Source organism: Streptomyces sp. NPDC004134 (assembly GCF_042874195.1).
GTDB lineage: Bacteria > Actinomycetota > Actinomycetes > Streptomycetales > Streptomycetaceae > Streptomyces.
Map to the genome: position 1 here is coordinate 56059 of NZ_JBIAMS010000007.1, position 227990 is coordinate 284048.

Genomic DNA, 227990 nt, shown 5'->3' on the forward strand with positions numbered 1-227990 from the left:
TCGGCCTCTTCGACGGCGAGGAGATCGTCGAGCACTGGCGCATCTCCACCGACGCGCGCCGCACCGCCGACGAACTCGCGGTGCTGCTCCAGGGCCTGATGGGGATGCACCCGCTGCTCGGCGAGGAACTGGGCGACGGCATCCACGGCATCGCCATCTGCTCCACCGTCCCCTCGGTGCTGCACGAGCTGCGCGAGGTCACCCGCCGCTACTACGGCGACGTCCCCTCCGTGCTCGTCGAGCCGGGCGTGAAGACGGGCGTCCCCGTCCTGATGGACAACCCCAAGGAAGTCGGCGCCGACCGCATCATCAATGCCCTGGCGGCGGCAGAGCTGTACGGCGGCCCGGCCATCGTCGTCGACTTCGGCACGGCGACGACGTTCGACGCGGTCAGTGAGCGCGGCGAGTACGTCGGCGGGGTCATCGCGCCGGGCATCGAGATCTCGACGGAGGCCCTGGGCGTACGCGGCGCGCAGTTGCGCAAGATCGAACTGGCCCGGCCGCGTTCGGTGATCGGCAAGAACACGGTCGAGGCGATGCAGTCCGGCATCCTCTACGGGTTCGCGGGACAGGTCGACGGCGTGGTCAACCGGATGGCGGCGGAGCTGGCCGACGACCCGGACGAGGTCACCGTCATCGCGACCGGCGGGCTGGCGCCGATGATGCTCGCCGACTCCTCGGTGATCGACGAGCACGAGCCGTGGCTGACGCTGGTCGGCCTCCGCCTGGTCTACGAGCGGAACGTCTCGACCACCTGACGGGTACGTGGCCGCGGCCCGCCCCGCGGCGATAGCCCGTTCCGCGCGCCTTCGCGGCATGAGCCCTATTCAGGGCCTAAAGTCGGATTATGCCTACGCCATACGGTTCCCGAGGCGGTGTGGCGCTCAGCGCCGACGAGCTCCGCGTCGTGCGTGACGCGCTGGCCATCGCCATCGAGTCGAGTTGGGGCCTGCCCAGGCCCGCCAGGGGTGACGGAGCGGAGCCGGCCGCCGCGCGGGCGGTCCCGCGCGGTGCCGTCGTACGGGACTGCACGGAGCTGGCCGCGGCGTTGGACGAGGCGGCGGCCGAGGCGGACCGGATGCGCCTGTTCCGTAACGCCGACCTCGCCCGCTACCGCGCCGCGCTCCCCGGCAGCGCCTCCGGCTACGCGGAGCTGCTGCACGACGCGCTGGCCACCGGCTACGTACCCGGGCAGGCCGACATCGCCGCTCTGCGCGCCCTGTGCGACGAGCCGGCGGACTCGGGCGTGGCGCAGCGCCGGCAGCGGCTGCTGCGGCGCTGCGAGGCGCTGAAGGCCGCCCTGGTGCCGCTCCGCCGCCGCCCGGAGGAGCCGGTCCCTCAGGTCCCGACGGCTACGGCACCGACCGCTACGGCCGCGACCGTGCCGCCCGCCGCGGCCACGGCGCCGGCGGCCCCGGCGGCCCCCTCCGTGCCGAAGGTGCCCCCGGTGCCGTTCCCGCTCCTCCCGCGCCCCGCGCTGCGCGCCCTGCCCGGCGGCAGGGCCCCCAGGGCGGCGCAGGGCTCGGAGGAGTCGGAGCCCGCCCCGGACCGGCAGCCGCGCAAGCCCGGCGAGCAGCCGAAGCGCCCGCCCCGCGAGAACCCCCCGGACCGGCAGCCCGCGTCCCCGAACCGGCCGGTGCCCACCCCCGCCGAGGTCTTCCCGCCCCGCCGCCGCCCGGCCCGCCCCCCGGAGCATCTGCTACGCCCCCACGCGGCCCGTACGGCCTGACCTCCGGCCGTACGGCCCGCCTCCCCGTACGGCCCGGCCTCCGCCTTCGTACGCCGGGCCCCCGGCGCACCTCCACCCCACCCGCGGGCCTGCCGACCCCGCCGGGCTACGCTGGAGGCCGCGGCACCTCCGCGGCGCCCGCGCCCAGTAGCCCGCAACGATGGATGGCTCTCATGGATTACCTCTCCGCGCTGCTTCCGTCGACCGTCATGGCCGTCGCCTTCACCGTGATGATCGTGACGATCGTCAAGAACCAGGGCGGCCCCAACAAGGCCAAGGAAGACGCCGCCGTCGACGCCGCATTCGCGCAGGCGGAAGCGGCGAAGCAGAAGTCGGCCGAGTAACGCGGAGCAGCCCCCTAACGTCGGCGGCGGGCACGCCTGCGCCGCCCGAATCGCCACGCCCGCCGCTCCCTTCCCCGTCCCAATCGCCCCATTGTTCACGCTCCTACGGGTATTGTGCTGGCGTGGTCCGGCCATTGGGAGAGCTCGAAGACGCGGTCATGACCCGGGTGTGGGAGTGGAACCGCCCGGTCACGGTCAGGGAAGTGCTGGAAGACCTCCAGCAGGAACGCTCTCTCGCGTACACCACCGTCATGACCGTAATGGACAACCTCCACCAGAAGGGCTGGCTGCGGCGCGCCCCCGAAGGCCGCGCCTATCGATATGAAGCGGTCTCCACCCGGGCCGCCTACTCCGCCGCACTCATGAACGAGGCGTGGGCCGCCAGCGACAATCCAGCGGCGGCCCTTGTCGCGTTCTTCGGCATGATGTCGCCGGGCCAGGTCGAGGCCCTGCGCGATGCGCTACGCGTCGTGTCGCTGGACTCACCCGGTGACACCGAAGCCGGTGGCGGCGAAGCAAGCGCGTGACGATAGCGTCATGCCATGCCCAGCGATTCTTACGGGGTCACGATCCGGCGTGCCCGCACCTCGGATGTCCGGGCCATCCGGCGGCTGCTCGACCCCTACGTGCACCGCGACATCCTTCTCGACAAAGCCACCGTGACGCTTTACGAGGACATCCAGGAGTTCTGGGTGGCCGAGCGGGACACGGACGCCGCCGTGGTCGGCTGCGGGGCGCTGCACGTGATGTGGGAGGACCTCGCCGAGGTGCGTACGCTGGCCGTGGATCCGGCTCGCAAGGGCACCGGCATCGGCCACCAACTCCTCGACAAGTTGCTGCACACCGCCCGCTGGCTCGGTGTCAGCCGCATTTTCTGCCTCACGTTCGAAGTCGACTTCTTCGCCAAGCACGGCTTCGTCGAGATCGGCGAGACTCCGGTGGACCAGGACGTCTACAGTGAGCTACTGCGCTCGTATGACGAGGGCGTTGCCGAGTTCCTCGACCTGGAGCGGGTGAAGCCCAACACCCTCGGCAACAGCAGGATGCTGCTGCATCTGTGATGGCGCTATGTCCGAATCGCGCAGATATTGTTGAGCGAGTTCTCCGGCAGGGTTTGAGTTTTTCGCTGAAAAGCGGTTTGCTTTCGCCAGCACACATTGTTCCGATGAAAGGGAAGCCCGGTGGCTCAGAAGGTACAGGTCCTTCTCGTCGATGATCTCGATGGCGGTGAGGCCGACGAGACCGTGACGTTCGCTCTTGACGGCAAGTCCTACGAGATCGACCTCACGACTGCCAACGCGGAAAAGCTGCGCACCGCTCTGGAGCAGTACGTGAAGAGCGGCCGCAGGACCGGTGGCCGCGCCACGAAGCGTTCTCGCGGCGGGGCGTCCGGCAGCCAGGACACGGCGAAGATCCGCGCGTGGGCGAAGGAGCAGGGTTACGAGGTCAGCGAGCGTGGCCGTGTTCCGGCGAACATCCGCGAGGCATACGAAAAGGCGAACGGCTGACGTTCAGGGCGAGGCGGTGGCAGGCCGTCGCCGCCGCGCTCACCAGCCGTACCAGATCCGGCCGGTCCGCAACCCGGTTCCGTGCCGGCACGGCATCGCCGTCCGCGTAACCCCTGTCCCCATCCCCTTCGGCAGCTTCGCGGCCGGCGTCTTCGACGCCACCGGCGTCATCTCCTACGCCATCCCCATCCACGACTCCGCCCCCGCGGCCGGCCCCCGTGCCCACGGGCAGCCGCACCGCGGGGAGCCGCGCCAGCGCCGCCCGGCCGGGCGGGCGCAGCCAGAGCGTCGGCGGCCAGCTCCGTACCGCCGCCGGCGCCGCGCTCAGATCCAGTGGGATACCGCCCCACTCCAGCCAGTCCAGCAGGCCCGGCAGCTCCGCCGCGCCGCCCTCGGCGATCAGGAAGCGCATCCGGCCGCCGGCCAGCCCCACGGGTCCTGTGGCTGGCCGCCGGCGCAGCACGGCCCAGCCGGCCTCCGCGGGCATCTCCAGTACGTCGCAGCGCAGCGCCCCCGCCGGCAGCGCCACCCCGGCTGAAAGAGCCCGCCCGGCTGCCTCGCCGGCCGCTTCTCCCGCCGTCTCTCCGGCCGCTTCTCCGGCCGCTTCTCCGGCCGTGTCCGCGCCCGGTCCTTTCCGGACGCGCGCGCCGCTTCCGCCCGCCGGGGCGGGCCTGCCCTGCGGGCCGGTCTGGCGCGGGATCACGGGGCCGGTCACACCGTGAGCAACGGGGTCGCACCCGCGTTGGTTACGACATGTGTCATCCCGGTCGCATAGCGCGCTTCTTCTTCCCCGCACCAGCGTCCACAGACGTTCCACCGTGTTCGCCGTCAGCGCAGTGAAGAGGCCGGAAAATCTGATGGCACGGCCCATGGCGCGGGTAAGACTTGGCTAGTGGTGCTGGTGAGAGCGGTGGCTTCGGCAGGGTCCGGCGGCGGCGTTCGCCATGGGCGTAGCGGCATTGAGAGTATTCGCCTGGCCTGCGGGAACATCGTCTCGCACCATCGGGTTGGAGCAGTAGCCGGATGCCCGGTGCAGGAGACTGAGGGAGTCAGCGTCCGGGTGTCGGCAGTTGGAATGAGCGGTCCCCGCTTGCGGGACTAAGCTGCGGAAGGACAGGGAGGGGAACGTCCCCGATCTGCCTGACCGCTCTGAGGAGCGATTAACGATGTTCGAGAGGTTCACCGACCGCGCGCGGCGGGTTGTCGTCCTGGCTCAGGAAGAAGCCCGGATGCTCAACCACAACTACATCGGCACCGAGCACATCCTCCTGGGCCTGATCCACGAGGGTGAGGGTGTCGCCGCAAAGGCCCTGGAGAGCCTCGGGATCTCGCTCGAGGCGGTCCGCCAGCAGGTGGAGGAGATCATCGGCCAGGGCCAGCAGGCCCCGTCCGGCCACATCCCCTTCACGCCCCGGGCGAAGAAGGTCCTGGAGCTGTCGCTCCGCGAGGCCCTTCAGCTCGGGCACAACTACATCGGTACGGAGCACATCCTGCTCGGCCTCATCCGCGAGGGCGAGGGCGTCGCCGCCCAGGTCCTCGTGAAGCTGGGCGCCGACCTGAACCGGGTGCGGCAGCAGGTCATCCAGTTGCTCTCCGGCTACCAGGGCGGCAAGGAGACCGCCACGGCCGGCGGCCCCGCCGAGGGCACGCCGTCGACGTCCCTGGTGCTCGACCAGTTCGGCCGGAACCTCACGCAGGCCGCCCGCGAGTCCAAGCTCGACCCGGTCATCGGGCGCGAGAAGGAGATCGAGCGGGTCATGCAGGTGCTGTCCCGCCGGACGAAGAACAACCCCGTCCTCATCGGCGAGCCCGGCGTGGGCAAGACCGCCGTCGTCGAGGGCCTGGCGCAGGCCATCGTCAAGGGCGAGGTGCCCGAGACGCTGAAGGACAAGCACCTCTACACCCTGGACCTCGGCGCCCTGGTCGCGGGCTCCCGCTACCGCGGTGACTTCGAGGAGCGCCTGAAGAAGGTGCTCAAGGAGATCCGCACCCGCGGCGACATCATCCTGTTCATCGACGAGCTGCACACCCTGGTGGGCGCGGGGGCCGCCGAGGGCGCGATCGACGCGGCGAGCATCCTCAAGCCGATGCTGGCCCGCGGCGAGCTGCAGACCATCGGCGCCACCACGCTCGACGAGTACCGCAAGCACCTGGAGAAGGACGCGGCCCTGGAGCGCCGCTTCCAGCCGATCCAGGTCGCGGAGCCGTCGCTGCAGCACACCATCGAGATCCTCAAGGGTCTGCGCGACCGGTACGAGGCGCACCACCGGGTGTCCATCACGGACGCCGCGCTGGTCGCCGCGGCCCAGCTCGCCGACCGGTACATCTCCGACCGCTTCCTGCCGGACAAGGCGATCGACCTGATCGACGAGGCGGGCTCGCGGATGCGTATCCGCCGGATGACCGCGCCGCCGGACCTGCGGGAGTTCGACGAGAAGATCGCCGACGTGCGGCGCGAGAAGGAGTCCGCGATCGACTCGCAGGACTTCGAGCTGGCCGCCGGGCTGCGCGACAAGGAGAAGCAGCTCCTGGCGCAGAAGGCGCAGCGGGAGAAGGAGTGGAAGGCCGGCGACATGGACGTCGTCGCCGAGGTGGACGAGGAGCTCATCGCCGAGGTCCTGGCCACCGCCACCGGCATCCCGGTCTTCAAGCTGACCGAGGAGGAGTCCTCGCGGCTGCTGCGCATGGAGGACGAGCTGCACAAGCGCGTCATCGGGCAGGAGGACGCCATCAAGGCGCTCTCCCAGGCCATCCGGCGTACGCGGGCGGGCCTCAAGGACCCGAAGCGCCCCGGCGGTTCGTTCATCTTCGCCGGCCCGTCCGGCGTCGGTAAGACGGAGCTGTCGAAAACGCTGGCGGAGTTCCTCTTCGGTGACGAGGACGCGCTCATCCAGCTCGACATGTCGGAGTTCAGCGAGAAGCACACCGTCTCGCGGCTGTTCGGCTCCCCGCCCGGCTACGTCGGGTACGAGGAGGGCGGTCAGCTCACCGAGAAGGTGCGCCGGAAGCCGTTCTCCGTCGTCCTCTTCGACGAGGTCGAGAAGGCCCACCCGGACATCTTCAACTCGCTGCTGCAGATCCTGGAGGACGGTCGCCTGACCGACTCCCAGGGCCGGGTCGTGGACTTCAAGAACACGATCATCATCATGACGACCAACCTCGGCACCAAGGACATCTCCAAGGGCTTCGGCCTGGGGTTCGCCGCCGGGGGCGACGTCAAGACCGGCTACGAGCGGATGAAGTCCAAGGTCAGCGAGGAGCTCAAGCAGCACTTCCGGCCCGAGTTCCTCAACCGTGTGGACGACATCGTGGTCTTCCACCAGCTCACCAGGGACGACATCATCGAGATCGTCGACCTGCGGCTGGCCGAGCTGGACAACCGGCTCAAGGACCGCGACATGGCCATCGAGCTCTCCACCGAGGCCAAGGACCTGCTGTCCAAGCGGGGCTTCGACCCGGTGCTGGGCGCCCGGCCGCTGCGCCGCGCGATCCAGCGGGAGATCGAGGACGTGCTCTCGGAGAAGATCCTCTTCGGCGAGCTGCGCCCGGGCCACATCGTGGTGGTCGACACCGAGGGCGAGGGTGACGACGCGACGTTCACCTTCCGCGGCGAGGAGAAGTCGGCGCTGCCCGACGCCCCGCCGGTCGACGCCGCCGCAGGCGGCGCGGGCCCGAACCTGAGCAAGGAGGCGTGAGCCCGTAGCGGCTCGGCTTCCGCCGTACGACACAGAGCCGCCCCGGACCACTCGGTCCGGGGCGGCTCTGCGTGTACGTGCGGGGTGCGCCGGGGCAGCGTGGGAGTGGCGCGTACGAGACGTCCCTGGGGTCAGCCCCTGTACGCGGACGTCACCAGCTCCTGCGCGACCTCCAGGCAGGCGAGCCGCTTCTCCTCCGGGTCACCCTTCGCGTCGTCCAGGGCGAACATCCCGGCGTGCATGGTGAAGATCGCGGCGATGCTGCGGGCCTGGTCCCGCAGGTCGGCGTCCTTGTCGCGCAGCATCCCGATGATGTCGGCCATCCGCGCCTTGAAGGTCTCGCCGAGGCTCAGCTCGCGGATGCTCGCCTGGTTCTCCTGCATGAACCGGAAGAGCGTGTCGCCGCCGGCGAGCAGCGCGCTGTAGCGCGCCAGCAGCTCCAGCCGGGTCTCCAGCGTGGCCGGCTGGGACTGCCCCCAGGCGATCAGCTCGTCGACCCGCCCGAAGTGGTCCTCGACCAGGCTGACGAGGATGTCTTCCTTGGTCCTGAAGTGGTAGTACAGCGCGGCCTTGGTGACGTCGAGCCGTTCGGCGATCTCGCGCAGGGAAGTCTTGTCGTAGCCCTTGTCGGCGAAGAGCTCCAGCGCCACGTCCTGAATGCGCTGGCGGGTGTCGCTCCTGGTCGTGCCCATGATCCCTGCTTCCGTCAGATACTTACTTGACGCCCGGCAAGTAGCGGCGTACGTTCACATAGTACCCACTAGCCGGGCGGCAAGTAAGTAGGGAGAGGGGTCATGGCGGACAAGGATCAGGAGGCGGTCCCAGCACCGCCGCGGAACATCAGGGTGATCATGCTCGGCCTGATGATCACCATGATGCTCGCGATGCTGGACAACCTGATCGTCGGCACCGCGATGCCGACGATCGTCGGTGAGCTCGGCGGCCTCAACCACCTCGCCTGGGTGGTCACCGCGTACACCCTGGCCATCGCCGTCTCCACGCCGCTGTGGGGCAAGTTCGGCGACCTCTATGGCCGCAAGGGCATCTTCATGTCCTCGATAGTCCTCTTCCTGATCGGCTCCGCCCTCTCCGGCATGGCCCAGGACATGGGCCAGCTCATCGCCTTCCGCGCGGTCCAGGGCCTGGGCGGCGGCGGTCTCATCGTCGGCGTGATGGCGATCATCGGCGACCTCGTGCCGCCCCGCGAACGCGGCCGGTACCAGGGCATGATGGCCGCCGTCATGGGCATCGCCACCATCGGCGGCCCGCTGGTCGGCGGGACGATCACCGACCACCTCGGCTGGCGCTGGGCCTTCTACATCAACCTGCCGCTCGGCGCCGTCTCCCTCTTCGTCATCTCCGCCGTGCTGCACCTGCCGAAGAAGCGCATCAAGGCGCGCGTGGACTACACCGGCGCCGCCCTGCTCTCGATCGGGCTGACGGCCCTGGTGCTGGTGACCTCCTGGGGCGGTACGGAGTACGACTGGGGCTCGGTGCAGATCATCGGCCTGGCCGTGCTCGGCGTCGCCGCGCTGGCCGCCTTCGGCTGGGCCGAGACCCGCGCGGCCGAGCCGATCATCCCGCTGCGCATCTTCCGCAACGCCAACTTCACACTGATGAACGTCATCGGCTTCATCGTCGGCTTCGTGATGTTCGGCGGCGTGACCTTCCTGCCGCTGTTCCAGCAGAGCGTCCAGGGCGCCTCGGCCACCAACTCCGGCCTGCTGCTCCTGCCGATGATGCTGCCTGTCATGATCGTCTCGCTCTTCGTCGGCCGGGCCACGACCAAGACCGGGCGCTACAGGATCTACCCGATCGTCGGCGGCGCCGCCCTGATCGCCGGGATGTACCTGCTGTCCACGATGGACACCGGCACCTCCCGGCTGACCTCCGGGCTCTACATGGCCGTGATGGGCGCCGGCCTGGGCTTCATGATCCAGATGTCGATGCTCGTCGGGCAGAACAGCCTGGAGATGCGCGACATGGGCTCCGGCAGCTCCACCATCACCCTGACCCGCACCATCGGCGGCTCCTTCGGCGTCGCGCTGATGGGCGCCATCTTCAGCAGCCGGGTCGCCGACACGATGGCCGAGGAAGCAGGTCCCGCGGGCGAGAAGGCGGCGGGCAGCGGCGGGCAGTTGACCCCGGAGCGGATCGAGCAACTGCCGGCGCAGATCAAGGAGGCGTACCTCAACGCCGTCTCGAACGGCACCCACCAGGTCTTCCTCTGGGGCGCGGCGATCGCGGCACTCGCGTTCCTCGCCTCGTGGTTCGTCAAGGAGGTCCCGCTGCGCGGGGCAGGCCCGGCGAAGGATGACGCCGGATCGGCCGGGGACGCCGGTCCGGACTCCGCGCAAGCGGAGGCGGAGGCCCCGGCGAAGGTCTGAGCGGACCCGGGGCCCCGTTGACGGGCCGCGCGCCTCCCGCAGTAGCGGGCCGGGGGCGCGCGGCCCTTCTGTGTGCGTACGGGCCGGAAGGCCGGCGCCGTACGCGGACGGGGCGGCCCGCTGCCGGGCACGAGCCGACGCCGGCGGCGGTGCGCGCGGCGGGCCGGTTGTCGGTGGGGCGTGCCATGCTCGAAGAGTGCTTCGCCCCGATCTGCGCGCTCTCCGCAGCGCCAAGGACGCCATGGACCGCGACTGGGCCGACCCGGCCCTCGACCTGGACGCGGTGGCGAGGCACGCCGGTTACTCCCGGTTCCACTTCATCCGCGCCTTCAAGGCCGCCTACGGCGAGACTCCAGGGCAGTATCTGACGCGCCGCCGCCTGGAGCGCGCCGAGCACCTGCTGCGCACGTGCAACCTCTCCGTCACCGAGGTCTGCCACCTGGTCGGCTTCTCCGCCCTCGGCACGTTCTCCGCCAGCTTCAAGCGGCGTACGGGGCTCTCCCCGACCGCGTACCGCGACGCCCACGTGGGCCGCGGGACCGCGCTCATACCCGGCTGCTTCGCGCTGCTCTGGGCCGGTGGGTTCGACCCGCGGATCCGGGAGCGCAACTCTGAGGAAGCGGGCTGAGGCCGCCCCTGCCTACGGTGGCCGCAGCAGGGAAGTACCACCCCACCAGGGAGAACGCCATGATCACGAACCTGGCCATCACCACCGTCTGGACCACCGACCAGGAGCGCAGCCGCGACTTCTTCGCCGACAAGCTCGGCTTCGAGATCCGCGACGACATCGAGATGGGCGAGGGCATGCGCTGGATCACGGTCGGGGTCCCCGGCCAGCCGGACGTCATGCTGGCCCTCATGCGGACCACGGGACCCGGCCTCGACCCGGAGTCGGCGGAGGCGCTGACGACCCTCGTCAGCAAGGGCGTGCTGGGCGCAGGCGCGTTCCACACGGACGACTGCCGGGCGACGTACGAGAAGCTGCGCGCCCGGGGCGTGGACTTCGTCCAGGAGCCGCAGGAGCGGCCGTACGGGATCGAGGCGATCTTCCGCGACGACAGCGGCAACTGGTACTCGCTGACGCAGCGCCAGGAGGGCGGGCTCGATCACAGCAAGCCCTGGGCCTGACGCGGGGTCGCCTCCGGCGCGGGCCGCGGGTGGCACGCGCCGGCGGGACGGGCCGCCGGCGGTGCGGACTGGCGCACCAGAGGGCCGACGGCCGTCCCGTGGTGCGGGCCGGGCCCCGGCGGCGGCGCCTGCCGGGGCATCCTGGCCGGGTGGCCGGGTGGCCGGGTGGCCGGGTGGCCGGGTGGCCGGGTGGCCGGGTGGCCGGGTGGCCGGGTGGCCCGCTGCCCTTGCGGGCGGCGGGCGTCAGCCCTGCGGCAGCCGGTACAGCCCGTCCGCCAGCGGCTCCACCAGCCCGTCCGACACCAGGCTGTCCAGCGCCCGTGCCCGCTGCACCGGCTCGTGCCACACGGCGTCCAGCCGCTGCTGCGGCACCGGCCCGTCCGCGTCCCGCAGCACGGCCAGCAGCCGACCGCGCACCTGGCGGTCCGTGCCGGCGTACGTCTGCGTACGGCGCGGCGGGCCCGCGTGCGCCGGGTGGCCGGCGAGCCGCCAGGAGCAGAGCGTCGCCACCGGGCAGTTGCCGCACTCGGGCTTGCGGGCCGTGCAGACGAGCGCGCCCAGCTCCATCGTCGCGGCGCCCCAGCGGGCCGCCTCGGCGTCCTCGTCCGGCAGCAGCTCGCGCGCGACGCGGCGCTCCACGGCGGTCGTCGCGCCGGGCGGGAACTCGGTGCCGCCGACCAGCCGGGCGTAGACCCGGCGGACGTTGGTGTCGAGCACGGCGTGCCGCTGCCCGTACGCGAAGGAGGCCACGGCGGCGGCCGTGTACTCGCCGATGCCGGGCAGCGCGAGGAGCTGCGCGTGCCGCTTGGGTACGTCGCCGTTGTGCCGTTCCTTTATCGCGGTGGCGGCGGCGTGCAGCCGCAGCGCGCGGCGCGGGTAGCCGAGCCGGCCCCAGGCGCGGACGGCCTCGCCGGGCGCCTCCGCGGCCAGGTCGGCGGGGCGGGGCCAGCGCTTCAGCCACTGCGTGTAGACGGGGAGCACGCGGCTCACCGGCGTCTGCTGCAGCATGAACTCGCTGACCATGACGCCCCAGGGGCCGGCTTCCGGCCGGCGCCACGGCAGGTCGCGGGCGTGCTCGTGGAACCACTGGAGGACTGGCCCGTGCAGCGCCGCGGGCTCGGGCGCAGACGCGGGCGCGGCGCCGGCGGAGCCGGGCGCGGATGCGGTACTTGCTGTGGTCGCAGTCATGGCACCCCTGATCCTGGCACAGAAAGGGGCGGGGCCCCGGGCAGCGCCGGGGGCCTTGCGTGTTGTGCCGCCGGAAGGCGCGGCGAAGCCGAGGCGGCGGTGCGCGGCGAGGCCGGTGCGGCCGTGCGTGGAGCGGACGACGAGACTCGAACTCGCGACCCCCACCTTGGCAAGGTGGTGCTCTACCAACTGAGCTACGTCCGCGCGCCGATGGGGCGGCAGCCCACTATACCCGCGCCCGAGCGCCGCGGACCGGCCGCGGAGCGGGGGGATCCGGGGCCGCGGGCAGCGCGCGGGGCGGCCGGAACGGCGGGATGCGTACGAGCGGCCGGTGGTGGCAGCCGGATGGGCCCGCGCGGTGGTCCGCCCGTGCGCGGGCTTGAGCGCCCGGCGTTCGCGCGTGCGGGGGAGCGGTGCGCCCCCGCAGAGCCGCGGAGAGGCCCGTACGGCTGTCGCGAGCCCCCGGACCCCCTCGCGCCAGCCGGACCGCTTCGCGCCACCCGGACCACCCGGTCCGGCCGCGCCCCTCACAGCCAGCCGCGCTCCCTCGCCATGCGCACCGCCGCATGGCGGTTCTCCGCGTTGAGCTTCGTCATCGCCGACGACAGGTAGTTCCGCACCGTCCCCGGCGTCAGCGACGCGCGGCGGGCGATGTCCGAGACCGGGGCGCCGTCCGCCGCCAGCTCCAGGACCTCCGCCTCCCGCGGCGTCAGCGGGGAGTCGCCCGCCGCGATGGCGTCCGCCGCCAGCTCCGGGTCGACGTACCGGCCGCCCGCGTGCACCGTGCGGATCACCTCCGCCAGCCGCTGCGCCGTGACCGTCTTGGGTACGAAGCCCCGCACCCCCGCGGACAGCGCCTGCTTCAGCGCGCCCGGGCGGCCGTGGCTGGTGACGATCATCGCCGCGGTGCCGGGTGCCGCCGTACGCAGCGAGGCCGCCACGGCGACGCCGTCGAGCCCCGGCATCTGCAGGTCGAGTACGGCGACGTCCGGCTGGTGGGCGCGGGCCATGGCCAGCGCCTCGTCGCCGCCCGCCGCCTCGGCGACGACGGTCAGGTCGTCCTCCAGCGCCAGCAGCGCGGCCAGCGCGCCGCGGATCAGGTGCTCGTCGTCGGCGAGCAGGACTCGGATCACGACGCCTCCAGATCGATACGCGCGGCCAGCCGGAACCGCCCGCCTGTCCTGCGCTGTGCGCTCAGCCTGCCGCCGACGGCCGCCAGCCGCTCGCGCAGCCCGGTGAGCCCGGCGCCGTCGGCGGGGGTACCGGGTTCGGCGTCGGGGGCGCCGTCGTTGTCCATGACGAGTTCCGCGACGCCGTCCGCGACCCGCAACGACACCGTGCACATACGGGCGTCCGCGTGCCGCAGCACGTTCGTCGTCCCCTCGCGGACCACCCACGCCAGCGCCGACTGCACCCGCTCCGGCACCTCACCGCGCCGGCCCGGAGCTGTCAGGTCCGCGTCGTCCACCTCGCAGTCGACCCCGGCCGCGCGCAGCACCGAGCGGGCGCCGGCCAGCTCGGCGTGCAGGTCGGCGGCGCGGTAGCCCCGTACGACCGCGCGGATCTCGCGCTGCGACTCCTGCGCGACGCGCTGCACCTCCGCCATCTGGTCCGCGGCCTCGGGCCGGCCGCGCTGCGCCAGTTGGACGGCCAGCTCGCTCTTGAGCGCCATGACGGCGAGGTTGCGCCCCAGGACGTCGTGCAGGTCGCGGCCGAAGCGCAGCCGCTCCTCGGCGACGGCCAGCCGGGCCTGCACGCCGCGGGCGGCGTCGAGTTCGTCGACGAGCTTCACGCCCCATGCCGAGGCGCGGTACGTGGCCCCTATGAACGGCGCGCCCAGCGCCGTGGTGATCGCGGTGGTCAGCAGCCAGTCCTCGCGCGGCCCGACCACCGTCGCGGCCAGCAGCGTCGTCGCGCACAGCGCCCCGACGACCACCCCGCCGCGGCGCAGCGGCAGCGCCAGCACCAGGGGCCCGGCGGCGAACATCAGCACCCACACCAGGAACGGCCCCAGCTCCACCGGATCCAGCCGGTCCGCCGCGCGCAGCGCGAGGGCGGCGGCGAGCAGCGCCGAGGCGACCGCGAGGTGCAGGGCGACGAGCCGCCCGGTGGGTCCCGCGGCGCCGAGGAACTCAGCGCTCAGGGAGAGCTTGATCTGCATCGTGAGGTGCCCGAGGAGCAGCACGAGGACGATGGCGAACGGCACCGGGCCCATGTCGTCGCGGGTGTTGTCGAGCCATACACCGATCAGCACGGCCTCGAAGAGCGCGAGGAAGTACATGGTGGAGACCGTGTAGCGGCGCCAGCGCTCGGGACCGCTCATGCGCCGGGCGCGGTGCAGCCAGCGCCGTACGCCGCCGCCCGCGCCCCGCCCACGGTCCTGGTCCGCGTCCTGGACCGGATCCGGGCCGGGGCCCGCGCCCGCGTCCGGCTCGGTCATCTCGTACGTCCCCTCCGCTCCGCATGCTCCGCTTGCTCCGGCGGCCCCGGTCGCCGTGGCCGCACCGGCTGCCGCGCTCGGCGTGATCGCCGCGTACGGCCGTACCGTACGCCCACCACCCCCCGGCGGCCGTACGGCCGCCCGCGCCCCGCTCACCCGCGCGGCTCCCACCGGAACCACCGCCGCACCGCCCACGACCCCGCCGCGATCCACGCCACCGCCACCGCGAGCGCCCCGGCGACCGCGCCGCCGCCCAGGTCCCCGGTCCAGCCGCCGCGCACCAGCTCCACCACCGGCGACAGCGGCAGCCGCTGCGCCACCTCCGCCACCGAGTCCGGCAGCACCTCGAACGGCACGAACAGCCCCGAGCCGAACATCGACACCAGCAGCAGCGGCATGCTCGTCAACTGCGCGCTCTCCGCCGACTTCGTCACCGCCGCGGTCGCCGCGGCCAGCACCGTCAGCATCGCCATCCCCAGAAGCACCCCGAGCACGGCCAGATGCGGCGCCTCGGGCGCAGGCGAGTCCATCGCCAGGCTCACGGTGACGGCCAGCACGAGGCACTGAGCCATCGCCACGCACAGGGCGGGCAGCGCGGCGCCGGCGAGCAGTTCGCGGTCGGTGAGCAGCCCGGTGCGCAGCCGCTTGAGCACGAGTTCCTCGCGGCGGGCGACGTACACGATGACGAGGTTCGCGTACACGACGAAGATCAGCGCGAAGACGACGGCGCTCGGCAGCACGACGGTGGCCGCGGTGAGGCCGGTGTCGGAGAGGTCCATCTCCTCGACCGCCGACCGGGTGGCGAACGCGAAGCCCGCCGGGGTGACCAGGGCGCCGAAGAGGACGAGCTTGCTGCGCCACATCAGCGTCAGCTCGGCCCGGCCGATCGCGGCCAGCCGGGCGAGCGGTCCCGGGACGTCCGCGGTGCGGTCGTCGAGGTGCGCCGGCGGGGTGGCGGCGGTGGTGGCGGTCATCGGGCGTTCCTCTCGTCGATACGGATCACGTCGGCGGTGTGCTTCGCGGACGGGGCGCTCTTGCCGCGCCGCCTGTCGTCCACCGCGGCGCTCGCGATCTTCAGGAACGCCTCCTCCAGCGACGCCGACCTGGCGTCGAGACCTGCCAGTTCCACGCCGTTGTCCTGGGCCCACAGCAGCAGCCCCGTCAGCGTCCGCTGCAGCGCGCTCGTACGCAGCCGTACGCTCGTCCCCGCCAGCTCGTGCCCCGTCACGCCCAGCGCGGGCAGCGGCGGCAGGTCGCCCGGCAGCCAGCCGGCGGGCAGCCGGAACGAGACGGTCGCCGGGTGTGCGCCGACGATCTCCTCTACGGTGCCGGCCGCGGCGATCCGCCCGCCCGCCATGATCGCGAGCCGGTCCGCCAGTTCCTCGGCCTCCTCCAGGTAGTGCGTGGTGAGCAGCACCGTCGTCCCGCCGGCGCGCAGTTCGCGCACGAGCTCCCACGTGGCGTGCCGCCCCTCGGCGTCGAGGCCGGTGGTCGGTTCGTCGAGGAACAGCACCTCGGGCCGGCCGAGGAGCGCGAGCGCCAGGTCGAGCCGGCGCTTCTCGCCGCCGGAGAGCTGCGCCACCCGGACGTCCCGGCGGCCGGCGAGCCCGACCAGCTCCAGCGCCTCCGCGGCGGGCCGCGGCCGCGCGGTGCAGCCGGCCCACATCCGTACCGTCTCCGCGACCGTGAGCTGCGAGGGCAGCCCGCCCTCCTGGAGCATCACGCCGGTGTACGGGCGCACCCGACCGCGCTCGCGGTACGGGTCGCGCCCCAGCACCCGCACCTTGCCCCCGCTGGGCTCCGCCAGCCCCTCCAGCAGCTCCACGGTGGAGGTCTTGCCGGCGCCGTTGGTGCCCAGCAGGGCGAACAACTCGCCCCGGCGGACGGCGAAGTCGACGCCGCGCACCGCCTCGAAGTCTCCGTACGTGCGCCGCAGCCCCGTGGCGCTGATCACGTTCTCCTGTGCACTGACCATGTCTTCAGACTTCCGCCGCCACGGGCGAAGGAGCAGTGCACGCTGTCATCGGACGCGATGACAGATGTCATGCCGGCCGGCTTCCCGGAAGACTTCCGCGCACACGAAAAGAGCCCCGGCCGAAGCCGGGGCTCTCACTGAGCGGACGACGAGATTCGAACTCGCGACCCTCACCTTGGCAAGGTGATGCTCTACCAACTGAGCCACGTCCGCATGCATCCGAACGGCTCTCACCGTCCGGCGCGTGCTCCACTCTACCCCACGACTAACAGGGGTTATGTGGCGGAGCGGGTGACAGGAATCGCACACTGCGCCTCCCTCTTGGAAAGAGGGCGCTCTACTACTGAGCTACACCCGCGTGGCCTCGGGGGGTCTCCCCTTGGCGCGTGTCCAGACTCTATCCGATCCCGGGGGGCAGATGGCAAGCCGGGCCGGTGCACGGGCGTCAAGACCGCCCCGGGAAGGGCCGGATGAGGGATCCGCCGGACGGCGGACGCGGGAGCCGTCGGACGGATCGGAAGAGCCCGAAGGGAGGTCCGGAAAGGTCCGTAAGAGGGCCCGCGGTGCCGGCGGGCGGGCCGGAGGGCGCTCGCTCGGCGCTCAGTGGGCGGCTTCGAACGCCTCGTAGACTTTCTTCGGGATACGGCCCCTGGCCGGCACCTCCATGCCCTGCGACCCGGCCCAGGCGCGCACGGTGGCGGGGTTGGGCGCGATGTCGGTGCGGGTGAACGCCCGCCCCGACGCGGCCTGCTTCCGCCCGGCCCGCAGGAAGGGCGCCAGCGTGCTGCGCAGTTTCTTGGCGTTCGAGGCATTGAGATCGATCTCGTACGACTTCCCGTCGAGTCCGAAGTTGACCGTCTCGGTCGCTTCTCCGCCGTCGATGTCGTCGAAGAGGCTGACCACTACGCGCTGCGCCACGAAACCGGTCCTTCCGTCGGTCGCGCCTGCCGCTTTCCTCGCCTGCCGCGCGACCTGCGCGGAAGACCGGGGCTGCGGGAGCGCCGGCTCATTTGATCAGTGCTTTCTCTTTGTATCGCGACGGATTCTGTTGCGGAAGTCGAGCAATTGGGTCCGCGTGTCACGTCGCAATGCGGACCCTACTTTTATTGGGCCCTTTACCCAAGTGGATATCACGGGCGATGCGGAACCGTAACCGGCCCGACTCATATCTACCCGGGTAGATTTGTCCGCAAGGTACGCTGTCGTCACCGCTTCTTCACAACCCTTCCCGGGAGTAGCCAGTGGCCCGCGTCGTAGTCGACGTCATGCTCAAGCCGGAGATCCTCGACCCCCAGGGGCAGGCGGTGCAGCGCGCGCTGCCGCGCCTCGGCTTCGCCGGGATCGCCGATGTCCGCCAGGGCAAGCGCTTCGAGCTCGAAGTGGAGGGACCGGTCGACGACGCCGCCCTCGCGCAGATCAACACGATGGCCGAGACGTTCCTTGCGAACACCGTGATCGAGGACTTCACCGTACGTGTCGAGGAAGTCGCGCACGGGGGAGAGGCGAAGTGACCGCTCGTATCGGCGTCGTCACCTTTCCGGGATCTCTCGACGACCGCGACGCGCTGCGGGCGGTTCGGCTGGCGGGCGCCGAGCCGGTCTCGCTCTGGCACCGGGACAAGGATCTGCGGCAGGTCGACGCGGTCGTGCTCCCCGGCGGTTTCAGTTACGGCGACTATCTGCGGGCCGGCGCCATTTCGCGCTTTGCGCCCGTGATGGATACGGTAGTCGAGCAGGCCAGGTCCGGTATGCCGGTCCTCGGCATCTGCAACGGCTTCCAGGTGCTGACGGAAACTCATCTGCTGCCCGGTGCGATGTTGCGCAACAACCACCTGCACTTCATCTGCAGGGACCAGAAGCTACGGGTGGAGAACGCCGGCACCGCCTGGACCGCCGACTACGCCGCGGGCCAGGACATCCACATTCCGTTGAAGAACATCGACGGCCGTTACACCGCGGACGAACGTACGCTCGACGAGCTGGAGGCCACCGGCCGCGTCGTCTTCCGCTATCTGGACGGCAACCCCAACGGCTCGCTGCGCGACATCGCCGGCATCGCCAACGAGGCGGGCAACGTCGTCGGCCTCATGCCCCACCCCGAGCACGCCGTCGAGCCCCTGGTCGGCACCGGCCGCACCGACGGCCTCGGCTTCTTCACCTCGATCCTCAAGAGGCTGGTCCACGCATGACGCGCACCCCGCTGGATACCGGAACGGCGAGGGAGCGAGTTCGCGCCCTGAGCCACGACCGTCTGGACCTCCGCGCGCGAAGGAGTGAGCGAGTGTGACCCTCGACACCGTCAAGCACGCCTCCGGCAGCCCCGGCACCGAGCAGCCCTGGGCCGAACTCGGCCTGAAGCAGAACGAGTACGAGCAGATCCGCGAGATCCTCGGCCGCCGCCCGACAGGTGCGGAACTGGCCATGTACTCCGTCATGTGGTCGGAGCACTGCTCGTACAAGTCGAGCAAGGTGCACCTCAAGCAGTTCGGTGACAAGGCACCGCCCTCCGACGCCCTTCTCGTCGGCATCGGCGAGCAGGCGGGCGTCGTCGACGTCGGCCAGGGCTACGCCGTCACGTTCAAGGTCGAGTCGCACAACCACCCCTCGTACGTGGAGCCTTACCAGGGCGCCGCCACCGGCATCGGCGGCATCGTCCGCGACATCATCGCCATGGGCGCCCGCCCCGTCGCCGTGATGGACCCGCTGCGCTTCGGCGCCGCCGACCACCCCGACACCAAGCGCGTGCTCCCCGGCGTCGTCGCCGGCATCGGTGGCTACGGCAACTGCCTCGGCCTGCCCAACATCGGCGGCGAGGTCGTCTTCGACCCCTGCTACCAGGGCAACCCGCTCGTCAACGCCCTCTGCGTCGGCGTCATGCGGCACGAGGACATCCACCTCGCCAAGGCCGCGGGCGTCGGCAACAAGGTGATCCTCTACGGCGCCCGCACCGGCGGCGACGGCATCGGCGGCGCCTCCATCCTGGCCTCCGAGACCTTCGACGACGCCAAGCCCAGCAAGCGCCCCAGCGTGCAGGTCGGCGACCCCTTCCAGGAGAAGCTGCTCATCGAGTGCACCCTGGAGGCGTTCCGCGAGGACCTTGTCGTCGGCATCCAGGACCTCGGCGCGGCCGGGCTCTCCTGCGCCACCTCCGAGCTGGCCTCCAACGGCACCGGCGGCATGCGCGTCGAACTCGACGTCGTACCGCTGCGCGACGCGACGCTCTCGCCCGAGGAGATCCTCATGAGCGAGTCGCAGGAGCGGATGTGCGCGGTGGTCGAGCCCGCGAAGGTCGACCGCTTCCTCGCCATCTGCGAGAAGTGGGACGTCACCGCCACCGTCATCGGCGAGGTCACCGACGGCGACCGGCTGGAGATCTACTGGCACGGCGAGCAGATCGTCGACGTACCGCCGCGCACCGTCGCCCACGACGGCCCTGTCTACGAGCGGCCGATGGCCCGCCCCGACTGGCTCGACGCCCTCCGGGCCGACGACGCGGCGAAGCTGCCGCGCCCGGCGGACGCGGCGGAACTGCGCGCCCAGGTGCTGCGGCTCGTCGGCTCGCCGAACCAGGCCGACAAGTCCTGGATCACCTCGCAGTACGACCGCTTCGTCCTCGGCAACACCGTCCTGGCGCAGCCCGAGGACTCCGGCATGATCCGGATCGACGAGGAGACCGGCCTCGGCGTCGCGCTGGCCACCGACGGCAACGGCCGGTACGCCAAGCTCGACCCGTACGCGGGCGCGCAACTGGCGCTGGCGGAGTCGTACCGCAACGTCGCCGCCACCGGCGCCCGCCCGCTCGCCGTCACCGACTGCCTCAACTTCCCCTCGCCGGAGGACCCGGCGGGCATGTGGCAGTTCGCCGAGGCGTGCCGCGGCCTGGCCGACGCCTGCCGCACCCTGGGCACCCCGGTCACCGGCGGCAACGTCTCCCTCTACAACCAGACCGGCGACCAGCCGATCCACCCGACGCCGGTCGTCGGCGTGCTCGGCGTGATCGACGACGTGGCGCGGCGCACCCCGATGGCGTTCGCCCAGGAGGGCCAACTGCTGTACCTCCTCGGCGAGACGAAGGAGGAGCTGGGCGGCTCGGCCTGGTCGCAGGTGGTCCACGACCACCTCGGCGGGCTGCCGCCGGCGGTCGACCTGGAGCGCGAGCGGCTGCTCGCCGAGATCCTGATCTCCGCGTCGCGCGACGGCATGATCGACGCCGCGCACGACCTGTCGGACGGTGGGCTGGTGCAGGCGGTGGTCGAGTCCTGCCTGAAGGGGGGCCACGGCGCGCGGCTGGTGGTGCCGGAGGGGCTGGATCCCGCGGTGTTCCTGTTCTCGGAGTCGCAGGGCCGCGCGGTGGTGGCGGTGCCGCGGAGCGAGGAGATGCGGTTCACGGACATGTGCGGCGCGCGCGGGCTGCCCGCGACCCGGATCGGCGTGGTCGACGGGGACGCGGTGGAGCTGCAGGGCCAGTTCACGCTGCAGCTGGCGGAGCTGCGGGAGACGTACGAGCGGACGATCCCGGAGCTCTTCGCCTGATCCCGGCGCTCTCCGGTTCGGGGACGTGATTCCGTTCTTCCGGTGAAGGGGGCGGGTGCGCGGTCGGCCGCCCACCCGCCCCCTCCGTCATGGCGGCAGACGCCGGCCGCTCCCTTGCCACGGCGCGTGTCAGTGGTGGATGTGATCCTTGCGTCTCCGGTCCCGCACACGCACCGGGACCGCGAGCCACGGAGACCACCGGGGAAGGCCCTATGACTGATCTGTACGGCGTGCGGGTGCTGGCGGTCGACCTGCCGCAGCGCCGCATCCGGCTGCGCACCACCGCCATCTACTACGACAGCGGCGCGCACGCCCCGCTGACCGACGACGCGAGCTTCTTCCTCCGCGTCTTCGCGGAGACGGCGGACGGTGCGCCGCTGGGGGACGCGATCACCGTTGACCAGCGCCTCGACGAGACCTGGGTGGACGCCAGTACGCGGTTCTTCGTCGAGAGCGTGGAGCGGATCGCGACGCGCAACTACCCCCTGACGGAGGAGGAGGTCGACGAGCTGCTGGAGGACGAGGACCGCCTCAGCTTCCCGTGGGAGGAGGAACCCCGGTTCGACGAGCTGAGCCCGGAGGCCGCCGCGGAGCTCGTCCTCAGCGAGGAGGCGAACGTCGGGGCCGACTACGATGTCGTGGTCACCGACCACCGCTGGATCGAGCACCTCGCGGCCGGCGACTGGTGGCGTACGGCGTCGTACCCGACGCAGGCCGACCGGGTGCGCGCCGGTGAGGCGGCCGCGATACCCGACCTACGGCGCCCCGCGGTGCTGCTGAAGCCCTTCGGCGGCAAGGACGAGCCCCGCCATCTGGCGTTCTCCGACGACGGCCGCTTTCTCGCCGTCACCAGCGAAGAGGGCGAACTGGTCGTCTACGAGACCGCCGAGTGGAGCGAGCGCGTCCGTACCCGCGCCGGCGACTACGTCTCCTCCTGGCTGATGTGGGTGCCCGGCGAGCCGTTGATCACGCTCCGCCACCACGAGGAGCTGCACCCGCAGGTGGCCTACGACGCGGTGCGGGGCGCGCCCGCCGAGGCACCCCCGCAGTCGGGGAGGCTGCGCTCCGCCACCGGCCGGTACCGCACCGAGTGGGTGTCCGGGGCGGACGTCGGCCTGCTCTCGCCGGCCGGAGAGGTACGCGTGCTGTCGCTGGACGGGAGCGGGGACGCAGGGGACGCAGGGGACGCAGGGGACGGCGGGACGGGTCCGCTGGCGCCGGATCCGTACGCGGCCTTCGCGTTCTCCGCGGACGAGGCGAGGCTGTTCGCCGCCCGCGGGTCGCGGGTGTACGTGCTGGATCCGGCGGACGGCCGCACCCTGGACGTGATCGCCCACGAGGAGACCGGGATCCGTTCCGTCAGGGTGAGTCCCTGCGGTGAGTATCTGGCGCTCTCGGTGGAGTCCCCGGGAAGGCTGGAGGTGCTCATTCAACGGGTCGGTGACCACCGGGTCGTCACCCGGCACGCCATCGGCCGGGGCTGGTATCCGTTGCAGACCTACGAGTTGGCGTGGTCGCCCGACGGCCGCTGGCTGGCCGCCAACCTGACGGTGGTGGAAGTGAAGAGCGACTGGGAGGCGAAGGGCGGGGAGACCCGGCTCTTCCGCGTGGGCCTCCCCACGGAACCCTCGGCCCTCGTGACACCGCCGTCGGAGTAGGGGCCAGGAGACCCGGGCCCGGTCCGGGGCCGCGGGGTGGTCAGCGTGCGGGCTCCGGCCCGCTCCCGAGGGCGTCCACGGCGCGGTAGATCTCGGCCTTCAGCCCCTCCGGGTCCGGTACGTGGCGGAGCGTCATCACGCCCTGCTCGGACGCGGACTGCACGTTGAGGGTCCCGTAGCGCATGATCCGTTCCCACAGGTTGGCCCGGAACGACACGTCGTTCACGCGCGACAGCGGGATGCTGCGGCCGGCCTTGGACAGGAAGCCGCTGCGCTTGTGCAGGCGCTTGGTGGTGAGGATGTACATGGTGCTGCGCCACTGCAGCAGCGGGACGAGCCAGAAGTAGCAGGCGAAGATCGCCGCCACCGCCAGCACCCCGAAGCTCGTGTACTTCCCCCAGTCCTCGTCCGTCGGCAGCCACCAGACGAGCGCCCCGGCGGCCACCGCGATGACGCAGAGCGCGAGGAACTCGTTGACCAGCGTGGTCCAGTGCTGGCGGGTCACGTACACCAGCGACTCGTCTTCTGCGAGGTAGCGGTCGGCGATAGGCATGCGCGCATGGTGGCACACGACCGGGTTGTCACACATCGGTCGTACGCTCCTGTCATGCCGACCGCCAACCGCCGCGGCGCCCGCAGGGCGCGCACGTACGACCCGGACAAGACGTGGACGGCGCTCACGGCGCAGGTGCGCGCGCTGAGCGCCGCGGCCCACGCGCTGGACGAGCGCCGGCTCGCGCTGCCGTCGGGGCTGCCGGGCTGGGACGTACGGCTGCTGCTGGCGCATGTCGTCGGCGAGATCGACACCGTGCCGCGGCTGCTCGCCGAGCCGCCGCCGCGGGCGGTGCGGGCGGCGGTCGACCTGCAGCGGTGGGCGGTGTCGACGGCGGGCGCCGCGGACGACCTGGCGGCGGTCGCCGTACGGGACGCGGAGCGCATCTCCGCCGGGTACGGGGAGGGGCCGGCGGCGCTCGCCTCGGCGCTGGACGCGGCGGCGGAGCGGCTGGCGGCGGCCGCCCCGGAGGCCGTACGGGCCGACAGGCTGCTGCCGCTCCGCTTCGGCCCGATGACCGCGCTCGACGTGACCGTCACCCGCCTTGTCGAACTCGTCGTGCACAGCGACGACCTGACCCGCGCCACCGGCGCCGACGTCCCGCTGGTCCGGGGCGCGGTCGCGGCCACGGTCCGCGTCCTGGCGGACGCCCTGGCGGCGAAGTCCCCGGGCGCGGCGGTGGAGGTGCGTATCCCGCCGTACGCGGCGGTCCAGTGCATCGAGGGCCCCCGCCACACCCGGGGCACGCCGCCGAACGTGGTGGAGACGGACCCGCTGACGTGGATCCGGCTGGCGACGGGGCGCACGGAGTGGGCGACGGCGCTGGCGGCGGGTTCGGTCGCGGCGAGCGGCGAGCGCGCGGACCTGACGGAGGTGCTCCCGGTGCTCGCCTGAGCCGCCGGACCGCTGGGGCCGGGGCGTCAGCGCAGCCCGGCGCCGACGCGGTTGCGGGCCACGGCGCCGCCCGCCCGGCCGCGGCGATCGACGCGGCGGCCGGGACCCTGGGCCCGCCGCCCTGAGGGCCGTCGGCGGTGGTCAGACTGGGGGGATGGAGTTCTTCTGCTACCACCGGGACCGGCCCGGCTCCTTGGAGCTGCGGTACGAACTGCTCGAAGAGCACTGGTCCTACATGGACCGGTACGCGACCGAGATGATCGCGCGCGGTCCGACGATGGCCGACGACGAGGTGCCGACCGGCAGCGTGCACATCCTCGACCTGCCGGACGTGCCCACCGCCCGCGCGTTCGCCTTCGACGAGCCGGGCTGGCAGGCGGGCGCGTACCGCGACGTGATGCTGCGCCGCTGGCGCAACACCCTGGGCCGCACGATGTGGGACTTCCCCGGCGGGGCCACGGCCGGGAACCGCTACCTCGTGCTGGGTCTCGGCGCCGGTGAGGCCGTCGACCTGGAGCTGCCGCGGGAGCGGGACGAGTTGATCGCGTACGGGCCGCTGCTGCCGGACGACGGGGACGGGTGGCTGGGCACCGCCGCGCTGCTGCGGGCCCCGAACGCGGCCGCGGCGCGGGCGGTGCTCACCGCGGACGCGTACGCCGCGGTCGAGGTGCACGACTGGTACTTCGGCGGCCGGCCGGAGTGAGGCCGGCCGCCGACCGCACCGCGGCCGTCACACGGGTGCGGGCCGCTCGGGCAGCCCGGTCTGCTCGGGCAGCCCGGTCTGGTCGGGCCGGCCGGACTGCTCGGGCCGCTGGGCCGTCGCGGGTTCCTGGGCCGGTTGCCGGGACCCCTCGGGGTGCTCGGTCTTCCCCGGGCCGTCGGCCAGCTTGAGCCAGACGACCCCCGCGATGATCACCGTGAGCCACAGGGCCTTGGCGGGGGTGAGCGACTCGTCGAAGAAGACCGGGCTGAGCAGGGCCGCCCCGACGGCGCCGATCCCCGCCCACACCGCGTAGCCGATGCCGACGTCGACGGTGCGCAGGGCGACGCTCAGGGCGTAGAGCGTCAGCAGGAAGAAGACGACGGCGACGAGCGACCACGACAGCACGGTGAAGCCTTCGCTGCCGCCCACGGACAGGGCGTAGCCGACCTCGAAGACACCGGCCAGCAGGAGTACGAGCCACGCTCGTGCGCGGGCGCTCATGCCGCACCGCTGAGCTGGAGGCCGACGACTCCGGCGATGACGGCGGCGATGCCGAGGAGCTTGCGCCAGCCGAGGCGCTGGCCGAAGAGGAGGACGCCGAGGACGACGATCCCGACGCCGGCGACGGAGGTCCAGATCGCGTAGCCGGCGCCGACGTCGAAGGTCAGCAGCGCCCGGCTGAGGAGGTAGGTGGCGATGCCGCCGCTGACCAGAGTGGCGGCGGTCCAGGCGGGCCGGGTGAAGCCCTGGGCCTTGCCCGCGGACAGGGCGACGGCGATTTCGAAGACGACGGCGAGGCCGAGATGGAACCAGTGCATGGCGGTTGTCCTTCGTGGCGACGAGTGACGAGGTCGGCACCCGATCGTCGGACTTCACACCGGTGTCAAGTGCAAGAATGGATAGCCGGCGGACGGCCCCGGGAGGACTCATGCGCATCGGCGAGCTGGGCGCCGCGAGCGGCGTCAGCACCCGTTCCCTGCGGTATTACGAGGAGCAGGGCCTCATCCGCTCCCGGCGTACCACCGGCGGGTGGCGGGACTTCGACGGCGCCATGGTCGAGCGGGTGGTCCTGATCCAGCACCTGTTCGCCGCGGGCCTGTCCAGCGCCACGATCCACGAGGTGCTGCCGTGCCTGGAGGCCCCGCCCGAGGAGCGTACGGGCGTGATGGAGCAGTTGCTCGCCCAGGAAGTCGAGCGCCTCGAGGCCAAGCGGCGGGACATCGACCGCGAACTCGACACTCTGCGGGCACTCCGCTCCGAGACGGCCCTGGTCGGCGAAGCCCCCTGACCGGCGCATAGACCCGCATCCCCTTCTCCGCCGGGCCCCCGCGAACCCGCGGTCGCACCCCCGTGCCACCCCGCTGGCGCTCGCGCCGCCGGCCCCCGCCCGCTGGGGCGGGTGCCCGTACGTGATCCGGGCCACGCTCCGGCCGTGCGGGTGTCGGGGCATCCTGCCTTAGACTCGAATACGTGCCACGTGGTGACGGACGACTCAGCCACGACCTGCTTCCCGGCGAGAAGGGCCCTCAGGACGCCTGCGGCGTCTTCGGCGTATGGGCCCCGGGCGAGGAGGTCGCCAAGCTCACCTACTTCGGACTGTATGCACTGCAGCACCGGGGACAGGAGTCCGCGGGTATCGCGGTGAGCAACGGTTCACAGATCCTCGTCTTCAAGGACATGGGCCTGGTCTCGCAGGTCTTCGACGAGACATCCCTCGGCTCCCTCCAGGGCCACATCGCCGTGGGTCACGCGCGCTACTCGACCACCGGTGCCTCCGTGTGGGAGAACGCGCAGCCCACCTTCCGGGCCACCCCCCACGGGTCGCTCGCGCTCGGCCACAACGGCAACCTCGTCAACACCGCCGAGCTGTCCGAGATGGTCGCCGCGCTGCCCCCCGAGGGCGGCTCGCGCAGCGGCAGGGCGGCGGCGACCAACGACACCGACCTCGTGACCGCGCTGCTCGCCGGCCAGGTCGACGACGACGGCAAGCCGCTGACCGTGGAGGAGGCCGCGCCGCTGGTGCTGCGGCGGGCCAAGGGTGCGTTCAGCCTCGTCTTCATGGACGAGCAGACGCTCTACGCCGCCCGCGACCCCCAGGGCATCCGGCCGCTGGTGCTCGGGCGCCTCGACCGCGGCTGGGTGGTGGCGTCGGAGAGCGCCGGGCTCGACATCGTCGGGGCCAGCTTCATCCGCGAGGTGGAGCCGGGCGAGCTGATCGCGATCGACGAGAACGGGCTGCGCGCCAGCCGCTTTGCCGAGGCAAAGCCCAAGGGGTGTGTCTTCGAGTACGTGTACCTCGCCCGGCCCGACACCGAGATCGCCGGCCGGAACGTCTACCTCTCCCGCGTCGAGATGGGCCGCCAGCTCGCCGCGGAGGCCCCCGCCGACGCCGATCTGGTGATACCCACGCCCGAGTCCGGCACCCCCGCCGCCATCGGGTACGCGGAGGCCAGCGGCATTCCGTATGGGGCCGGGCTGGTCAAGAACAGCTATGTGGGCCGGACCTTCATCCAGCCCTCCCAGACCATCCGGCAGCTCGGCATCCGGCTGAAGCTGAACCCGCTCAAGGAGGTCATCGGCGGCAAGCGCCTCGTCGTCGTGGACGACTCCATCGTCCGCGGCAACACGCAGCGCGCGCTGGTGCGGATGCTCCGTGAGGCCGGCGCCGCCGAGGTGCACGTGCGCATCTCGTCGCCCCCGATCAAGTGGCCGTGCTTCTTCGGCATCGACTTCGCCACCCGCGCCGAGCTGATCGCCAACGGCATGTCCGTCGAGGAGATCTGCCAGTCGCTGGGCGCGGACTCCCTCGCCTACATCTCCACCGACCGGATGATCGAGGCCACCGGCATCCCCAAGAACGACCTCTGCCGCGCCTGCTTCGACGGCGTGTACCCGATGGACCTGCCCGACCCGGAGCTGCTGGGCAAGCACCTGCTGGAGACCGAGGTCGCCGGCGGGCGCGACGCCGCCGACGCCCTGCGCCGCCCGTAGCGCCGTCGGCCAGGCCCCATCCGATCCCAGGTGAACGACCCGGAGGACCCCAACGCCATGTCTGGTGCCAGCCAGCCCCCCGCCCCCGCGGCCCCCGCCGCCGGCTCCTATGCGGCCGCGGGCGTCGACATCGAGGCCGGTGACCGCGCCGTCGAGCTGATGAAGGAGTGGGTGAAGAAGACCCGGCGGCCGGAGTCGGTCGGTGCGCTCGGCGGCTTCGCCGGCCTCTTCGACGCCTCCGCGCTCAAGCGCTACGAGCGCCCGCTGCTCGCCTCCGCGACCGACGGCGTGGGCACGAAGGTCGCGGTCGCGCAGCGCATGGACGTGCACGACACGATCGGGCACGACCTGGTCGCCATGGTCGTCGACGACCTGGTGGTCACGGGCGCCGAGCCGCTGTTCATGACGGACTACATCTGCGTCGGCAAGGTCGTGCCGGAGCGGGTCGCGGCGATCGTCAAGGGCATCGCCGAGGGCTGCGTGCTGGCCGGCTGCGCGCTGGTCGGCGGCGAGACGGCGGAGCACCCGGGGCTGCTGGCCCCCGACGAGTACGACGTGGCGGGCGCCGGCACCGGTGTCGTCGAGGCGGACGCGGTGCTGGGCGCCGATCGCATCCGCACGGGTGACGCGGTCGTCGCGATGGCCTCCTCGGGCCTTCACTCCAACGGGTACTCGCTGGTGCGCCACGTCCTGCTGGACCGCGCGGGCTGGGCGCTGGACCGGGCGGTGCCGGAGTTCGGCCGTACGCTCGGCGAGGAACTGCTGGAGCCCACCAAGATCTACTCGCTGGACTGCCTCGCGCTGCTGCGCGCCACCGAGGTGCACGCCTTCTCGCACGTCACGGGCGGCGGCCTCGCCAGCAATCTGGCCCGGGTGGTGCCGGAAGGACTGCGGGTCGTCATCGACCGCGGGACGTGGGCGCCTGGCGCCGTCTTCGACGTGGTCGGGGAGGTGGGCCGGGTCGAGCGGGCGGAGCTGGAGCGGACGCTGAACATGGGCGTCGGCATGGTCGCCGTCGTGCCGCAGGCGTCGGTGGACGTCACGCTGGCGCTGCTCGCGGACCGCGGGGTCGACGCCTGGGTCGCCGGCGAGGTGCGCGACCAGGAGGAGACGGGGGCGGGTGATGTCGAGCTTACGGGGGACTATGCCCGCTGAGGCTGCCGCAGGCGGCGCGCACGACGCGTACCGGACGTACGGCGCGTACGGCGTCCCCGGTGCCGGCGTGGAGTGGCCCTACGGGCCCGTGGGCCACGGGTGCCCGTGCGGCCGCGGCCGATTCACGGCAGCAAAAAGGGCCCGTCCGGGGGTGTCCCCGAGCCGAGCTCCGATTTGCTGCCTGCGGTTCAGGCCCCGCGACGCTCCGACGAGCCGGCCGAGTCCTCGCCGTCGTCGTCGTCCTCGTCCTCGTACAGCTCCGCGTAGCGTGCGTACAGGTCGTCGTCGGGAGACTCTTCCTCGACTTGCTGTTGCTGTTGTTGCTGTTGCTGTTGACCGTTCGACGGCGGCTTCGTCGTCGATGCGCCCAGCTCTTCGGCAAGGCGTGAGAGGTCAGTCCCACCGCTGCTGTACTTCAGCTGGCGGGCGACCTTCGTCTGCTTGGCCTTGGCCCGGCCGCGCCCCATGGGTCGACCCCCTCAAACGACGGGGCTCGATGGCCCCAGAGTCTGACACGCGTTCATGATCGGAAGCGGACTCTCGTTAAGAGAGACCGTCCATCGGGGTTCAACGGTACCTGTTTCTGCACCCTGACGGTACGTCGCTGGCAGCACGGGCCCCGCCGCCGATCCCGGTGGAGCCCGCGTCCCCGCTGGTCAAGACCCGATTCTATCGTCTGACGAGGAGCGACCCGCCGCGCGGTGGTGAGATGCGTTACGTGACGTCGCTGCTTTGCCTTGGCGAATGTGCACATCCGCCTCGCCCGCCCCGCGGTGCGCGGGGCGGGCCGGCGGGCGGCCGGGGGCGTACGGCGCTCAGCCGCGGCGCCTCGCCTCCGCCATGCGCTGCTCCGCGATCCGGTCCGCCGCCACCGCCGGGGGTACGCCGTCGGACGCCGCCCGGTGGAATATCTCCACCGTCGTGTCGAAGATCCGGGCGGCCTTCGCCCGCGCCCGGTCCATGTCGAAGCCGTGCAGCTCGTCGGCGACCTGGATGACGCCGCCCGCGTTGACCACGTAGTCCGGGGCGTAGAGGATCCCGCGGTCGGCGAGGTCCTTCTCCACGCCCGGGTGCGCGAGCTGGTTGTTCGCCGCCCCGCAGACGGCCTTCGCGGCCAGCACGGGCACCGTGTCGTCGCTGAGCGCCCCGCCCAGCGCGCACGGCGCGTACACGTCCAGCGGCTCGCGGATCAGCGCGTCCGTGTCCGCCACGACCGCCACACCGGGGTGCGCGGCCCGTACCCGCGCCACCGACTCCTCCCGTACGTCGGTGACCACGACCTCCGCGCCGTCCGCCACCAGGTGGTCCACCAGGATGTGCCCCACCTTGCCGACCCCGGCGATGCCGACCCGCCGGCCGCGCAGCGACGGCGTGCCCCACAGGTGCTCCGCCACCGCGCGCATGCCCTGGAAGACGCCGAAGGCGGTCAGCACGGAGGAGTCGCCGCAGCCGCCGTTCTCGGGCGAGCGGCCGGTGGTCCACCTGTTCGTACGGGCGACCACGTCCATGTCCTCGACGTACGTGCCGACGTCGCACGCCGTGACGTAGCGCCCGCCCAGCGAGGCGACGAAGCGCCCGTAGGCCAGCAGCAGCTCCTCGGTCTTCGCCCGGTCGGGGTCCCCGATGATCACGGCCTTGCCGCCGCCGTGGTCGAGGCCGGCCATCGCGTTCTTGTAGGACATGCCGCGGGAGAGGTTCAGCGCGTCCAGGACCGCGGCCTGCTCGGGGTCGTCCGACGAGGCGTAGGAGTGGAAGCGGGTGCCGCCGAGGGCCGGGCCCAGGGCGGTGGAGTGCAGGGCGATGACCGCCTTGAGGCCGGTCTCGCGGTCCTGGCAGAGGACAACCTGTTCATGTCCGCCCTGGTCGGAGCGGAAGAGTGTGGAGAGAACGTCGGTCACGGTGGTGACTCCGGTTTGGTCGCGGGCTGCTGCCCTCCAGGGGTGGGGAGGGCAGGTAGTGGCTCAAGCGTAGAGCGGCGCCGCCCTCCGGGACCCCCCGGCGGGGTCTCGGGTCCCCAGGAGGCGTCCCCCCGGAGGACTCAGCACCATAGTCTGCGGGAGACTCGGATACGTACGTGGGCGAGGGGAGAGGGTGTGGCCGTGATGTCGTCACTGGTGATCCCGTACGCGACGTATCTGCGCGTGTACGAGCCGCTGGCCGCCTTCCCCGAGCCCGAACGCACCCACTGGTACCGCTACGCCGCCCGCGAAGCCGCTCCCACCAGCCAGGACGAGCTGCTGCGGGCGCTGGCGGGGCTGGCCGGCACCCCGCCGACGGCCGCCCCGGCGCACGAGAGCGGCGACGCCTTCGTCGCCGACGTGGACGGCGTGACGTGCGTCTGCCCGTGGCGTACCCGGCTGCGGAGCTGGCTGGCTCTGGACGAGCTGGTCGAGGAGCTGCCCAAGCCGGTGCTGGAGGCGGCGCTGCCCGAGGTCGTACGGGAACAGGCGCTCGCCGATCACGCGCGCTGGCGGGTGGACAATCCGGACGCCAGGCCGTGGATCAGGTCCGCGGTGTGGACGGTGCCGATGCGCTGGTTCGTGCTCTTCTCCGACGAGGAGCGGGAGTACGAGACGGGCGAGCGCAGCCTGCTGCGCTACCGCACGCCCATGGTGCAGGCCAGGCGCCGGGTGGCGCGCGGGCTGAAGGCGCTGCGCGACGCGGTGGGGCAGGCGCCGCTGGTCGAGGGACTGGTGGACGTCGGAAAGTGGCTGGAAGAGTTCCATCCGCGTTCGCTGGTGGAGCTGGACTACGGCGGCCTCGTGCACGTACTGCCGAAGGAGCACCTGGCGGAGGACCGGTCCGCGGCGGAGGTCGCGGAGGGCATCGCGGCGCTGGCGGCCGGGGACGAGGAGCGGGCCGGGCGGGCGTACCAGCGGCTGACCGACCGCTGGGGCGTGGTGCGCGAGCGGCAGTTCGCCAGCTAGGGCACGCCCTGGGCGGCGCCGGCGGGCCGCACCGGCGGGGCGCCGGGCGCCCGTCGGACGGGGCGCCGGCGGGGTTCTGGCAAGGGGTCGGGCAAGGGCTCACTAGTGCGACGAACAAATCCGGACTAGTGTCCCGCCATGCCCCGGTACGGAAGGGGCCGTTCGGTCCCTGCCCCTGGGGACCTTGGTCCCGGACGAAGGTCCCGAACCAGGCTATTTGGTCAAGCGTGATGGAAAGCACGTACCTGGGTCTTGCCGTCACCGCGTAGCCTGGGTGACGATATAGGGCAAGGAGTCCAGATGGGGTATGTTCCGTCCAACTTAGGGTGGAATGCCGAGCATTGATCCTCTCGTGGGAGACCTTGTGGCCCCTGGTGGTGCTGTGACTGATCGTCACGAAGGTGTGACTGTCCGCTATGGCACGGTCCAGCGGGATCCGTCGAGGTTGAACACCTCAGAGGGCAATTCCATCGGTTTGGCCGACGCCGCTGGACAGATGGTGTAGTTGTAGTGCCGAGGACAAGACGTTCGTCCTATTACCGACTCGACCCCCGTTGGCCATATCGGTCAACGAGGGTCAAGGTGCAGAATTTAGAGGAAAGAACCGAGAAGGTTCGGTTCTCCCGAGGAGGCCGCTCATGACCGCTCGCACCCCTGACGCCGAGCCGCTGCTGACCCCCGCCGAGGTAGCCACGATGTTCCGCGTTGACCCGAAGACGGTCACGCGCTGGGCGAAGGCCGGCAAGCTCACGTCGATCCGCACGCTCGGCGGGCATCGCCGCTACCGCGAGGCGGAGGTCCGCGCACTGCTGGCGGGCATTCCGCAGCAGCGCAGCGAGGCCTGACCTACCCGCGTCGCCGGGGCCGGCCGGGACCCCCTAGCCCGGCTCACGCCCCTCGCACCACACGCGACGCAGCGTCATCGATCGCGCTGGACTCCGCCGGGTCCAGCGCGATTTGCCGATCGGCCCCCAGTGGCCGCCCTTCCCGGGCGGCCGCCGGGGGCCGTTCGCGTACGCGACGTCCGGAAGTATCGGTGCCCGTCCGGGCATGGGTGCAATGGCATATACAAAATTGACCTGACCTAAGGGGGGCGTAAATCCGCCCGTGGTGAAACCGAGTGAGTGATCCCCGTCACAGTCGTGGCGGCTTGCGGCCTTGGTGACCGCTGCGATAGTGACCCCCCGTCAACTCATGCCCTACGCCGGGAGCGTTGCCCCGTCCGGCTCTGCCGGGTCCGCCGCGTCGTTCGCCATCGCCGCGGCGTTCGCGTCCGCGATCTCCGGCGGCGGCCCTGACTCCATCGCCAGCCGCAGCAGCCGGCTGCAGACGGCGCAGTGGGGGGTGAGGTGCCCGTAGGACGAGGCGGCGGAGAGATGGGCGCGCAGAAGGGCCTTGGTCTCGTGCCGCACCGTCGTCGTCATAGCCGTTGAGTACTCGGTGGCCGTACGCCCGTCAAGGAAACGGGCAGCCGGTCTAGACCGCGTACCAGGGGGAACGCGCCACGGGAGAAACAGAAAGCCCCCGCCGTGACGACGGAGGCTGCTGAGTTCTGATGCGTTGCTGTGCGGTCCTGACGGGATTTGCTGCGTCTGTCTGCGGCTTCGCCGCGGGCGCGGCCTCGGACAGGGCCTACGGGGGCTGTGCGGTCCTGACGGGATTTGAACCCGCGGCCTCCACCTTGACAGGGTGGCGAGCACTCCAAACTGCTCCACAGGACCTTGCTTGCGCGAACGCGCGTGCCCGACTCTACAGCAGCTCAGGCCGCCGGTCGAACCGGTTCCCGCGGCTCACCTCGTCGGCGGCACCAGCGCGTCGACCGCCTTCACGATCCGCTTGTCCGAGATCGGATACGCCGTCCCCAGCGCGTGCGCGAAGTAGCTGACCCGCAGCTCCTCGATCATCCACCGCACGTCCAGCACCGCCTTCGGCACCGGCCGCCCCCGCGGCTGCTGCTCCAGCAGCCACGCGTACTCGTCCTGCATCTCCTTGACCTTCGCCATCCGCGCCCGGTCCCGCTCGGCGTGCGTCGGGAGCTGCTGCAGCCGGCGGTCCGCCGCGACGAGGTAGCGCAGCAGGTCCGGCAGCCGGCCCGCGCCGTGCTCGGTGACGAAGCCCGGCTTGACCAGCCATGCCAACTGCTCGCGCACGTCCGCCGCGGACTCGGTCAGCACGGGGCTCTTGACGGCCCGTAGCCGCCCCTCGCAGGCGTGCCAGGCCGCCAGCACCTCCTGCACCTGCCGGATGGTCTGCATCGTCGTGTCGACGATGTCGGCCCGTACGGAGTCGAAGAGCTTGCGGAACCCCTCCTCGTCCCACGCGGGCCCGCCGCGGGCCGCGATGAGCCGGTCCGCGGCGGCCGTCACGCAGTCCTCGAAGAGGGCCTGCACGCCGCCGTGGGGGGTGCGGGAGAGGGCGAGCTTCGCCTGGTTGGACAGCGTGCTGTTGGCGAACTTCGCGGGGTTGGAGGGGAGTTGGAGCAGGATCAGCCGGCGGGTGCCCGCCCACATGGCGGCGGCCTGCTCCGCCTCGGTGTCGTACAGCCGCACGGCGACGGTCTCGCCCTCGTCCACCAGCGCCGGGTACGCCTTGACGGTGTTGCCGCCGAGGGAGGTATCCCTCGCTCGGGCGGAGCCGAGAGCTCGGGGAAGGGTCTCGAAGGTGCGGGGGAGGGCGCCGATGGTCCAGGAGGTGAGGCCGGTGCGCCGGTCCGGCGCGGGCCCGGCCGGGCCGCTCTCCGCCTCGGCGCCCCGGGCGCCGCGCGCGCCCTTCCCGCCGCCCGCCGCCTCGTCGAACGCCCGGGTGATCGCCGCCTGCGTCCTGGGCTTCAGCTTCAGCCGCAGCTCCTCCAGGTCCTTCGACTCCGCGAGCTGCCGCCGCCGTTCGTCGGTCACGCGGAACGTGATCCTCAGATGGTCCGGCACCTTGGCCCAGTCGAAGTCCTCCGCCGCGACCGGCACCCCCACCATCCGCTGCAGCTCCCGCGCCAGCGCCGTCGTCAGCGGCTCCTGTACGGGCACGGCGCGCTCCAGGAACGCCTTGGCGTAGTTCGGCGCCGGCACGTAGTTGCGCCGGATCGGCTTCGGCAGCGAGCGGATCAGCTCGGTGACCACGTCCTCGCGCAGCCCCGGGATTTGCCAGTCGAAGCCCTCGGGGACCACCTGGTTGAGGATCTGCAGCGGTACGTGCACGGTGACGCCGTCCGCGTCCGTGCCCGGCTCGAACTGGTACGTCACCCGCAGCTTCAGCTTCCCCTGCCGCCAGGAGTCGGGGTAGTCGTCCTTGGTGACGCCCTCCGCCTGCTCGTTGATGAGCATCGACTTCTCGAAGTTGAGCAGTTCCGGCTCTTCGCGCTGCTTCTTCTTCCACCAGGAGTCGAAGTGCGCCCCCGACACGACGTCCTCGGGGACGCGCTGGTCGTAGAAGTCGAAGAGCGTCTCGTCGTCCACCAGGATGTCGCGGCGGCGGGCGCGGTGCTCCAGCTCCTCGACCTCGGTGAGGAGGCGGCGGTTGGCGGCGAAGAACTTGTGGTGCGTACGCCAGTCGCCCTCGACCAGCGCGTGCCGGATGAACAGGTCGCGGCAGGTCCCGGGGTCGATACGGCCGTAGTTGACCGAGCGGCGGGCCACCAGCGGCACGCCGTAGAGGGTGACGCGCTCGTACGCCATGACCGCGGCCTGGTCCTTCTCCCAGTGCGGCTCGCTGTACGTGCGCTTGACCAGGTGCTGCGCCAGCGGCTCGACCCAGTCGGGCTCGACCTTCGCGTTGACCCGCGCCCACAGCCGGGAGGTCTCGACCAGCTCGGCCGACATGACCCAGCGCGGCGGCTTCTTGAAGAGCGCGGAGCCGGGGAAGACGGCGAACTTCGCGCTGCGCGCGCCCAGATACTCGTTCTTCGCGTCGGTGTCCTTCAGCCCGATGTGGCTGAGGAGGCCGGCCAGCAGCGACTGGTGGACCAGGTCGGGCGCGGCGTCCTGGTCGGCGGGGTGGATGTCCATGCCGCGGGCGATGGTGCGCAGTTGGGAGTAGATGTCCTGCCATTCGCGTATACGCAGGTAGTTGAGGAACTCGCGCTTGCACATGCGCCGGAACGCGGACGAGGACAGCGCCTTCTGCTGCTCGCGCACGTACGTCCACAGGTTGAGGAACGTCACGAAGTCGCTGGACTCGTCGCGGAAGCGGGCGTGGTGCTGGTCGGCCTGCTGCTGCTTGTCCGCGGGGCGCTCGCGCGGGTCCTGGATGGACAGCGCGGAGGCGATGACCATGACCTCGCGTACGCAGCCGTTGCGCTCGGCCTCCAGCACCATGCGGGCCAGCCGCGGGTCGACGGGCAACTGGGCCAGCTTGCGGCCGGTCTGGGTGAGCCTTTGCCCCTTGCTCCCTCCGGGGGCCTTCTGCGCGGTGTCGAGCGCGTGCAGCTCTTCCAGGAGCTGGACGCCCGCCTTGATGTTGCGGCTGTCCGGCGGGTCGATGAAGGGGAACTTCTCGATGTCGCCGAGGCCGGCGGCGGTCATCTGGAGGATGACGGACGCCAGGTTCGTACGGAGGATCTCGGCGTCGGTGAACTCGGGGCGGGCGAGGAAGTCCTCCTCCGCGTACAGCCGGATGCAGATGCCGTCGGAGAGCCGGCCGCAGCGGCCCTTGCGCTGGTTGGCGCTGGCCTGCGAGATGGGCTCGATGGGCAGGCGCTGGACCTTGGTGCGGTGGCTGTAGCGGGAGATGCGGGCGAAGCCGGTGTCGATCACGTACCGGATGCCGGGGACGGTCAGCGACGTCTCCGCGACGTTCGTGGCGAGGACGACCCGTCGGCCGCCGTGGCGCTGGAAGACCCGGTGCTGCTCGGCGTGCGAGAGGCGGGCGTAGAGGGGCAGGACCTCGGTGCTGCGGAGCTTCTGCTTCGCGAGCGCGTCGGCGGTGTCCCGGATCTCGCGCTCGCCGGAGAGGAAGACGAGGATGTCGCCGGAGCCGTCGCCCTCGGCCTGGAGCTCGTCCACGGCGTCGCAGATGGCGGTGATCTGATCCCGGTCGCTGTCTTCCGCACCCTCTTCGAGGAGCGGGCGGTAGCGCACCTCGACCGGGTACGTGCGGCCGCTGACCTCGACGATCGGGGCGTCGCCGAAGTGCCGGGAGAAGCGTTCCGGGTCGATGGTCGCGGAGGTGATGACGACCTTGAGGTCGGGGCGGCGGGGGAGGAGCCGGGCGAGGTAGCCGAGCAGGAAGTCGATGTTCAGGCTGCGCTCGTGCGCCTCGTCGATGATGATCGTGTCGTACTGGCGCAGCTCGCGGTCCGTCTGGATCTCGGCGAGCAGGATGCCGTCGGTCATGAGCTTGACGAGGGTGTCGCCGCCCACCTGGTCGGTGAAGCGGACCTTCCACCCGACGGCCTCGCCGAGCGGGGTGCGCAGTTCCTCGGCGACGCGCTCGGCCACCGTGCGGGCGGCGATGCGGCGGGGCTGCGTGTGGCCGATGAGGCCGCGGACGCCGCGGCCCAGCTCCAGGCAGATCTTGGGGATCTGGGTCGTCTTGCCTGACCCGGTCTCGCCCGCGACGATCACGACCTGGTGGTCGCGTATGGCCGCGAGGATGTCGTCCTTCTTCTGGCTGACCGGCAGCTCCTGCGGATACGACACGGGAGGCACCGCGGCGCGGCGGCGCTCGGCGGTCAGCTCCGCGGCGTCGACCGCGGCGGCGATCTCGGCGAGCACGGCGGCCCGCGCCTCCGGCTTGCGGACGCGGCGGGCGCCGTCGAGGCGGCGGCCGAGCCGCTGCTCGTCGCGGAGCGTGAGGGCGGACAGGCGGGCGCCGAGGTCGGCGAGGCTGGGGGTGGCGGAAGTGGACATACGGAGTCAAGGATCTCACCCGGGCGGGGGCGTCGGCGAACTATTTCGGCGGGGGTTCGGATGGGGCAAATGACGTAAATCACACTAAGCTGGTCGTCTGTGACGGAGGACGAGGGCCGGCGAGGGGACGGTGCGGGGAGGTCGCGCCGGGTCCGGCGGCCGCGCTCCGGGCGGCGGGTGCTGCGGGCGCACGTACGCCCGCGACCCCGGCCGCGGTCCTTCCCGCGCCCCGGGCGGCGAGCCGGGCAGCGAGCCCGGATGCGAGCCCGGATGCGAGCCCGCCCGCGGCCCGTACCCGAGCAGATCCGGGCGTTCCGCGCCGGGCCGTTCCTGACGCCGGTGGTGCTGGTGCTGCTCCTGGCCGCCGTCGCGGGGCTCTTCGCCGGTTCGTACACCGCCGCGATGGCGAACCCGACGCCGCACAACCTGCCGGTCGCGGTCGTCGGCGACGTGGCCGCCGAGCCGGGGGCGCGGGCGTTCGTCAGGGGGCTGGAGGAGGCGCTGGAGGCGTCGGTGGAGCTGCGCCCGTACGGGACGTACACGCAGGCCAGGGACGCGGTGGAGGAGCAGCGGGTGTTCGCGGTGCTGCGGGTGGGGCAGGACCGGATGCGGGTGGACCTGTCGGGGGCGGCGGGCGCGTCGGTGGCGCGGCTGCTGATGGAGGACGCGCCGCGGGTGGCGAAGCGGGTGGGGGTGCCGGCGACGGTACGGGACATCAAGCCGATGCAGTCCGGGGACCCGCAGGGGCTCGCGCTCTTCTACATCTCGCTCGCGGCGGTGATCGTCGGCTTCATGGGCGCGATCCAGTTGAGCGTGCACGCGCACGCGCTGAACCCGGCGGAGCGGATCGCCTTCACGGCCGCGTACGCGCTGCTCGGCGGGTTCACCATCTACGCGGTCGTGGACCTGCTGCTGGGGGTGGTGCGGCTGCCGTTCCCGCAGTCGTGGCTGACGCTGGCGCTGACGATGTTCACGTCGGGGATGGTCTTCACGATGTTCAACACCCTGATGGGGCGGTGGGCGATCCTGCCGACGTGGGTGGTGATGGTCCTGGTCGGCAACCCGTCGTCGGGCGGGGCGGTGTCGTGGCCGCTGCTGCCGTCGCCGCTGGGGGAGATCGGCCGCTGGCTGCCGCCGGGCGCGTCGGTCAACGCCCAGCACACGGCGGTGTACTTCGCGGGGCACCAGCACCCGTTCCCGTACCTGGTGCTGGCGGGGTGGGCGATCGCCGGGACGGCGGTCTTCTGGACCTGGCGCCACCGGCACCCGGGCGGGCGGGATCGGGTGGCACCGTAGGGTTGCCGGGATGGAGCGGGACGCGGGGCGGTTGCTGGCGCTGCAGGTGACGGGGGTGCACGGGCTGGCGCGGGGGAGTGCCGGTGGGCTGCCGACGGTCAGCGCGCCGGCCGGCGTACGGGCGGTGTGGGCGTGGTCGCCGGGGGCGCGGCTGGTGGCGGTGGCGGAGGACCTGGCGGGTACGGGGCACGAGCGCGCCCTGTCGTCGGATCCGCCTCCGTACGAGGCGGAACGGGCCCCGCGCCCGATGGAGGCCCTGGCCCGAACCCTGGACGGCACCCTGGAGGGCGGCCCCAGCTACGTCTTCCCCCCGGCCCTCCCCCCGCTGCGCCCGCCGCCGCTCCCGCTCCTGGTGTCGGACGCGTCGGGCCTGCGCCGCGCGCGGAGCCTGCGGCGGCCGGCCAACTGGGAACCGGGGGAGTGGGCCGAGTTGACGACGGGCACGCTGGGCCCGTGGGCGATGGCCATCGACGACGACACCCCGGTCTCGATCTGCCACACCCCGGCATCGACTCCGGCCTCGGCAGAAGCCGGCGCCTGGACCCACCCGGCGCACCGCGGCCGGGGCCTGGCCCCGCACACGGTCGCGGCCTGGGCGCACCTCCAACGCGCCCGCGTGGAAGCCCTCTTCTACAGCACGACGACCGGGAACCACGCCTCCCGAGCGGTGGCCCGCACCCTGAACCTCACCCCGCTGGGCTGGCTATGGACGGTGACTCAGCCGTAAACGACGGCGGCGTCCCGACCTCCGCGCCCGGCACGAGCGTGCGCGGGCGGTCTACGTGAAGATGTCCCCTTCATGACCCGGCCAGGCGAGGATGACCCCGTGCCGCTCGCAGAGCGAAACCCAACGGGCCTCGGTCGGTTCCCGCTCCACCCACAGAAGGGCGCGCACCTCGGCGGCCCGCCCCAGTAAGTGCTTGTTTCCGAACCCCGAAACGGCAGGCCAGTGCCATGGGACGGCAGCAGTCGGAAAACTGTGCCGTTCGCTGAACAGTCACGGTGGCGGAGACCCGAACCGAACCATCGGGGCAGGGGGTGCGCCTGGGACAGAAACCAAGTCCACCGCGGTGGACTTGGCCCAGGGGCCCGGCTTGGTGGCCAGGAAGACGGCCCAGAGCCAGCCCGGTCCGAGAGTACCGAGAGCCAGCATCGGAGGTTCGGAAACAAGCACCAACCTTGTTCTTTATCTACCAGGGCCTACCGGGTCTGCCGATGGCCTTGAGGGTCTCGGGGCGTTTAACGGTCTTGCCCACGTCATAGCGGGGTGCCGGACGGCGGTTCTTGGTCCCAGGTGGACGTCCGGGGCCAGCACCACGAGGTTGGGGAACACGGGCCGGACAGGCGAGGTGGGGACGGATGTTCCTGAACCCTCGGCGGACCCGGGCCGGAGTGAGGCGCTCGGGCATGACCGGCTTCTCCCAGGGCCGGCGGAGGTCGGCAGCCAACGGCCGCGCGAGGCGGAGCTGGGTGTGGGCGACGACCAGGAGCCAGGTCCAGCGGTCCGCGGCCTCGGGCGTACGCAGTTTCGGGGTGGTCCAGCCGAGCGTCTGCTTTCCGAACCTGAAGGTGTGCTCCAGATCGAATCTCCTGAGGAACACCTGCCACCACAAGTCCACGTCCGCGGGGGCGGCTCCGGTCTTTGAGGACCACAGCCAGACCGGCGGGGCCTCCCAGTCCTTGGTGAGGTGCTCGACCTTGAGGCGGACCAGGGTGCCCTCGACGACGGGGAGTTCGCCGTCGTGCTCCAGCCAGGCCGAGCGGTGGGTCAACCGGGGGTGGACCCGGTCCCATGCCTGGGCTTCGGCTTTGCCGTAGTTCACGGTGTGGGTGACCGTGGTGATCGCTGCCTCGGGCCAGGTCTCCGGTTTGGCGAAGCGGAACTCCGGCCCGTGCTTGGGCGGGCGGCCGCCCTGGGGGTGAGCCAGATCCCACTCCTTGCGGGAGGGTGCCGGGCAGCGCATCACCCGGTCCGAGCGGATCCGCCCGACCAGTTGGACGGGCAGATCCCGCAGGACCCAGGCCAGGCGGGTGACGTCGTAACCGGCGTCAGATGACGATAGTGACGTCCGGGCTCCCGGGCGTCCACTGGCCGACCGCGACGAGCCGATCGACTACCGCCCTCAGCTGGGCGGCGGTGACCGCGGTCGCGTCGTCCTCGGGGCCGAGCCGGAGCACGTCCAGGATCGAAGTCCACGACGTGGCTCCGGGTTCCAGGACCGCGACGAAGGAGTACGGCCAGCCCGGAATGAACTGCGAGGCGGACTTCGCCCGCCCGTAGACATGGCAGAACAGCCTCTCCGCCGAGCACGGCGCATCCGAGCGCAGCCACGGCGACACGTCGACCGCCAGCACCAGGCGCCCGCCCTCGAAGCGCGGCAGAGGCATGCCGGCCAGCACGTTCCGTAACCTGTCGACGTCGATCCGGCCGCGATTGAGGGCTCCGTACAACGCGCCGTGCCCACGACGGTGCTCGGGCACCAGCGTCAGGTCCACCGGCGAGGCCACCGGCCCGTCGACGCACAGCAGCGCGTCGGTCAGCTCGAACAGTTCGTCACGCCGGGCGGTCAGACACTCGTAGAACTCGCCCCGGAAGCGTGACGCTTCGGCGAACGCTTCGCGCCGGACATCACGGCACACCACACTCATGACAACGGCCTTCGGTTGATCCCGTATCTCTGTGACGGAGCACAGGATCAAGCGAAGGCCGCCCTCACGTCCGGTGAATCCCCAGGTGAGTGACATAGTTCGAATCGCCATTCGAGGCCGGATGAAGAACAAGCTGAGCTCGGGTTGCGACCTCACTGACACCAGCACTTCCGCTGCGGCGCAGCTCAGCGCTTGACTAGCGAGCGAGGGCCGGACCGGGAGAGGCTTCGGAACGCCACCCCGGCGCGGTGCCGTCGCGCAGGTGTTGCGTAACCTCAGCGACCCGGGCAAGCCGTGCTGGGACACGACCAGGTGTGAAGGCCGTAGGAACCACACCATGGAGCCAGAATGACGGATCATCACGAAGAGTGGCGGCTTCTGAGCGGCAGTACCCTCGTCGGCACGATTGCCGTCGACGTGCCTGGAATGCCCTGGCAGCGCGGACGCTTCTCCCCTCAGCCTGCCTTCAGCCAGTTCAAGCCCTGGTTTGACGAGATCAACGCCATTGTCGAAGCCGAGGAGTTCGAACGGTTCGATGAGGTCTACGACCTCATCGAAGGCGCCCTGACCCTGGAGTCACCATGGGGGCCCGTTGCTGAGTTCCTCCTACACATCGATCAGGATCGCGCCTGGTTCCGCTGGAACGAGGGCTCAGCGACAAGTTAAAACTAAAGCTAACTGATCGTGGTAGTCGAGCACTTGCCCCAGCCCCGTACGCAACTGCCGTGTCTCGTTGGCCGGCGTCAGCGACTTGACCTCGGGGACCGTCAGCCGGTTGCGCCCGTCTCGCCATGCCACGTCGAAGTGGGGTCGGCTGCCGCGGGAGAGAGCACCTTGAAGCCCTGCGCTTGAGCGGCAGCAGCCAAGTCGTTCTGAAGTCGGCGATGGGTCCGGAGGTTGCGGCCCGACAGGTCCGGATCAGGGCCACTCGGTGCCTCTGACGCCTCTGGCGTCACGTCCTCGTCTGCCGGCCGGTAGTTCGTTCCCACCGATACCTGGGGGGCAGGCCGCGTGGTGGAGCCGATTCCTCCTTTCCCCTCGCCGCCGTCACGTCGGTGAAGCTCCGCGCGGTGGATCTCCTCGCCCGGCTTCGGCCCCCGGCCCGGGGCCCCGCCCGAGGTCTGGCTCATCAGCTCGGAGACCGCCTCCCATTGGGCGTCTGCGAGCCGATGAGGATTGCCGGCGAACGGCTGCGTGAAGATGGTGGTCTTCGCCACGCGCGGGTCTTCGGCGATCCGGCTGCGCGGTACGACGCCCTCCAGCCACCTGTCGACAGCCAGCGGCACGTACCACCGCTCACCGGGGTCCTCCCGCCAGTACCCGCCATCGCTGGGCGGACCGAACCACGGCGCCCCCGTGATGCGTCCATGGGCAACCAGGCCGCCGTCGGCGCCCGTGACCCACAGAGCGAAGGGGTCGCCAGGTGCGAGTTGCCCCCGATAGCGGTGGACGCTCCAGGAGTCGGGAGTGTGCCCGTCACGTCGATACGCCTCCAAGTCGAAGACGCTCGGGTTGCAGGTCAGGATCCAACCGGTCATGCGCCCCCCCAGACGACTGCAGGCGACTCGTGGTGCTCGGAGAGTACGTCAGAGCACTGACACCGCCGAGCGGAGCTCGACGGCGTGGGGCACCTGCCGTCGTGACGAATGCCGATCAGCGTGCACTGTGCACCATCGGACCGCCGAACTGGGCGCCGTGCACATTGGTCCGGAGGCATTGCTTCCCGGGGTGGCCGCGTTAGCTTTGCGGCCCGCCATCGCCGACTCTTACCCCACGGGGGTCGGCTTCGGCGCTTCCGGAACCGACATCGGAGTGACCGCCTTCAGTGACTGCCCCGGGGCCGGCTCTGCCTCCGAAACTCCCGCCGGCGAGCCCGACGAGAGTCCCCTCCGGGACACAGACCGGCTCTCCCGCCGCCCGTGCCGTACGCGGGCATGAAAATGCCCCCTCCGAAGAGGGGGCTTCGTGTGGCTGGGGCCGGGGTCGAACCGGCGACCTTCCGCTTTTCAGGCGGACGCTCGTACCAACTGAGCTACCCAGCCCGGTGGCTGGGGACCAGAGTCCCCAGTCGGGTGGCCCTCAGGCGGTGCCCGAGGGTGGCGGTCCTGACGGGATTTGAACCCGCGGCCTCCACCTTGACAGGGTGGCGAGCACTCCAAACTGCTCCACAGGACCAGGCTTGCGCGAGCCCTAGTCTCGCACAGTGTGATGCGTGATCCCTACCGGGATTCTCCGTCGTCGGCTACGGGCCGTGACGTCGCTGGATCAGCGTAGCAGAAGCCCCGCCTGGTGCCCTAAACGAAGCCGCGGGGCTCCGACAGCCCGAAGAGGCGGGCCGCGTTGTCGTGGCAGACGGCGCGGAGCCAGGCTTCGTCCTGGTCCTGGGTGGTCAGCGCCTCCAGGGCGGCCGCGTAGGGGTACGGGGTGTTCGGGAAGTCCGTGCCCAGGAGGATGCGGGCGCGCAGGGCGGCCAGGCGGGGGCGGGCGTGGGGTGGGAAGGGGGCGGCGGACTCGGAGAAGGCGGTGAACGCCATCGTCGTGTCGAGCATGACGTCCTCGTGGCGCTCCGCCAGCGTCAGGAAGTCCTCGTACTCCGGCATCCCCAGATGCGCCACGACCAGCCGCAGCCGCGGGTGCCGCTTCAGCAGCGCCGCGATCGGCCCCGGGCCGGTGTACGGGCCCGGGACCGGGCCGGAGCCGCAGTGGGTGACGACCGGGAGGCCCGCGTCGGCCAGGAGGGACCAGACCTCGTCGAGCACGGGGTCGTTCGGGTCGTACGCGCCGACCTGGAGGTGGCACTTGAACACCCGCGCCCCCTGCCCCACCGCCCGCCGTACGTCGTCCGCCGCGCCCGGCTCCGCGAAGAACGTCGCCGTGTGCAGGCAGTCCGGCGTACGGGCCGCGAAGTCGGCGGACCAGTCGTTGAGCCACCGCGCCATGCCCGGCTTGTGCGGGTACAGCATCGACGTGAACGCGCGCACCCCGAAGCCCCGCAGCAGCGCCACCCGCTCGGCCTCCTCCTGCCGGTACATGATCGGCCAGGGCCGCCCGACCAGCGGGCCGGCGGCGTCGAAGTAGGCCCACACCTTCGCCAGCACCCGCTGCGGCATGAAGTGGGTGTGCACGTCGATCAGATGCTCCAGGCCGAGCGCGCGGCGAAACGCCGCCACCCGGTCACGTTCGGCATCGTCGGCACAGGTCACAGGGCTCTTCTCCCGTTCGGCTCGGGGTCGGGGGCGAAAACCTGCCTCCCCCGATCGTCCCCCGGCCGGGAGGCGGTCCGTAAGCCGTCTCGGTGAGGAGAGACGGATGCCTCAGTCGGCGTACGCCCCCCGCCGGTGCCCGGCATGGCGCTGCGGCCGCCCCGGCCGGGCGGGCCGCGGCCGCCGCCCGCCCGCCCGCGCCTCGCCCGGAGGGGAAGAATGCCGTAAAGCAGCCCACTTTGCTCGGTGAAGCATAAAATGTGGACAATGCGCACCGAAGAGGTCCTATCCGGCCTGGGTACGGGCGTCTGGCGCTGGGCGGCGCACACCGACCGGGTGGTGCTGGATCCGCAGGCCGCCCGGCTGCTCGGGCTGCCGCCCGCGCTGGTCACCGTGCACGCCTCCGCGGTACGCGCCCGGCTGCACGGCGTCGACTTCATCGAGCTCAACGGCATCCTCGACCTCGCCCTCGCCGAGGGCACCCTCGCCGAGGGCCGGCTGCGCGTCATCGACACCGACGGGGACGTCGTACGGGTGGTGCGCTGCCGGATGCGGGCGCTGGAGTCGGCGCCGGGGGAGCAGACCGACATCGTCGGCACCATCCAGGAAGTCATCGACGCGCCCGCGGGACCCGGCGACGGACCGCAGGGGACCAGCGACTGGCGGCTGTCCCGGGAGGCGTTCCTGCTCTCCGCCGGCCGTGCGCTCGCCGAGGCGCGCTCGACCGACCAGGTGCTGCGGGTGGCGGCGTCGCTGTCGATGCCGGGGTTCTCGCCGGACGGCATGGGGGTCTTCGCGGTGGAGGGCGACGACCTGGTCCTCATCGGCCAGCACGGCTACCGGCCCGAGGAGACCGAGCCGTTCCGCACCATCCCCATGGACTCCTCCTTCCCCTCCGCGGAGGCGGCGCGCACCTCCCGCGCCGTGTACATCGCGGGGCGCGAGGAGTACCAGCGCCGCTTCCCCGAAGCGTGGGAGTACGCCCGGGCGGTGCCGCGCGGGTCGTGGGCGTTCCTGCCGCTGATCGCGGAGGGGCGGACGGTCGGGGCGTGGATGGCGGCGTTCGAGGACGTGGTGCCGTTCACGCCGGACGAGCGGTCGGTGCTGACGACGGTGGCGCGGATGCTGGGGCAGGCGCTCTCGGACGCGCACGTGCACGAGTCGGAGCGGGAGCTGGCGGACGGGCTGCAGCGCAGCATGATGCCCGCGGTCGCCCGGGTCCCCGGCTTCGACGTGGCGGCGCGGTACGTCCCCTCCGGCGGCGGGCTGCAGATCGGCGGCGACTGGTACGACGTCTTCGGCCTGCCCTCCGGGCAGACCGCCCTGGTCATCGGGGACGTCCAGGGGCACGACGTACGGGCCGCGGGGCTGATGAGCCAGCTCCGTATCGCCATCCGCGCGTACGCCTCCGAGGGCCACCGTCCGGACGCGGTGCTGACCCGGGCCTCCGCCTTCCTCACCCGGCTCAACGAGCGGCAGGTCGACGACCCCGCCGACGCCCGCTTCGCCACCTGCCTGTATCTCCAGGCCGACCCGGTGACCGGCACGCTGACGGTGGCCCGCGCCGGCCACCTCGACCCGGCGGTGGCGCTGCCCGACGGCACGATGATCATCCACCCCAGCGACGGCGGCCTGCCGCTCGGCATCGAGGCCGACCCGGTGTACCCGCTCTCCGAGCACAAGATCGACCCGGACGAGACCATGCTCCTGTGCACCGACGGCCTGGTGGAGACCGGCGGCCACGACCTGTACAGCGGGCAGGCCCGGCTCGGCGCGGCGTTCGAGGCGACGCTCGGCGCGGGTCTGGAGACGGTGGCGGACGCGATCGTGGACACGGTCACGGGGCCCGGTTCGTACGCCACCCGCGGGCCGCACTCCGGGCGCAGCCAGGACGACATCGCGTTCGTCCTGCTCCGCACCGCGGGCGCGACCCGGCTGGCGCACCCGGAGTCGGAGCGGCACATGTACCTGGCGGTGCCGCAGTCCGAGCAGCAGCGCATCTCCGACGCCCGGCACCAACTGCGCGGCCTGCTCTACGACTGGGCGACCGCGGACCAGATCGACGCGGCGGAGCTGGCGCTCTCCGAGATGATCGCGAACGTCATGATGCACACCGACAGCACCGCCAACGTCCTCGCGGACCTCACGGGACCGCCGGGACGGCGCGTGCTGCGGATGACGATCGCCGACGCGGACGGCAACCTTCCGCACCGCCGCCACCCGGGCGAGATGGCGTCGTCGGGCCGCGGGGTGCTGCTGTTGCAGGCGCTGTGCGACAACTGGGGCGTCGAGCCGCAGGGGGACGGCAAGGCGATCTGGGCGGAGTTCCGCGAGCAGGACCAGGGGTGAGCTGAACGGCGCGTAACGCCCGTGCGAACAGCAGTACTTGTCGCCGCTGAACAAAACGGTCCGCTGAACAACTCCCTTCGCCACCCTCTGACCTGCACTCACGCCCGGCCGCCCGGCGAACCGCTAAACGGAGGGAGTAACTCCGCGCGGTTTGTCGGATCATTGTGCGAATGAGGGCGGGGGCGCCAGTGACTCCTGACCTCGTGAGGCAATGGGAGGGGTTCAGTGCGCAGACACATCAAGAGGGCGGGAGCCGCCGCCTTAGCGGCTGCCGCGGCGACGGCGCTCACGGCGGGCCTCACGGCCGCGCCCGCGGCGTCCGCCTCGCCGGCAGCCGGCTCTGCCGGGTCGTCCGGGGGGAACGGCTCGGCGCAGTACGCGAAGCAGGGTGGCACCTGGGTCACGCTGATCACCGGTGACCGGGTACGGGTCGACGCCGACGGCAAGGCCGTGGTGATCGACCGCGGGCCGGGCCGCGCGGGGATACCCGTACGCACCTTCGAGCGGGCCGGCCACACCTACGTCGTCCCGCGCGACGCCACCGCGCTCGTCGCGGACGGCACGCTGGACCGCCGGCTGTTCGACGTCACGTTGCAGGCGCGCCCCGAGTACGTACGCCAGCAGCGCGCGGGCCTGAAGCTCATCGTCGACTACCGCGGCGAGAGCCCCGCGGCGCAGAACCGGCTGCACGCCGCCGACGGCACCGACGTCGAGCACCGCTTCCCGCGGCTCAACGCCGAGGCCGTCACCACCGCCAAGGGCGAGGCGGCCGGGGCCTGGAAGGCGCTGACGCGCGCCCGGCAAGGCGGCAGCGCCGCCGAGCCGCTGGCCGCCGAGTCCGGCGTCAAGCGCGTCTGGCTGGACGGCGTACGCCGCGCCAGCCTGGACGTCAGCGTCCCGCAGATCGGCGCTCCGGCCGCCTGGAACGCCGGCTACAAGGGCGACGGCGTGAAGATCGCCGTGCTCGACACCGGCGTCGACGAGACCCACCCGGATCTCGCCGGACAGGTCCTCGCCAGCGAGAACTTCACCCCGGCCGCCGACGCCGAGGACCGCTACGGCCACGGCACCCACGTCGCCTCCATCGCGGCCGGTACCGGCGCGAAGTCGGGCGGCAAGTTCACCGGCGTCGCGCCGAAGGCGAAGCTGCTCGCGGGCAAGGTGCTCGACGACGACGGCTACGGCGACGACTCCGGCATCCTCGCCGGCTTCGAGTGGGCCGTCGCCCAGGACGCCGACATCGTCAACCTCAGCCTCGGCGGCGGCGACACCCCCGAGGTCGACCCGCTGGAGGAGGCCGTCAACCGGATCTCCGCCGACGAGGGCGTGCTCTTCGCCGTCGCCGCCGGCAACGAGGGTTCGGGCAGCCACACCATCTCCTCGCCCGGCTCCGCCGACGCCGCGCTCACCGTGGGCGCGGTCGGTGCGAACGGCGGGCTGGCGGGCTTCTCGTCCCGCGGCCCGCGGATCGGCGACAGCGCGGTCAAGCCCGACGTCACCGCCCCCGGCGTGGCGATCACGGCGGCCGCCGCGCCCGGCAGCGTCATCGACCAGGAGGTCGGGCAGAACCCCGAGGGGTATCTGACGATCGACGGTACGTCCATGGCGACGCCGCACGTCGCGGGCGCCGCCGCGCTGCTCGCGCAGCAGCACCCGGACTGGACGGGCCAGCAGCTCAAGGCCGCGCTGTCCGCGTCCGCCAAGCCCGCAGCCAAGCGCGGTGCGTTCGGCCAGGGCGCCGGGCTCATCGCCGCGGACCAGGCGATGGGGCAGTCGGTGGTGAGCGAGCCGGCGTCGCTGAGCTTCGGCAGGCAGGAGTGGCCGCACCAGGACGACGAGCCGGTGACGAAGACCATCACGTACCGGAACCTGGGCGCCGAGGACGTCACGCTGTCGCTGACCGCGTCCACCGTGCAGCCCGGCGGCGCCGCCGCGCCCTCGGGGATGTTCAGCATGGGCACCGACGTGATCACCGTCCCGGGCGGCGGCACCGCCGAACTGCCGGTGACCGTCGACACCCGCCGCGGCGGGGACGTCGACGGCGCGTACTCGGTGTACGTCACGGCGGCCGGCGACGGCCAGCGCGTCGTCACCCCGGGCGGCGTGGAGCGGGAGGGCGAGGCGTACGACGTCACCCTGAAGTTCCTCGGCCGCGACGGGCAGCCGACCACGGACGGCGCCGCGCTGCTGACCGGCATGGAGGAGAGCAACTGGGAGATCTGGGAGGAGACCGCGGGCCAGAGCACCGCCACCGTGCGGGTGCCGAAGGGCCGTTACCTGGTCGGCGGCGACATCGCGAAGTTCGACGGCGACGAGCTGACCGAGTACGACTGGATCAACCAGCCGCGCCTGGACGTCACCGGGGACACGACCGTCACCCTCGACGCCAGGACCGCGAAGCCGGTCGACCTCAGCGTGCCGGACGCGGCCGCCGTACGGACGAACCTCGATCTCGGCCTGGACGTCGGCATCGACGGCATGGGCATGGCGCTGAGTTCCTCCGTCGAGGGCGACGTCGACGCGCGCACCGCGCACCTCGGCCCGGCGACCGGCGCAGGCGAGCTGTACCAGCAGGTGCAGGCGAACTTCGCGAGCGGCGCGCGCACCGAGTACCAGACCGTCTACAGCGACGCCAACCGCACCACCGCCTGGACCGGCATCACGCGGGCCACCCCGCAGGGCGAGCTGGCCAAGCTCGACCTCACGCTCGGCTCCTCGGCGGCAGGCCGGCAGGGCTGGGTGTGGGCGGTGCCGTACATCGCCGGGAGCACCGGTGCCACGGCCACGGCGCGGGACCTGCCGTACGAGGGCACGCTGTACGTGCGCGGCGGCGACCGCATCAACTGGGAGCTGGAGTACTGGCAGCTCGGCGACGAGTGGGAGGACATCGCCTACTCGACACAGGCGCGCACCTACGCCGGCGGGAGCACGTACAAGGAGTCCTTCAACGCCGCCGTCGTCGGCCCGATCCTCACGAGCGACACCGGCGTCTACCGCGAGGGCAACACGATCGACGCCCTGATCCCGGTCTATCTCGACAACCCCGCCCACTACGGCTACTCGGCGTACGAGAACGCCGACACCACCCTCTACCGCAACGGCACGAAGCTGGGGTCGGTGGCCGACCTCCCGATCGGCACGCAGTTCACGGTGCCGGCGGGCAGCGCCGACTACAAGCTCACCACCTCCTCCACCCGCCCGGCCACGGTGGCGCAGACGTCCACGCAGGTGACCGCCACCTGGACGTTCTCCTCCGCCAGGACCGACGGCCCGAAGAGGCTGCCGTTCTCCGTGGTGCGCTACTCGCCGACGCTGTCGGCGGCGAGCAGCTCCAACGCGGGGGCGACGAAGTCGGTGCCGGTCAAGGTGCAGGGCTCGGCGGCGGGCAGCAACCTCAAGTCGCTGACCGTGTGGGCCTCCACCGACCGGGGCGCGACCTGGAAGGAGCTGCCGGTACGGGACGGCAAGGTCACCGTGGTCAACCCGGCCGCGGGCAAGACCGTGTCGTTCAAGGCGAAGGCCGTGGACAAGCAGGGCAACAGCGTCCAGCAGCGGATCTTCGACGCCTACCGGGCGCGCTGACCGCGGGCGCCGCCTGCCGGACGTCCCGTACGTGACCGGTCGCTGACCGGCCCGTACGGCGGCAACGGCAGGACAGCAGCACAACAGCACGGCAGAACGACGGAACGGCCCCTGGTCCGGAGACGGATCAGGGGCCGTTCGCCGTACGGGCCCTCAGGCCGCCGTCCGTACCAGCTTCCGCCGCGGCGCCGCCCGCTCCGCCGCCAGCGACGCGAACAGCTCCTCCCACCGCGGATGCACCGCCTCCGGCGCGTACATCCGCGACTTGGCGAGCGCGGCCATGCCCATGTCCGCGCGCATGCCCTCGTCGTCCATCATCTGCCCCATGGCCACCGCGAGCGCGTCCACGTTCTTCGGCGGTACGAGCAGCCCTTCGCGGCCGTCGGTGAGGACGTCCGCGGGTCCCGTCGGGCAGTCGTAGCTGACCACCGGCAGGCCGTGCGTCATCGACTCGATCATGACCATCGGCAGGCCCTCGAAGCGCGAACTCAGCACGAACATCGACGCCTTGGCCAGCTCGTCGTCGAGCCGTGCCGTGAAGCCCATGAGGAAGGCGTGGTTGTAGACGTGGTGCTGCTCGATGAGCCGGCGGAGCTGCGGTTCCTTGTCGCCGGTGCCGAAGATGCGCAACTGCCAGTCCGGGCGGGTGGCGACGGCCTGCGCGAACGCCGGGATGAGGAAGTCGAAGCCCTTCTGGTTCTTCAGCCGGCCGGCGGCGATCGCGATGCGGTTCGCGTACGTCGACTGGCGCTTCGCGCCCGTGTGCACGGCGTTGGGGATGCACACGACGCGGGTGCCGGGCAGCAGTCGCGCGTACTCCTCGCGGTCCCGCTCGGTGAGCACGGCGACCGCGTCGAAGCGCGAGTAGAGCCGGGTGATGGCGGCGCGCACGTCGGGGTGGTGGGTGGCCAGGTTCATGTGCTCCTGGCCGACCCGCACCACGTCGGTGCTGGCGTGCTGCGCGGCGAGGATGTTGAGCGACGGGCGGGTGGTGACGAGCGCCCCGCCGCGCAGCCGCGCCATCCAGCGGATCACCCGGGTCTCCACGTCCCGCGTGAAGTGCTCGCGCGAGACCTCGCCGTTCGGTACGAACCGGGAGGGCCGGCCGCGGTTGCTGAACCGGGCCGCCCACACCCGCGGTTCGGGGGCGGCGGGGGCGCCGTAGTCGTCGACGATCGCGGTCACCCGCACCCGCCGGTCCAGCGGGAACCACGGCGACTCGCGGCGGCGCAGGACGCTGATCACCTCGACGTCGTGGCCCGCGGCGGCCATGGAGCCGGCCTGGTTGAAGACCGTGCGGATGGTGCCGCCCTTGCCGTACGCGTTCAGGAGAAGATAGCGGATCTTCACGAGAGCGTCCGGGAGAGGTCGTCGCGGAGCTGGCACGCGATGGAGAGGTTGTCGCGGACGGTGTAGTAGGGCTTCACCTGGATGGTGTCGGCGTCGGACGACACGGACTGGGCGGGGAACACCATGATGTTCTTCTTCTGCTCGATGTCGTCGAGGATCCGGGTGGCCCGCAGCCGGACCTCCCGGGCGCCCGCGCCGGCGGTCAGGTGGAGGTCCCACTTCGCGGGCAGCGCGATCCCCGAGGGCGCCAGGTCGGCGACGGGCACGCTGACCTCGAACGTCTCGCCGTGCAGCGTCGCGGGGTAGTCGAGGCGGCGCTCGGGCGAGCCGGTCAGCGTGACGGCCAGCCGCCAGCGCGGCGCGACGTCCCCGGCCGCCGGAACGCCGTGGAGGCGGCCGACGATGCGGATGAGGCCGTCCCGCGGCCAGACCTCGGTGACCTCGGCGCAGGGGTCGTCGGCCGCCGCGTCCGCGGCCGCGCCCTCCGGGTCGACGAGGTAGCCCCACGCGGTGCTGATCTCGCGCAGCGGCTCGGGCACCTCGGCGGGCTCGGGCAGTGCGCGGCCCTGCTGGACGCGGCCGCTGCGGATCTTCTCCTTCCAGTCGCCGAGCCCCTTCGGCAGCTCGCCCTCCTCGCGGGGGCCGTAGTCGAGCATCTCCGGCTCGTACGCGATGCCGAGGAAGCCGCAGATGCTGCGGAGCACGCTCTCGGGGTCGGCGGTGAGGTCCTCGTAGCGCACGAGGTGTCCCGGCAGCTCCCGGCGGGCGCGCTCGGTGGCGCGGGTGTAGTGCAGGGCCTGGAGCGCGGCCTGTTCGGGGGTGCGCTTGGAGGGGTCGGCCTCGTACCAGGACTGCGCGATGGAGGCCGGGTGGCGCAGCAGGAAGACGAAGCGGGCGTCGGGCCAGCAGGCGGCGATGCGCTGGTACGCGAAGGCGTTGTTCGGCGTCTTCTCGACCAGGACGTCCTTGCCGGAGCGGACCAGCTCGCGGTGGAGCACGCGGTCCCAGAGCAGGTGCTCCAGGTCGGTGCGCTGGAGGTCCAGCTCGTTCATCGCCTCCACGGCCAGCTCGGTGCCGGCGCTGACCTCCAGCCGGCGCACGTGCAGCTCGTGCGGCGCGTGCAGGCGGGAGTGGCCGCCGAGGAGCATGCGCAGCAGGGTGGCGCCGGAACGTACCGGGGTGATGATGAAGACGGGCTGCTTGATCAGCCGGTCGACCTGCGGGTTCCGGGGCGGGCGGTAGTCGGGCCGGCGGCCGGGGCGCACGGCGGGGGCGGCGGCCTTCGTCTTCTTCCGGTGCGGCCTGGGCGCGCGCCGGATCTGGAGGCCGGTCAACCGGCCGAGTGCTCTGTTCAGTTGCCGCAGCATTGTCCACCCGTCCGTGCGAGAGGTGTTTCCGGCCCGGAAAACGACGCGGCGGCCGAAGGGTTGCGCTTCGGCGGATTCTTCAGATCTCCGTACGGGGGAACGCGCCGGTGAGGCGGGGGGCCCGGCAACGGGTTCGTGCACAGGGGGTTGACAGCCCCGCGGGCTTGCCCGACGGTGGGAGCGCTCCCATAGCTTCAAGCCTTGCACGCAGTACGCACGTTGCACGGACGGCGCAGGCCATGCGCCGCGCATGTGCTCCGCACGTCGATCCGAGGGCACTCCCCCACGTGCCGCGCACGCACGCAAAGCCCCGGTGGCGGGAGAGCCTTCCCGCTGCGTCCCGCCACCGGTCCCGCTATCCGAGAGGAGCACGAGAGCCGCGATGACAGTGCGAAGAAGCAGCAGTGGCAGCAGCCCCGGCCGAAGTGGCGGCGGACCACGCACCAGCACCCCTGCCCGTACGCGACGCAGACCCTGGCGGCCCGCGGCGATCCTCGCCGCACTCGCCGTCGGTGCCGCGCTGGTGCTCACCGGCACCGTGGCGCCCGCCGCAGGCGCGGCCGCCCGCGTGGACAACCCGTACGCCGGCGCCACCCCGTACGTGAACCCCCAGTGGTCCGCGAGGGCCACGGCCGACGGCGGTGGCGCCGTCGCCGACGAGCCCACCTTCGTCTGGATGGACCGCAGGGCCGCCATCGGCGGCGTCGGCGAAGCCTGGGGCCTGGAACGGCACCTGGACGAGGCGCTGACCCAGGGCGCCGACCTGTTCCAGGTCGTCATCTACAACCTGCCGGGCCGCGACTGCTCCGCGCTCGCCTCCAACGGCGAGCTGAAGCCCGAGGAACTCGACCTCTACAAGTCCCAGTACATCGACCCGATCGCCGACATCCTGGCCGATCCCAAGTACGCGAGCCTGCGCATCGTCACGCTCATCGAGCCCGACTCGCTGCCCAACATGGTCACCAACGCCGGCGGCACGGACGGCTCCACGGACGCCTGCGTACGGATGAAGCAGCTCGGCAACTACGAGAAGGGCGTCGGCTACGCGCTGAGCACGCTGGCCGACATCCCCAACGTCTACAACTACGTCGACGCCGCCCACCACGGCTGGCTCGGCTGGGACTCCAACCTGGCGCCCGCCGTGGACGAGTTCAAGAAGGCCGCCACCTCCGAGGGCGCCACCGTCGGTGACGTGCACGGCTTCATCGTCAACACGGCCAACTACTCCGCCCTGCACGAGCCGTACTTCGAGGTGGGCGGCAATGTCGGCGGCACCCCGGTGCGGCAGGCGAAGTGGGTCGACTGGAACCAGTACGTCGACGAGCTGTCCTTCGCCCAGGCGCTGCGCGGCCTGCTCGTCTCCCGCGGCGGCTTCGACCCGGGCATCGGCATGCTGATCGACACCTCCCGCAACGGCTGGGGCGGCACCGCCAGGCCCACCGGGCCGGGGCCGACCACCTCCGTGGACGACTTCGTCAACGGCGGCCGCGTCGACCGGCGCATCCACGCCGGCAACTGGTGCAACCAGTCCGGCGCGGGCCTCGGCGAACGGCCCGTCGCCGCACCCGAGTCGGGGATCGACGCCTACGTCTGGGCCAAGCCCCCGGGCGAGTCGGACGGCTCCAGCCGGGCGATCGACAACGACGAGGGCAAAGGCTTCGACCGGATGTGCGACCCCACGTACGAGGGCAACCCGCGCAACGGCAACAACCCGACCGGCGCCCTGGCAGACTCGCCGCTCTCGGGCCACTGGTACTCCGCGCAGTTCCGCCAGCTCGTCGCGAACGCCTACCCGCCGGTCGACGGCGGCCCGGGCCCCGGCGACGACACCCAGGCGCCGACCGTGCCCACCGGGCTCCGGGTGACCGGGACCACGGGCGCCAGCGCCTCCCTGTCCTGGACGGCGTCGAGCGACAACGTCGGCGTCACCGCGTACGACGTCTTCCGCGACGGCACGCAGGTCGGCTCGACGGCCGGCACGTCGTTCACGGACAGCGGGCTGCGGGCGGGCACGTCGTACGCCTACGCCGTCCGCGCCCGTGACGCGGCGGGCAACGCCTCGGCGCGTACGTCCACGGTGACCGCCACCACCGGCAGCGACGGCGGCGGTGGCGGCGCGGTGAAGGCGCAGTACAAGAACACCGACACGGCCGCGACCGACAACCAGATCCGGATGGGCCTCCAGCTCGTCAACACCGGCAGCACGCCGGTGAACCTGGCCACGGTCAAGGTCCGCTACTGGTTCAGCGGCGACTCCGGCGCGACGTCGTTCGCCACCTGGTGCGACTGGGCCGTCGTCGGCTGCGGGAGCGTCACGCACGGCGTGAGCGCGTCCGGCTCCTCCGCACCCGGCGCGGACCGGTACCTGGAGGTGGGCTTCGGCTCCGGCACGCTGGCGCCGGGCGCGTCGACGGGCGAGATCCAGGTGCGGCTGGCGAAGAGCGACTGGTCGAACTTCAACGAGTCGGACGACTACAGCCGCGCGACGAACACCGGCTACGCGGACAACCCGCGCGTCGGGGTCTACACCTCCGGCACGCTCACCTGGGGCACCGCCCCCTGACCGGCCGGGCGGACCCTCCCCCGCCCGCCCACCCCGGACCACCCGTCCGGGCCCGACGCCCCCACCCGGCCCACCACCGGCGTGGGGGCGTCTTCGTACGGGGGCGGCTCCCGCCCGGGGGCTGCGGGTGGTGACGGGAACAGGAGGTCGGGCACGGCTCGGGGGAGGCCGCGCCGGCGTCCGTGTCAGGGCTGTGGTGGGCCGCAGGAGCGCCGTCTCCTCCCAGGCCCCCCGCCTCCGCCTCTCCGCCCCTTCTCCGCCTGTCGCCGCGCCGGCCCCGGCCCCGCGGGCGCCTCCCCGGTCGCGACGCGGTGTCACTTCGCGGGGTTGTCAGGTGCCTCGGCGTCAACGAGCATGGCAGCGCCCGTAATTGACATGGCCACTGCCAGTTTTACGGAGGGGAGACCCCGTGTCGCCGCAACCGCGAGGTACGAACCGGAGGACCGTCCTGGCGGCCGGTGCCGCCGCCACCGCCGCCGCCGGGATCACGGCGGGGCCGGCCGCCGCGAGCGGCCCCGCCGCGCCCGCGGGCGAGGGCTCCGGCCGCCCGCCCGCCACCGTCCAGCGGCCGGGACGTGAACTCCGCGCCCTGCTCGCCGAGGTGGACGCGGGACGGATCGAGGCCGACGTGCGCCGCCTCGCCGCCTTCGGCACCCGGCACACCCTCTCCACCCAGGACGACCCCGACCGCGGCATCGGCGCCGCCCGCGACTGGATCCACCGCCGGATGCGTCAGCACGCCGCCGCCTCCGGCGGCCGGATGACCGTCGAGCTGCAGTCCTACGTCCAGCAGCCCGCCAACCGCATCCCCGTCCCCACCCGCATCACCAACGTCCTCGCCACCCTGCGCGGCGACACCGACCCCGACCGCGTCTACGTCGTCTCCGGCCACTACGACTCCCGCGCCAGCGACGTCATGGACGCCACCTCCGACGCCCCCGGCGCCGACGACGACGCCTCCGGCGTCGCCGTCGCCATGGAGCTGGCCCGGGTGCTGGCCACCCGCCGCACCGCCGCGACGATCGTGCTGGCCGCGGTGGCGGGGGAGGAGCAGGGGCTGTACGGGGCGGCGCACATGGCGGAGCAGTTCAGGATCGGGGGCACCCGGGTCCAGGGCATGTTCACCAACGACATCGTCGGCAGCTCCACCGCCGACGACGGCACCCGCGACCCGCGTACCGTACGGCTCTTCGCCGAGGGCGTCCCCACCGCCGAGACCCCCGCCGAGGCCAATACCCGCCGCTCCGTCGGCGGCGAGAACGACTCCCCGGCGCGGCAGCTCGCCCGGTTCGTACGCGACGTGGCGGACAACGACGCCACCGGGATGGGCGTCCGCGTGATCTACCGCCGCGACCGCTACCTCCGCGGCGGCGACCACATCCCGTTCCTCGAACGCCGCTTCCCCGCCGCCCGCTTCACCGAGCCCGCCGAGGACTACGCGCACCAGCACCAGGACGTCCGCGTGGAGGACGGCAAGCAGTACGGCGACCTGCCCGAGTTCTGCGACTTCGGCTACATCGCGCGCGTCGCGCGGGTCAACCTCGCCGCCGTCTGGACCCTCGCCCAGGCCCCGGGCACGCCCACGGGCGTGGGCATCGTCACCTCCGCGCTGACCAACGACACGGAGCTGGTCTGGGACCGCGGCACGGAGCCGGACCTCGCCGGGTACGAGGTGGTGCGGCGGGAGACGACGGCGCCGGAGTGGACCGACGTGGAGCCGGTCGGCGACGTGACCCGGCACACCGTGCGCGCGTCGAAGGACAACCTCTTCTTCGGCGTACGGGCCGTGAACCGCGCGGGGCAGCGCAGCCCGGTGGCCTTCCCGGTCCCGCGGAGCTGAGTGCGGCGGGATGCCGAGTGCTGTGTGCTGCGGGGGCCGCCGCGGCGGCCCCCGCTCAGTCCAGGTCCGGCACCCGCGCCAGCTTGTCGGGGTTGCGCATGATGTCGATCGCCGTGATCCGCCCCGCGTCCACCGTGAACGACAGCACCGACAGGTGCCCGTCCTTGCCCCGCATCGCCAGCCCCGCCGTGCCGTTGACCTCGATCGGGCGGATGTCCAGCGGCCCCACGAAGTCCGCGTACGCGACGATCATCTGGCCCACCCGGCCCGACTTGCGCTCGGTGCGCTGCAGCGTGACGGCCTTGCCGCCGCCGTCGCCGCGCAGCACCACGTCCGGGTCGAGCAGCGCGATCAGCCCCGGCAGGTCGCCGTCCTGGCACGCCGCGGTGAACGCCGCCACCAGCTCCCGCTGCTGCGTCTGGGTCGCCGGCGTCCGCGGCCTGCCGTCCTCCACCTGCCGCCGCGCCCGCGACGCCAACTGCCGTACGGCCGCCGGCGAGCGGCCGACGACCTCGGCGATCTCGGGGAACGGCACGCTGAAGACGTCGTGCAGCACGAAGGCGGTGCGCTCGGCGGGCGACAGCCGCTCCAGCACCACCAGCAGCGCCATGCTCACCGACTCGTCCAGCGTCACCCGGTCGGCCGGGTCGTCGTCGGAGCGGCCCGCGACCAGCGGCTCGGGCAGCCAGGTGCCCACGTACTGCTCGCGCCGCGCCCGCGCGCTGCTCAGGGCGTCCAGCGCCAGCCGGCTGACGGTCGTGGTCAGCCAGGCGCCCAGGTCGCGCACGTAGCCGGGGTCGTCGAGCCGCCGCAGCCGCAGCCACGCCTCCTGCACGCAGTCCTCGGCCTCCACCAGGGAGCCGGTCATCGTGTACGCCACACGCAGCAGCCGCGGCCTGTTGGCCTCGAAAGACCGTGCGAGCATTTCCTCCGTGTCCCGCGGGGCGCCCTGCTTGGTCTGCGGTGCGGCGTCCTGCGCGTCCCGATTCGTCATTCCCCTGTCCCGTTCAGCCGAAGGGCCGGTCACATGGTGACACGGCCCAGTTCCGACGAGTGTCCATGTCACACCTCGAAGGGCTACGTCGTCAACAGGCTACGGAAGCCCGGGGCCACCCCGGGGACGCTTGACGACCCTCCGGGGAAGAGACCATGACGATTACCGATAATCGAGAAGAAACCGCGGAACCGCCCCTGCAAAAGGGGGTGTTCGTCCGGGTCGGGGGTTTCGCCTACCGACGTAAATGGGTCGCCGTGATCCTGTGGGTGGTGGTCCTGTTCGGCGTGTACGGCGTGGCCACCGCCGTGGGCGACACCTACAAGGACGACATGTCCCTCCCCGGCACCGAGGCGCAGGCCGCCGCCGACCTGCTGGCGGACCACGGCGCGGAGCGCGCCGGGGACACCATCGACATCGTCCTGCACGACGAGGGCGGGCTCGCCCAGGTGCAGCAGCGGGTCGACCCGATGCTCGCCGAGGTCGCCAAGCTGCCCAACGTCGGCGGCGTCCAGAGTGTCTACGAGAACCCGAACGCCATCTCCGAGGACGGCACGATCGGCTACGCCACCGTGCAGCTCGAGGTGCCGTCGGTGGACATGCCGGTGGAGGACACCGAGAGCATCCTCGACGCCGCGCAGGAGATCGAGGGCGAGGGGCTCCAGGTCGAGCTGGGCGGTGAAGCCGTCCGGGCGCTGGCGGAGGGCGAGACCGGCGTCGGCGAGATGGTGGGCCTCGTGGCCGCGCTGGTCATCCTGGTGCTGATGTTCGGCACCTTCATCGCGGCCGGCCTGCCCATCGTGATCGCCCTCTTCGCGGTCGGCTCGACGGTCGGCGTCATCATCCTGGCGTCGCACCTGTTCACCATCGCGTCCTGGACGCCACCGGTCATGTTCCTCGTCGGCCTCGGCGTCGGCATCGACTACGCGCTGCTGATCTTCGCGCGCTACCGGACCGAACTCGTGAAGGGCGTGGAGCCGGAACGGGCCACCATCACGGCCATGGACTCCGCGGGCCGGTCGGTGTTCTTCGCCGGCTGCACCGTCCTGCTGGCGCTGCTCGGCCTCACCGCCCTCGGGCTCGGCTCGATCCAGGGCATGGCGCTGTCGGTGGCACTGACCGTGCTGATGACGATGATCGCCTCGCTGACGCTGCTGCCCGCGCTGCTCAGCATCTTCGGCAAGCGCTTCGCCCGCCAGTTCCTCGCGCGGGCCGAGAAGCGCAAGGCCAAGGGCAAGTCCCACGACGGCGAGCGCTGGCGGAAGCTCGCGACGGCGGTGCAGAAGCGCCCGCTCGCCGCCCTGCTGACGGCGGCGGTGCTCCTCGGCGCCCTCGCCTTCCCGGCGCTGAGCATCCGCCTCGGCTTCAACGACGCGGGCAACGACCCGAGCGACTCCACCAGCCGGCAGGCGTACGACCTGCTCTCCGACGGCTTCGGCCCCGGGTTCAACGGCCCGCTGCTGGTCGTGACCGACGGCGGCGACGGCAGCGCGGAAGAGGCCGCCACCGCGGCGGCGCAGACGCTGGGCGAGACCGAAGGCGTCGCGGCCACCGCGCCGCCGATGCCCACGCCGGACGGCGAGGCCGCGACGGTCCTCGTCTACCCCGTCACCTCGCCGCAGGACGAGGAGACCACGGAACTGGTCGGCACCCTGCGCGACGACGTGCTGCCGGGGCTGACGGCGGACAACGGCGCGGAGTACCTCGTCGGCGGAGGCACGGCCGCGTCCGAGGACTACGCCGGCAAGCTCGCCGACCGGATGCCACTGTTCATGATCATCGTGGTGGGGCTCGCGATCATCCTGCTGATGGCGGTGTTCCGGTCGATTCTCATCCCGCTGAAGGCCGCCTTCCTGAACCTCCTCAGCATCGGCGCCGCGCTGGGCGTGATGAAGCTGGTCTTCCAGGACGGGCGGTTCGGCTTCGAGGGCGGACCGATCGAGGCGTACGTGCCGGTGATGATCTTCGCGATCGTCTTCGGCCTCTCGATGGACTACGAGATCTTCCTGATCTCCCGGATGCACGAGGAATGGGTCAACTCCAAGGACGGCGACCCCTCACGCGCCGTACGGGAGGGTCTGGCCCACACCGGCTCGGTGATCACGGCGGCGGGCTCGATCATGATCGTGATCTTCGCGGCCTTCATCCTCAGCCCGACACGGATGCTGCAACAGTCGGGCTTGGCCTTCGCGGTGGCGATCTTCGTCGACGCGGTCATCATCCGATGCATGATCGTGCCCGCGGCGATGGAGCTGATGGGCAAGCGTGCCTGGTGGCTGCCGGCGCCGCTCGCGAAGATCCTGCCGAAGGTGGAGCTGGAGAAGCACTGACGGTTTCCGGCTCGGAGAGCCGGAAGCCGAGGGCCCCGCCGGTCGTCGAAGGACGACGGGCGGGGCCCTTTGCCGTACGGGGACGGGCGCGCGGGACGCAGCCGCGCGTCATCGGTGAGCGGATCGGCGAGCGCGACGTGCCCGTACGCGACCCGCGCCCGCTCACCCCTTGCGCGTACTCGGCTCCCACAGCGGCAGCATCGCGTGCCGCACCTCCGCCAGCAGCTCCCGCATCCCGGTCTCCGCGTCCCGCGGCCGGCCGCCCGCGACCGCGTCGGCGACGGCCTCGTGCAGGTCGAGGGCCGCGGGCTCGGGGTGGTGGGGCATGAGGCCGAGCTGGGTACGGCCCTGGAGGACGACGGCGACGACGTCGGCGAGCGCGCCGAACATCTCGTTGCCGCTGGCCTGGAGCAGCAGGGTGTGGAAGGCGATGTCCGCCTCCAGGAACCGGTCGAGGTCGCCGGCCTCGCCGAGGGTGCGGAGGGTGGCGGCGATCTCGGTGGCCCGCTCGCGCTCCGCGGCGGAGGCGCTGCGGGCGGCGGCACCGGCGGCGAGCGGCTCGACGGCGATGCGGAGTTCGGTCAGCGAGCGGAGCTGGGCGTTGCGCCCGGGCCCGGAGAGGCGCCACCAGATGACGCGGGGGTCGTAGACGTTCCACGAGGCGCGGGGCTGGACGGTGATGCCGACCCGGCGGCGGGAGCGGACCAGGCCCATCGACTCCAGGATCCGCATGGTCTCGCGGGCGACGGTGCGGGAGACGCCGAAGCGCTCGCGGATCTGCTCCAGGGTGAGCACGTGGCCCTCGGGGAGGGCGTCGCCGGTGATCTCCTCGCCGATGGTGTCGAGGACGGAGCTGTGCAGGACGGCGGCGTCGGTGGCGGGGGGCGGCGGGGACGCCCTGTTCTCCCGCTTCCCATGGCCAACGCCCCGTAGCTCCACCGCTGAAGAGTATCCCGGGCAGGGCTCTTCCCCGTTCTCGCGCATTGGTGCTACCTTTCCCCGCGATTGGTAACACCATTCCAGGGAGGTTCTTCATGTCCCCGCCTTCCACGCCCGGGCCGGCCACCCCGACCACCCCGGGCACCCACACCGGGCTCGTGGTCATGGGTGTCTCCGGCGCCGGCAAGACCACCGTCGGCCGGCTCCTCGCCGACCGGCTCGGCTGGGCGCTCGCGGAGGCCGACGACTTCCACCCCCGTACGAACATCGAGAAGATGCGCGCCGGCACCCCCCTCACCGACGCCGACCGCGAACCGTGGCTGCGGGCGATCGCGGCGTGGCTGGCGGGGTGGGCGGACGCGGGCGAGAACGCGATCGTCACCTGCTCCGCACTCAAGCGCGCCTACCGCGACATCCTGCGCGAGGCCGGCCCCCGCGTCCGCTTCGTCCACCTGCACGGCGACCACGACACCCTCGCCCGCCGACTGGGCGGCAGATCGGGCCACTTCATGCCGCCGGCGCTGCTGGATTCGCAGTTGGCGGACCTGGAACCGCTGACGGGGGACGAGGACGGGGTGGCGGTGGACATCGGGGGGACGCCGGAGGAGGTGGCGGAGGAGGCGCTACGCCGCCTGGACCTGCCACGGCTCCCACAGCACCGCTGACGCCGCCCTCGCAACGCACCTCCCTGCTCGACCCGCTCGACTCTCCCCGACCCGCTCGACCACCAACCCCGGCCGATCCCCCCGACCCCGGCCGACCGACCCGTCCCCTCAACCCCGACCGCAACCCCGTCCCCGTACCCGAGAAGCGATGGAGCTTTTCCGATGACGACGGTGCATCTGTCCCAAGAGGTCGAAGACTGGACCCAGACGATGTCCGCGGGCCCGCTGCTCGCGATAGCCGGCGCGGCCGTGGCCGTGCTCCTGTTCCTGGTGATCTACCTGCGCGTGCACGCCTTCCTCGCGCTGGTCACCATCAGCATCCTCACCGCCTTCGCCGCCGGCATCCCGGCCGCCCAGGTGATCCCCGTGGCGACCGACGGCTTCGGCACGACGCTCGGCAGCGTCGCGCTACTGGTCGGCCTCGGCGCGATGCTGGGCCGGCTGGTGGAGGTCAGCGGCGGCGCGCAGAGCCTCGCGGACGCCATGATCCGGAAGTTCGGCGAGGACCGCGCCCCGTTCGCGCTCGGCGTCGCGTCGCTGATCTTCGGCTTCCCGATCTTCTTCGACGCCGGCCTCGTCGTGATGCTGCCGATCGTCTTCACCGTCGCCCGCCGCCTCGGCGGCGGCGTCCTGCGCTACGGGCTGCCCGCCGCCGGCGCGTTCTCCGTCATGCACGTCTTCGTGCCCCCGCACCCCGGCCCGGTCGCCGCCACCGAGCTGCTGGGCGCGGACGTGGGCCTGGTCGTGGCGATCGGCGTGGTCATGGCCATCCCGATCTGGTACGTCACCAGCTACCTCTACGGCCTGTGGATCGGCGAGAAGATCGTCCTCCAGGTGCCGGACATCCTCACCGGCGGCCCGCAGGAGGACAAGGACACCGACCCGCCGAGCGCGGCCACCGTCATCGGCCTGCTCATGCTCCCGCTGGCGCTGATCTTCACCAACACCGGCCTGGACACCGCCCGCGCCGCGGGCTGGGTGGAGGACACGGAGTCCTGGTACAACGTCGCCCGCGCCCTCGGCTCGACGCCGGTGGCGCTGCTGCTGACGGTCTTCGTCGCGTCGTACGTCCTGGGGACGCGCCGCGGCAAGGGCCTGGAGATGATCGAGAAGCTCGTCGACTCGGCGCTCGGCCCGGTCTGCGCGATCATCCTCATCACCGGCGCCGGCGGCATGTTCGGCGGCGTCCTGCGCGCCAGCGGCATCGGCGACGCCCTCGCCGACGCGATGAGCGACCTCGGCCTGCCGGTCATCGTCGTCGCGTACGTCGTCGCCACCGCACTCCGCATCGCCCAGGGCTCCGCGACGGTCGCCCTGACGACGGCCGCGGGACTGATCCAGCCGGTGGTGCTGGACGCGGACTACAACGCGGTGCAGCTCGCGGCGATCGTGCTGGCCACGGCGGCGGGGTCGGTCACGGCCAGCCATGTGAACGACTCGGGGTTCTGGCTGGTGGGCAAGTTCTTCAACATGGACGTGAAGACCACGCTGAAGACCTGGACGGTGATGGAGACGACGATCGGCCTCTCGGCCTTCGGCCTCGCCTCGCTCCTCTTCATCATCGCCTGACCCCGGCGCCCGCCGGGGTCCCCGCGACGGCCCGCCGGCCGCGCGCGAGGGCTGGGCAGGAATCGTTTTGGCGATCTCCCCCGCCATCCCATATCCTGCTGGAGCCCCCGAGCGCAGCTCAGCCAGCGCCCCGGCGGGCCGTCGGCCCTCATCGTCTAGTGGCCCAGGACGCCGCCCTTTCAAGGCGGTAGCACGGGTTCGAATCCCGTTGGGGGCACCCACACACCAAGGCCCTGACCAGCAGCTACGTGGTCGGGGCCTTGCCGTCGGCAGCACGTGGCCGCAGTCGCAGAACCATGGCCTCGTACACGGGGGCGCAGGCACCGGGCTGCGATGTGCCGAGCTTCCGGTAGCCCCACGACTCGTACGCGGCCCGCGCCGGCGCCGCCTCGGGCTCCGGCCGCACGGTGAGCGTCACCCGCTCCACCGCCAGCCCGTCGAGGAGCGCGGCATGCAGCCGGCGGGCGACCCCCTGTCGCCGCCAGGGCTTGCGCACGGCCAGCTCGATCACGGCGAAGGTGCGCTGCCCGTCCTCGGCGGTGAAGTCGGCCGACGGGGGCCGAAGGAGGTTGCGCCACCAACCGGTGTCCGGCGGCAGGCGGAAGCCGTAGGCGAAGCCGACGACCTCCTCGCCGCCGTCGACGGCCAGCACCACCCGGAAGCCGGGCCGCCCGGCCTGGACGGCGAACAGCCCGGTGAAGTCGGCGACGTCCTCGGGGCCCTCGCGGTACGGCGGCTCGACGTAGACCTCCCGGTACGCGGGCAGGAAGCTCCCGAGCTTCTCCGCCGCCGCGGCCCCGTCGTAGCACTGCACCGTCACCTCAGCCATGCGGCCCTCCTCACCGGACATATGCGGCCAGCGCCTCGGATGTCTCGCGGGCGACGGCTGTATCGGCCGCATCGAGGAGGTTCCGCACTTCCACGACGCGGCGGTTCACCCGCTGGGACTCGACCTCTGCCAGTTGCTCGAGCGCACCCATGGCCTCCGCGGCACCTTCGTCGACCTCGCGGGTTTTGATGAGGCCGCGGGCGAGCGTGAGTCGGTACAGTGCCCGGTTGCGGCCGTACGCCCGGTCCTGGTGGGCCAGGGCGGCGCGCAGGAACGGCACCGCGGCCGTGTGCCGGTCCTCGTCGGCGTACATGAGGCCGTGTGCGTACTCCAGCTCGGCCGGGCCGTGGAAGGCTGCCCACTCCGGCGGCGGTCGGCCCCGGTCGGCGCGTTCGACCAAGCGCATTGCCTGCGAGAGCCCTTGCCGGGCGGCCCGGCCGTCGCGCATCACCGCCAGCGCGCGGGCTTCTCGCGCAGCGATGAGGGACAACAGCACCGGCGATGCCATGCCTTCGGCGCGCTGCCGCGCCGCGCGGGCGAGGTTGTAGCCGTCCCGGGGACGTTCCTCGTAAGTGGCCTGCATGGACAGGGACGCCAGCACCAGCACCTCCAGCGACGCGTCCCGGAGCATGGTGGCGGTGGTCAGCGCCTCGCCCCAGTAGTGGCGGGCCGACTCCTGGTCGTCGGCGTCGTAGGAGAGCCAGGCGCATTGTTCGGCGGTTTCACCGCCGAGCAGTTCGAGTTGGCGGCCGATGCTGACTGGATAACTGCCGGTGTTGATCACACGGCGGATGCGGCGAAGGTGCCGGGCCGCGAGCGAACGTACGTCCTCGCCGCCGTAGGCGTCATCGAGGGCGTACAGCGACCGCAGACCTTCGCGTAGCTCTTCCATGTGAGCGGTGCCTACGGCGTCGGAAGTGGAGGTGACGAGCGCAAGCCCGGCCGCAGCGCCGAGGGTGTCGGCGACGAAGCCGCGGCGGGCGACCCCCGCCGCCCGGCTGTGCCCCCCGGCTGCGGTGTCCGCCGCGTCGGTCGGCTCCGGACCGGGGAAGCCCAGTACGAGAGGGCTGATACCGAACATCGCGTGGAGCACCCGCCAGGCACGGGATCTCGGGCGCGGGGGGTGGGGCTTCCGCCACCGGCGCAGTTGCCGGTCTGTGATCGTCACCGGCTCCCCGATCAGAGCGGCGGTCTCCGCGAACACCCGTAAGAAGCGGCCGGGCGTCGCCCAGCCCCGTTCCGCACACGCCTGTTGAAAGTCCGTCTGGTCAGTCATATAGCGCCCCTGGCCGTGCTGCTGGCACCACACCGTAGTAGCGGACGTTCCCGGTGAACGTCCGCTACGAACGTGAAAGTCCGGCCCGGGGTCCGCCCCTGTGTCCACCGCGCAGCCGCATGCGGCGATTACCTGGGCCCATGGCCGTCAAGCACGAGGCGCCGTCGGCGCCTGAACGCCCCCTGATGACGCTGCGCGTCTCCCACGACAACGGCAGAACCTGGGAGCCGGAAAGGCGCTTCTACGCACGCGACTGCGAGCCGCCTCTGTTCAGCATCAGCATGCCGCCGTGCCGCTGCCGCCGCTGCCGTGGGGAGCGGTGACCGTGTCTGCCTCCGGGGACCGCATCTCTATGAGCGATCCAGTCCACCTGCCGGGTACATGGCCCATCCCCGACGCCACCCCGGTCCCCGGGTGCGGGCGGTGCGCCGAACTGGCCGCCGCTCGCGCAGCGGCCCGTGCGTCGGGGGATATGTCGGCCGTCAGCGATGGCAACGTTCTCCTTCGCAGACACCCCCACTGAAGGCCAACGGTCAGCGGGGGGTGAGGGTCATGCGGATGTCTTCGGCGGCCCAGAGTACGAAGCGTTCGATCGGCGTGACCGTCTGGTCCGGGGCCAGTTGCAGGTGGAAGCGCTTCAGCAGGGTGGCCAGGACCAGCTTCGCCTCGACGAGGGCGAGGGCGGCGCCCTCGCAGCTCCGTGGGCCGATGCCGAAGGGGATGTAGGCGAGGCGGTGGCGGGCCGCGGAGGCTTGCGGGGTGAAGCGGTCCGGGTCGAAGCGGGTCGGGTCCGGCCAGTGGTCCGGGTTCATGTGGACGGCCCAGAAGGGGTAGAAGATCGTCGTGCCCGCGGGCAGGGTGTAGTCGCCCAGGCGGAGTTCGGCGGTGGTTTCGCGGGCGCCGTACGGGCCGGGTGGGTACAGGCGCATCGACTCGCGGAGGACCGTGTCCAGGTAGGTGAGCCGTTTCAGGTCCGCGTAGGTGGGCGTGGGGCGGGGGCCGAGGACCCGGTCCAGTTCCTCCGCCGTGCGGGCTGCCGCCTCGGGGTGCTGGGACAGCAGGTAGAGCGCCCAGGAGATGGCGACTCCCGTCGTGTGCTGGGCGGCCATCATCGTCATCAGTACCGTGTCGCGTATCCGCGCGGGCGACTCGCCCGCCGCGACCAGGGCCGCGATCATGTCGCTGTGGTCCGCCGCCGCGGCGGTGTCCCGCTCCCGGTGCGCCGCGAGCACTTCGTCGACCGTCGTACGCAGGGAGGCCAGGGCCCGGTCCGAGCGGGCGCGGCGTTCCTCCGCGGGGCCTGCCGCGTCCACCTGGTAGAGCCGCGCCAGGTAGTCGGTGAGCAGGTCCTCGAACGCCGAGACGACGCGCCCCGCGGACTCCTCCGACGCCAGGCCGCTGCCCAGCGCGAACTCGCAGACCATCTGCAGCGACAGCCTGCTGAGGTCCTTCTGCAGCTCTACGGGCCCGTGCGCCGCCCGCTCCGCCCAGCGGTCGGCCATCGCCGTCGTCAGCGCCGCGAACTGCGCGAAGTGCGCCTCGTGCGCGGGCCGTCCGGCCAGTACCTCCAGCATCACGCGCCGCCACGGCCCGTGTTCGGCGGCCGGGAGCGTCTGCAGGTTGCCCGACTCCTGGAGGGGCTGCAGGAACGCGAAGAGCTTCTCCGGCCGCTTGTCGATCTCCGCGGTGGCCTCCAGCAGTACGGGGTCGGCCACCGATACCGCCATGTCGGCGCCCGGTAAGGGGAACCGCACCAGCGGGCCGTACTCGGCGTGCAGCTTCAGTTGATAGGTGTGCAGCCCGCCCGCCGCCGCGATCGCCTTGACGCCCTCGCTCTCGCTCGCGGCGGCCGGGCCGGGGATCCGTTCGATGCCGTGGTCCGGCATGGCATTCCCTCTCGTCGGTGGGGCACATGGTTCCACGTAGGCGACGACGGGGCAGGAGGCCGAACCGGGGGCGTATTGCCGTACTAATGTGGCGGACGTCGAGAGGAGCGCAGTGTGACAACGGAGGGCTTCCGTTTCGAGGAGATCGACGTCAGCAGACCGCATCCCGCGCGGATCTACGACTACCTGCTGGGCGGCAAGGACAACTACGAGGTCGACCGCCAGGCCGGCGAACAACTCGTCGCCGCCGCCCCCGAGGCGCGGATCGGGTTGCGCGCCAACCGGGCGTTCCTCCAGCGCGCCGTCCGCCACGTCGTCGCCGGCGGCATCCGCCAGATCCTCGACATCGGTACGGGCCTGCCCACCGCCCCGAACGTGCACGAGACCGCCCAGGAGACCGCGCCGGACACGCGCGTCGTGTACGTCGACAACGACCCCATCGTCCGCGCCCACGCCGACGCGCTGCTCAGCAAGGCCGGCGCGACGAGCATCGTGCAGGCCGACGTCCGCGACGTGCGGTCCATCCTGGACCACCCCGACGTCCGCCGGGTCATCGACTTCGACCGGCCGGTCGCGGTGTTCCTGGTGGCCGTCCTCCACTTCCTCACCGGCGAGGACCGGCCCCGGGAGGTCGTCGCCACCCTGCGCGACGCGCTGCCGTCCGGCAGCTTCCTGGTGCTCTCGCACGCCACCGGCGACTTCGCCGACCGCACCGACGCGCAGGCCGTCTACAACAAGGCCACCGCGGGCCTCAACCTGCGTACGTACGCGGAGATCGAGCCGTTCTTCGACGGCTTCGCCCTGGCCGAACCCGGCCTGGTGCAGGTCCCGTTCTGGCGCCCGGACATGCCGCCGCCCGAGCGGTACCGGGAGATCGGCATCTACGCGGGCGTGGGCCGCAAGGACTGACGGGGGCCGAGCGCCGCTGTCAGACCCCTGGCCTACCTTGGCGGGATGCGCGCTGACACCCCCCGTATCGACCGCCCCGCAGACCTCGACACCGTCCGCTCGTCCTATGACCATGTGGCCGACGACTACGTCCACTTGATGCAGACGACGGGCATGGGCGACATCCGCCGGTACCCCTGGCTCAAGGCCGCGGTCGACGTGTTCGCCGACACCGTGGGCGACTCGGGCCCCGTCCTCGACGTCGGCTGCGGACCTGGCCAGGTGACCGCGTACCTTGCCGAACGCGGTCTTGACGCCTCCGGCGTGGACCTCTCGCCCGGCATGATCGAGAACGCCCGCCGGCTGCACCCGCAGTGCCGATTCAGCGTCTCCTCCGCCACCGATCTCGAACTCGCCGACGGGTCGCTGGCGGGCGTGCTCGGGTGGTGGTCGCTGTTCAACCTCCCGCGGGACGTGCTGCCGCAGGTGCTCGGTCTGTTCGCGCGGGCGCTGAAGCCGGGCGGGCACTTCCTCACCGGGACGCACGTGGGGGAGGGGGATCTGCTCCGGACGGAGGCGTACGGCAGGGAGGGCGTGCGCTGGACGACCCACAGGTGGCGGCCGGAGGACTTCGTGGGCCTGATCGAGGCTGCGGGGCTGCGGCCGGTCGCGGAGCTGCGGCTGCCGGGCGACGGGCAGACCGGGCCGGGTGTGGTGGTCATGGCGAAGAAGCCGGAGGCGTAGGACCCGCGGAAAACCCGGCGACACCCCATGACCTCGCGCGATAGCGTCCGCAACCATGTCTCATGTCTTCGAACGCCCTCCCCTCCTCGCCGGCGAGCACACCTCGCTCACCGGCTGGCTCGAACTCCAGCGCCGCATCCTGCGCTGGAAGTGCGAAGGACTGAGCGAGGCGGACGCGCACCGTTCCGTCGTCCCTACGTCGCCGCTGATGACCATGGCCGGGCTCATCGTCCACATGCGCTGGACCGAGCACACCTGGCTCGACGTCCTCTTCCTCGGCGGGGACAGCTCGCGGAACCCGGCTTTCGACGAGTCCGCCGAGGAGGACGCCGACTGGTTCACCGAGGGTGTCACCCTTGCGCAGGTCCTCGCGGACTACGAGGCCCAGTGCGCCCGTAGCGACGAGATCATCGCCGCCGCCTCCCTCGACGACGTCGCCCGCCACCCCGACTTCCCCCGGAACCACGCCAACCTCCGCTGGATCCTCATCCACCTCATCGAGGAGACCGGACGGCACGCGGGCCACGCGGACATCGTCCGCGAACTCATCGACGGCACCAAGGGCTACTACTGACGCGGCACGCACCGCCGCGCCGCACCGCCTCACCGCCTCACCACCGCGACGAACCGGGGCAAGCCGCATTCGCGGAGCCGCCTCCCGCCGGCCGGTGGTCGAATGTGACCACCGTTCTCCGTCTGAAGGGGCGCCCCCACGTGACCACGATCTTCACCGTGTCCGTCGACTCCGTCGAAGACCGCACGCTCCGCGGGAGGGTGCACATCGTCAATCCCGACGTGCCCTTCGTCCCGGAGGAGAGCGTCTTCCCGCTGTCCCTCCTGGCCGACGCCTGGGCGAAGCTGGACAACGGGTATCTGCGCAACGAGGACGGCGAGGACGGGGAGCGGTACCCCTTCACCGAGGAGCGGGGCAGGGACATCGCCGCGGGGATGCGGCTGAAGGACGAGTTCCCGGATCTCTTCGCACTCATCCTCGGCAAGGAGATACGGGTCACGAAGGACGGGTACCTGCTCGCCGACGACGGCAGGACCGTCCTCGAACCCAGGCGCAAAGCCGAAGAGGTGTACAAGCTGAGCGGGGGCAGCCGTCCCGGCTGTTCGGTGTTCACCTCCGGCGACGCCGAGGAGTTCTCCCGCCGCGCCGCCGCCATCGTGACCTCGTACGACATCAGCCCCTACCGGAACGTTCCGCTGCTGAGCGAGGTGGCCGCGGTGCGGGATCCGGACGAGCCCCGGGACCCCGCGGAGCCGGACGGCCCGGCCGACCTGGACGACTACGACGTGTGGGATCTGTTCGGCGACCACACCCTTGCCGAACTTCCGTACGCCGACATCGTGCTGACGGTCAGCGACGCGGGCTACCTGGAGCACATGGCGCCCGGCATGCGCTGGGAGACGACCATGACCGGCCATGTGTGCTGACCCGGGCGGAGGGCCGGAGGGAGCGGCATGACGGGATCACGGGCCCACCTGACCCGCGACGGCCTGCGGGTGCGGATCGTCGTCCAGCAGGTGCGGGTGGCGGGTAAGGAGTACCGCGTGATCCGGCCGGCCGAGCCGCTGAAGAACGGGGCGCTCTACAAGAACCGGCCCCACTACGAGATGTACGTCGACCGGACGGACGGCAGGCGCATCGGCACCCTGTGGCTGCTCGCGGCCCGGTCGCCGCACTCGCTGGTCTATCTGCCGATGCGTACGACCCGGGCGGTGCCCGGTATCGGCGACGACGGCGCGCGGCCGCTCGACCTGGTGCTGGCACCCCGCACCGCGCCGATACGCCCTTCGCGCTGGAAGCGCGTACGGGAGCAGCTCCGCGCGGGCGGCGCCGCCCGGGAGGTGCACACGGCGCGCATGCCGGAGCGGGACCTACCCGGCCTCGATGCCCACTGCCCGCTTCCCGACGACCCGAAGGCGGCGGGCACGTACGTCCTCCGCAAGGACCTCTACGCCGAGACGCTGTTGCTGACGGGCGGTGCCGCGGCCTTCCGGGAGGGGGCCAAGGAGATATTCGCCGTCACGAAGTACGGACCGCCCGAGGCGGCGGGGACCCGTCTCTACATTCCCGGTGCCTGCAACTACCACGTCTGCCGGCCCGTCTACGACTGGGACCTGGATCCGCGGAACTGCCGCGACTGGGAGCAACTGCACGTGGAGTTCTGCCCGCGATGGGCACGATGACCCGCCGCTTGCGGGGTGTGCGAGCCGATGTCAGTCCCCGTCGCTAGGCTCCTGCCGCATGACCATGATCTTCGACGTCTTCACCGAGGCGACCAGGGGAACGACCCTCTCCGGCACCGTGCAGTACCGCGATCCCGACAACTACGGGTTCGACCAGGGGCCCGCGTTCGGGCTCCAGCTCATCATGGACGCCTGGGGCGAGGGCGGCGACTTCGGGGCCGGGCCGGTATCGGCCGAGACCGAGGCCGAGTTCAAGGAGCTCTTCGAGCTGTACTTCGGCCCCAAGGCGTGGATGGACGAGGACGGCTATCTGCTGGAGGACGGCTCCACCGAGGTGCGGATACCCCGCGTGAAGGCGGAGGAGTTCTACAAGGACCGCATCGATCCGTACGGCGGGCGGGGCTCCTCGGACGGTGTCCGCTACATCTGCCTCACGCCGGAGCCGGGCGCGTTCGCCCGCCGTACCCAAGAGATCATCGTCTCCTGGAAGATCGAGGAGGACGACGAGGATCCGGCCGACGCCGACCCCGACGAGCGCGAGGGGACGTCCGCCTTCTTCACGCTCGAAGTGAGCGACCCCCGCTATCTGGAGCACTTCGCCAAGAACGCGTTCTTCCAGACCACCTTCACCGGGCACCTCCCGGGCGAGTAGCCCGCCCCGCCGGACGTACCGACACCGCGCATTCGTCCCCGACCGACCCGGGGGCGAGGGCGCGGTGTCCGCGCACGTCCGGCGGACGGCGGGCGGCGGACGAAGGTCCGCGCGGTGCGGCGCCAGTCGTCAGCCGCCGGCCGTCGGCGATCAGGTCTCGCGGTAGGCGACCTTGACGGCCATCTCCTTCAGCCGCTCCCGCCAGCCCGGTGCCAGCGGGGCGTTCTCCAGCGCCTTGTGGGCCGTCGCCACCAGGTCCTCGATGCGCTGTTCCACTTCCTCCCGCATCCCCGACGCCCGCAGCGCGTCGTGCAGGCGGTCCGCGTCCCAGTCGCCGCCGTCCGCGACCAGGCGGGCCACCTCCGCGTCCTTCGTCGCCGCCAGCGCGAGCAGCAGGTTCATCTTGTGCTGGCGGATGTCGAGGCCCGCCGGCTTGCCCGTGACCTCCGGGTCGCCGAAGGCGTCGAGGAGGTCGTCGCGGAGCTGGAACGCCTCGCCGGCCGCCACGCCGTACGCCTCGAAGGCGTCGTCCAGGTCGCCGCGGCCGGCGATGGTCGCGCCCAGGGCCAGCGGCCGGTGGATCGTGTACTGGCCCGACTTGCAGACGGCGACGTAGCGCGCCAGGGCCGGGTCCGGGACGAGTTCCGCGGCCAGCGACATGTCGAGCTGCTGACCGAAGATCATCTCGGTGCCGAGGTGGTTCCACACCCGGCGCGCCGGGCCCGACAGCGCCTCCACGGCCGTGTGGGCGTAGCCGTACGCCAGGTCGCCCGCGATGATCGCCGTGCCGTCGCCGTAGCGGCGGGGCTCGCCGGCCCAGCCCTGCTCCGCGTGCACGGCGGCGTGCTTCATGTGGACGGTGGGCCGGCCGCGGCGGGTCGGGGCGTTGTCCATCACGTCGTCGTGGATCAGGGCGAAGGCGTGCAGCAGTTCCAGTGCGGCACCCGCCGAGACGACCGCGTCCTCGGCCTGCGAGCCGTCGAGTTCGCCGCCGGCGGCCAGGTAGCCGCTGATGCAGAACGTCGGCCGCAGCCGCTTGCCGCCCGCCGCGACGAGGTGGGCGATCGCGTCGATCGGCCGGGTCATCCGGGCGTCGACGTCGTCCCACGTCTTGCGCTCCGCCGCCAGCAGGTCCTCGATCCGGGAGGAGACCCGGGTGAGGAGCCGTTTCGTGGCCACGCCCGGGTCCGCGGCGGGCTCCGCCCCGTCCTTCCCGTCCGTCGGGCGCGTCAGGCCCGCCGGCGGCCGGAACACCACGTTCTCCTGCGCGGTCACGACCGCATCGACCTCCCCGTAGCCCATTTCCGCGAGCCGTGCCATCACCTGCTCGACCAGCACCTCCGGCGCGCTGGCGCCCGAGCTGACGCCGACCGTCTCCGCGCCCTCCAGCCAGGCCGGGTCGAGCGAGTCGACGGACGGGAGCAGCCTCGCCGGGGTGCCCGCGGTCTCGGCCACCTCGACCATCCGTACGCTGTTGCTGGAGTTCTCCGAGCCGACGACCAGCACGAAGTCGCTCTCCGCCGCGATGGCCTTGACGGCGTTCTGCCGGTTCTGGCTCGCGTAGCAGATGTCCTCGCTGCCCGCGCCCACGATCCCGGGGAAGCGCTCCCGCAGGATGTCGACGATCTCCGACGTGTCGTCCACCGACAGCGTCGTCTGGGTGAGGAACGCCGACCGCGTGCCCTCGGGCAGCTCGATCCGCCGCGCCTCGTCCGCGTCCTCCACGATCAGCGTACGGTCCGGCGCCTCGCCGTACGTGCCCTCGATCTCCTCGTGGTCCGCGTGGCCGATCAGCAGCAGCGTCCGCTCGTCCCGCGCGAACCGCCGCGCCTCCTGGTGCACTTTCGACACCAGCGGGCAGGTCGCGTCGATCACGTTCAACTGCCGGTCCGCAGCGTTGCTGCGCACCTGCGGGGAGACGCCGTGCGCGGAGAAGATGCAGACCGCGCCCTCCGGCACCTCGTTCTCGGAGTCGACGAAGATCGCGCCGCGCTCCTCGAGTTCACGTACCACATGCTCGTTGTGCACGATCTGTTTGCGCACGTACACCGGTGCGCCGTGAATGTCCAGCGCACGCTCCACGATCTCTATTGCCCTGTCGACACCGGCGCAGAAGCCTCGGGGCTCGGCCAGGAGGACCCTGCCTCGGGGAGTTGGCATGTTCGCCTCTCGGTATTCTTCCTACATCTTCGAGGTCGACGCGGATGGGTCCCGTCCGTCGCCGGGAAATCCCCGTTCCGGCCATGGTGCCGTCAGCATCTGGTAGATGCCTTGTGCGGCACTGGGGGCTGAGTTGGTGCCGACTTGGGCCAACCGGACACGGCGGGTGCGGCGCATAGTGCCGGCCACCCGCCGCCGGCCGAACCCGACGCCAAGTGGACGCCAAGCGGATTCACAGTCCGGGCCCGTAGGCTCGGCGAAAATCGGGGGAGTGAGCAGCAGGCGGCGGCCACGGTCTGGGGACACCCTCCGATGAATGCCGATGTGCCGACCCGGCTCCACCCAGTCCGACCAGGCCCCCCACGTAGTCACTTGTGATCGACAAGCGGAGGATTCCATGTCCGGGGCTAACGACGTCGAACGTGTCTATTCCGCCATGGAGGAAGCGGCCGGCCTCCTGGGTGTGCCCGTCGCAAGGGAAAAGGTCCGGCCGGTCCTGACCGCGTACCAGGACGCGCTGGCGGACGCCGTCGTCGTCTTCTCGATGGCGGGCGGCCGCCGGGCGACGGAACTCGACTTCAGTATCTCGGTACCCACGGACCACGGCGACCCGTTCACCACGGCGCTGCAGCGCGGCCTTACCGAGAAGACCGGCCACCCCGTCGACAATCTCCTCGCGGAACTGCGCGAGGGATTCCCGCTCGGTATGTACGCCATCGACGGAATGGTCAGCACCGGATTCAAGAAGACGTACGCCTCGTTCCCGACCAACGAGCCGCAGCCGCTGGCCGATCTGCTCGACGTGCCGTCGATGCCGGCGAGTGCGCGGGCGAACGCCAAGCTCTTCGCGAATTACGGGCTCGACAAGGTCCAGATGGTTTCCGTGGATTACCCGAAGAGGCAGGTGAACCTGTACTTCAGCGAGTTGAACACGGATTATCTCCAGCCGGCGCAGGTGAAGGCGCTGGCCGCCGAGATGGGCCTGGTCGAGCCGACCGGGATGGGGCAGGAGTTCGCCAGCGGATCGTTCGCGGTGTACCCGACGCTGGGCTATGACACCGACGTCATCGACCGCCTCTGCTACGCCGTCATCAGCTCCGACCCGACCCTGGCCCCGACCAAGTCGGAGCCCGAGGTCACGCAGTTCTCGACGTACGCGAACAGCGCCCCCTACGCCTACGCGGGCGAGAACCGCACCCTCGTCTACGGGCTCACGTTGACGCCCAAGGAGGAGTACTACAAGCTCGGGTCGTACTACCAGATCACGGACTACCAGCGGAAGCTGGTCAAGGCGTTCGAGGCTCTGGACTGAGACACTCCGAGAACCGGGCGGCGGCATGTGCCGCCGCTCCCGCATGCTCCCCCGCCGCCCCGGGTCGCTCGTGGGCGGCGGGGTGTTCGGGTTCTGCCCCCCACCGAGGAGAGAGATGACCAAGAAGCTCCACGCCGCCCTCGTCACCGCCGCCGCGGCCGCCGCCGCCCTGCTGGCCGCCCCGGGCGCGTCCGCCCAGGCGATGGCCGACGGCTACGACCGCTGTCCGGCCGAGCACTACTGCCTCTTCTCCGGCCCGGACGGCACCGGCGACATGGTCGCCCTCCAGGACGACACCCCGAACCTGGCGGCGGTCGGCATGGACGACCGCGCCAAGTCGGACTGGAACCGGACGGGTCACTGGATCAACCTCTGGTCCGACGCCGACTACACCGGCTGCATGGCGGTCACCAGCCCGGGCGGCAAGGGCAACTTCTTCTCCTCGTTCCAGGACTTCTTCAGCTCGGTCGAGATCGACGAGCCGAACGGCATGTCCTGCTGACGGACGCCCGTACGCGCAGTACGCGCCGCAAGCCCCGCACGCCCCGCGCCGGGAACCCGACCGGCGCGGTGGCGCGCGCCGGTTCAGTCCGGCCCGTAGCGGATGACGTGCGTGGGCAGGACCGTGCGCCGCGGCGGCCAGGAGGCGGCGGGGCCGCCGTTGATGCGGTCGATGAGGAGCCGCGCGGCCTGCCGGCCCATCTCGTCCGCGTCGTACGACACGATGGTCAGCGGCATCCCGAGGACGTCGGCGAGGTCGAAGTCGTCGAACCCGGCGAGCGCCACCGGCAGGTCGAGGGAGCGGACCGCGCGGATGGCGCCCTGGGTGAGGCGGTTGTTGGTGCAGAAGAGCGCCGTGGGCGCGGTGCCGGAGCCCGGCGCGCCGCCCGGCGCCAGCAGCCCCCGCGCCTCCCGCTCCGCCGTCGCCACGTCCGTCAGCCCGCGCCGGACCAGCCCGTCGCCGGGCTCCAGGCCGGCCGCCTCGTGGGCGGCGCGGTAGCCGCGGTAGCGCTCGGTGCCGGTGTGGATGGCCGGCGGGTTGCCGAGGAAGCCGATCCGGCGGTGGCCCGCGGCGAGCAGCCGGGCGGTGGCGTCACGGGCGCCGCCGAAGTCGTCGACGAGGACGCAGTCCGCCTCCATGCCGGACGGTGGCCGGGAGGCCAGCACCACCGGCATGTCCCGCAGCGCGGCGGGCGTGAGATGGCTGTGGCTGCCGCCCGCCGGGACCACGATCATGCCCGCGACCTGCCGCGACGCCAGGTCCTCCACCAGCCCGCGCTCGCGGTCCAGTTGCTCGCCCGTGTTGCTGAGCAGCATGCTCAGCCCGTGCTGCGAGGCGACTTCCTGGACGCCGAGCGCGAGCCGCGAGTAGAAGGGGTTGGCGAGGTTGGTGACGATCAGCCCGATCATGCCGCTGCCGCCGAGACGCAGGCTGCGCGCGGTCGCGTTGAGCCGGTAGCCGAGGGCGTCGACGGCGGCCAGGACGCGCCGCCGGGTCTCCTCGCTGACCCGCGCGTCGTCCTTCAGCACCCGCGAGACCGTCATGGTGCTGACCCCGGCGCGGTTGGCGACGTCACGCATCGTCGGCGCCCCGGCGTCGCCCGGTCGCTGCTGGGACATGCCCGTTCCCTCCGCCCGCTCCACCCCGGTGTCCGCGGGCAGTCGGGGCCGCGAACCCGGCAATTCTAAGGAGGCGCCCCGGCGGTGGCGGCAGGGCGCCCGCCCTGGCCGTTCGCGTGCGCGCGATAGTGGCGGGGTGACCCGTGTACGCACCCGCCGTGCCGCCGCGGCCCTCGCCGGCGCCGCCGTCGTGCCCGCCGCCCTGCTCGTGACCCTGGTCGTCGCCCCCCGGGACGGCGGCGGGGCGCGGGAGCCCGCGCTGCCCCCGCCGGGCGCCGGGGTCGACTACCAGATCGGCGGCGCGTACGACCCGCCCCCCGGCGTGGAGGTCGTCGTCCGGGACCGCGGCGACGACCCGGCCCCCGGCGCGTACAACGTCTGCTACGTCAACGCCTTCCAGGCCCAGCCAGGCGCCGAGGACCGGTGGGACCCCGACCTGCTGCTGCGCGACGCGGCAGGCGAGGTCGTCTACGACGAGGACTGGGGCGAGGCCGTGCTCGACCTGCGCACCGCGGGCAAGCGCGAGCGCATCGCGGCAAAGGTCGGCCGCTGGATCGACGGCTGCGCCGAGCGCGGCTACCAGGCCGTCGAGCCCGACAACCTGGACACGTACACCCGCTTCCCGCGCCTGCTGACGGCCGGCCACGCCCGCGCGTACGCCGCGCTCCTCGCCGGCCGCGCCCACGACCGCGGGCTGGCCGTCGCGCAGAAGAACACCGCGGAGCTGGCCCCCGACCGGGCGCGTACCGGGCTGGACTTCGCGGTCGCGGAGGAGTGCGGCGAGTACGACGAGTGCGCCGCCTACGCCGCGGCGTTCGACGACCGGGTGCTGGTCGTCGAGTACACGCCGGGCGGGCTCGCGGCGGCCTGCGGGCAGTGGGCCGACCGCCTGAGCATCGTCCGCCGCGACCGCGCGGTCTCTCCCGAGGGCGCCGCGGACTACGTCCGCGAGACCTGCTGAGCGCCGGCCGCCTCGGGCTCCTTGGCGTAGGCGGACTCGGCCTCCGCCGCGGGCTCCGGCTCCCGCTCCGGGCGCGGCGTCGCGAGCAGTGACGTCAGGCACGCCGCGGCCAGCAGCACGGCCGCCCCCACCGCCAGCGCCGTCGTGTAGCCGTGCACCGTGGCCGCCGTCGCCGTGGTGCCGGCCGCCGACGCGAGGTGCGCGGCGGCGGCGCTCGCGGCCAGGGTGTTGAGCAGCGCCGTGCCCAGCGCGGCGCCCAACTGCTGGGACGCGTTGTACGCCGCCGAGGCCGCGCCGATCTCGTGCGGGCGCATGTGCGCGGTGGCCAGCGCCGCCGTCGGCGGCATGACGCAGCCGAGGCCGAGGCCGGTGAGCACCAGCGCCGGTACGAGGTACGCCCCCAGCACCGCCGAGGTGTCCGCCGTCAGCCGGGTGAGGATCAGCATGCCGAGCGCCGCCGCGACCAGCCCCGGCACGATCAGCGCCGCGGGCGCGACCCGCCCGTGCAGCCGCCCCGCGACGAGCATGGAGCCGGCGAGCGCGGCGGCGGCGTTCACGATGAGCGTGAGCCCCGACTCCACCGGCGAGTAGCCGAGGACCGTCTGCGTGTAGTAGCTCATGAACAGGTAGAAGCCGAACATCGCGACGAACATCAGCGTGATCGCCGCGAACGCCCCGCCCCGCGCCCGGTGCAGGAGTACCCGCATCGGCAGCAGCGGGTGCGGCGCCCGCAGTTCGACGGCGGCGAACGCCGCCAGCAGCAGCACCCCGGCGCCGAGCAGCGCGAGCACCTTCGGGTCGCCCCAGCCGTGCGGTTCGGCCTCGCTGAAGGCGTAGACGACGGCGGCGAAGCCGGCGGTGCTGAGCAGCGCGCCCGGCACGTCGAGCCGGCCCGTGGCGCGCAGCGGCGGGGCGTGCGGCACGAACGCGGTGCCGAGGGCGGCGAGGAGTGCCACGGGCACGTTGACGTACAGGCACCAGCGCCAGCCCGCGTACTGCGTCAGCAGCCCGCCCGCGATCAGGCCGACCGCCGCACCCGCCGCGCCGACCGCGGCGAACACCCCGAAGGCGCGCCCGCGTTCGCGTGTCTCCGTGTACGTCGTGGTCAGCAGCGAGAGACCCGCGGGCGCGAGGAGCGCGGCGAAGACGCCCTGGAGCGCGCGGGCGCCGAACAGCATCCCGGGCCCCGTCGCGGCCCCGCCGAGGGCGGAGGCGGCGGCGAAGCCGACGAGTCCCGCGGCGAACGCGCGGCGGTGGCCGAGGAGTCCGCTGACCCGGCCGCCGATCAGCAGCAGGCCGCCGAAGGCGAGGGCGTACGCGGTGACGGCCCACTGGCGGTTGGCGTCGGTCATGCCGAGCGACTGCTGGGCGGAGGGCAGGGCGATGTTCACGATCGTGCTGTCCAGCACGACGAGCAACTGGGCCGTGCTGACGGCCAGCAGGGTCCACCAGCGGCGCCGGCCCCCGGCGCGCGCGTGCGTCTCATCCGGCACGGGATCCATCCTTCTCTAACGGCGTATGGGACTCCCTAACGACGTTAGGGAACGTCGCACACCGTACTACACTGGGCCGGGTGGGTAGCGAGAGAAAGCCGCGTGACCAGCGGAAACGTGGTGCAGGGGACGAGGCTCGGAGCATCTGGCTGCGCCCCGGGCGGACGTCGGCCAGGGGCGAGCCGCCGCTGACCCGGGCACGGATCGGGACCGCGGCCGTCGCGCTGCTGGACGAGGACGGCATCGACCGGCTCACCATGCGCCGCCTCGCCGACCGGCTCGCGGTCGTCGCGCCCTCTCTGTACTGGCACGTCGACACCAAGGACGACGTCGTCGACCTCGCGGTGGACGCGATCTTCGGCGAGGTGGAGCCGCCCGTGGCCGGATCCGCTGCCGGGTCCGCTGCCCTGACCCCTGCCGGGACCCCGGACGAGACCGCGGCCGCGGACCCGGACTGGCGCGAGGGGGTCGCCGCCGTGCTCGGCACCTGGCGCGCCGTGCTGCTGCGCCACCCCTGGGCCGCCGCCGTCCCGGCCCGCCGCAAGCCCGGCATCGGCCCCCACTTCCTCGCCTGGATGGAGGTGCTGCAGGCCACGCTCGTACGGGCCGGCTTCACCGGACGCGACCTCCTCGCCGCCACCTGGGCGCTGCACAACCACGTCCTCGGCTCCGCCTCCACGCAGGTGGCGCTGGACGTCACGGCCGAAGAGCGGGACATCGCCCAGGAGCGGGTGCGCGCCGCCGCCGACCGGTACCCGACGCTCGCCGCCAGCGACTACCTCCGCGACGACGACTGGAACGGCACCTTCGCCGCCGGGCTGGACTTCATCCTCGACGGCCTGGAGGTTCGGCTGGCGCGTACGTCCGCGCGGGGGGCGTAACGCGTTCGCGGTGACCGGGATCTGCTGTCGGCGTAGCGATGCTGTGCCGGGTCGGGATCGGTGCTTGGGTGCGGGGATGGACATTCTCGTGCTGGGCGGTACGGCCTGGGTGGGCCGGGAAGTGGCGCAGCTGGCGCTCGCGCGGGGGCACCGGGTGACGTGCCTCGCGCGCGGCGAGAGCGGCGGGGTGGCGGACGGGGCGGAGCTGGTGGCCGCCGACCGGCGGGCGCCGGGCGCGTACGACGGCCTGCCGGCGCGTACCGCGGACCGCCCCTGGGACGCCGTGGTCGAGGTGTCGTGGCAGCCCGGCTTCGTCCGCGGCGCCCTCGCCGCGCTCGCCGACGTCGCCCGGCACTGGACCTACGTCTCCTCCGGCAACGTCTACGCCACCCACCACCGGCCGGGCGCCGACGAGTCCGCGCCGCTGATGGAGCCCACCGACCTCGACGAGGTCGACCGCGAGCTGTACGGCGAGGCCAAGTCGGCCTGCGAGCAGGCCACCCGGGCGGCGGTCGAAGGCGACCGGCTCGTCGTCGCCCGCGCCGGCCTCATCGGCGGCCCCGGCGACCACACCGGCCGTACGGGCTACTGGGTCGCCCGCGCCGCCCGCGACCCGGAGGCCCCGATGCTGGTCCCCTCGGGGCCGCATCTGTCGACGCAGGTGGTGGACGTCCGCGACCTCGTCGGCTGGCTGCTCGACAACGCGGAGGCCGGCCTCGCCGGCACGTACGACACGGTCGGCCCGGTCGTCTCGCTGGAGGACTGGATCCGGCTGTCGCGGGAGGTCGGCGGGCACACCGGCCCGGTGGCGGCGGCCGGTTCCACGTGGCTGCGGGGGCAGGGCGTGGAGCAGTTCATGGGGGCCGAGTCGCTGGCGATGTGGCTGGACGAGCCGGGCTGGGAGGGCTTCACGGCGCGCAGCGGCGCCGCGGCGGTGGCGGCGGGGCTGACGCACAGGCCGCGCGCGGAGCTGCTGGCGGACACCCTGGCGTGGGAGCGGGAGCAGGGTCTCCACCGGCCGCGGAGGGCGGGTCTGAGCCCGGCCCGGGAGCGGGAGCTGCTGGCGGCGCTGGCGGCGGCGGAGGCGTAGAGCCGCGGCCTGCGGGGGCGCGGAAGTCGCGGGGGCGTGGGGCGTGGGGGCGCCCAACTGCCGTAGGGAAGCCGGTTGTCGGTGGGGCGGCCTACCCTGGGGCGGGAGTGCGGGGGCATAACGGGTAGGCGGGTGTGCGAGGTGCATATCGGGTAGGGCGGGTCCGGGGGGACATTCGGGCCGGGAGACCGGCACGGTGCGCTCCGCCCAGCCGGGCGCACCGTGCCGGCCGGTCATCGGCCCGTACTCTCTCCGCCTACCCCGTCGTGAAGGTGAAGGCGTCGATGTCGAGCAGGTTCCCCTGCCCCGTCGGTCCCGCGAACCGCAGGTACAGCGTCGTCGCCCCCGGCGGCGCCGCGGTCAGCGAGGCGCTGACCTCCTGGTAGTTCTCCCAGCCGCCGGTCGGCGGGACCGTCAGGGTGCCGAGCAGGCCGCCCGTCGGCGAGCCCGTACGGACCTCGATCGTGCCGCCGGGACCGCCGGAGGCGACCCGCGCGCCGATGCCGGTCACGTTGTTCAGCGCGTACGGCTCGAACGACACCCAGTCGCCGTTGTCCGTGAACCCGACCGTCGCACCGCCCTCCGCGCCGCCGTGCCCGGCGATCTGGATGCCGGACATCGCGCCGAAGTGCTCGGCCTGCCGGTGCCGCGGCTGGAGGGTGCGGGTGCTGGTGCCCGTCAGCCCGCCGGAGTCGGTGTACTCGGCCTTGAAGACCCCGTACAGGTTCGCCGCGGTGTCGTGCTCGCCGTCCTCCGGGACGCTGATGGTGCCGCTGCAGCCGTTCGACGAGGTGATCTCGTGGGTGTGGCTGTCGTGCCCGAGCGAGTACGCCACCCGGACCTTCGCGCAGTCGACGGCACCGTCCTCCGGGTCGCTCGCCGCCACGGTGAACGGCACGTCGTCGCCGAAGGAGAACAGCCGCCCGTCACCCGGTGTCTGCAGCGTCACCGTCGGCGCCGTGTTGCCCGCCGTCACCACCAGGCTCGCCGTGCCCGTCAGGCCCTCGGGGTCGGTGACGGTGAGGGTCGGGGTGAAGGTCCCGGCGGAGGTGTACGTGTGCGAGGGGTTCGCCTGGTCCGAGGTGGCGCCGTCGCCGAAGTCCCAGCGGTACCCGAGCGCCCCGCCCTCCGGGTCCGCGCTGCCCGCGGAGCTGAACTTCACGGTCAGCGGCGTGCCGCCCGAGGTGCGGTCGGCGGCCGCCTGGGCGACCGGGTTGCGGTTGGAGCCCGCGAGGTACTCGATGCGGTACAGCGCCTGGTTGCCGCTCCCGGAGCCGTAGTCGAGGACGTACAGCGCGCCGTCGGGGCCGAAGTCGGTGTCCATGACCTGCGTGCCGTCCCACGGGAAGTCCTCGATCACCCCGGGGGAGCCGTTCTGGCCGACCTCGATGGCCTTGATCCACTGCCGGCCCAGCTCGCCCGCGAAGTACCGGCCGTCCAGGGACTCGGGGAACTTCACGTCCGAGTCCAGGTCCGGGTCGTAGCGGTAGACCTCGCCGCCCATCGGGGACTCCGAGCCGCCGCCGAACTCCGGCGGGCTGCCCGCGTCGCCGCCGTAGCGGATCCAGGCGGGCTTGGCCGGGGGGAGCCTGTCCTGCCCGGTGTTGTGCGGGGAGTTGTTCACCGGGCCGCCGGCGCAGTCGTACTTCGCGCCCGAGGGGCCGTTGGGGAAGGTGAACTCGTTGTACGTCTCCGCCGCGGTGTTCGTGCCGGTGCAGTACGGCCAGCCGTAGTTGCCGGGACCGGTGAGGCGGTTGAACTCGACCTGGCCGCTGGGCCCGCGGTTCGGGTCGCTGCCGCCGGCGTCCGGGCCGTAGTCGCCGAGGTAGACGACGCCGGTCTCGCGGTCGACGGACATCCGGAACGGGTTGCGGAAGCCCATCGCGTAGATCTCGGGACGGGTCTCGGGCGTGCCGGGTGCGAAGAGGTTCCCGGACGGGACCGTGTAGCCGTCGGCCGTGGGCTTGATCCGCAGCACCTTGCCGCGCAGGTCGTTGGTGCTGCCGGAGGAGCGCTGGGCGTCGAACTGCGGGTTGGTGCCGGCCCGCTCGTCGATGGGGGAGTAGCCGCTGGAGGCGAAGGGGTTGGTGTCGTCGCCGGTGGTCAGGTACAGGTTGCCCTGGGCGTCGAAGTCGATGTCGCCGCCGACGTGGCAGCACTGGCCGCGGTCGTTGGGGACTTCGAGGATGACCTTCTCGCTGCCCAGGTCCAGCGTGTTGTCCGCCTTGAGCGTGAACCGGGAGAGGTTCAGGTGGCCCTTCCAGCGCTCGAAGTCGGCGGGGCTGCCGGTGGTGGGAGCGTCGCCGGGCGGGGTGTCGAGCGTGGGCGAGTAGTACAGGTAGAGCTGCCGGTTGGCGGCGAACCCGGGATCGGCGGCGACGCCCTGAAGGCCCTCTTCGTCGTGGCTGTAGACGTCGAGCTTTCCGGCGACCTTGGTGTTGCCGGCCGCGTCGGTGACCCGGACCGTGCCGTCGCGCGCGGTGTGCACCACCGCGCGGTCCGGCAGCACGGCCAGCGACATCGGCTCGCCCATCTCGGCCGGACCCGAGGCCAGTTGGACGTGCTGGTAGTCGCCGGGGGGTATGTCGGCCGCGGCGCCCGCGGCCGGGCTGCCGGCGGCGACCGCGCCGCCGCCGAGCACGAGCGCGAGGACGGCCAGCAGCCGCGGGGCACGGCCGGGTCTGTCCACCCGTCTCGGCCGGGACCGGCGGTGGGGGGTGCGTCTCATCGGGTTCCTTCCTGGTGCCTGAGTGGTGACGGTTCGTACGAGGGCACGGGGCCCCCGGGTCGTTGCGGGGCACAGGGCCCGGGTCGTTGCCGGGGCGCGGAGCCCCGGGTCGTACGGTTCACAGGGCCCGCAGGGCCGTCCCGCCGCGCAGCCTCGGGGTGAACGCGGCGTGGAAGATCGTGGAGGCGGCGCCCACCGCGGCGGCCTCGGGGCCGAGCACCGACCGCTCGACGTCGACGTGCCGCAGCCGGCGCGCGGTGGGGAAGTCGTTGACCATCTCGCCGATGTGGGACAGGTACAGCGGGGCGGCCGGGTCGGTGAAGAACGGCCCGCCGAGGACGACGAGGTCGATGTCGAGCAGGTCCACCAGGCTCGTGGTGCCCTGCCCGACGGCCCGCGCCAGGTCCCGTACCGCGGCGGTGGCGGCCGGGTCGCCGGCCGCGGCGGCCTCGGTGACGGCGCGGTAGCCGGCGGTGGTGCCGGCCAGCGCGGCGTCGAGCGGGAAGCCGTGCCGGGCGGCGAGCCGGGAGAGCCCCAGCGGCGGGTTGCACTCGGGCAGCACCTCGGGCCGGCCGCCGCGCTCGGTGCGGCCGAGTGCGACGGCGCACAACTGGCCGAACTCGCCGGCGTTGGCGCTGGTGCCGCGGTGCAGGTCGCCGTTGAGGTAGAGGCCGGAGCCCACGCCCGTACCGAGGTAGACGTACGCGAAGTCGCGGGCGCGCCGGTCGCGGCCGATCCACCGCTCGCCCGCCGCCGCGGCGGCCGCGTCCTTCTCCATGATCAGCGGGCACTGGAAGTGGTCCTTGAGGAGGTAGAGCAGCGGCAGGTCCGTCCACACCGACATCAGCGGCGGGTCGAGCACCGTGCCGGAGTCGGTGTCCACGGGACCGGGGACGGCCACCCCGATGCCGAGGAACCCTCCGGGCCGTACCGCGCCGCGGGCGTCGGCCAGCACACCGCGGCCGAGTTGGGCCACCTGCCTGACCAGCACGTCGGGATCGGCCGTCGGGTGTACGGGCCGGGTGCGCTCGGCGACGATGGCGCCGTCCAGGTCGATGACGACGGCGGTGAAGACCTCCGGGTCGATGTGGATGCCCACGGCGTGCGCCGCCTCACCCCGCAGCCGCACGGGCGTGCGCGGCTTGCCTGAGGTCGCCTGGCGGCGGTTCTCCTCGACGAGGATGCCGCGGGCCAGCAGCGAGCGGGCGATCCGGGACACCGACTGCTGGGTCAGCCCGGTGCGGTGGGCGATCTCGCCGCGGGTGACGGTGCCGGCGAGGCGGACGGCCTCGATGACCACGCACTCGTTGAACGAGCCGAGGTCGATGTGGTTCGCCCCGCCGGCGGCCTCCCGCCGCCCCGCCCCCGCCCCGCCCCCGGAGCGGCCGCGGGGGCGGGGCGGGGCGGCGTGGCTGGCGATGGACTCGCGCAGCCACTGCAGCGGCTCGCCGGGGGGACGCCGGGCGTACGCCTCGACGGCGCCGGCGAGGTCGAGGTAGACGCGGCGGGAGGACTCGGGGTGGCGGGAGCTGTCGAGGGCGACCAGGGCGCGGAGGTAGCTGCGCCAGGTGCAGGTGGCGGGGATGCCGTGGAGGGTGGCGGGGGGCGAGGCTTCGGGGCGGATGGCGGGCGGCGGCTGCGCGGGGCCGGGGGTGGCCGCGCGGGCGGTCGCCGGGCCGGGCGCCGGGCCGGTTGCCGCGCCGGTTGACCGAAGGGCCGTGGGCGGGGCGGCCGTTCGCGCGGCCGCCTGGCCGGAAGCCCGGGGGATCGAGGGGGCGGGCACGGGACCGGGTGCGGCCGGCGGGGAGGCGTGCGGGTGGGCTGCCGCGGGGTCCGCGGTCCAGAGCGTGAGCGCGTACAACTCGATACGCGGGTGGCGCCTGCGCGCCTTCGTGAGGAACGCGGCGAGCGCCCGGTGCGGCGCCGGCGGGCGGCTGCCGGCGACGGCGCCGGGCAGCGCGTCGCAGGCGCGGTCGAGCCCGGCGAGCACGTCGGCGCCCACGGCGCTGCCGGCCGGCCGCGGCTGCGCGGCGGCGCCGGTCCTGGCGCCGGCGAGGAGTACGGCGCCGTGGGCGTCCGCGTACAGGCCGACGACCCAGATGTCGGAGCCGGGCAGCGGCGGGTCGGCCGGCGGGTGGTCCGACCAGCGGCGCCGGATGGCGGCCACGGTGGCGTGGGACAGGCCCAGTTCGCGGCCCACGGCCCGGGAGGCGGCGGCGCCGTCGCTGGCGAGGAGCGTACGGGCGATGACCTCTGCCTCGTCGACGGTGGCGGGACGCCCGGGGCGGGCGCGGTGCCGCAGCCCGGCGATGCCCTCGTCCGCCCACTTGTGCCGCCAGGTGCCGACGGTCTGCCGGGAGACGCCGAGCCGCCGGGCGATGTCGGTGTCCCGCATGCCCTGCCCGGCCAGCAGCACGATCCTGGCCCGCAGTTCGAGCGCCCCGCCCTCGGCCGCCCACTGCCGCAGCAGACCGGTGTCCTCGGCGGAGGGACGGGCGGCGGGCATTGCCGCGGGCATTGCCGCGGGTATGGCGGCGGAGGGCGGTGCGGCAGCGGTGACGGTCGCCTGCTTGTGGGGGTGCATGGCGTGGCCTTCCTGTCCAGCTCGTGCCGCACATGTAAAACCAGGTGTGTTATTAAGTCAACGGCCCGTCCTCTCCTTTTAGTTGCGGGCCTGTAAAAGCCGCTGGTGAATTGTCAGGGGAATTAAAAGACGCCCGGCGCAATGCTGGAAAGAAACGGCCTGACAACCGGACCCCGGGGGCCCGGACCCGCGGCGCACATCGCGGGCCCGGGCGGCATTCCGGGCGGGTCAGCCGAAGGTGTACGTCTGGCCCGCCACCGCGTCGACGACCTGTTCGCCGCCGGGGAGGAGGTCGCTGCGCAGGGTGAGCCGGCGCGTCCGGCTCGCGTGCAGGGCGATGCGGGTGGCGCGGCCGCCGGTCCAGGTGATGTCGAGGGTGGCGCCGCCGCGGGCGCGCAGGCCGCGTACGGAGCCCGAGGGCCAGGCGCCCGGGAGGGCGGGGAGCACCTCGATGGGGCCGTGCTGGCTTTGCAGCAGCATTTCGGCGATGCCCGAGGTGGCGCCGAAGTTGCCGTCGATCTGGAACGGCGGGTGGTTGTCCCAGAGGTTCGGCAGCGTCGAGGACTTGAGTTGTTCGCTCAGCATCTTGTGCGCGTGGTCGCCGTCCGTGAGCCGGGCCCAGAAGTTGATCTTCCAGGCTTTGCTCCAGCCCGTACCGCCGTCACCGCGCGCGGTGAGCGACACCTTCGCCGCCTCCGCCCACTGACTGCCCACCTCGATCTGCCGCCCGGGATGCAGGGCGAAGAGGTGGGAGACGTGCCGGTGGTCGTTGTTCTGGTCGTCCAGGTCCGCCTTCCACTCCTGCAACTGCCCCCAGCGGCCGATCCGCAGGCCGGGGTCGAGGGCGGCGAGGGTCTGTTCCAGGCGGGTGCGGAAGTCGGGGCTGTCGCCGAGGGTCTGCGCCGCCTCCAGGGTGTTGGTCAGCAGGTCGTACACGATCTGCTGCGACATGGAGCAGCCCGCGGTGAAGTTGCCCTGCTCGGGCGAGTAGCTGGGGGTGACGACGAGCTTGCCGTCGCGCGGGTCGGTGCGCAGGTTCGCCAGCCAGAACTCGGCGGCCTCCTTCATCACCGGGTACGCGGTGGTGCGCAGGTAGTCCGTCGAGCCGTCGAAGAGGTAGTGCTCGTACATCTGCTGCGTCAGCCAGGCCGCGGCCTCCGGGAACCAGAAGGACGACGCCCAGTCGTGCACGCCGGTGAAGCCGAAGGGGTTGGTCTCGTTGTGCACCACCCAGCCGCCGGTGGTGTAGATCTCCCGCGCCGAGACGCGGCCGGGGGCGCGCAGGGCCTCGACGAACTCGTCGTACGGAATGGTGGTCTCGGCGAGGTTGGTGATCTCGGCGGGCCAGTAGTTCATCTGCAGGTTGATGTTGACGTGGTAGTCGGCGCTCCACGGCGGGTTGGTGACGTTGTTCCACACGCCCTGCAGATTCGCCGGCGTCGACCCGGGCCGCGACGAGGCGATGAGCAGGTAGCGCCCGTACTGGAAGAACAGCGCCTCCAGCGCCCGGTCGGCGGCCGAGCCGCTGCCGTAGCCGGCGAGGAGCCGGTCCGTGGGCTGCGCCGGCTGCTGCTGGCCGATGTCGAGCGCGACCCGGTCGAACAGCCCGCGGTGGTCGGCGACGTGCCGCTGCCGCAGCGCGCCGTGGCCCGCCTGGACGGCCCGGTCGACGGCGCCGGTGACGCGGTCGTGCGGGTCGGCGCCGCGGTAGTCCGGATACGCGTCCGCGTAGTCGGTGCCCGCGGCCAGCACGAACCAGGCGCTGTTCGCGCCGCTCACCGTCAGCGTGCCGTTCCCGCCCGACACGTTGCCGCCCTCGGTCAGCAGCCGTATCTGCGCCTCGAACACCATCCCGTTGTCCTGGAGCGTGCCGCGGATGGTGAGCCGGTCGCCGCTCGCGGTGGCCCGGAAGTCGTTGCGCGGCGAGGTGTAGCGCAGGGTGAACGCCACCCGCCCCGGCTGGCTGGCCGTCAGCCGGCCCACGGCGACCCCGTCGGGCTGCGAGACGAAGTACTCGCGGCGGTGGTCCGCCCCCTGGTGCGCGTACGCGACGGCCGCCACGCCCTCGGCGAGGTCCAGGTCGCGCCAGTACGAGCCGTCGGGCCCGCCGGGCGCCGACGGGTGGTCGAGCAGCAGCTCGCCGAGGATCTGGTACGCGCCGAAGCCGTGCTTGGACTGGCCGAGTCGCTGCGCGACGGTCTCGGGGCTGAGCTGCCCTTCGGCGTCGAGCCGGTCCTGCACCGCCTTGAGCGCGCCGGGCCGCGGGTCGCGCCAGTTGCCGAAGTCGTAGCCGCCGCCGGAGCCGGGGCCGCCGGTCCACAGCGTCTTCTCGTTGAGCGTCAGCCGCTCGGAGGCGAGCGTGCCGAACACCCCGACGCCCAGGGCCCCGTTGCCCAGCGGCAGCGACTCGCGCTCCCAGTCGGCGGCGGGCTTGTCGTACCAGAGGCGCCAGGCGTCACCGGGGTCGGCCGCCGCGCGGCGGGCGGCGTACGCGAGGGCGGGGGTGCCCAGCGTGAGGGCGCCCGCGGCGGCGAGGGCGGATTTCACGGTGGTTCTGCGGGTGATGTCTCCGGACATGTCCACTCACCTCGAAGGTCGTTCGTGCGACGGAAGGACTCGGGTGGTGCGGGCGCCGGGGCGCGGCGCCGGGAGGCGCGGGGCGCGCCGGCGTGCGGGCAGGGGCGCCCGCCGGACCCGCCCGCGGGGGCGGTACGGGCGAGCCCGGCGGGGCGCGATCAGGGCCGCGGCGGCGTGGGCCGGTTCGGCGTCAGGGCGAGGCTGCCCTTCAGCATCCGGCCGCCGTCCGCGGTCAGCCGCAGGTAGTAGTCCGAGGAGCAGGAGGTGCCGTCCTCGTCCAGCGCGCGGATGCCCGAGCCGGAGGGCACCTGGGACGCGTTCTCCGCGGTCTTGGCGATCTGGTTGGCCTCGTTGTACTCGTCGAACATGGAGATGTAGACGCCCGCGACGTCCAGCCGGACCATGTGGTAGAACTGCCGCCACATCAGGTCGCCGTGCGCGCGGTGGCCGCTCTGCAGATCGCCGGGGATGATGCAGGGCTGGTAGTCGATGCCGTGCGCGTCGCAGTCCGCCTTGTCGGGGCCGTTGACGTTGTTAAAGAAGTGGTCGGCCCCGCCGACGTCGGAGATCCGGCCGACCATCCACGGCGAGATCATGTGGAACGCGCGGTACACGTCGAGGAAGCCGGGACGGGAGTCCGACTGGCCGGTGCGCCAGTGCGTGGGGACGCCGCCGATGACGTAGCAGCCCTGGTTCTTGAACCAGTTGACGACGTCCAGGCAGGGGCCCGGCGTGAAGGGGCGGCCGTCGTCGTTGAAGCCGAAGCCCCAGATGCACACGACCGGCTTGCCGTTCTGCATCGCGTACGCTCCGGACGACGTGTACGCCTTCATCTTCGTCGTCCAGTCCTCCTTGATCTGGGACTGCATCTGCGTCCAGGAGGTGACGTCGTACATGATGTAGAACTTCCGCCCGTGCCTCTCCGCCGCCGCGCGCACCTTCGCGGCCATGCCGTCGCGCGTGGCGCCCTCGCCGCCGAAGGGGTTGAAGCGCTGCAGGGCGGCGGTGTCGCAGTCGTGCTCGGCCATCCAGCGGAAGTGCGTGTCGACCGTCTGGTCGTCCCAGGAGGAGAACAGGGTGGCGGGACCGCCGCCGTTGAGGTTCGCGTAGGCGGTGGGGTACGTGTGCTCGTACTCCCGCATGTCCGGCCAGGACGCGATGGTCGTGTTGTCCGGGGACGGCGGCCGGCTCATGTCGCGGCTCCAGTGCCACCACCCGTTGATCGGCGCGCCGTCGCCGGGGCAGGCGAACCACCCCTGGTAGCCGACGGTCACCTTGCCGACCACGTCGCCCACGGGGCTCGCGGCGGGCCGCGCGGCGGCCTTCGCCGCCGCCGCGGGCTCCTCGGCGGCGCCGGCGAGCCGGGTGGAGAACACGCCGCCCGCGGTCGCGGCGGAGGCGGCGGTGCCGGAGAGGATGAGCTTGCGTCTGGAAATCGTCACGAGGGCTTACCTCACGTTCGGGTCTGCGGTGGGGGAATTCCCGGCGGCGGCGAAAGATGCCGCGCCAAGGGACGCGAGCCGTAACGTAGTCGGGCGTAAGTCGCGTAGCAAGAGGTCCGACGAATTGAATTCGATTTCCCAACCCGATTCCCTGTCAGGCCATTTAATTGACGAAATGGGGCCCGCCGGTAAATCAGTCCACGACCTTGATCTTCTTCATCGTGGGCTGCGAGATGACCCGGGCGACGCCCGGGATCCCGATGATCTTCCCGGTCTGGAACTGCTCGTACGCCGCGTAGTCCGCGACCAGCACCCGCAGGAAGTAGTCCGGGGTGCCGAACACCCGCCGGAACTCCACCACCTCGTCGTACGCGCCGATCGTCGCCTCCAGCCCGGCGAGGGTGTCCAGATCGCTCACCGACACCTCGATCGACACGATCACCTCGAGCCCGCGCCCCGCCGCCTCCTCGTCCACCCGCGCCCGGTAGCCCGTGATGATCCCGGCCTCCTCCAGCCGCTTCACCCGGCGCAGGCAGGGCGGCGGCGTCAGGCCGACGCGGCGGGCCAGCTCGACGTTCGTCAGCCGGCCGTCCCGCTGGAGCTGGCGCAAAATTTCACGATCAAGCTCATCAAGTTTTCTTTCATTGCTCACAGCCCCACATTAGCGCCACAATCCGCAACCATATGAGCCGCGGAAGTTTCTAGGATCGACACATGCCGCACCAGCTACGCGCCGACCTCTCCCGGGCGCTCGCCGACTCCGGGTCCGTCGGGCTCGGCGCCTTCCCCATGGGCGTCGCGTTCGGCGTCCTCGTCGTCCACTCGGGCCTGGACTGGTGGTGGGCGAGCGTCTTCTCGGGCCTGATCTACGCCGGTTCGCTGGAGTTCCTCTTCCTCGGCCTGGTGCTGGCCGCCGCGCCGCTGGGGCAGATCGCGGTGACGGCGTTCACGGTCAACTTCCGGCACGTCTTCTACGCCCTGTCCTTCCCCCTGCACCGCGTCCGCGGCCGCGCGGCCAGGGCGTACAGCACCTTCGCACTCTCCGACGAGGCGTACGCCGTCACCGCGCACCCCGCCGCCCAGTCCTACCCGGGGCGCCGCGTGCTGTGGCTCCAGGTCTTCATCCACCTCTACTGGGCCGGCGGCGCCACGGCCGGCGCCCTGCTCGGCGCCGCCGTCCCCGCGGGCGTCGAGGGCCTGGACTTCGCCGTCACCGCGCTCTTCACCGTGCTGGCCCTCGACGCGCTCCGCGACCGGCCCGGGCCCGCCGTGCCCGCGCTGGCGCTGGGCTGCGCGCTGGCGGCGCGGTTCGCGGTGCCGGGCGGGCAGCTCTTCGCCGCCTTCGTGCTGTTCGCCGCCGCGCTCCTCGCCCGCTACGCCGTCGTACGGCGCCGGGAGGCGGGCGCACGTGCCTGACGCCCCCGCCGCCGGGTACCTGCTCGCCGCCGTCGCGGTCGCCGTCGCCGTCACCTGGGCGCTGCGCGCGCTGCCGTTCGCCGCGCTGGCGCCGCTGCGGTCCAGCCCGCTCGTGGCGTACCTCGACGCGGCGATGCCCGTGGGCGTCATGGTGATCCTCGCCGCCTACACCCTGCGCCACCTCACCCCCCGCGACCCCGGGGCGGCGTGGCCGACGGTGCTCGCGCTGGCGGCCACCGTGGCCGTCCACCTGTGGCGGCGGAACGTGCTGCTGTCGATACTCGGCGGCACGGCGGTCCATGTGGTGCTCGCCAGCGCGGTGTTCTGAAGCCCTCCGACGTCTGCGCCGGTGTTGTCCGGGTAGGCGGCGAATCGCCGGGGAGAAGTGGATTGCTCTCGACTCCCGTGCGGGAAAGGGGCTTTGCCGCCCGCACGTGCCGCGGCCCGGCGGACGAATCCGCCGGGCCGCGAGAGATGCGGTGCCGATCAGCCGCAGGTGACCTTCGGGTCCGCCCAGTCCGCGTGGTCGTAGCTGATGCCGTCGCCGCCGTCCGCCACCTCCAGGGTGAGGAGGCCGACGCCGGTCACGTCGGCCGTCACCGGCTGCGCGGCGTCCGTGCCGCGCAGGGTGCCGGTCGTCGTCAGCTCGGTGCCGTCGCCGAGGACCCGGAAGCTCACCGAGCCGCGGTCGCCGACCTCGTCGTCCACGCCGACCTGCGCGGTGAAGGAGGTGCACGCGCCGCCGAGGTACACCGTCACGCGGGACGGCGCGTGGGCGCCGAGGCCCTTGGCGTACGTCGTGCCGCCGATGGTCAGCGGCGCGCCGTCGCCGGCGCCGTTGTCGCCGACGCTGGTGTCGATCTCGACCGGGCCCCAGCCGTTCGACGCGGTGAGCAGGTGCAGGTCGCCGACGTGCGCGTCGCCTTGCGGCACCGGCGGGGCGACCAGCACCCGCACGGCCCGCTCGACGTGCACCCGGGGCTCCGCGGGACCCGCCCCCGGCGCGCGGTACTCCGCGACGACGGGCACGTCCACGTACCCGGGCTCCGCCGACTCCGGCACCCGCACCTTCCAGCTTCCCGACAGCGCCTGCCCCGGCTGCAGCGCCGCGCGCGCCACGTCCGCGCCCGCCGCCGTCCAGCCGGTCCGCGGCCGGGCGCCGAGGGTGGCGTTCCGCAGCGTCGCGGACTCCCCGTCGGCGGCGGCGAAGCGGCCGGTGACCTCGATCTCGTCGCCGGGCGCCGCGGTCGCCGTGTCCGGAGTGACCGCGAGCCCGGTCGCGGGCGTGGTCCGTACCGGCTCGTCGCACGTCGTCCGGCCGCGCTCGGCGGCGCAGACCAGCGCCACGAACCCGCCGTTCTCCGCCACCGGCACCGTCAGCCGGGCGTCCCCTTCGACCCTGCGGGTCTCGCGGGCCAGCCCGTCGGCGCCGTCCGTCACCAGCTCCACGAGCAGCCGCTCGCCGTCGTCCGTCCCGAGCCGGCCGAGGTCCACCTCGGCGGTCCCGGCCGCGCCCGCGTGGATGCCGCCGACGAACCAGCGGTCGCCCGCGCGCCGCGCCAGCACGGCGTCGTCGCCGGGCCGCCCGCCGAGGTAGCGGGTCTCGTCCCACACCGTGGGCAGTTGGTCGAGCACGCGCTCGGCCCCGGGCAGCGTGGCGTACGTCTCCGGGCTGTCCGCGGGGTGCTGGAGCCCGGACTCGTACACGACGGGCAGCGCCAGCTCGTGCGCGTCGCTGTGCGTCCTGTTGGTCATGGAGAAGGTGCCGGGCGTGACGTCGGCGGAGCCGACGACGTTCCGGGTGAACGGCAGCATCGTGTTGTACGTGGGCGTGAGCGGCTGGTTGAAGGAGTAGTACTCGTGCCCGCGCACCGCCTCGTACGTCATCAGGTGCGGCCAGGTGCGCTGGAGGCCCTTCGGCAGCGTCGCGCCGTGGAAGTTGACGAGCAGCTTGTGCCCGGCGGTGGCGGCGAGCACGTCCTCGTACCAGGCGTGCCTGCCGACGCCCTCGGGCTCGCCCCCGCCGGAGTTCATGAAGTCGACCTTGACGCCCTTGACGCCCCAGTCGTTCAGCTCGCCGAAGACGGTGTCCATCTCCTGCGGAGTGTCCACCTCCCACCAGCGGAACCACAGCAGGATGTCGACGCCCTTGGTGCGCGCGTACCGCACCAGCTCCGGCACCCACTCGCGGCTCCAGCCCTCGTCGACCAGGGTGTACTCCCAGCCGTGCGCGGCCGCGTAGTCGACGTAGTCCTTCTGCCGCTCGAAGTCCCGCGGGCTGTCGTGCTCGACGAGCCAGGACCAGGAGACGGTGCCGGGGCGGATCCAGGAGGTGTCGGAGAACTCGGCGTCCGGCGCGAGGTCGCTGACGAGCGTCGACTCGGTGACGGTCGCCAGGTCCCCGACGATCGCGGTACGCCACGGGGTCGCCAGGTCGCCGGGGGAGACGACCTCGGCCTCGGCGAGCGCCACGTCGTACGCGCCGCTGCCGGCGGCGTGCGCGAGCTTGCTGCCGGGGTACGTGGAGTCCATGCCGGACTCGGTGAGCAGTACGTAGTCGTCGGCGGCGACCTCGAAGAGCGCGGGGTAGCCGTAGTCGTCCGCGGCGGCGCCGCCCGCGGTGGTCTCGCCGCGTACCTCCTCGTACCAGGAGGTGTGCGGCAGCAGCCAGGCCGGCGCGTCGGCGGGCAGCCGGTAGCCGCTGGCCTCGCCGGTGACGACGGTGCCCTTCGAGTCGGGCAGTTCGTAGCGGAACGCGACGCCGTCGCGGGCGACGCGGACGACGAGGTCCATGCGCACGCCGCCGTCGCCGCGCAGCGCGAAGCGGGACTCCGTCATGGGGGAGTCCACGCGGCGCTGCTTGCCGGTGGTCATCTCGTACCGCTCGCGCACGCTGCGGTCGTCGCGGCCGAGGACGTCGAGCCCGCGGGTCAGGTCGGCGCCCTCGGTGCGCAGGCCCAGCGGGGAGCCGGGGAGGACTTCGTCCGCGCCCCGGCGGACGGTGAGCGTGAGGGCGCCGGTCGCGTCGTCGCGTACGACGTCGGCGGTGAGTTGATCTTTGTTGCCTTGTGGTGCGGCCACGGTCCAGACATCGGAGGTCGTGGCCGTACGGGTCGGGGAGTCGGGGACGGGCGTCGCCACGGCGGGCGACAGCCAGGCGGTGGCCAGGACAGTCAACGCGGTCAGCATGGTGCCGGCCGGCCGCCGTCCCAGCGGGCCGAGGATGGGCACGGGTGCTCCTTACACATCGGATGAGCAGGAGGAACCGATGAACTGACGTGTTGCACTCTGTTGGTTCGCGTCTGGTTGAGTTAATTCTTGTGAGGGAGGGCTGTCAAGAGTCCTCGCCGGGGGCACCCGACGGGTCCGTCCCATCGGCGCCACCGGGCCGGTTCTCCTCCATGAGATGCCGGCTGACCTCCGCCGACGTCAGCCCCAGCCCGCCCAGCGTGATCTCGTCCCACGCCTGCAACCTGCGCGTACTCCGGTCGAGATAGAGCACCGACGCGCTCACCTTCTCCGGTGCCTCCTCCTCCACCGCGCGCAGCCCGCCGCCGCCCGCCGAGCCCTCGACCATCAGCCGCGTACCCTCCGGCAGATCGTGCTGCTTGCGGTGGTGGCGGTGGCCGGCGAGCGCCAGCGGCACCAGGCCGTCGACCTGCTCCAGTGCCACCGGGTTGTGCGCGACGGCCAGGTCCGCGGGCCGGCCCCGGTCCCGTAGCCCGGCGAGGGCCGCGGCCAGCCGCCTGCCCGCCGCCGACTCCGCGGGGTCGCCGGCCGCGGCGACGGAGCGGTCGGGGGTGAACTGCGGATCGCCGATCCCCGCGATCCGCACCCCCGCCACCACCACCGACTCGCCGTCGTCCACGACCCGCGCGTTCTTCTGCCGCTCGACGGCGGCCTGGGTGGCGAGCGAGTCGTGGTTCCCGCGGACCCACACGTACGGGACGCCGAGTGTGGCGATCGGGTCGAGATAGACGTTCTCCGCCTCCGAGCCGTGGTCCATCGTGTCGCCGGTGTCGATGACGGCGTCCAGCTCGTACTGGTCGACCAGGGAGCGGATGATGCCCCAGGCGGCCGGGTTGAGGTGCATGTCGGAGACGTGCAGGAAGCGGACGGTGGAGGGGTCGGGGCGGTACGCGGGCAGGGTGGACGCGGCGTCGTACAGCTTGCTGACGTTGGTCACCAGACGGGCCAGCTCCTGCTGGTACACGTCGAACTCGGTGACGATGCTGCGCGCGTCGCCGATGACGCTGGGCGCGCTGGTCAGCAGCCCGGAGTACTTCGGCTCCAGCACGGACTTGGGGTTCCACGTCGCGAACGCGGCGGCGCCGGACGCGGCGAGCAGCGCGAGCGCCAGCCCGCCGGCGGCCAGCGCCCGGCGCGGCGTGCGGTAGACGGCGAGCCCGAGCGCGGTCGCCCCGACGAGGGCGGCGCCCCCGGAGCGTACGCCCAGATCGAACGTGCTCCGCCGGATGTCGGCGGCCACCTCGTCCTCCAGCCCGGAGAACTCCTCGGGGTGCGCGACGAGCGCGCGGGAGCGGTCCGGGTCGAGCCGCTCGACCTCGACGTCGAGGCGGAGGGGGGCGTCGTGGCTGTCCATGTCGATGGCGCCGAGCGGCGAGACGCTGATCCGGGTGTCGCCGGTGACGCTCGGCGTGAGCGCCATCCGGGTGTCCATCGGCCCGACCGACGTCTCGACCCCGCCGACGACGAGCAGCCCGAGCCCGGCCCCGACGACCGTGACGGCGGCGAGGCCGAGGGCGCGCGCGTACGGGTGGGGGCGCTGGACGAGAGACGACTCGACCCGGCGCCGCCGGGGCGCGCGCGGCGGGCGCGCCCGCCGCGCTCCGCGCGCCCGGTCGGCCAGACGCCGGACGGCGGCGGGGAGGCGGCGGACACGGGCGGGGGCGCGGCGGAGCCGCTCGAACAGGGCGCGGACGGGCGAGACCGCAAAAGGCACTTCGCGGGCCATTCGCAACGTATGCCCGGTGTGACCCGTCAGTATTCAGCGGCCTGAAGCAGAATGGGCCATGTGCTGGACATGTCGAACGAGGAGTTCGAGGAACTGGTCGCGCAGGCGCTCGACCGGATCCCGGCGGAGCTGACCCGCCTGATGGACAACGTCGCCGTCTTCGTCGAACCCGAGCCGCCGCCGGACGACCCCGGGCTGCTCGGCCTCTACGAGGGCACGCCGCTGACGGAGCGCGGCGAGTGGTACGCGGGGGTGCTGCCGGACCGGATCACGATCTACCGCGGGCCGACGCTGCGGATGTGCGAGTCGCGGGAGGACGTGGTGGCGGAGACGGAGATCACGGTGGTCCACGAGATCGCCCACCACTTCGGCATCGACGACGACAGACTGCACGCCTTGGGCTACGGCTGAGGAAGCCGCCGCGGGGGCGGCGCGCGTGCGGCGACGATGCAACTCACCGTGCGGGACGGGGTGATGACCGCGGTCCGCCGGGAGCGTGGGGCCGCGTGCCCGTACGCATCGGAGAGACCGGGGCGGCCCGGGGAGCGGAACCCCGGCGGCGAGGAACTGACCGCCCGCCTCGCCCACTGGCCGGCCGGGGGCGGACGTGAGCCGGACCTTGGCCGGCTGTGAGCCCACGCGCCCGCGCCGCGCCCGCGCCGCGCCCCCGCGCCGCGGGGGGCGGAGCCCGGCGGGTTCGGCTGCTGCTCGACGGCCCACCGCTCCCGTGTGGCCGCTGGGCCGTCCACCGGTGCCCGGCTGTACGGGCCGCGCGGCCGTGGTGGTGGCGGCGGTGGCGGCGGTCAGGCGGAGGGGAGTTGGGGGGAGGAGCCGCCGGCGCCGGCGGCCGTGCCGCCGCCGGTCGTGTCGTCGTCGGTGGGCGTCGGGGTCGGTGTCGGTGTGGGGGTCGGCGTCGGGTCCGGGGCCGTGGCGGTCGGGGACGGGGTCGTCGGCTGGGGGCGGGGGCGCGGGGTGGTGGGCTGCGGGGGGTCCGGGGTGCCGATGGTGCCGCCCGCGTCGGCGGGTTCGCCGGCGCGGGGGGACGGCGACGCCGGGTCGGCCTCGCCGCCGCTCTTCCGGCCCGTAGCGGAGGGGTCCTTCTCGTCGCCGTCGCGCTCCCCGGCGGCGCCCCCGGCGCCGCCCGCCTCGCCGGTGCCGGTGCCGCCGGCCGCGGCGGACGGTGCGTCGTTGACCCGTACGCCGCCGTCGGGCTCGGTGCCGCTGCGGCCCGAGCCGGGGTCGGGGGCGCCGGGCCTGCCGGAGCCGGAGACGGTCATGCACCCGCCGAGCGCCAGCACCGCCAGCGTGGCGGCTGAGATCCGCAGGGCGGCACGGGCTGTCGGCTCAGGCATGGGGAGCCCCTTTCAGGACGTGTCGTACGCTCAACTCCCCAGCGCCCGCGGAGGACACGGGGCGCGTCGCGGGGCGCACCGACCGGCGCGTAGCCGATCCGCGCGCCGTGGGAGCCACCCCGCGAGCCGTGCCCGCGGAACGGATTTGCCAGCCGGCCCACCGGGTGCGTACTCTGGTAGATCGTTTGATCCCATTTGCCCGGCGCCCCACCGAAGCGCGCCGTGTGTGGCGCGTTCCCTTCCCTGCCGTGGCAGACCGCAAGAGGCGGTCCATGTAAATCCGCCACGGAGTCGTGGCGCGTGCCGACGACTGCGGAAGGCTTTTACTCGTTCATGTCTGAAACCCCTGTGCTCGCCCCTGCCCTCGACGAGGCGGAGACGCCCGAGGTGACCGAGATCACCGAGGCGATCGAGACCACCGAGACCACCGAGACCACCGAGACGACCGAGACGACCGAGACCACCGACACCGACGACGCCACCGTCACCGAGGAAACCGCCGTCACCGGCGAGGCCGCCGTCACCGAGGAAACCGCCGTCACCGGCGACGCCCCGGAGGCCGCCGCGCCGACCTTCGGCGACCTCGGCCTGCCCCGCGGCGTCGTGGCCAAGCTCGCGGACTACGGGGTCACCACCCCGTTCCCGATCCAGGCCGCCACCATCCCCGACGCCCTCGCGGGCCGTGACGTCCTCGGCCGCGGCCGTACCGGCTCCGGCAAGACCCTCTCCTTCGGCCTGCCGCTGCTCGCGACCCTCGCCGGCGGCCACACCGACCCCAAGCGCCCCCGCGGCCTCATCCTCACCCCGACGCGCGAGCTGGCGATGCAGGTTGCCGACGCGCTCCAGCCGTACGGCGACGTGCTGCGGCTGTCGATGAAGGTCGTCTGCGGCGGTACGTCCATGGGCCGCCAGATCGGCGCGCTGGAGCGCGGCGTCGACGTGCTCGTCGCCACCCCCGGCCGGCTGCGCGACATCATCGACCGCGGCGCCTGCTCCCTGGACCGGGTGCAGATCACCGTCCTCGACGAGGCCGACCAGATGGCCGACCTGGGCTTCCTGCCCGAGGTCACCGAGCTGCTCGACCAGGTGCCGCCGGGCGGCCAGCGGATGCTGTTCTCCGCGACGCTGGACAAGGGCGTCGGCACGCTCGTCAAGCGCTATCTCGTCGACCCGGTCAGCCACGAGGTGGACCCGTCGGCGGGCGCGGTGACGACGATGACGCACCACGTGCTCGTCGTGAAGCCGCGCGACAAGGCGCCCGTCACGGCCGCCATCGCGGCGCGCAAGGGCCGCACCATCGTCTTCGTACGCACCCAGCTCGGCGCCGACCGCGTCGCCGACCAGCTCCGCGAGACCGGCGTACGCGCCGCCGCGCTGCACGGCGGCATGACGCAGGGCGCCCGTACGCACACGCTGGCGGACTTCAAGGACGGCCGGGTGCACGCGCTGGTGGCGACGGACGTCGCCGCGCGCGGCATCCACGTCGACGGCATCGACCTGGTGCTGAACGTCGACCCGGCCGGCGACCACAAGGACTACCTGCACCGCGCCGGCCGTACGGCCCGCGCGGGCGAGTCCGGCACGGTCGTCTCCCTCGCGCTGCCGCACCAGCGCCGCACGGTCTTCCGCCTGCTGGAGGACGCGGCGGTGGACGCCTCGCGGCACATCATCAGCGGGCGCGGGGCGTTCGACCCGGACGTGGCGCGGATCACCGGCGCGCGCTCGATCGACGAGGTGCAGGCGGACTCGGCCGCCCAGGCGGCCACGGCTGCGGAGCGGGACGTGACGCAGTTGGAGGCCCAGTTGGAGCGGGCCCGCAAGCACGCGGTGGACCTGCGCGCGGAGGCGACGCGGCTGGCGACGCGCGCGGGCGTGACGCCGGAGCAGCCGGCGGAGCCGGTGGCGCAGGACGAGGCGCCGGCGGAGCCGCGGGCGGAGGAGGGCGCGTACGAGGCCCGTACGGACCGCTCCGACCGGGGCGACCGCTCCGAGCGCCCGTACAACCGCACCGGCACCCGGCCCGACCGCCGGGAGCAGCGCTTCCGCTCGTTCGACAGGTCGGGGGACACGCGCCGCAACGACCGGGACGGCAGGGACTACCGCGAGCCGCGGGAGACCCGCGACTACCGCGCCGACCGCCGCGACGACCGCTCCTACGACCGCCGGGACGACCGTCGCGACGACCGTCCGTCGTACGACCGCCGCGACGACCGTTCGTACGGCACCCGTGAGCCCCGCTCGTACGACCGCCGGGACACCCGCCGCGACGACCGCGGCACCCGCCCGTACGACCGCGGCACCCGCTCCTACCCCCGCCGCGACGACCGCGGCGCCGCGCGCCCCTACGACCGCGACAACCACCGCCCCTACGAGCGCCGCGAGTCCGCCGACCGCTCCCGCTTCGGCGGCGACCGCCCGGCCGGCCGCGACCGCCGCGACGGCCGCCCGTACAGCCACGACCGCCGCACCACGGACGACCGGCGTACGGACAAGCCCCGCTGGAAGCGCCAGGACCGCAACAACCGCAAGGGCTGACATCCACCGCATGCGGGCCCCCTCCCCCGGGAGGGGGCCCGCACGCGTTCGCGCCCTCTTGCCGGAACTGCGCGTAGATGCATTGTCACAGCGGGTTGTTAGGCTGTGCGAGCGCAATGCCTCGAGGGGCCCCACACCCTCCGCCAGGAGAAATCCCGTCGGTTCTCACCCAGGAGGGAAACCTTGGCCCGTCACGCTCTCTTACGTTTCTCCCTCCCCGGCGACCACGCCAATGCCGTGGAGGTCCGCTACGAGGCGGACACGGGCAGGTGGCAACTCGTCGTCGCCGACGCGGACACCCCGACCGCGACGCGCACGATGACCGAGACGTACGCGAACCCCTGGGGCCAGCACGTCGCCGTCGTCCACGACGATCCCGCCGACCGCATCCGCCTTTACACACATGGGGAACTCGCCGCCGAGCCTCCCCTCCCCGACTCCGCCACCTGGCCCGCCACCACCGGCCTCCAACTCGGCCGCGCCGGCACCACCACCGGCTGGACCGACCCCATGACGGCCGCGGTCGACGAACTCCGGACCTACACCGGAGTCCTCTCCGGCAGCGACCTGACCTTCATCAGCGTTCCCAGGGAGGACCCGGCGTCTGACCGCCTCCCACCCGCGGCCCCTCCCACCCCAGGGAGGGGCCGCGCCCCGCCCGCCAGGGGATATCCGCTCGGGGGCACGCCGGGGTCCGGGCTATGCTGGCCGGGCGGGCCGCTAGCTCAATTGGCAGAGCACCGGACTTTTAATCCGTTGGTTGTGGGTTCGAGTCCCACGCGGCCTACCGCTTGAGCCCAGGTCAGCGCGCATATGCCCTGGGCTCTCCTGCGTTTTTGGCCGGTCGGAGATCGATTGCCGGCCCACTGCTGGCCCGAACGTCCCGAGATCGCACGTTTGGCCGCGCCACCCGTAGAGGCCAGGCATACAGCCCTGTGCGCGCGTTCTCCGCGTGCGAAGAACACAGATATTGACAAACCCCTGCAGGTCGAACTCGCCTCCACCTCCACCTCCGCTTGCGCGGGAAGCATGCGGGTCACGTCACCCACGCGAAGATCACCATGGGGCCAACCCCGCGGGCGCAGGGAGCACCGCAGGCCACCCGACCACGGACACTTCAAAGAGGGACCAACCCCGCGGGCGCGGGGAGCACGACGTTCCCGGTGATCATCGGGCCCATGCGGCGGGACCAACCCCGCGGGCGCGGGGAGCACTCCACGACGAGCAGCTCCAGGCCGCCGATCTGGGGACCAACCCCGCGGGCGCGGGGAGCACGCCGGGTTCGAGGGGCTGGTGCGGTCGCTGTTGGGACCAACCCCGCGGGCGCGGGGAGCACGCCGAGCAGTCCGCGAGCAGCAGGAGCCGCTCGGGACCAACCCCGCGGGCGCGGGGAGCACGCCGCCGTCTTCGCGTCCCCGCCCCGCACGAGGGGACCAACCCCGCGGGCGCGGGGAGCACGCCTGTTGGTCCGCGTCAGGCTCTCCGCTGAAGGGACCAACCCCGCGGGCGCGGGGAGCACGCCGTCAACTTCCCCACCGAAATAGAGCAACGGGGACCAACCCCGCGGGCGCGGGGAGCACAAGGAAGCTCTTCCAGATGGGGCCCTTTCCCTGGGACCAACCCCGCGGGCGCGGGGAGCACACATGCGCATCCTCGGGAGCGTCTACCGACTCGGGACCAACCCCGCGGGCGCGGGGAGCACCCGAGCGGGCATGCGATGTGGAGGCGACGGAAGGGACCAACCCCGCGGGCGCGGGGAGCACCACCGACACCCCGGCAACGGCATCACGGGTGAAGGGACCAACCCCGCGGGCGCGGGGAGCACTCCCAGTCAAAGTCGAATGGCCCTGGCACGAGGGGACCAACCCCGCGGGCGCGGGGAGCACCGCGTCCCGAACAACCTCCAGGTCCACATGGCGGGACCAACCCCGCGGGCGCGGGGAGCACAGCACCCAGTCCGTGCGCGTCTGGCCGGAGGAGGGACCAACCCCGCGGGCGCGGGGAGCACGTGACGTTCACCAACACCGGGACGGGCGAGTCGGGACCAACCCCGCGGGCGCGGGGAGCACTCTGGCCGGTCGGTCAAGGAGTCCGGGCGGGAGGGACCAACCCCGCGGGCGCGGGGAGCACCTGGCGCTACAGTCCTTCACTGCCCGGGCTTCGGGACCAACCCCGCGGGCGCGGGGAGCACGGGGCCCGCACCGAGTCGGCCGGCCGGGAGTTGGGACCAACCCCGCGGGCGCGGGGAGCACAGACGCCCACGATCTCGCACTGAAGACCGCCGAGGACCAACCCCGCGGGCGCGGGGAGCACGATGGGAGCACGACCTGCCATCTTCCCGGCGCGGGACCAACCCCGCGGGCGCGGGGAGCACGGGACGTGGCAGCGCAAAGCCCGGTACCACTGGGGACCAACCCCGCGGGCGCGGGGAGCACGGGACGTGGCAGCGCAAAGCCCGGTACCACTGGGGACCAACCCCGCGGGCGCGGGGAGCACCGTGCCACCGCGGCCACGAGCCCGGAGTAGTCGGGACCAACCCCGCGGGCGCGGGGAGCACTGTGTGCAGCCAACGGCGTTGTACCCGGGTGAGGGACCAACCCCGCGGGCGCGGGGAGCACTACTGCCGGCTGAGCCTGCACCCCGGCCGCGAGGGACCAACCCCGCGGGCGCGGGGAGCACGCCTCCCGCTTCAGCGTCCCGGTGACCGTCCCGGGACCAACCCCGCGGGCGCGGGGAGCACCGGCGGGGCCAACTACGGGACGGAGCTGCATCGGGACCAACCCCGCGGGCGCGGGGAGCACTACCACTTGCCCTTGTAGCGGCCCAGGACGCCGGGACCAACCCCGCGGGCGCGGGGAGCACGTCTCGTGGTGCACCCCGAGTTCCCCGGCGTAGGGACCAGCCCCGCGGGCGCGGGGAGCACGCCGCCGCCCCGCGGGCTGTGCCGGGCGCAAAGGGACCAGCCCCGCGGGCGCGGGGAGCACGGTTGATGCGGGTTGCCATGCACTCGCCTTTCGGGACCAGCCCCGCGGGCGCGGGGAGCACTCTTCACGACCTGCGGTGATACTGCACCACGCTGGGGTTTCGCATGAGTTTTGAAGCTCTTCGCATCAGGGGCAAACGGGCTATAGCGGCCATGTAGGTTCTAGTGGCCGAAGCGGCGCCGTTTGGAGGCTTTGCTCCAGCCTTGGGTGCGGGTTGAAGGCTGGGGTGGGGCCGCTGGGCGGTGGATGAGGGTCAGGCCCTCGTGGTCCACGGGGTGCCATTTGTGGTCGTGGGTGAGGAATGTGAAGCCCTGTTCGTTGTTCGTGGTGTGGGCCAGTAAGGCTCGGCCCTGTCCTGCGTAGGTGCGTATCTCTTCCCAGAGGGTCTCTCGGATGCGTGCCGACGGATTGCCGATGAAGACGCAGGGGGAGATTTCAAGAAGCCATCGGGTGAGGAAGCCGCGTAGTCCTGCAGGGCAGTTCGTCAGCACGATGACGGTCACCAGTGCATCTCCTCGCCGTAGTTGTAGCCTGCGGCAACTTCTTGATCGCCGTCGGACTGCAGAGTGACCTTGTCGACGAGCGGGTCCTGGGTTTCGACGGTTGCCCTTGGCATCAACAGCAGTTTGATGTCTTCGACGCAGCGGTCGAGAAGTTGCGACCTGCGGATGTGCTCGCGCAGGGCGCGGCGGGTACGGGGGCCGATGTCTTGTTCGTCCTCGGCTGCGATGTCGAAGGCGAGGGGGATGCCGATCTCGGTCTTGTAGAGGTCGGCGATGTCGAGGACGAAGGACAGTTCGTGGCCGGAGTGGACGAAACCGAGGCCGGGACTGCATCCCAGGGCGGCGACGATGGCGTGGGAGATCCCGTACATGCACTGGGCGGCGGCGGTGACGGCCTGGTTGACGGGGTCGCCGCTCGTGAAGTCGCCCGGTGTGTAGCGTCTGCCGTGCCAGGGGACGTCTGTGCGCTCGGAGTTCGCCCGGTAGCAGGCTTTGACTCGGGTGCCTTCGTGGCCGAGGAGTTCCTGGCGCGTGAGACCGCTGGGGTCTTCGTCCGGAAACCGAAGCCGGTACATGGCGCGTGCGACTTGGAGTCGGGTGCGGCGGTTCGCCCACTGGGTGGCTTGGGCTTCTACGAGGGCTGAGGAGCGGGTGAGGGCGCGGCCGGCGGCGTAGTAGCGCACTCCGTGTTCGCCGATCCAGACGGCACCGGCGCCGGTGTCTCCGAGGAGGGCCATCGCCTGGTGGGTGATGCGCGTGCCGGGGCCGAGCAGGAGTGTGCCGATGGTGGCGGACGGGATGTGGGTGGTGCCTTCGGTGTCCGTCGCGGTGATCGCGCTGTCTTCGCGGTGGACTACGCAGCGTTCGAGGTAGACGAAGGACAGGCGGTCCTTGACGCGGGTCAGTTCCCGTGGGGAAGTGGCGCCGCGGCGGCCGATGGTGCTCATGCGGGTTACCCGGCGGGGGCGAGCGTCATCAGCCCGCAGCCGTATGCCTTGGCTTTTCCCAGGCCCTGGGTAAGGGTGCGCCGTAGGGCTTCGGGATCGGTCACGGTCAGCCGCCCGTCGTACGTGACCGTGGTTAGCTGGACGGGCGGACTTCCGGGCTTCTTGGTGAAGCGCAGGTTTCGCTTGTCACGGATGACGAGTTGCAGTTCGTCGCCCTCCGGCAGTACGCGCTTTTGCCGGGGTTTCTCTTGAATGGTGAATCCGGATTGTTCCTGGCGGGTGACGAGCCACGCAGTCTGATGCCGGGGTGTCATGTGCGCGGTGCGCTTGGTCGGCTCGTCGTCCTTGCGGCGGATGTGGTGCACCGGGTTGGCGGTGAGTCTGAAGTTCCAGGTGCTGTCCGCGGTGAGGCGGTTCAGGAACGTGCCGTAGTCGTAGGTCTGCCAGCCTGGGGTATCGGCTGTCGGCCAGCCGGCCTGTTCTACGAGGTGGGTCATGTCGGGGCGCGCGGGGCTGACGACGTAGAGGACGGTGTCGGCCGGGTTGTTTCGGTCGACGCGCCACAGGGGGCGAGGGCCGGTGCTGGTATGGGGTGGTGGGTCGGCGAAGGACATGGCGACGGCCGCGTGCAGTCTGTGCGGGGAGCCGAGCAGATGGCGGCCCTCGCGGCGGGCGGTGTTGAGGCGGAAGCGGGTCAGGAACATCAGAGCTGTCCGAGTCCGTGGGTGGGGTCGTGGGCAGGCACGTGCGCAGGCGCGGGGAGATCCGGTACCGGCACCGTTTCGGTGACCAGGTCGCGCAGCCCGTACTGGCGGTGGCGCGGGTCGTAGGTGATCGGCTGGTCGCGGAGGTGCTGCTCGGGTGCTTGGCCTGGCGGGCTGTCAAGCTGGAGCGCTAGACGGATACCGGGAACTGCCCGCTCGCGGTACGGCTGGGACGCCTGCCAGGGTGTTGTGCGTAGGGCCTGGGCGAGGTCGGTGTCCTGGTGAACGCCGAGGTCGATGGGGGATGAGGGTGGGCAGGAGCGGCGGCCGAGGTATGGCAGGAACGCCGGTTCGCGGACGGCTGCGTGCAACTGGTCGATGAGGTCGTGCTCGCCTTCGACGCCGGCGACGAAGACGGCGTCGGCGAGGTAATAGCGTTCCGACAAGGGCATGGCCTTGCCTGACAGCGGGTGGTGCGCTGTTTGGAAGTCTCTGATGCGTGTGCCGGGCTGGTCGGTGCGTACCCCGAAGCGCAGGGCGGCCAGGTCGGAGAGGTCGGCCTCGCGGGGACGGCCTTGAGCGGCGGCAAGCAGGCCGAGGACCCCGCTCTTGGTGGGCTGGTTCTCGGTGGTGCGGCGAGTGAAGCGGGCGGATGAGCCCCATGCCTGGAGCGGGCCTGCGAGCCGGAGCAGGAGCACGCTCACGCCCCGGACTCCAGCCGCTCGGCGACGGCCTGGCCGACCGCCTCGACCAGTTCTCCCAGCCGCATGCCGGGACCGAGTGGTACGAGCGCTTCGGTTTCCTGCCCCACCCGCATGATCCAGGTGTGGTCGGCGGCTGCCACACCGTATGCCCCTTCCAGTTCCGGCACGTAGGTGGCGAGCCGCTCGCAGGCGGTGCGCAGGAACCCGTCGTCGGAGGACGCAGGTACGACGGCCCGTTCGAAGGCGGCGACGAAGCTGATGGGCCTCTTGGTCCGCAGCTTGACGATCACCGCGCTCGGGAGCGTGTGATTGCCGAAGGTGTTGATCTTTCCCGTGGGCAGGGAGGTGACGAAGGCTTCGAGGAAGGCTTCGACCGCACGGCGCACCGGAGTCGTCGGTTCCTCGTCCTCGCGCAGTCCCGCGCCAAGATTGGTCTGCAGCAGATCGGCGTCGAGTGCCGCGTAGCGGTACAGAGTGGCGGAGTTGAAGTCGATGACACCCATCATTCCGGCGCCGGTCTCGGCTTCTTTGTTGCGATCGTCGACCGCGGTGTAGAAGTCCGATTCGTTGTCGACACGGTGCACGCTCAGGGCGTGTGCGACCTGGGTGGCGGCGTCGACGTTGAGATCGGTGGCATCGGCGACCATGCGACCGAACAGGGCGATGTCGACCGAGTGCCGGGTATCGACGAGCTGCTTGGCCCGCGCCTTGTTGCCCTTGTCCTTGAAGAACTCCTTGAGGAGTTTGATGTCGGCCTTGTCCGTGCTGCCTTCTGCCGTGAGGTGAGCCAGGGCGTCGAGTTGCGCGGCGCTGAGAAACATCAGGTACAGCGACTCCGGTGCCGGATCCGGTTCCCCTTCCTTCTGCTTGCGCTTGGGGACCTCGACTTTCGAACCGGTGGCAGTCCGGAGGGTCTCGGCCGCCAGCTCCTCCGCTTGTCCGCGGTCCAGCGAGGGGTCGAGATCCATGAGCCGTTCGCCGAGCGCCTCAGCGACCTTCTTGGTACGCACACCGCGCTCCAGCGGATCAAGCAGGTCGCCGAACTGCTCCCGAGTGGCCCGCTTCCACGCCTGGCTGGAGACACGGGCGCGCTGGACACCGCCATACGTCGCGGTCTTGGGCGAGCCGGTGTCGTCCCTGTTGAGGTTGCTGGGCGGCACTGTCTGCAGGATGTGGATATCGACAATCGTTCGGCTCACAATGCTGTGCTCCAATCGGTGGGAAGAAGAAGGGCGCCTGCCATGAACGCCCGGTGCTCGATCACGCTTACGAGGCAGAGGGCTTCGTGCGGGTCAGGCCGGCGAGGTGAAAGTCCCGGCCCCAGGCGCGACGGACCAGGGGGGCCTTGCCGGATTGCTGCCATCGGTAGAGCTGGTCGGCCAGCAGCCCGTAGTCAAGGGGCACGGCCTCTCGACGGAGCAACAGGACGATCTCGCGCAGCCGCTGGGCCAGGACTCCCGGTGTCCCGGCGGTCCCGGCTCGGACCAACCGCCGGCGGAGGGGCTCGTTGAGTTCGGCAGGGGGCGTGCGACTGCCGTTGCCTTGGGCACCGGACGCGGCCGGCGGAGTCTTCCCGTTGCCCTGGGTCATCATCAGCTCACGAACGGCCCAGCCGAGCCCGCGCCCTCTTACGTGCATGCCGGTGTCCCGGTGACCCTGCTGGTGCAGAGCCCACAGCGTGAGGCACAGGTGCAGGGACTGCTCCGCGCGGTCGAGGTCAAGGCCGCGGCGCTCACCTTCTCGTAGCTCGGCCAGTTCCTCGATGCCCGTCATTCCCCACAGGTCGGGCACATCCAGGATCGGACGCCCAGCACCGCGCCGAAGCCGGGCCAGCGTGGCCACCGCGGCGGGAGCGTCTTCTCGATAGCCGTGTTGCAGCCTGCGGATGTACCGGTCGGCGGTGGAGCCAACCATGCGGAGAGGGCCGGCCTGACCGGTCGTCTCAGGCTGGGGAGGGGGCGTCGTCACTGGGTAGCTCCAGGAGGTCGTCGCTAGTGGCATTCCGGTCGTGCCGTACCGGAGTCCCGGCGCCGTGCGGCCGCGGCGGGCAGTGCGGAGTTGAGCCGGGCCCGGAACCACAGATCTGCCTGAGTGTCGTCGAGCCAGCGGGTGCCGCCTTCCGGCGTGTCCACGAACCGGCCCTCGGCCGCAGCCGGGCCGGCGGTGTCCAGGAGCCGGCGGCCGAGATCGCGGACGATCTGGTCGACGGTCACCTGCCAGTCGTCCCGGGAACGCAGCGGGTCGCTGCTGAGACGCAGCTCGCCCAGCCACTGGCGGTACGGGCCGTCCAAGGCCGCGTAACCGAGGTCCTTGGCGGTATCTGTCGGCGCTCCGGGGTCCGCGCCGACCGCGCGGGCGAGGTTCCCGGCCAGATGCCCAAGCGCGCGCACGGCATTGTCGGCATCGTCGACCGCGTCCACGGCGGCCCGGCCGTACTCGGGGCGTTCGGCATGCAGAACCACGACGGGCAGGAGTACCGCGTCGTCCACGATCTCGTCGATGACGGATTGCTGGGTCCCGTAGAGGGCACCCACCGTGCGGGTCCGCAGGAGATGCAACCGGGGCAGGAAGTCCTCAACGGCCAGGCGGGACAGCCACTCGATCACCCGTGGCGGCAGAGATCGCTCGGCTCCCTGACGCTGCTCGGCCGCCTCGCGCCCCCGCCCCCGATCACCGAGTAAGGCTGCCAGGCCGCGCCAGGCGGCCCGACCGGGGTCGTGTAGCCGCGGTAGGTAGACGGGACTTTTCCCCAGCTTCTTCTCCTGAGGCTCACTGCGGCGCCAACCCGTCATGGGCTCCCTGTGGTGCATACCGTGCTGCGCAAGGGGATCGCCGTAGGAGAGGACGGCCCCGGTGATGCCGTCGCCCGCGTCGTGCAGTCGCACTCTGCGCGACTGCCAGGTGTACAGGTCTCGAGGGCCACACGGGCGCGGATCGTCCGGGTCCGCCTCGATGGGCGCGGGCCCCAGCGGCGGGCGTCGCCACACCGGCCGATCCTCCGCGTCGGTGCGAAGGAAGTCGTTGTCGGCGCTGATGAGGTTGAGCAGCAGCGTCTCGCGCAGCGTGTTCCCTTCCGCGTAGACGCCGCCGAGATTCCCCGCCCAGCCGACGCCCAGCGGGTATCCCTTGCCGCCCTTGACCCGGGGGTCGCCAACGGCCCCGGATTTGATACCGGAGACGTCGAAAGCGTGGATGTGGACCAGCCAGCGCGCAGCCTCGGCGTAGCTCAGCTTGCCTGGGCCCGGGTGCCTCATGCTGAAGAACGGATCGCCGTTGGGCACGTCGGCCACGATCCGGTTCAGCGGACCCATCTCGCCCTTTTCCGTCCGCAGATCACCGACCTGGTAGAAGGGGTGGTCAGGGTGAAGGAGGTCGAACCGGTCCCGATGCCGGTCGAGGTAGCCGGGTACGGTGGCGAAGGGATCGCCCGACTCCCACAACTCCCCCCAGCCCTCGATATCCGCCGGACCGTCCACCGCATCGTGCAGGATCGCCAACAGCAGGCGCAGCAGCGCGAATTCCTGCGTCGGCACATCGCCGACCAGCCGCCGTACAGACCCCGCCGATACGAAGATCTCCCGTAGGGACAGTTCCTCGCAAGAGCCGTCGAGGCGCTGCACCGGGAGCCACGGCCGGGATACCAGGTCGAAGGAAGACACGGAGTCGATCACCCTTGTATCGCGTGCACCTGCCGGTGTGACCAGCAGGCCGTCGTGTTCGCTGTAGGTGAGGTCGTAGCCTGCCAGCCGGGTCTGACATTTCTCGTCCAGGACGAGGACCAGTTCCCCGGCCAGCCACGGGCACTCCTTGATCTGCCACGTCTCCACGCAGAACTTCTCCAACTCCGCGATGGCACGGTCAGCGCTCCAGGGCTTCGAAAAATGCCAAGGCAGACTCAGTGCGCTCGCCGCTGCAGCTTTGGCAGCCGCGGGCGTCGGCACGGTGTGCTCAGCCAGCTCCAGACCACCGCGCCCGCGATCCAGCCACGGAAGGGTGGTCAACACCCCGTCGCCGCGGCGCTGCACCACCAGGACCTCGATGCTTTCCTCGCTGTCACGCACCTGGGCCCGGCCTGCTCGCGTTTCATCCGCATCCCCCACACCCGCGTCGATCCAGCCGATCACGGGCCGGCCCGCACGTCGCACCGGCCCCAAGCGGTACACATCCGCACTCTCCCGCTTCCCGGCAAGCAACGCCCGATAGCCGGTGCGGTACTCCGCCAGCGCAGACGCCCACTCCGGTGGGCCCACGGGGTCCTCGCCATAGACCGCCTGCACGAGCGGGCTGATGTCCTGCGGCAACCGCAGCGGGTGGCCCGAAAACAGATGAGGGCGAAGAACCGCCAGCGTACGCAACAGCAAGTGCTGGCCCTCGTATACCTGAACCGAACCCTTGCCTGGGCGCGGTGGGTCATGCTGCCAGTCGACCCCCGTCACCAGGCAACGCGGCGAGCGCAGCGCAGCCGGCCTGACGCGGGGATGACGGTGCGTACGCCCCAGGCGCTGAAGGACCAGATCAATCGGCGCCAGATCTGTGACGAGCAGATCGAAGTCGACATCGAGTGACTGCTCGATCACCTGGCTCGCCACTACGACATGCGGCCCACCGGGGCGGTCGCCGTCCCTGCCGAACAACCGCAGCAACTCGGCGTCCTTACGCGCCCGATCAGCGGCCGTGAAACGGGAATGGGCCACGATCACCTTGCCGGCCCCGAAACGCTCACGAAGCCGCTCCGCCGCCTCCTGCACCCGATCGACGGTGTTGCGCACGACAAGCGCACAACCGCCGTCCCGGAGCTCATACTCCAAACGGTCGACCAGAACCCCGAGATCATCGTCCAACGCCTCGACCGTAATCTCGCTGTGCCGGTCGACCGCGGCCGACGGACACGTGAAGGAGACCGCGCCCTCCCGTGAAACGGCCGCCACCACCGGATACGCCTCGCCCGGCACGTTCGTAAGCGCCGCGGCCGCACCCGAGTACGCTGCCGCCAACGCCTGACGCCGACCGGCCGGCAAGGTCGCAGACAACATGATTACCGGCACCCGGAAGGCCCCAAGCCACTCCAGCGCCCGCTCCAGATACGTGCTCATGTAGGCGTCATAGGCATGAACCTCATCGATGATGACGACCTTGCCCGCGAGCGCCAGATGGCGCAGCGCCAAGTGACGACTCTTCAGCGCGGCAAACAACACCTGATCGATCGTCCCCACAGCAAACGACGCCAACAGCCCCTTCTTCCGCCCCCGCAACCACTGGTGCGCGAGCAGGCTGGCCGGGTTCTCCCTGCGCCCTGCACCGGGAGCGCCGATACGCTGCACGCCGTCGTCATCCACCGCGGTAACGGCACGGCCTCCCCTTCGCAGCAAGCCCGCCCAGGTGTCGTTGAGTGCGGCCTTCGCATGAGCCAGGAACACCGACGACGGGCCGTCATCTGGGGGCAGGTGATCGAGCCACGCCAACAGCCGGGTGAACATCGCATCCCCGGTGGCCCTGGTCGGCAGCGCCACCATGCAGCCGCCGGCTCCGCTACGCGCTGCCAGGACCTCCGCTGCTGCGAGTGCTGCCTCGGTCTTGCCGTCCCCCATGGGAGCTTCGATGATCATGAGCCCGGCGGGATCCATCTCCCGCGCGGTTCGCACGGCCTCCTCTTGCACCGGACGCACCGCGGAGCCCTGGGGAAGTGCGAAGCGGGAGCGGAACAGTTCGTCAATCGCCTCCCGCGGTTCGTCCGGCTCCCACGGGGTGGGCAGATCAAGCCCTCGCCACGCCGCCTCCAGGCGCTCCTGGGCACTGCCGAGACCCTCCTCGTCGAGCGAGTAGGGAAACAGTTCGGCGGAACTGGCTATCCAGTCGGCCACGATCACCAACCCTGTCAGAGCCACCTGCGCAGGCTGCGCCAACTTGACGCCACGCCAGCCACTGAGGCGCCTATCGGCTCCCGCGAACCGCGCGCAGGCATCCAGCAACTCGTACTGCACGGCCCTCCACGGACCGGCGGCCGAACCCCCGGTCCGCAACAGGTGAGGACGCAGCTCAAGGTCATGAAGCCTCTGATGGCTGGGCGGTACACCGTGATGTCCACCGACAACGACCGCGAGCTGACCGCTGGCACGGTACGACCACGCATGCTGCTCAAAGAGCCACTCCTGCAGCAGCAGTTGCCCGGCGATCCCGTGGGGCGCGAGCTTGCGATCGTCCCCCAACTGCTGCCGGCTCGGCATATCCAGGCCCTCGTCACGCATGGCCTGAGCCAGGGGTTCGCTTTGACAGGCAAAGGCGGGCGTGGCCTTGCCGATGTCGTGCGACGCCGCCATCCAGACCGCCAGCCGACGCCCGTCCTTCAGGCCCTCGGGCAGTCCTTCAGAGACCAACTCCCTGACGCTGCGAGGCAGCCACCCATCCCACAGTCTTCCGGCGACCCCTCCGGAGTCCCCCATGTGGCGGAAGAGCGGAAGCCAGCCATCGGTCCGGCGATCACTCTTCCCCCAGATCACCCGTGCAGCGGCAGACAGGCCGGAGAAAGCATCGTCAGCGGCTTGGCGACCCCGATTCATCCACGCATTCGATCCCATCAGCCATCACATCGGGCGGTAGAGGCAGAAATTGTTCGAACTTGACCGATCTGGCCGGACCTTGGCTCTGAACACGGTCGTACCCAGCGGGGACGAGGACCGCCCCGCGGGCGCGGGGAGCACGGTGCCGACCACAGGACCATCCACCGGATCGAAGTGCCATTCCCGCGTTTGCGGGAGCACCACTCGGCCGGGTCCCGGTCAGCTTTCGACTGAGGACCATCCCCGCGTTCGCGGGGAGCACCAGCGCGTCTTCACCACGACCCAGTCGGTGATGGGACCATCCCCGCGTTCGCGGGGAGCACGGAATGCAGAGCGTGGACTTCACCAACGCCGGGGGGTCATCCCCGCGTTCGCGGGGAGCACAGGAGGCCGGGGATGGGACGCCCCCAGCAGCCGGGGCCATCCCCGCGTTCGCGGGGAGCACGAGCAGCCGTCCGCCGGGCACCCGCAGCCCACGGGGCCATCCCCGCGTTCGCGGGGAGCACGATTGCCTCATGCGGCCGTAGGGGGGCGCGTAGGGGCCATCCCCGCGTTCGCGGGGAGCACGTACGCCCGCGGTGGCTGTTCACCCAGGCCCGGGGGCCATCCCCGCGTTCGCGGGGAGCACTCGTACCTCCGCACCGACACGGAGGTCGCGCCGGGGCCATCCCCGCGTTCGCGGGGAGCACGTTTCCAGCGCCTTGAGCGACACCCCCGCAGAGGGGCCATCCCCGCGTTCGCGGGGAGCACATGGCCCTCGCCGAATACCGCGACACGTACTGGGGGCCATCCCCGCGTTCGCGGGGAGCACGCTGCGTGGCCTGCAGTTTTTCGTCGATCCTGCTGGGCTCTCAAGCACTTGCGTGGATTAGTGCATATATAGTGTGAATGGCAATTAATCGGGATCAAGTCCCTGGGTGGGGGAAGTTTGCCTTGGCATGATCCGCCTTCTTGCACAGGGGCTCACCCCAAGGCGCCGAGACCGGGCAAGCCGAACGTACCGGCTCCTGCCGCACCCGCGCCCCCGATTCTGCCCCCGAAGCAGCAGGCTAAGGAAGGACGGGAGCTGGCCGGTCCCGTTACTGGTTTGCGGCGTTGATGCGGTCGATGTGCGGCTCTGCAGTGGAGTCCGAGGATGTGGGTTTGGTCGTCGCTGAGGGCGGCGAAGGCGCGAAGCACTGGCTCGGGTGCTCAGCGAGCTGAAGAACTGCGGCGTCGTCGACATCCTGATGCTCGTCTGCGGCGGACTCAAGGGCCTATCAGATGCGGTCGGCGCCGTCCGGCGGGCCGCCGCCCGGCCGCACGGCCTGCGCGGGAGCATCAGCGGCCGACCGGCCCTGCCCGGGCCGATAACCCCCGGGGCAATCCTGAAACGAGGGATCCATCGTGTCCTTGCATGCCCGGAGTTCTTTGCGGGCTGTGCCTCCCCTTCCACGACGGCATCGTCGTAGGCGACGCGTACTTCGCCTCACCAGAACCGGACGCGCCACCGCGGCTGCAGATCACTTTCGCCTCCACCGGCAGCGCGGACAACTACGCCATCCACCGCGACCGGTTAGATCGACGCGGTCGCACTCAGCTTCCTGGACCACGGCACCTTCCACCGACGCGACGAAGCCCACAACACCGCCCCCAGCGACAGGCGGTACGGGACGTATGGCAAGTACCACCGCCCCGGCGGCCACCCTGGGAGGGAGCCGTTACGACCGGGCTGTACGCCGCCTGGAGCGCTCGACCCGGGATCTGGTTCCCCTGGCGCCTGGGCTGCGGCCGAGCACACAAGCCCCCCGGCCTGCTGGCGCACCCGACTCCCGTACAGCAGGCCCCGCGTAGTGCGGCCTGCCGCCGCTGAGTTCCCGCCCTATCCCGTGCACCGCGGTCTCCCGCGCCTCATGCTGAAGGAGTCCACCTCATCTCGACCGATCCCTTCAACGACCTCCACCTTGCCCAGACGTGACGGTTCTCCCACGCCACCTCGCTGGCCCCGGCCGGACGGATCTTCGTACGGCCTGGCCCTTTCCTGTCGATGGTGGGTGGACACTGCACCAGCGCGACGCAGCGACGGCCTACACGATCAGCCCGTGCCTTCGCGTATGGGCCTGCTTCGTTGCCGAGCCCCAGATGGGCGGCGAGGAACTGTGGACTGCCGGCTTGAACACGGTCCCGTTCGGCGAGACGCCCTGGCGGATCACCTTCGAACACTGCCACGCGCGTCGACCTGGCACCTGGCTGGACCGTATCCAGCCCGACTGCAGCCACAACTCGCCATGAATCTGTGCGTGCGTGAGGGCGTTGCGGTACCGGTACTCCGCTTCGCGCTCACCGGCATGAGTGTGCTTCCCAGGCCACTCTCGTTTCTCCGACCCTTGGGTTGGCTGCCGTCATCCCATGTGGAGGGGGTCTCTGTCGGCTCGCTGCTGGCCGAATGCCCCGGGACTCCCCCGGACCACGTCGGCTGTCGGCGGACTGGGAGGCAGCCGGTTAGCATGATGACCAGGGAAAAGTGGCGGTGCCCAGCACTGGGTAGCATCCACTGGGAATCGGTAGTACCCGCCAAACTCGGAAAATCTGCCCACGTCGGCCCCCGCAAGGGTCTCCGGCGTGGGCTTCGGAACGGGCCAAGAGGCGGAGGACGGGGAGCGGCAGTCAGGGAGCCCGCGGACAGGCGCGTGCGCCGGCCGCAGACGACGTACGACCACCGGTCCGCCGACTTCATCGTTCCCCCACGAGCGCGGTCATAGGTGATGAGAGGGCCGTTCGGCCCATGCCGCCCATAACGACGCCGTCAGTATGTTCACGCCTCACCGCACCAGGGGGATCCATGTCCTATCCGACTCCGCCGCAACAGCCCTACCAGCCCTATCCGCCGCCGCCCCCGCCCATGCCGAACGGCGGTGGCCCCCCGCCGTCGGGCAACCGGCGGGCGGTGCAGATCACCGGTGTCGTCGTCGGCGTGTTCGCCGCCTTCGGGATCGGTGCCGCCGTGGGCGCCGCGGCTGCCGGGGGCGACGGCGGGAACGAGGCGAAGCCCGCCGCGACCGTCACCGTCACCGCCGGTCCCGGCGCCAAGGGCGACGGCGGCGGGGACGCGCAGAAGGCCGACGACGCGGCGGAGGACAAGCAGCCGGGCGACGGCAGCTTCACGCTCACCGAGACCGCCGTGTACGACACCGGTATCGAGGTGGTGCTGTCCGGCTTCGAGCGGGCCACCTCCAGCGAGTACGCGGCCCCGGCGAGCACCCCCTACGTGAAGTTCAACCTGAAGATCACCAACGGCTCGGACAAGCGCCTGGACCTCAACGGCCTCCTCGTCGACTGCCAGTACGGCGACCAGGGCCGCAGCGGCGAGCAGATATTCGACGACGGCCTGGACACCCCGACCACCCACCTGCGCCCCGGCCGCTCCATCGACGTCCCCACCGGCTGCGAACTCCCGACGAGCGAGAGCTACGCGCAGATAGAGGTCACCCCGGACTGGGAGTCCGAGACCGCCATCTTCGCGGGCGAGATCGACTGAGCCGCCCCCTACCCTGATCTCCCCATGACCCGCACCGAGTACTACGACGACCCCGCCGCCCCCGAGCCCAACAGCCTCGTCGCCGCCGCCTCCGCCGTGGTGACCGACGACGGTGGCCGCATCCTGCTCCAGCGCCGCCGTGACAACGGCCTGTGGGCGCTGCCCGGCGGCGGGATGGACCTGGGCGACTCGCTGCCCGGGTGCGCGGTGCGGGAGGTGCGGGAGGAGACGGGGCTCGACGTCGAGGTGACGGGGCTCGTCGGCACGTACACCGACCCGCGGCACGTCGTCGCGTACAGCGACGGGGAGGTACGGCGGCAGTTCAACGTCTGCTTCACCGCCCGCGTCGTCGGCGGGACGCTCGCGCTCTCGGAGGAGTCGACGGAGCTGCGGTTCGTCGAGCCGGGTGAGCTGGACGAGCTGCCGATGCACCACACCCAGCGACTCCGGCTGCGCCATTTCCTGGAGCACCGGTCCACGCCTTACCTGGGATAGGTCACCCGATGGGGATGTACAACCGCCTGGGCGCGGACCTGACGTGCCCGCGGTGCGGCGAGCAGTGTGCGGCGGAGATCGAGTTTCGGTTCGGTCTGCTCGACCTCCGCCGGTACGCAGTCGGCGATGCCGTCGACTGGGGCGTGAAGGGGCTGCGCCACCCCAGGACCCGGCCCCCGGACGGCACGTACGCCGGCGAGGGATACGCCGAGTGCCAGTCCTGCCGCAAGGACTACTTCGTGCTCATCCGGGTCGAGGCGGACCGGATCGTCTCGGTCGAGGCGGACCCGGCCAAGCCCGGTCACCTCCCGCCTACTTCGGGGTGATCACCACCGTCACCGTGCGGTTCTTCGCGTCCTCGGGGTACGGGGCCTCTCGCTGGTCCGCGCTTGAGGTCGTGAACGCCGTCAGGGGTTCGCCGCTCGCCGCGCTCAGTTCGCGGGCCGCGATCAGGGCGCGCCACAGCGCCAGCACCGAGCCGCCGCTGCGGGGGGCGTCGGGGACCGTGGCCGCGTGGCCCCGGACGGCGATGCGGGCGTCCAGTCGGGTCAGGTGCCGGCCCAGGGTCGCGAGGCGGGTGGCGCCTTCGGGGGTCAGTTCCGCGCCTTCGGAGAAGACCCCCTCCGCGAAGACCACCTCCACGGAGCCGCCCCGTACCCGCGGGCGGATGCCGGGGGAGCGGAGGGTTGCCGCCAGCGCCTCGGCCGCTTCCTCGCGGCGGGTCTCCTCGCCCGCACGGTCCGCCTCCTGTGCCGCCTGCAGTTCCTTCCGTACGCGCTCCTCGATCTGCCGCTCCGTCGGCGCCGCGCGCTCCGTACCGCCCTGGCGCCCCGGTTCCCCGTCCCCCGTCAGCGCCACCGCGCCCGTCGCCACCACCGCCAGCGCGCAGACCGCCGCGACCAGCGCCGTGCGGGTGCGGTGGCGGGCCAGGGAGGCCCGGGGGCCGTCGGCGGTGAGGCGGGTGATGCGGGAGAGGCCGGCCTGGGCGGCGGGGTGGGCGGGGTGGCGGGTCCGCAGGCGGCGCCAGTAGGTGGCGGCGGCGTCCAGTTCGCCGCGCTGGGCGTGGACGCGGGCGAACAGGTCCAGGACCTCCGGGCGTTCGCCCACCGTGCGGGCGTCCCTGGCCTCCGCCGCGCGCAGGAGGCGCAGCGCCTCGTCCAGGTCGCCCGCCCGCGCCGCCGTACGGACCCGTGCCACCAGCAGGGCCGCCCGCAGCGTGCTCGACGCCGGTGGCGGTGCGTCCCCGGCCGACGCCGGTCCACCGCCACCCGCGGCGGCAGGGCCCCCGCCGCCGCCCGCGGGCGTACCCCCTGGTGACGTGCCGCCCGCCGAGGTGCTTCCCGCCGGGCCGCCGCCGTCCGCCGGGCCGCCGTCCCCCGGCGTACCGGCCGGTCCCCTGCCCGCCGCCGACGTGCTCGTGTCCGCGCTCACCTGACCCCGCCCTCCTTCCTCCCCAGCTCGCTCCCCGCCGCCGCCTCCGGCGGCAGCAGTCGCCGCAGCCGTTCGTTCACGCCCGCGATCGCCCCCCGGTCGCCCGCCGCCATCGCCCTCCTGCCGTCGCGGATCGCCGCGTCCGCCTGGTGGCGCGGGTGCATCACGTCGCGCATCTCCACCAGCGCGTTGAACACCACGAAGTCCCACTCGTCCGTCCGCCGCAGCAGCTCCACCTGGAACTCCTCGGCCCGCTTCACCAGCTTCCGCAGCTCCGCCGGCGTCGCGTCCCCGCCCAGCGCGCTCGCGCGGCCGCGCAGGCCCTCCAGCTCCCTGCGGTCGGCCGGGGTCCCGCCGACCTGCGTGATGATGTCCTCGCACGAGCCGAGCACGTCCCACAGCCGGCGTTCGAGGCCGGGGATCTCGATGGCCTCCTCGATGTCGTCGAGTTCGGCCTCCAGGTCGCGCATCCGCCGGTCGCTCGTCACCGCCGCGCCCGTGTCCACGTCGGCGGCGTCGACCTCCCTGCCGAGCTGCGTGAGCGGGCGGTGCTCCTCCAGCTTCCGCAGCCGGGTCCCGGCCTGTTCCGCGTGCGCGGACTCGGCGTCGTCCTTCAGGCCGCGCAGGCGCTGCTCCAGGTGCCGGAGCCGGCCGGCCAGCTCGTGCTGCTCAGGCGCCAGGAGTTCGGTGCGGTTGATGGTCGCCTCGAACTGCTGCTGCACCAGCGGGATATGGGCGGTGACCAGGGCTTCCCTGCTGCTCGCCTCGATCTCGAACGTCACCTCGACCTCGCTCTCCGCCGGCAGGTCGATCCGCACGTCCCGCGGCCGGATCTCCAACTGCCCGACCCGCGTGTTGCGTTCGGCGCGCGGCCGTTCGCCCTCCAGCAGCGGGATACGGATCACGGCGTCCGGCTCCGAGCGGTGCAGCGGGATCGTGGTGCGGTAGATCTTCGTCACCATGGCCGGCAGCGTCGTGCCCTTGCGGAGCAGCGGGTCGAACGAGCCGTCGGCCCGGCCGATGCCGAGGGTGCCCGTCAGCACCGCCTCGCCGGGCACGACCTTCGCGTGCGTGATCGCCAGGGTGCCGCCGGCGAGCTTCTGCCGGGTGCCCGAGGTGTCGGTCAGCTCGACGGTGAAGCGGGACGTGGCGCCGTCCGTGACCACGACCTCGGTGTAGAAGGTGCCGTCCGGGGAGAGCGCGGTACGGGGGCCGCGGAACGGCGGCTGTCCTTCCGGGTTGGCGAGGACGACGGCGTACCGGGTGAAGTCCACCGCGCCGCCGCTGGTCACCTTGCCCGAGACCGGGATGCCGGTGGTGTCGACGGTCTGCGCCGGGTAGTTCAGCTCCACCGCGAACTCGCCCCGCGCCGCCGCCCGCACCTTCCGCGGCCGCCGTACGGTACGGGCGAACGCCGCGGCACCGCGGGCCACCACCGTCGTCGGGTCCTGGCTGTGGTCCACCTCGATGCCGAGCCCCGTGTGCCGGTCGGTGAGCAGCGCGCGCAGCCCCGGGCTGAGCGTCGAGCCGCCGGCCAGGAGCAGCCGGTCGATGTGGTCGGGGCGCAGCGCGCTCTCGGCCAGCGCCTCCCGGCAGAGCTTGATCGCACGGGTGTAGAAGGGGAGCGCGAGGTCGTCGAGCGCACCCCGGGTCAGGGTGAACTCGAAGTTCACGGTGCCGCCGCCGCCGTCGTCCAGGTCGCAGGCGATGTCGATCTTGCCCATCCGGGACAGCGCGATCTTCGCGTTCTCCGCCTCCGCCTTGAGCTTGGCGTAGTTGCCCAGCCAGCGGCGGTTGCTCCGGCTGAAGTCCGGCAGCCCCAGGTCGCGCCGGACGGCGGGGGCCAGCAGGTCGTCGACGACCGCCCAGTCGATGAGCTTCCCGCCGAGGTACGGGTCGCCCGCGTGCTGGATGAGCTGGAGTTCGCCGTCGCGCTTGCTCATCACGGCGGCGTCGAAGGTGCCGCCGCCGAGGTCGAAGACCATCCAGTGGGCGGAGTCCGAGGTGTCCTGCACGCCGTACGCGATGGCGGCGGCGGTCGGCTCCTGCACCAGCGGGCAGTGCTCGCTGAGCCCGGCCAGGGCGGCGGCCTCGGAGGTGGCGGTGTTCTGGTTGAGGGCGAAGGACGCGGGCACGGTGATCACCGCGACCTCCGGCGCGTACCCCGTCTCGGCCGCGGCGTCCTGCCGCAGCGACTTCAGCACCTCGGCGGACAGCTCCTCGGGGGTGAGCGACACCCCGGCGCGCTCGAACCGGCGCGTCGCCCCCGCCACCCCCATCTCCAGCTTGAACTCGGAGTGGGCGTTGGCCGGGTCGGACTCCGTGCGCTCCTTGGCCCGCCGGCCCACGTGGACGATGTCCTTCTTGGGGATGTAGACGGCGGAGGGGGAGTAGTCCCACTGCTCGTTGTTCTTGACGATGCGTACGCCGCCGTCCTCCGCCACCGCGATCGCGCTGTTCGTGGTGCCGAGGTCGATGCCGTAGTCGATGGTCTCGCTCACTCCGGGGTCTCCTTGGTCGTCTCGTCACCGGGGTCCTGCGGCGGCCGGCCGACGATGACCTGGCCCATCTGGATGCGCCGGCCGCGGAAGTAGACGGACGGCCGTACGGTCTCCAGCACGACCTCGCGGGTCAGCTCGGGGTTCTCCTGGAAGACCAGCGCCTCCAGGGAGAGCCCGGTGTCGAACGGCTCGCCGTCGTGCTCCTGGATCTCCAGGCCGTCGTCGGCGAGCGCCTGGCGGCTGGCGCGGACCTGGAGCCGGACCTGCCGCAGGTCGGCGGGGGAGAGCTTGCCTGCGTCCTGGTCGAGCTTGCGCAGCGCGCGCCAGATGCCGGTGGCCGCGCCCACCAGGGCACCTGCCCCGGCACCCGCCCCGGCGGACGTCGCCCCGGCGGCCCCGGCCGTGCCGGTTCCGGCGGTGTCCGTCCCTGCGGTGTCCGTCGCGGCGTCCGCGGACGAAGCTTCCACCGCGGCCACCGCCAGCGCTTCCGCTGCCTCCACCTCCGCCAGCACCTCCGCGACCCACGCCGCCTGGGCCGGGTCGAGCTGCGGCGGCGGGACGCGGAACTCGGGCGGCTGGCGCCACTGCCCGAGCGCGGCGCCGAGGCGCCCCCTGGCCCGGTGGCGGGCGTGCTGTGTCATCGGAGCCCTTCCTTCGGTGGCGTACGCGTTCACGAGGCGAACATCCCGGCGAGCACGAAGCCGCCGACGATGATGCCCACTGCCCAGGCGGGTCCCGCCGTGATCCCGCCGACGATTCCGCCGATGATCGCCAGCAGCAGGACGACGCACCCCACGCACTCGCTCGGCTTGAGCTGCTGCGCGGCCCCCGCGCCCGTGCGGCCCTGCCGAACGGCCGCCAGGTTCTGGGCGATCTGCGCCTTGTCCCGCCGCGGGGCGATCCGGCTCGCGTGCTCCATCACCTCGATCAGCGTGCTCCGGAACGGTTTCTGCAGGCCCGCCTCGCAGACGCCGAGCGCGACGTTGTTCAGCGCCACGGTGACCGTGTGCGCCATCTCCTCGGACCGCGACTGGGAGACGAACCCCTTCAGCGACTCGAACTCCGCGTACGCGGGCAGCACCTGCTCCTCCAGGGCCGCGAGCGCGTCCTCGTGCTGCTCCGCCTGGTGCCGCTCGCCCGCGGTCCGCAGCGCGTCCTTGAGCCGGTCGACCGCCTGCTCGACGGTGTTCTCGAAGACCTCCGGGAGCGGGGTCGCGAAGACCGGGTACTTCGACCAGCCGGCGCTGACCTCCGCCAGCCGCGGCCGCGCGGACCGGTCGTCGGCGAGTTCGCCGAACGGGGAGAGCAGCAGCCCGGGGACGCCGGCCAGGAAGTCGTCGGGGGAGTAGCCGTCGAGCCGCGGGTCGGCCAGGGCCGTGAGGCGGTGGGCGACGTGGCCGCGCAGGTCGCGGTTGTCCAGCACCGCCGCCCAGGCCGTCGCGGCGGCGCGCCAGGACCCGTTGGGCCCGTCACCCCGCGGGCCGGTGCCGCCGGTCTCCGCCTCGATCGCCTGGCTGTGCACGCGTACGGCCTCGTCGTGCTGTTCGTGCGTCGAGGGGGCGCAGCCGCAGCCGAGGTCGGCGTCCCGCCAGTACCACAGCAGCTCGTCCACGAGCCGGCGCCGCGGGTCCTGGAACTCCTCGAAGGCGTGCCGGACCTCCTCCCTGCGGTACCCGCCCGGCGCGGGCGCGCCCGCGTCTCCCGGCCAGGTCTCCTCGACCGCCAGCCGGGCGTCCAGCCGCTGTCTGTGCCGCCGTACCGCGGGACCCTGGGCGGCCACGGGCAGTCCGGTGACCGCGAAGATGTTCCTGCGGTACAGCCGCAGACCCGCCAGGTCCGCGAAGCGGGCCGGGGACTCCTTCACTGAACGACTCCTCTACGCCAGGTCGTGAGCCGGGTCAGATGCCGCTCCCGCAGGCGGGGCCGGCGGCTGAGGGCTGCTTCGAGTTGGTCGGCCGCGTCGGCCAGGCGGCCGGGGACGCGGGAGAGCGCGATGGCGGTGCGGACGAGTTCGTCGGCGGGCGGGGCCGCCGCGCGCGGTGGCCGGGCCGGCCGCTCCGCGGGCGGCGCCGCCGGCCGGGCCCGGGGCACGGCGCGTTCGGCCACCTCGCGCATCGCCGGCCGCTCCGCCGGGTCGACCCTCAGCATGTCCGCCACCAGCCACTCCAGCGCGTCGTCCGCGTCGTCGTTGAAGTCGCCCGGCGGCCGCAGCGGTTGCTCGAACCGGGCCGGCGAGAACGCCCGCGCCGGGTCGGCCGCGTCGTACGGGAAGCGGTTCGTGAGCAGGTAGTAGACGATCGTGCCCAGCGCCCACACGTCCCCCGCGGCCGAGTAGCCGCGCCCGCGGATGAGGACTTCGGGCGGCATGTACGCGACCGTGCCCTGCGCGCTCGCCGCCCGCGTGACCGGGTCGGTCTCCCGTGCCAGCCCGAAGTCGCCCACCTTGACCCGCAGTCCGGACTCGTCGTACGCGACGAGCACGTTGGCCAGCGACAGGTCCCGGTGCACGACCGGCTGCCGCCGCCCGTGGGCGACGGACAGGCCGTCGGCCACCTGCCGCAGCACGGTGGTGACCTGGGGGACCGGGACGGTGCCGCCATGGCTCCTGACCAGTCGGTGCAGGCTGCCCCCGGCGACGTACTCCATGGTGAAGTAGCCGCGTACGCCGTCCGCCGTGTCCACCGTGCCGGCGTCGAACACCCGGATGATGCTCGGGTGGCCGAGGGTGGAGAGGATGCGCGCCTCGTCGAGCCTGCTGAAGTCGGCGGCGAGCGAGGTGCGGTGCTTGAAGAGCTTGAGCGCCTGCGGGCCGAGCACGTGGTGGCGTACGCGGTACACCTCGGCGAACGCGCCCTCGCCCAGCCTGCGGTCGACCACCAGCCCGTCGTGGATGCGCTGCCCGGGGGTCAGCAGGGGTGCGCGCGCGCCGGTCGCGCCGCCCGTCGTCCGGTATGCCGCCATCGGCAAGTCCCCCCCTCTCCCCCGCCTGCCCGTCCGCGGTCGCGGAGCTTCCCGCGGCCGTGCGGCCGGAGCCCGGTGACCCATCGGAACCGTTGTATCCCGGGGGCCCCGGGACCCCTCCCGCGCAGGGGGGCGGGGAGCGGGACATGGCGCGCGGGGGACCGGCACCGGGCGCGTGGTAGACGCGCGGTTGGACGCCGGTTGGCGGGCGGTTGGCGGGGGTCCCGCTTCGGGGGGATCTGGCCGCTTGCTGCGCGCGCCGGTGCAGGTTCATGACAGCTTCCGGCCTGCCCGGAGGGTGTTTACGCGGGTAGCGTCGCGGGCGTCCTTCCGACCCCGTACAGGACACAGGTGGCTCGCATGACGACCCGGATCACGCTCCCACCCCCGCCCGTCCCCCCGCTGCACGGCTCGGTCGGTCACCGGGGGCGCCTGTGAGCGCGGTGCGGTTCCAACTGCTCGGGCCGCTGAGCATCACCGACGGCGGCGAGACCGTCGTCCTGCACCCCTCCAAGCCGGCCAACCTCCTCGCCGCCCTGCTGCTCAACGCGGGCTCCATCGTCTCCGTCGACTACCTCCAGCGCATGGTCTGGGGCGACGAGCAGCCCGCCACCGCGCGCGCCGCGCTCCAGACCTGCGTGCTGCGGCTGCGGCGGCTCTTCGCCAAGCACGAGGTGGTCGACACCCCCATCGAGGCCGTGCCCGGCGGCTACCGGATCACGGCCGGCGGGCGCTCGCTCGACCTCGTCGAGTTCCGCGAGCGGGTACGGCGCACGCAGGAGCCCGGCCTGTCCGCGGAGTCGGCGATGGGCGCGCTCCAGGGGGCGCTGGCGCTGTGGCAGACCGGGGTGCTGGCCAACGTACGGTCGGAGGCCATCCACCGCGACGAGGTGCCGCGGCTGCTGGAGGAGCGGCTGCGCGTCGTGGAGCGGCTGTGCGACCTGCGGCTGGAGCTGGGGCTGTGCGGCCCGGCGCTGGTGGACCTGTGGAGCGTCACCCGCGCGCACCCCGACCACGGCCGGTTCCGGGAGCAGTTGATCGAGGCGCTGTACCGGACCGGGCGGCAGACGGAGGCGCTTGCGGAGTACCGCGGCTTCAAGGCGTACCTCGCGGACGGCCTCGGCGTCGGTCCCTCGGCCGCGCTGCAGCGCCTTGAGCTGTCGATCCTGCGCGGCGAGGACCTGGGGCCGGCGAGCGAACCGCCCGCCCTGGCGGGGCTCCCGGCCGCGGCACCCGCCGCGCCCGCGCCGGTCCCCGACCCGCCGGGGCTGCCGCCGGTGCCGTGGTTCACCGGGCGGGCGGAGGCGGTCGCGACACTGCGGCGGCGGCTGACCGCGGCAGTGGACGGGCCGGGTACGCCGGTGGCGGAACTGGTCTGCGGTGGGCCCGGGATCGGCAAGACCGCCCTCGCCCAGCAGGTGGCGCACCTCGTACGCGACGACTTCCCCGGCGGCAGGACGCTGGTGCCCATGGCTGCGCCCGACGGCTCGCCGCGCGCCGCCGCCGAGGTCGTCGACGAAATCGCCGCGCGGCTGGGCACGCCGGACGCCGGCTCGGGACCGCGGGCGCTGCTGATCCTGGACGACGTGGTCGACGCGGCGCAGGCCCGCGACGTGCTGGCCGCGGTGCCCGGGCACGGGGTACTGCTCACCAGCCGGCTGGGGCTCGCCGGGCTGGTCGCCACCCACGGCGTACGGGTCCACCGGCTCGGCCCGCTGGCCGGGGCGGAGGCACGGGAGTTGCTGACGGCGGTGCTGGGCGCGGAGCGGGTGGCGGACGAGCCGAGCGGCGCGGAGGAACTGGCCGCGGTGTGCGGCCACCACCCGCTGGCACTGGTCATCGCCGCCGCCCGGCTGGGCACCCGGCCCGCGCTGCGGCTGGGCGACTGCGCCCGCTGGCTGGCCGAAGAACCGCTGGGCCGGCTGTCGCTCACCGGCCACCCGCGGATGTCGGTGGTGGAGCTCTTCGACGCGGCCCTGGACCGGCTCGACCCGGACCTGGCGGCGGCGTACGTCGCGCTCAGCGCGCTCGACGCACCCGGCTGGCACGCCGCGGACGGCGCGGCCGTGCTGGGGCTGCCGGCGGCGGAGTGCGAGGCGTTGCTCGAACGGCTCGCGGACGCGGGGCTGGTGGAGGACGGGCCGCCGGGCCCGTACCACCCGCATCCGCTGCTGCGGCTGCACGCGCGGCTGGTGGCGGCGCGGGCCGGCGAGGACGAGGCGGCGGCCGGGGCCGGTACGTCCGGCGGCGCCGGTGCGCCGAGCGGCGTCGGCGCGTTCAGCCGGGCCGGTGCGGCCGGTGCGGCCGGCCAGGCCGGTCAGCCGGGCCGGACCGGTCCGCCGAGTCAGTCCGGCCCCCCGGGTCCCTCCGGTCAGCCGGGCCAGGGCAGCCGGGTGGGCCACGCCCCCCAGTCCGGCCCCGCCGGCAGGTCGGCGCAGTCGGGGCCGACCGGCTTCGCCAACTCGCCCAGCCAGCCCAGTCGGTCGACGCAGTCGAACCGGACCAGTCAGCCGAGACAGAAGGTGTGAGAGGGATGCCACGAGCGTTCGACGACCTCGCCGGGATGCGGCCCAGGCTGCGCCGGGACGTGCTGTTCACCCAGACCCCCGGAGGCGTGCTGTTCCACAACGCCGACGGCGGCTTCCACCTGGCAGGACGCACGGCGTACCGCTTCGCCTCCCTGATCGTGCCGCACCTCGACGGCAGCCGGCCCCTCACCGACATCTGCGCCGGACTCGGCGCGCCCCAGCGGGCGATGGTCGCGGAGCTGGTCGGCTCGCTGGTGGAGCGGGACTTCGCCCGCGATGCCGCACCGGCCGTCGAGCCGGGTCCGCCGGCGGCGGTCGCGGAGCGGTTCGCGGCGCAGATCGCGTACGTCGACCACTACGTGGACGAGGCCGCGGCCCGCTTCGCCCGCTTCCGCGGCACCCGGGTGGCGGTCCTCGGCACGGGCGAGGCCGCGCGCTGGTGCGTGCTGGGGCTGATACGCAACGGGCTCGCCGTGGTCGCCGCCGAGGAGCGGCCGGAGGCGGCGCTCGCCGAGGCCGACGAGCTGACCGCCGCCGGCACCCCGGCCGCGCTCGACGCCGTCGACGCCGGCGCGCTCGGCTCGTACGAGGTGATCGTCGTGACCGGCGCCGACGCGCCCGCCCGCACCCACGCGCTGCTGCGTGCCGGCCTCGCCGAGGGCCAGCTCCTCATCCCCGCCTGGACGTTCGGCGACCGCGTCGTGGTCGGCCCCCGCTCCGGCGGGCTGACCGCCGGCTGCCTCGGCTGCGCCCTGCTGCGCCTCGGCGACACCACGGACCCGGCTGCCGCCGCGGCGCTGCTGGCGGAGCTGGCGGGGGTCGCCGAGCCCGCCGCGGTGCCGGCGGGCGGTGCGCTGGCCGGGCCGGTCGCGGCGATGGTCGGCAACCTGCTCGCGTACGAGATCTTCCGCACCGTCACCGGCGCGCTGCCCGCGGAGACCGAGGGCCAGGTGCTCATCCAGGACCTGGACTCCCTCGACGTCGTCGCCGAGCCGCTGCGCCCGCACCCGCGCTGCCCGCGGTGCGCGGGACCGGCCGCAGGCCCCGGCGCGGACGGCTCCGAGCTGCGCCCCGAGGAGCTGACGGTCGCGGAGCCGGTGACGGTGGAGACGGCCCGCGAGGCGGAGGAACTGGTCGCCGGGCTCAACCGGCTCGGGGACGCCCTCATCCGGCCGCACGTCGGCGTCTTCACCCGCTACCGCGACGAGGAGCTGACGCAGACCCCGCTGAAGGTCAGCCGCATCGAGGTGCCGCTGGGCGGCGGCACGCGGCTGGTGTCGGCGTTCGACGTGCACCACCTGGCGGGTGCCCGCGGGCGGGGGCTGCGCGCGGCGGCGGCGCTGTACGCGGAGCACGCCGCGCCCGTACGGCCGCTGCCCGAACTCCCCGCGAAGCTGCGGCGGCTGGGGCCCGGGGCGCTGGTCGCCGCCGGCGGCACGGGGGTCACGGCGGACGGGGTGACGGCGTGGGCGCGGGTCACGTCGCTGCTGACGAAGGACGAAGTCGCCGTGCCCGCGGCGGCGTTGTGCCCCTCCGGAGCGGCGAACCGGGACGGCCTGGTGCTGCGCGGTTCGTGGGGAACAGGTGCGGGGGAGTGCGTGGGCGAGGCGGCGGGGCACGCGCTGCTGTCGGCGCTGGCGCACGAGGCGTTGCTGCGCGCGGCTCGGGGTGGTCACGGGGCTACCCCGGTCCGCGCGCAGCCAACGTCGGACGACGCGGAGTGGGTGTTCCTGACCCGGTCGGCGGAGACCCTGGGCGTGCCGGTCGAGTTGCTGGACCTGGGGGAGCAGGAGCGCAGCGGGGTGTCGGTGGCGCTGGCCCGGGAGCCGGGGGTGGGCGCGCGCTGGGCGGTGGGGGCGTCGCTGACGCCCGCGGGGGCGGCGGTCGCGGCGCTGCGGGACCTGCTGGGGCAGGTGCAGTTGGCGGCGGAGACGGGTGCGGCGCCGGACACGGGTGACGAGTTGCTGCCTGACCTGGCTCCGGGGGCGATACAGCCGTCCGGCGGGGAAGCCGGGGACGCCGGGGACGCGGGTCCTGTGACGTTCCCGATGGTCCTGGACCGCCTCCGGGCCGCGGGCCGCGACGTGCTGTGGCGGGACACCACCCCGGCCGACCTGCGGTCGGCCGGCCTGTACACCGCCCGGGTGCTGCTGACCACGGAGCCCGCCGGTGCAGACGACTGAGGCGTGGACCGCGGGGTGCGGGGACGTGGCCGCGGACCTGGCTGCCCACCTGGCAACGCTGCTGCCCACGCCTCCCAGGGTGGACGTGGCCCCGCTGGGGCTGACGAACGCCTTCGCGGAGCCGGTGGCCGGTGAGAGCGGTGCCGATGGCGGTGAGCCGCCGGGCCGTGGGGCCGCGCCGTCCGCCCACGGCAGCCCCGCCGCCTCGGCGGAGCCGCGGGCGCGCGCTGCCGGCAGCGGTTCGCGTACTCCCGGCTCCGCGGACGCGGTGCCCGTACGGATCTACGGGCGGCACGCCATCGTCGGGCCGCTTGCCGGTCCGGGGCGGCGCGGGTGCGTGCGGTGTCTGGAGCGGCGGTGGCAGGCCGCGCGCTCGCGGCAACTGCGGGAGGCCGTCGAACTCGGTGGTGACACCGGGGCCGCCGGGCTGCCCCCGCACTGGGGGCCGTTCGCCGCCGAGGCGCTCGCCGGAGTCGTGGCCGGGGCCGTCTCCGCGGCCCGCCGTGAGACCTCCGCCGGCCGGGACACGGCCGACGGCCGCAGTGCCAACGGCCCCCGCGGCACCGGCGATCCCCGCCCCGCCCCCTTCCCCCACGTCCACCAGCTCGACCTCGGCGACCTCACCGTCCGCCGCTACCCCCTCGTCCCCGACCCCGAGTGCCCCGGCTGCGGGCCCGGCGAGCGCGACTCCGCCGACGCCGCCGTCCTCGACTTCGCCCCGTCCCCCAAGTACCGCCCCGGCGCCTTCCGCACCCGCGCGCTCGCGGACTACGACCTGCCGGTCGCCGCCTTCGCCAACCCCGTCTGCGGCGCCCTCGGACCCACCGTCGTACTCGACGTGTCGTCCACCTCCACCTCGGCGACCATCGGCTGCTTCTCCCTCCGCTCCGGCGACTACCTCCGCGAGACCTTCTGGGGCGGCCACGCCGACACCTTCCGCGACAGCCTGCGCATCGGCGTCCTGGAGGGCCTGGAGCGCTACGCCGGCATGCGCCCCCGCGCCCGCGCGACCACCGTGCGGGCCAGCCTCGACCAGCTCACCGCCGCCGGCCGGCCCGCCCTCGACGCCCGCCGATGCGGGCTCTACGCCCCCGAGTTCCACTCCGCGACCGGCATCGCCCCGTTCACGCCCGGGCGCGAGGTCTCCTGGGTCTGGGGGCACTCCCTCACCGAGGGCCGCCCCCTGCTCGTGCCCGAGGTGCTGACGTACTACCACACCCCCGGCCTCGCCGACCGCTTCGTGCAGGAGAGCTCCAACGGCTGCGCCTCCGGCGGCTCCGCCGCCGAGGCCGTCTACTACGGGCTCATGGAGGTCGTCGAGCGCGACGCCTTCCTCCTCGCCTGGTACGGGCGGCAGCCCCTGACCGAGCTGGACCCCGCCTCCGCCACCCGCCCCGCCACCCGGCAGATGGTCGCGCGGCTGGAGATGTACGGCTACCGCGCCCGGTTCTTCGACGCCGCGCTCACCTTCCCCATCCCCGTCGTCACCGGCGTCGCCGAGCGCTACGACGGCGGTGCAGGACGGATGTGCTTCGGCGCCGGCGCCGGGCTCGACCCCGAGGCGGCGCTCGCCTCCGCGCTGGACGAGATCGCCACCGACGCCGTCAACCTCGCGGGCCGCACGGAGCGCGAGGAGGTCCGGCTGAAGGCGATGGCCGCCGACTTCGGCCAGGTCGCCGCACTCCACGACCACCCGCTCGTCTACGGGCTGCCCGAGATGGCCCGGCACGCCGACTTCCTCCTGAAGACCGGCCGGCCGCCCGTGCCGCTGCACGAGCGCTACGGCGCCCGCACGCTGCCCGTCTCCGACGACCTCGCCGCCGACGCCGCCGCCTGCGTGGCGGCGGTCGCCGAGGCCGGGTTCGAGGTGATCGTCGTCGACCAGACCCTGCCCGAGCAGCGGGAGCGGGGGCTGTGGACGGTCAGCGTGCTCGTACCCGGGCTGCTGCCCATCGACTTCGGCTGGTCCCGGCAGCGGGCGCTGCGCATGCCCCGGCTGCGTACGGGGCTGCGCGAGGCCGGCCTGCGCGACCACGACCTCACCGACGCCGAGCTGAACCCCGCACCGCACCCGTTCCCCTGACCGGTCGGAAGAGCCCGACGAACCGCCGAAGCCACCACCCGGAGAAGGAGCAGACGATGGGATACGCCCACGGATACGCGACCGCGATCATGCATCGCGGCCGGGTGCCGATGGAGCCGGTGGACTTCGTGCCCGACTGGGCGGACGGTCCCCGCAAGACCAAGCACTACCCCGGCACCGACCGGCTGCCGCTGCCGGCCGGGCCCGCGTACCCGGCGTACGCCACCGTCGAGCGCGGGCTGCTGACCCCCGCGGGCGGCGGCGGGCCCGCGTTCGACCTCGGGCTGCTCGCGGGGCTGCTCCGGGACTCGTACGGGCTGGTGGGCAGGCGCCTCGGCGTGCAGGCCAACACGGACCTCAACGCCCTGCCGTTCTACCCGCTCGCCAACTGGTCCCGCGGCACCGCCTCCGGCGGCGGCCTCTACCCCGTCTCCGTCTACTGGGTCAGCGGCCCCTCCGCGCCCGTACCGCCCGGCGTGCACCACTACGCGCCCCGCCACCACGCGCTGCGCCGGCTGCTGACCGGCGACGTCAGCGGCGTGGTGCGCGAAGCGCTGGGGGAGGGGGCGCCGGGCCCGGACACGGACCAGTACCTGGTGCTCGGCGTGAAGTACTGGCAGAACTCCTTCAAGTACAACAGCTTCTCCTTCCACGCCGTGAGCATGGACGTGGGCGCGCTGCTGGGCACCTGGCGGACGTGGGCGGGGGCACGGGGGACGGCGCTGGAGCCCGCGCTCTGGTTCGACGAGGAGCGGCTGGCGCGGCTGCTCGGGGTGGACGGCGACGAGGAGGGCATCTTCGCCGTCGTCCCGCTGCCCTGGGCGGGGTACGGGGTCGCCGCGCGACCCGGCGCCGGCGCCCCCGCCGCGCCGCTGCCCGCCCCGCCGCCCGAGGTCTCCGTCCGCCACCGCGACCGCGAACGCTCCCGTACCGTCCTCGACTTCGAGGCCCTCACCGCCATGCAGCGCGCCACCGCCGCCGGCGCCACCGCCCGCCCCGCCCCCGGCGCGCTCGCCCCCGCCGCGGCCGCCGCACCCGGCCAGGAGCGGGCCGAGACCCCGTTGCCCCGGCGGGCGCCGCTGGCCCGGGACGTACGCGGGGCGCTGCGCGCGCGGCGCAGCAGCTTCGGCCGGTTCGCGGCCGAACGGCCGCTGGACGGCGCCCATCTGACGTCCTGCCTGGCCGCCGCCGCGGGCGGCTCCCGGCTCGGCGGGGACGCGGCGGCCGCGGGCGCGGACGGTCTCGTCAAGATGTACGCGCTGGTCAACCACGTGGCCGGGGTGGAGCCGGGCACGTACGAGTACGTGCCGGACGGCGACCCCGGCGCGCTGCGGTGCGTCTCGGCGGAGCCGCCGGGCGCGTTCCTCCAGGACAACTACTTCCTCGCCAACTACAACCTGGAGCAGGCCGCCGCGGTCCTCGTGCCCACGATCCGCACCCACAGCGTGCTGGACGCGGTGGGCGACCGCGGCTACCGCCTGGTCAACGCGCTGATCGGCGGCGTCGCCCAGGCCACGTACACCGCGGCGGCGGCGCTGGACGTCGGCTGCGGGGTGGCGCTGGGCTTCGACAACATCGCCTACCGCGAGCGGTTCGGGCTGCTGGAGACGGACGAGATGCCGCTGCTGATCATGATGCTGGGCCACGAGCGGCGCGGCGCGTCCGACTTCCGCTTCGAGATCGCCTGAGGGGGCGGGAATGGCAACGACGACGGCCCCCGCCGACACCGCCGCGCGCACCGCGCCCGCCCTCGGCCCGCGGTTCCTCGCGCGCATCGCCGGGCTGCCCGCCGATGCCGTACGGGCCCTGCGGTCGCCCGCCGTACGGGACTGGGCGGACGGCGTGCTCGCCGCCGAGGCCCGGCTGGCGAAGAACGCCGGGCCGCTGGGCGACCGGCTGCACGACCTCGTCGCCGGACGCGACGACGAACAGGTGCGGCGCGACCTGCTGCGGCTGCGCCGGGAGGTGTTCAACGGACGGCGCCCCGCCGACCCCGCCGCCGCGCTCGCGCTCGTCGGCGGGCTGGCGCCGCAGGTCGCCGAGCCGCTGCGGGGCTGGCTCGACCTGCGGGCCCGGCTGGACGAGGACCTGGCGGCGGGCGAGGAGCTGCTGAGCGGCGAACTGCTGCGTACCCGCGGCGCGTTGCGCGCCGTCCTCGGCGAGGACCGGCTGCGCGGCGGGGTGCTGCTGGCTTCGCCCGTACTCGACGCGCAACTCGACGCCTTCGCCGCCTCCGACCCGGCGCGCGTGGACAAGCGGACGCGGAAGGTGGAGCGTTCGCTGCTCGCCTACCTCTACCGCACGGCGTGCAAGACGAGTCCGTTCGCCGCCTTCACCTCCGTCGCCCTGGGCCGCCTCACGGACGGCGCCCCGGCCGAGGGCGCGCCGCTGCGCCTCACCGGCCCCTACGCCCCGCGCAGCCACCCGCGCCTCAACGTCCTGGCCGTCGGCCGCCTCGCCGACGCCGTGCTCGCCGACCCCCGCCGCCGCGCCGACCTCCCCGTCGCGCCCGCGCCCGGCTGGGGCCGCGACGAGGACCGGGTGCGCTACGTGCGCCGGTGGGTGACCGCCGGGGACGACGACACGGCCGTCACCTTCGACACCGTGAAGGACCAGCTCTTCTTCCTGCGCCGCAGCGGTGTGCTGGAGCGCATGCTCGGGCTGCTGGAGAAGCGGGAGACCGTCCGCTACGGGGAGCTGGCCGACTGGCTCGGCGAGGACCTGGAGGCCGACCGCGAAGCCGTCGACACCTACCTGGCCGCGCTGCTCGACGTCGGCATGGTCCGGGTGCCGTGCCTGGACCTGCGCGCCCACGACACCGACCCCCTCGGCGCCTTCCAGCGCGCGCTGCGCGGGCTCGACCGGCCCTGGGCCGACGACGTCGCGGCGGCGCTGGAGGGGCCGGCGGAGCTGCTGGCCAGGTATCCCGCCGCCGGTCCCGCCGAACGGCGCGAGCTGCTGGGCGAGTTGCGGCGGCGGCTGGCGGACGTGCAGCGGGAGCTGGGCGTGGCGCAGCCCCGGGTGCCGCGCACGGTGCTGTACGAGGACACGACGGCGCCGGAGGTGACGGCCCCCGGCACCGGGCGGGCGGCCTTCGAGGGGCAGTCCGGCGGCGCGCAGGCCGGCGGCGCGCGGGCCGGTGCCGCGCCCGCCGCCGGGCTCGTGGACGCCCTCGCCGGGCCGCTCGCCGCCGTGGAGCGGGTGCTGCCCGCGTTCGACCTGACGCTGCCGCAGCGGCTGACGCTGCGCGGGTTCTTCCTCGCCCGCTACGGCACCGGCGGGCGCTGCACCGACCTGCTGAAGCTGATCCACGACTTCCACGAGGACTTCTTCGACCAGTACCTGTCGTTCACCTCGCGCCGCACCCCGTTCGACGCGAAAGGGGAGTACGTACCGGAGGAGAACTGGCTCGGGCTGCCGCAGCTCCGCGCGGTCGACGCCGCGCGGCGCGCGTTCCACGCCGGGGTACGGGCCCGCTGGGCCGGCCACCCCCGCCGCGACGCCGAACTCGTCCTCGGCACCGACCTCTTCGACTCCGTCGCCGCCGAACTGGCCGCGCTCCCCGCGGAGCCGGCGCTGCACAGCCACCACGTCCAGCTCGCCGGGTCCGAGCCGCTGGTGGTGCTCAACCGCTCGTACGGCGGGCTGCACTTCCCGTTCAGCCGCTTCACCCACTGCTTCGACGGCGAGGACGGCACCCTCTCCGCCGAACTCCGCGCCCGGGCCCGCGGGCTCCAGCCCCCGGGCGCCGTCTTCGCCGAGGTCACCGGCGGCCCCGTGACCAGCAACCTCAACCTGCACGGCCGGCTCACCGACTACGAGATCGTCTGCCCCGGCGAGACCAGCATCGTGCCCGGGCAGTACCGCATCGCCCTGGACGACCTCAGCCTGGAGCACGACCCCGCGACCGACCGGCTGGTACTGCGCTCGGCGCGGCTGGGCCGCGAGGTGGTGCCGGTCTACCTCGGCTACCTCGTGCCGCTGGCCCTCCCCGAGATCCCCCGCACCCTGCTGCTGCTCTCGCCGACGTCCATGTCCCCGGTCGACGTCTGGGCCGGCGTCCCCGAGGGCGATCCCGACGACGGCGTCACGCACCGCCCGCGCGTACGCCACGGCCGCCTCGTCCTCGCCCGCCGCTCCTGGCGCGCCCCCGCGACCGCGCTCCCGCCGCGCGCCGCCGGTACGGGGGACGCCGGGTGGCTGCTGGCCTGGCACCGCTGGCGGCGCCGGCACGGGCTGCCCGCCGGGGTCTACGCCATGGTCAAGGACGACGCGGCGCGCGGCGCGACCGGCGCCAAGCCGCAGTACGTCGACTTCGACAGCCCGCTGTCGCTGCTGGCCTTCGAGGGCCTGCTGCGCAGCGACGCCGCGCGCGTGACGTTCCGCGAGGCGCTGCCCGACGAGGACGGCCCGTACCTGACGACAGAACACGGCGGCCATGTCGTGGAGCTGGCCGTGGAGACGGCCCCCGCGCCGCCCGGCACCGGCACCGGCATCGCAGAAGGGGAGACCCCGTGACCGACCAGCCCGCGCCCGAAGCGCCGCGCACGCCCGCCGCGGAAGCGGCCGGGGCGCCCGCCGCCGGGGCCGCACCCCCCGGCGACTGGCAGGCACTCCACGTCTACTACGCCGCCAACCCCGTTCCCCTGCTCCTCCAATGCGTCCGTCCGCTCGTCCGCGAGCTGTACGACGACGGCCTTCTCGACGGCTGGTTCTTCCTGAACTACTGGCTGGAAGGCCCCCACGTCCGCCTCCGCCTCCGCCCCTCCTCCCCGGGGCGGGAGGCGGAGGTACGGGCGCGCGCGGAGCGCGCGGTCGACGCCTTCCTCACCGAGCGCCCGGCTCTCTACCAGGTCGACTCCGGCTTCCTCAACGAGTTCTACAACCAGCTCTTCGACATCGAGTTCCGCCCCGAGGACCGCGTCGCCTACACCGACGCCGACGGCCGCATGAACCTGCGGCCCAACAACTCCCGCGCCTGGCTGCCGTACGAGCCGGAGTACGGCAAGTACGGCGGCCCGGCCGGCGTCGCGCTCGCCGAGTGGCACTTCGCCCGCTCCAGCGAGCTGGTGTGCGACGCGCTGCGCGGCAAGAACCTGCATCTGCGCACCGTGCTGCTCGGCACCTCCGCGCAGCTCATGCTGATCATGTCGACCGCGTTCCTGCCCGAGGACGACCGCCTCGCGGACTTCCTCGACCGCTACTACACCTTCTGGCACCGGGCGTTCCCCGACACCGGTTTCATCGGCAGCGCCGAGTACGAGCGCAAGGCCGACGAGGTCGCGCCGGGGCTGCTCACCTGGCACGGCCGCATCCGCGCCGCCGCCGCGGGCGAGGGCACGCTGCCCGGGCTGCTGGACCGCTGGGCCGAGCACTGCCGCGAGCTGCGCGAGCGGGTGGTGGAGCTGGCCGGGCGGGGCGAGCTGGTCTTCCGGTCCTGGGACGGCACCCAGGACGAGCCGGTCGACGACCCCGACGAGGCGCTGGAGCGGCTGCTGTCCCCGTACATGCACATGACCAACAACCGGCTGCACGTGACGATCCAGGACGAGGCGTACCTCTCCCATGTCCTGGCCCGGGCGCTGCACGCGCGCGCCGCCGCGCCGGCCGCCGGGAGCGCGCGGTGAGCAGCACCCGGGAGTCGCTCGCCGCCCACCAGCCGAGGCTGCGCCCCGAGGTGCTGGTCAGCGACGCGCTGCTGCACGGGCCGCGTACCGTGCACCTGGTCAAGGACACCGCCACCGGGCAGTCCTTCGAGGTGGGGCCGCGCGAGCGGTTCCTGATGGTACGGATGGACGGCTCCCGTACGGTCGCGGAGCTGGGCGGCGAGTACGCGGCCGCCTTCGGCAAGCGGCTCGGCGACGCCCACTGGAGCCGGCTCTTCCAGCTCCTCGGCGGCCGCGGCCTCCTCGACGGCGCCCCCCGCCCCGAGCGCCAGGACGAGCCGGCGCCGGAGAAGGCCAACGGCCCGCTGGCCGGCAGCGTACGGCTCGTCGCCGACGCGCACGCCACCGCGGGCCGGCTCCACCGCGCCACCGGCTTCCTCCTCGGCCGCGTCTGGGGCACCCTGCTGCTGACCGCGCTCGGCGCGATGCTGCTGGTGCTCGCCCTGCACCCCGGCGAACTGGTCGACGGCGCCGCCGCCGTGTTCACCGAGCCCGTGCTGCTCATGGCCGTCGCCACCGCGCTCTGGCTCTCCACCGCGGTGCACGAACTCGCCCACGGCGTCGCCGCCCGGCACTACGGCGGCCGGGTCGGGGAGATCGGGCTGCGCTGGCGGCTGCCCGTGGTGATCATGTACTGCACCGTCGACGACTACATGTACCTCGCGGGCCGCCGCGCCCGCATCGTCGTCGCGGGCGCAGGGGCCGTGGCCAACCTGCTGTTCCTGCTGCCGTTCTGGTGCTGGTGGCTGCTCGCCCCCGACGGTTCCACCCGCGAAGGACTCGCGGGCCTGCTCTTCCTCGGCGTCCTCCAGGCCGCGGCGATGCTGGTGCCGCTGCCGCCGCTCGACGGCTACACCATCGCCGGGCAGCTCCTGCGCGGCCTGCGGCTCGCCGAGTCCAGCCGTACGTACCTCTCCCTGGCCCTGCGCCGCTCCCCGGACGCCGCCGCCTACCCGCGCCGCGCCCGCGCCGTCTACGCCGGCTACGCCGCCGGGACGGTGCTGACGGTCGCGGCGCTGGCGGCGGTGCTGGTGCTGCTCGTACGCGCCGTGGTGCTGGCGGCGTAGCCCGATGACCGAACCCCGCGCAGAACCTCCGAAGGAGAAGCCCGTGACGACCGACACCGACGCCTCCGACGGGCGGCCCCCGGCCGTCCGGCTGGAGGCGGTGCGCAAGAGCTACGGCGACGTGCGGGCGGTGGACGAGGTGTCGTTCACGGTCGGCAGCGGCGAGTTCTTCGGCCTCCTCGGCCCCAACGGGGCCGGCAAGACCACCCTCATCGAGATCATGGAGGGCCTGCGGGAGGCCGACGGCGGCGTGGTCGAGGTGCTGGGCCGGGCGCCCTGGCCGCGGGACACCGCGCTGCTGCCGCGGCTGGGCGTGCAGACGCAGACGTCGGCGTTCTTCGTCCGGCTCACCGCGTACGAGCACCTGAAGACGATGGCCGCGCTCTACGGGACGGAACGCGCCGCCGCCGACCGCACGCTGGCCCTCGTCGGCCTCACCGAGCAGGCGGACGTGCGGGTGGAGAACCTGTCCGGCGGGCAGCGGCAGCGCCTCGCGATCGCCTCCGCGCTGGTGCACGCGCCCGAGCTGATCTTCCTGGACGAGCCGACCGCCGCGCTCGACCCGCAGGCCCGCCGCGCCCTGTGGGAGCTGCTGCGCGACCTCAAGCGGGCCGGCCGCACCATCGTATACACCACCCACCACCTCGACGAGGCCGAGGCGCTGTGCGACCGCGTCGCCATCGTCAACCGCGGCCGGATCACCGCCCTGGACACCCCGGGCAAGCTGGTCGCGCGCGGCGGTACGTCGGTGTGGCTGCTGGTGCCCGCGGAGCGGCTGAGCGAGGAGGACGCCCGGGTGCTGCCCGGCGTCACCGAGGTCACCCGCGAGTCCGACGCCCTGGTGCTGCGCACCGAGGACGCCGGGCCCGTGCTGGCCGCCGTGGAGAAGGTCGCCGGGCTGCACGGGGTGCGTACCCGCACCGCAAGCCTGGAGGACGTCTACCTCCAGCTCACCGGCCAGGACTGACAGTTGACCGCCGCCCCCCTCCGCCTTCCGATCCATCGGAGAGAGATGCCATGAGTGCCTATTCCGCGCTGGCGGAGGCCGGCTACCGGGCGTACACCCGGGACAAGACCACGCTCTTCTTCACCTTCGCCTTCCCGCTGCTCTTCCTCGTCGTCTTCGGGCTGATCTTCCACGGCCAGGACGTGGAGGAGAGCGGCCGGCCGTACATCGCGTACATCGCGCCAGGGGTGCTGTCCTGGGGCGTGGGCAACGCGGCCGTCTTCGGCGTCGGGTTCGTGCTGATGCAGTGGCGGCGGGACGACATCCTGCGGGTGATCCGGATGACGCCGACGCCGCTGTCCGCCGTGCTCGGCTCGCGGTACGTGCTGGCCGTGGGCATCGGGCTGGTGCAGGCGGTGCTGTTCGTGGCCGTGGCGCTGCTGCCGGTGATGGGCCTCGAACTGGCCGCGGGCTGGCCGCTGGCGATCCCGGTGCTGGTGCTGGGGATCACGGCGTTCCTGGCGCTGGGCGCGATCGTCGGCTCCTACGCCCGTACCCCGGAGGCGGTGGCCGCGGTCGCCAACTTCCTGATGGTGCCGATGGCGTTCCTGTCCGGCTCCTTCTACCCGCTGGACGCCATGCCGTCGTGGATGCAGGCGATGAGCTGGGTGCTGCCGCTGCGGCACCTCAACGACGGGGTGTCTGCGGCGCTCACCGACGCCGGCGGCGGCGCGGACATCGCGGTGGCGTGCGGCGGCCTGGCGGCGTTCGCGGTGGTCTTCGGCGCCGTGGCGTTCCGGGTCTTCCGCTGGAGCGACCGCACATGACGGCCACGGCGGCGGAGCAGACGGAGACCGTACGGGCCGGGGCACAGGGCCCGTTCGCAGCGGCGCGGGACTGGCTCGCGGAGGCGCTGCGGAGGCGCTGGGCGGCGGCCGGCGGGGACGGCCTCCCCGCCGGCCGCGAACCCGGCACCCCGCTTCCCCTCGTCGTCCCCCTCGGCGCCGCCGACACCCTGCACCCCGGCCGCGACCCGTGGCCGGACGAGCGACCCGGCGCCACCGTGCACCTCACCTCGCGGGCGGTGCTCGTCGGCCCCTGGGGCGCCGGGCGGGACCCGGCCGCAGGCGGACCGCCCGCACCGCGGCCCGCCTGCGGCCGGTGTCTCGCGATGCGGTGGCAGCGGCTGCGTACCCGCTCCGAACGGGAGGCGCTGGAGGGCGGGTTCGTCCCCGGGGGCGGCGCCGCGTGGCCGGTGCTGACCGACCACGTCGCCGACGCCGTGTGGGCCGTCTGCCGCGCGGTCGCCGGCCGGCGCTCGCCCGACGGGCAGGCCCAGGTCACCCGCGTCGACCTCGGCACCCTGGCGCTCGCCACCTTCCCGCTGCTCCCCGAGCCGCTCTGCCCCGCCTGCGTGACGCCCGCCGACGACGCGCCCGAGCACGGCCGGATGTACCTCGCCCCCACCCCGAAGCCGGCCCCCGACGTCTACCGCGTCACCCCGCTCGCCGCCCTCGACCTCCCCGAGGCGGCCCTCGCCAACCCGGTCTGCGGCGCCCTCGGCTCCACCACCCACCTCAACCCCGCGTCCACCACCACCGCGCCGATCTCCGGCAGCGCCTTCGTCCGCGGCTACGCCGGGCTCAACGACGTCACGTTCTCCGGCCAGGCCGACGCGTACGCCACCAGCCGCACCCTCGCGTACCTGGAGGGCCTGGAGCGCTACGCCGGCACCCACGCCCGCCGCGGTCTGCGCCCCGTGACCGCCTCGCTCGAAGAACTCGCCGCCGAGTGGGGCGAGGACGCCGTCGTCGACCCCCGGCGCACCGGGCTGTACTCCCCGGAGACGTACCGCGACGACCCCATGGTGGCCCCCTTCGACCCGGCCCGGCCCATCCCCTGGATCTGGGGCCACTGCCTGCGCGACGACCACCCTGTGCTCGTACCGGCGCGGCTGGTGCACTACAGCGCGGGGCTGCCGTCGGACAACTTCGTCTTCGAGTGCTCCAACGGCTGCGCCACCGGCGGCTCGCTCGCCGAGGCCGCGCTGTACGGGCTGCTGGAGCTGATCGAGCGCGACGCCTTCCTCCTCGCCTGGTACGGGCGCGCCCCCCTCACCCGCGTCGACCCCCGCTCGACCGGCGATGCGCGGGTGCGCGGCATGCTGGACCGGGCGGCGCTCCTCGGCTACGAGGTACGGGCCTTCGACACCCGCAGCGACCTGGGCATCCCGGTGATCACGACGGTGGCGGTACGGGAGGACGGCGGCCCCGGGCTGCTGTCGTTCGGCGCCGCCGCGGCCCTCGACCCGGCGGCCGCGCTGACCGGCGCGCTCAGCGAGGTGCTGACGTACATCCCGCACCTGCCGTATCAGGTGGCCGAGCGCCGCGCCGAACTGGAGGAGATGGCACAGGACTTCGGGCGCGTACGGCAACTGAAGGACCACGCCCAGCTCTACGGGCTGCCGCGGATGGCCGCCCACGCCGGGGACTTCCTCACCGACGCCCCCGCACAGCCGCTGGCCGATGTCTACGCCGACTGGGTGCTGGTGCGCCCCGCGACGCTGGATCTCCGCGACGACCTGCGGCTGCTGGTCGACGCGCTGGCGGTGCACGGGCACGACGCCGTGGCCGTCGACCAGACGACGCCCGAGCAGCGGGCGGTGGGCCTGCGGACCGTCGCGACGCTGGCGCCTGGGCTGCTGCCGCTCGACTTCGGCTGGCACCGGCAGCGGGCGCTGCGGATGCCGCGGCTGCTTGCGGCCGCGGCGGCGGCCGGGGGCGGGCTGCGTACCGTGCCGCACCCGTTCCCGTAGCCGATGCCCGGGCCACCGCACGCCGCAGCCCTCACGGGAGGACGGACTCCGTCCCGTGAGGGCTGCCTTGGGCGCCGCGTTACTGACGGATCGTCAGGCGCTGCACGAGGTGGTGCTGGTGGTGCTGGAGCAGGTCGAGGTGGAGGAGCAGGAGGTCGAACCGGCGAGGACGACCTCGGCCTGGTCCGAGTAGTCCGAGATCTCGAAGGTCTCCGACTCCAGCTCCAGGATCTCGTCGGCAAGGGTGGAGAGCGCCTTGTCAGCCATGGGAACTCCTTCTTCCGTGAGCGGCGGCCCCGCCGTCGTGAAACCGGCGGGTCCGATGGTTGTCCTGGCCATTCAAGCGACGGCCGCTGCCACCCCCGCCCGCGTTTCACTGTCACTTCGCTGTCACCGGGCGACAGGGGGCTGAGTCCGTACTGATCACGTCGTCGGGCAGGCTGGAGCCGCCCGGAAGAGGAGCGTGGCGCGCATGGCCGTACCCGCGGACGTTCTGCGGTCCGCCGTCGAGTGCTGTCTCGACGTCCATCTCCACCCCGAGCCGTCCGGCGCCGAGGAACGCACCGCGGGCGTCCTCGCCGACCGGCTCGCCGCCGCCGGCTACGCCGTCACCCGCGGCGTCGGCGGCCACGGCGTCGTCGGGCTGCTGCGCAGAGGCGAGGGCCCGACCGTGCTGCTGCGCGCAGAACTCGACGCACTGCCCGTCACGGAGGCCAGCGGACTCCGCTACGCCAGCACCGTCCCCGGCGTCGCCCACGCCTGCGGCCACGACGTGCACCTCGCCGCGCTCGCCGGCACCGCCGGACTGCTCGCGCGCGACACCGGCGGCTGGCGCGGCACGGTGGCCGTCGTCGGCCAGCCGGCCGAGGAGACGCTCGACGGCGCGCTGGCGATGCTGCGCGCCGGGCTCTACGACCTCACCGGCCCGCCCGACACGGTCCTCGCCCAGCACACCGCGCCGCTGCCCGCCGGCGCCGTCGCCCACACGGACGGCGCCCCGCTGCTCGCCGGCACCGTCGCGGTCGACGCCGTGCTGCACGGCATCGGCGGCCACGCCGGGGCGCCGCACCTGACGGTGGACCCGGTGGTGTCGGCGGCGGCGGCCGTGCTGCGGCTCCAGGCGCTGGTCGCCCGCGAACGGGCCCCCGCGGAGCAGGCCGTGCTGACCGTGGGCCGGCTGCGGGCAGGTACGGAGGCCAACGTCATCCCGGACCGCGCGGAACTGGGCATCAGCCTGCGGGCGTTCGACGAGGGCACCCTGGACCGGCTGCTGGCGGGCGTCCGCCGGGTGCTGGCCGGCGAGGCGGAGGCGGCCGGCGCGCCGCAGCCGCCGGAGGTGACGGTACGGGGCCGCTCGCGGACCCTGCTGCCCGACGCGGGGCTGACGGCGGAGCTGCGGGACGCCCACGCCGCGGCGCTGGGCGGCGCCCGGGTGCTGCGCTGGCAACCGGCCACCGCGGCGGAGGACTTCGCCTGGTACGGCCCCGCGGGCGCGGAGGTGCACGGTGCCCCCGGCGTCCGGCTCGGCTACTGGATGCTGGGCACCGTCTCCGCGGCGGCCCGCCGCGAAGCGGCACGCACGGGGGTCCCGGTGCCGGGGAACCACTCGCCGCGGTTCGCGCCGGACCTGCGGCCCGCGCTGGAGACGGGCATCGAGGCGCTGACGGCGGCGGCTCGGCGGGCGCTGCGGGCGCGTACCCCGGATACCGCGGCCGGGGCGGGCGGGGGCGATCCGGTCGGCGCGGCCGGCGGGGGCCCCGGCCCCGGCGAGGCGGGTCGATGAGCGGCGGCCGGTCCGTCGAAGTGGCGTTCGTACGCCAGGACTTCGACGCCCCGCCCGCGGAGACGACCGCGGTCCGGCTGCTGTGGCTGCTGCGCGCCCATCTCCCGCACGGCCTGCGGGTGGAGTCCGAGCGGATCAGGCTGCGGCTGGCGGTACCCGAGGTCGGGGCGACGACGGTGGCGGGCGACGCGCTGACCCACCGGGCGTGCGCGGGCTGGTCGGTGGAGAACTGACCGCGGTCACACCCACCCGCGCTCACGCGCGAGCAGCGCGGCCTGCGCCCGCGTGGAGGCGCCCAGGATCCGCAGCACGTCGGCGATGTGCCTCCGGTACGTACGCACGGAGACACCCAGATCCCTGGCCCCCGTCTCGTCCTTGCCCACCTCGCACATCATCCGCAGCACCCGCAGCTCCGCCTCCGACAGCTCCGGCTCCGGCTCCGCGGGCTCGCGCAGCTCCACGGAGACGTCCTCGGCCTGCTCCCACACCTTCTCGAAGAGCCCCGAGAGCGTGCTGACCAGCCCGCGGCCCCGTACCAGCAGCGCGCCCTCCTCGAGGTTCTTCGGGTCCTTGGGCATGAGGGCCACCCGCCCGTCGTACACGGCGAGCTGGTCCGAGATCTCCTCGACCACCCGCACCTCGCCGCCCCGGGCCAGCAACTCCCGCACGTGCCCCGCGACCCGCGGGTGCCGCAGCGTGTCCGCGGGCAGCACCAGCCGCCGCCGCACCCCGCGCTTCAGCGCCCGCCACTCCACCGCGCGCCGCTTCAGCACCGCTTCGCTCATCAGGTGGAAGCCCGGCTCGACGGAGGCGATCTCCTCCCGGGCGAAGAAGACCAGCTCCTCCATCCGGTTGCTCAGGTCCTCCCGGGCGTCGATCTCCTCCACCCCGTGCTCACCGCCGTACGCGCCCGCCTGGCCGCCGTCCGCCGGGGCTGCGGTCTCCGCGCGGAGCGTCGTCAGCACGTGCCGGCTCTGGGTGAGCCGCTGGATCTCCTGGTACATCTCGCGCAGCCGCATCTCGGTGAGCCGCGCCACGACCTGCTCCGGATCGACGGGGACGAACCACCCCGGCCGATCCCCGGGTCTGAGCAGCCGCAGCCGGACCAGGCGGTCCATGGCCTCATCCGTTTCGTGCCGGCCGATGCCGAGTTTCGCGTGGACGCCTTCCGCGGGTGAATCGGGGTGCCGGAGGAAGTGCCGGTAGAGCTGCTCCTCCGCGGGGGAGACCCCGAAGACTCCCATTTCGTTGGTGTGCACGGCGAGCCTCCTGCTTCGAGCGGTGTGCCACGAGGGGCCGGCGGTAACCGGCCCCATGGTTCCGCGCCGTCGCCACGGCAGGGTGAACTTCGGCGTAACGACAATTTGTCACGCCGGAGTGCGCTGCGGCATGCATACCCGAGGCTGACCGTGGAAAGCGAGTGCCGCACACAGACTTCCGAACGGCCGCCCGTGCGGGAGAAGTCGGAGGTGGGAGGTCCGGGGCGTACGGAGTGTTTTCGGGCGGGGCCGGGCGGGAACGGCGGCGCGCGCCAATCCGGTCGCTTGCCCCGCCTTGACTTTGCGACGATCACCGTATGACCCCCGACCCCTCCACCGGATCCACTCCCGACTCCACTCCCGACCCCGCGCACGCCCCCGACGCCGGGTTGTTCGACCGCCTGCTCGACGAAGCCGCCGCGACCCCCACGGAGGGATGGGACTTCTCCTGGTTCAAGGGCCGCGCCACCGAGGCCCGGCCCTCCTGGGGCTACCAGCGGACCATGGGCGCGCGCATGGCCGCCGCGAGCGCGTCGCTGGACATCCAGACCGGCGGCGGCGAAGTGCTCGCCGGGGTGCCGGCGCGGCCGGCGCTGTCCGTGGCCACCGAGGCGTGGCCGCCGAACGTCGCCAGGGCCACGGCCCTGCTGCACCCCCTCGGCACGGTGGTGGTCGCCGCGCCGGAGGAGCCGCCGCTGCCGTTCGCGGACGGCGCGTTCGACCTGGTGGTCAGCCGGCACCCGGTGAAGCCGTACTTCGGGGAGATCGCCCGTGTCCTGTGCCCGGGCGGTACGTACTTCGCGCAGCACGTAGGCCCGGCGAGCGTCTTCGAGCTGGTCGAGTACTTCCTCGGGCCGCAGCCGGAGGAGACGCGGCGGGGCCGCGATCCGGGGCGGGAGCGGGCGGCGGCGGAGGCGGCCGGGCTGGAGATCGTGGACGTGCGGACCGAGCGGCTGCGGATGGAGTTCCACGACGTGGGCGCGGTCGCGTACTTCCTGCGGAAGGTGATCTGGATGGTACCGGGCTTCACGGTCGAGGCGTACCGGCCGAGGCTGCGGGAGCTGCACGAACTGATCGCGGCACAGGGCCCGTTCGTCGCGCACAGCTCGCGGACGCTCTTCGAGGCGCGCAAGCCGGCCTGAGCCGGGGCCGGTGGGGGTACGGGGCCGGGCGCGGGCTGCGCCCGGCCCCGTACCGGTGGTGATCAGATACCGAACGCCGCCGGCCAGTGGATCATGCCGCCGGGCAGCGGGTGGGCCTCGTCGAGCGCGAGGGCCATCAGCGCCTCGTCCGGCACCTCGACGCTGAGCCGGATGCCGTACGCGGACGCCCGGGTGAACCCGAACCGCGGGTAGTACTCCGGGTGCCCGACGAGGACGACGTACCGCTCGCCCCGCGCCGCGGCCGCCGCGAGCGCCGCCCGTACGGCCACGGAACCCACCCCGTCACGCTGCCGCTCGGGCCGCACGGAGACGGGCCCGAGGCAGAGCGCGGGGGTGTCGCCGATGTGGCCGCGGGTGAGCAGGACGTGCCCGAGGAGCGGGCCGCCGGCCGTGCCGTCCGCCGCCCCGGGGTCCGTGACGACGAGGGACAGGCCCTCGATCCACGCGGACTCGTCGGCACGCAGCTTGTCGACGATGTCGGCCTCGTGCTCGCGGTCGAAGGCGGCGATGGTGATCTCGCGGATGACGGGGATGTCGGCGCTGGTCTCGGCGCGCGTGATCCAGGTGTTGCCGGTGTTGCGCATGGTGTTGGCCATGAGGGATGTGGATCCGTTTCGGTGGTCGTGTTCGTGTGAACGCCCCGCGGGCTCACGCTCCCGGCGTGGGCGGGGGTGGGAGAGAGGTCAGGCCACGGCCCGGGACGTGAGGGAGACCCGGGCGCTGCGCACGGTGGCCTTGAGCGCGGTCATCAACCTCACCTCCCTCTCTCTTCTCTCTCCGAAGCCGAACACGGCGAGGGCCACTTTACACGGGGGATCCGTCTGCTGCGGAGGGGTCTTCGAAGTCGTGCGGAGGGAGTTCGTGCGGAGGGAGGACGGCGGGGGAGAGAACCGCGGCGATGACCTTCCGTACCTCGCCGGGCGCCGGCGGGGCGGCGTCGCGGTCGGCGAAGAGGAGGTGGGCGGCCCCGACGAGGGTGGGGGCGAGGACGGGGACGTCGGTCTCGGGGGCGAGCCGGCCGCGGTCGCGTTCGGCGGTGAGGTACGCGGCGAGCATGTCGGCGGCGTCGGTGAGCAGCGGCACCCCGGTCGGCCGGGTACGGCGGAGCCGGGCGCGGAGCCCGTCGCGGGAGACGACGAGCCCGACGACGGCGACGGCGACGGACTCGAAGAGTTCGGTCAGCGCGTCGGCGAGGTTGCCGACGACGGTGCCGCGGCCGGTGTCGGCGGCGGCGCGCAGGGAGGCGGCCTGGCCGTCGAGGCGGGCGACGCGGTCGAGGACGAGGGCGGCGAGGAAGTCGTCGAAGTCGGCGAAGTGCCGGTGCAGCACGCCTTTGGCGCAGCCGGCCTCGTCGGTGACGGCGCGGCTGGTGAGCGCGTTGGGCCCGGCGCGCAGGAGGACGCGCTCGGCGGCGGCGAAGAGCTGGCGGCGGGGGTCGCGGAGGGCGACGCCTGTGGGCATGGGGGAGTTCCTCGGGCTGGCTTGAGTGGGCGGGTGCCCACTAAGGTGGGCGCATGCCCATTCTAGAGTCTGGCGGGGATGAGGAAGACGGACAGCGGACGGCTGCGGGGGGCGCGGGTGCAGTGGCAGGTGTGGTGGCGGGTGCCGCGGCGGGTGCTTCGGTGCCCACCGGGGCGGAGCCGCACCGGGCTCGCGCCATGGCGGAGTCCTTCGGCACCGACCCGGCCCGTTACGACCGCACGCGCCCCCGCTACCCGGCCGCGCTGATCGCCCGTATCGCGGGGGAAGGGGGCGGTGACGTACTCGACGTGGGGACCGGCACCGGCATCGTCGCCCGCCAACTGCGGGCGGCAGGCTGCCGCGTCTTCGGCCTGGACGTCGACGCGCGCATGGCCGCGTACGCGCGGGAGGACGGACTGGACGTGGAAGTCGCCCGGTTCGAGGACTGGGCCCCGGCGGGCCGCCGCTTCGACACGGTCGTCGCGGGCCAGACGTGGCACTGGATCGACCCGGCCGCGGGCGCCGCCAAGGCGGCGGAGGTGCTACGCCCCGGGGGCAGACTCGCCGCGTTCTGGAACGTCTCCCAGCCGCCTCCGGACGTAGCCGAAGCCCTCGCGTCCGCCTTCCGGACGGCGTTGCCGGGCGCACCCCTGAACCCGTGGAGCCGCACGGCGCTCGACGGCTATGCGGCGATCGTCGGCAAGACGGCGGCGGGCATCCGGGGCGTGGCTGCCTTCGGGGAGCCGGAGGAGTGGCGGTACGGGTGGGAGCGCACGTACACGCGGGACGAATGGCTGGACCAACTCCCCACGGGCGGCGGCATGGCGATCCTGACCGCGGCCCAACGGGCGGCGCTGACGGACGCCACGGCGGAGGCGATCGAGGGGCTGGGGGGCCGGTTTGAGATGGGGTATACGGCGCTGGCGGTGACCGCTGTGGTGGGGCGGGGGCCTGGTTAACCTGGCGGGATGATCGAGACGGAACGGCTCGTGCTGCGCCCGTTGACGACGGAGGATGTCGACGCGTTTGTGGCGCTGCACGCGGATGAGCGGGTGAACAGGTTCGTGGGCGCGTACACGCCTGAGCAGGCGCGTGCGCGGCTGGCCACGATCGAAGGGCAGTGGGCGGAACGGGGCCACGGGCTGTGCGCCGTCGAGCTGAAGTCCAGCGGGGAGTTCATCGGCCGGGTGGGCCTGAACTACTGGGAAGAACTGGACGAGGTGGAACTCGGCTGGACCCTGGCGGCGGAGTCCTGGGGCCACGGCTACGCGACGGAGGCGGCGGGCGCGTGCTTGGACTGGGGGTTCGCGACGCTGGCGGAGGACTACTTCATCTCGCTGATCCGCCCGGCGAACACGCCTTCGGCGCGGGTGGCGGAGCGGCTGGGCTTCGAACCGCGGCGGGAGGAGGTGTTCATGGGGCACGGGGTGACGGTGTGGGTACGGGAGAGACCGCCGGGCGGGTGAGGGGTGCCGGGGCGGGGGGCCTGCGGCTGCGGGGCGGGCCGGCCGGGGGGCGGGCTGGCCGGGGGGCGGGCCGGGAATCCGGTGCGTCGCGGGGCGGGTTGGACGTTGGCTGCCGCTGGGGCGGAGCCCGGGGCGCTGGGGCACGGGGGTCGATGTTGGCACCGGGCGGGTGCCGGGCACGGGCGCCGGCGCTGAGGGCCGGGTCGGGGCTGGGTGCGGGTACCGGCGCTGAGGGACCGGGTCGGGTCTGGCGCACTGGGTCGCGGGGTCGGTTCCGGGATCGGCGTGGGGTACCGAGATGGGCGCTGGAGGCACGGTGCTCGCCCGCGGATCCATCTCTCCTCGCGCCCGCGCAAGGTATGCGCCGGGCCTGTTGGGTTCGCTGTCGTGCGTCTCCTGGCGCCTGCCGGGGGTATGTGCCGGGTCTGTTGGGTTCGCTTCCGTATGTCCCTCGCGTCCACCCGAGGTCTGTGTCGGGTCTGTTGGCTTCCCTCCCGTATGTCCCCTCACGCCCGCCCAAGGGTATGCGGCTGGTCTGACAGCGCGGGGTCATCGGCGGTCTGAGCTGGTACGTCGTGGGGGTGGAGCGGGTACGGGGGTACGGCGTCGGGGTGGCGGTGGTGCGTTGAGGGTGCCGGTGTGCGGGGTGGCGGCGAAGGGAGTGGCCGTGTCGTTGAGGCTCCCCCCGGGCCACCCCGCTTTTGAGTGTGCGGGCCTGCGTCCGCCGTCAAGGGCGTTCCCTCCGCTTCGCTGCGGGAACGTCGCTTCGCGATGGGGCTTCGCCCCACCCTTGACGGCGGACTCCGGCCCGTAAAAGACCGGCGGCTATGGGTGGCCCGGAGGGAGCGGGCGCCCTCGAATGGGACTAGGGATGCCGTGCCCGGCGGACGGGGCAGCGGGCCCCCGGAGTTGGGCCAGTCCCGATCGCCGATGTTCCCGGTCGACGGAGACCGGGCTGCCGTGTCTGTCCCGATCGCCGATGTTCTCGGCGGACGGGGGGCGGACTGCCGGCAGCCGGGCCTGTTCCGATCGCCGTTGCCCCGGCGGGCGTGGGGCGGAGGCCGGAGGCGGGCTGGGCCCGATCGCCGATGTCCTCTCTGGACGGGGTGGAAGCCGGAGAAGCTGCGCTCCGTCGCGGGATGCCCCGGCGGGCGGAGGCGGATCACGGACTTGAGCCCTCCGTGATCGCCGATATCCCCTGCAGACGGGGGCGAACCCATTGTTCGGGCTTCCCTGATCGCTGAAACTCCCGGTGGGCGTGGGCGTGGGCGTGGGCGTGGGCGTGGGCGTGGGCGTGGGCGTGGGCGTGGGCGGAGGCTGGGGCCAGGGATTGCCGTGTCGTGGGGGGCCTCGTCGGGATGCCAGTTGCAGCGCCGGGGTGGGTGTTGCTCGGATTCGGCCCGGGCGGCGCGCGTGCCGCGGGGCGAAACTCGGGCTCCGGGGCCCGATTCGACCCGTATCCGGGGGTGTTACCGCGAGTTACGACCCAATCTCTCCGCCCAGACGCTGCAAACGGCGGTTGCCGGGCCTCAGAAGGGCCGCATGCACGCAGATGGGCGAAAGTCGGCCCGCGGGGGTGATTTGCCCCCGTTCGATGGGGGCGTTACCGCGAGTTGCAGCCGAATTCCTCCGCCCGGGCGCCCCGAACGGCCATGGCCGGCCCCAGGGTCGGCCGCGTGCGCGTCGACGGGCGAAAGTCCGCCCGCAGGGGCGATTTGCCCCGTATGCCGCCGGTGTTACTGCGAGTTCGGCTCACTCGCGTTCAATACCGGCGGCCTGGGCTGTAGTTGGCGCGGCTGGGTGCGCGAAAGTCGGGCCCGGTGGGCGTTTTGGGCCGGTTTTCGGGGTTGGGTGCGGCGAGTTCGTCTCGGCCGCGTGCGTTTCGTACGGTCTGGCCAGTGGAGGGCGGGCTGTGGCCCCGTTGTTGCGGCTGGGTGGGCGAAAGTCGGCGCTTGAGGGCTGATTCGGCCCGCATCCGGGGGTGTTACCGCAAGTTACGGCCCAATTTCTCCGCCCCGGCCGTCCCGACAGGGGCCCCGGCGGGCAGTCGCCGGGCGGATGCACGTGGTGCGGCAGGCGTCGGGCGCTGCTTCCCCGGGCAGACCAGTTCGGGGTACCGGCGGGCACCGGGTGCCCCGCGTGATCGCCGCCGAGGCCGGAACCGGGCCCTCCCGCGAGCCGGCCACCGGGCGAGGTGGGCCCCGATGCTCCAAAACCCCCGCACGGCCCGCCCCCACACGACACCCCCCACCCCGACTCCGAACCCCCGCCCCCGGCAAGCACCGCCGCCCGCCCGGGCTCCGGCCCCGGCTCCGGCTTCCACGGCTCACCCGCCTCCGGCTCCCCCGGCCCGGACCCCCCGTACCCGGCCCCACCTCCACGACGTACCAGCTCAGAAAACCGATGACCCCGCGCTGTCAGACCAGCCGCATACCCTTGGGCGGGCGTGAGGGGAGATGGGTCTTCCGGGCCTCCGGCTCACGCCGGGCTCCCGATTCCGAGTGGCCCCGGGCCCGGCTGGCCCCGGGCCCGGCTGGCCCCGGGCCCGGCTGGCCCCGGGCCCGAGTGGCCCCGGGCCCGGGTGACCGCGGCCCTGACTGGCCCCGGGCTCGACTGGCCCCGGCTCCGACTGGCCCCGGGCTCGACTGGCCCCGGGCCCGAGTCGCCCCGGGCCCGACTCACCCCGGCTTCGACTCGCCCCGGTCCCGACTCACCCCGGCTTCGACTCGCCCCGGTCCCGACTCACCCCGGCTTCGACTCGCCCCGGTCCCGACTCACCCCGGCCTCGACTGGCCCCGGCTCCGACTGACCTCGGCCCCCTCGCCCCGGGCCCGACTCACCGGCCCTCCGCCCCGACTCACCGGCCCCCCGCCCCGACTCACCGGCCCCCGGGCCCCCCGCAGCCCTCCGGCTCACCCCCAGCTCACCCCGCCCCCCTCACTCCACCCCACCACCCCCGCCAGCGCGCTACCCCACCCCCGCCCCCCTCACCCCCGCCCCGCCCCCAACTCCCCCAACCCGAACAGCTCCGCCGCGTTCCCCCACAGCACCCGCTCCAGCTCCGCCCCCCGCAACCCCGCGTCCCGTATCACCCCCAGTGCCACGCTCGGGTCCACCAGCGTCGCGTCCGTGCCGAACAGCAGCCTCTCCACCCCCACCCCCGCCTCCCGCGCGTACGCGATGCGCTCCGCGTCCGCCGCCGTGCGGCAGTGCTCCAGGTACAACCTGTCGCACTCCGCCGCCGTGTGCGCCGCCTCCCGCCAGGCGTCGCCTCCCGCGTGGCCGACGATCACCCGCAGTCGCGGGAAGTCCGCCAGCAGCTCCGGGAGCCGGGCCACGTCCGGGTCCCAGGTGTGCAGCAGCAGCGGCACCCCCACGTCGTTCAGCAGCGCGAACGCCTCCCGCATCTCCCCTGAGCCGATCGCCCGGCCCGGGTAGTGGGTGTGGATCTTCGCGCCGACGAAGCGGCCCCCCGCCAGGTGGTGGCGCAGGTCCGCCTCGCTCGCCTCGATGCGGTTCGGGTTCACCACCGCGTAGCCGTACAGCCGCGGCTGCGCCGCCAGTACCCGCGCCAGCGCCGCGTTTCCCGCGACCGCGTCGTACGTCACCGCCTCCGCCCCCGAGACGATCTGCACGTCTATCCCGTACCTGTCCATCAGGCCGATGTTCGTCTCCCCGAGCGGCGCCGAGGACGTGAAGTACGGCCACGGGCCCCAGTGTCCGTGCACGTCGATGATCGGCATCAGCCCAGCAGCTCCTCGACGTTCCCGCCCGCGATCGCCGACCGGTCCGCCGCGTCGAGCCGCGCGTAGCGCAGGCGCAGCGTCTGCGGCGAGATGTCCGTGAACGGCGTGCGCGAGCCGAACACCAGCCGGTCCGCCCCCACCGCCTCCACCACCCGCTCCACCGAGTCCGGCGCCGACAGCAGCCGCGTCGTCGCCATGAAACCCGGTTCGCGGCGGGCCAGCAGCAGGAAGTCGCCCAGCAGGTACGTGTGCAGGTCGAGGAAGATCACGCGGGCGCCCCGGCCGGCCAGGGCCGGGCCGTAGCGACGCGGGTCGCCGTCCTGGAGCAGCACCATCCCGCGCGCCAGCGCCAGGTCCACGACGTGGCCGTAGCCCGGGAAGCCCGGCTCCGCCCCCTGCTCGACGGTGAACAGCCGCAGGAACCGTACGCCCGCCGCGGCCAGCGCCTCGATCCGTTCCTCCGCGCCCCACGGGTCCCGCAGGTCCACCGTCCCCACCGGCCGCAGCTCCGGGCAGGCCGCCAGGTCGCGCAGCGTCTCCGCGTTGCCGGACTCCGCGTCGAAGAGGGCCCCGCGGGTGGAGAGGGCGAGGGCGGCCTCGACGGGGGAGCGGGCCAGCCGGGCGCGGACCTCGGCGAGGTCCACGTCGCGGTGGTGCCGCGGCCAGGGGCCGTACAGCACGTCCACGTCCCAGCGCACGTGCTCCTCGGGGGTGGGGACCAGCCAGTCGTACGTCATGCGGACGCCGCCAGGACCGCCCGCGCGATGCCGTCGACGTCGGCCGGCGTGTAGCCCTCGTTCCAGTCGAGTACGAGCAGGGTGCTGTCGATGAGCCGCTCGGCCTGCGGGCACAGGCCCTCGGGGTGGCCGGTGAAGACCGGGTTCGCGTAGAGCGGGCGTTCCAGGTAGCCGGCCGCGGCCGGGATGCCCGCGGCCGTCAGGGCCTTCGCCCGGCGGGCGTTGTCGTCCACCAGCAGCGGGTACACCCACCAGGCGTGCCCGTCGGGCCGCGGCGCGGTCCGTACGGTCTCCGCCCCGGCGAGCGCCACCGTCAGCCGGGCGGCCAGGGCGCGGCGTTTCCGTACGACCTCCGCCACCTTCCCCAACTGCGCCCGCGCCACCGCCGCCGTCAGCTCCGGCATCCGGTAGTTGAGCCCCGGTACGCGGTGGATCCGCCCCTCCGCCCGGTCCCAGCCCTTGTCGGCGAAGAGCCGCATCCGGCGGGCGAGTTCCGGGTCGTCGGTGAGCGCGAGGCCGCCGTCGCCCGCGGTGATGTGCTTGTACTGCTGGAGGCTGAAGCAGGCGATGTCGCCGTACGTGCCCAGCAGCCGCCCCGCGCCGTCCTCGCCCAGCCATGCCTGCGCGCAGTCCTCGATGAGCACGAGCCCGTGCCGGTCGCACAGCTCCCGCAGCTCCGCGATCCGGGCGGCGGCGCCGAAGAGGTGGACGGCCAGGACCGCCTTCGTACGCGGGGTGACGGCCGCGGCGACGGCCGCCGGGTCCAGGTTGCCGTCGTCGGGGAGCACGTCGGCGAAGACCGGCCGGCCGCCCTCTGCCAGGATGGGGGCCGCGGTGCCGAAGTCGGAGATGGGCGTGGTGATGACCTCGTCGCCCGGGCCGATGCCCGCGGCGGCGACCGCGAGGTGCAGCGAGGCGGTGCCGGAGCTGCACGCGACGGCGTGGGCGCGCCCGTACAGCTCGGTCATCTCCCGCTGCAGCGCCGGGACTTCGGTGCCGAACGTGCCGCACAGCACGGCGGAGTCGAGCACCCGCAGCACCGCGGCGCGCTCCTCCTCGCCGAGGGTGCGGCCGCGCGGTTCGAGCACGGTGGGCAGCGGTGTGTCCCGTACGGACATGGCGGCGTGATCCTCTCGACGCAACGGGTGATGCACGCGTTTATGGCCTGGACCGAAAGGTAAATCGCTCTTTGCGGCACGTCAACCCCGGTCCCCGGGGAACTGCTGCGGTCCGTAATGCCTAGACTTACCCGCGATGTTTGGGACCCGGCCAGAACAGGCCGTATGGATGAAGGAGACGGGGCGGATGGCGTTCACCGTCGGGGTGATCGGCCCCGAGGACCTGGTGCAGAAGGTGCAGGCGGTCGGCGCCCCCGGCACCACCCGGCTGCTCGGACTGCGCTACCGGCACGAGGACGAGACCCTCGACGTCGTTCGCGAGGCCGCGGCCTCCGGCGCCGACGCGCTGCTGTTCACCGGCGTGGTGCCGCACGCCCTCGCGGCGGACGCCGGGCTGCTCGACCGGCCGGCGATGTACGTGCCGTACAGCGGCGCGACGCTGCTGCGCGCGCTCGTCGAGCTGCTGCGCCTCGGCCACGACGTGTCGCGGATCTCCATCGACACGCTCCAGCGCGCGGAGGTCGTCGAGACCATGACCGAGGCCAAGCTGCCCACCGAGCACGTGCACGTGCTCCCGTACCGCCCCGGGCTGACCGGCGACGACCTCGTCGCCTTCCACCTCGGCGCGCGCGACAAGAAGCGCACCCGGGTGGCGCTCACCTGCCTCGGCTCCACCTTCCACACGCTCGACCACGAGATGCACGCCGTACGCCTCGCGCCCTCCCGGCACTCCATCCGCGCCACCGTGCAGTCGCTGGTGCTCGCCGCCTCCGCCGCGCAGAGCGGCGACACGCAGGTGGCGATGGGCATCGTCGACATCCCGCCGGGCTCCGACGACTCCGAACTGGCCGCCGACCTCGCCGCGCTCGGCGGCAGCCTGGCCTATCTGCCGGACGGGCGACGGCTGGTGGTGACCACGCGCGGCGCGCTGGAGAAGGCCAGCGAGCGCTACACCCGGCTCCCGCTGCTCGACGCGCTCGCCTCCCGGCACACCTCCGTGCACGTGGGTTTCGGTCTGGGCCGCACCGCGGCGGAGGCCGAGTCGCTGGCGCGGCGGGCGGTCAACAGGGCCGGCGCGGTGGGGTCCGTGGCCGGGGTCGTCTCCATGCGCGACGACGTGGACATGGTGATCGACGCGGACGCCGCCGGGCCGCCCGCGCCGGCCGCGCCCGAGAACAGCGCGCTGCTCGCGCGGCGCGTGGGGCTCAACCCGCAGACGCTCGACAAGCTGCGCGAGCTGGTCGCCGCGGGGGCCGGGGACGGGCTGACCGCGCACGCGGTGGCGGAGCACCTGGACGTCCAACAGCGCACGGCACGGCGGGTGCTGAAGCGGCTGGAGCGGGCCGGGGTGGCGGTGCCGATCGGCAGCAGGCAGCACGGGCAGACGGGCCGGCCGCCGATCGTCTACCGGGTGAAGCTCTGACGCCGGGGGCCCGTCCGCGTACCGCCGTACGGGCCTGACGGCGGCGCTCGGGCGCGCCGCCCCGCGCCGCCGGGAGCCGAGTCGGGCGCTCTGGACTTCTTGCCACGGGCGCTTCCGCGAATTACGGTCTAGGCCGGAACCTGGAGAAGGAGCCGCGCTTGAGAATCGCCTCGGTCCGCACTCGTGTGGTCAGCGCACCGTACGTGCGCCCCTTCGTCATCAGCAGCGGCACCAGCTCCGACCTGGTCAGCCTCGTCGTCGAGGTGGCCACCGACGAGGGCCTCACCGGCTACGGCGAGGCCGCTCCCATGACCGCGTACACCGGCGACACCCTCGCCGGCGTCCGCGCCGCCGTCACCGAGCACGTCGGCCCCGCGCTCCTCGGCCGCGACCCGCGCGACGTGGCCGGCGCGCACACCGCCATGGACACCGCCATCCGCGGCCAGCCCCTCGCCAAGGCCGCGCTCGACCTCGCCCTGCACGACCTCGCGGGACTCGCCGCCGACTGGCCGGTGCACCTCCTGCTCGGCGGCCGGGTCCGCGAACACGTGCCCACCACCTGGGTCGTCGGCCTCGGCACCCTGGACGAGATGACCGCGGAGGCCGCCGCGTACGCGGCCAAGGGCTTCCCGCACATCAAGGTGAAGGGCGGCGTGGACCCCGCGGCCGACATCGAGTTGGTACGCGCCGTGCGCGCCGTGCTCCCCGCCGCCACCGAACTCTCCCTGGACGCCAACGAGGGCTACGGCCCCACCGTCGCCGCCCGCGCCCTGGCCCGGATGGCGGAGGCGGGCCTCGACCTCGTCGAACAGCCGCTGCCGCGCTGGGACCTGGACGGGCTCGCCGCGCTGCGCAGCAAGGTGGGGGTGCGGGTGATGGCGGACGAGAGCGTGCACTCGCTGCACGACGCGCTGGAAGTCGTCCGCCGCGGCGCCGCCGACGTGCTGAACATCAAGATACTCAAGGTCGGGGGGCTGCACCGGGCGCGGCAGATCGCGGCGGTGGCGGAGGCGGCGGGGCTCGCGGTGAAGATCGGTTCGATGCCGGAGCTGGGGGTGGCGACGCTGGCGGCGGTCCACCTGGCGGCGGCGCTGCCGCACGCGACGGTGGCGGCGGACCTGGTGGGGCCGCTGATGGTGCGCGAGGAGCCGCTGGCGCCGACGTTCTTCGCGGCGGCGGACAGGGGCCGGGTGCGGGTGCCGACGGCACCGGGGCTGGGACACGACCTGGGGTGAAGAGGGCCGGTCCCCGGGGGCGAAGGCACGACTCGGGGTGAAGAGGGCAGGCCCGGGGGTGAAGGCACGACCCCGGGGTGAAGAGGGCCGGCCCGGGGGTGAAGGGCCCGACTTGAGGCGAGGGACCCGGGCTGAGGCGAGGGGCCTGGGTTGAGGCGAGGGGCCCGGGCTGAGGCGAGGGGCCTGGGTTGAGGCGAGAGACCGGGGCTGAGGCGAGGGCCCGGCTTGAGCCGAGGGGTGCGCCGTCCCGCAATCGCTCGGCGGTGCGCCCCGCCACCGGGGGGCCGTTCGCGGTGGCGGGGCGCGGTCCGTACAGGTGCGTCGGGGCGGTTACGCGCAGGGGCCGAGGTCCTCCCACACGCCGCTGCCGCCGCCGGGCGTCTCGCCCTGGGTCCACCACTTGGCGCGCCAGGTGTGGCCGTTGTGGGTGACCGTGTTGCCGCCGTTGTAGACGGAGCCCGCGCTCCAGGGTGCGGCGGTGCACTGGTCGGGGTCGCCGGGGCCCGGGTCGCCACCGCCGCCGCCGATGTTGACGTCGATGCAGGAGTAGAAGGCCATGGGCGTGTCGTAGACGTTCCACACGGCGAGGACCTTCTGCTTGCCGCTGAAGTTGCCGAAGTTCACGTTGTGGTACACGTCGGCGGCGGGCTGGGCGCCGCCGTCGTTGAACTCCGCGATCTTCGTACCGCCGATGAAGTACTGCCACGTGCTGGTGCGGTGGCGCGCGGTGATGTGCCAACTGAACGTGGTCGAGCTGCCGACCGAACTGACCCGCCAGCCCTTGCCGTTGTCGTCCAGCTCGGCGAACTGCCCGTTGCCGCCGCTGCAGCTCGTCAGGCCCTTCGGGCCCTCGACGCTCTGCGGCTCGTACTTGATCTGCCCGCAGCTCACGACGCCCTGCTTGCACTGGTCCTGCCGGCTCGACGGGGACGTGACCCAGCCGTGGGCGCTGGCGGACGGGGCGGGGAGGCTCACGGCCAGGACGGGGGCGACTGCCGCACCGACCACTGCCGCCAGTCTTCGTTTCGTGTGCATGTCAACTCCTGGGGTCGCGTGACATGGGAGGACGCGCATGTGGCCACGGGTGGTCCAGCGGTTCGCCGTCCGCTGCGCTGCCTGCGCGCGCCGTCGACTGCGGTGCGGCGACCGGGTGTTGGTCTAGACCTTAGCGGCTGTCGGGTTGCGGTCAAGAGGGCATGGCCCCTCAAGAACCCCCGTGACTCCACTGGTCTGGACAAGACCGCTCACCGCGCGTCCCCCTCCGCGGGTACGGGAGCGGGCCCCCGGCCGTCCGCCTCGGCTTCCGCGACCAGGAACGGCGTCAGCAGCTCCGGCACCGCCTCCGCCGCGAACCGCAGTCCCTGCGCCTCCCCCACGTCGTACGCCGCGTACGCCTGCGCCCCCGCCGCCGTCGTCGCCCGCAGCGTCACCAGCCCCGCCCGCCGCTGGAACAGCGACTGCCGCACCGTCCAGCCGACCACTCCGTCCCGCCGCAGCGCCACCGTCGAGCGCCGCAGGGTGCCGCTGCGTACGACCAGATACGGCCCCGCGAGCCCGTGCCCCAGGCTCCGGTACGCGTCCCGCGCCAGCAGCGCCGCCGCCGGCAGCAGCACCGCCGCCGCCACCGCCCCCGCGTACACCAGCCCCCGTACCGACAGCGCCGCCCCCAGCGCCACCGGCACCGCCACCGGCACCAGCGCCGCGCTCAGCGACCACCGCAGCCGCCGCGCCAGCGCGGCCCGCGGGTGCGGCGCCAGCTCCTGCCCGGTCAGCGCGACGGGCGCGCGGAGCACCCGGGCCGTCACGTCGTCGACGACGGCGCGCGGGGCGGCGGGCAGCAGGGCGCTCAGGTCGTCGTCCTCACCGTCCTTGCGGGACAGCCCCGTTGCGATCGCCTCCACCCGGGCCGCGCCCGACAGCCGCACCCCCAGCGGCTCGACCACGTCGACGCCGCGCAGCCGCGCCTCCTCCAGCGATATCGACCGGGTGGTCAGCAGCCCGCGGCGGACGCGCAGCGTGCCGTCCGGCTCGCGCTCCAGCCGGTAGCCCCACCACATCTCGGTCCACAGCCCGAGCGACCCCACGAACCCGGTCACCAGCGCGATCGACCCCAGCGCCAGCACCGTCCACAGCGCGGGCAGCGGGCTGAAGGTGTCCCGTACCCAGTCGACCACCGTCTCCTCCGCGCCGAACCACTGGCTGACCTGCATCACCGCGCCCCAGCCGGTGAGGGCGAGAAGAGGGGTGAGGAAGGAGAGGGGCGCGTAGCGGATCCAGTGGGGCGAGAGGGTGGCGAGCCGGGGGTCGTCGCCGTCCGCCGCGGCCGCCGTGTCCCGGCGGAGGAGCGCGCGGCGCAGCGATTCGCCCTCCGCCCGCCGCACCGGCGTCAGTTGCAGCGCGGACTCGCCCGCGGCGCTCTGGTCGCCGGTGCCGATACGGACCTTGACCAGACCGAGGAGGCGCAGGAGGGGGTGCGCGGTGAGGTCGACGGTGCGGATCCGGTCGCGGGGCAGGGAGCGCCGGGTCCTGAACAGCACGCCGGTACGCAGCTCGACGCGTTCGGCGCCGACGCGGTAGCGGGTGTGGCGCAGCCTCAGTACGTCCACGGCGAGCCCGCCGCCGAGGAGCAGCACGGACCCGGCCAGCACCCACGCCACTGCGGCGCGGAAGTCGAGGTGCGCGGCGAGCCCGGCACCGACGGGGACACCGGCGCCGAAGGCCGCGCCGAGGAGGAGCTGGGCGGTGACGAGGAGGGAACCGGGGTCGAGGCGGCGCCAGTCGGAGGCGGGGTCCGGCGGGTCGGTCTCCGGTGGGGCGGGGTCCGGCGGGTCGGTCTCCGGCGGGTCGGCCTTCGGTGGGGCGGGGTCCGCCGGGGCGGGGTCCGGTCGGGCGGAAGCAGGGGTGGCGGTACGCGGGGCTGCGGGCGCCGGGTCCGTGGCGCCGGCGGGCGGCGCGGTCCGCTCCGCGGGCCCGCCCGGCCCCGTACCCGTCACCGCGTCCGTCACGTCGCGTCCCCCGGGGTCTTCTGCGTCGCCAGCGCCAACTGCTCCGCCAGCTCCGCCGCCTCCTCGTGGTCCAGCGCCTCGATCCGCAGCGCGCCCTTCGCCGACGCGGTCGTCACCGTCACCGCCGCGAGGCCGAACACCCGCTGCAGCGGGCCCCGTTCGGTGTCCACGGTCTGGATCCGCGACATCGGCGCGATCCGGGAGTCGACCCAGAAGTAGCCGGTACGGACGTACACCGCGTCGTCCGTGACCTCCCACCGGTGCACGCGGTAGTACCACCGCGGCAGCCCCGTGCCCACCGCAAGACCCGCCGCCGCGGCCCCCGCGGCCACCGTCAGCAGCCAGAACCTGGCAGGGCCGATCAGCGCGCCCAGCACCCCGAGCACCGCGACCGGCACGGCCGCCGCCAGCAGCAGTCGCGTACGCCACCAGGCGACGGCCCGGCGGTCCACCCGGTGGTGCGGCGGCCGCAGCCGCGGCCCCGCCGGGCCCGGCACCCGGCCCTCTCGATCTACGTCCACGATCTGCACCGTACGTCCTGCCCGGCGGAGGTCACGGCCGGGTGCGCAGGGTTCCGGCCGCGGCGACCGGCTCGTAGTGCTCCAGGAAGAGCTTGCCGACGAGCGCGCCGCGGGTGGAGACGCCGGTCTTGTCGAAGACGGCCTTGATGTGGTCGCGCACGGTGTGCGGGGAGAGGAACAGCTCGGCGGCGATGCCCTCGGTGCCCAGCCCGCGGGCGAGGAGCTGGGTGATCTCCAGCTCGCGGGCGGTCAGTTCGTACGCGTCGGCGAGGAGCGGGGCGATCTCGGCGGCGGCCGCGGGCTCGATGACGACGGCGGTCGACCGGGGGGTGCCGTCGGCGCCGTGGAGGCAGGAGGCGTGGCAGGTCAGCCACCGCCCGGCGGTGGTACGGAGGCGGACGCGGGGGGCGGTGGCCGCCGCCGGGGGGCGGTCGGCCGTGTCCGTGGGGGTGGTGGCCCCGGTGTCCGCCGTGGCCGTCGCCGACTCCGCCGCCGTCGCCGCGCGGGCCTGGAGCACGACCCCGTGCAGCCACGCCGGGACCGCGAGCCCCAGCGCCGTCTCCCGCGTCGGCCCCGGCGGGAGCGCGGCGAGGTGGCGGCGGGCCGCGGTGTTGGCCGAGACGAGCCGGGCGTCGGCGTCGAAGAGCAGCAGGCCGGGTTCGTCCCGACCGACACCGCCGCCGCGGAACTCCCCGTTCCGTACGGACTCCTCCGCCCCTTGATCCACCCGGCCGGCCACCGGCTCCGCGTACGAGCGCAGCCGCCGCGCCAGCGGCGTCGTCAGCCCCGCGACCATCCGCTCCTCCGCCGCGCTGAACGGCGCCCGCCCGCGGGCCCGGAACAGGCTGAGGTGCCCCTGCGGCCTGCCGCCCACCCGCAGCACCGCCCGCAACTCGTCGTGCAGCCCGCGCGGCCGCAGGAACTGCCGGTAGATCGCCGCCCGCTCCGGCTCCCCGCCCGTCGACGCGCGCAGCGCCGCGACCGGCACCCGGGCCCGCGCGAGGTCCGCGAAGCGGTTGACCCGCTCGTCGAACAGCTCGCACTCCCAGTAGTCCCAGCAGCCGCGCTTGTCGGTGTTCTCGGTGCGGACGGGCGCGGTCATCAGCCCGGTCGCCGGGTCGGTGGCGCGCCAGACGGCGGCGTCGTACGGCAGCAGCCGCCGCAACTGCGCCGACACCTCGGCGAAGAGCGCGAGCGCGTCGGGCGCGCGGCCGGCGCGCGCGAGCAGCTCCCCGCGCACCGCGCCGCGCGCGGCCGGGGTGAGGACAGCGGGTGTCGGCACGGTCGGCCACCTCCGCCACGGACAACGGCCGGGGGCGCGTCCGGGATTCCCCTCAATCGGGGGATGGGTTGGCACGGATGCCGGACGGAGGCTCGCGGACATGGAGTTCATGCAGTTCAGGCCGGGTGAATCCGGCTACGAGACGGAGTTGTCCGGCTTCAACCGGATCGTGTCCCACCGGCCCGCGGCGGTCGCCGCGGTGCGGTCTGCGGCGGAGGTGCGGGCCGCCGTGCGGTACGCCGCGGAGCGCGGGATGCCGGTTGCCGTGCAGTCGACGGGACACGGCCCCGCGGGGGCGGTCGGCGCGGACACCCTGCTGCTGTCGGTGCGGCGGCTGCGGGGCGTGCGGGTCGACCCCGCGGCCCGTACCGCGCGGGTCGCCGCCGGCACCCGCTGGCAGGAGGTCGTCGACGCCGCCGCGCCGCACGGCCTCGCCCCGCTGTGCGGCTCGTCGCCGCTGGTCGGCGTCGTCGGCTACACGCTGGGCGGCGGCCTCGGCCCGCTGGCCCGCACGTACGGCTACGCGGCGGACCGGGTGACGGCGGTGGAGCTGGTCACGGCGGACGGGCGGCTGCGGGAGGTCACCGCGGAGCGGGAGCCGGAGCTGTTCTGGGCGCTGCGCGGCGGCGGGAAGAGCGGGTTCGGGGTGGTGACGGCGCTGACGTTCGGGCTGCCGCGGGTGGCGCGGCTGTACGGGGGCGGGCTGCGGTTCGCGGGCGCGGACGCGGCGGCGGTGCTGGGGGCCTGGCGGCGGGTGACGGCGGCGGCGCCGGAGGAGCTGACGACGTCGGTGGCGCTGCTGCGGGTGCCGGGGGCGGGGCTGACGGTGCACGTGCGGGTGGCGGTGGCTTCGTCGCCGGAGCCGGGGCTGGAAGCGCTGGGGGAGGGGTTGGTACGTCCGCTGCGGGCGGCGGCGGAGCCGGTCGCGGACACGGTACGGATACGCCCGTACCGCACGGTCGCCGAGATCCACGAGGACCCGGTGGACCCGATGCCGTACCACGAACGCGGCATCCTGCTCCGGGACTTCGACGCCGCCGCGGAGGCCGCGCTGCTGGCCGCGGCGGGCCCGGGGGCCGGGTGCGCGGACTGGGCGGTGGAGCTGCGCCACCTCGGCGGCGCGGCGGGCCGGCCCCCGGCGCTGCCGAGCGCGGTGGGCAGCCGCGCGGGGGCGTTCGCGCTGACGACCCTCACGGCCCCGGGCACGGACAGCGGGGTGCCGGCGGCGTTGGGGGAGTGGTCGACGGGCGGCCGGTACGTCAACTTCCTCGCGGGCCCGGGCACGGAGGAGCTGGCGGCGGAGGCGTACGACGCGGAGACGTACGCGCGGCTGCGGGCGGTGAAGGGGGCGTACGACCCGGAGAACGTCTTCCGCCACGGCCATGCGCTGCCCCCACCGGGGAGCGGCTCCGCGGTCGGCGGACACGAGGACGGGAACACGACGGCCTGTCCCCTCGGGCCGGAGCCCGCCCCTCGGGCCGTGGCCGGAGGGCCGGGCGGGGGTGGGCCGGCCGGGGCGGCCGGTTCCGGCGGGCCTCGCCCGCCCGCATCGGGCGGACCTTCCGGCTCCGCCGGAGCCGCGCCGCCCGGCTCCGGCGCTTCGGCCGGCTCCGACTCCACCGGCCTGCCCGGGAGCGCCGGTTCGCGTGCCCCCGCCACCCCCCGGAGGGTCTCGTGACCGCCCCCGCGGCCCCCGCCGCCTCCCCCTCCCACTCCTCCGGCCCGGCGGCCCGGTCCGTCGGGCTGCGGCTCGGGGCGCTCTTCGGGCCCGCCGTGTTCGGGGTCACCGCCGCGGGCGTCGCGCTGCCCGACGTGGCGCGGGGGCTCGACGCCTCGCCGGCCGCCGCCACCTGGGTCCTCACCGCCCACGCCCTCGCCCTCGGCATCGGTACCGCCCTCGCGGGGCGGCTCGCCGACGCCCTCGGCGTACGGCGCATCCTGGGCGCCGGTGCCGCCGTGCTCGCGGTGGGTGCCGTCGTGTGCCTGCTGGCGCCGTCGCTCGAAGTGCTGGTCGCCGGGCGGTTCCTGCTGGCCGCCGGGTCCGGGGCGATGACGTCCGGCGCGCTTGCGCTCATGGCCGCCACCGCGCCCGAGCGGCGCGCGCACGTGCTGGCCGTCTTCGGCGCCGTCATGGCCGTCTGCTCGGCGGCCGCGACGCTCGCGGGCGGGGTGGTCACGGAGTGGGCCGGGTGGCGGCCGACGCTCGTGCTGCCCGCGCTCTCCCTCCTCGCGCTCCCGTTCTGCCTGCGCCTCGTGCCCCTGCGCGGCGGCGGGGGCCGCGCGCCCGACCTGCCCGGCGCCGTGCTCCTCACGCTCACCGCCGCCGGGCTGCTCCTCCTCGTCCAGTCCACGACGCTCGACCTGCCGCCCGCCGCCGTCGCCGGCACCGCGGCCGTGCTGCTCGTCGCGGGTACGGGCTGCGCGGTCCGTACCGTGCGGCGGCCCGGGGGATTCGTCCCGTACGACCTGGTGCGCGACCCGCTGTTCCGGCGCGCGGCGGCGACGGGTGCGGGGGTGTACGCGGGGCTGTTCGGCGCGATGTACGCGGTGCCGCAGTTGCTCGTACGCGACCACGGCTGGAGCGTCTTCGCCGTCGGCGGCTGGCTGCTGCCGGGCGCGGTGGCGGGGGCGGCGCTGTCGCGGGTGGCGAGTGGCCCGGGGCCGCGCGGCGCACGGCTGCCCGCGGCGGTGGCGGCGGCCGCGGCGGTGCTGCTGGGCGCGGCGGCGCTGACGGAGGCGCCGGCGGTGCTGGTGGTGGGTACGTCGGCGGCGCTGGCGGCGTTCGCGGTGACGCAGGTGGTCCTGACGGGGCTGCTGTCGGCGCACCTCGCGCCGGAGCGGCGCGGGGGCGCGCTGTCGCTGCTGAACCTGGCGTTCTTCGTCGGCGGCGGCGCGGGCTCCGCGGTCGCGGGGACGCTGGCGGACTCGGCGGGCCTGGCGGCGGCGCTGGGGGTGGTGGCGGCGTTCCCGCTCGCGGCGGCGGCCGCGGCGGTGCGGCTGCGGGGGCCGGACGGCGGGTGACGCGTACCGGGGGACCGCCGTCCCATGGCCGGACGGCGTCCCGCAGGCGTACCCCGGGGGACCGCCGTCCGGCCCTCCTCCCCCTCCGGGCCCGGCCGCTCTGCCGCCCGACTGCTCGTCCTACGGCTCCAGTACGACCTTCCCCACCGTCCCCCGCGTCTCCAGCGCCCGGTGGGCCTCGGCGGCCTGGGCCAGCGGGTAGCGCTGCACCAGCGGTGTCCAGCGGCCCGTCGCCGCCTCCGTCAGCGCCGCTTCCTCCATCCGCCGCAGGGGATCCTCGCCGCCGATGCGGCTGAGCCAGTCGGGGCCGAGGACGTTGACCGAGGTGATGCCCCGTTCCGCCAGCTCCGCCTCGGTGAACTCCAGCGGCGTCCCCGACGACCAGCCCAGCACCAGGTGCCGCCCGCCCGGCGCGAGGAGGTCCGCGGCCGTGCGCGCGGCGGTGCCGCCTACGGTGTCGAGGAGCACCGTGGGCCTGCGGTCGCCGAGGGCGGCGCGTACGGCGTCGGGCCAGGCCGGGTCGGTGTAGTCGGCGGCGGCGTCCGCGCCGAGGTCCCGTACGCGCGCGACCTTCTCCGGGCCGCCGGCCAGGCCCACGGCGTACGCGCCGATGTTCCGCGCGTACTGCACCAGCAGCGAGCCGACGCCGCCCGCCGCGGCCGTGACGATCACGACGTCGTCCGCCGTCACCTCGGCGAAGTGCAGGAAGCCCATCGTCGTCCGCCCCGTGCCGATCATCGCGACGGCCTCCGCGGGGTCGAGGGAGTCGGGCAGCGCGTGCAGCCGCTCGGCCTCGGTGACGGTCAGCTCCGCGTAGCCGCCCGGGCGGAGCCCGATGTGGGCGACGACGCGGCGGCCCAGCCACTCGGGGTCGACGCCGTCGCCCACGGACTCGACGGTGCCGGCGACCTCGCGGCCGGGGATCGTGGGCAGGTCGGGGGGCGGCATGGGACCGCCGGTCTCGCCGGCGCGCAGGAAGGTGTCGAGGAGGTGCACCCCGGCGGCGGCGACGGCGATACGGACCTGGCCGGGGCCGGGTACGGGGTCGTCGGTCTTCTCGTAGACGAGGTTCTCTGCGGGGCCGAAGGCGTGAAGTCGTATGGCGTGCATGAGGCCAGCAGACAACTTGAACAGAACTTCAGGTCAAGCGCCCGCGCCGCGCCCCTCCAGGCCCGTGCCCCGCGACGCGTCGTGCCCCGTCCGACCCGGCCCGCTACGCCCGCTCCCGCCCCGCCCCGGCTGCCCGCTACGCCGCCGCGGCCGGCCGCCCCTCCGGCAGCGCCAGCCGCACCGCCTCGATCGCGCTCGCGAACGCCACCTCGCTCAGCACCCCCGGCGCGGCCACCTGGTCCCCCGCCAGATACACCCCGTCGCCCCGGTCCACCGCCGGCCGGTCGCGCCACGTGCTGCCCGGCGGGTCCACCGCGCCCGTGCGGCCCGCGGCCAGCGCCTCGCGGCGCCATACCGTACGGTCCCGCCAGCCCGGGTAGCCCAGCTCCAGCAGCTCTTCCGCCCGCGCGACACCCACCGCCTTGTTCTCCCCGGGGGCCACCGGCACCTGGCACTGGATGAGCTGTTCGCCGGCCGGAGCCAGCGACGAGTCCCCGGCGGAGAAGCGCTCCACCCAGCCGGGGGCGTCGAGGTCGGAGACGACGAAGGCGTCGCCGCGGCGCCGGCGCACGGCGAGGTCGAGGAGGGCCGTACGGCCCGAGGGCCAGGTCAGCGAGGGGTCACCGAGGAGCGCGCGGGCGGCGGGCAGCGAGGTGGCGACGACGACGGGGCCGCCCCGCGGCAGCTCGGCGACGCGGCTGCCGATCTCGATCCGTACGCCGAGGTTCCACGCCATGCTCGCCATCCGGTCGACGACGGCACCCCAGCCGCCCGCCGGATAGTGCGCCTCCGGCGGCAGCGCGGTGGTGCGGCGCAGCCGCTCCTGGACGAAGGCGGCGGACAGGGATCCGGGGTCGTGGTGGAAGATCGCGACGGCGCTGTAGTGGGCGGCGGCCCGGGCGCCGGCCTCGCCGGCGATCTCCGCGGCCCAGCCGTGGAAGTCGCGGTCCACGGGCGCCTCGCCGCGGCGGACGAGGCGCAGCATCGCGGCCGGCGGCACCTTGCGCAGCCGGCCCTCGCGGCGGAAGCGGAACCGGGAGCCCTCCAGGGGCGGGATCGGGGCGAGCGGGCCGAGGAGGTGGCGCCGCTTGAGCCAGGCCCAGTGCGGGCCGCGGTAGTAGAGGGCGTGCGGGCCCTCGTTGGTGCGGTAGGGCGCGTCGGCGGTACGGGCACGCCCCCCGACGGTGTGGTGCGCCTCGTACAGGGTGACGCGGGCGCCTGACTCGGCGGCGGTGATGGCGGCGGCGAGCCCGGCCAGCCCGCCGCCGATGACGGTGATCCGTCGCATGTGGTGCTCCTCACCTGCGGTATTGCCGTTCTGACCACAGGACGAAGGCGGGGGCCGGGAATGTGACATCGGGTGCGGTGTCAGTGCCGTAGGTCACGATGGGGCGCATGACGAGGCGGAAGACGATCAAGGCGCCGCGGCGTCCCGCGGTGCGGCTCCCGGCGTCCCTGAAGCGGTACGGGGCGGGGGAGGAGGGCGCCGCGGGCACGTTCCGGCCGGCGGACCTGGAGCCCGACGGGGACTACGACGCGCTGGAGTTCGCCGGGCTCGACCTGACGGGGGCGGACGGCGCGGGGGCGCGCTTCATGGACTGCGCGCTGCGCCGCTGCGTGCTGGACGCGGCGCGGCTGCCGAGCGCGCGGCTGATCGACTCGGTGCTGGAGGAGGTGCGGGGCGCGGGGACGGACCTGGCGGGGGCGACGCTGCGGGACGTGGAGCTGACGGACACCCGGCTGGGCGGCGTGCAGTTGCACGGGGCGACGCTGGAGCGGGTGGTGGTGCGGGGCGGCAAGGCGGACTTCCTGAACCTGCGCGGGGCGCGGCTGACGGACGTCGTGTTCGAGGACTGCGTGCTGGCGGAGCCGGACTTCGGCGACGCCCGGCTGGAGCGGGTGGCGTTCGAGGGCTGCGCGATCCAGCGCGCGGACCTCTCCGGTGCCCGCCTGACGGACGTCGACCTGCGCCGCGCCTCGGAGCTGACCTTGGAACGAGGCGTGGACCGCCTGTCCGGCGCGATCATCAGCCCCGAACAACTCCTCTCCCTGGCCCCGGTCTTCGCCGCCCAGGTGGGCGTGGAGGTCCGGGCGGTGGATGACGGCGGGTGACCGGCAGAAACGTCACTGAACACCCGTTCGGGTGAAACGGCGCCTCATTCTGCCGCGTCGGCTCGCTTACGCTGAGAGCGTCCTTTCGACGAACGAGGACACCCATGGCATTGACGATTCCTGGCCGCCCCCAAGCGGGCGTTCCAGGCCGAACTTGAGTGGCACGATCCCGATCCCGTCTTGCTGTCGCCGAAGTCACCTCGAAGTCCACTGCCCGCAACGACGGCTTGAAGAAGTTGCGCGGATATGCCCGCGCTGGGATCCCCCTGTATCCGCTCATCGATCGCGAAGCGGGTGTCGTCTCGGTGTTCAGCAAGCCGAAGGCAGGGCACTACGCCCGCAGCGAGAGCGCAACGCTCGGCGAGAAGATCATGCTGCCGAAGCCGTTCGACTTCGATCTGGACGCCGCCGAGTTCTGACCCGAGCGGCCCTACGGCCCGGACCGCGAAGCGGCCCGCCGCGCTGTCGCGCGACGGGCCCCTCCGTGGCTACGGGATCCCGTGGACCCCGGGGCGTCAGACGCTGACGCCGAAGTCCTGGGCGATGCCCGACAGGCCCGAGGCGTAGCCCTGGCCCACCGCGCGGAACTTCCACTCCGCGCCGTTGCGGTACAGCTCGCCGAAGACCATCGCGGTCTCCGTCGCCGCGTCCTCGGTGAGGTCGTAGCGGGCGATCTCCGCCTCCCCGGCCTGGTTCACGACGCGGATGAACGCGTTGCGCACCTGGCCGAAGTTCTGGCTGCGGGTCTCGGCGTCGTAGATCGAGACGGGGAAGACGATCTTGTCGATCTCCGCCGGCAGGCCGGCGAGGTCGACCTTGATCTGCTCGTCGTCGCCCGCGCCCTCACCGGTGACGTTGTCACCGGTGTGCACGATCGTCTGGTCCGGCGACTGCCGGTTGTTGAAGAAGATGAAGTGCTGGTCGGAGAAGACCCGGCCCTCGGCGTTCACCGCGATGGCGCTCGCGTCGAGGTCGAAGTCCACCCCCGTCGTGGTGCGGACGTCCCAGCCGAGACCGACCGTGACGGCGGTCAGCCCGGGGGCTTCCTTGGTGAGCGAAACGTTGCCGCCCTTGGACAGGCTTACGGGCATGGGGAGTCCCCTCCTGGTTCTGGCTCCACGTGCCGGAGCCACGTCTACGGACCACAACGCCGATGTGCCCCACCCGGTTCCACGGGCCGTACCCCCGCCACTTCCGGGTGGCGCAAACGACGTGACAGGTCGAACATCCGCGCGGGATCATGGGAGACATGTCCGGTCCCTACCGCATCCGCGGCTCGGTCGCCCTGCCGGAGGCCGAGCTGCTGTGGCGTTTCTCGCGTTCCTCCGGGCCGGGCGGTCAGCACGTGAACACGAGCGACACCCAGGCCGAGGTCCGCTTCGACCTCGCGGGTACGCAGTCGCTGCCGCCGGTGTGGAAGGAGCGGGCGCTGGAGCGGCTCGCGGACCGGCTCGTCGACGGGCACGTCGTGGTCCGGGCGAGCGAGCACCGGTCGCAGTGGCGCAACCGCGAGACAGCCGCCGTACGGCTCGCCGCGCTGCTCGCGGAGGCCACGGCGCCGCCGCCCGCGCCGCGGCGGAAGCGGAAGGTCCCGCGGGGGGTCAACGAGCGCCGGCTGCGGGAGAAGAAGCAGCGCTCCGACGTCAAGCGCGGCCGCACGGGCCGCGGCTGGGGCCCGTAGCCGCCCTGCCGTCCCGCGCCTGCCGTCTCCCGCCTGCCGTCTCCCGCCTGCCGTCGACCCGCCGACCCGCCTGCTGCCCGTCGCCAACGCGAAGGCGCGAAGGCTCAGCCCAGCGTCCGGTACCGCCCCCGGAAGTACGTCAGCGGGCTGCCGTCGGAACTCGGCTGCGTGGCGCTCAGCACCCGCCCGATCACCAGCGTGTGGTCCCCCGCCACCACGCGCTGCTCGGTCCTGCACTCCACCGTCGCCAGGGCCCCGCCCACCAGCGCACACCCGGTCACCTCGCCGCGCGTGTACGGGATGTCGTCGAACAGCAGCCGGTCGCTGATCCGCCCCTTCATCGCGAACCGCCCGGCGATGTGCCGCTGGCTCTCGGAGAGCACCGACGCCGCCCACTCCTCGCGGTCCGTCAGCAGTTCGTCCATGCGGGAGCCGTTGCGGACGCTCACCATCACCAGCGGGGGGTCCAGGGACACCGACAGGAAGGCGGTCGCCGTCATCCCGACGTCCTCGCCGTTCAGGCCGGGGTCCGGGTCGTACGCCGTGACCAGCACCACGCCCGCGGCCAGCCGGCTCATGGCCGCCCGGAACTGCTCGTCGCTCACCCCAACAGGATGGTCCACCGTTTGCGTCTCATGCAGCACGCCTCGAACCGTAACGGGGCGAACGGGCCCCGGGCATCGGGCCGGGGACGGAGCGGAGTCCTAGGTCTCCGTCCCGCCCCACCTGCCGCGGGACCCCCACGGACCCCGCCGCGCGGCCCCTTCCGCCCCACCCGGCGCGAAGACCCCGCGGACCGGCGTGCGACTCTTGGCCGCACGCTGGTTAACACCTCCCCACCCTGTGACTTGAGTCACAGAGAGCATCCAATGTTGACCCTGTGTACCCGCCGAAGAGCTGGCTGTGATTCAGTGGCCGTGTCGTTGGATGAAATTCCACGCGGGGGTCTTCCGCCGAGGTCGGGGCGAGACGGGAGGGCAGGTATGGAGACGGAGGCCGAACCTTACGTAAGGCTGGCGAGCCTGCGCCGGCTGCATTCGGTCCTCGCGGACCTGAATCAGACGCGCAGCCTCGCCGACACTCTCCAGAGCGTCGCGGACGGGCTCGTCGCCCTCGGGTACGAGGTGTCCGCGGTGAACCTCGTACGGCCCGACGGCGACCTCGTCGTCGCCGCCGTCGGCGGCGATCCGACCGCCGAGGCGATCATGGCGGGCCGGGTCGGCCCGCGCGAGGCGTGGGAGCGCCGGCTCCACATGGGCGTCGAGTGGGGCGAGCTGCGCTACATACCCCACAGCGAAGGCTGGGTGCTCGACGACGACGAGGTGCCGCAGACGCACCCCGTCGTCCCGCCGCCCACCGCCCCCGGTGACTGGGTCACCGGCGACCGCCTCTTCGCACCGATCTACGACGCCGGCCGCGAGCTGCTCGGCGTCCTGTCCGTCGACAAGCCGGCCAACGGCCGGGTGCCGACCCCCTGGGGGCGCGAGGCCCTGCAGATGTACGCCTCGCAGGCCGCCATAGCGATCACCAACGCCCGGCTGCGGGCCAACATGCAGCGCGCGCTGGTGCGGCTGGAGCGCGAGCAGCAGGCGCTCCGCGCCAGCGAGGAGAGCTTCCGCCAGGCCTTCGAGTACGCGCCCAGCGGCATGGCCGTCGCCGAGATGGGCGGCGACGACCACGGGCGGCTGATCCGTACGAACGACGCGCTGTGCCGGCTCCTGGGCCGCCAGCCCTCCAGCCTGCGCCGGCTGTCGTTCTCCGACCTGGTCCACCCCGAGGACGTCGGCACCCTGCTGCGTACCTTCGCCGAGGGCGGCAAGGCCGAACTGCGCCTGGCCCGCCGCGACGCCACGTACGTGTGGGTGAGCCTGCGCAACTCGGTGGTCGCCGACGCCGCCGACGGCCCGCGCTACCTCCTCACCCACGTCGAGGACATCGAGGAGCGCAAGCGCCACGAGGCGCAGCTCGCGCACCGCGCCAGCCACGACTCGCTCACCGGCCTGCCCAACGCCGCCGAGCTGCGCTCCCGCCTCACCGCCCGGCTCTGCGACCGGCCGCCGGAGCTCTACACGGGCGCCGTCAGCCACTCCGCCGCCGGGCTGCCGGGGCCGCGCGGCCGGGCCATCGTCGGCGCAGGGCCCGTCCCCGGCGAGGTCGACAGCAACGGGCACGGCTTCGGGACGGACGGCGCCGAGGAGCACTGGGCAGGACCGGGTCCCTACGAGCACCACGTGCACGCGATGGTCCCCGAGGGCGGCGGGGAGTCGGGAAAGGGGCTCGCGGTGCTCTTCTGCGACCTCGACGGCTTCAAGTCCATCAACGACCGCTTCGGCCACAACACCGGCGACGCCGTGCTGATCGCCGTCGCGCAGCGGCTGACCCACGCGGTCCGCGACGGCGACACCGTCGCGCGGCTCGGCGGCGACGAGTTCGTGGTGCTCGCCGACGGCCTGACGCCCGGCGGCGCCGAGGACCTGGCGGTGCGGCTGCGGAACGCGATCATCCCGCCGATCCGGGTCGACGGCCGGGGGGTGCGCGTGGGCGCGAGCATCGGCACCGGCTGGGCGATGTGCGGGATGTCGACGGAGGAGATCCTCAGCTCGGCGGACCAGCTCATGTACCGCGAGAAGCGGGCCCGCTCGCAGGGCCGCTCGCACCGCCGGGCAGGCTAGTGACGGACGTACGGGCCCGGGGCGCCGCCGCCCCGCGGCCCCCTGTCGTCCACAGGCGGCCGTCGTGGCTTCGTCCACAGTCGACCGAAGGAACGCTCGGGTACTGCTCCGGACGGGGTAGGCTCGCCCCCTGGCCGGCGGTTCGCCGGCCGGGACGCAACGCCCACCAGGGAGTGAGAGGGAGATGACGGCCGGCAACCACGGTGCGGGCACGCCGCCCGAGGACGACGACCCCTTCGCCCATCTGTACCGCCCCGAGGCCGGTGCCGCGCCGGTGCCGGGGCCGGGAGAGGGCGCCGCCCCCGCCCCGGGAGTGCCGCGCACGTCGTACACCCAGGTCAGGGCCGTCGGCGAGCGCACGTACGGCGGCCAGCAGGCCGCGCACCAGGTGCCGCCCCAGCAGGCGTATCCGTACGGGCAGTCCAGCCCCAGCCCGCACTACGCCGCGCCCGAGACCTACGGCGGCCCCCCGCCGCAGCCCCCGTCCTTCCCGCCGGGTGACCCCGGCGAGGGCCCGCGCCGCGGCCGCGGCGGCGGGCGGAACGGGCTGATGCTCGGCGCGGTCGCCGTGGTCGCCACGGTCGTCATCGCCATCGTCGCCGCGGTGCTCTTCAGCGGCGACGGGGAGAACTCGGACGTCGGCGGCGGCGACTCGGAGTCCGTCGCCCCCAGCCCCGGGGGCAAGGGCGACGACGAGCCCAAGAACGGGGACGACAAGCCCGAGAAGGACCCGGCCGCCCCGCCCACCGAGGACGGCGCGAAGCTGGCGCTGGCCGGCGGCGCGGTCGTCGGCAGCGACACGAACGTCTCGGAGGACGGCCCGTACGTCCACGGCCTGGAGAACCAGGGCGCGTCGGCGACCTGGAAGCCCGAGGTCGACGAGGCGGGGGAGTACACGCTCTTCGTCGACTACAGCGTGCCGGGCAAGGACGCCGAACTCACCCTCACCATCAACGGCCAGTCGGACGGCCGGACGGTGAACCTGGAGAACTTCGCGAAGGCGAAGAAGGGTGACTGGCTGGCCGGCTGGACCCGGTCCTACTCGTGGATCTCCCTGGACGAGGGCGCCAACGAGATCACGCTGTCCTGCGAGTCGGGCAACAAGGAATGCCAGAGCGCCATCAGCAAGGTGGAGCTCAAGAAGGGCCAGGTCTCGTCGTAGGTCTTCCGGTGCCGTGGCACCGGGTACGTCCGGGCCCGTAGCGCCGCTACGGGCCCGTCGTCGTCCCCGCCGCCCGTCAGCCGCCGACGACCTCCAGGAACCGGCGCACGGTCGCGGCCATCGCGTCCCGCCCCGGCGCCAGGTACTTGCGCGGGTCCACCACATCGGGGTGCGCCTCCAGATGGGCGCGGGCGGCGCCGGTGAAGGCGGTGTTCAGGGCCGTACCCACGTTGATCTTCACCATCCCCGACGCCACCGCCTGCCGCAGCTCCTCGTCCGGCACCCCGGACGAGCCGTGCAGCACCAGCGGCACCGCGACCGCGGACCGCAGCCGGCCGATCAGCTCGTGGTCGAGGGCCGCCGTGCGCTCGGTCATCGCGTGCGAGCTGCCCACCGCCACGGCCAGCGCGTCGACGCCGGTGTCCGTGACGTACGCGACGGCCTCGTCCGGGTCCGTGCGCACCCCGGGCGCGTGCGCGTCGAGCGGCGCCTCGCCCTCCTTGCCGCCGACCTTCCCCAGCTCCGCCTCGATCCAGATGCCGTGCTCGTGCGCCCAGCGCACCGCCTCCGCGGTGGCCTTGACGTTGTCGGCGTACGACAGCTTGGAGGCGTCGAACATCACCGAGCTGAAGCCCAGCCCGTGCGCGGAGCGCATCAGTTCGGGGGAGACGACGTGGTCCAGGTGCAGCGACAACTGCGCGGAGGAGGCGCGCGCCACGGCCGCCGTCGCGGCGGCGATCGGCGTGAGCCGGCCGCCGTGGAACCGTACGGCGTTCTCCGAGATCTGCAGCACCGCGGGCGCGCCCGCGGCCTCCGCGCCGGCGGCGATGGCCTCGGCGTGCTCCAGCGTGATGACGTTGAAGGCGGGCACGCCGTGGCCCGCGGCGCGGGCGGCGGCGACGAGTTCGCCGGTGGTCGTGAGTGGCATCTTCAGGCCCCATCCCGGGCCGCACCGCGGCCCGACGTGATCTCGGTGCGCGGCAGCGTCTCCGCGTAGACGGCGGTGTCGAACTCGCCCGCGACGGGCGCGGCGACGGTCGCCGCGGACAGCGCCACCGCGCGGGCCAGCCGGGCGGGCCAGTCCAGGCCCTCGGCGAGCCCGGACAGCAGCCCGGCGACGGCGGAGTCGCCGGCGCCGGTGGGGTTGCCCGGCACGTGCCGCGGCGGTGCGGCGCGCCAGGTGCCGTCGGCGGTGACGGCGAGCAGCCCGTCGGCGCCGAGCGAGGCGACGACGGCACGGGCGCCGCGGCGGCGGGCGTCGTCGGCGGCGCGCAGCGGCTCGGTGTCGCCGGTGAGCTGGGCCAGCTCATCGGCGTTGGGCTTGACGAGGTCGGGTCCCGCGGCGACGCCGTGGCGCAGCGGTTCGCCGCTGGTGTCGAGGAGTACGGGCACGCCGGCGGCGTGCGCGGCGCGTACCAGCTCGGCGTACGCGTCGACGGGCACGCCGGGCGGCAGGCTGCCGCACAGGGCCACGGCCCGCACGGGCGCGGCGCTTTGGCCGGTGCCGCTGCCGGTGCTGGTACCGGTGCTCGTGCCGGAGTCCTTGAGGAGGGCCGCGTACGCGTCGAGGAACGCCGCCCACTCGTCGGCGGTGATCTCGGGCCCCGCCTCGTTGAGCTGGGTGGTGTCGCCCGTACTGCCGTCCACGACGGCGACCGTGCGCCGGGTGTTGCCCGCGACGGGGACGAGCGCGTCGGTCACCCCGCCCGACTCCGCGGCCAGCAGTGCGCGGACGTGCGCGCCCGTGGGGCCGCCCGCCAGGCCGGTGACGGTGACGGGGTGGCCGAGCGCGGCGAGCACGCGGGCCACGTTCAGGCCCTTGCCGCCCGGCCGCTCCGTGACGTCGGTGACGCGGTGCGACGCGTGGGCACGCAGCCGCGGCACCCGGTACGTGACGTCGAGTGCGGGATTGAGTGTGACGGTGAGGAACATATGCGCGAAAGATCCTGCCATGGTGCCCGGGTGCCGTCGACAGCGCGCGCCACCGACGGCGCGCTTTCAGCTTCCGGGTTCGACGATCCACGCACCCTTGCGCATGATCCCGACGAGAGCGAACCGGTCGTCGAACACGACGAGGTCCGCGTCCTTCCCGGGCTCCAGCGAGCCGATCCGGTCGTACGCGCCCAGCACCTTCGCCGGCGTCGCCGACAGCGCCGCCACGACGTCCCCGACCGGCAGGCGGTCGACGGTGACCGCCCGGCGGAACGCGGTGTCCAGCGTCAGCGTGGAGCCCGCGATCGACCCGCCGTCGACCAGCCGGGCCACGCCGTCCCGCACGTCGACCTCCATCGGGCCGAGCGGGTAGCGGCCGTCGCCCATGCCGGCGGCGCCCATCGCGTCGGTGATGAACGCGACCCGGCCGGCCCCCGCGGTCCTGAACGCCAACTGCAGCACCGCCGCGTGCAGGTGCACGCCGTCGTTGATCAGCTCGACGGTGACCCGCTCGTCCTCCAGCAGCGCGGCGACCGGCCCCGGCGAGCGGTGGCCGAGCGCGGGCATGGCGTTGAAGAGGTGGGTCGCGACGGTGGCGCCGGCGGCGACGGCCTCCTGCACGGCGTCGTACGAGGAGTCGGTGTGGCCCACGGCGGCGATGACGCCGCTGTCGGCGAGGAGGCGTACCGAGTCGAGCCCGCCGGGCAGCTCCGGCGCGAGCGTGAGCATCCGGGTCTGCCCGCGGCCGGCCTCGACGAGCTTGCGTACGTCGGCGGGCGCGGGGTCGCGCAGCAGCGAGGGCTGGTGGGCGCCGCAGCGGTGCGGGGAGATGAACGGGCCCTCGAAGTGGATGCCGGCCAGCTCGTCGTCCTCGGCCAGTTCGGCGAGGACGCCGGCCTGCCGGGCGAGGTCGTCCAGGTCGCCGGTGACGGTGGAGGCGAGCATGGTGGTGGTGCCGTGGCCGCGGTGGGTGTCGATGACGGTGCGGGCCTGCTCGTGGGTGCCGCCGGAGAAGGAGGCGCCGCCGGCGCCGTGCACGTGGATGTCGACGAAGCCGGGGACGATCCAGTGCCCGGAGAGGTCGAGGGCCGCGGACCCGCCGTCGTCCCGCGGTTCGCCGGGGGCCTGCGGCGCCGTGCCGGCCTGCGGTGTACCGGCCCGCGGTGCCACCGAGGCGATCCGGCCGTCCGCGACGGTGAGCCGGGCGTCCTCCACGGTGCCGGCCGGCTGGACCACACGGGCGCCGGTGAGCACCGTGCCGCCCTCCCGCATCGAATCCCGCATCAGGCGGTTACCTCCGTGGCGAGTAGGTCCCAGGCGAGCTGCCCGGCGCCCAGGCAGGCGGCGGCGTCTCCCAGCTCCGCCGGGACGATCTGGGGGAATGTCTGGAACGTGATGTGCGCCCGGACGGCGCGCGTGAGCGGTACGAACAGGGTGTCGCCGGCCTCGGCGAGGCCGCCGCCGACGACGATCCGGCGGGGGTCGAGCAGGGTGATGCCGGTGATCAGGCCGCCGGCGAGGGCGTCGACGGCGTCCTGCCAGACGGCCTCCGCCAGCGGGTCGCCGGCCTCGACGGCCTGGGCGCAGTCCGCGGCGGTCGCGCCGGGGTCTCCGCAGGCGGTGGCCCACGCCTCGCCGACCGCGGAGGCGGAGGCCAGCCGCTCCAGGCAGCCGCGCTGACCGCAGCCGCAGGGCGGCCCGTCGGGGCGTACGACGACGTGGCCGATCTCGCCGGAGCCGCCGTGGGCGCCGGGCTCGATGCGGCCCTCGATGCCGATGGCGGCGGCGATGCCGGTGCCCAGGGCGATGAACAGGAACCGGTCCACGTCGCGCGCCGCACCGAGCCGGCCCTCGGCGAGGCCGCCGGTGCGCAGGTCGTGGCCGACGGCGACGGGGCAGGCCAGGCGCTCGCCGAGAAGGCGGCGAAACGGTACGTCACGCCAGCCGAGGTTCGCCGAGAACACCGCGACGCCCTCGGCGTCGTCGACGATCCCGGGCACCGCGACGCCGGCCGCGACGGCCGGCTCGCCGTACTTCTCCACGCCGGTGTCCCGCAGCTCGGCCGCGAAGTCGAGCACGGCGGCGACGACGGCCTCGGGACCCGCCTCGCGCGGGGTCGGCCGGCGCGTCTCGTGGAGCAGCGCGCCGTCCGCCCCGACGAGGGCGGCTTTCATGCCGGTGCCGCCCACATCGAGGGCGATGACGTGTCTCACGGGGGACAGTCTCGCCCGTAAAGAGGCGAGAGGTCTAGTCCAGTCGCGATGACGGGTCCGGTTTCCGCCGGTATCCGGTCAAGTGCCCCCGCTGAACCCCTCCCGCGCGCCCGCCGCGGGCGCCCCGCCGCACGCCGCCCGCACGGCCTCAGCGCAGGACGACGCTGCGCGTCAGGTTCCGGGGGCGGTCCGGGTCGTACCCCTTCGCCTCCGCCACGGCCACCGCCAGCCGCTGGGCCCGTACCAGGTCCGCCATCGGGTCGAGCCCGCGCGCCGTCGACTCCGCGCTCAGATGGCCGCCCACCCGGCCCACGTCCGCCGCCAGCCCCCCGGGCAGTTCGCCGAAGTGCCACACCGCCCGCCCGGGGCCGGTGATCGCCATGGGCCCGTGCCGGTACTCCATCGCCGGGTAGCTCTCCGTCCACGCCCCGGCCGCCTCGCGCATCTTCAGCGCCGCCTCGGCCGCAAGACCGCAGGTCCAGCCCCGGCCCAGGAACGTCCACTGCACCGCCGCCGCCAGCTCCGGCGGCAGCGGCTGCGTCACCGCCAACTCGGCGTCGACCGCGGCGTCCGTGACGGACTTCACACCTCCCGCGGGCGGTCCGTGCAGTTCGAGGCCGGCGCGCAGCAGCGCCAGCGCCGTCGTCGCGAACCGGGTCTGGACCACCGACTCCTCGTCCGCGTACGCCAGCGTGACCAGCGTGTCCGCGGCCGTGGCGACGGGCGTCTCCGCGTCCGCCGTGAGGGCGGTGGTCGCGGTTCCGGCGGCCTCGTTCCGTACCGCCGCCAGCAGGTCCAGCACCTCGGTCGTCGTCCCGGACCTGGTGATCGCCACCATCCGGTCGTACCGCCGGCCGGCCGGGAACTCCGAGGCGGCGTAGGCGTCCGTGTGCCCCTGGCCCGCCGCCTCCCGCAGCCCGGCGTACGCCTGCGCCATGAACCACGAGGTGCCGCAGCCGACCACCGCGACCTTCTCCCCGGGCTGCGGCAGCCCGGGGACGGCCGCCGCCTCCTGCCGGGCTCGGCGCCAGCAACTCGGCTGGGTGGCTATCTCGGCGGCGGTGCGGGACGGTTCTGCGGCTGCCATGAGGTGCGGCTCCCTGCTTGTGCTCGTGGACGGACGTCGCCGCGCGCACTGTTGCGATCGTGCGCGCTTTCGTGCCGTTCCGCGACGGTTGGTGTGCGGTTCAGCTCGCCGCCTCCCTATCAGCCCGCTACCCTCCGCGGCAATGGCAGAAATCGGGAGGTGGTTACGGAAGTGATATCCGGCTGGTGTAGACCTGGGAGGGGCGCTCCGGACAGACTCAGCCCCCTCAGATAATTCTGAAGGTGGGCTAAAGCTGTGCAGCGGCGTGGATTTCTGAAGGCGGCGGCCGGTGCCGCGGGAGCGGCGGCCCTGCCGCTGAGCGCGTGCGGGGACGGCAGCGGCGGCGGCGACGTCACGCTGAAGCTGGTGGCCGCCGAGTACGGCACCGGTGAGTCCGACACCGCGCGGCGCTACTGGGAGCAGTTGGCGGCGAAGTTCTCCAACGACACCCCGGGGATCTCGGTCGACATCGAGATCATCCCGTGGGAGGACATCGACGCCAAGGTCGACAAGATGGTGAAGGACGGCAACCCGCCGGACATCGCGCAGATGGGCCCGTACGCCGAGTACAGCTCGCGCGACATGCTCTACAGCACCGACGAACTGCTCTCCATCCCCACCCAGGCCAACTTCGTGCCCAGCCTCGCCGCCGCCGGCGAGGTCAACCGCGTCCAGTACGGCATGCCGTTCGTCTCCAGCTCGCGGCTGCTGTTCTACAACAAGTCCCTCTTCGAGGACGCGGGTCTGAGCACCGGCCCCGAGGACGCGCCCAAGGACTGGGACGAACTCCTGGACGTCGCGCAGGCGCTCAAGGACACCGGTGTGAAGGTCCCCTACGCGCTCCCGCTCGGCCCCGAGGAGGCCCAGGGCGAGACGCTGATGTGGATGATCAGCGGCGGCGGCGCGTACACGGACGACGTCGGCAGCTACACGATCGACTCCGAGCAGAACATCCACACCTTCAACTGGATACGCGACAACCTCGTCGGCGCCGGCCTCACCTACGCCGCGCCCTCCGAGACCAACAGACGCACGGCCTTCGCCGACTTCGTCAAGGGCGACGTCGGCATGATCTTCGGCCACCCGACGCTGATGCAGGACCTGCGCCGGGAGAAGGTCGACTTCGGCATCGCCCTGAAGCTGCCCGGACGCGACGGGCCCTCGGAGTCGACGATGGGCGTCGCCGACTGGATCATGGCGTTCAAGGCCAACGGCCACCGCTCCCAGATCGGCAAGTTCCTCGACGTCCTCTTCGACGACACCAACGTGCTGAAGTTCGCGCAGCGCTACGACCTGCTGCCGACGACGGTCTCCGGGGTGGACAAGCTCAGCCAGGGCCGCAAGGACCTGCAGCCGTTCCTGGACCAGCTCCAGAGCGCGGTCTTCTACCCCGACAACAAGACGTCGTGGGCGCGGGTGAACGCGGAGCTGAAGAAGCAGATAGGCAAGGCGGCCGAGGCCGGCGGCGAGCCGCCGGAGCGGGTGCTGACGAATCTGCAGAGCATCGCGGAGTCGGCCTCCACGACGGAGGAGTGACCCGCCCCTCGGCGCCGTTTGCCGCCCTTGCGGCCCCGCAGACCCCTGCAGCCCCTGCAGCCCCCGCGGCCCCCGCGGACCTCCGCAGCCCTCCCGGGACCGGGTGGCGCGGACGGGGCGTCAGCCCTCCCGGGCGTCGCGGCGGGCCTGCCGGACGCGGCGCAGCCGATTGACCGTCACCGGGTCGTGCTCCTGCGCGCGCGGGTCGTCCAGGAGCGCGTTGAGCACCTGGTAGTACCGCGTCGGGGAGAGCCCCAGCCGCTCCCGGATCGCCCGCTCCTTGGCGCCCGGACCCGGCCACGCGCGCTTCTCCAGCGCGAGGACCGCCAAGTCCCGCTCGGTCAGCCCCGGGTCACCCTCAGACATGCCCTGCACGTTACCGCGGGCCGGTAGGGTCCTGGACATGGGCAGCACCTCCGCAGCACAGCTCCCCGTTCCGCGTACCGAGGCGGGCCGCGCCGGCCTCGCGGCGCTCCTCGCCGACCCGGAACAGGCCCTCGTCGCCTTCGACTTCGACGGCACCCTCGCGCCGATCGTCCCCGACCCCGACGCCGCGCGGGCCCACCCCGGCGCCGTACCCGCGCTGGCCCGGGTCGCGCCGCGGGTCGGGACCGTCGCCGTCATCACCGGCCGGCCCGCCGCAGTGGCCGTACGGTACGGCGGCTTCGCGGGCGTCGAGGGGCTGGCGCACCTTCGCGTCCTCGGCCACTACGGCGACGAGCAGTGGGACGCCGCCACCGGCACCCTGCGCGCCCCCGACCCGCACCCCGGCGTCGCGGCGGTGCAGGCCGAACTGCCGGGCGTGCTGGAGGCGGCGGGCGCCTGGCGGGGCACGTGGATCGAGGACAAGGGCCGCGCCGTCGCCGTCCACACCCGCCGCGCCGACCGTCCCGCCGAGGCCGCCGACGCGCTGCGCAAGCCGCTGGACGACCTGGCGGCGGCCCACGGCCTCGTGGTCGAGCCCGGCCGCTTCGTCCTCGAACTCCGCCCCCCGGGCATGGACAAGGGCCGCGCCCTCACCGCCCTGACCCGCGAGACCGGCGCCCGCACCGTCCTCTACGCCGGCGACGACCTCGGCGATCTCGCCGCCTACGACGCCGTGGACACGCTGCGCCCGGAGGGCGTCGCCGGCCTGCTGGTGTGCAGCGCGGCGACGACGGGCGAGGGCGCGGACGGGCTGGCGGACCGCGCGGACCTGACGGTCGACGGACCGCAGGGCGTGGTGGACCTCCTGACGACCCTGGCAACGGCCCTCGGCGAGTAGCCCGGCGCCGTCAGGCCCGGAGCCTCGCGGCCCCGCGGCCCGGCGGCCGCGCCCCCTTCAGTCCGAGAGCCGGCGCAGGAAGTCCCGTATCAGCCCGGCGCTCTGCGCGAACCGTGTCGTCAGCGGGAAGTGACCGGCGTCCAGCAACTGCACCTGCGCGTCCTTCGCGTCCCGGGCGAACGCGCGCGCCCCGTCGGCCCCGAAGATCTCGTCGTGCCGTCCCCAGGCCGCGAGGACCGGAGGCTGGTGCACGCGCAGATACTCCTGCCAGTCCGCGTACCGGCCGGGGTTCGTGCCGTAGTCGAGGAAGAGGTCGAGCTGGATCTCCTGGTTGCCCGGCCGGTCCAGCAGCGCCTGGTCGTGGACCTCCAGCGCCGGGTCGACCAGCGACGTGTCCGGGACGCCGTGGCTGTACTGCCAGTGCGTGGCGTCCGGGGTGAGGAGTGAGCGGAGTGCCTCGCGGTTGGCCGGAGAGGGGTCGGCCCAGTAGGCGCGGAGCGGGGCCCAGAAGGGGGTGAACCCTTCGTCGTACGCATTGCCGTTCTGGCTGACGATGCCGGTGATGCGCTCGGGGTGGCGCAGGGCGAGGCGGAAGCCGACCGGGGCGCCGTAGTCGTGGACGTAGATCGCGTAGCGCCGGACTCCTAGCTGGTCGAGCAGCTTGCCGACGACATCGGCGAGATGGTCGAAGGTGTACGCCCACTCCGCGGCCGGGGGCGCGGAGCTGAGCCCGAAGCCGGGGTAGTCGGGGGCGATCAGGCGGAACTCGCCGGCCAGCTCCGCCATCAGGGGCGCGAAGCCGACGGACGACGTCGGGAAGCCGTGCAGCAGCACGAGCGTCGGCGCACCCGGGTCGCCCGCCTCCCGGTAGAAGACGTCGAGGCCGTCGATGCGGGCGGTGCGGTGGCGTACGGTCACGGCGAACTCCAACCATCAAAGTGAACTTGAACGGTTACGACGGGAAAAACCTAACCCGCCCCTGCCAACCTGTCAACTCGACTTGAACGGTTACATTGCTCGTATGGCACGACCGCTGACCGGCGAACCGCTGGCCCTGGACCTGGTGAACACCTGGTGGATCGACGAGGGAAGCCCCGTCGACTTCTTCTACGAGCCCGACGGCGTCAGCCGCTGGCTGGGTGAACACGGCCTGTCCGCCCCCGCGGCCGGCGCCCCCGGCCCCGGCGCCGCTGCCGTACGCGAGCCGCTGACCACCGCCCGCGCCGCCCTGCGCGCCGCCCTCGACGGCGACGAGCAGCCGCTCGACGAGATACTGGCCCACGGCGCCCGCCGCCCCCTGCTGCGCGCCGGCCGGGCCACCTCGGAGATCGTCGTGGACGACCCCGCGTGGCTGCCGGCCTGGGTCGCCGCGGCCGATCTGGTCCGGCTGTACGAGGAGCACCCGGAGCGGGTCCGCGGCTGCGCGAACCCCGAGTGCGTGCTGTGGTTCTACGACATCAGCAAGAACGGCCGCCGCCGCTGGTGCTCGATGGAGGGGTGCGGCAACCGCGCCAAGGCGGCCCGCTTCCAAGAGCGCCACCGCCGCTGAGAGCGCCGCGGTCCTGACCGCGGTTTGCGCCCGTACCGAGGGCTACGTCCGTACCGCCGGCTAGGCCCGCAGCGCGTCCAACTGCGCGAGGAACCACGCCTGCGGCGGCAGCGCCGTGGCCGCCGCCGCCAGCCGCTTCGTCCGCCGGGCGCGCTCGTCGCGCGGCATCGTCAGCGCCGCGTGCAGCGCGTCCGCGGTGGCCTCCACGTCGTACGGGTGCACCACGAGCGCGTCCTCGGCAAGGTCCGCGTACGCGCCCGCCTCCCGGGACAGCACCAGCGCGCAGCCGTCGTCCGAGACCACCGGGATCTCCTTCGCGACCAGGTTCATCCCGTCCCGCAGCGGATTGACCAGCGCCACGTCCGCCAGCCGGTACGCGGCGAGCGAGCGGGCGAAGTCGTCCTCGACGTGCAGCACGACGGGCTGCCAGCCGTCTGTCCCGTACGCCTCGTTGATCTCCGCGGCGAGGCGGCGCACCTCGGCGGTGTAGTCCCGGTACACGGCCAGGTCCTGCCGGGACGGATACGCGAACGCCAGCTTCACCACGCGCCCGCGCCACTCCGGCCGCGCTTCCAGCAGCCGCCGGTACGCGAGCAGCCCGCGGACGATGTTCTTCGACAACTCCGTGCGGTCCACCCGCGCGACGACCTCGCGGTCCGCGCCCCCGATCTGCTCGCGCAGGGCCGCCATCCGCTCGGCGACATCCGGCCGCCGCGACCGCTCGCGCAGGAAGTCGGCGTCGGCGCCGAGGGCGTGCACGTCGACCCAGGTCGTCCGCTCCCCCCGGGCCTCCTCCCCGGCCCACGCGACATCCGCCTGGCCGCCCAGCACGTCGCGGCAGCAGCCGGCGAACGCCTCGGCCCAGCGGCGGGTGTGGAAGCCGACGCGGTCGGCGCCCAGCAGCCCGCGGAGGAGGGCTTCGGCGATGTCGTCGGGGAGCAGCCGGAAGTACTCGGGGGGCGCCCAGGGGGTGTGGGTGAAGTGCGAGATGCGCAGGTCGGGGCGGCGCTCGCGGAGCATGCCGGGGACGAGGCACAGGTGGTAGTCCTGCACGAGCACCGCCGCGCCCTCGGCGGCACCCTCGGCGAGGGCGTCGGCGAAGGCGCGGTTGTACGTCTCGTACGCGGCCCACTGGCGGCGGAAAGCGGCGTCGAAGACGGGGGCGACGGGGATGTCGTAGAGCATGTGGTGCACGAACCACAGGACGGAGTTCGCGACGCCGTTGTACGCGTCGTGGAAGACGTCCGGGTCGATGCCGAGCATCCGTACCCCGGGCTCGGCCACCCCCCGCCGCACGGCCTCGCGGTCCCCGTCACCCAGCGCCGCACACACCCACAGCGCCCCGGCCTCCGGCCCGACGGCACTGAGCCCGGAGACGAGCCCGCCACCGCCGCGCTTGGCGACGAGGTCCCCGTCGTCGCCGACGGCGTACGAGACGGGCCCGCGGTTGGACGCGACGAGCAGGGGAGCACCGGGCGACACGACCATGCGCCGAGCCTAGCCACGTCAGCCCCCGCCGAAACGCAACCGGGGCGGTGTGGCCGATACCGGTGGGGCACGCGGGCCGGTGAGGCCGAAGGGCTCCGGACGAAGGAGGGACCCGGGCGGCGGCCCGGGGTTGCGGGGCGGTCGGGGGGTGGAGAGTGACGTCACGCGGGGTTGCGGTTCGGGGGCGCAGCCGGCCGGGGGAGGCCCGCGGAGTCTCGGGGTGTGGTCCCCAGGCGGCTCGGGCGGAGCCCGGCCGGGTCTCGGGCGGAGCCAGTGACGGTCCGGGGAGCGGCCCTGCTCGGGAGCTGGGGGGCAGAGCCCCGAACAGGGGGTGGGGTCGGAGCCCCGTCCAGTCCGGGGCGCGTCCCCGCCGGTTCCGGGGCGGAGCCCTGGGGGTTTGGGGGCGCGGCCCCGCCGGGGTTCGGGGCGCAGCCCTTGCCGGGGTCTGGGGCGCAGCCCCTGCGGGGTTGGGGGCGCGGCCCCGCCGGCGTTCGGGGCGCAGCCCCTGCCGGGGTCTGGGGCGCAGCCCTGGGGGTTTGGGGGCGCAGCCCCTGCCGGGGTTGGGGGGTGGGGCCCCGCCGGGGCCGGGGCAGCGCCCCGGGGTTCGGGGGCGGAGCCCGTGCCGGGGTCCGGGGCGTAGCCCCGCTGGGGTCTGGGGCAGCGCCCCGGGGGTTCGGGGGCGGAGCCCCCGGCGGGGTTCGGGGCGCAGCCCCGGTGGGTCTCGGGGCGGAGCCCCGAGTCTCGGGAAGGGGCGGGTACGGGGAGATCCCACCCCGCCATCGCCCGCCCGGCGAGGGCTACGCCGCCCGGCGTTCCACGTACTCGGGGATCTCCCCCATCGGCGGCCGCTCCTCCGTGTCCACCCCGTACGTCCGCGGCTCGAACGCCCCGTCCGCCCCCCTGTCGAACTGCGTCAGCCGCGGCCGCACCAGATGCCCCCGCGCCAGCCGCAACTGCGCCGTGCGGTAGATCGCCGCCGCCATGCGCCCCAGCGCGCGGTCGTCCTGGTGCCGGTGCCGCCGGACGCCGACGTCGACCTGCGCCAGCGCGTCCAGCCCCACCGTGTGCAGCGCGTCGACGAGCAGGCCCAGCTCCACCCCGTACCCGACCGGGAACGGCAGCCGCTCCAGCAGCGACCGCCGCGCCGCGTACTCGCCGCCCAGCGGCTGGACGAAGCCGGCCAGCAGCGGCCAGTGCAGGTTCAGCAGCGGCCGGGCCACCAGCTCGGTCACCCGCCCGCCCTGTCCGTTCGCCCCCGTGCCCAGCGGCCTGTCGTACACCGCCTTCACGAACTCCACGCCGGGATCCGTCAGCAGCGGGCCCACGATCCCGCTCACGAACGCCGTGTCGAAGTCCCGCAGGTCCGCGTCCACGAAGCACACGATCTCGCCGCGCGTCACCAGCAGCGACCGCCACAGCACCTCGCCCTTGCCCGGCACCGCGGGCAGCCGCGGCAGCACCTCGTCGCGGTGTACGACCCGCGCGCCGGCCGCGGAGGCGACCTCCGCCGTACGGTCCGTGGAGCCGGAGTCCATCACGACCAGCTCGTCCACCAGCCCGCCGTCGCCGGGAGCCATCAGTTCCGCGCGGATCGCCGCGACGATCGCCCCGACCGTGGCCTCCTCGTCGAGCGCGGGCAGCACCACGCTCACCGTGCCGCGCGCCCCGAGCGCCCGCTTGGCCGCCAGCAGCCGCGCGGGCGGCCGGTCCGCCGCGGACCAGGACCGCGTCCTCAGCCACTGCTCCACGTCATCGAGCACCTGCGGGCCTCCCCTTGCCGGGTGTCCTGTCCGGTGTGAGAGCCGTCTCGCGTATCGGACGGCCCTCACAACTGTCCTGGTCGTCGGTTACAGTCTTGAACAACGTGCGTGACGTCCCTATGTCGGGGTCGGCGCGCCGGACAAAAGCGCCGGACGGCCCCGCCGGACCCGCGCCATACAGAGCTCATCCAGAGGGGCAGAGGGAACGGCCCGTTGAAGCCCCGGCAACCCTCCGTCCGGTACTCGCGACGCTGCGAGGCCCCGGACGGTGATGGTGCCAATTCCGTCCTGCGGCGAGATGCGTCGCGGGGAAGATGAGGAGAGAGGGCCTCGCCAGTATGGCTGTAGACACAGCTCCCACCGCCGTCGACGGCGCCCCTGATCTGGGTCCTGCCGTCGCGCTGTCGTGCCGGGAGTGCGGGGAGCGGGTGCCGCTGGGTCCGGTGTTCGCGTGCCAGTCGTGTTTCGGGCCGCTGGAGGCGGCGTACGAACTCCCCGGCGGTGACGCCGAGTCCGCCGCCCGGCTGCGGGCCCGTATCGAGGCGGGGCCGCGGAGCATCTGGCGGTACGCGCCGCTGCTGCCGGTCCCCGCGGACGTCGCGGACAAGCCGAACCTGAACCCGGGCTTCACCCGGCTGCACCGCGCCGACCGGCTCGCCGCCGAGCTGGGCGTGACGGGCGCGCTGCACGTCAAGGACGACTCGGGCAACCCGACGCACTCCTTCAAGGACCGCGTCGTCGCGATCGCCGTCGAGGCGGCGCGCGCCTTCGGCTTCACCACGCTGTCGTGTTCGTCCACGGGCAATCTGGCGGGTGCGGTCGGCGCGGCCGCGGCGCGGGCGGGGCTGCGTTCGTGCGTGTTCATCCCGTACGACCTGGAGCACGCGAAGGTCGTCACGGCCGCGGTCTACGGCGGTGACGTGGTCGGCATCGAGGGCACGTACGACGACGTGAACCGCTTCTGCTCGGAGCTGATCGGCGACCCGATCGGCGAGGGCTGGGGGTTCACGAACGTCAATCTGCGCCCGTACTACGCGGAGGGCTCCAAGACCCTCGCGTACGAGATCTGCGAGCAGCTCGGCTGGCGGCTCCCGGACAACATCGTCATCCCCGTCGCCTCCGGCTCCCAGCTCACGAAGATCGACAAGGGGCTGAAGGAGCTGATCGCGACGGGGCTGGTCGAGGAGCGCCCGTACAAGATCTTCGGCGCCCAGGCGGCCGGCTGCTCCCCGGTCTCGCGGGCCTACAAGGACGGTCACGACGTGGTACGTCCCGTGCGGCCCGACACGATCGCCAAGTCCCTCGCCATCGGCAACCCGGCCGACGGGCCGTACGTGCTGGACATCGCCCGCCGGACCGGCGGCGCGGTGGAGGACGTGACGGACGCCGAGGTCGTGGACGCGGTGAAGCTGCTGGCCCGTACCGAGGGCGTGTTCGCGGAGACGGCGGGCGGCGTGACCTTCGGCGTGCTGGCCAAGCTCGTCGCGGACGGCCGGATCGACCCGGCCGAGACCACCGTCGCGATCAACACCGGCGACGGTCTGAAGACCCTCGACGCGGTCGCTCCCACCACGGGGCCGAGCGCGATCATTCGTCCCACACTCGACTCCTTCCGAGAGGCCGGCCTCGCATCATGAGCGTGAACGTCCGAATTCCGACCATCCTCCGTACGTATACCGACGGGCGGGCAGAGGTGAGCGCCGAGGGCGCGACGCTGGCCGAGGTGATCGAAGACCTGGAGAAGAACCACCGGGGCATCGCCGGCCGGGTGCTGGACGATCAAGGCAAGCTGCGCCGCTTCGTGAACGTCTACGTGAACGACGACGACGTCCGCTTCGCCGATGGCCTGCAGACTCCCACTCCGGAGGGGGCCGGGATCTCGATCATTCCGGCGGTCGCCGGAGGCTGCTGAACCCCTCTCGCGTGTGTGCGGCCCCACCGATCCGGAGTGGGGCCGTTCGCATGTCCGGACACGCGATAGGGTTGGGACGTTCCCCCCTCGTGGCCCATGCTCCACGCATATGAGAACGCGACAAGTTCCCCGCAAATGCGGAGAGTTAATTGTCGTGATGGTGAGTTATGCCCTGCCCGAGTTGTCAGGGAATGGCGGAGGTTGATCGGAAAAATACCGATCAGGTGTCCGCAGAATTCTCGTCCGAGTGACCTGTTGCACTGGGCATCTGTGCGGATACATTCAGCCGCGGTCGACGCGTTCCGGCGCACGCCCCGGCGTGTATCCGGGGGTGAGGTCTGACCCGGGTCCGCGGAGTGCGGTCCTGTGTAAGGGCCGGCAATAGGGGAGTTTGGAATGGCTCAGGGCACCGTCAAGTGGTTCAACGCGGAGAAGGGGTACGGCTTCATCGCGGTCGACGGTGGTGCGGATGTCTTCGTCCACTACAGCGCGATTCAGATGGACGGATACCGCACCCTCGAGGAAGGCCAGCGGGTCGAGTTCGAGATCTCGCAGGGCCAGAAGGGGCCGCAGGCAGACATGGTCCGCGTCAGCGGCTGAGCGCCGGGCATCGACCACGGACGACTCGCGACGGCCCGCACCCTCCGGGGTGCGGGCCCTCTGCTGTCCGCGCCCGTGTCCGTACGCCTCTGCCGGGCCCCGTGCCCGTACCCCCTCCGTTCCCCCCTGCCCGTGCCTCTCCGTCCACGCCTCCTTCCGCCGCCTGTTGTGCGGTGCCGCGGTCCGGTTCCGCTCTGCGCATGAGAAGCCCCTACCCGCTTGCACTCGCAGGGGGCGAGTGCTAATCATTGGCGTTAGCACTCTCCCCGTGAGAGTGACAGCACGGGACCGGTTCGGTGAGGTCCGTACGCCGGGTGGGAGGGAACCACGCGGGTCGCGGACCGTCCGTCGCGGGCGCCAGCGCGGTCCGGACACAGACGACCCCCCTGTCCGGGAGGACTCAACACAATGGCCAAGACCATCGCGTTCGACGAGGAGGCGCGGCGCGGCCTCGAGCGCGGCATGAACCAGCTCGCCGACGCCGTCCGCGTCACCCTCGGCCCCAAGGGCCGGAACGTCGTCCTCGAGAAGAAGTGGGGCGCCCCCACGATCACGAACGACGGTGTCTCCATCGCCAAGGAGATCGAGCTCGAGGACCCGTACGAGAAGATCGGCGCCGAGCTGGTCAAGGAGGTCGCGAAGAAGACGGACGACGTCGCCGGTGACGGCACGACGACCGCGACCGTCCTGGCCCAGGCCCTGGTCAAGGAGGGCCTGCGCAACGTGGCCGCCGGCGCCAACCCGATGGCGCTGAAGCGCGGCATCGAGAAGGCCACCGAGGCCGTCTCCGCCGCCCTGCTGGAGCAGGCCAAGGACGTGGAGACCAAGGAGCAGATCGCCTCCACCGCCTCCATCTCCGCCGGCGACACCCAGATCGGCGAGCTGATCGCCGAGGCCATGGACAAGGTCGGCAAGGAAGGCGTCATCACCGTCGAGGAGTCGCAGACCTTCGGGCTGGAGCTGGAGCTCACCGAGGGCATGCGCTTCGACAAGGGCTACATCTCGGCCTACTTCGCGACCGACATGGAGCGCATGGAGGCGGAGCTCGAGGACCCGTACATCCTCATCGCCAACTCCAAGATCAGCGCGGTCAAGGACCTGCTGCCGCTCCTGGAGAAGGTCATGCAGTCCGGCAAGCCGCTGCTGATCATCGCCGAGGACGTCGAGGGCGAGGCCCTGTCCACCCTCGTGGTGAACAAGATCCGCGGCACCTTCAAGTCCGTCGCCGTCAAGGCCCCGGGCTTCGGCGACCGCCGCAAGGCCATGCTCGGCGACATCGCCATCCTCACCGGTGGCCAGGTCATCTCCGAGGAGGTCGGCCTCAAGCTGGAGAGCGCCACGCTCGACCTGCTGGGCCGCGCCCGCAAGGTCGTCATCACCAAGGACGAGACCACCATCGTCGACGGCTCCGGCGACAGCGAGCAGGTCCAGGGCCGGGTCAACCAGATCCGGGCCGAGATCGACGCCAGCGACTCCGACTACGACCGCGAGAAGCTGCAGGAGCGGCTCGCCAAGCTGGCCGGCGGCGTGGCCGTCATCAAGGCCGGCGCCGCGACCGAGGTCGAGCTGAAGGAGCGCAAGCACCGCATCGAGGACGCCGTGCGCAACGCGAAGGCGGCCGTCGAGGAGGGCATCGTCGCCGGCGGCGGCGTGGCCCTGCTGCAGGCCGGCCACGTCTTCGAGAAGCTGGAGCTCCAGGGCGACGAGGCCACCGGCGCGTCCGCCGTGAAGCTGGCCCTGGAGGCCCCGCTCAAGCAGATCGCGGTCAACGCCGGCCTCGAAGGCGGCGTCGTGGTGGAGAAGGTGCGCAACCTGACCGCCGGTCACGGGCTCAACGCCGCCAGCGGCGAGTACGTCGACATGATCGCCGAGGGCATCCTCGACCCGGCCAAGGTGACCCGCTCCGCGCTGCAGAACGCGGCGTCGATCGCGGGCCTGTTCCTCACCACCGAGGCCGTCGTCGCCGACAAGCCGGAGAAGGAGAAGGCCGCGGCCGGGGGCGGTATGCCCGGCGGCGACATGGACTTCTGATCCTGGATCGCGAAGTCCGTACGTCCGCCGCGGCCGCGGCCGGACGGCGGACGGGCTGACGAACCGAGGGCGGTACCCCGCAGGGGGTGCCGCCCTCGGGCGCGTCGGTACACGGCGCGGGCTGCGGCAGCGGCGGCCCACGGCGGGGCTGCGGCTGCGCGGTCGCCTCGGAGTCGGAGTAGGGGCGGCCGGCGCTCCCGGGCGGCGCCGGCCGGGAGCAGTCTCCGGTCGACGACCCCCGGGCGACACCGCCGGGTTCAGCTCACGTCGGTCGCGGACTTCAGGGCGACTCGCAGATGACCGTGTGAGGCGTCGAGCAGGCGCTCCGCCGTGCTGCCGTCCACGCCGCCGAGGATGGTGAGGATCGCGTTCTTCACCTCGCCGTGGGTCTCCGCGAGGGCGGCCTCCACCTCCTCGTCGCCCGCGCCCGTCGCCAGCGCGACGATGCGCCGCGAACGGGCGCGCAGCTTCTCGTTGGAGGCGCGCACGTCGACCATCAGGTTCCCGTACGTCTTGCCGAGCCGGATCATCGTGATCGTCGACAGCATGTTGAGCACGAGCTTCTGCGCCGTGCCCGCCTTCAGCCGCGTCGACCCCGCGATCAGCTCGGGGCCCACGACGACCTCGATGCCGTGCTGCGCGGCCGCGCCGAGCGGCGAACCGGCGTTGCAGGACAGCCCGATGGTCAGCGCCCCTCTGCCGCGCGCGTACGTGACGCCGCCGACGGCGTACGGCGTGCGGCCGGAGGCGGAGATGCCGACGACCGCGTCGTCGGGCCCCAGCTCCGCCGCCGCCAGGTCGGCCGCGGCCAGTTCCTCGCTGTCCTCCGCGCCCTCCGTGGAGGTCCGCAGCGCCACGTCCCCGCCGGCGATCATGCCGACGACCTGCGACGGGTCGGTGTTGAACGTCGGTGGGCACTCGCTGGCGTCCAGCACCCCGAGCCGGCCCGCGGTGCCGGCGCCCAGATAGAACAGCCTGCCGCCGCGGGCCATGCGCTCGGCGATGTCGTCGATGGCGGCGGCGATCCGGGGCAGTTGCGTGGCGACAGCGCCCGGGACCCCGCTGTCCTCCTCGTTCATGAGTCCGGCGATCTCCAGGCTGGAGAGACGGTCGATCTCTGCCAGCTCGGGACGGAACGCCTCGGTGGTCAGGTTTTCCAGCTCCCGGCGGATGTCTGCTGAGGGAGAGGGCATGTCGGAGCGGCTCTTTCCATACGGTGCGTGGCGCGCGGTGGGCGGTGCGCGCACGCGGAGGTGGGTCGGTCACGGCGGCTTGCGTGGTGCGGTCGCCGGCGGTCGGACTGCCGCCGCGGGCGTCCGGCGCGCGAGGCGCGCCAGGCCACCGGGCGGCGCCGGCGCCGGCGTCGTACGGCGGTGCGGTCGGGCGCCGGCCCTCGGACGCCCGCGGGGACGTCCTCGGGCAGGCCGGTGCGCAGCCTGGCGCCCGGGGTGGTGCGGGGTGGAGCGTGACCGCGGGCGGGTGAGGCCCGCGAGTGGTGCGTGAGCGGTATGAGGCGCATGAGCGGTAACCGTGGTGTGAGGGGTGCGTGCCGTACGTACGGCGCGTACGGCACGTGCTGCACGAGCGGTGCGCGGCACGGGAGCGGTATGCGGTGTGGGGCGTGCGTGGCGCGGGGGCGGTGCGTGGTGCGGATGGCGCGGTGGACGCGTCCGGCGCGCGGGGCGGAGCCCGTACGCCCGACGGATCCGACAGATCCGACTCGTCCGCGGCCTCCGGGGCGGCCGGTGCCGTGGGCGGGGTCCGCCCCTGTACGGAGGGCGGGTCGCCGGTGCACCGGTCGTCGTCGGGTGTCGCCGGGCGGCGTCAGGACCGCGGGCGGAGCGGGCTGTGCCGGTGGGCCAGCGCCTCGTACGAGGCGGCGAGCGCCGGGGCGGCCCGCTCGTACGTCCGCTGGGCCACGCCTATGAACAGGCAGTCCACGACCAGCAGTTGGCCTGTCCGGCTGGACATGGCCGCCGGCCGCAGCTCGCTCTCGCGACCCGTGGACGTGGTGAGTATGTGATCGGCGTACGACGCGACGGGGCCGTCCGGGCGGCCGGTGATCGCCACCGTCGTCGCCCCGTGGTCGAACGCGACCCGCAGCGGTTCTATGACGTCGACCGTGCGGCCCGAGTGCGTGATCGCGATGGCCACGTCGCCCGCGCGCAGTTGGACGGCGTTGGTGACGGCCAGGTGCGGGTCGGGCGAGGCGTGCGCCACGACGCCGATCCGCAGCAGCTTCTGGACCAGGTCCTGGCCCACGAGGTTGGAGGCGCCGATGCCGTACACATCGATGCGCCGGGCGGTGGCCATGGCGGCGATCGCCGCCTCCAACTGCACGGGGTCGAGCCCGGCCGCGGTGTCCGCGAGGGCCTGCTGCTCGTCCCGGGCGAGCTTGGCGATGACGTCGGCCATCGAATCGTCCACCGCTATGTCCGCGGTGACCGACGGCGCGCGCCCGGCCTCCTGCTGCGCGGCGGCGGCGGCGAGGGCCAGCCGGAGATCGCGATACCCGGGATAGCCGAGCAGCCGCGCCGTCCGCACGACGGTGGCCTCCGACGTGCCGGTGCGCTCCGCGAGGCCGGTGACGGTGAGCGCGGCACAGCCGGCCGGGTCCCCGGCGACGGCCTCGGCGACGCGCTGCATGGAGCGCGTCATGGACGGCGCGACCGTGCGCACCTTGGCCGCGAGGGCGGCGGGCGCGGGCGGCGCGGGTCCGGTCGGGGTGTCGGGAGTGAAAGTTTCCTTCACGCTGTAGCTCACACACGAAAGATATTTTCGCGACGGAGGGCGAGTCAACCCCCCGCGTCGGCCCTGTGGAAAACCCCGGCCGGGCCGCGGTCCCGGCCGCGGCCCGGCCGCGCGGGTGCCGGTTGCGGGAGAATGTATGTATGGAGCACCAAGGGCTGGAGCAGGCGCTACACCGCGCCAGGGCGCTGATCCTCGCCGACCTCAGCGCCGCCGACGTGGCCGAACCCGACGTGGTCACCTTCGTCGAGGACGCGGTGGTCCACCGCCGCTGGTGGGTGGAGCAGTGGCCCGAGGGCGTGGCGTACCTGGACGGCCTGGTGGCCCAGGACGTCCAGGACGCGCTGCTGGAGAAGTACGGCAGATGGCCCCTGTGTCCCGTCTGCGAGGACGTGGACTCCGCCGGCCCGCACGCGCTGGACATCGAACCCGAGTTGGGCCCGGACCCGCGCTGGGTGTGCGGCAGGACCGGCGCGGAGGTGGCCCGGCTGGGCAGCCTGGGGGGAGGCGGCGCCGGATGACGATCTACGTGGACCCGCCGACGTGGCCGGGGCACGGGCGGATGTGGTCGCACCTGGTGAGCGACGAGTCGTACGAGGAACTGCACGCGTTCGCCGAGTCGATGGGGGTGCCGCGGAGGGCGTTCGACGGGGACCACTACGACCTCCCGTCCGGACGCTACGAGGACGCGGTGGCGCGGGGGGCGGTCGAGGTGGGCTCGAAGGAACTGCTGCGAAGGCTGGTGGAGGGGGGCCTGCGGAGGCGGGGGAGGAAGACGGGAGCGGGGTGAGTCCACCCCCGCCGCGGGCAGGGAACGCTCTTTCGACCTGCGGCTTTTCCCCGTACCGTGGCGGTCGTAGGAATGTTCCCCTCCCGCCTTGGTGTTTCCCTCGTCATGTCCCCGACCGCCCGCCGGGCAGAAGCCCGCCTGCCCGTCGCCGTGTACGTCCTCGGCGTCGCCGTCTTCGCCCTCGGAACGTCGGAGTTCATGCTCTCCGGGCTGCTCCCCGAGATAGCCGACGACCTCGACGTCTCCATACCCCGCGCCGGGCTCCTCATCTCCGCGTTCGCCGTCGGCATGGTCGTCGGAGCGCCGACCCTCGCCGCCGCCACTCTCCGCCTCCCGCGCCGTACCACCCTCGTCGGGCTGCTCGTCGTCTTCGGGGCCGGGCACATCGTGGGGGCCGTCTCCACCTCCTACGGCGTCCTCTTCGCCACCCGCATCGTCAGCGCCCTCGCCTGTGCCGGGTTCTGGGCCGTCGGTGCCGCCGTGGCCATCGCAACCGTTCCGACAGGCGCCCGGGCGCGGGCGATGGCGATCATGGTCGGCGGGCTCAGCGTCGCGAACGTCGCCGGCGTGCCCGGCGGGGCGCTGCTCGGGCAGCACTTCGGCTGGCGGTCCGCCTTCTGGGCCGTGACGCTGATGACCGCCGTCGCCCTCGTCGGGGTGGTGGCGCTCGTACCCGGTGGCACGCCCGGCGACGCCGAGCCGCCGCGCCTCCGCGAGGAATTGCGCATCTACCGTGACGGCCAGGTGTGGCTCGCCATGGCGACGATCGCGCTCTTCGCAGGCGCAACGTTCTCCTTCTTCTCCTACCTCGCCCCCCTTCTCACCGACGTCGCCGGCCTCGGCGACGGCTGGGTGCCGACAGTGCTCGCGCTCTTCGGCGCCGGGGCGTTCCTCGGCACCCTCGTCGGCGGTCGGATGGCGGACAGGTACCGCTTCGGCACCATGTACGTCGGGCTGTCCGCCACCGCCGCCGTGCTGGTGGCGTGCGCGCTGCTCGCCGAGTACCCGGTGGCGATCGTGACCCTCTCGATCCTCCTCGGCGCCACGGCCTTCACCACCGCGCCCGCTCTCAACGCCCGCATCTTCGACGTCGCCGGCGAGGCACAGGGCCTCGCCGGCGCGACGGCGACGTCCTCTTTCAACATCGGCAACACCGTGGGCCCGTGGCTCGGCGGCCTCGTCATCAGCGCCGGCCTCGGGTACGCCGCCACCGCGTGGACCGGCGCCGTACTGGCGGTGGGCGCGGTGGCGATGACGGTGGTCGCCGGGCGGTCGGCGGCGCGCAGAACGAGGCTCGTGGCGTGCGGCGAGCCGGCGGCCGAGGGTGCGGTGAAAGCGACGGGTTAGGCACGGACTGTCACTGCCGTGTGGTTGTCTGGTGAGCAGGGACAGGGGGGTGCACATGATCGCGGAGACGGCGGCGTTACGGCTCGGGACGATGGTCGCGAACGCCGCGGGGAAGCTGTGGCTCGGCGGCCGGCAGCGCGAGCAGGAGCGCCGGTTGCCGATGGAGGAGCTGGTTCGCGTACGGATCCCGGGCGTACGGCTCCAGCGCGAGGTGACCCAGCAGTTCGCGCAGATCACCAACGCCGTGTACGACCGCCTCGACCCGTACCTGACCCACGCCTTCGACCGCCTGGACCCCGGCGGCCGCCAGGCCGTCATCGACGCCGTGGCCGACACCTTCGCGCGCGCGGACCTCTCCGACGACGCCCTCCTCGCCGCCGACGCCCAGCCCGCCGAGCTGGTCCGCCGCATCACCGCCTCCGTGCGCCCGCCCACCGGCCTCGGCGAGACGGAGACGCGGCTGTACGACACGCTGTTCGCCGAGTGCGTCGCCTACTACGTTCGCATCGTGCGCAGCCTCCCCGTCTTCGAGGAGCGCGCCGCCGCCGAACTTCTGGCGCGTACGTCCACGCTGGGCGCCGAGGTCGCGCGGATCCTGGAGCGCCTGCCGGACCGCTCGCTGTTCGCCCCGGACGGCTCGGACCTCGACACCGGCTTCCGGCGTACGTACCTGGAGCTGGTCAGCCGGGAGCTGGACGAGGTGGAGCTGTTCCGCGGCACGTCCGACCAGACGGCCCCGCAGCGCGTCCGCCTGTCCGTCGCGTACGTCAGCCTCCGGACGACCGGCGGCGACACCGGGCCCCGGCGCAGCATCCGGGCTCTGCCGCAGCTCAGGCCCGACATGAGCAACTGGGAGGAGGGCGGGCACGAATCCTCCGGCATGCGCGTCGAGGCCGCGCTGAGCGGCGGGAACCGCGTGCTGCTGCGCGGCGAGGCGGGCTCCGGCAAGACGACGCTGCTGCGCTGGCTGGCGATCACGGCGGCGCGCGGGGGCTTCACCGACGAGCTGGCCGAGTGGAACGGCCGCACGCCGGTCTTCGTCAAGCTCCGCGACTACACCGGCCGCAAGCCCCCGAACCCGGAGGCGATGCTCGACGGGGTCGCCGGGCCGATCACCGGGGTCATGCCCAGGGGGTGGGTGGAGCGCCAGCTCGACGCGGGCAAGGCCCTGCTCCTGATCGACGGCGTGGACGAACTGCTCCACCGCGAACGCCAGGCCGTCCGCGACTGGCTGCGCAGGCTGCTCGGCCAGTACGAGGACGTTCGCGTCGTTGTCACCTCCCGCCCCGCCGCGGCCGGCGCGGACTGGCTCCGCCGCGAGGACTTCACCGCGCTCCACCTGGACCGCATGACGCCGCCCGACCTGGCGGCCTTCGTACGCCAGTGGCACCAGGCCGTACGCGAGCTTGGCGGCGAACTGCCGTGCGCGGTGGACGACATCCCGCAGTACGAGCAGTCCCTTCTCACCAGCCTCAAGGACCGCGCACACCTGCAGTCCCTGGCGAGCACCCCGCTGCTGGCGGCCATGCTCTGCGCGATGCACCTCAACAGAGGCCGTCATCTGCCGCGCGACAGGATGGAGCTGTACCGCAACGCCCTGCACACCCTCGTCCACGACCGGGACGCGGACCGGAGGGTGCCGAGTGCGGCCGACAGCAAGTTCAGCCTGGGCGACAAGCTCGTGATATTGAGGGATCTGGCCTGGCGGCTGTCGGACAACAACAGAACCGAGATCGACGCGGACCGGGCCGCCGGATACGTCACCGCGAAGCTGAACGGGATGCGGCACCTGGACGGGCTGGAGGGCACCCAGGCGCTGGGTCAGCTCCGGCAGCGTTCCGGCATCCTCCGCTCGCCGGCGGAGGACCGCATCGACTTCGTCCACCGGACCTTCCAGGAGTATCTCGCCGCGGAGGAGGCGGCGGAGGAGGACCGCATCGGCAACCTGGTCGAGCGGGCGCATCTGGACCTGTGGCGAGAGACGATCATCATGACCGCGGGCCACGCGAACGCCCGCCAGCGGGCCGAACTGCTCGACGGCATCCTGGACCGCGCCGAGGCGGAACCGAGGCACGCCCGCACGCTGCGGCTGCTGGCGGCGTCGTGCCAGGAGACGCTGCGGTCGGTGCCGGACGGGCTCGCGGACCGGCTCGACGAGAGCGTCGCCGCGCTGCTTCCGGCGCGACGGAAGACGGACCCGCCCGCGCTGGCCGCGGTTGGCCCCACACTGCTGCGCTGGTTGCCGCGGTCACTTGAGGGGCTGACCGAGAAGGCGGCGGCGCAGACGGTACGCACCGTGGCACTGATCGGGGGCGAGACCGCCCTGGACATGCTGTCGGGCTTCGTGGGGGACGAGCGCGAGGAAGTCTTGCAGGAGCTCATCCGTGCGTGGGACTACTTCGACGCCGACGCGTTTACCGACCGCGTACTGTGCCGGCTGCCGCTGGCGGAACGCATCGTGCACATCGGGCACTCCGGTCAGCTCCGAGCGGCGAAGCGGCTGCCTGGGCTGAGGAGAATCGTTGTGGATCACCCCCTGCGCGGACTCGACTTCGTGGCGGACCTCCGTCCCCTCCGCACCCTGCAGGTGACCGAGTTGATTGAAGAAGCCGACCTGTCCGTCCTTCGAGGCCATCCCGACCTGGAGGTGCTTCTGCTGAATGACGCCAGATCGGTATCCGAGGTGTCGGTTCTCGCGGAGCTTACCCGGCTCTATTGGCTGGTACTTCCTCTTACCGAGGACCTGGACCTGGACCTACTGCGACGCCATCCAGACCTCAGGGGTGTCGGACTCTTCGGGGTGGCGGGGAGGGATCTCGGGCCGCTGAAGGCCCTCACCGGCGTGGAGTTCGTGCAGTTGTCCGGCAATGGCGGCCGGTGCATCCTGCGAGGCTTCGACGAGCTGGGGGAAATGACCCGTCTCCGGACGTTGCAGCTCCTCAGCCTCGACGGCGACGCCTGGATCAGGGGACTGAAGAGTTTCCCGCCGTCATTGACGCACCTGGTTCTCTCGCACTGTGTCGTCCCGACCGACCCTCAGGTCTTCACGGGGCTCGGCAATCTCCAAGAATTGACAGTCTTTGAATGCCGCACCGACGACGGCACCCCCGTCACCACCCTGGACATCACGGGGGTGCACGTTCACGTCGAGTGACGCTCGCCGCGCTCCCTACCCGCCCAGCAGCTCCAGCTCCGTCCCCACGTTGTGCCGCGCCGCCGCCTCCCAGCGGGCGTACCCCGTCTCCGTACGGAACAGCCGGGGCAGCCCCAGCAGTTGGCGTAGCACCGCCGCCCGGCCCTCCCGGAACGCGTCCGCCGGCACGAAGCCGTACTCCTCCCGGACCGCCGCCGCGTACGCCGCGTACGCCGTCGGCGTACCCGCCAGCACCGCGAGGTCCGCGTCGCACAGCACCTCGCCGTTGCGGTCACCGGCGTGCGGGTCGTGGGTCACCGTGAGCCGTACGAGCCGCGCCACCTCCGCCACGCGCTCGGCCCCAACTCCCGCTTCGGACAAGGCAACTTGCGCGAGTCGCGCACTGCGCTCCTCGTTCTCGCTGCGCTCCGGCCGGTAGACGGCGTCGTGGAACCAGGCCGCCAGGCGTACGGCGTCGGGGTCGTCGGCGTGGGCGGCCAGCTCGTCGATGCGGTCGAGGACCGCCGCCAGATGCGCCGCGGTGTGGTAGCGCCGCTGGGGCTCACCCCACCGTTCCAGCAGGTTCATCCCGTACGGTACGAGGTCGGAGGGCGCCGCGCCGGAGCGGCAGCGGGTGAGGAGGGCCGTCCAGCGGTCGAGGAGGGCCGGGTCCGTGGGCTCGGGCGCCGATGTTTCGGGCTGGTTATCTCCGGGGGCGGGCATGGTCACCATTCTGCGCGATGTGGCAGGCTGTGCTTCATGTCTAGACCAATGCTGCTTGAGGTCATCGCCCTGAACGCCGCCGACGCCGCCGCCGCCGAGGCGGGCGGCGCCGACCGTCTGGAGTTGGTCACGGACATGGCCGCCGACGGGCTCACCCCGTCGCGCGAGACCGTCGCCGCCGTGCGGGCCGCGGTGGAGATCCCCGTACGCGTCATGCTCCGGGCGGAGGACGGGTTCGCGGCGGGGGACGTGGAGGCGCTGGCGGTACGGGCGCGGGCGCTGCGGGCGGAGGGGGCGGAGGAGTTCGTCCTCGGATTCCTGGACGAGGCGGGCGGGCCGGATCTGGCGACGGTCGGGCGGCTGCTGGAGGCGGTGGGGGACGGGTGCCGGTGGACGTTCCACCGGGCGATCGACCGGGCGGCGGACCGGGACACCCTGCGCAAGCAGCTCGCGGGGCTGCCGGGGCTGGACACGTACCTGACGGCGGGCTCGGCGAAGGGCGTCGCGGACGGCCTGGCGGTGCTGGTCGCCGAGGCCGCCCGCGCGACCGCCTGCCAGCCCGGCTACGAGGCCCGCATCATGGCCGGCGGCGGCCTCACCACGACCCACGTCCCGCACCTCCGCGCGGCGGGCCTGGACGCCTTCCACGTCGGCGGCGCGGTCCGCCCGGAGGGCTGGTCGGGCCCGGTGTCGCCGCACTCGGTGGCGGAGTGGCGGAACTTGCTGGACGCGTAGGCGCTCCGGGGGGGGGCGGGCAGGTCCGAGGAGGGAGCGCGCCGGTGGCCGTGGGCGGACCCGGCGTGGGTGGCGTGGCTGGGCGGGGGGAGCCGAGGCCCGGCCGGCTGGTGCTGCCGGGCGGTCCGGGCACTGCGGGCTGCGGGGCTCGTACGTACGCCACGGGGCGTGCGTGCTCCGGCGGCCTCCGGGGGCGGGCCGCTTGTCAGGGGGGCGGCCTACCCTAGGGCGGGGGTTGCGGGGGAGATCGTTCTGCTGCCCCGCCTGCGGCCTACGTCCCGGCTCCCCGTCACCCCGGCTCCCCGTCACCCAGGCTCCCCGACGCCGCGGCTCCGCCCCCGCCACCGCGGCCTACGCCCCCTCCGCCCCCGGACCCGACGTCGACTCCCTCACCTGCAGAGCCGTCCGCAGCACCACCGTCTGCAGCGGCCGTTCCGTCCCCGCGATCCGCTCCTGCAGCAGTCCCGCCGCCGTCCACCCCAGGTCGTACGACGGCAACTGCACCGTCGACAGCGGCGGGCGGACCAGTGACGCCCACGGGACGTCGCCGAACGACAGCACCCCCGTCCGCGGCGGCTCCGTGCCCGCCTCCCTGAGGGCCTGCAACGCGCCCACCGTCATCAGGTTGTTCGCCACGAACACCGCGTCCGGCGGCGACGGCAGCGCCAGCAGGTCCCGCATCGCCGCCCGGCCGCCCTCGACCCGGAAGTCCGCGTGCCGCACGTACTCCGGCGGCAGCGTGCCCCCGTCCGTCTCCCGCAGGTGGTCGCGCATCACCGCGCGGTAGCCCGCCAGCCGGTCGTCGGACGTGGACGCCCCTTCCGGGCCCGCGATGCACGCGATCCGGCGGTAGCCGCTGCGCAGCAGGTGCGCCGTGGCCTCCTCGCCGCCGTGCTGGTTGTCGACCATCACCGCGTCCACGGACGCGCCCCGCGGCCGCCGGTCCACCGCGACCACCGGCATCCCGCGGCCCTCCAGCACCGACAGGTCCGTCCGGTTCCGCGACGCCGCGGCCACGATCACGCCCGCCATCTGCTCGGCCGCCGCGATCTCCAGATAGCGCCGCTCCTTGTCCACGTCCTCGTCGGTGTTGCACAGCACCACCGACAGGTTCGTCTGCTGCGCCGCGTCCTCCACGCCGCGCGCGAGCGACGTGAAGAAGGGGTTCTCGATGTCCGGGATGATCAGCCCGATGACGCTCGCCCGCTGCATCCGCAGCGACCGCGCCACGCGGTTCGGCGAGAAGCCCAGCTCCGCCGCGGTCTTGCGGACGCGCTCCGCGCGTTCCGCGGTGACCCGGCCTCCGTTGAATACCCGGGAGACAGTGGCCGGCGAGACCCCCGCGGCGCGCGCCACATCGTTGATGGTCGTCACTTCTCCGCTACCTGAACCTCTCACGCAGGCGCGGGAGTCGGCCGCGCGTCCGGTGCCCTGCCGCCCATTCTCCGCCAGTCCGGGGCCCGGCCGGGCCGCGTCGGGGCATCGGATGCGCGCATCCGGCGGTCCCGCGATGCGGCCCGCGGCGCGGCCCCGGCATCCGGTCGGGTACGTGGACGGGTCGGCGCGGACGGTGTTTTCCGCGGTCTCGTACGGACCTCTTGACACCGTCTTGCGTGAACTCTACGTTCGCGTGAAATGGATTTCAAGGGATTTCCGGTGGGGTCGCCTCACGTCACCGGGGCCCGCTCAGTTGCTGCGCGCGCACTTGGGATGACCCTTCGCCACCCCTGTACGAAAACGATTTCACAACGGAGCGTCCATGAGCACCACGTTCGGCCTGGATGACCTCGCCCGTACGACTCCCGCCGTCTCCCGCTCGATCAGCGCCGAGAACCCCACCGGCGCCAAGGGCGCCGGCGGTGCCGCCACCGAGGGCACCGGCGCCCGGGCCGCCGGCCGGCTCGGCAGGGGGTGGAAGGTCTCCCCGAGCATCGACATCGCCCCCGGCGAGACCGCCGTGCTCGCCGAGATCGACGGGCCGGGCACCATACGCCACCTCTGGTGCACCACCGCCCCGCACGCCGCCTGGCGGCAGACCCTGCTGCGCGTCCACTGGGACGACGAGGAGACCCCCGCCGTCGAGGTCCCGCTCGGCGACTTCTTCTGCAACGGCTGGAGCGTCTTCAGCCAGGTGTCCTCGGTGCCCGTCACCGTCGCCCCCAACGGCGGCTTCAACGCGTACTGGCCCATGCCCTTCCGCCGCCGCGCCCGCGTCACGCTGGAGAACCTCGCCCCCGAGCAGATGACGCTCTACTACCAGATCGACTACGAGCTGGGCGACGTCCCCGCCGACGCTTCCTACCTGCACGCCCAGTGGCGCCGCAGCAACCCCGTCGACGAGTCGGGCATCCACACCCTCCTCGACGGCGTCACCGGCGCCGGCCAGTACGTCGGCACGTACCTCGCCTGGGGCACCAACAGCCCCGGCTGGTGGGGCGAGGGCGAGCTGAAGTTCTACCTCGACGGCGACGAGGACTGGCCCACCATCTGCGGCACCGGCACCGAGGACTACTTCGGCGGCGCCTGGAACTTCGACGTCAAGCCGCACGGCTACACCGCGTACACCACGCCCTATCTCGGCCTGAACCAGATCCTCCGGCCCGACGGCCTCTACGCCAGCCAGCAGCGGTTCGGGATGTACCGCTGGCACGTCCTGGACCCCGTCCGCTTCCGGGAGGACCTCCGCGTGACCGTGCAGTGCCTCGGCATCGGCGCGGGACAGGGCAACGGCCTCAGGCACCGCTACCGCAAGAACCGCGACGACATCGCCTCGACCTCCCTCTTCTACCTGGACGCGCCGTCGAGCGCGGCCCTCCCGGCCACCCCGGGACTGCTCGACCTGGAAGTCGACGCCCCCGACTGAGCCCGTACGAGCCCCCGCGCTCCCGACCCCAGTACGCACCCGACAGACAGGGGCACGACATGCTCCACCACGGCAACGGCGCCGTACCCGCCCGGGGCGCCCCCGCGCGCCGCCGCACCCCCGGCGCCCCCTCGCGCCGCCGCTTCCTCGGCGGCACCGCGGGCGCGGCCGCCGCCGCGACGGCCGCCGCGACCCCGCTGCTCAGCGGTTGCGGCGGGTCCGCGAGCGCCGGCGGCGGCACGCTGAAGTTCTGGCACTTCTACGACCCGAAGGCGTCCGACCCCGCCGCCGTCGCCCAGTCGAAGTGGTTCGACGGGCTCATCAAGGACTGGAACGACACCCACGACGTCACGATCGAGCCGTACTTCGTCCCCGGCGTCAGTTACCAGGGCTCGAAGATGGTCACCGCCTTCGCCTCCGGCGCGGGACCCGACATCTTCCTGCTCAGCCCCGGCGACTTCACCCGCTACTACAACGGCGGCATCCTCGCCGACCTCACCCCGCACCTCGACGACGGCGTGGTCGAGGACTACGGCACGAGCCTCACCAGCCGCACCGTCGACGGCAAGGTCTACGCCCTGCCCATGGAGGTCGAGCCGCTGGCGATCTTCTACAACGTCCCCGTCTGGGAGAAGGCCGGCCTCTCCGAGGCCGACATCCCGGCCACCTGGGACCAGCTCCTCGACACCGGCGACAAGATCCGCAGCAAGACCGGCGCCGCCGGCCTCGTCTTCCACACCGACCCCGGCTACTACCAGAACTTCACCTGGTACTGCTGGATGTGGCAGGGCGGCGGCGAGGTCGTCGACAAGGCGGGCAACGTCGCCTTCGACTCCAAGGGCGCCCGCCAGGCCCTCGCGCTCTGGCAGGACGCCGTCGAGGCCGGCATCGCGCCCCGTACGCTCCCCGCCGCCGACGACCGCATCACCGCCTTCACCTCCGACCTCGCCGGCATGTGGCAGATCGGCATCTGGGAGGTCCAGGCGTTCAAGGCGGGGGCCCCCGACCACGAGTACGGGGTCTTCAAGCTGCCCGTACCGCACGGCGGCGAGTACACCACCACCCTCGGCGGCTGGTCGTTCTGCGCCAGCACCCAGGGCGCCAACCCCGACGCCGCCGCCGAGTTCTGCGGCTGGGCCCTCGGCCGGATGTCGGACGAGTCCATCGACCGGACCGTCGAGTGGTGCACGGGCGTGAAGTCCGACATCTCCCCGCGCACCTCCGCCCTGGAGCGCGGCGCGGAGCGCGGCGGCTACGACTCCTGGGCGATGAAGAAGTTCAAGGAGGACATCTTCCCCGGCGGCCGGGCCGAGCCCCGCTACCCGCCGATCGTCTACAAGGCGATCTCCGACGCCATCCAGGCCACCATGCTCGCCGGCAAGGGCGTGGACGGCGAGGCCGACCGGGCGGCGCAGACCATCGACGCCTTCTTGAAGAGCTACAAGGGGGCGAGCCTCATATGACGAGCATCGCCACACAGCAAGAGCGCGCCCCCGGCGCCGTGAAGCGGGCCGCCGCGCCCGCGGGCCGGCGCAAGCTGGGGCGCAAGGGGCGCGAGCGGCTGGCCGCCGCGCTGTTCCTGCTGCCCGACACCCTCGGCCTCGGTCTCTTCGTCGTCCTGCCGATGCTGCTGTCGTTCGTGCTGAGCTTCTTCCAGGTCTCCGGCTTCGGCTCGTACGAATGGATCGGCCTCGGCAACTACGAGCGCATGTTCAACGACCCGTACTTCTGGTCCTCGATGTGGGTCACCGCGAAGTACGTCGTCGTCCTCGTGCCGACGCTCTTCGTCGTCAGCCTCAGCCTGGGCGTGCTGATGAAGCAGATGCTGCCCGGCATGGCGGTCTACCGCACCGCGCTCTTCCTGCCCCACATGCTGAGCCTCGTCGTCGTCGGCCTGCTGTGGAAGTTCATGCTCGACGACCAGACAGGCGTGGTGAACAAGGCCGCCGGTGAGGTGGGCGTGGGCGCGCGCTCCTGGCTCGGCGACCCCGGCCTCGCGCTGTACGCGGTGATCGCGGTCACCGTCTGGTACTACATGGGTTACTACATGATCATTTTCCTGGCGGGTCTCAACGAGATCCCCCGGGAGCTGTACGAGGCCGCGAAGATCGACGGCGCCGGGCCGTGGACCTCGTTCCGGCAGATCACCTGGCCGCTGCTGAAGCCCACCAGCTTCTTCGTCCTCATCGTCAGCACGGTCGCCGCGATCACCGGCACCTTCGACCTCATCTTCGTGCTGACCGACGGCGGTCCCGCCAACGGCACCGCCGTGGCGATGTTCTACATCTACCAGCAGGCGTTCGTCTTCGGCGAGTACGGCTACGCCGCGGCCCTGGGCTCCTTCCTCGTCGTGGTGATGGTCGCCCTGTCCTGGCTGATCTTCAAGGCGACCAAGGGCGGGAGGTTCGACGATGAGCAGTGACACCCTGGCCGGCGGCACCGACGCCGCCCGCCCCGCCCCGCTGCGCGGCCCCGGCCGCCGCCGCGCCCGCGCCGGGCTCACGGTGCTGGCCATCGTGCTGTCGGTGCTGAGCGTCTTCCCGATCCTGTGGCTGATCACCTCGGCGATCAAGCCGCGCGAGGCCGTCACCGACGGCAAGCTGCTCCCCGAGGACGTCACCTGGGAGAACTTCCGCTACGTCCTCACCGAAGTGGCCTTCGACCGCTGGCTGTGGAACAGCTTCTTCACCGCCGCGATCATCACCATCGTCGCGCTGTTCTTCCACTCGATGGCCGCCTACGCCCTGGCGCGCCTGCGCTTCCCCGGCCGCGACGGCATCTTCGTCGTCATCTTCTCCACGCTGCTGATCACCCCGCCGGTGATCCTCATCCCGCTGTTCATCGTGGTCCGCGAGATGGGCATGCTCGACAGCTACGCGGCGCTCATCATCCCGCCGCTCTTCAACGCCTTCGGCATCTTCCTGCTGCGCCAGTTCTACCTCGGCATCCCGCGGGAGCTGGAGGAGGCCGCGATCGCCGACGGCGCGGGCTACTGGCGGATCTACTGGAGCATCATCCTGCCGCTGTCCCGGCCCATCCTGGCCGCGCTCTCGGTGTTCTTCTTCCTCGCCAACTGGAACGCCTTCGCCTGGCCGCTGGTCGCCACCAGCAGCGAGAACCTGACCGTCACCCAGGTCGGCATCGCGTCCTTCACCACCCAGTACGGCTCGAACTGGAACTACATCCTCGCCGCCGCCGTGGTCGCGGTGATCCCGATGCTGATGCTCTTCCTCTTCTTCCAGCGCCAGATGGTCGAGTCCATCAAGACCTCCGGCCTCAAGTAACGCGCCACCGCGCGCCCGTACGCGCAAGGGCCCACCCCGCCGCACCGCCACCACGCATCACAACCGCACGCAATTGGAGGCCAGCCACATGGCACGCATCGGTCTGCTGTCCATCTCCGACGGCCGGGACTACGTCCAGCGGGACGTACGCGACCACGTCTCCCGCGCCGCCCGCGAGCTGGCCGCCATGCTCACCGACGCCGGGCACGAGGTGATCACCGCACCCGAGCACGTGGAGTCCAACGTCCTCGCCACCTCCCAGGCCCGCTGGCTCGCCGAGCGGCACGTGGACGTGACGATCTTCCACCACTCCGTGTGGACGTTCCCGCACTTCACCATGCTGGCCGCCGAGTCCACGCCCGGACCGATCCTGATGGTCGCCAACCTCGACCCGCAGTTCCCCGGCATGGTCGGCCTCCTCGCCGGCGCCGGCGGCCTGGACCAGATCGGCCGCGTCCACGCCCGCGCCTGGGGCGACCTGGCCGAGCCCGCGGTACGGGACCGGATCCTTACCCACGTCCGCGCGGGCGCCGCCGTGCAGCGGTTGCGCGGCTCCACCTTCGGCCGGATCGGCGGCCGGCCCATGGGCATGTACACCGCCACCGCCAACACCGACCAGTGGATGAAGGTCTTCGGCGTCGACGTCGAGGAGATCGACCAGTGGGAGGTCGTGCGGCGCAGCGAGAACGCCGACGCGGCGCGGGTGAAGAACGCCCGTACCTGGATCGAGCGGCACGCGGCCGGGGTGGCGTACGACGGCGACCGGCTCACCCCCGAGCTGCTGGAGCGGCAGATCCGCGCGTACTACGCGATGCGCGAACTGATCGAGGAGTGGAACCTCGACTTCTCCGGCATCAAGGGCCAGCCGGAGCTGACCGCGAACTTCTGCACGATGGACGTCGCCGAGGCGTTCCTCAACGACCCGTACGACTGGGAGGGCCCGAAGGCGACCCACGTCACCTCCACCGAGGCGGACATGGACGCGGCGCTGACGATGCAGGTGCTCAAGCTGCTCTCCGGCGACCCCGTGCTCTTCGCCGACGTACGCCACTACCACACCGACAGGCAGGTCTGGGACCTGTGCAACTCCGGCCAGCACGCCACCTGGTACGCGGCCCGCTCCGACGACCCCGCGGAGAACCTGCGGCACGTCAGCTTCCTGCCGGAGGTCTTCTACTTCCCGGCCGGCGGCGCGTCCGTCCAGCACCTCGCCGCGCCGGGGTCGATGACCTTCGCGCGGCTCACCCGGCTGCGCGGCGAGTACCGGATGCACGTCATGCGCGGCGACCTGGAGCAGTACGACGCGGAGACCAACGAGCGCATGATGCGCGCCTCCACGTGGGAGTGGCCGCACGCCTTCGCCCGCCTGAACGCCACGGCGGAGGAGTTCCTGACCCGCTTCGGCAGCAACCACATCCACGCGGTTCCCGGCGACTACGTCGCCGACCTCCGCGCGGTCTGCGACCAGTTGGGCATCGCCTACGACGGCTTCGGGGACGCCGCGTAGCCATGGCCGACCACGCAGGCACGGCGCCGTTACTGGCGATGCGCGGGATCGCGAAGTCGTTCCCCGGTGTGCGGGCCCTCAAGGGGGTCGAGCTGACCGTGCACGCCGGGGAGGTGGTCGCGCTCCTCGGCGAGAACGGCGCGGGCAAGTCGACGCTCATGAACGTCCTCGCCGGGGTCCACCCCGACTACGAGGGCGTCGTCGAGCGCGACGGCGCCCCCGCCGCCATCCACTCGCCGCGGGACGCGCAGCGGCACGGCATCGGGATGATCCACCAGGAGCTGAACCTCGTCCCCGAGCTGTCCGTCGCCGAGAACGTCTTCCTCGGCCGCGAGCTGCGCACCGCCCGCGGCACCGTCGACAAGAAGGCCCAGGAGGCCCGCGCCCGCGAACTGCTCGCGGGCCTCGGCCTTACCGTGCCGCCGCGGCGGCCCGTCAAGCACTGCCGGCTCGCGGAGCAGCAGCTCATCGAGGTGGCGAAGGCCCTCAACCTCGACGTCCGGCTGCTCGTCATGGACGAGCCGACATCGGCGCTCGCCGACGCCGAGGTACGCCGCCTCTTCGCCGTCATCCGCGACCTGACCGCCCGCGGCGTCGGCGTCGTCTACATCTCCCACCGGCTGGAGGAGCTGGAGGAGATCGCCGACACCGTCACCGTGCTGCGCGACGGCGCGCACGTCGGCAGCCGCCGGATGGCCGAGACCACCCGGGCCGAGCTGGTCCGGCTCATGGTCGGCCGCCCCCTCGGCGAACTGTTCCCGCGCCGCGCGGAGCAGCACCGCGGCGGCGAGGTGCGGCTCGCCGCCGAAGGGCTGACGTACGCGGCGCAGGACGGCGGCCCGTCGCTGTACGGCGTGGACCTCTCCGTACGGGCCGGGGAGATCGTCGGGCTCGCCGGGCTGATGGGCGCCGGGCGCAGCGAGGTGCTCCAGGCGCTCTTCGGCCACTACGGCACCCGGGCGCACGGCCGGATCACCGTGGACGGCCGCCCGTACCGCCCGCGCAGCCCCGGCCACGCGATCCGCCGCGGCCTCGCGCTCGTCGCCGAGGACCGCAAGGGGCAGAGCCTCGTCACCGCCAACACCGTCCGCTTCAACGGCTCGCTCGCGGCCCTCGCCCGCTACCGCACCCCGTGGCGCACGGTGCACGGGCGCCGCGAACGGGCCGCGGTCGCCGGGCAGATCGAGGCGCTGAAGGTGAAGACGCCCGGCATGGAGACCGCCGTAAAGCACCTGTCCGGCGGCAACCAGCAGAAGGTCGTCCTCGCCAAGTGCCTGCTGACCAGGCCCAGCGTGCTGCTCATGGACGAGCCGACGCGCGGCATCGACGTCGGCGCCAAGGCCGAGATCCACCGGCTCATGGACGAACTGGCCGCGCAGGGCACCGCGATCCTCGCGGTCTCCTCCGAGCTGCCCGAGCTGATCGGCATGTGCGACCGGGTGCTGGTGCTCTGCGAGGGCCGGCTGACCGGCGAGTTCCACCGCGATCCGGCGCGCGGGCCGCAGGCCGGCCAGGAGGCCGTCCTCACCGCGGCGATGGCCCGCGAGACCGTCACCACCCACCACCTTCGAGGGACGCGGAGCTGAGGCGGAGATGACCAAGACCCAGCCGGACGCGGCGACCGCGGGCGACGGCGGACCGGACGGCGCCGCGTCGCGGGCCCGGCGGATCCTGCCGGTGCTCGGCTCGCTGCAGGCGTACATCGGCCTGATCCTCATCGTCGCCCTCGGCGTGATCACCAAGGGCGACGTCTTCCTCAACCAGACCAACCTGACCAACGCGGTGGGCGCGTTCGCCACCCGCGGCATCCTCGCGGTCGGGGTCACGCTGGTCATCCTGGCGGCGGGCATCGACCTGTCGGTCGGCTCGCTGATGGGCTTCGCCTCGATGTCCGCGGCCATCATGGTGGCGCACCACGACATGCCCGTCTGGCTGATCGTGCCCGCGTGCATGCTCATCGGTGCGGGCTTCGGCCTCGCCAACGGCATCGGCACTGCCTGGCTGAAGATCCAATCGTTTGTCATGACTCTGGCGATGATGTCGATCGCCAGAGGGCTCGACCGCAAGATGAGCGACAACGAGTCCGTCGGCACCCTCGTCGCCGGCCCCGACGGCGAACTCACCGAGAACTCGGAGTCGTTCCAGAAGCTCGGCACCCCCGACAACAACGTCCTCGAAGGCATCCTCGGCCCGGACGGCATCTACTTCCCCGTCCTCGCCTTCCTCATGGTCTGCGTCGTCTTCCACCTGCTGCTGTCCCGCACCACCTTCGGCCGGCACGTCTACGCCGTCGGCGGCAACCCCACCGCCGCCCGGCTCTCCGGCATCAACGTCACCTTCGTGATCATCGCCGTCTTCACCCTCTCCGGGATGCTCGCCGGCTTCGCGGGCCCCATCGACGCGGCGTACAGCGTCTCCGCCGACCCGCAGGCCGGCTACACGTACGAACTCGACGCCATCGCCGCCGCCGTCATCGGCGGCGCCTCGCTCGCCGGCGGCAAGGGCACGATCATCGGCACCTTCGTCGGCGCGCTGATCCTCACCCTGCTCGACAACGTCCTCGGCCTGAACGCCGTGGACGACAACTGGCAGTTGGTCATCAAGGGCTCGATCGTCGTCCTTGCGGTCGTGCTGCAACGCCCCGACCTGCTGCAGAGCATCAAGAACGGTATCGACAGGCTACGCGGCGGCCGATCCCGCACGGGACCGGGCCGCACCCCCGCCAAGGCCCAGGTCCCCGGCCAGTCCCCGGCCCCCGCCTCAGAGGAGACCCCACGTTGACCAGCACCCGCACCAGCACCCGCACCCTCCGCCGCGCGCTCACCGCCGCCACCGCCGTGCTCGCCGCCACCGCCCTGGCCGCCGGCTGCGCCTCCAAGACCGAGGAGGGCGGAGGCGGCGGCGAGAAGGGCGCGGGCGACGAGTTCGTCATCGGCTACTCGCAGGCCAACAACGCCGAGCCGTACCGCGCCCAGCTCAACAAGCAACTGGAGCACTACGTCAAGGACCACCCGGACCTCAAGCTGCTGCCGATCGCCGACGCCCAGCAGGACAACGCGCAGCAGGTCAGCCAGATCCAGCAGTTCGTCCAGCAGAAGGTCGACATCCTCATCGTCTCGCCGAACGAGCCCGCCCCCGTCACCCCCGCCGTCGAGCAGGCGTGCGCCGCCGGCATCCCCGTGATCATCCTGGACCGCACCGTCGACACCGAGTGCTACACCTCCTTCATCGGCGGCGACAACCGCGAGATCGGCAAGAAGGCCGGCGAAGCCGTCGTCCGCGAACTGCCGGACGGCGGCAACGTCGCCGAGCTGCGCGGCCTGCTCTCCACCGAGCCGCAGAAGCAGCGCCACGACGGCTTCATGGAGGCCATCGGGGCGAACCCCGACATCAAGGTCGTCGAGGAGCGCGAGGGCAAGTGGCTCCAGCCCGAGGGCACGAAGATCATGCAGCAGTGGCTCGCCCGCGGCACCGACATCGACCTCGTCTACGCCCACAACGACCCCATGGCCATCGGCGCCCAGCAGGCGGCGAAGGCCGCGGGCAAGGACGAGATCACGTTCATCGGCATCGACGGCCTCGCCATCCCGGACGGCGGCATCCGCGCGGTCCAGCAGGAGCGGATGGCGTACACCTACCTGTACCCGACCGGGGCGGAGGAGGCCGCGCAGACCGCGGCCGACATCGCCGCGGGCAAGAAGGTGGAGAAGAAGCAGACCCTCGGCACGGTGGAGATCACCAAGGCCAACGCCGAGGACGTCTACGCCAAGTACGACATGAACGGGAAGGTCGACTGACACCCATGGGGCTCCTCCTCGGCATCGACATCGGCACCTCGTCGTCCAAGGGCGTGCTGGTCCGCGGCGACGGCACGCTCGTCGCCCAGGCCGTACGCGAACACGCCACCTCCACCCCGCGGCCCGGGTGGGTCGAGCACGATGCCGAGGAGGTGTGGTGGGCGGACTTCACCGCGCTGGCGGCGGAGCTGACCACCGCGGCAGGGGAGGGGATCGATGCCGTCGGCGTCAGCGGGATCGGGCCCTGCCTGCTGCCCGTCGACGCCGCCGGCACCCCGCTGCGGCCCGCGATCCTCTACGGGGTCGACACCCGGGCCGGCGCCGAGATCGAGGCGCAGGCCGCCAGGTACGGCGCGGAGGCGGTCATCGCGCAGTGCGGCTCGCCGCTGACCAGCCAGGCCGTGGGGCCGAAGCTGGAGTGGCTGCGCCGGCACGAGCCGGACGTGTACGCCCGTACCCGCCGCTGGTACATGGCCAGTTCGCTGCTGGCGCACCGGCTCACCGGCGCGTACGTCCTGGACCACCACTCCGCGAGCCAGTGCACGCCGCTGTACGACCTGCGCGAGCGGCGCTGGATCGCCGGGCGGTGCGAGGAGATCGCGCCGGGTCTCGACTGGCCCGAACTCGTGTGGCCCGCCGACGTCGTCGGCGAGGTCACCCCGGCCGCCGCTGCCGCCACGGGCCTGCCCGCCGGGATCCCCGTCGTCGCCGGCACGGTCGACGCCTGGGCGGAGTCCACGGCGGTCGGCGCCACCGGCGCGGGCGACCTGATGCTCATGTACGGCACGACCATGTTCCTGGTCAACGTCGTCGAGCAGCCGGTGTCCAGCCCGAAGCTGTGGGGCACGGCGGGCGCCTTCGCCGGTACGTACTGCCTCGCCGCCGGCATGGCCACCTCCGGCGCCGTCACCGGCTGGCTGCGCGACCTCACCGGCTCCGACTACGCCACCCTCGTCGCCGAGGCCGCCGCCGTCCCGCCGGGCGCGGAAGGGCTGCTGATGCTCCCGTACTTCGCGGGCGAACGCACCCCGCTCTTCGACCCCGACGCCCGCGGCCTCGTCCACGGCCTCACCCTGCGCCACACCCGCGGCCACCTCTACCGCGCCGCGCTGGAGGCCACCGCGTACGGCGTCCGCCACAACCTCGCCGCGATGACCGAGGCCGGCGGTGCACCGGCGCGCCTGGTCGCGGTCGGCGGCGGCGCGCGCGAGCTGTGGACGCAGATCGTCTCCGACGTCACCGGCAAGGAGCAGCAGATCCCCCGCCACCTGATCGGCGCGGCGTACGGTGACGCGTTCCTGGCGGCCGTCGGCGCCGGCATGGCCGCCCCGGCGGACATCGCCGCCTGGAACCCGGTCGAGTCGACCGTCACCCCCGACCCTGCCGCGGGTGCGGTCTACGAAGACCTCTATGGTCACTACCTCGACCTCTACCCGGCGACGAAGGACGTCGCCCACGCGCTGGCCGCCCGCCAGCACGCGGATGCCTGACTCGTACGGGTTGGCCGCATCTATCACGCGTCTGTGACCGCATGGTTGCTTTCCTGCCATCGAAGACGCCACCCGCCTTCGCTAATCTCGTTGAGGCACAACGGGGGCAGGTGGCTCCCCTCCCAGACGTGACGGAGGGAATGACCGCACCATGAAAGCGCGTAGAGCAGGTACGGGGGCGGTGGCAGCGGCGCTGGGGGCCGTGCTGCTGCTGGCCGGCTGCGGTGACGACGGGGGTCCCTCGTCCGGCGACAAGATCGAGGGCGCGAAGCCGAGCGACCTGGAGCCGTCCGGGGATCCGGCCGAAAAGGAGCCCGGCGCTCCGGAGTTCGACCTCCCGGACGACGTGCAGGTCGAGATCGCCGAGGACGCGACGGGGGACGAGCAGAAGGACGCGATCCTGCGGGACCACGGCTACGCGCTGATGGCCCAGCAGGAGGCGTACGCCGCGACCGAGGCGACGCCGAACTTCACGCAGTACTGGGCCGGGGAGGCCGCCGCGACGTTCGCGGCCGACTTCGCCGGGTACCGCAAGGACGGCGTCACCATCACCGGGCTCGACGTCTTCTACTTCCGCGAGGTCACCTCGCTGAAGGACGGCCGCGCGGTCGTCGCGTACTGCGAGGACCAGAGCAAGGCGTATCTGAAGAATGCCGAGACCGGGAAGGTCGACAAGACCCCGACCACGCTGAACTCCTACATCGACGCGCGCGCCACGATGGAGAAGAGCGGGGACGGCTGGCAGGTCGTGGACTACCAGGCAACCAGGGGGAGCAAGGAATGTCGCGACGAAGCCTGACACCACACGGGACGCGCGGCGGCAGCCGCGCACGCACCACCGCCACGGTCGCCGCGCTGGCCTGCGGGCTGCTGCTCGCCTCGGCCGGCGGGGCGGCGGCCGACCGCGGCACGGGGACGACGGACACGGGCGGCAGCGGTTCGAGCGGGGGCGACGGGATCTCCGCCGTCGTATACGCCTACCACAGCCCGGAAGGCGGCCAGCCGATGACCAGCTCGACGGGCAACTGGTCGCCGCCGGTGTGCTGGTTCGAGCCCCGGTACACCAACGACGCGCTGGCCAAGCACAACGAGGAGATGGAAGACAAGGGTCCGCTGGAGGGCATCGACCACGACACCGCGGAGAACCGCAAAGAGGAGACCGACGCCCACAAGGACAAGGACGGCATGTGGTGGGAGCGCACACCCGTCATGTCGCCGCGCTCCTGCGAGATCGGCGAGCTGTGGATCTGGGTGGACCGCGGCGACCCCGACCCGCCGGCCGACGCCGTCGACCCGGAGATCCTCGCGGGGCTCGCGTACGACAGGACGAAGCTCCCGGCGCCGCCGGTCGACCTGAAGCCGAACGAGGACCGCAACGTGGTGAACCTGCCCACGAAGATCGAGTTCAGCCAGCCGCTGGACCGCGTGTGGACGACGGCGAGCCTCGCCAACGAGCAGGCGGGCATCAACATCGCGGCCACCACCGTCGCCGAGCCGGTCTCGCTGCGCATCGACGCGGGCACGGAGTACGCCGAGCCGTCCTCCTGCACGTACGACCTGGTGAAGGCGGACGGCGGCTACCAGGTCAACAGTGACGGTTCCGGCTGCAACATCACGTACCGCAAGTCCTCGGGCGAGGGTGCGTACTCCATGGAGGCGCAGATCGTCTGGGACGTCACCTGGAACCCGACCGCGAGCCCGGACGGGGCGCCGCGGAACGGCGACCTGCCCGACGGGCTGTCCGTGTCCGAGCAGGAAGTGACCGTGAAGGAGATCCAGACGGTCGTCCGCTGACCTCGCTGTTTATGCTCGTCACGCGCCCCCGGCCGGAGAGGCCGGGGGCGCCGTCATCTTCTGCCGAACAAAGGACACCGCGTTGCGCAAGCTCGTCTACTACATCGCCACCACCCTCGACGGCTTCATCGCGGGCCCGGACGGCGCCGACCCGACGGGACCCGGCGGCTTCTGGCCGCTGCCCGCGGACTACGTGCAGTACCTCGCCGCCAACTACCCCGAGACGCTGCCCTTCATGGCCCGCGAGGCGCTGGGCGTCACGGCGGAGGGCAGCAGCTTCGACACGGTGCTGGAGGGGCGCAAGTCGTACGAGATCGGGCTGGCGGCCGGCGTGCCCGACGCCTACCCGCACCTGCGCCACCTGGTCTTCTCCACGACGCTGGGGGAGAGCCCGGCCGAGGCGGTCGAGGTGGTCGCCGGGGACCCGGTCGCGAGGGTGGCGGAGCTGAAGCAGGAGGACGGCAAGGACATCTGGCTGATCGGCGGCGGCGCGCTGGCGGGTGCGCTGTACGGGGAGATCGACCGGCTGATCGTCAAGCTGGCGCCGGTGACGACGGGCGCGGGGATCCCGCTGTTCGGCCGTGAGGCGGCGTTCGACCCGCGGGTGTGGACGCTGACGGGGCACGAGGCGATGGAGAGCGGCGCGTTGTTCCTGACCTACGACCGGTGAGCGACACGCACCAGGGGGAGGTGCGCGGGTACGGCGGGGGCGGCAGCGGCGTGCGTCGTGGGGGAACGCGCGCCGCTGCCCCTTGGGCCGGCCGGACTCAGCAGCTCATGGCCCAGGTGTGGGAGTCGCCGCGGTCGTTGGCGACGCCGTTGTAGCCGACCTCCTGACCCGGTGTGAGGCAGATGGTGGCGGCGCCGCCCTGCCAGGCGTCCTCGTAGACGATCACGTGGTCCTTGACGCCGGGCCCGGAGATGCCGTGGTTGGCCCAGGACGAGTCGCTGTCGGCGATCCACGACTCCCACCAGCCGTCGTCGCCTGACCAGTTGGCGCGCTGGCCGTCGAAGTTCGCGTGCTCCCAGGTGCAGAACTCGCCGCTCGGGCAGTCCGCCGCGGTGGCCACGGCCCCGGAGGCGAACGCGCCCCCGACGGCCAGGAGCGCGGCGGCCAGCAGCGCGAAGGGCCTGCGCTTCGTCTTCGTCTTCTTCTGCGTCATGAGGGTGACTTCTCCTTGTCGAGCAGGGTGGTGGCACGCTCCACGGCGTGGGCGCGCAGGCGGTCGTGCGCGGTGACGTCCGCGCGGTGGTCGGCACGGACCGCGGCCAGGCTGCGGTCCTCGTAGGCGGCGATGGACTTGAGGTTGTTCACGACGGTGGAGGCGTGGAACCAGCCCTCCTGATCCCCGTACAGCGCGCGCTGCGCCCCGGCGAGACATCCGTCGGTGTGCGCCCGCACGACGTACCCGGTGGGCAGCTCCTCCGCCAACTCGGTCTCACCCGCCCCGAAGAGCGCGTCGGCCACCTCCCGCTGCTCGCGCTCCCCACCGGGCGGGCGCCCGGGCCGGGGCGGGGTGAGCCCCTGCCGGACGAGACACCGGTCGGTGAGCAACTGCTGCGCGGCGCGTACGGAGTCGTCGTCGCCGAGCGGCGGCGTGGCGGGCGGGGAGGCGCAGCCGGCCACGGCGAGGACGGCGAGGACGGCGCCGAGAACCGCACCGAGTGCCGCGCCGCGAAGGCCGGGACGAGGACGGGAGGGCATGACCTGGTGTGTGCCGCCGGTGGGACTCAGCCGGGCTGGCAGTCGGCGGGCCGGGAGCTGTCCACCCCGTCGATCTTGTTGCCCCAGTCCCAGTTGTCGTCCAGCTCGTACGCCCGGATCTCGCGGAACACGCACCCGTGCCGCGTCCAGTCGATGGCCCACACGCTGCCGTTGTAGTCGGACCGGAACGAGTACGCGTTGTCGTGCAGGTTCCGGGGCAGGTCGGCGTATCCGCCGGGCCGGTAACACCACCCCTCGCCCATCTGCCCCGGCCGGGTCCAGAAGCAGACCTCGCCCGGCCCGGCGGCACCCGGCGCGGCCCCGCTGGGGACGGCGGCGACGGCCAGGGTCGCGACGGCGGTGAGGACGGCGAAGAGAAAGGCGCGCAGGCGCATGATGAAGAACCCCCGAAAGTTACGGACTGTGGAGAGATCGTAACTCTAAGTGTCGGGAGATGGGAAGGGTGAAGTCACCCGAACGGCCCGGCTACAGGCGTACGACCACGAGGGCGGTGTCGTCGGTGAGGCCGGCCGGGGGGATGAGGTCGGTCAGCAGGGCGTCGGCGAGTTGCTCGGGATCCGCGGCGCCGTGGCGGGTGATCGAATGGGCGAGCCGGGACAGGCTGACGTCGATGTCCTCGTCCCGGCGCTCGACCAGACCGTCGGTGTACAGGACGAGGACGCAGCCCTTGGTGAACGCCGTGCGGGCCTCGGGGCGTTCTGCGCGCTCCAGGCTCACGCCCAGGGGCGGATCGGTGGCCTGGTCGAGGTAGACGACGGTGCCGTCCGGATGCCAGAGCACCGGGGGGAGGTGGCCGGCGCTGCTGTAGGTGAGGGAGCGGCCGGCCCAGTCGATGAACACGCAGGCGGCCGTGCCGGTGGCCGACTCGTCGTCGACGGACCGGGCGTACCGGCCGAGGACTTCCAGGGCCTGGGCGGGTCCGTCCGCGACGAGCGAGGCGGCGGAGAGCGCGCTGCGGAGCTGGCCCATGACACCTGCCGCCCGCAGCCCGTGGCCGACCACGTCGCCGACGGCGACGACGGTGCGTTCGCCACCGGGCTTGTCGACGATGTCGTACCAGTCGCCGCAGACGTTCAGGGACGCGACCGCGGGCCGGTAGCGCACCGCCGCCCGGTGGTGGCCGAGCGGGCTGGGCGCGGGCAGCATCGCTTCCTGAAGCTGGAGCGCGACCTCGCGTTCGCGGGCGTGGGCCAGGCGCAGGGCCTCGTTGACCTCCTGCAGCTCCCGGGCCCTGGTGTAGAGGTCGGCCTCCAGCACCTGTGTGCGATCCGCGCCACCGCGGGCGCGGATGAGTTCGGTGACCTCCTCGACCCGGTGCAGCAGCAGGGCCACGGTCCCGTCCGGCGCGAAGACGGGGACGTTCACCGGGCTCCAGTACCGCTCCTCCCACACCCCGGGCCGGTCGGGGGACTCCACGTCGTAGCGCTGGAGGGCCATGGCGTCGCGCTGCCCGGTGGCCGCGACCCGGCGCAGGGAGGCGGACAGGTTGCGCGTGCCGCTCGCCTCGGGGTCGTCGGGGTTGTCGGGAAAGACGTCGAACACATAGCGGCCGATCACCTGCCTGCGGGTCCGCCCTGACGTCGACCAGTACGCATCGTTGGCGTCCAGGTAGACCAGGTCCGTGGTGAACAGCGCCACCGCCGTCGGCATGGCGTGGAAGACGGCCTCGTAGTCGATCACGGGTCCGCTCTCCGTCCGTTGCCCGCGCCACGTAGGTCCCGGTCGCGTATCTCTTCACGGTATGGACGGAAGGGGGGATGCGCACGTCGTGTTCGGCCGGCCGGGGGGTCGTCGGCCGTCGTGCGGTGTGCTTCGCGCGCGGGCAGGGCGGCGCGCGGGCAGGGTCGGGAAGCGGATGGGGCTCTGCCGGCCGCCGCCGCACCCGCCGACTGAAGACGAGGAACGAACGACATGGCCCCGGAGCCGACGGAAGCGCTGCGCGCGGAGTTCGCCGCCACCCTCGGGGGCGGGGGCCCGAGCCCCTGGCGCGCGGCCTTCGCAGCCGTGCCGCGGCACGTCTTCGTCCCGGAGTTCTACGGACAGAACGCGCGCGGCGAGTGGTACCGCGTCACGGAATCGGACGACGAGTACCTGCCCACCGTCTACTCGGACACCGCCCTGATGACCCAGCTCGACGCCCGCGGCGTCCCCACGTCGTCCTCCAGCGAACCGGGCCTCATGCTGACGATGCTCGACGCCCTGGACGCGGAACCGGGCGCCACGGTCTTCGAACTGGGCACCGGCACGGGTTACAACGCGGCGCTCCTGGCCCACAGACTCGGCGCCGAGAACGTGACCAGTGTGGACGTGGACCCCGACCTGGTGGCGCTGGCCGCCCGCCGGCTCCGCGAGGCCGGCGCGGCCCCCTTCGTCACCACCGCAGACGGAGCCCTCGGCTACCCGCCCCGCGCTCCCTACACCCGCTTCATCGCCACCGCCGCACTCCGCTCCGTACCGCGGGCACTGGTCGAACAGGCGGCGGACGGCGCCGTGATCGTCGCCCCGATCGGCTTCGGGCTGATCCGCGCGACGGTCACCGCCCCCGGCCACGCGGAGGGCCGCTTCCTCCCGACCCCCGCACTCTTCATGCCCGTCCGCGTCCCCCCGGGCAGCGGCCCGGACCTGACGGGCGTACGGGACCGGCCCCCGGAGCCCACGTCGCTACGGGTGGGCGACGTGCTGGCCGGCCGCTGGACGTTCCCGCTGTCCCTCGCCCTGCCCGGCTACAACGCCGTCGCGTGGCGGGCGGACGACGGCGCGGTGTCCGGCATGTGCCTGTGGACGGAGGACGGTTCGACGGTCCTGGCGCAGGCGGACGGCCAGGTCCGGCAGTCGGGGCCGCGGCGGCTGTGGGACACCGTCGAAGAAGTCGCGTCCCTGTTCCCGGGCGGACTGCCGGCCCGGGAGGACTTCGGCCTCACGGTCACGCCGGGCGGCCAGCGATTCTGGTACGGCACCCCGGAGGGCGCGTCCTGGCCGCTGCCGGCCGGGTAACCGAGCGCGGCTGGTCCCGGCTGGTCCCGGCTGGTCCGGGCTGGTCCCGGCGGAGCCGCCCGCTGTCCGTGCGCTACGGCGCCGTCACGCCGCCAGCTCCGCCGGCAGCGGCTCCGCGTGCAGCACCGTCAGCCCCGACACCGCCCGCGTCAGGCAGACGTACAGCCGCCGCAGTCCCGTCCGCACGTCCGGCTCCGCCGCGACGATCGCCGCCGGGTCGTCCAGTACGACGTAGTCGTACTCCAGGCCCTTCGCCAGCGACGCCGGCACCAGCGTCAGCCGCGCCTCCGACGTCGTCTCCTCACCCGGCGACAGGAACGGCAGCCCCGCCGCCGCCAGCGCCGCCCCCAGCGCCGCCGCCCGCCCGTCCGCCGCGATCAGCCCCACCGAGCCCTCCCGGCTCCGCAGCACCGACCCGCACGCCTCCGCCACCGAGCCGTCCAGCGCCGCCCGCGGCATGGCCCGTACCGCCAGGTCCCCCGCCGATTCGCGGATCGACGTCGCCTCCGCCAGCCCCGGCGCGATCGACGGCAGCAGCCGCGACGCGTACGCGATGACCTCCCGCGGCACCCGGAAGCCCTGCGTCAGCTCCTCCACCGCCGCGTCCGGCTTCCCGAGGTGCGCGAGAGCGACCGCCCAGCTCTCCGTCGCCCACGGCGTCGTCCCCTGCGCGATGTCTCCCAGGACGGTCGCAGAACCGGTCGAACACCGCCGCCCCACCGCCCGGTACTGCATCGGCGACAGGTCCTGCGCCTCGTCCAGCACCACGTGCCCCAGCGACGGTGTCCGCTCCACCACGTCCCGCGCCTCGTCGATCAGCACCGCGTCCGCCGCCGACCACCGCGCCGACCGCACGCCCCGCGGCGCCTTCTCCCACAGCAGCAGCCGCTGCTCGTCCGCGTCGAGAACCCCTTCTGCGTGCGCGGCGAGGAAGCCGGCGTCCGACAGCAGCCGCAGCACCAGCTTCACCGGGTCCACCGCCGGCCAGATCCCCTTCACCGCCGCCTTGACCGCCGCGTTCCGCGCCACCGCGTCCTGCACCCGGTCGTCCGGCGCCTCCCCGGCCCGCTCCATCCGGACGAGCACCGCGTGCGCGATCCGCTGCGGCAGCGCCTCCCGCGCCGAGTTGTAGCGGATGTCCCGCGCGAGCAGCTCCCGTACCAGCTCCTCCACTTCGTACGCGGGCACCCGCCACCGCCGCGACCCGCGCACCACCACGACCGGCTCCACCGGCATCGTCACCCCGGCCCGCACCGCCCGCCGCAGCACCTCCGCCATCCGCGCGTCGCCCTTGAGCCGCGCCACCGGCGCGGGATCGGCCCCCCGTACGTCCACGTGCGCCACCAGCTCCGCCACCGTCGCCTGCTTGACGTCCAGCTCACCCAGTGTCGGCAGCACCTGCTCGATGTACCGCAGGAAGGAGTCGTTCGGCCCGATCACCAGCGTCCCCGTACGCGCCAGCCGCTCCCGGTGTGCATACAGCAGGTACGCAACCCGGTGCAGCCCCACCGCCGTCTTCCCCGTCCCCGGTGCCCCCTGTACGCAGACGGTTCCGCCGATCTCCGCCCGGACGATCTCGTCCTGCTCGGGCTGGATCGTCGCCACGATGTCCCGCATCGGCCCGACGCGCGGGCGCTCGATCTCCCGCTGGAGGAGGGCGCTCGACTTCGCCGCCTCGGCGGGGTCGGTCAGATGCTCGTCCTCGTACGCCGTGATCTCCCCGCGGTCGTACCCGAACCGGCGGCGGAGGGAGACGTCCATGGGGTCCTTCTTCGACGCCCGGTAGAACGGCTGCGAGACCGGCGCCCGCCAGTCGATCACCATCGGGTCCCCGTCGGCGTCGTGCACGTGCCGCCGCCCGATGTAGAAGTTCTCCCCGGGGTCCCCTTCGGCCATCTCCGCGCCGGGGGCGTGGGAGTAGTCGAGCCGCCCGAAGAAGAGCGGGGTGTCGGCCAGGTCGGCGAGGGCCTTGATCCGCAGGTCGATCTCGGACTGGAGCACCTCGGCGTTGACCCAGTTCGCGGTCACGTCGGCGATGTCCAGCGCCTCGGCATCGGCACGCATGGCACGCAGGGCGCTGCGGGACGCGGCGAGGTGGGCGCGCTCACGGAGGAGGGGGGCGGGGGGAGCGGAGGGAGCGGGGGTGGAGGGCGTGCCGGTGGTAGGGGTGGGATCGGACATGGTGGTACAAGCCTCCGGCGGCTGGCGGCCCGGTCACGGGCGTGGCGTAGGCCGCCGGTTTCCGACCGGCAGGCAGCACTCCCGGCGCGCGAAAACAGCCGGTGAGGCGGGGGCAGACGCGCGAGCATACGGGCGGGGAGGTGGGCCGGTCCAACGAATTTCTCCGCGGGGGGCGAATGGCCGGTACTGCGCTGGCGTCGGGTGGCGGGTCGCAGTTGTCTGTACGCCGACAATCGTTCAGTCCCGCTACGGACCACAAGGAGCCCGCCCCATGCGAAGAACCCGCTTATCCGCCACCCTGGCCACCCTCGCCCTCACCGCCGCCCTGGCCGGCACGGCCACGGCGACGGCCGCGCCGTCCGCGGCCGACGCCTCGGCGGCGCCTTCGTGCACCCAGGGGTACGTCTGCGTCCAGCCGGTCATCGGCTTCACCATCCGCGTGCCGGAGGGCAGCCGCCAGGACTTCGATCCGCCGGTGGCCATCGCCTCGGTGGTCAACGACACGAGCACCGGGTACTGCCTGACCGGCACCTACAACACCGGTGTCGCCCCCGGTGGCGTCTTCGAGCCGCGGCTTGCCTACTCCCTGCGCTCGCTGACCCCGTCGCCCGACGGCTACTGCCTGGCGACGGACGACTGACGCACGGCTCGGCAACCCCCTTCGGTCCCGGCATCGACGGCCACCACCGGCCGGGGCCGACCCGTCCGGGGCCGACCCGGCCGGGCCGACCCGGCCAGTGAAGGCCCCGGGCGCATCCGGTAGAACGTTGTTCGCAGCGGAAGGCGGCGGCGCCACCGGGGCGCGGTACTGAGGGGGCAGAGGTGCGGGTCATCGCCGACAGGTACGAACTGGTGGCGTTCGTGGGCCGGGGCGGCATGGGGGAGGTCTGGGAGGGCCGGGACCGGGTCATCGGGCGCCGTGTCGCGGTCAAACTGCTGCCGGACCACCAACACGGGTCCGCCGCCGACCTGTTCTTCCGCGAGGCGCGCACCGCGGGCGGCCTGAACCACCGCGGCGTCGTCACCGTCCACGACCTGGGCCGCGACCCGGGTGACGGCACGCTCTACCTCGTCATGGAGTACGTGGCCGGGCGCAACGTCGCCGTCGTGCTGCGCGAGGACGGCCCGCCGCCGCCCGCGGTGAGCGTCGAGTGGGCCGCCCAGACCACCGCCGCGCTGGCCGCCGCGCACGACGCGGGCGTGGTGCACCGGGACCTCAAGCCCGCCAACCTCATGCTCACCACCGGCGGCGAGGTGAAGATCCTCGACTTCGGCATCGCCCGCTTCATGGCCGCCACCGACAAGTCCAGCCAGGTCATGGGCACCCTCGCCTACATGCCGCCGGAGCGGTTCGCGCAGCACTCCGGCGACGCCCGCAGCGATCTGTACGCCATCGGCTGCATCCTGCACGAACTGCTCACCGGTCAGGTGCCGTTCGACGCGGGCGACCCGGTGTCGCTGATGACCGCCCATCTGACGAGGGCACCCGAGGCGCCCAGCGCGCGGCGCTCCGGCCTTCCCGCCGCCCTCGATGATCTGGTGCTGCGGCTGCTCGCGAAGGAACCGGCCGACCGCCCGCAGTCCGCGGCCTCGGTCCATGACGAACTGCGGACTCTGGACCTGGCTTCGATGCGGGCTGAGGAGCCGGGCCCGGCCCGGCCGCCGTCGGCGTCCGCCGCCACTCCCACCGCCACGCCCACGGCTCCCGGCACACCGCCGGCACCGGCCCCGGCCGATCCGCCGCCGTACGCACCGCCGGCCCCCGGGCAGCCGCCCGCGGCCCACCAGTTGCCGACGCGGACGGCCGCTCCTTCCGCACCCGGGAACCCCTCGGGCGCGGGGGGCGGTCCCGCCGCGCCGGGCCGCCGCCGTGCCCTGCTGTACGGCCTGGGCGGAGCGGTGGCGCTGGCGGCCGGCACCGGACTCGCACTCGCCCTGGCCACGGACGACGGTGACAAGCGGGCCGACGGGGGCGGCTCCGGCACCACCGGGCCGGAAGCGGACGCCGTCCCGAAGCGCAGGGTCCGTCCCTGGCGCTACGACATCACCAGCGAGCCACCGACCGTGTGCGCGGTGGCCGGCGGTGTCCTGTACGTCTCGGCCGACTTCAGGATCACCGCCCTGGACGCGCGAACCGGGAAGAAGCGCTGGGAGGGCCCCAGGTTCTCCTTCCTCCCGGACCAGCCCGCCGCCGCCGACGGGACGGTGTACGTGGGCGGCGGCGAAGAACTGTGGGCGCTGGACGCGGACGGAAAGAAGAAGTGGACCTTCCCCACCGGTGACCGGATACGCAGCAGGCCGACCGTGGCCGGCGGAATCGCCGGAATCGTCTACTGCGCGAGCCTGGACACGAACGTGTACGCCGTGCACGCGGACGGAGGCCGGAAGGCGTGGAGCTTTCCGTGCGGGGACGAGCTTCACTCCTCCCCGACGGTCGCCGACGGCACCGTGTACGTCGGCTGCGACGGGAAGGACAACACCCTCTACGCGCTGGACGCGGCCAGCGGCGACCTGAAGTGGACCTTCCCCGCGGACAAGGGCTTCCCACAGGCGCCCGTCGTGTCCGGCGGCCTGGTGTACGCGGGCGCCGGTGACGGAAAGCTCTATGCGATCCACGCCGACGGAGGCGTCGAGAAGTGGTCGGTCGAGGGGACCGCCGCAACGAACCAGACCCTCTACCTCGCGGACGACACGGTCTACGTCGCCGGTGACGACGGACGTGTCCACGCGTTCGACGCGTCGTCGGGCGACAAGAAGTGGACCAACGAGGGCATGTCGACCGTGAATCCCACGCAGCTCGCGGTGGCGGGGGGCCTCGTCTACTTCGGTGAGACCCTGAGCGACGTCGGCAGCGTCCGGGCCCTCGACATCGGTGACGGCTCCGAGCGCTGGACCGCCTCGACGCTCTCCGGGCTGTCCCCGGGCAACCGGGAGAACGGCCCGGTCACGGCGTACGACTTCGTGTACGTGACCAACGAGAAGGGCGTGGTGGCTCTCGACGCGGCCACGGGTGCGGCCCCGGACCTGGGCCCGGCCTGAGCCCGTACCGGGCCCGGTAGGTCAGGGAGCGAGCGTCTTCTGGAACCAGGCGACGTCCCAGAACCTGCCGAACTTCCTCCCGACCTCCTCGTACACGCCGACGGACCGGAACCCGAAGCGCAGGTGGAGCCGTTCCGACACCTCGTTGGGCAGCGCCACCCCGGCGAGGGCCAGGTGCACGTCCTCCTGCTCCAGCACCTCGAAGAGCGAGGTGTAGAGCAGGCTCCCGACGCCCCGCCCTACGTGCTCGGGCGCCAGATAGACGCTGGTCTCGACGGAGGTCGAGTACGCCGGTTTCGGGCGGAAGGGGCTGCTGGTCGCATAGCCGAGGATCTTGCCGCCGTCCTCCGCCACGAGCAGCCGGTGCGGACCCCGGTCCGGGTGGGATGCCAGCCACGGGCGGCGCTGATCAACGGTGAGCGGCTCGATGTCGAAGGTGATCGGCGTCTCGACGACGTAGTGGTTGTAGATGCGGGTCAGCTCTTCGAGGTCGTCCTCGATGCCCGGCCGTACCCGCGTACTCACGTCGTTTGCCCTGCTCACCCCGGTGCTCATACGGCGATCGTAATAAGCGCACGTTACGTCCCCGTTTCGCGGCATAGCGGTCCGGAGACGGAGGCAGAAGGGGGCATCGTCAGGTGGCGGGGAACTCCTCACGCTTGACGGCGGCGACGAAGGCGTCCCAGGCGGCGGGGGTGAAGGCCAGGTGGGGGCCGCCGGGGTCTTTCGAGTCGCGCACGGGGACGGTGGTGGGGGTGGTGGCCACCTCGATGCAGTCTCCGCCGTTGTCGTGGCTGTAGCTGCTCTTACGCCAGTCTGTGGCCACCTCGATGCAGTCACCGCCATTGTCGCCGCTGTAGCTGCTCTTACGCCAGGTCATGGCCATGCTGCCCGTATCCCTCCATGAACTCGCCGATCAGGGTGGCGGATTCGCGAGCCGACATGGCGTCAGCCCTGAGCACATCATAGGTCCGCAGGTGCTGCTCGAAGGCCGCTGGATTCCTGCTGAAGTGTCCATGGTCAAGTGCCTCGGCGTAGGCCCATTTTTCGTCGTCGGGGAGCGTGATCAGCGACATCGAGCCGCGCGGGCGGATGAGTTCCGGTCGGTCGGCCGGGGCCACCTGGATCTGGATGTTGGTTCGCTGACCTGCGGCGAGTAGGTGTTCGCACTGCTTGCGCATGACCCCTGGGCCGCCGACTACGTTGCGCAGGCAGCTCTCATCGATTACTGCGATGTACAACGGGCCCTGTGGCGAGAAGAACCTCTGCTGGCGGCTGAGCCTGGCTCGTACACGTTCCTCGACCTTCTCCTCATCTTCCGTGACACGTGCGAACAGCGCTTGGGCGTACAACTCGATTTGCAGCAGACCCGGCACGACTCCCTCGTGGTACGCCCGCAACGCCACGCACTCCGCGTCCATCTGCGCTCGTCGTTCGAACCAGTCCGGATGCGCGACATCCGGGTACCAGTCGACCTTCAGCCACAGCCGTGCTAACAGCCCGTTACCGCCCAGTACTTCGTCGCACTTCTCCGCGAACGTGTCCGGCGGGACGCTCGTCCCCGTCTCCACCCTCGCCACGTACGACCGGTCGCACGGGATCTGCCTCGCCAGCTCCGCCTGCGTCATACCCGCTGCCTCGCGCAGGTGTTTCAGCACGTCGCCGAACATCTCGGCCGTCGTGCCGGTCGCGCGATGGGTGGCGTTCCGTGGGGTCATGTCTGCCTCCCAGTTCAGGTCACGTCTGTCACGTGCCGGGCCTTGCTCTCGGCCACTCCGCTCCGAAAGCCTTTCACCACGCAGCGTAATCAAGCGCTACGACAATACAGCCGTAAATCCCAAAGTGTCACTGTAATTCTGGAGTTGAGGTGGATGGCCGAGCATGGAGCGTGCGGTTCGGAGGGGATGTCGCGCGAGTGGTCGATGGGGTACGTGATGGGTTACCGGTCCGTGCCGCTCGTGCGGGTGCACGTGCGGCG

184 protein-coding genes, 8 tRNA genes, 3 pseudogenes, 2 CRISPR repeat arrays and 1 riboswitch (2 of these 198 only partly in view) are annotated in these 227990 nt (G+C 73.0%); of the genes and pseudogenes, 105 read left to right on the forward strand and 90 right to left on the reverse strand.

Annotation, left to right across the window (positions count from 1 at the left end):
* The 6 genes from ACFYVJ_RS12025 to ACFYVJ_RS12050 form a co-directional block, all read left to right on the forward strand.
* On the forward strand, positions 1-758 hold the 3' portion of the coding sequence (locus ACFYVJ_RS12025; RefSeq protein WP_388889480.1) for a type III pantothenate kinase. The gene continues 40 nt to the left of window position 1, outside the view; the window shows 758 of its 798 coding nt (coding positions 41-798); the start codon falls outside the window, past its left edge; the stop codon is at positions 756-758.
* 89 nt (positions 759-847) lie between these two features.
* On the forward strand, positions 848-1729 hold the full coding sequence (locus ACFYVJ_RS12030) for a hypothetical protein (protein WP_388889483.1): 882 nt from the start codon (positions 848-850) through the stop codon (positions 1727-1729).
* A gap of 173 nt (positions 1730-1902) precedes the next feature.
* The gene (locus ACFYVJ_RS12035) at positions 1903-2073 is read left to right on the forward strand and encodes a hypothetical protein (protein WP_018854367.1); all 171 of its coding nucleotides are present in this window, start codon (positions 1903-1905) and stop codon (positions 2071-2073) included.
* A 122-nt stretch (positions 2074-2195) separates the two neighbouring features.
* Positions 2196-2600 carry a BlaI/MecI/CopY family transcriptional regulator gene (locus tag ACFYVJ_RS12040; RefSeq protein ID WP_388889486.1) on the forward strand — a complete coding sequence of 135 codons (405 nt, stop codon included), beginning with the start codon at positions 2196-2198 and terminating at the stop codon, positions 2598-2600.
* Positions 2601-2615: 15 nt separating this feature from the next.
* Positions 2616-3134: an amino-acid N-acetyltransferase gene (locus ACFYVJ_RS12045; protein ID WP_047017129.1), complete on the forward strand. Its 519-nt coding sequence runs from the start codon at positions 2616-2618 to the stop codon at positions 3132-3134.
* A gap of 120 nt (positions 3135-3254) precedes the next feature.
* Positions 3255-3581: an Lsr2 family protein gene (locus ACFYVJ_RS12050; protein ID WP_018839280.1), complete on the forward strand. Its 327-nt coding sequence runs from the start codon at positions 3255-3257 to the stop codon at positions 3579-3581.
* Here ACFYVJ_RS12050 and ACFYVJ_RS12055 read toward each other — a convergent pair.
* Positions 3520-4110 (reverse strand): hypothetical protein, encoded by a 591-nt coding sequence (locus tag ACFYVJ_RS12055; protein WP_388889489.1) that lies wholly within the window; start codon positions 4108-4110, stop codon positions 3520-3522. The two genes, ACFYVJ_RS12050 and ACFYVJ_RS12055, sit on opposite strands and share 62 nt — an antisense overlap.
* Before the next feature lie 637 nt (positions 4111-4747).
* On the opposite strand from ACFYVJ_RS12055, the gene ACFYVJ_RS12060 reads away from it, so the two are divergent.
* Complete coding sequence (locus tag ACFYVJ_RS12060; protein ID WP_018839279.1) at positions 4748-7276, forward strand: ATP-dependent Clp protease ATP-binding subunit; 2529 nt, start codon at positions 4748-4750, stop codon at positions 7274-7276.
* A gap of 131 nt (positions 7277-7407) precedes the next feature.
* Here ACFYVJ_RS12060 and ACFYVJ_RS12065 read toward each other — a convergent pair whose 3' ends face one another.
* Complete coding sequence (locus ACFYVJ_RS12065; RefSeq protein WP_388889492.1) at positions 7408-7968, reverse strand: TetR/AcrR family transcriptional regulator; 561 nt, start codon at positions 7966-7968, stop codon at positions 7408-7410.
* Positions 7969-8070: 102 nt separating this feature from the next.
* Here ACFYVJ_RS12065 and ACFYVJ_RS12070 point away from each other — a divergent pair, with 102 nt between their 5' ends.
* The 3 genes from ACFYVJ_RS12070 to ACFYVJ_RS12080 all read left to right on the forward strand — a co-directional run bounded on the left by ACFYVJ_RS12070 (position 8071) and on the right by ACFYVJ_RS12080 (position 10791).
* Positions 8071-9663: an MDR family MFS transporter gene (locus ACFYVJ_RS12070; RefSeq protein WP_388889494.1), complete on the forward strand. Its 1593-nt coding sequence runs from the start codon at positions 8071-8073 to the stop codon at positions 9661-9663.
* A 196-nt stretch (positions 9664-9859) separates the two neighbouring features.
* Positions 9860-10291 (forward strand): helix-turn-helix transcriptional regulator, encoded by a 432-nt coding sequence (locus tag ACFYVJ_RS12075; RefSeq protein ID WP_324841951.1) that lies wholly within the window; start codon positions 9860-9862, stop codon positions 10289-10291.
* Positions 10292-10350: 59 nt separating this feature from the next.
* Entirely contained in the window at positions 10351-10791 is a 441-nt protein-coding gene (locus ACFYVJ_RS12080) for a VOC family protein (RefSeq protein ID WP_326797414.1), read from the forward strand.
* A gap of 243 nt (positions 10792-11034) precedes the next feature.
* On the opposite strand, the gene ACFYVJ_RS12085 is transcribed toward ACFYVJ_RS12080, so the two are convergent.
* The 9 genes from ACFYVJ_RS12085 to ACFYVJ_RS12125 form a co-directional block, all read right to left on the reverse strand.
* Entirely contained in the window at positions 11035-11979 is a 945-nt protein-coding gene (locus tag ACFYVJ_RS12085) for an A/G-specific adenine glycosylase (protein WP_388889497.1), read from the reverse strand.
* Between the two features lie 128 nt (positions 11980-12107).
* Positions 12108-12183, reverse strand: a tRNA-Gly gene (locus ACFYVJ_RS12090).
* 323 nt (positions 12184-12506) lie between these two features.
* Positions 12507-13112, reverse strand: coding sequence for a response regulator (locus ACFYVJ_RS12095; protein ID WP_388889500.1), 606 nt, complete (start codon positions 13110-13112; stop codon positions 12507-12509).
* Positions 13109-14419: a sensor histidine kinase gene (locus tag ACFYVJ_RS12100; RefSeq protein ID WP_388889503.1), complete on the reverse strand. Its 1311-nt coding sequence runs from the start codon at positions 14417-14419 to the stop codon at positions 13109-13111. Before ACFYVJ_RS12100 ends, ACFYVJ_RS12095 begins: the two co-directional genes overlap by 4 nt.
* 152 nt (positions 14420-14571) lie before the next feature.
* Positions 14572-15393 (reverse strand): ABC transporter permease, encoded by an 822-nt coding sequence (locus tag ACFYVJ_RS12105; protein WP_388889505.1) that lies wholly within the window; start codon positions 15391-15393, stop codon positions 14572-14574.
* Complete coding sequence (locus ACFYVJ_RS12110) at positions 15390-16394, reverse strand: ABC transporter ATP-binding protein (protein WP_388889508.1); 1005 nt, start codon at positions 16392-16394, stop codon at positions 15390-15392. The genes ACFYVJ_RS12105 and ACFYVJ_RS12110 overlap by 4 nt, the downstream gene beginning before the upstream one ends.
* Before the next feature lie 140 nt (positions 16395-16534).
* A tRNA-Gly gene (locus ACFYVJ_RS12115) sits at positions 16535-16607 on the reverse strand.
* A 73-nt stretch (positions 16608-16680) separates the two neighbouring features.
* Positions 16681-16752: transfer RNA gene (locus tag ACFYVJ_RS12120), tRNA-Gly, on the reverse strand.
* Between the two features lie 242 nt (positions 16753-16994).
* Entirely contained in the window at positions 16995-17312 is a 318-nt protein-coding gene (locus ACFYVJ_RS12125; RefSeq protein WP_027745315.1) for an Lsr2 family protein, read from the reverse strand.
* 323 nt (positions 17313-17635) lie between these two features.
* Between ACFYVJ_RS12125 and purS the strand changes: the two genes are divergently transcribed.
* The 4 genes from purS (at position 17636) to ACFYVJ_RS12145 (ending at position 22584) form a co-directional block, all read left to right on the forward strand.
* Positions 17636-17905, forward strand: a complete 270-nt coding sequence (gene purS / locus ACFYVJ_RS12130; protein WP_047017143.1) for a phosphoribosylformylglycinamidine synthase subunit PurS — start codon at positions 17636-17638, stop codon at positions 17903-17905.
* Positions 17902-18582: a phosphoribosylformylglycinamidine synthase subunit PurQ gene (gene purQ, locus ACFYVJ_RS12135; RefSeq protein WP_388889513.1), complete on the forward strand. Its 681-nt coding sequence runs from the start codon at positions 17902-17904 to the stop codon at positions 18580-18582. Before purS ends, purQ begins: the two co-directional genes overlap by 4 nt.
* Positions 18583-18676: 94 nt before the next feature.
* Positions 18677-20926 (forward strand): phosphoribosylformylglycinamidine synthase subunit PurL, encoded by a 2250-nt coding sequence (gene purL / locus ACFYVJ_RS12140; RefSeq protein WP_388889515.1) that lies wholly within the window; start codon positions 18677-18679, stop codon positions 20924-20926.
* Positions 20927-21138: 212 nt separating this feature from the next.
* Complete coding sequence (locus tag ACFYVJ_RS12145) at positions 21139-22584, forward strand: WD40 repeat domain-containing protein (protein ID WP_388889517.1); 1446 nt, start codon at positions 21139-21141, stop codon at positions 22582-22584.
* Between the two features lie 40 nt (positions 22585-22624).
* Here the strand turns inward: ACFYVJ_RS12145 and ACFYVJ_RS12150 are convergent, their stop codons facing one another.
* The gene (locus ACFYVJ_RS12150; protein ID WP_388889521.1) at positions 22625-23137 is read right to left on the reverse strand and encodes a PH domain-containing protein; all 513 of its coding nucleotides are present in this window, start codon (positions 23135-23137) and stop codon (positions 22625-22627) included.
* Between the two features lie 54 nt (positions 23138-23191).
* Here ACFYVJ_RS12150 and ACFYVJ_RS12155 point away from each other — a divergent pair, with 54 nt between their 5' ends.
* Together ACFYVJ_RS12155 and ACFYVJ_RS12160 are read left to right on the forward strand one after the other, a co-directional pair.
* Entirely contained in the window at positions 23192-24031 is an 840-nt protein-coding gene (locus ACFYVJ_RS12155; protein ID WP_388889523.1) for a sterol carrier family protein, read from the forward strand.
* A 154-nt stretch (positions 24032-24185) separates the two neighbouring features.
* Positions 24186-24734 carry a YciI family protein gene (locus ACFYVJ_RS12160; RefSeq protein ID WP_388889525.1) on the forward strand — a complete coding sequence of 183 codons (549 nt, stop codon included), beginning with the start codon at positions 24186-24188 and terminating at the stop codon, positions 24732-24734.
* 27 nt (positions 24735-24761) lie between these two features.
* Here ACFYVJ_RS12160 and ACFYVJ_RS12165 read toward each other — a convergent pair whose 3' ends face one another.
* Both ACFYVJ_RS12165 and ACFYVJ_RS12170 read right to left on the reverse strand, forming a co-directional pair.
* Positions 24762-25235 (reverse strand): DMT family transporter, encoded by a 474-nt coding sequence (locus ACFYVJ_RS12165; protein ID WP_388889527.1) that lies wholly within the window; start codon positions 25233-25235, stop codon positions 24762-24764.
* Positions 25232-25552 (reverse strand): DMT family transporter, encoded by a 321-nt coding sequence (locus ACFYVJ_RS12170; RefSeq protein WP_388889530.1) that lies wholly within the window; start codon positions 25550-25552, stop codon positions 25232-25234. Before ACFYVJ_RS12170 ends, ACFYVJ_RS12165 begins: the two co-directional genes overlap by 4 nt.
* 110 nt (positions 25553-25662) lie before the next feature.
* Here ACFYVJ_RS12170 and ACFYVJ_RS12175 point away from each other — a divergent pair, with 110 nt between their 5' ends.
* The 3 genes from ACFYVJ_RS12175 to purM all read left to right on the forward strand — a co-directional run bounded on the left by ACFYVJ_RS12175 (position 25663) and on the right by purM (position 28880).
* The gene (locus ACFYVJ_RS12175; protein WP_388889532.1) at positions 25663-26022 is read left to right on the forward strand and encodes a MerR family transcriptional regulator; all 360 of its coding nucleotides are present in this window, start codon (positions 25663-25665) and stop codon (positions 26020-26022) included.
* Between the two features lie 182 nt (positions 26023-26204).
* On the forward strand, positions 26205-27725 hold the full coding sequence (gene purF, locus ACFYVJ_RS12180) for an amidophosphoribosyltransferase (RefSeq protein ID WP_388889534.1): 1521 nt from the start codon (positions 26205-26207) through the stop codon (positions 27723-27725).
* A 57-nt stretch (positions 27726-27782) separates the two neighbouring features.
* Positions 27783-28880 carry a phosphoribosylformylglycinamidine cyclo-ligase gene (purM, locus tag ACFYVJ_RS12185; RefSeq protein ID WP_388889537.1) on the forward strand — a complete coding sequence of 366 codons (1098 nt, stop codon included), beginning with the start codon at positions 27783-27785 and terminating at the stop codon, positions 28878-28880.
* A 188-nt stretch (positions 28881-29068) separates the two neighbouring features.
* Here the strand turns inward: purM and ACFYVJ_RS12190 are convergent, their stop codons facing one another.
* Positions 29069-29347, reverse strand: a complete 279-nt coding sequence (locus ACFYVJ_RS12190) for a DUF3073 domain-containing protein (RefSeq protein WP_388889539.1) — start codon at positions 29345-29347, stop codon at positions 29069-29071.
* A gap of 348 nt (positions 29348-29695) precedes the next feature.
* Positions 29696-30778 carry a Leu/Phe/Val dehydrogenase gene (locus ACFYVJ_RS12195; protein WP_388889541.1) on the reverse strand — a complete coding sequence of 361 codons (1083 nt, stop codon included), beginning with the start codon at positions 30776-30778 and terminating at the stop codon, positions 29696-29698.
* A gap of 195 nt (positions 30779-30973) precedes the next feature.
* Between ACFYVJ_RS12195 and ACFYVJ_RS12200 the strand changes: the two genes are divergently transcribed.
* Entirely contained in the window at positions 30974-31807 is an 834-nt protein-coding gene (locus tag ACFYVJ_RS12200) for a hypothetical protein (RefSeq protein WP_388889543.1), read from the forward strand.
* Between the two features lie 638 nt (positions 31808-32445).
* Positions 32446-32652: a developmental transcriptional regulator BldC gene (gene bldC / locus ACFYVJ_RS12205; protein WP_003949541.1), complete on the forward strand. Its 207-nt coding sequence runs from the start codon at positions 32446-32448 to the stop codon at positions 32650-32652.
* Positions 32653-33006: 354 nt separating this feature from the next.
* Here bldC and ACFYVJ_RS12210 read toward each other — a convergent pair whose 3' ends face one another.
* The 3 genes from ACFYVJ_RS12210 to hrpA all read right to left on the reverse strand — a co-directional run bounded on the left by ACFYVJ_RS12210 (position 33007) and on the right by hrpA (position 37647).
* Positions 33007-33231, reverse strand: a complete 225-nt coding sequence (locus ACFYVJ_RS12210; protein ID WP_388889546.1) for a DUF6274 family protein — start codon at positions 33229-33231, stop codon at positions 33007-33009.
* 222 nt (positions 33232-33453) lie between these two features.
* A tRNA-Asp gene (locus tag ACFYVJ_RS12215) sits at positions 33454-33528 on the reverse strand.
* A gap of 69 nt (positions 33529-33597) precedes the next feature.
* On the reverse strand, positions 33598-37647 hold the full coding sequence (gene hrpA / locus ACFYVJ_RS12220) for an ATP-dependent RNA helicase HrpA (protein ID WP_388889548.1): 4050 nt from the start codon (positions 37645-37647) through the stop codon (positions 33598-33600).
* 270 nt (positions 37648-37917) lie between these two features.
* Between hrpA and ACFYVJ_RS12225 the strand changes: the two genes are divergently transcribed.
* Together ACFYVJ_RS12225 and ACFYVJ_RS12230 are read left to right on the forward strand one after the other, a co-directional pair.
* Positions 37918-38943: an ABC transporter permease gene (locus ACFYVJ_RS12225; protein WP_388889550.1), complete on the forward strand. Its 1026-nt coding sequence runs from the start codon at positions 37918-37920 to the stop codon at positions 38941-38943.
* Between the two features lie 10 nt (positions 38944-38953).
* Positions 38954-39670 (forward strand): GNAT family N-acetyltransferase, encoded by a 717-nt coding sequence (locus ACFYVJ_RS12230; protein WP_388889552.1) that lies wholly within the window; start codon positions 38954-38956, stop codon positions 39668-39670.
* Between the two features lie 463 nt (positions 39671-40133).
* Here the strand turns inward: ACFYVJ_RS12230 and ACFYVJ_RS12235 are convergent.
* Positions 40134-41592, reverse strand: a pseudogene (locus ACFYVJ_RS12235) (NF041680 family putative transposase).
* Between the two features lie 348 nt (positions 41593-41940).
* Between ACFYVJ_RS12235 and ACFYVJ_RS12240 the strand changes: the two are divergent.
* A complete protein-coding gene (locus tag ACFYVJ_RS12240; protein WP_388889554.1) occupies positions 41941-42258 on the forward strand; it encodes a hypothetical protein in 318 nt (105 codons plus the stop codon).
* A 101-nt stretch (positions 42259-42359) separates the two neighbouring features.
* Here the strand turns inward: ACFYVJ_RS12240 and ACFYVJ_RS12245 are convergent, their stop codons facing one another.
* The 4 genes from ACFYVJ_RS12245 to ACFYVJ_RS12260 form a co-directional block, all read right to left on the reverse strand.
* A complete protein-coding gene (locus tag ACFYVJ_RS12245; RefSeq protein WP_388889556.1) occupies positions 42360-43130 on the reverse strand; it encodes a hypothetical protein in 771 nt (256 codons plus the stop codon).
* Positions 43131-43560: 430 nt separating this feature from the next.
* Positions 43561-43634, reverse strand: a tRNA-Phe gene (locus ACFYVJ_RS12250).
* A 55-nt stretch (positions 43635-43689) separates the two neighbouring features.
* Positions 43690-43767, reverse strand: a tRNA-Asp gene (locus ACFYVJ_RS12255).
* 119 nt (positions 43768-43886) lie between these two features.
* Positions 43887-44702, reverse strand: coding sequence for an amidohydrolase family protein (locus ACFYVJ_RS12260; protein WP_388889909.1), 816 nt, complete (start codon positions 44700-44702; stop codon positions 43887-43889).
* 360 nt (positions 44703-45062) lie between these two features.
* Here ACFYVJ_RS12260 and ACFYVJ_RS12265 point away from each other — a divergent pair, with 360 nt between their 5' ends.
* The gene (locus ACFYVJ_RS12265; protein WP_388889558.1) at positions 45063-47144 is read left to right on the forward strand and encodes a SpoIIE family protein phosphatase; all 2082 of its coding nucleotides are present in this window, start codon (positions 45063-45065) and stop codon (positions 47142-47144) included.
* 225 nt (positions 47145-47369) lie between these two features.
* On the forward strand, positions 47370-50726 hold the full coding sequence (locus ACFYVJ_RS12270) for a S8 family serine peptidase (RefSeq protein ID WP_388889561.1): 3357 nt from the start codon (positions 47370-47372) through the stop codon (positions 50724-50726).
* A 153-nt stretch (positions 50727-50879) separates the two neighbouring features.
* On the opposite strand, the gene ACFYVJ_RS12275 is transcribed toward ACFYVJ_RS12270, so the two are convergent.
* Positions 50880-52076 carry a glycosyltransferase family 4 protein gene (locus ACFYVJ_RS12275; protein ID WP_388889564.1) on the reverse strand — a complete coding sequence of 399 codons (1197 nt, stop codon included), beginning with the start codon at positions 52074-52076 and terminating at the stop codon, positions 50880-50882.
* Complete coding sequence (locus ACFYVJ_RS12280; protein WP_388889566.1) at positions 52073-53443, reverse strand: sulfotransferase family protein; 1371 nt, start codon at positions 53441-53443, stop codon at positions 52073-52075. The genes ACFYVJ_RS12275 and ACFYVJ_RS12280 overlap by 4 nt, the downstream gene beginning before the upstream one ends.
* Before the next feature lie 523 nt (positions 53444-53966).
* Between ACFYVJ_RS12280 and ACFYVJ_RS12285 the strand changes: the two genes are divergently transcribed.
* The gene (locus ACFYVJ_RS12285; RefSeq protein WP_388889912.1) at positions 53967-56006 is read left to right on the forward strand and encodes a glycoside hydrolase family 6 protein; all 2040 of its coding nucleotides are present in this window, start codon (positions 53967-53969) and stop codon (positions 56004-56006) included.
* Between the two features lie 409 nt (positions 56007-56415).
* Positions 56416-57846, forward strand: a complete 1431-nt coding sequence (locus tag ACFYVJ_RS12290) for a M20/M25/M40 family metallo-hydrolase (protein WP_388889569.1) — start codon at positions 56416-56418, stop codon at positions 57844-57846.
* A 55-nt stretch (positions 57847-57901) separates the two neighbouring features.
* Here the strand turns inward: ACFYVJ_RS12290 and sigJ are convergent, their stop codons facing one another.
* The gene (gene sigJ / locus ACFYVJ_RS12295) at positions 57902-58840 is read right to left on the reverse strand and encodes an RNA polymerase sigma factor SigJ (RefSeq protein ID WP_388889571.1); all 939 of its coding nucleotides are present in this window, start codon (positions 58838-58840) and stop codon (positions 57902-57904) included.
* A 155-nt stretch (positions 58841-58995) separates the two neighbouring features.
* On the opposite strand from sigJ, the gene ACFYVJ_RS12300 reads away from it, so the two are divergent.
* Positions 58996-61170 carry an MMPL family transporter gene (locus ACFYVJ_RS12300; RefSeq protein WP_388889574.1) on the forward strand — a complete coding sequence of 725 codons (2175 nt, stop codon included), beginning with the start codon at positions 58996-58998 and terminating at the stop codon, positions 61168-61170.
* Between the two features lie 162 nt (positions 61171-61332).
* On the opposite strand, the gene ACFYVJ_RS12305 is transcribed toward ACFYVJ_RS12300, so the two are convergent.
* Positions 61333-62109 carry a FadR/GntR family transcriptional regulator gene (locus tag ACFYVJ_RS12305; protein ID WP_388889577.1) on the reverse strand — a complete coding sequence of 259 codons (777 nt, stop codon included), beginning with the start codon at positions 62107-62109 and terminating at the stop codon, positions 61333-61335.
* A 95-nt stretch (positions 62110-62204) separates the two neighbouring features.
* On the opposite strand from ACFYVJ_RS12305, the gene ACFYVJ_RS12310 reads away from it, so the two are divergent.
* The 3 genes from ACFYVJ_RS12310 (at position 62205) to ACFYVJ_RS12320 (ending at position 64560) form a co-directional block, all read left to right on the forward strand.
* Entirely contained in the window at positions 62205-62774 is a 570-nt protein-coding gene (locus ACFYVJ_RS12310; RefSeq protein WP_388889579.1) for a gluconokinase, read from the forward strand.
* Between the two features lie 162 nt (positions 62775-62936).
* The gene (locus ACFYVJ_RS12315; RefSeq protein WP_388889582.1) at positions 62937-64343 is read left to right on the forward strand and encodes a GntP family permease; all 1407 of its coding nucleotides are present in this window, start codon (positions 62937-62939) and stop codon (positions 64341-64343) included.
* A 144-nt stretch (positions 64344-64487) separates the two neighbouring features.
* Positions 64488-64560: transfer RNA gene (locus tag ACFYVJ_RS12320), tRNA-Glu, on the forward strand.
* A gap of 27 nt (positions 64561-64587) precedes the next feature.
* Here the strand turns inward: ACFYVJ_RS12320 and ACFYVJ_RS12325 are convergent.
* The 3 genes from ACFYVJ_RS12325 to ACFYVJ_RS12335 all read right to left on the reverse strand — a co-directional run bounded on the left by ACFYVJ_RS12325 (position 64588) and on the right by ACFYVJ_RS12335 (position 68334).
* Entirely contained in the window at positions 64588-65172 is a 585-nt protein-coding gene (locus tag ACFYVJ_RS12325) for a GNAT family N-acetyltransferase (RefSeq protein WP_388889585.1), read from the reverse strand.
* Positions 65173-65182: 10 nt separating this feature from the next.
* Positions 65183-66448: a hypothetical protein gene (locus ACFYVJ_RS12330; RefSeq protein WP_388889587.1), complete on the reverse strand. Its 1266-nt coding sequence runs from the start codon at positions 66446-66448 to the stop codon at positions 65183-65185.
* A 533-nt stretch (positions 66449-66981) separates the two neighbouring features.
* Positions 66982-68334, reverse strand: a complete 1353-nt coding sequence (locus ACFYVJ_RS12335; RefSeq protein WP_388889590.1) for a cytochrome P450 — start codon at positions 68332-68334, stop codon at positions 66982-66984.
* 114 nt (positions 68335-68448) lie between these two features.
* On the opposite strand from ACFYVJ_RS12335, the gene ACFYVJ_RS12340 reads away from it, so the two are divergent.
* The 6 genes from ACFYVJ_RS12340 to ACFYVJ_RS12365 all read left to right on the forward strand — a co-directional run bounded on the left by ACFYVJ_RS12340 (position 68449) and on the right by ACFYVJ_RS12365 (position 72814).
* Positions 68449-69243, forward strand: a complete 795-nt coding sequence (locus ACFYVJ_RS12340) for an SAM-dependent methyltransferase (protein ID WP_388889593.1) — start codon at positions 68449-68451, stop codon at positions 69241-69243.
* 45 nt (positions 69244-69288) lie between these two features.
* Positions 69289-69966: a class I SAM-dependent methyltransferase gene (locus ACFYVJ_RS12345; protein ID WP_388889597.1), complete on the forward strand. Its 678-nt coding sequence runs from the start codon at positions 69289-69291 to the stop codon at positions 69964-69966.
* A gap of 55 nt (positions 69967-70021) precedes the next feature.
* Entirely contained in the window at positions 70022-70540 is a 519-nt protein-coding gene (locus ACFYVJ_RS12350) for a DinB family protein (protein WP_388889599.1), read from the forward strand.
* Between the two features lie 140 nt (positions 70541-70680).
* Entirely contained in the window at positions 70681-71406 is a 726-nt protein-coding gene (locus ACFYVJ_RS12355; RefSeq protein ID WP_388889602.1) for a hypothetical protein, read from the forward strand.
* Between the two features lie 27 nt (positions 71407-71433).
* Positions 71434-72162, forward strand: a complete 729-nt coding sequence (locus ACFYVJ_RS12360) for a hypothetical protein (RefSeq protein WP_388889604.1) — start codon at positions 71434-71436, stop codon at positions 72160-72162.
* Positions 72163-72220: 58 nt separating this feature from the next.
* Complete coding sequence (locus tag ACFYVJ_RS12365) at positions 72221-72814, forward strand: hypothetical protein (RefSeq protein WP_388889607.1); 594 nt, start codon at positions 72221-72223, stop codon at positions 72812-72814.
* A 150-nt stretch (positions 72815-72964) separates the two neighbouring features.
* On the opposite strand, the gene ACFYVJ_RS12370 is transcribed toward ACFYVJ_RS12365, so the two are convergent.
* Positions 72965-74974, reverse strand: coding sequence for a 4-hydroxy-3-methylbut-2-enyl diphosphate reductase (locus tag ACFYVJ_RS12370; RefSeq protein ID WP_388889609.1), 2010 nt, complete (start codon positions 74972-74974; stop codon positions 72965-72967).
* A gap of 397 nt (positions 74975-75371) precedes the next feature.
* On the opposite strand from ACFYVJ_RS12370, the gene ACFYVJ_RS12375 reads away from it, so the two are divergent.
* The gene (locus ACFYVJ_RS12375; protein ID WP_388889611.1) at positions 75372-76286 is read left to right on the forward strand and encodes an aromatic prenyltransferase; all 915 of its coding nucleotides are present in this window, start codon (positions 75372-75374) and stop codon (positions 76284-76286) included.
* 115 nt (positions 76287-76401) lie between these two features.
* Entirely contained in the window at positions 76402-76788 is a 387-nt protein-coding gene (locus ACFYVJ_RS12380) for a peptidase inhibitor family I36 protein (protein WP_388889613.1), read from the forward strand.
* 83 nt (positions 76789-76871) lie between these two features.
* On the opposite strand, the gene ACFYVJ_RS12385 is transcribed toward ACFYVJ_RS12380, so the two are convergent.
* Positions 76872-77906 (reverse strand): LacI family DNA-binding transcriptional regulator, encoded by a 1035-nt coding sequence (locus tag ACFYVJ_RS12385; RefSeq protein ID WP_388889616.1) that lies wholly within the window; start codon positions 77904-77906, stop codon positions 76872-76874.
* A 136-nt stretch (positions 77907-78042) separates the two neighbouring features.
* Between ACFYVJ_RS12385 and ACFYVJ_RS12390 the strand changes: the two genes are divergently transcribed.
* Positions 78043-78867: an endo alpha-1,4 polygalactosaminidase gene (locus ACFYVJ_RS12390; RefSeq protein WP_388889619.1), complete on the forward strand. Its 825-nt coding sequence runs from the start codon at positions 78043-78045 to the stop codon at positions 78865-78867.
* Here the strand turns inward: ACFYVJ_RS12390 and ACFYVJ_RS12395 are convergent.
* Positions 78846-80369: an MFS transporter gene (locus ACFYVJ_RS12395; protein ID WP_388889622.1), complete on the reverse strand. Its 1524-nt coding sequence runs from the start codon at positions 80367-80369 to the stop codon at positions 78846-78848. The genes ACFYVJ_RS12390 and ACFYVJ_RS12395 overlap by 22 nt on opposite strands.
* 71 nt (positions 80370-80440) lie before the next feature.
* On the opposite strand from ACFYVJ_RS12395, the gene ACFYVJ_RS12400 reads away from it, so the two are divergent.
* On the forward strand, positions 80441-81241 hold the full coding sequence (locus tag ACFYVJ_RS12400) for a TetR/AcrR family transcriptional regulator C-terminal domain-containing protein (RefSeq protein WP_388889625.1): 801 nt from the start codon (positions 80441-80443) through the stop codon (positions 81239-81241).
* A gap of 76 nt (positions 81242-81317) precedes the next feature.
* A complete protein-coding gene (locus tag ACFYVJ_RS12405; protein ID WP_388889627.1) occupies positions 81318-82331 on the forward strand; it encodes an oxidoreductase in 1014 nt (337 codons plus the stop codon).
* Between the two features lie 256 nt (positions 82332-82587).
* Here ACFYVJ_RS12405 and ACFYVJ_RS12410 read toward each other — a convergent pair whose 3' ends face one another.
* The 5 genes from ACFYVJ_RS12410 to ACFYVJ_RS12430 form a co-directional block, all read right to left on the reverse strand.
* Positions 82588-85059, reverse strand: coding sequence for a PQQ-dependent sugar dehydrogenase (locus ACFYVJ_RS12410; protein WP_388889630.1), 2472 nt, complete (start codon positions 85057-85059; stop codon positions 82588-82590).
* Positions 85060-85177: 118 nt separating this feature from the next.
* Positions 85178-87643 carry an ROK family protein gene (locus ACFYVJ_RS12415; RefSeq protein WP_388889633.1) on the reverse strand — a complete coding sequence of 822 codons (2466 nt, stop codon included), beginning with the start codon at positions 87641-87643 and terminating at the stop codon, positions 85178-85180.
* Between the two features lie 228 nt (positions 87644-87871).
* Positions 87872-90220, reverse strand: a complete 2349-nt coding sequence (locus ACFYVJ_RS12420; protein WP_388889635.1) for a glycoside hydrolase N-terminal domain-containing protein — start codon at positions 90218-90220, stop codon at positions 87872-87874.
* A gap of 158 nt (positions 90221-90378) precedes the next feature.
* Entirely contained in the window at positions 90379-91662 is a 1284-nt protein-coding gene (locus ACFYVJ_RS12425) for a glycoside hydrolase family 71/99-like protein (protein WP_388889637.1), read from the reverse strand.
* Between the two features lie 193 nt (positions 91663-91855).
* Complete coding sequence (locus ACFYVJ_RS12430; protein WP_181787001.1) at positions 91856-92314, reverse strand: Lrp/AsnC family transcriptional regulator; 459 nt, start codon at positions 92312-92314, stop codon at positions 91856-91858.
* Positions 92315-92376: 62 nt separating this feature from the next.
* Between ACFYVJ_RS12430 and ACFYVJ_RS12435 the strand changes: the two genes are divergently transcribed.
* The gene (locus tag ACFYVJ_RS12435; RefSeq protein WP_388889639.1) at positions 92377-93078 is read left to right on the forward strand and encodes an AzlC family ABC transporter permease; all 702 of its coding nucleotides are present in this window, start codon (positions 92377-92379) and stop codon (positions 93076-93078) included.
* Entirely contained in the window at positions 93071-93406 is a 336-nt protein-coding gene (locus tag ACFYVJ_RS12440) for a branched-chain amino acid transporter permease (RefSeq protein ID WP_125936279.1), read from the forward strand. The genes ACFYVJ_RS12435 and ACFYVJ_RS12440 overlap by 8 nt, the downstream gene beginning before the upstream one ends.
* A gap of 158 nt (positions 93407-93564) precedes the next feature.
* Here ACFYVJ_RS12440 and ACFYVJ_RS12445 read toward each other — a convergent pair whose 3' ends face one another.
* On the reverse strand, positions 93565-96309 hold the full coding sequence (locus ACFYVJ_RS12445; protein WP_388889643.1) for a glycoside hydrolase family 97 catalytic domain-containing protein: 2745 nt from the start codon (positions 96307-96309) through the stop codon (positions 93565-93567).
* Between the two features lie 103 nt (positions 96310-96412).
* A complete protein-coding gene (locus ACFYVJ_RS12450) occupies positions 96413-98053 on the reverse strand; it encodes a metallophosphoesterase (protein WP_388889645.1) in 1641 nt (546 codons plus the stop codon).
* Positions 98054-98113: 60 nt separating this feature from the next.
* On the opposite strand from ACFYVJ_RS12450, the gene ACFYVJ_RS12455 reads away from it, so the two are divergent.
* Positions 98114-98464, forward strand: a complete 351-nt coding sequence (locus ACFYVJ_RS12455; protein WP_186462007.1) for a metallopeptidase family protein — start codon at positions 98114-98116, stop codon at positions 98462-98464.
* A gap of 392 nt (positions 98465-98856) precedes the next feature.
* On the opposite strand, the gene ACFYVJ_RS12460 is transcribed toward ACFYVJ_RS12455, so the two are convergent.
* The gene (locus ACFYVJ_RS12460) at positions 98857-99405 is read right to left on the reverse strand and encodes a hypothetical protein (protein WP_388889647.1); all 549 of its coding nucleotides are present in this window, start codon (positions 99403-99405) and stop codon (positions 98857-98859) included.
* Positions 99406-99738: 333 nt separating this feature from the next.
* Here ACFYVJ_RS12460 and ACFYVJ_RS12465 point away from each other — a divergent pair, with 333 nt between their 5' ends.
* The 3 genes and pseudogenes from ACFYVJ_RS12465 to ACFYVJ_RS12475 all read left to right on the forward strand — a co-directional run bounded on the left by ACFYVJ_RS12465 (position 99739) and on the right by ACFYVJ_RS12475 (position 102727).
* Positions 99739-101940, forward strand: coding sequence for a DEAD/DEAH box helicase (locus ACFYVJ_RS12465; RefSeq protein ID WP_388889649.1), 2202 nt, complete (start codon positions 99739-99741; stop codon positions 101938-101940).
* Positions 101941-102045: 105 nt separating this feature from the next.
* A pseudogene (locus tag ACFYVJ_RS12470) lies at positions 102046-102495 on the forward strand (LamG-like jellyroll fold domain-containing protein); the annotation flags it as partial.
* Positions 102496-102654: 159 nt separating this feature from the next.
* Positions 102655-102727, forward strand: a tRNA-Lys gene (locus tag ACFYVJ_RS12475).
* A 276-nt stretch (positions 102728-103003) separates the two neighbouring features.
* Positions 103004-104985: direct repeats of the CRISPR family, unit length 29 nt; unit sequence GGGACCAACCCCGCGGGCGCGGGGAGCAC.
* A 100-nt stretch (positions 104986-105085) separates the two neighbouring features.
* Here ACFYVJ_RS12475 and cas2e read toward each other — a convergent pair.
* The 7 genes from cas2e to casA form a co-directional block, all read right to left on the reverse strand.
* Positions 105086-105427 (reverse strand): type I-E CRISPR-associated endoribonuclease Cas2e, encoded by a 342-nt coding sequence (gene cas2e, locus ACFYVJ_RS12480; protein ID WP_388889652.1) that lies wholly within the window; start codon positions 105425-105427, stop codon positions 105086-105088.
* Positions 105424-106374 (reverse strand): type I-E CRISPR-associated endonuclease Cas1e, encoded by a 951-nt coding sequence (cas1e, locus tag ACFYVJ_RS12485; protein ID WP_388889654.1) that lies wholly within the window; start codon positions 106372-106374, stop codon positions 105424-105426. The genes cas2e and cas1e overlap by 4 nt, the downstream gene beginning before the upstream one ends.
* 5 nt (positions 106375-106379) lie before the next feature.
* Entirely contained in the window at positions 106380-107078 is a 699-nt protein-coding gene (gene cas6e, locus ACFYVJ_RS12490; protein ID WP_388889657.1) for a type I-E CRISPR-associated protein Cas6/Cse3/CasE, read from the reverse strand.
* A complete protein-coding gene (gene cas5e, locus ACFYVJ_RS12495) occupies positions 107078-107782 on the reverse strand; it encodes a type I-E CRISPR-associated protein Cas5/CasD (protein ID WP_388889659.1) in 705 nt (234 codons plus the stop codon). The genes cas6e and cas5e overlap by 1 nt, the downstream gene beginning before the upstream one ends.
* Positions 107779-108981, reverse strand: coding sequence for a type I-E CRISPR-associated protein Cas7/Cse4/CasC (gene cas7e / locus ACFYVJ_RS12500; RefSeq protein WP_388889662.1), 1203 nt, complete (start codon positions 108979-108981; stop codon positions 107779-107781). Before cas7e ends, cas5e begins: the two co-directional genes overlap by 4 nt.
* Positions 108982-109048: 67 nt before the next feature.
* The gene (casB, locus tag ACFYVJ_RS12505) at positions 109049-109696 is read right to left on the reverse strand and encodes a type I-E CRISPR-associated protein Cse2/CasB (RefSeq protein ID WP_388889664.1); all 648 of its coding nucleotides are present in this window, start codon (positions 109694-109696) and stop codon (positions 109049-109051) included.
* 77 nt (positions 109697-109773) lie between these two features.
* The gene (casA, locus tag ACFYVJ_RS12510; protein ID WP_388889915.1) at positions 109774-114339 is read right to left on the reverse strand and encodes a type I-E CRISPR-associated protein Cse1/CasA; all 4566 of its coding nucleotides are present in this window, start codon (positions 114337-114339) and stop codon (positions 109774-109776) included.
* A gap of 173 nt (positions 114340-114512) precedes the next feature.
* Positions 114513-115150: direct repeats of the CRISPR family, unit length 29 nt; unit sequence GGGGCCATCCCCGCGTTCGCGGGGAGCAC.
* A 350-nt stretch (positions 115151-115500) separates the two neighbouring features.
* Here casA and ACFYVJ_RS12515 point away from each other — a divergent pair.
* The 4 genes and pseudogenes from ACFYVJ_RS12515 to ACFYVJ_RS12530 form a co-directional block, all read left to right on the forward strand.
* Positions 115501-115619 (forward strand): annotated as a pseudogene (locus ACFYVJ_RS12515) (transposase); the annotation flags it as partial.
* 1541 nt (positions 115620-117160) lie between these two features.
* Positions 117161-117856 (forward strand): hypothetical protein, encoded by a 696-nt coding sequence (locus ACFYVJ_RS12520; protein WP_388889666.1) that lies wholly within the window; start codon positions 117161-117163, stop codon positions 117854-117856.
* 24 nt (positions 117857-117880) lie between these two features.
* Positions 117881-118351, forward strand: coding sequence for an NUDIX hydrolase (locus tag ACFYVJ_RS12525; protein WP_388889669.1), 471 nt, complete (start codon positions 117881-117883; stop codon positions 118349-118351).
* 8 nt (positions 118352-118359) lie between these two features.
* Entirely contained in the window at positions 118360-118677 is a 318-nt protein-coding gene (locus ACFYVJ_RS12530) for a hypothetical protein (protein ID WP_388889671.1), read from the forward strand.
* On the opposite strand, the gene ACFYVJ_RS12535 is transcribed toward ACFYVJ_RS12530, so the two are convergent.
* Genes ACFYVJ_RS12535 through ACFYVJ_RS12555 form a run of 5 tightly spaced genes read right to left on the reverse strand, consistent with a single transcriptional unit; the run spans position 118664 to position 125244 of the window.
* Complete coding sequence (locus ACFYVJ_RS12535) at positions 118664-119782, reverse strand: hypothetical protein (RefSeq protein WP_388889674.1); 1119 nt, start codon at positions 119780-119782, stop codon at positions 118664-118666. The genes ACFYVJ_RS12530 and ACFYVJ_RS12535 overlap by 14 nt on opposite strands.
* Positions 119779-122283: an Hsp70 family protein gene (locus tag ACFYVJ_RS12540; RefSeq protein ID WP_388889677.1), complete on the reverse strand. Its 2505-nt coding sequence runs from the start codon at positions 122281-122283 to the stop codon at positions 119779-119781. Before ACFYVJ_RS12540 ends, ACFYVJ_RS12535 begins: the two co-directional genes overlap by 4 nt.
* Positions 122280-122924 (reverse strand): hypothetical protein, encoded by a 645-nt coding sequence (locus ACFYVJ_RS12545; RefSeq protein WP_388889680.1) that lies wholly within the window; start codon positions 122922-122924, stop codon positions 122280-122282. The genes ACFYVJ_RS12540 and ACFYVJ_RS12545 overlap by 4 nt, the downstream gene beginning before the upstream one ends.
* Before the next feature lie 29 nt (positions 122925-122953).
* Complete coding sequence (locus ACFYVJ_RS12550; protein ID WP_388889683.1) at positions 122954-124147, reverse strand: hypothetical protein; 1194 nt, start codon at positions 124145-124147, stop codon at positions 122954-122956.
* On the reverse strand, positions 124144-125244 hold the full coding sequence (locus tag ACFYVJ_RS12555; protein ID WP_388889686.1) for a serine/threonine-protein kinase: 1101 nt from the start codon (positions 125242-125244) through the stop codon (positions 124144-124146). The genes ACFYVJ_RS12550 and ACFYVJ_RS12555 overlap by 4 nt, the downstream gene beginning before the upstream one ends.
* Before the next feature lie 443 nt (positions 125245-125687).
* On the opposite strand from ACFYVJ_RS12555, the gene ACFYVJ_RS12560 reads away from it, so the two are divergent.
* The 10 genes from ACFYVJ_RS12560 to ACFYVJ_RS12605 are packed head-to-tail and all read left to right on the forward strand — an operon-like array spanning position 125688 to position 142532.
* A complete protein-coding gene (locus ACFYVJ_RS12560; protein ID WP_388889917.1) occupies positions 125688-127772 on the forward strand; it encodes a BTAD domain-containing putative transcriptional regulator in 2085 nt (694 codons plus the stop codon).
* A 5-nt stretch (positions 127773-127777) separates the two neighbouring features.
* Positions 127778-129955 (forward strand): TOMM precursor leader peptide-binding protein, encoded by a 2178-nt coding sequence (locus ACFYVJ_RS12565; RefSeq protein WP_388889688.1) that lies wholly within the window; start codon positions 127778-127780, stop codon positions 129953-129955.
* Positions 129942-132038, forward strand: coding sequence for a TOMM precursor leader peptide-binding protein (locus ACFYVJ_RS12570; protein ID WP_388889690.1), 2097 nt, complete (start codon positions 129942-129944; stop codon positions 132036-132038). The genes ACFYVJ_RS12565 and ACFYVJ_RS12570 overlap by 14 nt, the downstream gene beginning before the upstream one ends.
* Before the next feature lie 56 nt (positions 132039-132094).
* A complete protein-coding gene (locus ACFYVJ_RS12575) occupies positions 132095-133726 on the forward strand; it encodes a nitroreductase family protein (protein ID WP_388889693.1) in 1632 nt (543 codons plus the stop codon).
* A gap of 10 nt (positions 133727-133736) precedes the next feature.
* Positions 133737-136556 carry a lantibiotic dehydratase gene (locus tag ACFYVJ_RS12580; protein ID WP_388889695.1) on the forward strand — a complete coding sequence of 940 codons (2820 nt, stop codon included), beginning with the start codon at positions 133737-133739 and terminating at the stop codon, positions 136554-136556.
* Positions 136553-137665, forward strand: coding sequence for a lantibiotic dehydratase C-terminal domain-containing protein (locus ACFYVJ_RS12585; RefSeq protein ID WP_388889698.1), 1113 nt, complete (start codon positions 136553-136555; stop codon positions 137663-137665). Before ACFYVJ_RS12580 ends, ACFYVJ_RS12585 begins: the two co-directional genes overlap by 4 nt.
* Entirely contained in the window at positions 137662-138771 is a 1110-nt protein-coding gene (locus ACFYVJ_RS12590) for a metalloprotease (RefSeq protein WP_388889701.1), read from the forward strand. The genes ACFYVJ_RS12585 and ACFYVJ_RS12590 overlap by 4 nt, the downstream gene beginning before the upstream one ends.
* A gap of 43 nt (positions 138772-138814) precedes the next feature.
* Positions 138815-139738, forward strand: coding sequence for an ABC transporter ATP-binding protein (locus ACFYVJ_RS12595; protein WP_388889703.1), 924 nt, complete (start codon positions 138815-138817; stop codon positions 139736-139738).
* A 50-nt stretch (positions 139739-139788) separates the two neighbouring features.
* Positions 139789-140544, forward strand: a complete 756-nt coding sequence (locus ACFYVJ_RS12600; protein WP_388889706.1) for an ABC transporter permease — start codon at positions 139789-139791, stop codon at positions 140542-140544.
* Positions 140541-142532: a TOMM precursor leader peptide-binding protein gene (locus ACFYVJ_RS12605; RefSeq protein WP_388889708.1), complete on the forward strand. Its 1992-nt coding sequence runs from the start codon at positions 140541-140543 to the stop codon at positions 142530-142532. Before ACFYVJ_RS12600 ends, ACFYVJ_RS12605 begins: the two co-directional genes overlap by 4 nt.
* Before the next feature lie 93 nt (positions 142533-142625).
* On the opposite strand, the gene ACFYVJ_RS12610 is transcribed toward ACFYVJ_RS12605, so the two are convergent.
* Positions 142626-142799, reverse strand: coding sequence for a thiazolylpeptide-type bacteriocin (locus ACFYVJ_RS12610; protein ID WP_018840305.1), 174 nt, complete (start codon positions 142797-142799; stop codon positions 142626-142628).
* 205 nt (positions 142800-143004) lie between these two features.
* Here ACFYVJ_RS12610 and ACFYVJ_RS12615 point away from each other — a divergent pair, with 205 nt between their 5' ends.
* Positions 143005-144315, forward strand: a complete 1311-nt coding sequence (locus ACFYVJ_RS12615) for an amidohydrolase (RefSeq protein ID WP_388889712.1) — start codon at positions 143005-143007, stop codon at positions 144313-144315.
* Positions 144312-144548 (forward strand): hypothetical protein, encoded by a 237-nt coding sequence (locus ACFYVJ_RS12620; RefSeq protein ID WP_047017314.1) that lies wholly within the window; start codon positions 144312-144314, stop codon positions 144546-144548. Before ACFYVJ_RS12615 ends, ACFYVJ_RS12620 begins: the two co-directional genes overlap by 4 nt.
* A 6-nt stretch (positions 144549-144554) precedes the next feature.
* Here the strand turns inward: ACFYVJ_RS12620 and ACFYVJ_RS12625 are convergent, their stop codons facing one another.
* Positions 144555-145574: a hypothetical protein gene (locus ACFYVJ_RS12625; protein ID WP_388889715.1), complete on the reverse strand. Its 1020-nt coding sequence runs from the start codon at positions 145572-145574 to the stop codon at positions 144555-144557.
* Positions 145575-145891: 317 nt separating this feature from the next.
* On the opposite strand from ACFYVJ_RS12625, the gene ACFYVJ_RS12630 reads away from it, so the two are divergent.
* The gene (locus ACFYVJ_RS12630; RefSeq protein ID WP_388889718.1) at positions 145892-146716 is read left to right on the forward strand and encodes a class I SAM-dependent methyltransferase; all 825 of its coding nucleotides are present in this window, start codon (positions 145892-145894) and stop codon (positions 146714-146716) included.
* A 62-nt stretch (positions 146717-146778) separates the two neighbouring features.
* Here ACFYVJ_RS12630 and ACFYVJ_RS12635 read toward each other — a convergent pair whose 3' ends face one another.
* Together ACFYVJ_RS12635 and ACFYVJ_RS12640 are read right to left on the reverse strand one after the other, a co-directional pair.
* A complete protein-coding gene (locus ACFYVJ_RS12635) occupies positions 146779-147321 on the reverse strand; it encodes a GNAT family N-acetyltransferase (RefSeq protein ID WP_388889920.1) in 543 nt (180 codons plus the stop codon).
* A 220-nt stretch (positions 147322-147541) separates the two neighbouring features.
* Positions 147542-148198 carry a TetR/AcrR family transcriptional regulator gene (locus ACFYVJ_RS12640; protein WP_388889721.1) on the reverse strand — a complete coding sequence of 219 codons (657 nt, stop codon included), beginning with the start codon at positions 148196-148198 and terminating at the stop codon, positions 147542-147544.
* 197 nt (positions 148199-148395) lie between these two features.
* Here ACFYVJ_RS12640 and ACFYVJ_RS12645 point away from each other — a divergent pair, with 197 nt between their 5' ends.
* Positions 148396-149157 (forward strand): class I SAM-dependent methyltransferase, encoded by a 762-nt coding sequence (locus ACFYVJ_RS12645; RefSeq protein WP_388889724.1) that lies wholly within the window; start codon positions 148396-148398, stop codon positions 149155-149157.
* A 9-nt stretch (positions 149158-149166) separates the two neighbouring features.
* Positions 149167-149664 (forward strand): GNAT family N-acetyltransferase, encoded by a 498-nt coding sequence (locus ACFYVJ_RS12650; protein WP_388889727.1) that lies wholly within the window; start codon positions 149167-149169, stop codon positions 149662-149664.
* 2987 nt (positions 149665-152651) lie between these two features.
* Here the strand turns inward: ACFYVJ_RS12650 and ACFYVJ_RS12655 are convergent.
* From ACFYVJ_RS12655 to ACFYVJ_RS12665, 3 genes are read right to left on the reverse strand one after another with little or no spacing between them, the layout of a single operon-like run.
* Positions 152652-153407, reverse strand: a complete 756-nt coding sequence (locus tag ACFYVJ_RS12655) for an amidohydrolase family protein (protein WP_388889730.1) — start codon at positions 153405-153407, stop codon at positions 152652-152654.
* A complete protein-coding gene (locus ACFYVJ_RS12660) occupies positions 153407-154147 on the reverse strand; it encodes an amidohydrolase family protein (protein ID WP_388889733.1) in 741 nt (246 codons plus the stop codon). The genes ACFYVJ_RS12655 and ACFYVJ_RS12660 overlap by 1 nt, the downstream gene beginning before the upstream one ends.
* Positions 154144-155265: a DegT/DnrJ/EryC1/StrS family aminotransferase gene (locus ACFYVJ_RS12665; RefSeq protein WP_388889735.1), complete on the reverse strand. Its 1122-nt coding sequence runs from the start codon at positions 155263-155265 to the stop codon at positions 154144-154146. The genes ACFYVJ_RS12660 and ACFYVJ_RS12665 overlap by 4 nt, the downstream gene beginning before the upstream one ends.
* Before the next feature lie 187 nt (positions 155266-155452).
* Between ACFYVJ_RS12665 and ACFYVJ_RS12670 the strand changes: the two genes are divergently transcribed.
* The gene (locus ACFYVJ_RS12670) at positions 155453-156688 is read left to right on the forward strand and encodes a hypothetical protein (protein ID WP_388889738.1); all 1236 of its coding nucleotides are present in this window, start codon (positions 155453-155455) and stop codon (positions 156686-156688) included.
* 158 nt (positions 156689-156846) lie between these two features.
* Positions 156847-157923, forward strand: coding sequence for a mandelate racemase/muconate lactonizing enzyme family protein (locus ACFYVJ_RS12675; RefSeq protein WP_388889740.1), 1077 nt, complete (start codon positions 156847-156849; stop codon positions 157921-157923).
* A 330-nt stretch (positions 157924-158253) separates the two neighbouring features.
* Here ACFYVJ_RS12675 and ACFYVJ_RS12680 read toward each other — a convergent pair whose 3' ends face one another.
* The 4 genes from ACFYVJ_RS12680 to ACFYVJ_RS12695 form a co-directional block, all read right to left on the reverse strand.
* A complete protein-coding gene (locus ACFYVJ_RS12680) occupies positions 158254-158958 on the reverse strand; it encodes a lytic polysaccharide monooxygenase (protein ID WP_388889742.1) in 705 nt (234 codons plus the stop codon).
* 209 nt (positions 158959-159167) lie between these two features.
* Positions 159168-160928, reverse strand: a complete 1761-nt coding sequence (locus ACFYVJ_RS12685; protein ID WP_388889745.1) for a PH domain-containing protein — start codon at positions 160926-160928, stop codon at positions 159168-159170.
* Positions 160925-161458 carry a PH domain-containing protein gene (locus tag ACFYVJ_RS12690; RefSeq protein ID WP_388889747.1) on the reverse strand — a complete coding sequence of 178 codons (534 nt, stop codon included), beginning with the start codon at positions 161456-161458 and terminating at the stop codon, positions 160925-160927. Before ACFYVJ_RS12690 ends, ACFYVJ_RS12685 begins: the two co-directional genes overlap by 4 nt.
* Positions 161459-161480: 22 nt before the next feature.
* Positions 161481-162731 carry a LuxR C-terminal-related transcriptional regulator gene (locus ACFYVJ_RS12695; protein WP_388889750.1) on the reverse strand — a complete coding sequence of 417 codons (1251 nt, stop codon included), beginning with the start codon at positions 162729-162731 and terminating at the stop codon, positions 161481-161483.
* A gap of 100 nt (positions 162732-162831) precedes the next feature.
* On the opposite strand from ACFYVJ_RS12695, the gene ACFYVJ_RS12700 reads away from it, so the two are divergent.
* Positions 162832-164409 (forward strand): FAD-binding protein, encoded by a 1578-nt coding sequence (locus ACFYVJ_RS12700; RefSeq protein WP_388889752.1) that lies wholly within the window; start codon positions 162832-162834, stop codon positions 164407-164409.
* On the forward strand, positions 164406-165752 hold the full coding sequence (locus ACFYVJ_RS12705; protein ID WP_388889755.1) for an MFS transporter: 1347 nt from the start codon (positions 164406-164408) through the stop codon (positions 165750-165752). Before ACFYVJ_RS12700 ends, ACFYVJ_RS12705 begins: the two co-directional genes overlap by 4 nt.
* A 120-nt stretch (positions 165753-165872) precedes the next feature.
* Here ACFYVJ_RS12705 and ACFYVJ_RS12710 read toward each other — a convergent pair whose 3' ends face one another.
* Together ACFYVJ_RS12710 and ACFYVJ_RS12715 are read right to left on the reverse strand one after the other, a co-directional pair.
* Positions 165873-166862, reverse strand: a complete 990-nt coding sequence (locus tag ACFYVJ_RS12710; RefSeq protein WP_388889757.1) for a zinc-binding dehydrogenase — start codon at positions 166860-166862, stop codon at positions 165873-165875.
* A 136-nt stretch (positions 166863-166998) separates the two neighbouring features.
* Positions 166999-168150, reverse strand: a complete 1152-nt coding sequence (locus ACFYVJ_RS12715) for an FAD-dependent oxidoreductase (RefSeq protein WP_388889760.1) — start codon at positions 168148-168150, stop codon at positions 166999-167001.
* A 107-nt stretch (positions 168151-168257) separates the two neighbouring features.
* Here ACFYVJ_RS12715 and ACFYVJ_RS12720 point away from each other — a divergent pair, with 107 nt between their 5' ends.
* Positions 168258-168974, forward strand: a complete 717-nt coding sequence (locus ACFYVJ_RS12720) for a pentapeptide repeat-containing protein (RefSeq protein WP_388889763.1) — start codon at positions 168258-168260, stop codon at positions 168972-168974.
* Positions 168975-169132: 158 nt separating this feature from the next.
* Positions 169133-169393 carry a Uma2 family endonuclease gene (locus tag ACFYVJ_RS12725; protein ID WP_388889765.1) on the forward strand — a complete coding sequence of 87 codons (261 nt, stop codon included), beginning with the start codon at positions 169133-169135 and terminating at the stop codon, positions 169391-169393.
* A 96-nt stretch (positions 169394-169489) separates the two neighbouring features.
* Here ACFYVJ_RS12725 and ACFYVJ_RS12730 read toward each other — a convergent pair whose 3' ends face one another.
* A complete protein-coding gene (locus tag ACFYVJ_RS12730) occupies positions 169490-170065 on the reverse strand; it encodes a TerD family protein (protein WP_101422734.1) in 576 nt (191 codons plus the stop codon).
* Positions 170066-170223: 158 nt separating this feature from the next.
* Between ACFYVJ_RS12730 and arfB the strand changes: the two genes are divergently transcribed.
* Positions 170224-170655, forward strand: a complete 432-nt coding sequence (arfB, locus tag ACFYVJ_RS12735) for an alternative ribosome rescue aminoacyl-tRNA hydrolase ArfB (protein WP_388889768.1) — start codon at positions 170224-170226, stop codon at positions 170653-170655.
* Positions 170656-170759: 104 nt separating this feature from the next.
* Here the strand turns inward: arfB and ACFYVJ_RS12740 are convergent, their stop codons facing one another.
* Complete coding sequence (locus ACFYVJ_RS12740) at positions 170760-171299, reverse strand: flavin reductase family protein (RefSeq protein ID WP_388889770.1); 540 nt, start codon at positions 171297-171299, stop codon at positions 170760-170762.
* A gap of 339 nt (positions 171300-171638) precedes the next feature.
* Here ACFYVJ_RS12740 and cdgB point away from each other — a divergent pair, with 339 nt between their 5' ends.
* Together cdgB and ACFYVJ_RS12750 are read left to right on the forward strand one after the other, a co-directional pair.
* On the forward strand, positions 171639-173327 hold the full coding sequence (gene cdgB, locus ACFYVJ_RS12745; protein WP_388889773.1) for a diguanylate cyclase CdgB: 1689 nt from the start codon (positions 171639-171641) through the stop codon (positions 173325-173327).
* 184 nt (positions 173328-173511) lie between these two features.
* Complete coding sequence (locus ACFYVJ_RS12750) at positions 173512-174489, forward strand: hypothetical protein (RefSeq protein ID WP_388889777.1); 978 nt, start codon at positions 173512-173514, stop codon at positions 174487-174489.
* Positions 174490-174565: 76 nt separating this feature from the next.
* Here the strand turns inward: ACFYVJ_RS12750 and ACFYVJ_RS12755 are convergent, their stop codons facing one another.
* The 5 genes from ACFYVJ_RS12755 to ACFYVJ_RS12775 all read right to left on the reverse strand — a co-directional run bounded on the left by ACFYVJ_RS12755 (position 174566) and on the right by ACFYVJ_RS12775 (position 179721).
* On the reverse strand, positions 174566-175417 hold the full coding sequence (locus ACFYVJ_RS12755) for a ketose-bisphosphate aldolase (RefSeq protein WP_388889780.1): 852 nt from the start codon (positions 175415-175417) through the stop codon (positions 174566-174568).
* A 2-nt stretch (positions 175418-175419) separates the two neighbouring features.
* Positions 175420-176421, reverse strand: a complete 1002-nt coding sequence (locus tag ACFYVJ_RS12760) for a 1-phosphofructokinase family hexose kinase (protein WP_388889923.1) — start codon at positions 176419-176421, stop codon at positions 175420-175422.
* A 66-nt stretch (positions 176422-176487) separates the two neighbouring features.
* Entirely contained in the window at positions 176488-177705 is a 1218-nt protein-coding gene (gene nagA / locus ACFYVJ_RS12765) for an N-acetylglucosamine-6-phosphate deacetylase (protein ID WP_388889783.1), read from the reverse strand.
* Positions 177705-178634 carry an ROK family protein gene (locus tag ACFYVJ_RS12770; RefSeq protein WP_388889787.1) on the reverse strand — a complete coding sequence of 310 codons (930 nt, stop codon included), beginning with the start codon at positions 178632-178634 and terminating at the stop codon, positions 177705-177707. The genes nagA and ACFYVJ_RS12770 overlap by 1 nt, the downstream gene beginning before the upstream one ends.
* A 148-nt stretch (positions 178635-178782) precedes the next feature.
* On the reverse strand, positions 178783-179721 hold the full coding sequence (locus ACFYVJ_RS12775) for an SIS domain-containing protein (RefSeq protein ID WP_388889789.1): 939 nt from the start codon (positions 179719-179721) through the stop codon (positions 178783-178785).
* A 255-nt stretch (positions 179722-179976) separates the two neighbouring features.
* Between ACFYVJ_RS12775 and ACFYVJ_RS12780 the strand changes: the two genes are divergently transcribed.
* Positions 179977-181257 carry an ABC transporter substrate-binding protein gene (locus ACFYVJ_RS12780; protein WP_388889791.1) on the forward strand — a complete coding sequence of 427 codons (1281 nt, stop codon included), beginning with the start codon at positions 179977-179979 and terminating at the stop codon, positions 181255-181257.
* Positions 181258-181377: 120 nt separating this feature from the next.
* Here the strand turns inward: ACFYVJ_RS12780 and ACFYVJ_RS12785 are convergent, their stop codons facing one another.
* Positions 181378-181623, reverse strand: a complete 246-nt coding sequence (locus ACFYVJ_RS12785) for a DUF3263 domain-containing protein (RefSeq protein ID WP_388889793.1) — start codon at positions 181621-181623, stop codon at positions 181378-181380.
* A 37-nt stretch (positions 181624-181660) separates the two neighbouring features.
* Here ACFYVJ_RS12785 and otsB point away from each other — a divergent pair, with 37 nt between their 5' ends.
* Positions 181661-182521: a trehalose-phosphatase gene (gene otsB / locus ACFYVJ_RS12790; RefSeq protein ID WP_388889795.1), complete on the forward strand. Its 861-nt coding sequence runs from the start codon at positions 181661-181663 to the stop codon at positions 182519-182521.
* Positions 182522-182578: 57 nt separating this feature from the next.
* Here otsB and ACFYVJ_RS12795 read toward each other — a convergent pair whose 3' ends face one another.
* A complete protein-coding gene (locus ACFYVJ_RS12795; protein ID WP_388889925.1) occupies positions 182579-183439 on the reverse strand; it encodes an alpha/beta fold hydrolase in 861 nt (286 codons plus the stop codon).
* A gap of 103 nt (positions 183440-183542) precedes the next feature.
* Between ACFYVJ_RS12795 and ACFYVJ_RS12800 the strand changes: the two genes are divergently transcribed.
* On the forward strand, positions 183543-184070 hold the full coding sequence (locus ACFYVJ_RS12800; protein ID WP_388889797.1) for a CGNR zinc finger domain-containing protein: 528 nt from the start codon (positions 183543-183545) through the stop codon (positions 184068-184070).
* A 60-nt stretch (positions 184071-184130) separates the two neighbouring features.
* Here ACFYVJ_RS12800 and ACFYVJ_RS12805 read toward each other — a convergent pair whose 3' ends face one another.
* Together ACFYVJ_RS12805 and ACFYVJ_RS12810 are read right to left on the reverse strand one after the other, a co-directional pair.
* Positions 184131-185558, reverse strand: coding sequence for a trehalose-6-phosphate synthase (locus tag ACFYVJ_RS12805; protein ID WP_388889800.1), 1428 nt, complete (start codon positions 185556-185558; stop codon positions 184131-184133).
* Positions 185559-186355: 797 nt separating this feature from the next.
* A complete protein-coding gene (locus tag ACFYVJ_RS12810) occupies positions 186356-187318 on the reverse strand; it encodes a glucosyl-3-phosphoglycerate synthase (protein ID WP_388889804.1) in 963 nt (320 codons plus the stop codon).
* A gap of 181 nt (positions 187319-187499) precedes the next feature.
* Positions 187500-187639: riboswitch (SAM riboswitch) on the forward strand.
* A 17-nt stretch (positions 187640-187656) separates the two neighbouring features.
* On the opposite strand from ACFYVJ_RS12810, the gene thrC reads away from it, so the two are divergent.
* From thrC to groL, 4 genes are all read left to right on the forward strand, one after another.
* Entirely contained in the window at positions 187657-188955 is a 1299-nt protein-coding gene (gene thrC, locus ACFYVJ_RS12815) for a threonine synthase (protein ID WP_388889807.1), read from the forward strand.
* The gene (locus ACFYVJ_RS12820; protein WP_047017340.1) at positions 188952-189230 is read left to right on the forward strand and encodes a MoaD/ThiS family protein; all 279 of its coding nucleotides are present in this window, start codon (positions 188952-188954) and stop codon (positions 189228-189230) included. The genes thrC and ACFYVJ_RS12820 overlap by 4 nt, the downstream gene beginning before the upstream one ends.
* Before the next feature lie 396 nt (positions 189231-189626).
* The gene (locus tag ACFYVJ_RS12825; protein WP_018839739.1) at positions 189627-189830 is read left to right on the forward strand and encodes a cold-shock protein; all 204 of its coding nucleotides are present in this window, start codon (positions 189627-189629) and stop codon (positions 189828-189830) included.
* A gap of 408 nt (positions 189831-190238) precedes the next feature.
* On the forward strand, positions 190239-191861 hold the full coding sequence (groL, locus tag ACFYVJ_RS12830; RefSeq protein ID WP_101422708.1) for a chaperonin GroEL: 1623 nt from the start codon (positions 190239-190241) through the stop codon (positions 191859-191861).
* A gap of 257 nt (positions 191862-192118) precedes the next feature.
* On the opposite strand, the gene murQ is transcribed toward groL, so the two are convergent.
* Together murQ and ACFYVJ_RS12840 are read right to left on the reverse strand one after the other, a co-directional pair.
* On the reverse strand, positions 192119-193054 hold the full coding sequence (gene murQ, locus ACFYVJ_RS12835; protein WP_388889812.1) for an N-acetylmuramic acid 6-phosphate etherase: 936 nt from the start codon (positions 193052-193054) through the stop codon (positions 192119-192121).
* A gap of 631 nt (positions 193055-193685) precedes the next feature.
* On the reverse strand, positions 193686-194624 hold the full coding sequence (locus tag ACFYVJ_RS12840; RefSeq protein WP_018839736.1) for a MurR/RpiR family transcriptional regulator: 939 nt from the start codon (positions 194622-194624) through the stop codon (positions 193686-193688).
* Between the two features lie 128 nt (positions 194625-194752).
* Between ACFYVJ_RS12840 and ACFYVJ_RS12845 the strand changes: the two genes are divergently transcribed.
* The 4 genes from ACFYVJ_RS12845 to ACFYVJ_RS12860 all read left to right on the forward strand — a co-directional run bounded on the left by ACFYVJ_RS12845 (position 194753) and on the right by ACFYVJ_RS12860 (position 199900).
* On the forward strand, positions 194753-195130 hold the full coding sequence (locus ACFYVJ_RS12845; protein WP_388889815.1) for a hypothetical protein: 378 nt from the start codon (positions 194753-194755) through the stop codon (positions 195128-195130).
* A complete protein-coding gene (locus ACFYVJ_RS12850; protein WP_388889818.1) occupies positions 195127-195399 on the forward strand; it encodes a DUF4031 domain-containing protein in 273 nt (90 codons plus the stop codon). The genes ACFYVJ_RS12845 and ACFYVJ_RS12850 overlap by 4 nt, the downstream gene beginning before the upstream one ends.
* A 105-nt stretch (positions 195400-195504) precedes the next feature.
* Complete coding sequence (locus ACFYVJ_RS12855; RefSeq protein WP_388889820.1) at positions 195505-196746, forward strand: Cmx/CmrA family chloramphenicol efflux MFS transporter; 1242 nt, start codon at positions 195505-195507, stop codon at positions 196744-196746.
* Positions 196747-196801: 55 nt separating this feature from the next.
* Complete coding sequence (locus ACFYVJ_RS12860) at positions 196802-199900, forward strand: NACHT domain-containing protein (protein ID WP_388889928.1); 3099 nt, start codon at positions 196802-196804, stop codon at positions 199898-199900.
* Positions 199901-199915: 15 nt separating this feature from the next.
* On the opposite strand, the gene ACFYVJ_RS12865 is transcribed toward ACFYVJ_RS12860, so the two are convergent.
* Positions 199916-200611 (reverse strand): hypothetical protein, encoded by a 696-nt coding sequence (locus tag ACFYVJ_RS12865; protein WP_388889823.1) that lies wholly within the window; start codon positions 200609-200611, stop codon positions 199916-199918.
* Between the two features lie 27 nt (positions 200612-200638).
* Here ACFYVJ_RS12865 and ACFYVJ_RS12870 point away from each other — a divergent pair, with 27 nt between their 5' ends.
* Positions 200639-201337, forward strand: a complete 699-nt coding sequence (locus ACFYVJ_RS12870; RefSeq protein ID WP_388889826.1) for a copper homeostasis protein CutC — start codon at positions 200639-200641, stop codon at positions 201335-201337.
* A gap of 351 nt (positions 201338-201688) precedes the next feature.
* Here the strand turns inward: ACFYVJ_RS12870 and ACFYVJ_RS12875 are convergent, their stop codons facing one another.
* A complete protein-coding gene (locus ACFYVJ_RS12875; protein WP_388889828.1) occupies positions 201689-202711 on the reverse strand; it encodes a LacI family DNA-binding transcriptional regulator in 1023 nt (340 codons plus the stop codon).
* A 385-nt stretch (positions 202712-203096) separates the two neighbouring features.
* On the opposite strand from ACFYVJ_RS12875, the gene ACFYVJ_RS12880 reads away from it, so the two are divergent.
* From ACFYVJ_RS12880 to ACFYVJ_RS12935, 12 genes are all read left to right on the forward strand, one after another.
* Positions 203097-204200 (forward strand): glycoside hydrolase family 172 protein, encoded by a 1104-nt coding sequence (locus tag ACFYVJ_RS12880; RefSeq protein WP_388889830.1) that lies wholly within the window; start codon positions 203097-203099, stop codon positions 204198-204200.
* 59 nt (positions 204201-204259) lie between these two features.
* Positions 204260-205663, forward strand: a complete 1404-nt coding sequence (locus tag ACFYVJ_RS12885; protein ID WP_388889833.1) for an ABC transporter substrate-binding protein — start codon at positions 204260-204262, stop codon at positions 205661-205663.
* Entirely contained in the window at positions 205660-206622 is a 963-nt protein-coding gene (locus ACFYVJ_RS12890; RefSeq protein WP_388889835.1) for a carbohydrate ABC transporter permease, read from the forward strand. The genes ACFYVJ_RS12885 and ACFYVJ_RS12890 overlap by 4 nt, the downstream gene beginning before the upstream one ends.
* Complete coding sequence (locus ACFYVJ_RS12895) at positions 206612-207484, forward strand: carbohydrate ABC transporter permease (RefSeq protein ID WP_388889838.1); 873 nt, start codon at positions 206612-206614, stop codon at positions 207482-207484. Before ACFYVJ_RS12890 ends, ACFYVJ_RS12895 begins: the two co-directional genes overlap by 11 nt.
* Before the next feature lie 88 nt (positions 207485-207572).
* Positions 207573-208991 (forward strand): L-fucose/L-arabinose isomerase family protein, encoded by a 1419-nt coding sequence (locus ACFYVJ_RS12900; protein WP_388889841.1) that lies wholly within the window; start codon positions 207573-207575, stop codon positions 208989-208991.
* 2 nt (positions 208992-208993) lie between these two features.
* Complete coding sequence (locus ACFYVJ_RS12905; RefSeq protein WP_388889844.1) at positions 208994-210577, forward strand: sugar ABC transporter ATP-binding protein; 1584 nt, start codon at positions 208994-208996, stop codon at positions 210575-210577.
* A 7-nt stretch (positions 210578-210584) separates the two neighbouring features.
* Positions 210585-211772 carry an ABC transporter permease gene (locus ACFYVJ_RS12910; protein WP_388889847.1) on the forward strand — a complete coding sequence of 396 codons (1188 nt, stop codon included), beginning with the start codon at positions 210585-210587 and terminating at the stop codon, positions 211770-211772.
* Entirely contained in the window at positions 211769-212788 is a 1020-nt protein-coding gene (locus tag ACFYVJ_RS12915; protein WP_388889850.1) for a substrate-binding domain-containing protein, read from the forward strand. The genes ACFYVJ_RS12910 and ACFYVJ_RS12915 overlap by 4 nt, the downstream gene beginning before the upstream one ends.
* A 5-nt stretch (positions 212789-212793) precedes the next feature.
* Entirely contained in the window at positions 212794-214278 is a 1485-nt protein-coding gene (locus tag ACFYVJ_RS12920; RefSeq protein WP_388889853.1) for an FGGY-family carbohydrate kinase, read from the forward strand.
* A 151-nt stretch (positions 214279-214429) separates the two neighbouring features.
* On the forward strand, positions 214430-215077 hold the full coding sequence (locus ACFYVJ_RS12925; protein ID WP_388889856.1) for a hypothetical protein: 648 nt from the start codon (positions 214430-214432) through the stop codon (positions 215075-215077).
* A complete protein-coding gene (locus ACFYVJ_RS12930; RefSeq protein WP_388889859.1) occupies positions 215059-216072 on the forward strand; it encodes a hypothetical protein in 1014 nt (337 codons plus the stop codon). Before ACFYVJ_RS12925 ends, ACFYVJ_RS12930 begins: the two co-directional genes overlap by 19 nt.
* Positions 216073-216154: 82 nt before the next feature.
* Entirely contained in the window at positions 216155-216742 is a 588-nt protein-coding gene (locus ACFYVJ_RS12935; RefSeq protein WP_388889861.1) for a dihydrofolate reductase family protein, read from the forward strand.
* A gap of 97 nt (positions 216743-216839) precedes the next feature.
* Here ACFYVJ_RS12935 and ACFYVJ_RS12940 read toward each other — a convergent pair whose 3' ends face one another.
* The 4 genes from ACFYVJ_RS12940 to ACFYVJ_RS12955 form a co-directional block, all read right to left on the reverse strand.
* Complete coding sequence (locus ACFYVJ_RS12940; RefSeq protein WP_388889864.1) at positions 216840-217235, reverse strand: peptidase inhibitor family I36 protein; 396 nt, start codon at positions 217233-217235, stop codon at positions 216840-216842.
* Positions 217232-217777, reverse strand: a complete 546-nt coding sequence (locus tag ACFYVJ_RS12945) for a hypothetical protein (protein WP_388889868.1) — start codon at positions 217775-217777, stop codon at positions 217232-217234. Before ACFYVJ_RS12945 ends, ACFYVJ_RS12940 begins: the two co-directional genes overlap by 4 nt.
* Before the next feature lie 26 nt (positions 217778-217803).
* Positions 217804-218172 (reverse strand): hypothetical protein, encoded by a 369-nt coding sequence (locus tag ACFYVJ_RS12950; protein WP_101422667.1) that lies wholly within the window; start codon positions 218170-218172, stop codon positions 217804-217806.
* 91 nt (positions 218173-218263) lie between these two features.
* Positions 218264-219478 (reverse strand): PP2C family protein-serine/threonine phosphatase, encoded by a 1215-nt coding sequence (locus ACFYVJ_RS12955; RefSeq protein ID WP_388889870.1) that lies wholly within the window; start codon positions 219476-219478, stop codon positions 218264-218266.
* 231 nt (positions 219479-219709) lie between these two features.
* Here ACFYVJ_RS12955 and ACFYVJ_RS12960 point away from each other — a divergent pair, with 231 nt between their 5' ends.
* Positions 219710-220792, forward strand: coding sequence for a methyltransferase domain-containing protein (locus ACFYVJ_RS12960; RefSeq protein ID WP_388889873.1), 1083 nt, complete (start codon positions 219710-219712; stop codon positions 220790-220792).
* An 84-nt stretch (positions 220793-220876) separates the two neighbouring features.
* On the opposite strand, the gene ACFYVJ_RS12965 is transcribed toward ACFYVJ_RS12960, so the two are convergent.
* The gene (locus ACFYVJ_RS12965; RefSeq protein ID WP_388889876.1) at positions 220877-222973 is read right to left on the reverse strand and encodes a HelD family protein; all 2097 of its coding nucleotides are present in this window, start codon (positions 222971-222973) and stop codon (positions 220877-220879) included.
* Positions 222974-223244: 271 nt separating this feature from the next.
* Here ACFYVJ_RS12965 and ACFYVJ_RS12970 point away from each other — a divergent pair, with 271 nt between their 5' ends.
* The gene (locus tag ACFYVJ_RS12970; RefSeq protein ID WP_388889879.1) at positions 223245-223613 is read left to right on the forward strand and encodes a hypothetical protein; all 369 of its coding nucleotides are present in this window, start codon (positions 223245-223247) and stop codon (positions 223611-223613) included.
* 182 nt (positions 223614-223795) lie between these two features.
* Complete coding sequence (locus ACFYVJ_RS12975; RefSeq protein WP_388889882.1) at positions 223796-226012, forward strand: PQQ-binding-like beta-propeller repeat protein; 2217 nt, start codon at positions 223796-223798, stop codon at positions 226010-226012.
* Between the two features lie 21 nt (positions 226013-226033).
* Here the strand turns inward: ACFYVJ_RS12975 and ACFYVJ_RS12980 are convergent, their stop codons facing one another.
* From ACFYVJ_RS12980 to ACFYVJ_RS12990, 3 genes are all read right to left on the reverse strand, one after another.
* Complete coding sequence (locus tag ACFYVJ_RS12980; RefSeq protein WP_388889885.1) at positions 226034-226567, reverse strand: GNAT family N-acetyltransferase; 534 nt, start codon at positions 226565-226567, stop codon at positions 226034-226036.
* Between the two features lie 79 nt (positions 226568-226646).
* Positions 226647-226898 (reverse strand): DUF397 domain-containing protein, encoded by a 252-nt coding sequence (locus ACFYVJ_RS12985; protein WP_388889887.1) that lies wholly within the window; start codon positions 226896-226898, stop codon positions 226647-226649.
* Entirely contained in the window at positions 226879-227730 is an 852-nt protein-coding gene (locus ACFYVJ_RS12990; RefSeq protein WP_388889889.1) for a Scr1 family TA system antitoxin-like transcriptional regulator, read from the reverse strand. The genes ACFYVJ_RS12985 and ACFYVJ_RS12990 overlap by 20 nt, the downstream gene beginning before the upstream one ends.
* A 153-nt stretch (positions 227731-227883) precedes the next feature.
* Here ACFYVJ_RS12990 and ACFYVJ_RS12995 point away from each other — a divergent pair, with 153 nt between their 5' ends.
* Positions 227884-227990, forward strand: the 5' portion of a protein-coding gene (locus ACFYVJ_RS12995) for an ATP-binding protein (protein WP_388889892.1). The gene runs 391 nt beyond the window's last position; only the first 107 of its 498 coding nucleotides appear in the window; it begins with the start codon at positions 227884-227886; the stop codon falls past the right edge of the window.

Excerpts from the sequence above, each read along its gene's own strand:
- ACFYVJ_RS12030 (WP_388889483.1), top strand. The coding sequence starts at position 848 with ATGCCTACGCCATACGGTTCCCGAGGCGGTGTGGCGCTCAGCGCCGAC.
- ACFYVJ_RS12035 (WP_018854367.1), top strand. The coding sequence starts at position 1,903 with ATGGATTACCTCTCCGCGCTGCTTCCGTCGACCGTCATGGCCGTCGCC.
- ACFYVJ_RS12045 (WP_047017129.1), top strand. The coding sequence starts at position 2,616 with ATGCCCAGCGATTCTTACGGGGTCACGATCCGGCGTGCCCGCACCTCG.
- ACFYVJ_RS12060 (WP_018839279.1), top strand. The coding sequence starts at position 4,748 with ATGTTCGAGAGGTTCACCGACCGCGCGCGGCGGGTTGTCGTCCTGGCT.
- ACFYVJ_RS12065 (WP_388889492.1), bottom strand. The coding sequence starts at position 7,968 with ATGGGCACGACCAGGAGCGACACCCGCCAGCGCATTCAGGACGTGGCG.
- ACFYVJ_RS12070 (WP_388889494.1), top strand. The coding sequence starts at position 8,071 with ATGGCGGACAAGGATCAGGAGGCGGTCCCAGCACCGCCGCGGAACATC.
- ACFYVJ_RS12080 (WP_326797414.1), top strand. The coding sequence starts at position 10,351 with ATGATCACGAACCTGGCCATCACCACCGTCTGGACCACCGACCAGGAG.
- ACFYVJ_RS12085 (WP_388889497.1), bottom strand. The coding sequence starts at position 11,979 with ATGACTGCGACCACAGCAAGTACCGCATCCGCGCCCGGCTCCGCCGGC.
- ACFYVJ_RS12100 (WP_388889503.1), bottom strand. The coding sequence starts at position 14,419 with ATGACCGAGCCGGACGCGGGCGCGGGCCCCGGCCCGGATCCGGTCCAG.
- ACFYVJ_RS12105 (WP_388889505.1), bottom strand. The coding sequence starts at position 15,393 with ATGACCGCCACCACCGCCGCCACCCCGCCGGCGCACCTCGACGACCGC.
- ACFYVJ_RS12110 (WP_388889508.1), bottom strand. The coding sequence starts at position 16,394 with ATGGTCAGTGCACAGGAGAACGTGATCAGCGCCACGGGGCTGCGGCGC.
- ACFYVJ_RS12145 (WP_388889517.1), top strand. The coding sequence starts at position 21,139 with ATGACTGATCTGTACGGCGTGCGGGTGCTGGCGGTCGACCTGCCGCAG.
- ACFYVJ_RS12150 (WP_388889521.1), bottom strand. The coding sequence starts at position 23,137 with ATGCCTATCGCCGACCGCTACCTCGCAGAAGACGAGTCGCTGGTGTAC.
- ACFYVJ_RS12155 (WP_388889523.1), top strand. The coding sequence starts at position 23,192 with ATGCCGACCGCCAACCGCCGCGGCGCCCGCAGGGCGCGCACGTACGAC.
- ACFYVJ_RS12160 (WP_388889525.1), top strand. The coding sequence starts at position 24,186 with ATGGAGTTCTTCTGCTACCACCGGGACCGGCCCGGCTCCTTGGAGCTG.
- ACFYVJ_RS12165 (WP_388889527.1), bottom strand. The coding sequence starts at position 25,235 with ATGAGCGCCCGCGCACGAGCGTGGCTCGTACTCCTGCTGGCCGGTGTC.
- ACFYVJ_RS12170 (WP_388889530.1), bottom strand. The coding sequence starts at position 25,552 with ATGCACTGGTTCCATCTCGGCCTCGCCGTCGTCTTCGAAATCGCCGTC.
- ACFYVJ_RS12175 (WP_388889532.1), top strand. The coding sequence starts at position 25,663 with ATGCGCATCGGCGAGCTGGGCGCCGCGAGCGGCGTCAGCACCCGTTCC.
- purM (WP_388889537.1), top strand. The coding sequence starts at position 27,783 with ATGTCTGGTGCCAGCCAGCCCCCCGCCCCCGCGGCCCCCGCCGCCGGC.
- ACFYVJ_RS12190 (WP_388889539.1), bottom strand. The coding sequence starts at position 29,347 with ATGGGGCGCGGCCGGGCCAAGGCCAAGCAGACGAAGGTCGCCCGCCAG.
- bldC (WP_003949541.1), top strand. The coding sequence starts at position 32,446 with ATGACCGCTCGCACCCCTGACGCCGAGCCGCTGCTGACCCCCGCCGAG.
- ACFYVJ_RS12210 (WP_388889546.1), bottom strand. The coding sequence starts at position 33,231 with ATGACGACGACGGTGCGGCACGAGACCAAGGCCCTTCTGCGCGCCCAT.
- hrpA (WP_388889548.1), bottom strand. The coding sequence starts at position 37,647 with ATGTCCACTTCCGCCACCCCCAGCCTCGCCGACCTCGGCGCCCGCCTG.
- ACFYVJ_RS12225 (WP_388889550.1), top strand. The coding sequence starts at position 37,918 with ATGCGAGCCCGCCCGCGGCCCGTACCCGAGCAGATCCGGGCGTTCCGC.
- ACFYVJ_RS12230 (WP_388889552.1), top strand. The coding sequence starts at position 38,954 with ATGGAGCGGGACGCGGGGCGGTTGCTGGCGCTGCAGGTGACGGGGGTG.
- ACFYVJ_RS12240 (WP_388889554.1), top strand. The coding sequence starts at position 41,941 with ATGACGGATCATCACGAAGAGTGGCGGCTTCTGAGCGGCAGTACCCTC.
- ACFYVJ_RS12245 (WP_388889556.1), bottom strand. The coding sequence starts at position 43,130 with ATGACCGGTTGGATCCTGACCTGCAACCCGAGCGTCTTCGACTTGGAG.
- ACFYVJ_RS12260 (WP_388889909.1), bottom strand. The coding sequence starts at position 44,702 with ATGCCGCAGCGGGTGCTGGCGAAGGTGTGGGCCTACTTCGACGCCGCC.
- ACFYVJ_RS12265 (WP_388889558.1), top strand. The coding sequence starts at position 45,063 with ATGCGCACCGAAGAGGTCCTATCCGGCCTGGGTACGGGCGTCTGGCGC.
- ACFYVJ_RS12280 (WP_388889566.1), bottom strand. The coding sequence starts at position 53,443 with ATGCTGCGGCAACTGAACAGAGCACTCGGCCGGTTGACCGGCCTCCAG.
- sigJ (WP_388889571.1), bottom strand. The coding sequence starts at position 58,840 with ATGACGAATCGGGACGCGCAGGACGCCGCACCGCAGACCAAGCAGGGC.
- ACFYVJ_RS12300 (WP_388889574.1), top strand. The coding sequence starts at position 58,996 with ATGACGATTACCGATAATCGAGAAGAAACCGCGGAACCGCCCCTGCAA.
- ACFYVJ_RS12310 (WP_388889579.1), top strand. The coding sequence starts at position 62,205 with ATGTCCCCGCCTTCCACGCCCGGGCCGGCCACCCCGACCACCCCGGGC.
- ACFYVJ_RS12315 (WP_388889582.1), top strand. The coding sequence starts at position 62,937 with ATGACGACGGTGCATCTGTCCCAAGAGGTCGAAGACTGGACCCAGACG.
- ACFYVJ_RS12325 (WP_388889585.1), bottom strand. The coding sequence starts at position 65,172 with ATGGCTGAGGTGACGGTGCAGTGCTACGACGGGGCCGCGGCGGCGGAG.
- ACFYVJ_RS12330 (WP_388889587.1), bottom strand. The coding sequence starts at position 66,448 with ATGACTGACCAGACGGACTTTCAACAGGCGTGTGCGGAACGGGGCTGG.
- ACFYVJ_RS12335 (WP_388889590.1), bottom strand. The coding sequence starts at position 68,334 with ATGCCGGACCACGGCATCGAACGGATCCCCGGCCCGGCCGCCGCGAGC.
- ACFYVJ_RS12345 (WP_388889597.1), top strand. The coding sequence starts at position 69,289 with ATGCGCGCTGACACCCCCCGTATCGACCGCCCCGCAGACCTCGACACC.
- ACFYVJ_RS12350 (WP_388889599.1), top strand. The coding sequence starts at position 70,022 with ATGTCTCATGTCTTCGAACGCCCTCCCCTCCTCGCCGGCGAGCACACC.
- ACFYVJ_RS12360 (WP_388889604.1), top strand. The coding sequence starts at position 71,434 with ATGACGGGATCACGGGCCCACCTGACCCGCGACGGCCTGCGGGTGCGG.
- ACFYVJ_RS12365 (WP_388889607.1), top strand. The coding sequence starts at position 72,221 with ATGACCATGATCTTCGACGTCTTCACCGAGGCGACCAGGGGAACGACC.
- ACFYVJ_RS12370 (WP_388889609.1), bottom strand. The coding sequence starts at position 74,974 with ATGCCAACTCCCCGAGGCAGGGTCCTCCTGGCCGAGCCCCGAGGCTTC.
- ACFYVJ_RS12375 (WP_388889611.1), top strand. The coding sequence starts at position 75,372 with ATGTCCGGGGCTAACGACGTCGAACGTGTCTATTCCGCCATGGAGGAA.
- ACFYVJ_RS12380 (WP_388889613.1), top strand. The coding sequence starts at position 76,402 with ATGACCAAGAAGCTCCACGCCGCCCTCGTCACCGCCGCCGCGGCCGCC.
- ACFYVJ_RS12385 (WP_388889616.1), bottom strand. The coding sequence starts at position 77,906 with ATGTCCCAGCAGCGACCGGGCGACGCCGGGGCGCCGACGATGCGTGAC.
- ACFYVJ_RS12395 (WP_388889622.1), bottom strand. The coding sequence starts at position 80,369 with ATGGATCCCGTGCCGGATGAGACGCACGCGCGCGCCGGGGGCCGGCGC.
- ACFYVJ_RS12405 (WP_388889627.1), top strand. The coding sequence starts at position 81,318 with ATGGACATTCTCGTGCTGGGCGGTACGGCCTGGGTGGGCCGGGAAGTG.
- ACFYVJ_RS12410 (WP_388889630.1), bottom strand. The coding sequence starts at position 85,059 with ATGAGACGCACCCCCCACCGCCGGTCCCGGCCGAGACGGGTGGACAGA.
- ACFYVJ_RS12415 (WP_388889633.1), bottom strand. The coding sequence starts at position 87,643 with ATGCACCCCCACAAGCAGGCGACCGTCACCGCTGCCGCACCGCCCTCC.
- ACFYVJ_RS12420 (WP_388889635.1), bottom strand. The coding sequence starts at position 90,220 with ATGTCCGGAGACATCACCCGCAGAACCACCGTGAAATCCGCCCTCGCC.
- ACFYVJ_RS12435 (WP_388889639.1), top strand. The coding sequence starts at position 92,377 with ATGCCGCACCAGCTACGCGCCGACCTCTCCCGGGCGCTCGCCGACTCC.
- ACFYVJ_RS12450 (WP_388889645.1), bottom strand. The coding sequence starts at position 98,053 with ATGGCCCGCGAAGTGCCTTTTGCGGTCTCGCCCGTCCGCGCCCTGTTC.
- ACFYVJ_RS12460 (WP_388889647.1), bottom strand. The coding sequence starts at position 99,405 with ATGCCTGAGCCGACAGCCCGTGCCGCCCTGCGGATCTCAGCCGCCACG.
- ACFYVJ_RS12465 (WP_388889649.1), top strand. The coding sequence starts at position 99,739 with ATGTCTGAAACCCCTGTGCTCGCCCCTGCCCTCGACGAGGCGGAGACG.
- cas1e (WP_388889654.1), bottom strand. The coding sequence starts at position 106,374 with ATGAGCACCATCGGCCGCCGCGGCGCCACTTCCCCACGGGAACTGACC.
- cas6e (WP_388889657.1), bottom strand. The coding sequence starts at position 107,078 with ATGTTCCTGACCCGCTTCCGCCTCAACACCGCCCGCCGCGAGGGCCGC.
- casB (WP_388889664.1), bottom strand. The coding sequence starts at position 109,696 with ATGGTTGGCTCCACCGCCGACCGGTACATCCGCAGGCTGCAACACGGC.
- casA (WP_388889915.1), bottom strand. The coding sequence starts at position 114,339 with ATGAATCGGGGTCGCCAAGCCGCTGACGATGCTTTCTCCGGCCTGTCT.
- ACFYVJ_RS12520 (WP_388889666.1), top strand. The coding sequence starts at position 117,161 with ATGTCCTATCCGACTCCGCCGCAACAGCCCTACCAGCCCTATCCGCCG.
- ACFYVJ_RS12525 (WP_388889669.1), top strand. The coding sequence starts at position 117,881 with ATGACCCGCACCGAGTACTACGACGACCCCGCCGCCCCCGAGCCCAAC.
- ACFYVJ_RS12530 (WP_388889671.1), top strand. The coding sequence starts at position 118,360 with ATGGGGATGTACAACCGCCTGGGCGCGGACCTGACGTGCCCGCGGTGC.
- ACFYVJ_RS12545 (WP_388889680.1), bottom strand. The coding sequence starts at position 122,924 with ATGACACAGCACGCCCGCCACCGGGCCAGGGGGCGCCTCGGCGCCGCG.
- ACFYVJ_RS12555 (WP_388889686.1), bottom strand. The coding sequence starts at position 125,244 with ATGGCGGCATACCGGACGACGGGCGGCGCGACCGGCGCGCGCGCACCC.
- ACFYVJ_RS12565 (WP_388889688.1), top strand. The coding sequence starts at position 127,778 with ATGCCACGAGCGTTCGACGACCTCGCCGGGATGCGGCCCAGGCTGCGC.
- ACFYVJ_RS12575 (WP_388889693.1), top strand. The coding sequence starts at position 132,095 with ATGGGATACGCCCACGGATACGCGACCGCGATCATGCATCGCGGCCGG.
- ACFYVJ_RS12580 (WP_388889695.1), top strand. The coding sequence starts at position 133,737 with ATGGCAACGACGACGGCCCCCGCCGACACCGCCGCGCGCACCGCGCCC.
- ACFYVJ_RS12600 (WP_388889706.1), top strand. The coding sequence starts at position 139,789 with ATGAGTGCCTATTCCGCGCTGGCGGAGGCCGGCTACCGGGCGTACACC.
- ACFYVJ_RS12605 (WP_388889708.1), top strand. The coding sequence starts at position 140,541 with ATGACGGCCACGGCGGCGGAGCAGACGGAGACCGTACGGGCCGGGGCA.
- ACFYVJ_RS12610 (WP_018840305.1), bottom strand. The coding sequence starts at position 142,799 with ATGGCTGACAAGGCGCTCTCCACCCTTGCCGACGAGATCCTGGAGCTG.
- ACFYVJ_RS12615 (WP_388889712.1), top strand. The coding sequence starts at position 143,005 with ATGGCCGTACCCGCGGACGTTCTGCGGTCCGCCGTCGAGTGCTGTCTC.
- ACFYVJ_RS12620 (WP_047017314.1), top strand. The coding sequence starts at position 144,312 with ATGAGCGGCGGCCGGTCCGTCGAAGTGGCGTTCGTACGCCAGGACTTC.
- ACFYVJ_RS12630 (WP_388889718.1), top strand. The coding sequence starts at position 145,892 with ATGACCCCCGACCCCTCCACCGGATCCACTCCCGACTCCACTCCCGAC.
- ACFYVJ_RS12635 (WP_388889920.1), bottom strand. The coding sequence starts at position 147,321 with ATGCGCAACACCGGCAACACCTGGATCACGCGCGCCGAGACCAGCGCC.
- ACFYVJ_RS12640 (WP_388889721.1), bottom strand. The coding sequence starts at position 148,198 with ATGCCCACAGGCGTCGCCCTCCGCGACCCCCGCCGCCAGCTCTTCGCC.
- ACFYVJ_RS12645 (WP_388889724.1), top strand. The coding sequence starts at position 148,396 with ATGGCGGAGTCCTTCGGCACCGACCCGGCCCGTTACGACCGCACGCGC.
- ACFYVJ_RS12650 (WP_388889727.1), top strand. The coding sequence starts at position 149,167 with ATGATCGAGACGGAACGGCTCGTGCTGCGCCCGTTGACGACGGAGGAT.
- ACFYVJ_RS12655 (WP_388889730.1), bottom strand. The coding sequence starts at position 153,407 with ATGCCGATCATCGACGTGCACGGACACTGGGGCCCGTGGCCGTACTTC.
- ACFYVJ_RS12660 (WP_388889733.1), bottom strand. The coding sequence starts at position 154,147 with ATGACGTACGACTGGCTGGTCCCCACCCCCGAGGAGCACGTGCGCTGG.
- ACFYVJ_RS12665 (WP_388889735.1), bottom strand. The coding sequence starts at position 155,265 with ATGTCCGTACGGGACACACCGCTGCCCACCGTGCTCGAACCGCGCGGC.
- ACFYVJ_RS12670 (WP_388889738.1), top strand. The coding sequence starts at position 155,453 with ATGGCGTTCACCGTCGGGGTGATCGGCCCCGAGGACCTGGTGCAGAAG.
- ACFYVJ_RS12680 (WP_388889742.1), bottom strand. The coding sequence starts at position 158,958 with ATGCACACGAAACGAAGACTGGCGGCAGTGGTCGGTGCGGCAGTCGCC.
- ACFYVJ_RS12700 (WP_388889752.1), top strand. The coding sequence starts at position 162,832 with ATGGAGTTCATGCAGTTCAGGCCGGGTGAATCCGGCTACGAGACGGAG.
- ACFYVJ_RS12710 (WP_388889757.1), bottom strand. The coding sequence starts at position 166,862 with ATGCACGCCATACGACTTCACGCCTTCGGCCCCGCAGAGAACCTCGTC.
- ACFYVJ_RS12715 (WP_388889760.1), bottom strand. The coding sequence starts at position 168,150 with ATGCGACGGATCACCGTCATCGGCGGCGGGCTGGCCGGGCTCGCCGCC.
- ACFYVJ_RS12720 (WP_388889763.1), top strand. The coding sequence starts at position 168,258 with ATGACGAGGCGGAAGACGATCAAGGCGCCGCGGCGTCCCGCGGTGCGG.
- ACFYVJ_RS12730 (WP_101422734.1), bottom strand. The coding sequence starts at position 170,065 with ATGCCCGTAAGCCTGTCCAAGGGCGGCAACGTTTCGCTCACCAAGGAA.
- arfB (WP_388889768.1), top strand. The coding sequence starts at position 170,224 with ATGTCCGGTCCCTACCGCATCCGCGGCTCGGTCGCCCTGCCGGAGGCC.
- cdgB (WP_388889773.1), top strand. The coding sequence starts at position 171,639 with ATGGAGACGGAGGCCGAACCTTACGTAAGGCTGGCGAGCCTGCGCCGG.
- ACFYVJ_RS12750 (WP_388889777.1), top strand. The coding sequence starts at position 173,512 with ATGACGGCCGGCAACCACGGTGCGGGCACGCCGCCCGAGGACGACGAC.
- ACFYVJ_RS12755 (WP_388889780.1), bottom strand. The coding sequence starts at position 175,417 with ATGCCACTCACGACCACCGGCGAACTCGTCGCCGCCGCCCGCGCCGCG.
- ACFYVJ_RS12760 (WP_388889923.1), bottom strand. The coding sequence starts at position 176,421 with ATGTTCCTCACCGTCACACTCAATCCCGCACTCGACGTCACGTACCGG.
- nagA (WP_388889783.1), bottom strand. The coding sequence starts at position 177,705 with ATGCGGGATTCGATGCGGGAGGGCGGCACGGTGCTCACCGGCGCCCGT.
- ACFYVJ_RS12775 (WP_388889789.1), bottom strand. The coding sequence starts at position 179,721 with ATGGCAGCCGCAGAACCGTCCCGCACCGCCGCCGAGATAGCCACCCAG.
- ACFYVJ_RS12785 (WP_388889793.1), bottom strand. The coding sequence starts at position 181,623 with ATGTCTGAGGGTGACCCGGGGCTGACCGAGCGGGACTTGGCGGTCCTC.
- otsB (WP_388889795.1), top strand. The coding sequence starts at position 181,661 with ATGGGCAGCACCTCCGCAGCACAGCTCCCCGTTCCGCGTACCGAGGCG.
- ACFYVJ_RS12800 (WP_388889797.1), top strand. The coding sequence starts at position 183,543 with ATGGCACGACCGCTGACCGGCGAACCGCTGGCCCTGGACCTGGTGAAC.
- ACFYVJ_RS12805 (WP_388889800.1), bottom strand. The coding sequence starts at position 185,558 with ATGGTCGTGTCGCCCGGTGCTCCCCTGCTCGTCGCGTCCAACCGCGGG.
- thrC (WP_388889807.1), top strand. The coding sequence starts at position 187,657 with ATGGCTGTAGACACAGCTCCCACCGCCGTCGACGGCGCCCCTGATCTG.
- ACFYVJ_RS12820 (WP_047017340.1), top strand. The coding sequence starts at position 188,952 with ATGAGCGTGAACGTCCGAATTCCGACCATCCTCCGTACGTATACCGAC.
- ACFYVJ_RS12825 (WP_018839739.1), top strand. The coding sequence starts at position 189,627 with ATGGCTCAGGGCACCGTCAAGTGGTTCAACGCGGAGAAGGGGTACGGC.
- groL (WP_101422708.1), top strand. The coding sequence starts at position 190,239 with ATGGCCAAGACCATCGCGTTCGACGAGGAGGCGCGGCGCGGCCTCGAG.
- murQ (WP_388889812.1), bottom strand. The coding sequence starts at position 193,054 with ATGCCCTCTCCCTCAGCAGACATCCGCCGGGAGCTGGAAAACCTGACC.
- ACFYVJ_RS12845 (WP_388889815.1), top strand. The coding sequence starts at position 194,753 with ATGGAGCACCAAGGGCTGGAGCAGGCGCTACACCGCGCCAGGGCGCTG.
- ACFYVJ_RS12850 (WP_388889818.1), top strand. The coding sequence starts at position 195,127 with ATGACGATCTACGTGGACCCGCCGACGTGGCCGGGGCACGGGCGGATG.
- ACFYVJ_RS12855 (WP_388889820.1), top strand. The coding sequence starts at position 195,505 with ATGTCCCCGACCGCCCGCCGGGCAGAAGCCCGCCTGCCCGTCGCCGTG.
- ACFYVJ_RS12860 (WP_388889928.1), top strand. The coding sequence starts at position 196,802 with ATGATCGCGGAGACGGCGGCGTTACGGCTCGGGACGATGGTCGCGAAC.
- ACFYVJ_RS12865 (WP_388889823.1), bottom strand. The coding sequence starts at position 200,611 with ATGGTGACCATGCCCGCCCCCGGAGATAACCAGCCCGAAACATCGGCG.
- ACFYVJ_RS12870 (WP_388889826.1), top strand. The coding sequence starts at position 200,639 with ATGTCTAGACCAATGCTGCTTGAGGTCATCGCCCTGAACGCCGCCGAC.
- ACFYVJ_RS12880 (WP_388889830.1), top strand. The coding sequence starts at position 203,097 with ATGAGCACCACGTTCGGCCTGGATGACCTCGCCCGTACGACTCCCGCC.
- ACFYVJ_RS12885 (WP_388889833.1), top strand. The coding sequence starts at position 204,260 with ATGCTCCACCACGGCAACGGCGCCGTACCCGCCCGGGGCGCCCCCGCG.
- ACFYVJ_RS12890 (WP_388889835.1), top strand. The coding sequence starts at position 205,660 with ATGACGAGCATCGCCACACAGCAAGAGCGCGCCCCCGGCGCCGTGAAG.
- ACFYVJ_RS12895 (WP_388889838.1), top strand. The coding sequence starts at position 206,612 with ATGAGCAGTGACACCCTGGCCGGCGGCACCGACGCCGCCCGCCCCGCC.
- ACFYVJ_RS12900 (WP_388889841.1), top strand. The coding sequence starts at position 207,573 with ATGGCACGCATCGGTCTGCTGTCCATCTCCGACGGCCGGGACTACGTC.
- ACFYVJ_RS12905 (WP_388889844.1), top strand. The coding sequence starts at position 208,994 with ATGGCCGACCACGCAGGCACGGCGCCGTTACTGGCGATGCGCGGGATC.
- ACFYVJ_RS12910 (WP_388889847.1), top strand. The coding sequence starts at position 210,585 with ATGACCAAGACCCAGCCGGACGCGGCGACCGCGGGCGACGGCGGACCG.
- ACFYVJ_RS12920 (WP_388889853.1), top strand. The coding sequence starts at position 212,794 with ATGGGGCTCCTCCTCGGCATCGACATCGGCACCTCGTCGTCCAAGGGC.
- ACFYVJ_RS12925 (WP_388889856.1), top strand. The coding sequence starts at position 214,430 with ATGAAAGCGCGTAGAGCAGGTACGGGGGCGGTGGCAGCGGCGCTGGGG.
- ACFYVJ_RS12930 (WP_388889859.1), top strand. The coding sequence starts at position 215,059 with ATGTCGCGACGAAGCCTGACACCACACGGGACGCGCGGCGGCAGCCGC.
- ACFYVJ_RS12940 (WP_388889864.1), bottom strand. The coding sequence starts at position 217,235 with ATGACGCAGAAGAAGACGAAGACGAAGCGCAGGCCCTTCGCGCTGCTG.
- ACFYVJ_RS12945 (WP_388889868.1), bottom strand. The coding sequence starts at position 217,777 with ATGCCCTCCCGTCCTCGTCCCGGCCTTCGCGGCGCGGCACTCGGTGCG.
- ACFYVJ_RS12950 (WP_101422667.1), bottom strand. The coding sequence starts at position 218,172 with ATGCGCCTGCGCGCCTTTCTCTTCGCCGTCCTCACCGCCGTCGCGACC.
- ACFYVJ_RS12960 (WP_388889873.1), top strand. The coding sequence starts at position 219,710 with ATGGCCCCGGAGCCGACGGAAGCGCTGCGCGCGGAGTTCGCCGCCACC.
- ACFYVJ_RS12965 (WP_388889876.1), bottom strand. The coding sequence starts at position 222,973 with ATGTCCGATCCCACCCCTACCACCGGCACGCCCTCCACCCCCGCTCCC.
- ACFYVJ_RS12970 (WP_388889879.1), top strand. The coding sequence starts at position 223,245 with ATGCGAAGAACCCGCTTATCCGCCACCCTGGCCACCCTCGCCCTCACC.
- ACFYVJ_RS12980 (WP_388889885.1), bottom strand. The coding sequence starts at position 226,567 with ATGAGCACCGGGGTGAGCAGGGCAAACGACGTGAGTACGCGGGTACGG.
- ACFYVJ_RS12985 (WP_388889887.1), bottom strand. The coding sequence starts at position 226,898 with ATGGCCATGACCTGGCGTAAGAGCAGCTACAGCGGCGACAATGGCGGT.
- ACFYVJ_RS12990 (WP_388889889.1), bottom strand. The coding sequence starts at position 227,730 with ATGACCCCACGGAACGCCACCCATCGCGCGACCGGCACGACGGCCGAG.